The organism is Pseudomonas sp. LS-2 (assembly GCF_003605735.1).
In the GTDB taxonomy this organism is placed as follows: domain Bacteria; phylum Pseudomonadota; class Gammaproteobacteria; order Pseudomonadales; family Pseudomonadaceae; genus Aquipseudomonas.
On record NZ_QXTJ01000001.1, the window covers coordinates 1 to 172,719 of the forward strand.

185 protein-coding genes, 1 tRNA gene and 12 pseudogenes are annotated in these 172,719 nt (G+C 59.4%); 107 read left to right on the plus strand and 91 right to left on the minus strand.

Annotated features, from left to right (window positions below; genetic code table 11):
• Positions 1-307: pseudogene (locus tag D3M70_RS00005) on the minus strand (hypothetical protein); the annotation flags it as partial.
• A 31-nt stretch (positions 308-338) separates the two neighbouring features.
• On the opposite strand from D3M70_RS00005, the gene D3M70_RS31845 reads away from it, so the two are divergent.
• Positions 339-848, plus strand: a complete 510-nt coding sequence (locus D3M70_RS31845; protein ID WP_165869705.1) for a hypothetical protein — start codon at positions 339-341, stop codon at positions 846-848.
• Positions 849-907: 59 nt separating this feature from the next.
• Here the strand turns inward: D3M70_RS31845 and D3M70_RS31635 are convergent, their stop codons facing one another.
• From D3M70_RS31635 to D3M70_RS00020, 3 genes are all read right to left on the minus strand, one after another.
• Positions 908-1,102: a hypothetical protein gene (locus D3M70_RS31635; RefSeq protein WP_133306423.1), complete on the minus strand. Its 195-nt coding sequence runs from the start codon at positions 1,100-1,102 to the stop codon at positions 908-910.
• Positions 1,103-1,171: 69 nt separating this feature from the next.
• Positions 1,172-2,095: a DNA cytosine methyltransferase gene (locus tag D3M70_RS00015; RefSeq protein WP_120123279.1), complete on the minus strand. Its 924-nt coding sequence runs from the start codon at positions 2,093-2,095 to the stop codon at positions 1,172-1,174.
• Positions 2,096-2,142: 47 nt separating this feature from the next.
• Positions 2,143-2,997, minus strand: coding sequence for a DNA adenine methylase (locus D3M70_RS00020; protein ID WP_120123281.1), 855 nt, complete (start codon positions 2,995-2,997; stop codon positions 2,143-2,145).
• A 319-nt stretch (positions 2,998-3,316) separates the two neighbouring features.
• On the opposite strand from D3M70_RS00020, the gene D3M70_RS31640 reads away from it, so the two are divergent.
• Positions 3,317-3,514, plus strand: a complete 198-nt coding sequence (locus D3M70_RS31640; protein WP_133306424.1) for a hypothetical protein — start codon at positions 3,317-3,319, stop codon at positions 3,512-3,514.
• A 158-nt stretch (positions 3,515-3,672) separates the two neighbouring features.
• On the opposite strand, the pseudogene D3M70_RS33915 reads toward D3M70_RS31640, so the two are convergent.
• The 13 genes and pseudogenes from D3M70_RS33915 to D3M70_RS00090 form a co-directional block, all read right to left on the minus strand.
• Positions 3,673-4,005, minus strand: a pseudogene (locus D3M70_RS33915) (hypothetical protein).
• Between the two features lie 75 nt (positions 4,006-4,080).
• Positions 4,081-4,257 (minus strand): hypothetical protein, encoded by a 177-nt coding sequence (locus D3M70_RS31850; protein WP_165869706.1) that lies wholly within the window; start codon positions 4,255-4,257, stop codon positions 4,081-4,083.
• Between the two features lie 2 nt (positions 4,258-4,259).
• Positions 4,260-4,751: a single-stranded DNA-binding protein gene (ssb, locus tag D3M70_RS00030; protein ID WP_120123283.1), complete on the minus strand. Its 492-nt coding sequence runs from the start codon at positions 4,749-4,751 to the stop codon at positions 4,260-4,262.
• A gap of 8 nt (positions 4,752-4,759) precedes the next feature.
• Positions 4,760-5,257, minus strand: coding sequence for a siphovirus Gp157 family protein (locus D3M70_RS00035; RefSeq protein ID WP_120123286.1), 498 nt, complete (start codon positions 5,255-5,257; stop codon positions 4,760-4,762).
• The gene (locus D3M70_RS00040) at positions 5,257-5,991 is read right to left on the minus strand and encodes a hypothetical protein (protein ID WP_120123288.1); all 735 of its coding nucleotides are present in this window, start codon (positions 5,989-5,991) and stop codon (positions 5,257-5,259) included. Before D3M70_RS00040 ends, D3M70_RS00035 begins: the two co-directional genes overlap by 1 nt.
• A 478-nt stretch (positions 5,992-6,469) precedes the next feature.
• Positions 6,470-6,664: a hypothetical protein gene (locus D3M70_RS00050; protein WP_120123292.1), complete on the minus strand. Its 195-nt coding sequence runs from the start codon at positions 6,662-6,664 to the stop codon at positions 6,470-6,472.
• Positions 6,661-6,888: a hypothetical protein gene (locus D3M70_RS00055; RefSeq protein WP_120123294.1), complete on the minus strand. Its 228-nt coding sequence runs from the start codon at positions 6,886-6,888 to the stop codon at positions 6,661-6,663. The genes D3M70_RS00050 and D3M70_RS00055 overlap by 4 nt, the downstream gene beginning before the upstream one ends.
• A complete protein-coding gene (locus D3M70_RS00060) occupies positions 6,885-7,082 on the minus strand; it encodes a hypothetical protein (RefSeq protein ID WP_120123297.1) in 198 nt (65 codons plus the stop codon). The genes D3M70_RS00055 and D3M70_RS00060 overlap by 4 nt, the downstream gene beginning before the upstream one ends.
• The gene (locus D3M70_RS00065) at positions 7,079-7,495 is read right to left on the minus strand and encodes a hypothetical protein (RefSeq protein ID WP_120123299.1); all 417 of its coding nucleotides are present in this window, start codon (positions 7,493-7,495) and stop codon (positions 7,079-7,081) included. The genes D3M70_RS00060 and D3M70_RS00065 overlap by 4 nt, the downstream gene beginning before the upstream one ends.
• A complete protein-coding gene (locus tag D3M70_RS00070; RefSeq protein WP_120123302.1) occupies positions 7,492-7,749 on the minus strand; it encodes a hypothetical protein in 258 nt (85 codons plus the stop codon). The genes D3M70_RS00065 and D3M70_RS00070 overlap by 4 nt, the downstream gene beginning before the upstream one ends.
• A gap of 258 nt (positions 7,750-8,007) precedes the next feature.
• A complete protein-coding gene (locus tag D3M70_RS00075; protein WP_120123304.1) occupies positions 8,008-8,211 on the minus strand; it encodes a hypothetical protein in 204 nt (67 codons plus the stop codon).
• A gap of 385 nt (positions 8,212-8,596) precedes the next feature.
• On the minus strand, positions 8,597-8,815 hold the full coding sequence (locus D3M70_RS00085; RefSeq protein WP_120123307.1) for a hypothetical protein: 219 nt from the start codon (positions 8,813-8,815) through the stop codon (positions 8,597-8,599).
• Positions 8,812-9,027, minus strand: a complete 216-nt coding sequence (locus D3M70_RS00090; RefSeq protein WP_120123309.1) for a hypothetical protein — start codon at positions 9,025-9,027, stop codon at positions 8,812-8,814. Before D3M70_RS00090 ends, D3M70_RS00085 begins: the two co-directional genes overlap by 4 nt.
• A 521-nt stretch (positions 9,028-9,548) precedes the next feature.
• Between D3M70_RS00090 and D3M70_RS00095 the strand changes: the two genes are divergently transcribed.
• Complete coding sequence (locus D3M70_RS00095; protein WP_120123311.1) at positions 9,549-9,869, plus strand: DUF1654 domain-containing protein; 321 nt, start codon at positions 9,549-9,551, stop codon at positions 9,867-9,869.
• Positions 9,870-9,917: 48 nt separating this feature from the next.
• Here D3M70_RS00095 and D3M70_RS32440 read toward each other — a convergent pair whose 3' ends face one another.
• From D3M70_RS32440 to D3M70_RS00110, 3 genes are read right to left on the minus strand one after another with little or no spacing between them, the layout of a single operon-like run.
• Positions 9,918-10,259, minus strand: coding sequence for a hypothetical protein (locus D3M70_RS32440; RefSeq protein WP_256659645.1), 342 nt, complete (start codon positions 10,257-10,259; stop codon positions 9,918-9,920).
• Positions 10,228-10,551: a hypothetical protein gene (locus D3M70_RS00105; protein ID WP_120123317.1), complete on the minus strand. Its 324-nt coding sequence runs from the start codon at positions 10,549-10,551 to the stop codon at positions 10,228-10,230. Before D3M70_RS00105 ends, D3M70_RS32440 begins: the two co-directional genes overlap by 32 nt.
• A 36-nt stretch (positions 10,552-10,587) precedes the next feature.
• Positions 10,588-11,436: a S24 family peptidase gene (locus D3M70_RS00110; RefSeq protein ID WP_120123584.1), complete on the minus strand. Its 849-nt coding sequence runs from the start codon at positions 11,434-11,436 to the stop codon at positions 10,588-10,590.
• Positions 11,437-11,546: 110 nt separating this feature from the next.
• Here D3M70_RS00110 and D3M70_RS00115 point away from each other — a divergent pair, with 110 nt between their 5' ends.
• Complete coding sequence (locus D3M70_RS00115; protein WP_120123319.1) at positions 11,547-11,783, plus strand: hypothetical protein; 237 nt, start codon at positions 11,547-11,549, stop codon at positions 11,781-11,783.
• Here the strand turns inward: D3M70_RS00115 and D3M70_RS00120 are convergent.
• Positions 11,780-11,986, minus strand: a complete 207-nt coding sequence (locus D3M70_RS00120; protein ID WP_120123322.1) for a hypothetical protein — start codon at positions 11,984-11,986, stop codon at positions 11,780-11,782. The genes D3M70_RS00115 and D3M70_RS00120 overlap by 4 nt on opposite strands.
• An 84-nt stretch (positions 11,987-12,070) precedes the next feature.
• Here D3M70_RS00120 and D3M70_RS00125 point away from each other — a divergent pair, with 84 nt between their 5' ends.
• The 47 genes and pseudogenes from D3M70_RS00125 to D3M70_RS00350 all read left to right on the plus strand — a co-directional run bounded on the left by D3M70_RS00125 (position 12,071) and on the right by D3M70_RS00350 (position 46,432).
• Positions 12,071-12,505 (plus strand): phage regulatory CII family protein, encoded by a 435-nt coding sequence (locus D3M70_RS00125; RefSeq protein ID WP_120123324.1) that lies wholly within the window; start codon positions 12,071-12,073, stop codon positions 12,503-12,505.
• A 104-nt stretch (positions 12,506-12,609) separates the two neighbouring features.
• The gene (locus tag D3M70_RS32445) at positions 12,610-13,524 is read left to right on the plus strand and encodes a hypothetical protein (RefSeq protein ID WP_256659647.1); all 915 of its coding nucleotides are present in this window, start codon (positions 12,610-12,612) and stop codon (positions 13,522-13,524) included.
• Positions 13,508-14,299, plus strand: a complete 792-nt coding sequence (locus D3M70_RS00135; protein WP_120123326.1) for a hypothetical protein — start codon at positions 13,508-13,510, stop codon at positions 14,297-14,299. Before D3M70_RS32445 ends, D3M70_RS00135 begins: the two co-directional genes overlap by 17 nt.
• Before the next feature lie 109 nt (positions 14,300-14,408).
• A complete protein-coding gene (locus D3M70_RS00140; RefSeq protein WP_120123328.1) occupies positions 14,409-14,885 on the plus strand; it encodes a hypothetical protein in 477 nt (158 codons plus the stop codon).
• Entirely contained in the window at positions 14,882-15,331 is a 450-nt protein-coding gene (locus D3M70_RS00145) for a hypothetical protein (RefSeq protein WP_120123330.1), read from the plus strand. Before D3M70_RS00140 ends, D3M70_RS00145 begins: the two co-directional genes overlap by 4 nt.
• Before the next feature lie 143 nt (positions 15,332-15,474).
• Positions 15,475-16,062, plus strand: coding sequence for a DUF1367 family protein (locus tag D3M70_RS00150; protein WP_120123332.1), 588 nt, complete (start codon positions 15,475-15,477; stop codon positions 16,060-16,062).
• 115 nt (positions 16,063-16,177) lie between these two features.
• Positions 16,178-16,780, plus strand: coding sequence for a recombination protein NinG (locus D3M70_RS00155; protein WP_120123334.1), 603 nt, complete (start codon positions 16,178-16,180; stop codon positions 16,778-16,780).
• A complete protein-coding gene (locus D3M70_RS00160) occupies positions 16,780-17,373 on the plus strand; it encodes a hypothetical protein (protein ID WP_305955073.1) in 594 nt (197 codons plus the stop codon). The genes D3M70_RS00155 and D3M70_RS00160 overlap by 1 nt, the downstream gene beginning before the upstream one ends.
• 132 nt (positions 17,374-17,505) lie before the next feature.
• Positions 17,506-17,799, plus strand: a complete 294-nt coding sequence (locus D3M70_RS00165) for a hypothetical protein (protein WP_120123336.1) — start codon at positions 17,506-17,508, stop codon at positions 17,797-17,799.
• Between the two features lie 229 nt (positions 17,800-18,028).
• A complete protein-coding gene (locus tag D3M70_RS00170; protein WP_120123338.1) occupies positions 18,029-18,337 on the plus strand; it encodes a hypothetical protein in 309 nt (102 codons plus the stop codon).
• A gap of 228 nt (positions 18,338-18,565) precedes the next feature.
• On the plus strand, positions 18,566-18,787 hold the full coding sequence (locus D3M70_RS00175) for a hypothetical protein (RefSeq protein WP_120123340.1): 222 nt from the start codon (positions 18,566-18,568) through the stop codon (positions 18,785-18,787).
• Positions 18,788-19,042: 255 nt separating this feature from the next.
• Complete coding sequence (locus tag D3M70_RS00180; RefSeq protein WP_120123343.1) at positions 19,043-19,234, plus strand: hypothetical protein; 192 nt, start codon at positions 19,043-19,045, stop codon at positions 19,232-19,234.
• 121 nt (positions 19,235-19,355) lie between these two features.
• Positions 19,356-19,523: a hypothetical protein gene (locus D3M70_RS31855; RefSeq protein ID WP_165869707.1), complete on the plus strand. Its 168-nt coding sequence runs from the start codon at positions 19,356-19,358 to the stop codon at positions 19,521-19,523.
• A 42-nt stretch (positions 19,524-19,565) separates the two neighbouring features.
• A complete protein-coding gene (locus D3M70_RS00185; RefSeq protein WP_120123345.1) occupies positions 19,566-19,871 on the plus strand; it encodes an XRE family transcriptional regulator in 306 nt (101 codons plus the stop codon).
• 99 nt (positions 19,872-19,970) lie between these two features.
• Positions 19,971-20,426, plus strand: coding sequence for a hypothetical protein (locus D3M70_RS00190; RefSeq protein WP_120123347.1), 456 nt, complete (start codon positions 19,971-19,973; stop codon positions 20,424-20,426).
• A gap of 35 nt (positions 20,427-20,461) precedes the next feature.
• Positions 20,462-21,085 carry a putative metallopeptidase gene (locus tag D3M70_RS00195; RefSeq protein WP_120123349.1) on the plus strand — a complete coding sequence of 208 codons (624 nt, stop codon included), beginning with the start codon at positions 20,462-20,464 and terminating at the stop codon, positions 21,083-21,085.
• A gap of 32 nt (positions 21,086-21,117) precedes the next feature.
• On the plus strand, positions 21,118-21,594 hold the full coding sequence (locus tag D3M70_RS00200; RefSeq protein WP_120123351.1) for a DUF2280 domain-containing protein: 477 nt from the start codon (positions 21,118-21,120) through the stop codon (positions 21,592-21,594).
• Positions 21,566-22,852 carry a terminase large subunit domain-containing protein gene (locus tag D3M70_RS00205; protein ID WP_120123353.1) on the plus strand — a complete coding sequence of 429 codons (1,287 nt, stop codon included), beginning with the start codon at positions 21,566-21,568 and terminating at the stop codon, positions 22,850-22,852. The genes D3M70_RS00200 and D3M70_RS00205 overlap by 29 nt, the downstream gene beginning before the upstream one ends.
• Positions 22,852-24,669: an anti-CBASS protein Acb1 family protein gene (locus D3M70_RS00210; protein WP_120123356.1), complete on the plus strand. Its 1,818-nt coding sequence runs from the start codon at positions 22,852-22,854 to the stop codon at positions 24,667-24,669. Before D3M70_RS00205 ends, D3M70_RS00210 begins: the two co-directional genes overlap by 1 nt.
• Positions 24,669-25,802, plus strand: coding sequence for a DUF2213 domain-containing protein (locus tag D3M70_RS00215; RefSeq protein ID WP_120123358.1), 1,134 nt, complete (start codon positions 24,669-24,671; stop codon positions 25,800-25,802). Before D3M70_RS00210 ends, D3M70_RS00215 begins: the two co-directional genes overlap by 1 nt.
• Before the next feature lie 13 nt (positions 25,803-25,815).
• Positions 25,816-26,301 (plus strand): hypothetical protein, encoded by a 486-nt coding sequence (locus D3M70_RS00220; protein WP_120123360.1) that lies wholly within the window; start codon positions 25,816-25,818, stop codon positions 26,299-26,301.
• 18 nt (positions 26,302-26,319) lie between these two features.
• Positions 26,320-27,279, plus strand: a complete 960-nt coding sequence (locus tag D3M70_RS00225; protein WP_120123361.1) for a DUF2184 domain-containing protein — start codon at positions 26,320-26,322, stop codon at positions 27,277-27,279.
• 12 nt (positions 27,280-27,291) lie between these two features.
• A complete protein-coding gene (locus D3M70_RS00230; protein ID WP_120123363.1) occupies positions 27,292-27,678 on the plus strand; it encodes a hypothetical protein in 387 nt (128 codons plus the stop codon).
• 43 nt (positions 27,679-27,721) lie between these two features.
• Complete coding sequence (locus tag D3M70_RS00235; protein ID WP_120123366.1) at positions 27,722-28,243, plus strand: DnaT-like ssDNA-binding protein; 522 nt, start codon at positions 27,722-27,724, stop codon at positions 28,241-28,243.
• A complete protein-coding gene (locus D3M70_RS00240) occupies positions 28,240-29,223 on the plus strand; it encodes a hypothetical protein (RefSeq protein ID WP_120123368.1) in 984 nt (327 codons plus the stop codon). The genes D3M70_RS00235 and D3M70_RS00240 overlap by 4 nt, the downstream gene beginning before the upstream one ends.
• Positions 29,223-29,612 (plus strand): hypothetical protein, encoded by a 390-nt coding sequence (locus tag D3M70_RS00245; RefSeq protein ID WP_120123370.1) that lies wholly within the window; start codon positions 29,223-29,225, stop codon positions 29,610-29,612. Before D3M70_RS00240 ends, D3M70_RS00245 begins: the two co-directional genes overlap by 1 nt.
• Positions 29,612-30,046: an HK97 gp10 family phage protein gene (locus D3M70_RS00250; protein ID WP_120123372.1), complete on the plus strand. Its 435-nt coding sequence runs from the start codon at positions 29,612-29,614 to the stop codon at positions 30,044-30,046. The genes D3M70_RS00245 and D3M70_RS00250 overlap by 1 nt, the downstream gene beginning before the upstream one ends.
• Positions 30,043-30,453 (plus strand): phage tail terminator-like protein, encoded by a 411-nt coding sequence (locus D3M70_RS00255; protein WP_120123374.1) that lies wholly within the window; start codon positions 30,043-30,045, stop codon positions 30,451-30,453. The genes D3M70_RS00250 and D3M70_RS00255 overlap by 4 nt, the downstream gene beginning before the upstream one ends.
• A 69-nt stretch (positions 30,454-30,522) precedes the next feature.
• On the plus strand, positions 30,523-31,176 hold the full coding sequence (locus D3M70_RS00260; RefSeq protein ID WP_120123376.1) for a phage tail protein: 654 nt from the start codon (positions 30,523-30,525) through the stop codon (positions 31,174-31,176).
• A 3-nt stretch (positions 31,177-31,179) separates the two neighbouring features.
• Positions 31,180-31,563, plus strand: coding sequence for a phage tail assembly chaperone (locus D3M70_RS00265; protein ID WP_120123378.1), 384 nt, complete (start codon positions 31,180-31,182; stop codon positions 31,561-31,563).
• A 62-nt stretch (positions 31,564-31,625) separates the two neighbouring features.
• The gene (locus tag D3M70_RS00270) at positions 31,626-31,874 is read left to right on the plus strand and encodes a DUF1799 domain-containing protein (protein ID WP_120123380.1); all 249 of its coding nucleotides are present in this window, start codon (positions 31,626-31,628) and stop codon (positions 31,872-31,874) included.
• 10 nt (positions 31,875-31,884) lie between these two features.
• Positions 31,885-34,767: a phage tail length tape measure family protein gene (locus D3M70_RS00275; protein ID WP_120123382.1), complete on the plus strand. Its 2,883-nt coding sequence runs from the start codon at positions 31,885-31,887 to the stop codon at positions 34,765-34,767.
• Positions 34,767-35,105: a phage tail protein gene (locus D3M70_RS00280; protein WP_120123383.1), complete on the plus strand. Its 339-nt coding sequence runs from the start codon at positions 34,767-34,769 to the stop codon at positions 35,103-35,105. The genes D3M70_RS00275 and D3M70_RS00280 overlap by 1 nt, the downstream gene beginning before the upstream one ends.
• A complete protein-coding gene (locus D3M70_RS00285) occupies positions 35,105-35,803 on the plus strand; it encodes a phage minor tail protein L (RefSeq protein WP_120123385.1) in 699 nt (232 codons plus the stop codon). Before D3M70_RS00280 ends, D3M70_RS00285 begins: the two co-directional genes overlap by 1 nt.
• Positions 35,804-35,866: 63 nt before the next feature.
• Positions 35,867-36,543 (plus strand): annotated as a pseudogene (locus tag D3M70_RS00290) (C40 family peptidase); the annotation flags it as partial.
• 106 nt (positions 36,544-36,649) lie between these two features.
• Positions 36,650-37,000: a hypothetical protein gene (locus D3M70_RS00295; RefSeq protein WP_120123389.1), complete on the plus strand. Its 351-nt coding sequence runs from the start codon at positions 36,650-36,652 to the stop codon at positions 36,998-37,000.
• 56 nt (positions 37,001-37,056) lie between these two features.
• Positions 37,057-37,683 carry a tail assembly protein gene (locus D3M70_RS00300; protein ID WP_120123391.1) on the plus strand — a complete coding sequence of 209 codons (627 nt, stop codon included), beginning with the start codon at positions 37,057-37,059 and terminating at the stop codon, positions 37,681-37,683.
• A gap of 10 nt (positions 37,684-37,693) precedes the next feature.
• Positions 37,694-41,521, plus strand: coding sequence for a phage tail protein (locus D3M70_RS00305; protein WP_120123393.1), 3,828 nt, complete (start codon positions 37,694-37,696; stop codon positions 41,519-41,521).
• Between the two features lie 343 nt (positions 41,522-41,864).
• Positions 41,865-42,527: a hypothetical protein gene (locus tag D3M70_RS00310; RefSeq protein WP_120123394.1), complete on the plus strand. Its 663-nt coding sequence runs from the start codon at positions 41,865-41,867 to the stop codon at positions 42,525-42,527.
• Positions 42,528-42,535: 8 nt separating this feature from the next.
• Positions 42,536-43,225 (plus strand): hypothetical protein, encoded by a 690-nt coding sequence (locus tag D3M70_RS32185; protein WP_177418357.1) that lies wholly within the window; start codon positions 42,536-42,538, stop codon positions 43,223-43,225.
• The gene (locus D3M70_RS00320; protein WP_120123396.1) at positions 43,225-43,566 is read left to right on the plus strand and encodes a hypothetical protein; all 342 of its coding nucleotides are present in this window, start codon (positions 43,225-43,227) and stop codon (positions 43,564-43,566) included. Before D3M70_RS32185 ends, D3M70_RS00320 begins: the two co-directional genes overlap by 1 nt.
• Entirely contained in the window at positions 43,563-43,928 is a 366-nt protein-coding gene (locus D3M70_RS00325) for a phage tail protein (RefSeq protein WP_120123398.1), read from the plus strand. Before D3M70_RS00320 ends, D3M70_RS00325 begins: the two co-directional genes overlap by 4 nt.
• Positions 43,929-43,987: 59 nt before the next feature.
• Positions 43,988-44,428, plus strand: coding sequence for a lysozyme (locus D3M70_RS00330; protein ID WP_120123400.1), 441 nt, complete (start codon positions 43,988-43,990; stop codon positions 44,426-44,428).
• Positions 44,425-44,955 (plus strand): lysis protein, encoded by a 531-nt coding sequence (locus D3M70_RS32235; protein WP_218568397.1) that lies wholly within the window; start codon positions 44,425-44,427, stop codon positions 44,953-44,955. The genes D3M70_RS00330 and D3M70_RS32235 overlap by 4 nt, the downstream gene beginning before the upstream one ends.
• A gap of 150 nt (positions 44,956-45,105) precedes the next feature.
• Positions 45,106-45,666, plus strand: a complete 561-nt coding sequence (locus tag D3M70_RS00340) for a hypothetical protein (protein ID WP_120123404.1) — start codon at positions 45,106-45,108, stop codon at positions 45,664-45,666.
• Positions 45,667-45,867: 201 nt separating this feature from the next.
• Positions 45,868-46,161: a hypothetical protein gene (locus D3M70_RS00345; protein WP_120123406.1), complete on the plus strand. Its 294-nt coding sequence runs from the start codon at positions 45,868-45,870 to the stop codon at positions 46,159-46,161.
• Positions 46,154-46,432 carry a hypothetical protein gene (locus D3M70_RS00350; RefSeq protein ID WP_120123409.1) on the plus strand — a complete coding sequence of 93 codons (279 nt, stop codon included), beginning with the start codon at positions 46,154-46,156 and terminating at the stop codon, positions 46,430-46,432. Before D3M70_RS00345 ends, D3M70_RS00350 begins: the two co-directional genes overlap by 8 nt.
• 20 nt (positions 46,433-46,452) lie before the next feature.
• Here D3M70_RS00350 and D3M70_RS00355 read toward each other — a convergent pair whose 3' ends face one another.
• Both D3M70_RS00355 and D3M70_RS00360 read right to left on the minus strand, forming a co-directional pair.
• Positions 46,453-47,640, minus strand: a complete 1,188-nt coding sequence (locus D3M70_RS00355; RefSeq protein WP_120123411.1) for a tyrosine-type recombinase/integrase — start codon at positions 47,638-47,640, stop codon at positions 46,453-46,455.
• Positions 47,641-47,929: 289 nt separating this feature from the next.
• A complete protein-coding gene (locus D3M70_RS00360) occupies positions 47,930-49,012 on the minus strand; it encodes a patatin-like phospholipase family protein (RefSeq protein WP_120123413.1) in 1,083 nt (360 codons plus the stop codon).
• A 169-nt stretch (positions 49,013-49,181) separates the two neighbouring features.
• On the opposite strand from D3M70_RS00360, the gene D3M70_RS00365 reads away from it, so the two are divergent.
• From D3M70_RS00365 to D3M70_RS00390, 7 genes and pseudogenes are all read left to right on the plus strand, one after another.
• Positions 49,182-49,490, plus strand: coding sequence for a PepSY domain-containing protein (locus tag D3M70_RS00365; RefSeq protein ID WP_120123415.1), 309 nt, complete (start codon positions 49,182-49,184; stop codon positions 49,488-49,490).
• Between the two features lie 62 nt (positions 49,491-49,552).
• Complete coding sequence (locus D3M70_RS00370; RefSeq protein WP_120123416.1) at positions 49,553-49,819, plus strand: PepSY domain-containing protein; 267 nt, start codon at positions 49,553-49,555, stop codon at positions 49,817-49,819.
• Positions 49,819-50,487: a response regulator transcription factor gene (locus D3M70_RS00375; protein ID WP_120123418.1), complete on the plus strand. Its 669-nt coding sequence runs from the start codon at positions 49,819-49,821 to the stop codon at positions 50,485-50,487. Before D3M70_RS00370 ends, D3M70_RS00375 begins: the two co-directional genes overlap by 1 nt.
• Positions 50,484-51,818 (plus strand): sensor histidine kinase, encoded by a 1,335-nt coding sequence (locus D3M70_RS00380; RefSeq protein ID WP_120123420.1) that lies wholly within the window; start codon positions 50,484-50,486, stop codon positions 51,816-51,818. The genes D3M70_RS00375 and D3M70_RS00380 overlap by 4 nt, the downstream gene beginning before the upstream one ends.
• A 184-nt stretch (positions 51,819-52,002) precedes the next feature.
• A pseudogene (locus D3M70_RS34000) lies at positions 52,003-52,734 on the plus strand (cache domain-containing protein); the annotation flags it as partial.
• 102 nt (positions 52,735-52,836) lie between these two features.
• The gene (locus D3M70_RS34005) at positions 52,837-53,592 is read left to right on the plus strand and encodes a methyl-accepting chemotaxis protein (RefSeq protein ID WP_375232905.1); all 756 of its coding nucleotides are present in this window, start codon (positions 52,837-52,839) and stop codon (positions 53,590-53,592) included.
• Between the two features lie 153 nt (positions 53,593-53,745).
• Positions 53,746-54,810, plus strand: coding sequence for an AI-2E family transporter (locus D3M70_RS00390; RefSeq protein ID WP_120123423.1), 1,065 nt, complete (start codon positions 53,746-53,748; stop codon positions 54,808-54,810).
• A gap of 153 nt (positions 54,811-54,963) precedes the next feature.
• On the opposite strand, the gene nuoN is transcribed toward D3M70_RS00390, so the two are convergent.
• The 23 genes and pseudogenes from nuoN to D3M70_RS00500 all read right to left on the minus strand — a co-directional run bounded on the left by nuoN (position 54,964) and on the right by D3M70_RS00500 (position 81,139).
• The gene (gene nuoN, locus D3M70_RS00395) at positions 54,964-56,421 is read right to left on the minus strand and encodes an NADH-quinone oxidoreductase subunit NuoN (protein ID WP_120123425.1); all 1,458 of its coding nucleotides are present in this window, start codon (positions 56,419-56,421) and stop codon (positions 54,964-54,966) included.
• A gap of 7 nt (positions 56,422-56,428) precedes the next feature.
• Positions 56,429-57,961: an NADH-quinone oxidoreductase subunit M gene (gene nuoM, locus D3M70_RS00400; RefSeq protein ID WP_120123427.1), complete on the minus strand. Its 1,533-nt coding sequence runs from the start codon at positions 57,959-57,961 to the stop codon at positions 56,429-56,431.
• Between the two features lie 52 nt (positions 57,962-58,013).
• Positions 58,014-59,861, minus strand: a complete 1,848-nt coding sequence (nuoL, locus tag D3M70_RS00405) for an NADH-quinone oxidoreductase subunit L (RefSeq protein WP_120123428.1) — start codon at positions 59,859-59,861, stop codon at positions 58,014-58,016.
• The gene (nuoK, locus tag D3M70_RS00410) at positions 59,858-60,169 is read right to left on the minus strand and encodes an NADH-quinone oxidoreductase subunit NuoK (protein WP_120123429.1); all 312 of its coding nucleotides are present in this window, start codon (positions 60,167-60,169) and stop codon (positions 59,858-59,860) included. The genes nuoL and nuoK overlap by 4 nt, the downstream gene beginning before the upstream one ends.
• 4 nt (positions 60,170-60,173) lie before the next feature.
• A complete protein-coding gene (nuoJ, locus tag D3M70_RS00415; RefSeq protein WP_081567394.1) occupies positions 60,174-60,674 on the minus strand; it encodes an NADH-quinone oxidoreductase subunit J in 501 nt (166 codons plus the stop codon).
• 9 nt (positions 60,675-60,683) lie between these two features.
• Positions 60,684-61,232: an NADH-quinone oxidoreductase subunit NuoI gene (gene nuoI, locus D3M70_RS00420; RefSeq protein WP_042559871.1), complete on the minus strand. Its 549-nt coding sequence runs from the start codon at positions 61,230-61,232 to the stop codon at positions 60,684-60,686.
• A gap of 11 nt (positions 61,233-61,243) precedes the next feature.
• Positions 61,244-62,236 carry an NADH-quinone oxidoreductase subunit NuoH gene (nuoH, locus tag D3M70_RS00425; protein WP_081567393.1) on the minus strand — a complete coding sequence of 331 codons (993 nt, stop codon included), beginning with the start codon at positions 62,234-62,236 and terminating at the stop codon, positions 61,244-61,246.
• Positions 62,233-64,950 carry an NADH-quinone oxidoreductase subunit NuoG gene (gene nuoG, locus D3M70_RS00430; protein WP_120123431.1) on the minus strand — a complete coding sequence of 906 codons (2,718 nt, stop codon included), beginning with the start codon at positions 64,948-64,950 and terminating at the stop codon, positions 62,233-62,235. Before nuoG ends, nuoH begins: the two co-directional genes overlap by 4 nt.
• Positions 64,951-65,088: 138 nt before the next feature.
• Positions 65,089-66,447 (minus strand): NADH-quinone oxidoreductase subunit NuoF, encoded by a 1,359-nt coding sequence (gene nuoF / locus D3M70_RS00435; RefSeq protein ID WP_120123433.1) that lies wholly within the window; start codon positions 66,445-66,447, stop codon positions 65,089-65,091.
• Positions 66,444-66,941: an NADH-quinone oxidoreductase subunit NuoE gene (nuoE, locus tag D3M70_RS00440; RefSeq protein ID WP_093466804.1), complete on the minus strand. Its 498-nt coding sequence runs from the start codon at positions 66,939-66,941 to the stop codon at positions 66,444-66,446. The genes nuoF and nuoE overlap by 4 nt, the downstream gene beginning before the upstream one ends.
• Positions 66,942-66,943: 2 nt before the next feature.
• Entirely contained in the window at positions 66,944-68,725 is a 1,782-nt protein-coding gene (gene nuoC / locus D3M70_RS00445) for an NADH-quinone oxidoreductase subunit C/D (protein WP_120123435.1), read from the minus strand.
• 72 nt (positions 68,726-68,797) lie between these two features.
• Positions 68,798-69,472 carry an NADH-quinone oxidoreductase subunit B family protein gene (locus tag D3M70_RS00450; RefSeq protein ID WP_074755324.1) on the minus strand — a complete coding sequence of 225 codons (675 nt, stop codon included), beginning with the start codon at positions 69,470-69,472 and terminating at the stop codon, positions 68,798-68,800.
• 10 nt (positions 69,473-69,482) lie between these two features.
• On the minus strand, positions 69,483-69,896 hold the full coding sequence (locus tag D3M70_RS00455) for an NADH-quinone oxidoreductase subunit A (RefSeq protein WP_120123436.1): 414 nt from the start codon (positions 69,894-69,896) through the stop codon (positions 69,483-69,485).
• Positions 69,897-70,384: 488 nt separating this feature from the next.
• Positions 70,385-71,710, minus strand: a complete 1,326-nt coding sequence (gene aceA, locus D3M70_RS00460; RefSeq protein ID WP_120123438.1) for an isocitrate lyase — start codon at positions 71,708-71,710, stop codon at positions 70,385-70,387.
• 624 nt (positions 71,711-72,334) lie between these two features.
• A complete protein-coding gene (locus tag D3M70_RS00465) occupies positions 72,335-73,123 on the minus strand; it encodes a secretin N-terminal domain-containing protein (RefSeq protein WP_120123440.1) in 789 nt (262 codons plus the stop codon).
• A 183-nt stretch (positions 73,124-73,306) separates the two neighbouring features.
• Positions 73,307-73,732 (minus strand): GNAT family N-acetyltransferase, encoded by a 426-nt coding sequence (locus D3M70_RS00470; protein ID WP_120123442.1) that lies wholly within the window; start codon positions 73,730-73,732, stop codon positions 73,307-73,309.
• Positions 73,725-74,891, minus strand: a complete 1,167-nt coding sequence (locus D3M70_RS00475; protein ID WP_120123444.1) for a cupin domain-containing protein — start codon at positions 74,889-74,891, stop codon at positions 73,725-73,727. The genes D3M70_RS00470 and D3M70_RS00475 overlap by 8 nt, the downstream gene beginning before the upstream one ends.
• An 84-nt stretch (positions 74,892-74,975) precedes the next feature.
• Positions 74,976-75,492 (minus strand): lyase family protein (locus D3M70_RS32450; protein ID WP_256659648.1); only part of this gene is annotated, 517 nt, incomplete at its 5' end.
• A 1-nt stretch (position 75,493) separates the two neighbouring features.
• Positions 75,494-76,302, minus strand: a pseudogene (locus D3M70_RS32455) (lyase family protein); the annotation flags it as partial.
• A 132-nt stretch (positions 76,303-76,434) separates the two neighbouring features.
• Entirely contained in the window at positions 76,435-77,055 is a 621-nt protein-coding gene (gene hflD, locus D3M70_RS00485) for a high frequency lysogenization protein HflD (RefSeq protein ID WP_120123445.1), read from the minus strand.
• Positions 77,052-78,185 (minus strand): tRNA 2-thiouridine(34) synthase MnmA, encoded by a 1,134-nt coding sequence (gene mnmA / locus D3M70_RS00490; RefSeq protein ID WP_120123447.1) that lies wholly within the window; start codon positions 78,183-78,185, stop codon positions 77,052-77,054. The genes hflD and mnmA overlap by 4 nt, the downstream gene beginning before the upstream one ends.
• A gap of 83 nt (positions 78,186-78,268) precedes the next feature.
• Positions 78,269-78,709, minus strand: coding sequence for an NUDIX hydrolase (locus tag D3M70_RS00495; RefSeq protein WP_120123449.1), 441 nt, complete (start codon positions 78,707-78,709; stop codon positions 78,269-78,271).
• A gap of 204 nt (positions 78,710-78,913) precedes the next feature.
• On the minus strand, positions 78,914-81,139 hold the full coding sequence (locus D3M70_RS00500; RefSeq protein WP_120123450.1) for an NADP-dependent isocitrate dehydrogenase: 2,226 nt from the start codon (positions 81,137-81,139) through the stop codon (positions 78,914-78,916).
• A gap of 514 nt (positions 81,140-81,653) precedes the next feature.
• Between D3M70_RS00500 and icd the strand changes: the two genes are divergently transcribed.
• Positions 81,654-82,910: an NADP-dependent isocitrate dehydrogenase gene (icd, locus tag D3M70_RS00505; RefSeq protein WP_120123452.1), complete on the plus strand. Its 1,257-nt coding sequence runs from the start codon at positions 81,654-81,656 to the stop codon at positions 82,908-82,910.
• 92 nt (positions 82,911-83,002) lie between these two features.
• On the opposite strand, the gene cspD is transcribed toward icd, so the two are convergent.
• Complete coding sequence (gene cspD / locus D3M70_RS33920) at positions 83,003-83,281, minus strand: cold shock domain-containing protein CspD (protein ID WP_120123454.1); 279 nt, start codon at positions 83,279-83,281, stop codon at positions 83,003-83,005.
• Positions 83,282-83,503: 222 nt separating this feature from the next.
• On the opposite strand from cspD, the gene clpS reads away from it, so the two are divergent.
• A complete protein-coding gene (clpS, locus tag D3M70_RS00515) occupies positions 83,504-83,866 on the plus strand; it encodes an ATP-dependent Clp protease adapter ClpS (RefSeq protein ID WP_074755300.1) in 363 nt (120 codons plus the stop codon).
• Between the two features lie 29 nt (positions 83,867-83,895).
• Positions 83,896-86,166, plus strand: coding sequence for an ATP-dependent Clp protease ATP-binding subunit ClpA (gene clpA / locus D3M70_RS00520; protein ID WP_120123456.1), 2,271 nt, complete (start codon positions 83,896-83,898; stop codon positions 86,164-86,166).
• 208 nt (positions 86,167-86,374) lie between these two features.
• Here the strand turns inward: clpA and infA are convergent, their stop codons facing one another.
• From infA to aat, 3 genes are all read right to left on the minus strand, one after another.
• Entirely contained in the window at positions 86,375-86,593 is a 219-nt protein-coding gene (infA, locus tag D3M70_RS00525) for a translation initiation factor IF-1 (RefSeq protein ID WP_002553999.1), read from the minus strand.
• Between the two features lie 101 nt (positions 86,594-86,694).
• Complete coding sequence (locus D3M70_RS00530) at positions 86,695-87,402, minus strand: arginyltransferase (RefSeq protein WP_120123458.1); 708 nt, start codon at positions 87,400-87,402, stop codon at positions 86,695-86,697.
• Between the two features lie 47 nt (positions 87,403-87,449).
• The gene (gene aat, locus D3M70_RS00535) at positions 87,450-88,139 is read right to left on the minus strand and encodes a leucyl/phenylalanyl-tRNA--protein transferase (RefSeq protein ID WP_120123459.1); all 690 of its coding nucleotides are present in this window, start codon (positions 88,137-88,139) and stop codon (positions 87,450-87,452) included.
• A 440-nt stretch (positions 88,140-88,579) separates the two neighbouring features.
• Here aat and ftsK point away from each other — a divergent pair, with 440 nt between their 5' ends.
• From ftsK to cysG, 7 genes and pseudogenes are all read left to right on the plus strand, one after another.
• Positions 88,580-90,988 (plus strand): DNA translocase FtsK, encoded by a 2,409-nt coding sequence (gene ftsK, locus D3M70_RS00540; RefSeq protein WP_120123461.1) that lies wholly within the window; start codon positions 88,580-88,582, stop codon positions 90,986-90,988.
• A gap of 74 nt (positions 90,989-91,062) precedes the next feature.
• Complete coding sequence (lolA, locus tag D3M70_RS00545) at positions 91,063-91,686, plus strand: outer membrane lipoprotein chaperone LolA (RefSeq protein ID WP_120123463.1); 624 nt, start codon at positions 91,063-91,065, stop codon at positions 91,684-91,686.
• Between the two features lie 18 nt (positions 91,687-91,704).
• Positions 91,705-92,097: AAA family ATPase (locus D3M70_RS32465; protein ID WP_256659649.1), on the plus strand; the 393-nt coding region annotated here is incomplete at its 3' end.
• A 1-nt stretch (position 92,098) separates the two neighbouring features.
• Positions 92,099-92,974: pseudogene (locus D3M70_RS00550) on the plus strand (replication-associated recombination protein A); the annotation flags it as partial.
• On the plus strand, positions 92,974-93,348 hold the full coding sequence (crcB, locus tag D3M70_RS00555; RefSeq protein WP_065989163.1) for a fluoride efflux transporter CrcB: 375 nt from the start codon (positions 92,974-92,976) through the stop codon (positions 93,346-93,348). The pseudogene D3M70_RS00550 and the gene crcB, both read left to right, overlap by 1 nt.
• Positions 93,349-93,379: 31 nt before the next feature.
• Positions 93,380-94,660, plus strand: coding sequence for a serine--tRNA ligase (gene serS, locus D3M70_RS00560; protein ID WP_120123464.1), 1,281 nt, complete (start codon positions 93,380-93,382; stop codon positions 94,658-94,660).
• Complete coding sequence (cysG, locus tag D3M70_RS00565) at positions 94,661-96,055, plus strand: siroheme synthase CysG (protein WP_120123466.1); 1,395 nt, start codon at positions 94,661-94,663, stop codon at positions 96,053-96,055. It begins immediately after the preceding gene.
• Between the two features lie 213 nt (positions 96,056-96,268).
• On the opposite strand, the gene D3M70_RS00570 is transcribed toward cysG, so the two are convergent.
• The 7 genes from D3M70_RS00570 to D3M70_RS00600 all read right to left on the minus strand — a co-directional run bounded on the left by D3M70_RS00570 (position 96,269) and on the right by D3M70_RS00600 (position 100,540).
• The gene (locus tag D3M70_RS00570; RefSeq protein ID WP_120123468.1) at positions 96,269-97,270 is read right to left on the minus strand and encodes a glutathione S-transferase family protein; all 1,002 of its coding nucleotides are present in this window, start codon (positions 97,268-97,270) and stop codon (positions 96,269-96,271) included.
• A 96-nt stretch (positions 97,271-97,366) separates the two neighbouring features.
• The gene (locus D3M70_RS00575) at positions 97,367-98,368 is read right to left on the minus strand and encodes a glycosyl transferase family protein (protein ID WP_120123469.1); all 1,002 of its coding nucleotides are present in this window, start codon (positions 98,366-98,368) and stop codon (positions 97,367-97,369) included.
• The gene (locus tag D3M70_RS00580) at positions 98,365-98,700 is read right to left on the minus strand and encodes a TusE/DsrC/DsvC family sulfur relay protein (RefSeq protein WP_120123471.1); all 336 of its coding nucleotides are present in this window, start codon (positions 98,698-98,700) and stop codon (positions 98,365-98,367) included. The genes D3M70_RS00575 and D3M70_RS00580 overlap by 4 nt, the downstream gene beginning before the upstream one ends.
• Positions 98,697-98,996, minus strand: a complete 300-nt coding sequence (gene tusB, locus D3M70_RS00585) for a sulfurtransferase complex subunit TusB (RefSeq protein ID WP_120123472.1) — start codon at positions 98,994-98,996, stop codon at positions 98,697-98,699. Before tusB ends, D3M70_RS00580 begins: the two co-directional genes overlap by 4 nt.
• Positions 98,996-99,358, minus strand: a complete 363-nt coding sequence (gene tusC / locus D3M70_RS00590; protein WP_120123474.1) for a sulfurtransferase complex subunit TusC — start codon at positions 99,356-99,358, stop codon at positions 98,996-98,998. Before tusC ends, tusB begins: the two co-directional genes overlap by 1 nt.
• Before the next feature lies 1 nt (position 99,359).
• The gene (tusD, locus tag D3M70_RS00595; protein ID WP_120123476.1) at positions 99,360-99,752 is read right to left on the minus strand and encodes a sulfurtransferase complex subunit TusD; all 393 of its coding nucleotides are present in this window, start codon (positions 99,750-99,752) and stop codon (positions 99,360-99,362) included.
• A 113-nt stretch (positions 99,753-99,865) separates the two neighbouring features.
• Positions 99,866-100,540 (minus strand): Bax inhibitor-1/YccA family protein, encoded by a 675-nt coding sequence (locus D3M70_RS00600; RefSeq protein WP_120123477.1) that lies wholly within the window; start codon positions 100,538-100,540, stop codon positions 99,866-99,868.
• Positions 100,541-100,793: 253 nt separating this feature from the next.
• Here D3M70_RS00600 and D3M70_RS00605 point away from each other — a divergent pair.
• Positions 100,794-100,884: transfer RNA gene (locus D3M70_RS00605), tRNA-Ser, on the plus strand.
• A gap of 367 nt (positions 100,885-101,251) precedes the next feature.
• On the opposite strand, the gene D3M70_RS00610 is transcribed toward D3M70_RS00605, so the two are convergent.
• The 5 genes and pseudogenes from D3M70_RS00610 to D3M70_RS00625 form a co-directional block, all read right to left on the minus strand.
• Positions 101,252-102,349 (minus strand): acyltransferase, encoded by a 1,098-nt coding sequence (locus D3M70_RS00610; protein WP_120123479.1) that lies wholly within the window; start codon positions 102,347-102,349, stop codon positions 101,252-101,254.
• A gap of 118 nt (positions 102,350-102,467) precedes the next feature.
• Positions 102,468-102,720, minus strand: a pseudogene (locus D3M70_RS32475) (MFS transporter); the annotation flags it as partial.
• A gap of 1 nt (position 102,721) precedes the next feature.
• Positions 102,722-103,653: pseudogene (locus tag D3M70_RS00615) on the minus strand (MFS transporter); the annotation flags it as partial.
• Positions 103,654-103,694: 41 nt separating this feature from the next.
• On the minus strand, positions 103,695-104,747 hold the full coding sequence (locus D3M70_RS00620) for a sugar phosphate isomerase/epimerase (RefSeq protein ID WP_120123587.1): 1,053 nt from the start codon (positions 104,745-104,747) through the stop codon (positions 103,695-103,697).
• A gap of 31 nt (positions 104,748-104,778) precedes the next feature.
• Positions 104,779-105,960, minus strand: a complete 1,182-nt coding sequence (locus D3M70_RS00625; protein WP_120123481.1) for a Gfo/Idh/MocA family protein — start codon at positions 105,958-105,960, stop codon at positions 104,779-104,781.
• A gap of 187 nt (positions 105,961-106,147) precedes the next feature.
• Between D3M70_RS00625 and D3M70_RS00630 the strand changes: the two genes are divergently transcribed.
• Both D3M70_RS00630 and D3M70_RS00635 read left to right on the plus strand, forming a co-directional pair.
• Positions 106,148-107,152 (plus strand): LacI family DNA-binding transcriptional regulator, encoded by a 1,005-nt coding sequence (locus tag D3M70_RS00630; RefSeq protein ID WP_120123483.1) that lies wholly within the window; start codon positions 106,148-106,150, stop codon positions 107,150-107,152.
• A gap of 159 nt (positions 107,153-107,311) precedes the next feature.
• Positions 107,312-107,560: a hypothetical protein gene (locus D3M70_RS00635; protein WP_120123484.1), complete on the plus strand. Its 249-nt coding sequence runs from the start codon at positions 107,312-107,314 to the stop codon at positions 107,558-107,560.
• A 190-nt stretch (positions 107,561-107,750) separates the two neighbouring features.
• Here the strand turns inward: D3M70_RS00635 and D3M70_RS00640 are convergent, their stop codons facing one another.
• A complete protein-coding gene (locus D3M70_RS00640) occupies positions 107,751-108,467 on the minus strand; it encodes an SOS response-associated peptidase (protein WP_120123486.1) in 717 nt (238 codons plus the stop codon).
• A gap of 99 nt (positions 108,468-108,566) precedes the next feature.
• On the opposite strand from D3M70_RS00640, the gene D3M70_RS00645 reads away from it, so the two are divergent.
• From D3M70_RS00645 to D3M70_RS00675, 7 genes are all read left to right on the plus strand, one after another.
• Entirely contained in the window at positions 108,567-108,998 is a 432-nt protein-coding gene (locus D3M70_RS00645; RefSeq protein ID WP_120123488.1) for a LexA family transcriptional regulator, read from the plus strand.
• Positions 108,985-110,265, plus strand: a complete 1,281-nt coding sequence (gene umuC / locus D3M70_RS00650; RefSeq protein ID WP_120123490.1) for a translesion error-prone DNA polymerase V subunit UmuC — start codon at positions 108,985-108,987, stop codon at positions 110,263-110,265. The genes D3M70_RS00645 and umuC overlap by 14 nt, the downstream gene beginning before the upstream one ends.
• 199 nt (positions 110,266-110,464) lie before the next feature.
• Positions 110,465-110,896 (plus strand): DNA methylase, encoded by a 432-nt coding sequence (locus tag D3M70_RS00655; protein ID WP_120123491.1) that lies wholly within the window; start codon positions 110,465-110,467, stop codon positions 110,894-110,896.
• Positions 110,893-111,642 (plus strand): DUF72 domain-containing protein, encoded by a 750-nt coding sequence (locus D3M70_RS00660; protein ID WP_120123493.1) that lies wholly within the window; start codon positions 110,893-110,895, stop codon positions 111,640-111,642. Before D3M70_RS00655 ends, D3M70_RS00660 begins: the two co-directional genes overlap by 4 nt.
• 74 nt (positions 111,643-111,716) lie before the next feature.
• Positions 111,717-112,574 carry an SDR family oxidoreductase gene (locus D3M70_RS00665; RefSeq protein ID WP_120123495.1) on the plus strand — a complete coding sequence of 286 codons (858 nt, stop codon included), beginning with the start codon at positions 111,717-111,719 and terminating at the stop codon, positions 112,572-112,574.
• Positions 112,575-112,591: 17 nt separating this feature from the next.
• Entirely contained in the window at positions 112,592-113,104 is a 513-nt protein-coding gene (locus D3M70_RS00670; RefSeq protein WP_120123497.1) for a hypothetical protein, read from the plus strand.
• Between the two features lie 10 nt (positions 113,105-113,114).
• Positions 113,115-113,555, plus strand: coding sequence for a DUF421 domain-containing protein (locus D3M70_RS00675; protein WP_120123499.1), 441 nt, complete (start codon positions 113,115-113,117; stop codon positions 113,553-113,555).
• 91 nt (positions 113,556-113,646) lie between these two features.
• Here D3M70_RS00675 and D3M70_RS00680 read toward each other — a convergent pair whose 3' ends face one another.
• From D3M70_RS00680 to D3M70_RS00720, 11 genes and pseudogenes are all read right to left on the minus strand, one after another.
• The gene (locus D3M70_RS00680; protein WP_120123501.1) at positions 113,647-114,504 is read right to left on the minus strand and encodes a DUF3618 domain-containing protein; all 858 of its coding nucleotides are present in this window, start codon (positions 114,502-114,504) and stop codon (positions 113,647-113,649) included.
• The gene (locus D3M70_RS00685; protein ID WP_120123502.1) at positions 114,501-114,920 is read right to left on the minus strand and encodes a phage holin family protein; all 420 of its coding nucleotides are present in this window, start codon (positions 114,918-114,920) and stop codon (positions 114,501-114,503) included. Before D3M70_RS00685 ends, D3M70_RS00680 begins: the two co-directional genes overlap by 4 nt.
• The gene (locus tag D3M70_RS00690; protein WP_120123504.1) at positions 114,920-115,651 is read right to left on the minus strand and encodes a hypothetical protein; all 732 of its coding nucleotides are present in this window, start codon (positions 115,649-115,651) and stop codon (positions 114,920-114,922) included. The genes D3M70_RS00685 and D3M70_RS00690 overlap by 1 nt, the downstream gene beginning before the upstream one ends.
• A gap of 290 nt (positions 115,652-115,941) precedes the next feature.
• Positions 115,942-116,163, minus strand: coding sequence for a PLD nuclease N-terminal domain-containing protein (locus D3M70_RS00695; RefSeq protein WP_120123506.1), 222 nt, complete (start codon positions 116,161-116,163; stop codon positions 115,942-115,944).
• 19 nt (positions 116,164-116,182) lie between these two features.
• Positions 116,183-117,406, minus strand: a complete 1,224-nt coding sequence (locus D3M70_RS00700) for a zinc-dependent alcohol dehydrogenase (protein WP_120123508.1) — start codon at positions 117,404-117,406, stop codon at positions 116,183-116,185.
• Between the two features lie 139 nt (positions 117,407-117,545).
• Positions 117,546-117,743, minus strand: coding sequence for a hypothetical protein (locus D3M70_RS31645; RefSeq protein ID WP_133306425.1), 198 nt, complete (start codon positions 117,741-117,743; stop codon positions 117,546-117,548).
• A 54-nt stretch (positions 117,744-117,797) separates the two neighbouring features.
• Entirely contained in the window at positions 117,798-118,022 is a 225-nt protein-coding gene (locus tag D3M70_RS00705; RefSeq protein WP_120123510.1) for a DUF2188 domain-containing protein, read from the minus strand.
• A gap of 171 nt (positions 118,023-118,193) precedes the next feature.
• Entirely contained in the window at positions 118,194-120,779 is a 2,586-nt protein-coding gene (gene ligD / locus D3M70_RS00710; protein WP_256659651.1) for a DNA ligase D, read from the minus strand.
• A gap of 111 nt (positions 120,780-120,890) precedes the next feature.
• Positions 120,891-121,652 (minus strand): annotated as a pseudogene (gene xth / locus D3M70_RS34010) (exodeoxyribonuclease III); the annotation flags it as partial.
• A 137-nt stretch (positions 121,653-121,789) separates the two neighbouring features.
• Positions 121,790-122,080, minus strand: coding sequence for a type II toxin-antitoxin system RelE/ParE family toxin (locus tag D3M70_RS00715; protein WP_120123513.1), 291 nt, complete (start codon positions 122,078-122,080; stop codon positions 121,790-121,792).
• A gap of 12 nt (positions 122,081-122,092) precedes the next feature.
• Complete coding sequence (locus D3M70_RS00720) at positions 122,093-122,383, minus strand: type II toxin-antitoxin system Phd/YefM family antitoxin (protein WP_120123589.1); 291 nt, start codon at positions 122,381-122,383, stop codon at positions 122,093-122,095.
• A 269-nt stretch (positions 122,384-122,652) separates the two neighbouring features.
• Here D3M70_RS00720 and D3M70_RS00725 point away from each other — a divergent pair, with 269 nt between their 5' ends.
• From D3M70_RS00725 to D3M70_RS00735, 3 genes are all read left to right on the plus strand, one after another.
• On the plus strand, positions 122,653-123,831 hold the full coding sequence (locus tag D3M70_RS00725) for a GGDEF domain-containing protein (RefSeq protein ID WP_120123514.1): 1,179 nt from the start codon (positions 122,653-122,655) through the stop codon (positions 123,829-123,831).
• Positions 123,832-124,001: 170 nt separating this feature from the next.
• The gene (locus D3M70_RS00730) at positions 124,002-124,229 is read left to right on the plus strand and encodes a hypothetical protein (protein ID WP_133306426.1); all 228 of its coding nucleotides are present in this window, start codon (positions 124,002-124,004) and stop codon (positions 124,227-124,229) included.
• A 103-nt stretch (positions 124,230-124,332) separates the two neighbouring features.
• The gene (locus tag D3M70_RS00735; protein WP_120123518.1) at positions 124,333-125,331 is read left to right on the plus strand and encodes a bile acid:sodium symporter family protein; all 999 of its coding nucleotides are present in this window, start codon (positions 124,333-124,335) and stop codon (positions 125,329-125,331) included.
• Between the two features lie 64 nt (positions 125,332-125,395).
• Here D3M70_RS00735 and D3M70_RS32485 read toward each other — a convergent pair.
• Positions 125,396-125,463 (minus strand): annotated as a pseudogene (locus D3M70_RS32485) (hemerythrin domain-containing protein); the annotation flags it as partial.
• 1 nt (position 125,464) lies between these two features.
• Positions 125,465-125,792 (minus strand): annotated as a pseudogene (locus D3M70_RS00740) (hemerythrin domain-containing protein); the annotation flags it as partial.
• A 211-nt stretch (positions 125,793-126,003) separates the two neighbouring features.
• On the opposite strand from D3M70_RS00740, the gene D3M70_RS00745 reads away from it, so the two are divergent.
• From D3M70_RS00745 to D3M70_RS00755, 3 genes are all read left to right on the plus strand, one after another.
• On the plus strand, positions 126,004-126,945 hold the full coding sequence (locus D3M70_RS00745) for an aliphatic sulfonate ABC transporter substrate-binding protein (protein WP_120123519.1): 942 nt from the start codon (positions 126,004-126,006) through the stop codon (positions 126,943-126,945).
• A gap of 15 nt (positions 126,946-126,960) precedes the next feature.
• Positions 126,961-128,286: an LLM class flavin-dependent oxidoreductase gene (locus D3M70_RS00750; RefSeq protein ID WP_120123521.1), complete on the plus strand. Its 1,326-nt coding sequence runs from the start codon at positions 126,961-126,963 to the stop codon at positions 128,284-128,286.
• Between the two features lie 128 nt (positions 128,287-128,414).
• The gene (locus D3M70_RS00755) at positions 128,415-129,140 is read left to right on the plus strand and encodes an alpha/beta hydrolase (RefSeq protein ID WP_120123523.1); all 726 of its coding nucleotides are present in this window, start codon (positions 128,415-128,417) and stop codon (positions 129,138-129,140) included.
• A 121-nt stretch (positions 129,141-129,261) separates the two neighbouring features.
• On the opposite strand, the gene D3M70_RS00760 is transcribed toward D3M70_RS00755, so the two are convergent.
• A complete protein-coding gene (locus D3M70_RS00760) occupies positions 129,262-130,116 on the minus strand; it encodes a LysR substrate-binding domain-containing protein (protein ID WP_375232904.1) in 855 nt (284 codons plus the stop codon).
• 260 nt (positions 130,117-130,376) lie between these two features.
• Here D3M70_RS00760 and D3M70_RS00765 point away from each other — a divergent pair, with 260 nt between their 5' ends.
• The 10 genes from D3M70_RS00765 (at position 130,377) to metC (ending at position 141,440) form a co-directional block, all read left to right on the plus strand.
• Complete coding sequence (locus D3M70_RS00765; RefSeq protein ID WP_120123526.1) at positions 130,377-131,219, plus strand: transporter substrate-binding domain-containing protein; 843 nt, start codon at positions 130,377-130,379, stop codon at positions 131,217-131,219.
• Between the two features lie 44 nt (positions 131,220-131,263).
• Positions 131,264-132,112, plus strand: coding sequence for a transporter substrate-binding domain-containing protein (locus tag D3M70_RS00770; RefSeq protein WP_120123528.1), 849 nt, complete (start codon positions 131,264-131,266; stop codon positions 132,110-132,112).
• A gap of 12 nt (positions 132,113-132,124) precedes the next feature.
• A complete protein-coding gene (locus D3M70_RS00775; protein WP_120123529.1) occupies positions 132,125-133,564 on the plus strand; it encodes an FAD-binding oxidoreductase in 1,440 nt (479 codons plus the stop codon).
• Positions 133,561-134,778, plus strand: coding sequence for an aminotransferase class I/II-fold pyridoxal phosphate-dependent enzyme (locus D3M70_RS00780; protein ID WP_120123531.1), 1,218 nt, complete (start codon positions 133,561-133,563; stop codon positions 134,776-134,778). The genes D3M70_RS00775 and D3M70_RS00780 overlap by 4 nt, the downstream gene beginning before the upstream one ends.
• Positions 134,775-135,527 (plus strand): amino acid ABC transporter permease, encoded by a 753-nt coding sequence (locus D3M70_RS00785; protein ID WP_120123533.1) that lies wholly within the window; start codon positions 134,775-134,777, stop codon positions 135,525-135,527. Before D3M70_RS00780 ends, D3M70_RS00785 begins: the two co-directional genes overlap by 4 nt.
• The gene (locus tag D3M70_RS00790; RefSeq protein ID WP_120123534.1) at positions 135,517-136,305 is read left to right on the plus strand and encodes an amino acid ABC transporter permease; all 789 of its coding nucleotides are present in this window, start codon (positions 135,517-135,519) and stop codon (positions 136,303-136,305) included. The genes D3M70_RS00785 and D3M70_RS00790 overlap by 11 nt, the downstream gene beginning before the upstream one ends.
• The gene (locus tag D3M70_RS00795) at positions 136,292-137,131 is read left to right on the plus strand and encodes an amino acid ABC transporter ATP-binding protein (protein ID WP_120123536.1); all 840 of its coding nucleotides are present in this window, start codon (positions 136,292-136,294) and stop codon (positions 137,129-137,131) included. Before D3M70_RS00790 ends, D3M70_RS00795 begins: the two co-directional genes overlap by 14 nt.
• 168 nt (positions 137,132-137,299) lie before the next feature.
• Positions 137,300-137,893, plus strand: a complete 594-nt coding sequence (locus D3M70_RS00800; protein ID WP_120123538.1) for a cysteine dioxygenase — start codon at positions 137,300-137,302, stop codon at positions 137,891-137,893.
• Positions 137,893-138,549: a glutathione S-transferase family protein gene (locus tag D3M70_RS00805; protein WP_120123539.1), complete on the plus strand. Its 657-nt coding sequence runs from the start codon at positions 137,893-137,895 to the stop codon at positions 138,547-138,549. Before D3M70_RS00800 ends, D3M70_RS00805 begins: the two co-directional genes overlap by 1 nt.
• A gap of 149 nt (positions 138,550-138,698) precedes the next feature.
• Positions 138,699-141,440: a cystathionine beta-lyase gene (gene metC, locus D3M70_RS00810; protein ID WP_120123541.1), complete on the plus strand. Its 2,742-nt coding sequence runs from the start codon at positions 138,699-138,701 to the stop codon at positions 141,438-141,440.
• Between the two features lie 215 nt (positions 141,441-141,655).
• On the opposite strand, the gene D3M70_RS00815 is transcribed toward metC, so the two are convergent.
• Positions 141,656-142,378: an SDR family oxidoreductase gene (locus D3M70_RS00815; RefSeq protein ID WP_120123543.1), complete on the minus strand. Its 723-nt coding sequence runs from the start codon at positions 142,376-142,378 to the stop codon at positions 141,656-141,658.
• Positions 142,379-142,428: 50 nt separating this feature from the next.
• Positions 142,429-143,619, minus strand: a complete 1,191-nt coding sequence (locus D3M70_RS00820) for an MFS transporter (RefSeq protein ID WP_120123545.1) — start codon at positions 143,617-143,619, stop codon at positions 142,429-142,431.
• Between the two features lie 236 nt (positions 143,620-143,855).
• Between D3M70_RS00820 and D3M70_RS00825 the strand changes: the two genes are divergently transcribed.
• The 3 genes and pseudogenes from D3M70_RS00825 to ligD (D3M70_RS32495) all read left to right on the plus strand — a co-directional run.
• Positions 143,856-144,779 (plus strand): Ku protein, encoded by a 924-nt coding sequence (locus D3M70_RS00825; RefSeq protein WP_120123546.1) that lies wholly within the window; start codon positions 143,856-143,858, stop codon positions 144,777-144,779.
• A 49-nt stretch (positions 144,780-144,828) separates the two neighbouring features.
• The coding region (locus D3M70_RS32490; RefSeq protein ID WP_305955075.1) for a DNA polymerase ligase N-terminal domain-containing protein at positions 144,829-145,918 on the plus strand (1,090 nt) is incomplete at its 3' end.
• A gap of 1 nt (position 145,919) precedes the next feature.
• Positions 145,920-147,432 (plus strand): annotated as a pseudogene (ligD, locus tag D3M70_RS32495) (DNA ligase D); the annotation flags it as partial.
• A gap of 89 nt (positions 147,433-147,521) precedes the next feature.
• Here ligD (D3M70_RS32495) and D3M70_RS00835 read toward each other — a convergent pair.
• The gene (locus D3M70_RS00835; RefSeq protein WP_120123548.1) at positions 147,522-148,430 is read right to left on the minus strand and encodes an AraC family transcriptional regulator; all 909 of its coding nucleotides are present in this window, start codon (positions 148,428-148,430) and stop codon (positions 147,522-147,524) included.
• 113 nt (positions 148,431-148,543) lie between these two features.
• On the opposite strand from D3M70_RS00835, the gene D3M70_RS00840 reads away from it, so the two are divergent.
• Positions 148,544-148,885 (plus strand): carboxymuconolactone decarboxylase family protein, encoded by a 342-nt coding sequence (locus D3M70_RS00840; protein ID WP_120123550.1) that lies wholly within the window; start codon positions 148,544-148,546, stop codon positions 148,883-148,885.
• Positions 148,886-148,960: 75 nt separating this feature from the next.
• On the opposite strand, the gene D3M70_RS00845 is transcribed toward D3M70_RS00840, so the two are convergent.
• The 3 genes from D3M70_RS00845 to D3M70_RS00855 form a co-directional block, all read right to left on the minus strand.
• On the minus strand, positions 148,961-149,824 hold the full coding sequence (locus D3M70_RS00845; protein WP_120123551.1) for an SDR family NAD(P)-dependent oxidoreductase: 864 nt from the start codon (positions 149,822-149,824) through the stop codon (positions 148,961-148,963).
• Positions 149,825-149,886: 62 nt separating this feature from the next.
• Positions 149,887-150,459: a TetR/AcrR family transcriptional regulator gene (locus tag D3M70_RS00850; protein ID WP_120123553.1), complete on the minus strand. Its 573-nt coding sequence runs from the start codon at positions 150,457-150,459 to the stop codon at positions 149,887-149,889.
• A 225-nt stretch (positions 150,460-150,684) separates the two neighbouring features.
• Positions 150,685-151,020, minus strand: a complete 336-nt coding sequence (locus tag D3M70_RS00855; protein WP_120123555.1) for a hypothetical protein — start codon at positions 151,018-151,020, stop codon at positions 150,685-150,687.
• 185 nt (positions 151,021-151,205) lie between these two features.
• Here D3M70_RS00855 and D3M70_RS00860 point away from each other — a divergent pair, with 185 nt between their 5' ends.
• Both D3M70_RS00860 and D3M70_RS00865 read left to right on the plus strand, forming a co-directional pair.
• On the plus strand, positions 151,206-152,507 hold the full coding sequence (locus D3M70_RS00860) for an NTP/NDP exchange transporter (protein ID WP_120123557.1): 1,302 nt from the start codon (positions 151,206-151,208) through the stop codon (positions 152,505-152,507).
• Positions 152,504-153,478, plus strand: a complete 975-nt coding sequence (locus D3M70_RS00865) for an aldo/keto reductase (protein WP_120123559.1) — start codon at positions 152,504-152,506, stop codon at positions 153,476-153,478. The genes D3M70_RS00860 and D3M70_RS00865 overlap by 4 nt, the downstream gene beginning before the upstream one ends.
• 142 nt (positions 153,479-153,620) lie before the next feature.
• On the opposite strand, the gene D3M70_RS00870 is transcribed toward D3M70_RS00865, so the two are convergent.
• The 4 genes from D3M70_RS00870 to D3M70_RS00885 form a co-directional block, all read right to left on the minus strand.
• Positions 153,621-154,934, minus strand: coding sequence for an MFS transporter (locus D3M70_RS00870; RefSeq protein WP_120123560.1), 1,314 nt, complete (start codon positions 154,932-154,934; stop codon positions 153,621-153,623).
• Between the two features lie 387 nt (positions 154,935-155,321).
• Positions 155,322-155,957 (minus strand): N-carbamoylsarcosine amidohydrolase, encoded by a 636-nt coding sequence (locus D3M70_RS00875; RefSeq protein WP_120123562.1) that lies wholly within the window; start codon positions 155,955-155,957, stop codon positions 155,322-155,324.
• 137 nt (positions 155,958-156,094) lie between these two features.
• Entirely contained in the window at positions 156,095-156,913 is an 819-nt protein-coding gene (locus D3M70_RS00880) for an alpha/beta hydrolase (protein WP_120123564.1), read from the minus strand.
• On the minus strand, positions 156,910-158,058 hold the full coding sequence (locus D3M70_RS00885) for an FAD-dependent monooxygenase (RefSeq protein ID WP_120123565.1): 1,149 nt from the start codon (positions 158,056-158,058) through the stop codon (positions 156,910-156,912). Before D3M70_RS00885 ends, D3M70_RS00880 begins: the two co-directional genes overlap by 4 nt.
• 358 nt (positions 158,059-158,416) lie before the next feature.
• Between D3M70_RS00885 and D3M70_RS00890 the strand changes: the two genes are divergently transcribed.
• The 4 genes from D3M70_RS00890 (at position 158,417) to D3M70_RS00905 (ending at position 164,387) form a co-directional block, all read left to right on the plus strand.
• The gene (locus D3M70_RS00890; protein WP_120123567.1) at positions 158,417-159,466 is read left to right on the plus strand and encodes a 2,5-dihydroxypyridine 5,6-dioxygenase; all 1,050 of its coding nucleotides are present in this window, start codon (positions 158,417-158,419) and stop codon (positions 159,464-159,466) included.
• Positions 159,467-159,652: 186 nt separating this feature from the next.
• On the plus strand, positions 159,653-160,111 hold the full coding sequence (locus tag D3M70_RS00895) for a MarR family winged helix-turn-helix transcriptional regulator (RefSeq protein WP_120123568.1): 459 nt from the start codon (positions 159,653-159,655) through the stop codon (positions 160,109-160,111).
• A gap of 173 nt (positions 160,112-160,284) precedes the next feature.
• Positions 160,285-160,770, plus strand: a complete 486-nt coding sequence (locus D3M70_RS00900) for a (2Fe-2S)-binding protein (RefSeq protein ID WP_120123570.1) — start codon at positions 160,285-160,287, stop codon at positions 160,768-160,770.
• A gap of 14 nt (positions 160,771-160,784) precedes the next feature.
• The gene (locus D3M70_RS00905; protein ID WP_256659650.1) at positions 160,785-164,387 is read left to right on the plus strand and encodes a molybdopterin cofactor-binding domain-containing protein; all 3,603 of its coding nucleotides are present in this window, start codon (positions 160,785-160,787) and stop codon (positions 164,385-164,387) included.
• A gap of 227 nt (positions 164,388-164,614) precedes the next feature.
• Here D3M70_RS00905 and D3M70_RS00910 read toward each other — a convergent pair whose 3' ends face one another.
• The 4 genes from D3M70_RS00910 to D3M70_RS00925 form a co-directional block, all read right to left on the minus strand.
• Entirely contained in the window at positions 164,615-165,256 is a 642-nt protein-coding gene (locus D3M70_RS00910) for a TetR family transcriptional regulator (protein ID WP_120123572.1), read from the minus strand.
• A 5-nt stretch (positions 165,257-165,261) separates the two neighbouring features.
• Positions 165,262-166,605 carry a CDP-diacylglycerol--serine O-phosphatidyltransferase gene (pssA, locus tag D3M70_RS00915; RefSeq protein WP_120123574.1) on the minus strand — a complete coding sequence of 448 codons (1,344 nt, stop codon included), beginning with the start codon at positions 166,603-166,605 and terminating at the stop codon, positions 165,262-165,264.
• 246 nt (positions 166,606-166,851) lie between these two features.
• Positions 166,852-169,008 carry a TonB-dependent siderophore receptor gene (locus tag D3M70_RS00920; RefSeq protein ID WP_120123576.1) on the minus strand — a complete coding sequence of 719 codons (2,157 nt, stop codon included), beginning with the start codon at positions 169,006-169,008 and terminating at the stop codon, positions 166,852-166,854.
• Positions 169,009-169,150: 142 nt separating this feature from the next.
• Entirely contained in the window at positions 169,151-170,155 is a 1,005-nt protein-coding gene (locus D3M70_RS00925; protein ID WP_120123577.1) for an NADP-dependent oxidoreductase, read from the minus strand.
• Between the two features lie 275 nt (positions 170,156-170,430).
• Here D3M70_RS00925 and D3M70_RS00930 point away from each other — a divergent pair, with 275 nt between their 5' ends.
• The 3 genes from D3M70_RS00930 (at position 170,431) to D3M70_RS00940 (ending at position 172,581) form a co-directional block, all read left to right on the plus strand.
• On the plus strand, positions 170,431-170,916 hold the full coding sequence (locus D3M70_RS00930; RefSeq protein ID WP_133306427.1) for a hypothetical protein: 486 nt from the start codon (positions 170,431-170,433) through the stop codon (positions 170,914-170,916).
• The gene (locus D3M70_RS00935) at positions 170,906-171,664 is read left to right on the plus strand and encodes a hypothetical protein (RefSeq protein ID WP_120123580.1); all 759 of its coding nucleotides are present in this window, start codon (positions 170,906-170,908) and stop codon (positions 171,662-171,664) included. The genes D3M70_RS00930 and D3M70_RS00935 overlap by 11 nt, the downstream gene beginning before the upstream one ends.
• A 155-nt stretch (positions 171,665-171,819) precedes the next feature.
• Positions 171,820-172,581, plus strand: coding sequence for an SDR family oxidoreductase (locus D3M70_RS00940; protein WP_120123582.1), 762 nt, complete (start codon positions 171,820-171,822; stop codon positions 172,579-172,581).
• Positions 172,582-172,719: the final 138 nt, after the last annotated feature.

The following is a 172,719-nucleotide window of genomic DNA, read 5'->3' on the forward strand; positions in this document are numbered from 1 at the left end:
GTAGATCTGCGCGGGCGGAGTCAACCACCTCGGCGAGCTCGTCTTCGCCTTCATCGCCGCCTTCGTCGACATTCATCTGGGCCAGCGAATACGCCTTGTATGCCTCCTGCACACCGTCGGCTGCAGCGGCGAGGTATTCAGCGTGCTCGATCGCGTAATCCTGAGGCGTGCGCTCATCCACCACTGCGCGGACATCCTCGGCAGTGGCAGCGAGAAGGGTGTCTATCTTTTTGCAGTCATCGGCGGTTACATGATCGGAAATCCATGCCAGACGCAGGAGCCGCAGCAATTCTGTTTGATCACTCATCTGATTCACCCTTCGCGGCTGGAGCGGATTGGTGGGCGAGGCAACTCTCAAGAAACTCGTTTGCCTGCTCGAAGCTCTCTATCCCATTTTTCTTAGCTTCGGTTCTAGCCTCCTGATGAGCCGGTCCAAAATTGTGGTCGTTCCAGACATATGCGAGCCAAAGCGTACGGCGCGCCAGGGACTGGAGCTTTCCATTGGACTCCCGCGCCTTGGCTATGTCGGATTCAAGATCGTCAACCCGCTGATCCGCCACGTTCAAGCGCTGCTGGAGTGCGGCGTTCTCGGCCTGCAGGCGGGTGACGTAATCGTCGAGGTCGATTTCATTTCCGCATTTCCAGCAGCAACCGTCGCAGTTGGCGCGCTCAGACAGTGTGAAGTCGGCCTTGCAGTTCCAGCATTTCAGACTTCCGCCAGCAGGCGGCACAGCGGCGTGGTGTTGGTGCTCATCGAACCGACGCTGAGCTTCCGCATCGCCTTTCAGGCAGCCACAGTGGTATGGGTGCGCGGTGTAGTCGGCGTGGCAAAGCCGGTCGGGGTATGACTTCTTCTCTTCGCACCCGCGGCGCGCCGAATGTGCCTGTGGTTGTTGGCATTCCTGACTCATAACTCCTCCTGAATATCCCGCTCACCGTCAGCCCGCATGGCGTCGATGGCGTATTGATGAATTTCCCGCGCCATTGCCAGCGCGGCGCTTGGTGACAAGTGGGTTTGAGGCAATCGGTGAAGGCTGATGCGATGGCTGCCATCAGTGCCAACAAAAACGGTGGCTTTGACCATTCGAACTGGTTCAGGCATGGCGATATCCCTGTAACCCAATCAGGTTACTTTTTGAGATGTAACCTCTGGAGGTTACTTTGGGGTTTGTCAGGCGGCGGCCATCAGCGCTTCGATCACGTGCTGGCCAGCGAGCGGAGGAACTGCGTTGCCGGCCATGTGCATGGTCAGCTTGTGGCTCGCGGGGCGTAGCGTGTCGGCGGGGAAGGACTGGGCAGCCAAGGCCTCACTGGCGCTTAGCATTCGCATCTCGCCGCCGCGTACCAGTGCCCATCGGTCCAGCGTGGTTATGGTTCCAATCGGCCTGTTCATGTCGCGTCCGGTGAGGCCAGAGCCTTTGCCGTAGTAAGGCATGATGAACTGGTCCCCATAGCGCTCCCGGCCGTTACGGACTCGGTTGAGAGTGGCCTGTGCTCGGCCTGGCTTGTTGATCGGTGACCACTTGCCCGCGTCGAAGTCGAGGAAGCTGGTAGCCGGAACGTGCCGGAATTGGGGAAGGTTCAGCATCAGCGGCGCTCGGCTGCGGGTCAGCACCATGAACAGTCGCACCCGGTGCTGCGGTACGCCCAAGTCTGCACAGTCGACGATGTGCGGGGCTGCCTGATACCCAAGTGCCTGCACCGCTTGCAGCCACGCCGGATAGAGCACCCAGTCGGCGAACTCAGGGACATTCTCGATCAGCGCCGCCTGCGGACGGTGGAACTCGAGAGCCGACACCGGCGCCCATGCGGTGGACCGGGAAGCATCGTGCTGTGGATTCCCAGCGCCTTTGCCTCGCGCGCGGGTGTGACCCTGGCAGCACGGAGAGGCAAGCAAGATGTCGTGGCTTGGAACCTTGGTCCAGTCCGCCTGGTGCAGGTCTTGGCAAATGTGCTGGGTGTCTGGGTGATTCGCGCTGTGCCACTCGACCGCGACAGGCCAGTGGTTGGCCGCCCAGAGTACTTCGACACCCGCAGCGCGGGCGCCGGTAGACCATCCGCCGAGTCCGGCGAACAAATCGATTGCTGTGGTCATGCTGATCCTCGCCAGTGGCGTGATTCAAAGTTGGGAAGGGGGATGTTTCAGGCGCGCCCGCCGAGATCCAGACCGATCTGACTTACTCGTTCGACACAGGCCGGGTTGAGCCAAATGCATTCGGTCCGGGTGGCGGTGCCCCGCGCGGCGGAAATCCGAGCCGATGTGCTGTAGCAGGTCCAGTCCGGCAACAGCTCGGCATAAAGCTCACTGGGGTAGCCGGATAGCACGACCATTCCTTCTAGATCGAGCAAAACACTGAGCAGCTTGCGGTGTTCGCCATCGTCCATTTCATGCCGGTAGTAACGCCCGCTGGTAGCGCCCTTGTACCTGGTTTCATGCACGTATGGCGGGTCGACGTAGTGGAGAGTTGCCGCGGCGTCGTGTGCTGTGATGACCTCGATTGCGGGCCGGTTCTCGATCAGGACGCCGGTAAGCCTCTGGCCAACTTCGGCGATCGAGTCCGGATACTCTGCCCAAAGCGACTGGGCCGTGCCGTACTGCCGCTTGGTGTCGATGCGGAAACCAGTGACGCCTTTCGTGGCACCGGCGGAGCCGAAGCCCATCTGCGCCCGCATGATTGTCCGCCGTGCGCGTTCTACCGGATCCCCTGCCGGCTCCCAGGACAATTCGAACTCTGCGCGGGAGTAGGGCGTCAGCACCAAGCGCTCAGTCAGTGCCGATCGCTTCGGCGGATCCTGCAGCACACGGAAAAGGTTCACGATGTCGCCATCGAGGTCGTTATATACCTCGGCGTATGAACGCGGCTTCTGCATCAGCACACCGGCGGCGCCGCCGAATGATTCGACGTAGCAGGTGTGGGGCGGAAAGTGTTGTAGCACCCACGGCGCAAGTCTGAACTTGGCACCGTGGTAACGGATAACCGGTGCGGAGATGGTCACTGTTCGATTCCATGCGGTTGGGAATGGCCTACGCTTACCTCTCCACAGGAAGGGAGAAGGTCATGAGCGAAGACAGGAAAAGGGTTTTTCGGATGGCGCGGAGTGCGTCACGGCTGTGCGTCACGCAATGTGAATGTGATCGCTAAGCTGATCATCCGGCATGCGGTCAGCGCCGCGAATAGAACTCGTGATTATCTCCTCATGTTCGATGAACTACGCTCCCTCAGCATCCCGGCACACACATTGACGCAACCACGTGCTGTGTCTACAGTTCGTCTCAATCAGCGCAGCCCCTGAACGAACATCGGAGCAAGACGAAATGAGATCAAAATTTATTGCCTGTCTTGAAGCGATCATCAACCCATGGGACAGCCACGAAAAAATGGCGGCAATGAATGAAGAATTCAAAAGACTGAATTCTCTGCCTAAAACGAATGCTTTCATGTGTGGAGTTATTCGCGATGGGAAGCAAGTTGTTTTAGTTTACGCAACTGAACCTGACCATTCACTTAATTAGGAAGTCACGCTTACTGAAGTCGCTTGATTGCGGCTTTGCCAGTTGCGCCATCGTTGTGATAAGGCGCCCTTACAGTAGACGCGCCTCCCGATCTTCCTTCGACATCTTGTCCCGGTCGCGCTTGTCCTGTTGGCGTTGTTTTGGAGTCTTCGCTGTCATCACGCAGCACTCCGTTCGAACTCGCCGGGCCCACAGTTCAGCAGGTCACAGACTCGGTTGATGATCCGAAGTGCGGCATCGAACACCTTCGCGTCGTCCGGCTCGCGGCTCAGTCGCTTCATGTTCGGCTGGTGTTCCAGACAGACCTTATCGACCAGACGCCAAGCCAGCTTTCTGAGCTAGTCGGCGCTGTTATGGGTGCGCAGGCTGAGAGCAAAGACCAAGGCAACATCCTCAGGCCGGTACTGGCCGCCGCTCCGGGTGTTGTAGAGCTTCTTTACCGAGGTCATCCATGAGGGAAGGCTTACGACTCCTGATGGCGTCTTTTCCATGGTCGGTCTCCTTGAGCCCGCTGGGAGGTAGGTGGTGTTGCGCCGCTCGCTTGCGACGCTGTGGCACAGATCGTTTCATCGGCTGGTGAGCATCTCGGCCTTGGCCTGCTCGATCTGCTTCTCCAGCTTCAGGATGGTTGCCTCGCCGCGCTCGGCGTCGGCTGGCTTCCAGTCCTTCGAAGCGGCCAGCAGCCGGTCGATGCTGTCGCGCATGTGCTGGATGTTCCAGTAGTTGGCGTTGTTGGTACTCATGATCAGGCACCTGCGAGGTAAGGCAGTTGGCGGAAGGGGATGTCATCGTCGAAGCTGTCGAAATCAGGGCCGTTCGTGCCTTGCTGGTTCTGGGCTGGCCTGCTCTGTTGCTGGGTGCGCTGCTGTGGCTGCTGGCGGGGCTGCTGTTGCGGCGCCTGTTGGGTCTGCTGTTGCGGTGCGGAACCGGCAAACTTGATGATAATTATCCGCCCCGTCAGCTTGATGCCCTGACTGCCGTCGCTCTTGTCGAAGGTCTCTACATGAGCATCGTCGATGGTGAAGTGCAGCTGCTGGCCTTTGAGCAGGTACGGCGCCAGGGCTTCGGCCTGTTTGCCCCACAGCGTTGCGTCGACCCACTGGGTGGGACGCTTGCCGTCCTGACCTTTGCGTCCGTATTCGCAGGCCAATGGCAAGTTGCAGACGGCGTCGCCGCTGGGGGTGTAGCGCAGTTCAGCGTCGCGGCCCAAGCGGCCGATATCGGTAAGTGTTGGCATGGGGGCTCTTACTTGATAGTGATTGAGGATTTGCCAGTTTCAGAATGAGCGCCTGGTACTTCGAGGCCGTCTTTGATCGCCTTGGCAATCATGGCCTTGTCAGGTGTGCTGGTGACTTTTGTGTTCATGTAGTCATCGGGGACGATTTTATCGTTGTCGATCACTACGACTGGCCGACCCTTGCCCAGGCTGATGGTGAAAAGCGGGTGGCTTATCTTTGTGATGCCAGAAGCCTCCATGTTGGAGCGCAGGTACTCCTTCAGCGATTCCTTGCGGTTGGTGATGATCCGCTTCCTCTCGGTAAGCCGATCAATCTGTGACTGGATCGCCTCCAGATCACCGTCGATGTTTAGAGTCAGCATGGCAATCGCCTTGCCCTTGTCCTCAAACTCCGCCTGAATCGCGCCCATGGTGTCGTGAAGCGCGACGGCCAGGTCTTCGTCTGCGGTTTCGGCCAGTACGGCCAGTTCTTGGAATTCCTTGCTGATCTGGTAGAGAGCGGTCATTACGCGGCCTCCTTCTGGAATCTCGGCCTCTGCTCGTCATACTCGCGAGCGATGCGGGTTACGGCTTTGTTGTCGTTGCGCGCCGCAAGCTTTTTGACCGCCACATCGTGGATCTTCTTGAGCTCGTTGGCGGACTGGGCACCTTTCAGCAGGTCGACTACAGACTGGATATAGTCGAGTCGGGCCTGTTTCTGGCGTTCCTCCTCTTCCACTTTGTCTTCGGCCTTTTCCAGCGCGACCTCATCACGCACCGCCTCAACGTAGGCTGCGTCGTCGAACATCCCCATGTGGATGTCGGCTGCGAAACCGAGCGGCTGGAGGCATTTGCCTATGGCGTCCGTGAGAGACTTCTTCGCGGCTTCCCAGTCGGTGATAATTTTTCCCTGCTGGAGCAACACGAAGGGGGTATGGCCGTAGTGCTGGACAGTGCACTTCTGGCCGCCCTTGCCGAGATACCAGAGCTCTATTTTCAGCGTGTGCAGCTTGGCGTTGATGCGGGGCGCGTCTGGCCATTCTTTAGTTGGCGCCTGGAGTGGCCCGCCTTCGTCGAAGCGATCCTCCAGCACTGTCCAGCCCCAGCCTTCACCGCACGGCCCGAATACTTCGGTCGCTTTGCGCATGAGGTAGGTAGGCTTGATAGCCGTACCCTTGAAGCCGCCCATGCCGGTGAAGTTATTTGTTGCGCTCGGGTCGGTCGTGTTGACCTGATCCCAAATTCTTGTGTTGTCGGACATGAATGTCTCCCGCGCCATCCGTGTGCCGGGGCGCTGCGATTGAATAGGGTGGGGGTTGAATCAGTGCGGTGCGTAAGCGCTGGCGATCATCCAGGCAGAGCAGAGGAGCAGGGTGAAGAAGCTGCCGCGCCAGAATGCGATGCGCTTGGCGTTCTGGTAGCGGTTCATGGCGTGTGCCTTCCTTCACCGCGGCATTTCCAACACTGCGAGGTGCTTCCGTGGTACGGCCCGGATGTCGTGATGACTCCTGAGCCATGACAAGGCGCGCATGTGACCTTGGACTGCTCACGCCGAAGCGCTGCCTGAGACTCGGCTAGCTCGCGCACCATAGGATCGGCTGGGCGAAAGGAGTGCTCGCTGATGCTTTCCGCAATCCCCGCAGCGTCTTCCGCGACCAGGTCTATCTGCTCGGCAGTAGCCGCCACGCCATGCTGCTCAAGTGATTCAGCGATCAGCTCTTTCCAGAGATCAAGACTGCTCATGGCCGAACCCTCACCGCGATCCGACGCCCTTTCATGATCGGCGCCAGGCGCTGTTTCAGATCACACACCCGCATCTCGCGAGGCTTGCCGATGATCTCATTGAACGGAAGGCCGAAGCCGAGGATGGCGATTCGGCGCTCCACGTCATCGAGCTGTTCGTCGATCAGAGATTTCACGATTGGCGTACTCATTGGGCGGCCTCTCGCTTGATCACAGTGACATCCCAGAATTCGCCACCGCCGCCTATTTCGAACTTGCCACCGTGGTACTCGGCCTTGTCAATCAACGCCTTCATGAAGTCGCTGGTCACATCTTGGCGAGAACCTTCTGTGATTTCGGTTCCCCTGGCGTTTTCGTGCCCGGCAATTACCCGGCCAGTGAGCGCGGTAACAGCCAGTCTGATTTTCTTGCTCATGCCGCCATCCTCGCTTCACGCCCAGCCAAGCGCCTGAAGCGCTCACAGTAGTAGGCGAATTCTTCCGGGTTGATTTGGTTGCTGGTGAACAGGTTGATGATCTGGCGCTCTACTATGGCTTCGTAGAAGGGCGGGTAATCCAGAGTTTCGAGCTGATCCAGCTGCTTGCTGATGTGGACGTGAGGGCTGTTCACAGTTCGTCATCCTCTGCTTCAGCCTGAAGACCTGCCTCGGCGTGCGGCTCGACCAGCGCTACGGCAATATCGAACAGCTTGCCCATCGGCGTTTGGCCTTCGCCGAGCAGGCCCAAGGCGAACGTCTTGGCAGGTGCGCCGCCAATAGCAGCGATCACCAACTGGGCGTAGAAGTCTTCGTCATCCATCCCGTCGATCTGCCGCTGATTCAGATGCTCCTGAACCTTGCTCAGGAACGTGGAGTACTCGACGACGATGGGGGAACAGAGACGGCGGCGAATCACCAGGTCACAGCCGCGCATCAGGTTCTCGGCGGTGTCTTCGATCCAGCGGTGAGTCGCTTCCTCACGCCCGGAGTCGTCATCCGGCTGCATGTTGTCCCAGCGCGCTTGCGCTCTTGCGAATGAGTTCATCGCTGAATCCTCTGCTGTGCCCGGTAACGGCGCACATAGCCGTTCGTGAGGCGCTTAATGATTCGGGGGTAGCGATCAGGCTGGTGAAGGCGGCAGGGCAGATGCTCGCGCCCCCAGCCTTCGTGATCGCAGTAGTCGCAGTCGCAGTGCTTCTTGAGCAGCGCTGCAGCCTCTGCCCGACAGGCCGCGCGCAGCGTGAACCACCGACGCCCACCGCCACGAAAGACGGTTGCCGGTTCAGTCGTGACGTTCATGGTCGCCTCCGTAGGCGCTGTTCAACCGCATTGATCAGATGCCCGCGCAGGTGACCAAGCCCGTGCCGTGAAGCACGCGGGCACCTGTCGATGCGGTCGTTATGGGGTAGGGGTGATGCAGGGGGCCGCGTTGCGCGGTGCAGAAGTCTTCCGCATCGGTGAAGTGATCTGGCTGACCACATATTCCAGTTGTCGCTGGTTTATGGCGGGTCATTCCAGATCACTCCCCGATGCCACCTCATGGGAAGTGGCTGGACTTCAAGCCTGGCCAGCATCGTCTATCAGCAGCCCTTGCTCGCGGCAGAACTGGACCTCTGCGTCGTAGCCGGCGCGGCTCAACACTTGCTGGCCACGGCTGTCGTAAATGGCTCGATGGAATCCGGCGCCGCTCTTGCGTGGCGTCCGCTCTACTGTGTAGCCGTGGCGTTGAAAGCAGCCATTGGGGCTGTTTGGATCTGGCATGTGACTCTCCTCTGCATCCCGCTGCGCACTCTGTGAATGCGCGGGAGTGATGATTCAGCCGATGATGATTGGATTCGCAAATGCGTAATCCATGGCTTCCTGATTTGCTTGGTCGCTGTCGAGAAAGCGAATCGCCCAAGGCATCAAGGTTTGAACAGTCCCGTCCGGCATTTCGACGATCGCAACGCTGAAGTTGCCGGGCCCGTTCTCAAACTCTTCGTACTCGACGCCCTATCCGTGAAACTTGCCCTCCGCTGCGTCTTCAATCCCCGTCCGCATGCCGCGGCTGTCATGGATTGCTTTCATCGTCATTACTGGTCGCATCGCATTACCTCCGTTGATTTCCGATGCCGCCTCATAGAAGCGGCATCAGTAAATCTTTGGGTCATGTCAGAAACTCATGCCAGGCGTTCAGGTACTGGCTTCCGTTCCCGCTGTTGGTGAACCGCCAGATCAAGACATCCATCCCGCCGCCAACCTCGCGGAAGTAACAGAGGTTTTCATCTACCCGATCCACCCAGCCGAGCAGTTCACCGGCTGGCTTGGTCATGTGCTTGTCGCTGGTGAATACGCGACAGCCCTTCATGGGCTTGAAGAGCCTCATGAGGCATGCTCTTCATTCGGCCAGTCCGAGTCGGCGTCGAGCATGATCAGCGGCGAGGCAGACTCACTGATAAAGCGCGGGCCAAGCACTACAAAGCTGACAACCTCGTTGTCGTGCTCTTCGTATAGGCCTGTTTCAGCGCAGTAGCGGAGAGTCACGCCCGATTTGAAGTGATTGAACTGGATCGCTGTGTACGGCACCTGTGTGTGCATTGCCATTTCCTCCCTTGGATTTCCAAAGCACCCGAGTAACCAGGTGCTTCAGTAAATCTGTGGGTCTTGTCACTCACTGCGCCCTTCAGGGTCATTCGCACAGTTCGGTCATCACCTCGCCAGACTGAGCCCCTCAATGGCTTTCATCTGGCGCCGGTCGCCTCACAAGCGCAGCGGTTTTTTTCCTTCGGTTTACTGACCTCCCACCGATGGTGCCGGGAGTGACCTAACCGGTTTGGCCGGGTAGTCGTTCATGGCGCTGGTTGTTAAAGAGCTGTCGGGTCTCTTGAGGCCCTGTCGCACCGTTGGTTTGTCGCTGCGATGGGTGAAATTTAGCCCCAAGCTAAAGGCTAGTCAATAGCTCTGAGCTAAATAATTTAGCTTTGCGTGAAATTTACAGCCTGTGCCATCGACGCGGTCAAAAAGATCGATGAGGAATTGAGGGGGGGTTTACGCGCCGCTTAGCAGCGAGCTAAGATTTGCAGAAGCTGTACATACATACAGTAATCAAGGAGAAGCTGATGGCCCGCGCAGAAAAGAAAAAACCTCAAGAACGCCAGCCGATGTCCGGCATCGAGCGACTGAATCTCAGGGTTTCAAACATGATCAACCACCCGATCGCTCAAGAACGAAAGAGCGTGACGATCCACAGGCTGGAAACAGACGGTGATCGAGAATGGGAGGAGGTGATGGGCGTGCTATCAGAAGTGGACGGGATCGACATGACATTCAACGATGAGGATGAGTCGGTGACCCTAAGCTGGGAAGCTCCAGCGGATGACGATCCGCGAGCCCAGGTGCAAGAGGAGTTTGATGCGGTAGAAGAGGCCGCACCTTTCTGACAGGCACAAAAAAGCCCGCTTAAGTGGCGGGCCTTTTCATTTGAGAATTTACTTCGTTAGCAAGGAGATTAGCTGCTCGAACCGATTATTAGCCACCCAGCCAAGAATCAAGACGACCACAAACGAAGCGCCTGCAATATACGAGATTCGACGCTTTATGGTTGTTAGGTCACCGTGAACCTCTTTGAGGTCGGTTTTAACCTCGTCAAGATCCCTGCGGATGTACTCCACATGGGTCTCAAGCTTCGCAACGCGGGCTTCCATTTCGTTACCTCCGCCACCGCCACCAGGCGCTTCACTTTTCCATGATGGATGACCTGAGATAACTCTTCCAGTGGAATCTTTGATGACCGGCGCGTTATTCACCTTTAGATCTCCGAACGTCTGCATGCCCAATCATGCGAGCAAGCGTCTCGGCGAGTTCTCGGGCTACGTCCATCGGAATGGTTAGCCCAGCAACGTCAAGGCGAATCACCTCCATGTCTCCGGTTTCGACACCGTGCACGCCATCCTCAACAAAAAACCTAGTACTTTTTACGTTGACGGTATTCCTGCCGAATGTCAGATGAATGGCTTCATCATCGTTCCAAGTGATGGCGAAAGCGTCAAACTTGTCAACTTGCTCGTCAAGATAAGAACCCGCTTTGATGTGCGGTATCACGGTGGTGGTGGTTTTGGTCATTGTCCGTCCTTGAATTTTGAGGGCTTGAGAGCGGCGTCAAGCTTTCCGAGCGTTCCAGATCAGCAAAACCTTCGCGTGAATAGTCACGTCTTCGATCCTAGCTGTCTGATTTTCATAGTGCTGGTTGTCCGAGATCAGCCGGTAGTGATCCTCATCGAGGCGCATCACCCGCTTGATGTAAAGCTCTTGGTGCCAGGTCAGAACGTAGATCCCGTCACCAATGAAGTCCTGTACGCCCTTGTCGACGATGACCAGATCCTTGTCATTGATGGTGCCTTCCATGCTTTGGCCCCAACCGTTGATCATTCCCAACGACTTGGCAGACGTGTAAGTGACGCCTTTCTCGCGAAGTATCTCCTCACGCACTACCAGATTACGGACCACTTCTGTGTAGTCCGGAGGCACTTGGCCGTGGCCCATCGCCGCGCGGATGTCGTACTGAGGGATCACGATTTCATCATTGGTAGGTCTGAGGCTGGATATGTTCGCCGGGAAAACGTCGGGGCGCCCGTCGTCAGGCTCTTCCGCAGCAGCAACAATTCTATCTCGTGCTTCGGTCGTTAAACCTTTCACCTTCGCCAACATTCGCTTTACCTGGTCAGCAGCGGTGGCAGAGGGCTCCTGGATTGTGAGCGACTCGGCTGCTTTTGAAGTTGGGTAGCGATCCCCATCGTCAGATGACAGAGAGTCAAACCAGCCTCTAGGGAGGTTCTCGACCATCTCGATACGCCGCGCCACGTCATCACCAAGATTCTTTGCGGTCTTGTCGGAGAGGATCTGACTCAGGTGAGCAGGCGCCATCCCCCAGCGTTCAGCGCACGCGCCTTTCTTCTGGTTTCCGATCAGTTTGATCAATTGCTGCTTGCGAATCGCATAAATATCCATGCGCGCAAGAATGCCAGCGTTTAGCTCAATGCTAAATGTGCTCACAGCTAAATATTCCTTGCTCAAATGTTAGCCGCAAGCTAAATTTCTCCCATATTGAGGAGAATCCCATGAATGAGCACCTGCGTGATTGGCTTGCCAACGCCCCAAACGATCGGCGTCAGTCTGTTGCGGCGGCCGCAAAAACCACTGTTGGTCATCTTTGGCAGTTGGCTGGCGGGCATCGAAAAGCATCTGCCGAACTGGCTGACCGCCTTCAAGACGCCTCCGGCGGCGAGATCACTATCGCTGGTCTGCGTCCTGACCTTCTCGATCTCGCACACAAGGTTCTGCGGGGCGCCGCCTAACCGCGCTTCGGGCTGAGCGAGATCGTCGCCAGCTCGAAGCCGCGCAGAGCCTCCTGGCTCAACTGATCACGCAACTGACTGGCCTTCTGCTCGAACGCAGGCCAGAGCCTCATCTGGGAAGACAGGGGCAGGGTGGATGCCAAGGCACCCACAAAGCAACAGAGGGCGGTTATCTCGCCTTGCAGTTCGGAAGAGTCGGTCATGGATACGTCCTTGATCATTTTCAGTAAAGCAATTCTCAACGTGTTGGCATTGCGCCACCACGGAAATAATTCAAGAGGTTTCCGATGGAAGAATTTCTGCAGGCAATACACAACGCAGTGAAGGCAGAAGGGGCCAAGGACTTCTACTCGAAGGCTGGTTTCAAGACGCACATCGGACTTCTGCAGCACACCAATCCGCACAGCGAATCGCACACGCTGAACCTGCCAAAGTTTTTGTTGATCGCTCAGAACCTGAGCACAGAGAACCAGTTCCGGGTGCTCAGCGCGCTTGCTGCTGGATTTGGATACGACTTGGTAGGGAAAGCGCCGGTACAGCCTCAGGCGCTGACCTCATCGCTGATCAACGTTGGCAAAGAAGTGGCCGACCTGACCATCGCCGTTCATGAAGCGCTCGACGACAACCACGTCAGTGCATTCGAGAAAGCCCAGATCCGCGTCGAGATCGACCACGTTCGTAAGAGCCTGGACGTGATGGACGCTTCAGTCCGAGCAGCCTGAATTTCAGGCACAAAAAAACCACCGGGCCTGGTGGTTCTTAAGTACAGCAATCAGCGAGAACGATTATGGCAGCACTACATGCGATAAGCAAAGGTCGGTTGAGGATGCAGCTCACTGAATTGGCTGGAAGCGCCGTAGCCGTATATCCGGCTTTCAGGCGCGTTCTCGGGTTGAGCGCATCCGCCGCTCAGTTCCTTTCTCAAGCCGTCTATTGGACCGAAAAGACCAACGATGGCTGGTTCTACAAAACCGAATCTGAATGGGAGGTGGAAATCGGCCTGTCATGCAAAGAGGTGCGCACTGCACGCAAGAGCCTGGGACAGATCCAGCTCTTGGAAGAAGTCAGAAAGGGCGTTCCGGCAAAAATGCATTTCCGTGTCGACACCGAGTTGCTGCTCGATTATCTGTCCGGCGAGAAGGCTATCCCAGTCCTTCCCAAAGAGCACAACAAGTCCTGCCCAAACGGCACAACTGGTTCTACCCAAACGGCACAACAAGTCCTGCCCAAAGGGGCAGACAAGTGCGACCTAAACGGCACAACTATTACAGAGACTACACAGAAGACTACACAGAAGACTACTTCACAGGCGCTCGCTCCGGCTTCGCCAAAGCGTGCCAGGAAAAAATCCGAAGGTGACGAAGCCAAACAGGAAGCCTGTCGTGGAATCTGGGCGACCTATGCCAGTGCCTACCAGGACCGATACGGCGCAACGCCTGTTCGCAATGCCAAGGTCAATCGCCAAGTTGTTGAACTCTGGAAACGTCTTGGTGGTGAAGCGGCAGCGGTCGCCCAGTTCTTCGTCGGCATCAACGATTCGTACCTAATCCGCAACTTCCACGACATCGGATCGCTGCTCGCCAAGGCGGAGAGCTATCGCACTCAGTGGGCTACCAATCGCCAGATGAACGCGACTACAGCCCGCCAGATGGAGCAGACCCAAGCAAACATGAATGCTGCGCACGAGGCAGCGTCCGCCATTCGCAACGGGGGAGGTAAGGGCAATGCTTTCATGCGATGAACAAGCTGATCTGGCAATGGCCATCTGTGCCACAGCGGAAACCTTGGGGCAGGTTATCAGCCCGAATGCCGCGAAGATGATGGCTGAAGACTTGGCTGACCACTCCGTAGACGTGATCGCCAACGCCCTGCGTGGTTGCCGCCGCGAGCTGACTGGCCGCCTCACCCTCGGTGCCATCCTTCAGCGCGTCCAAGCTGCGGACGGTCGCCCGGGAAAGGATGAGGCCTGGTCTATGGCGCTGGCAGCCAGCGACGAATTTGAAACCGTCGTGCTGACCGATGAAATCCGGCAAGCCATGGTCGCCTCAGGCCCAATCCTCGATGCCGGTGACAAGGTCGGCGCCCGGATGGCGTTCATGAGCGCCTACGAACGCCTTGTGGGCAATGCGCGTGCCGAGAGCCTTCCAGCGAAGTGGGAGGTGTCGCTGGGGTTTGATCCCGGCCGCCGAGTAATTGCCATCGAGTCTGCTGTGCGTTCGCAACTCATCAGCCATGACGCCGGGAACAGGTATCTCGCTGACTTGCGGATTGCTCCGATCACACCCGAGGGACAGGCCATCGCCGGACTTCTGACCGGACAGGCCCCTGCGCGTGTCAGTCCGAAAATGCGCGAAAAGCTGGCAGAAGTCCGTTCGATCCTCACGGCGAGCAAGGCACGAAAGGAACAGGAGCGCCGCAAGGAGGCTCAGCGCCGCCGCGTAGACAACTACCTCCGCAAGCGCCGTGCACGAGCTGCGATTGCCGAACTACAGAGCAAGAAGGAAGCCCGCCCATGACCAGCCGAATCTGGATCGTGCTCACTCTCATAACCCTGTTAGCTGGGTATGGCTTCAACCACAAGGTGGAGCGGCCTGCTCAGTCCGTGAATCTGCAGGAGGTTTTTCGATGAGTCCACTGATCATCCTGCAAACCCAACCATGCCCGGTGAGCTGCGTGTCCACCTGCCTGGCGATGATTGTGAATCGCCCGGCGGCTGACGTCATCGAGGAGCTGCACAAGCCATACCGAGATGGCGATCTGACTCTTCGCGAAATGCTTGATTACCTGGGCGTCAAATACACCGCTTTCTACAGCCTCGACACACCGCCGCTCGCAGACGAGGGGGTTTATCTGTGCACCGCGCCGTCTCTGAACATCGAGGCAGGCAATCACCAGATCTTGATCGAGGTAACGGACGAGAATTATTTCGTGCTCGATCCAGTCCAGGGTCGTGAGGGCCGGAAGTTTTACGTGGCGCGCGGGAAGGGCAACGGTGACCCGCTGGCGATTGATCTCGGCGGATTTGTTATCGACGCATTCATCGCTCGGGACTGCCTGTTGACCCTGAGAGCTCACGCCGATCAGGAAGAGGTGGCCGCATGAACGACATTCAGAAGCTGAAGGCGCTGGCTGAGGCTCAGCCAGAGAAAGTGTGGACTCACAGCGAAGGTGAGTTGTCCATGATGACTGGTTCTCGTATGTACTATGTGTCCGGTCCAGAAGGGGCGTCTGATTGGGAGAACTGGGGATTCACACGCCGCGCCGCATCATTCATCGCCGCCGCCAACCCTGCCGCAGTGCTGGAGCTGATCGCGGAGATTGAGCGGCTCGAAGAAAGAAACGTTTATTGGATTGATCAGGCAAACGCCATTGCGCGGGGCCGACACATTGCTCGAACTGAGCGCGACCAGCTCAAGGCCGAAAACGAGGCGCTCGTTATCGCGCTGAACGACATTCTGCGGGTGACCCCGATGGGCGTCGAAGCATTCGGGATTGCTGCGTTGGCGCTCGGTGAACTGGGCGTGAGCAATGAGGACAGCCATGACTAACGTCCAATTCCACAGTTTGGCAGGTCCAATCTGGCTTATCGCCTCAAACACGGAGCCTTCTCTTTGGTTCGCTACTGCGTGTGCGGCGATGTTCGCCTATCACGGTTGCGCCGTCGCCTGGTGCATGTGGAAGGAGCTTCGCCATGGCTGAAGTCGCCCTCATTCGCACCGCCCAAGGCCTGGTGCCTGCCACCGAAGCCGACCGCGAAACCATGCAGAAGTGGAAGGCCGGTCAGGTCATCCACGGCAAGTTCACCAAAATGCGCAACGCCAAGTTCCACGGCAAGTTTTTCTCGATGCTGGATCTGGCGTGGGAATACTGGGAGCCAGTCGGCGGTCTTGTGCCTCGGCAGGAGTTGCGCGGCATCCAGGGCTTGGCCAAGTTCTTCGAGAAGGCCAGCGGCAAGCCGGGGCAGCTCTCTGAAGCCGTGGCAGCTTACGTCGCTCAGATCGAAGCTGAGCGTGCCGAACGATTCCCAGCCGTGGACAAGAGCCGCGAGGCTTTCCGCGACTGGATCACCATCGAGGCTGGGCATTTCCACCTGGTGCAGACCCCTGACGGCATCCGCAAGGAGCGCAAATCGATCAGTTGGTCGGCCATGGACGATCTGGCGTTCGAGCCGCTTTACCGCGACGTCTTCAACGCCTGCTGGCGACTGGTGCTGTCTGCGCATTTTGAGTCTGAAGAGGCGGCACAGTGCGCTGCTGACATGATCGGGAGCTACGCATGAAGACTTATCAGGCCCTCAAAAGTGTCGCCCGCTGCATCGTCACCATGCTGGAGGCTGGGTATCACGGCCAGCCCGCGGCCTGCCAGTTTGGGGGTGGGCTTTGATCGGACAGGCAGTGAAGAAGTCGCCGCCGGCACGCCGGAAGAAACGCTGCGTGAATGCCGAGTGCGGGACCGCGTTCATCCCTCAACGCCTCGGGCAGAAGGTGTGCAGCCCATCCTGCGCACTCGCTGAGGCCAAGAACCCTGCGAACCAGGAGAAAGCCCACAAGGCACTGGCAGAGCTGGACCGTCAGGACATCAAGGTGCGCAAGGAGAAGCTGAAGAGCCGCGGCGATCACCTTCGGGAGGCTCAGCAGGCGTTCAACGAGTACATCCGCTGGCGTGACCAATTGGCCGGGCACTTGTGCATCTCGAGCGGTAAGCCATTGGACTGGAGCGGTAACGCCGTAGACGCCGGGCATTACCGCAGCGTTGGCTCGGCGCCACACCTCAGGTTCGACGAGCGCAACTGTCACGCCCAGAGCAAACAGGACAATCGGTTCTTGTCGGGCAACGCCGTGGATTACCGGATCGGCCTCATTGCCCGCATCGGCCAGGCCGCAGTCGACGAACTGGAGTCGGATCAGTCGGTGAAGAAATACACCGTCGACGACCTGAAAGAGATCAAGGCCCTGTACCGGGCAAAGACCAGAGAGCTGAAGGGGAGAGCAGCGTAATGATCAACTTGAATTCAGCACGCCTCGCATGGCATGACGCGCTGTACACGCCGTGGGATAGCCAGGGCGCGCACATTGAACAAATCGGCCTGTTGGGTTGCTCGGTGCAGAAGACCGAGAAGTCGGTGAACAGCCGCCACGCAATGCATCAGTCGATATCGGCCCGGATCCAACATGCGATTGCCACACTGCCAGCCCATCTGCAGGCGTTCGGCAACTTTATGTACAGCCCAATCGCTACGTTCGACGACAAGGAAGAGGCGGACGACGCGGTTTTCATGGCTGCGTATCGCGCCGGGCCGAAGATGTACGCCAAGAAGTTCGAGAAGGCGCGCCTGGTTGCCCAAGGCGTTGTGCACCGCTATCGACGAATGCACCAAGGCGGCCAGAGTGAAGGGGTTGACCCGTGCCCGTCGCCGGAGGCGTTCCGCTCATGGCTGCTTAGCGTGCTCGGTTTGGAGCTATCGTCCGAGCAATGGACCCGAGAATGGGAGGGCTTCATTCTGGCCTGTTTTAACGCTTGCAACGACCTCGACAAGGCAGCTTTGGTGCCTGTCTCTTTGGCGATAAAAGAGATGAAAATTGCTGCTTGACGACAAATGTCCGGCTCAGGCATTATCCGCTCCATCGTGACAATTTCGCCTCTGGCGAATTTCACCAGAAGCCTCGCCAAGTGCGGGGCTTTTTTGTGGGTGAGCGAAAACCAAACCTCCGAGGATTGCTGAATGATGATGAAGCGACTGACCGTGTATCTGGGGCTCGCGCTCGCCGCCTGCCTGTCCTGTTTCTCCCTGACCGCGCTGGCCGACCCGGTGACCTCGGCGCTTCACGCCGTCCGTTCCATGGGCGAGACGCAAAGTGTTGCGTTCAAGCGTTTGGAATTGACCCTTGTTGCATGGCGAACGGGCAGTCAACCCACCGACGAAGCACTGAAGTCCAATTTGCGCGCATCCAGCAATCACTTCGAAATGGCCTCGGCGAAGCCAAAGCCAGAACGCGACGGTCCGTCGATCTGCTGAATACGCCAGAAGGCAAGAAAAAGCCCGGACGCCATGCCGGGCTTTTTTGTACCTCCGAGGAAAGCCGCTACGCAGTGGCTGTTTTCCCGGATGTATCTGCTTCCCCAATCCCTCGGAACCTCTGATCGCCATGTTCAGCGAGGGCATCATTCGTCCCTGAATCCATCGTGCTGCTCCTCCAGCGCTCCTTTGCCCGTCTCCTTGCGGGCGTTTTTATTCCGGAAAGCCCATGACCGACGTATCCCGCATCGCTGACAGCACGGTGTTTAAAATCGTCGTGCCTGTCCTCCAGACGATCCTGTCTGCTGCTGCGATTGGCGCGTTCGTGTATGTCGTGGGCTCGCTGTCCACGCTTCAGGCTTCACTGAACGCATACCAGACCAGCCAGGCACTGCTGACCCAGCGCGTTGACTCCCTCGAACGCTCGCGCGATGCCGGCGACAAGTTCATCGACACCCTGCGGAGCTCCGACCAGCGCCAGGACTTCCGCCTGGACTCGCTTACCGAGATGGTCAAGTCGTTCGGACGGCCAAAGTGAGGTGCGCACTGGTTGTAGTGCTGTTGCTTGCCGGCTGCGCACAGCAGGACGCAGTAAACCGGCAGCCAGCCGAGCACAAGACAACGGTTTTCCGGTTCACGTCTGCCCCGTCGGCATGTCCTGAGCCCGAACCACCAAAGGCCGCACTGCGCCGCGTGACGAAGAGCCGTGACGACTGGAAGCGCTACGCCGAAAGCCTCGAAAAACTCATTCCCTCGGACGCAGAACATGGCCCTCATCCCTGAATGGCGTAAGGCCTGGCGAATGACCAGTGTTCAAATAGCAGTGCTGATTGCTGCTGTGAATGCTGCGGCCATAGGGTGGTCAGCATTCCAAGGATTGGTAAACCCGATCGTATTCGCTTCGGTGAACCTCGGGCTGGGTGTCGCCGTAGCTGTTGCCCGAGTGATCCCGCAGTCGAAGTTGCGCGAGCCGCCTGATCAGCAATAGCGCGCCACAAATTCATCGGCCCAAGGTGAAGCGCTGGATCTGCGCGCGTTTGAGCTGCGACGGTTGCTTGCGTGATCATCGGTTCGGCAGTGAGCCGGGCAAGGTCGAGCGCCGCAAGGAGCCCAGATAGGCTGGCGGGCGGAAACGGAGCGGGTAATTCCCAGCAAAATACCGCTTGCTATGTGTACCCTAAAGGTACATAATGTTTTCCATGGGTAGCACAGAGGGTGCAGCCCGAGCCCGAAAGGAAGACGAATGCAGAAAGAAAGAGAGGAACTGGAGCTTGAGAAACTGCAAGCTGAGGTTCACAAGCTGGCCGCCGAGACGCGAAAGCTGATCGCCGAGACCAACAAGATGAAGCGGGAAACAACGTTTTACCCGTTTGTAGCGGCAGGAGGGATAGTCACAGTGATCGTTACCGCCGCCGCCTTCATCCACAAGTTCTAAGCAAAGGCCCCGAGCGATCGGGGCCACTGCCTAACGGGTCTTGAGATTTATCAGGATTCGAGCGACAGTTACCACACAGGGTCTGCAACGGCATGACCCGGCATCCCAAACGAGGAAGACCATGAGCCACGATCAAGTCATAAAGCAAATGCGGGAAGACCTTGAGCAACTGGGCAATGAGGTCCGTAATGGGCCACGCCACGAAGCTCGAAGCATACTGGTCTCTGCGACCGCCGGCACGGCATTCGCGCTCGCCGTATTCTGGGTAGCCTTCAAGTTCCTCGCCTGACTGATCACCAGCCCCGCATTAGACGGGGCATTCGGACGCTCAATGAAACGTATCCAACGCTATGACCCGCCATCCGTAGGTGACTTAGCTCGCCTGAAAGCAGAACTCGAATTCACCAGCTCACAAATGGCTGACTTGGCAGGACTCGCCCAGGGCGCCCAGTGGCGTAAATACACTGGCGGCGTCCAGCCACGTGAACTGAGCCAGCACATGCACTTCTACATGGCTGCTCTGCTCACGCTCTCGGACGAAGAGCTGGGGAAGGTTATTGACCGCATGCGTTCACAAGGCGCAGAGGTCGAGTTAGGTCCGCTGCCTGCTGGACGACCTCCCAGATCTTCTGAGTAGCTCGACAATCTGGTTTACCTCGCGCCACGAATTCAGATGCGTCCGTTTCGTGGCGCATTTCGCGGGTGCCATAATGGTCTCTCACTAACGGAGGCTGTCATGGATTACAAAAAGCTAACGCCGCAGGACCTGGACAACACCAGATTCGCCCGCGCAGACGCAGCGGAGTTGCGATTCAATGCCAAGCAGGCGATCGAGAAGCTGGCAGCAGAATTGACAGACGATGACGGTGCCAAGCTTGGCCTGTCGATTACCCCCTCTTCGGACGGTTTGGACTCGGCAATCGAGTCACCGTTTGGAGTCGCTCGAGGTAGATGTCTGATTCGTCTCGGCAATGAAGGCGTTTATGCAAAGTATGTCTTCGAGCGTAAGGATCGGGATGAGTTAGATCGGGACAGGTGGCTCGAGGTCTTCCACTTCAAGATCGACCGGGACAAGCGGATAAGCTCTGAAGTGCCGGACGAGCAGCCATTTCATGTCGAGCGAAACTATCGGCATCAGTACTTCGTGCTGGCCCAGTCGCTCACAGCTGCGCTCGGGCGCGATCTGAACTGAAAACTCGGTCGCGCCAAATCCATAGCGAGACCCATATGGCGCGACCTTTCCCACCCAAGTCATTCGAAGAAATGTCAGAGTTACGCATGCTTGGCATCCGCCTGACTCCGGCACCGGAGGTTTGGGAGTGGATCACCGAACAGATCCTCTCAGACACCGGCAGCATTCATAACCCCGATCACGCTCACCTGATAGATGCACCGATACGCATCCTCTGGGCGTCCTCATGTTTCGAGAAGCAGGGTCGCACGGTACTGGGCCAGGCCGAATCGGTGATGTTCCGTGCTGGCGGATGGCAGAAGGCCCGACAAGAGCAACAGATGACCGACTGGTTCGGTGAAGTGCCGGACTTCCTCATCACGCTGGCTGCTGACTATTGCGCTCAATGCACCGACGCTGAGTTCTGCGCGCTGGTCGAACACGAGCTTTATCACATCGCCCAGAAGCTCGATCAGTACGGCGCTCCCAAGTTCAAAGAGGACGGGACGCCCAGTCTTACGCTTCGTGGTCACGACGTGGAAGAGTTCGTCGGTGTGGTACGTCGCTATGGTGCGAGTGATGACGTACAGCAGCTGGTAGACGCTGCCAGCAAGCCACCTGAAGTGGCGAACATCAACATTTCGAGGGCCTGCGGAACCTGTCTGCTCAAGTCGGCCTGATTCCATGACAGGTTTTGACGGATGACAAACATATGGCAGTCCTGCGAAGCGAGGTTAAAGCCTTCATAGTTCAGGCGCTGGCCTGCTTCGACACGCCCTCCCAAGTGGTGGAGGCAGTCAAGAACGAATTCGGCATCGTGATCAGCCGCCAGCAATGTGAATCGCACGACCCCACGAAGTTCGCCGGTAAGGGTCTTGGCGAGAAGTGGGTGACGCTGTTCAACCACTGCCGCACCAGGTTTCGTGAAGAGACCGCAGACATCCCGATCGCCAATCGCGCCTATCGACTTCGAGCCTTGGGCCGGATCGTCGAGAAGGCCGAGACCATGCGCAACTTGCCGCTCGCGCTTCAGGTGCTAGAGCAAGCAGCCAAGGAAACGGGCGACATGTACGTGAATCGGCAGAAGAAGGCCGATGACGAAGGCGAGACGGTTGTTCCGACCTCGGTTGAAGTTCGTGTGATTGATGCGAGGAAGCGGGATGCCGAGCCTGAACGTTCCCCAGGCTGAGTTCCTGCAGCTGCGTCATAAGTTTCGAGGGTTTGTTGCGGGGTTCGGTTCAGGGAAAACGTGGGTAGGGTGCGCGGCGCTCTGCAAACACGTCTGGGAGTGGCCGGGCATCAACTCTGGCTACTTCGCCCCGACATATCCGCAGATCCGCGACATCTTCTTCCCGACCATTGAAGAGGTGGCGTTTGACTGGGGATTGAAGGTCAGGACGAAGGAGAGCGACAAGGAAGTCGACTTCTACAGCGGCAAGCAGTACCGCAGCACCACGATATGCCGCTCGATGGAAAAGCCACAGACCATTGTCGGCTTCAAGATCGGTCATGCACTGGTCGACGAGCTCGACGTACTGCCAGCGCTCAAGGCTCAGCAGGCGTGGCGCAAGATCATCGCCCGGATGCGCTACAACGTCCCGGGCCTGAAGAACGGCGTGGATGTAACAACGACCCCTGAGGGATTCAAGTTCGTCTACCAGCAGTTTGAGAAGCAGCTTCGAGAAAAGCCGCACCTAAGGTCGATGTATGGGCTGATCCAGGCCAGCACCTTCGACAATGAGCTGAACCTGCCGGACGACTACATCCCATCGCTGATGGAGTCGTACCCCGAACAGCTGATCATGGCGTACCTGAACGGCAAATTCGTCAACCTGACATCGGGGACGATCTACACCGCTTACGACCGCACGCTCAATGGCAGCCAAGAGACAATCCAGCCTGCCGAGGCCCTGTTCATTGGTATGGATTTCAACGTCGGCAAGATGTCGGCGGTGGTCCACGTTAAACGCTTGGGCTTGCCGCACGCAGTTGACGAGATCGTGAACGGCTACGACACGCCAGACATGATCAAGCAGATTAAAGAGCGGTACTGGTTTTACGACGGGAACGAGTACCGGAACACCCGACAGATTCGGATCTATCCAGACGCCTCGGGCGACTCCCGAAAGTCAGTGCGTGCCAGCGAGACAGATATCTCGCTGCTCAAGCAGGCCGGATTCATGGTCGTGGCTCCCGCAGCTAACCCTCCGGTCAAGGACCGCATCAACTCCATGAACGCGATGTTCTGTAACGCGTCAGGCGCTCGCAGATACCGCGTAAACGCTGATAAGTGCCCAACCTACGCCGATGACCTTGAACAGCAGGTATGGGCTGACAACGGCGAGCCTGACAAGAAGCAGGGCAATGACCACCGGCCAGATGCCGGCGGCTACTTCATTCACAAAGAGTACCCAATCAACAAGTACTCCCTCGTAGGTGTTTCCTAATGGGTGCCATCCGATACCTGAGCGACAAGCTCGTCAACCTGGTGGCCAATCTCGGCACCGATCGCGACAAGTCCTCCGGTACGACCTACGGCCCAGCGCTGATGACCGACGAGGAGCTGATCAACGCATATCGCGGGTCATGGCTTCCACGCAAGATCGTCGAGGTGCCAGCGCTGGATGCGTGCCGCAAGTGGCGTAACTGGCAGGCCGACAAGAGTCAGATCGAGAAGATCGAAGCCGAGGAAAAGCGGCTTGGTATCAAGGCGAAAGTCCTGGATGCCATGATCAAGGCCAGGCTATTCGGTGGGGCCGCAGTGTTCATCGGTACCGGAGACCGCGACCTGTCGACGGAGCTCAACCCGGATCGTATTAAGGCTGGCGGGGTGAAATACCTCACGGTCATGACGCGCCGCAATCTCCACCCGACAGAGCTTGAGCAGGACCCGCAGTCACCGCGATACGGCAAGCCCAAGGCGTACACGCTGGCCGGCACGTCGATTGGCATGGAGATTCACCCCTCGCGCCTGATGGAGTTCATCGGCGCACCGCACCCAGATGCAGAGCTGGCAATGGGGACTGAACAGGGGTGGGGCGATTCGGTGCTGCTGGCCGTGATGGAGGCGGTCAAGCACGCTGACGCGACCATGGCCAACATCGCCAGCCTGATCTTCGAGGCCAAGGTCGACGTAATCCGCATCCCTGACTTCATGCAGAACATGCAGGACAAGGCGTACGAGAAGCTGATCCTTGAGCGTCTGCGCCTGGCGGCCATGGCGAAGGGCATCAACGGCACGCTGATCCTGGACAAGGAAGAGGAGTACGAGAGCAAGTCGGCGAGCTTCGGCACACTGCCTGACATTCTAGATCGCTTCCTTCAGGTGGTTTCCGGCGCTGCCGATATCCCTGCGACCCGGATGTTGAGCCAGTCACCGGGCGGCCTGAACGCCACGGGCGACTCCGATCTGCGCAACTACTACGACAGGGTGCAGGCGCTGCAAGAGCTTGGCATCAGCCCTGCCATGAGCGTCTCGGACGAATGCCTGATTCGCTCTGCGCTCGGCACTCGACCGCCGGAGATTCACTACAACTGGGCGCCGCTATGGCAGTCCACGGCCAAAGAGCGTTCCGATATCGGCAAGACTACAGCCGACACCATCAAGGTGCTGAAGGACAGTGCTCTGTTCCCGGACGAGGCTCTCAGCAAGGCGGCAGTAACGCTGCTGGTCGAAAACGGCGTAGTGCCTGGGCTTGAGTCAGCCATTGCACAATTCGGTAGCGCTCTGCCTGAAGAGGACGAAGAGCCGCCGGCAGCTGCGCCCGGGGCCACGGCAAAAACCATTACTGACGCCGCACCTCGCAGTTTGTACGTGTCCCGCGCCGTACTGAACGCAGGCGAGATCATCGCATGGGCCAAGTCGCAAGGGTTTGACACGACCCTACCTGCGGATGACATGCACGTCACCGTGGCCTACAGCCGCGAACCGCTGGACTGGATGAAGGTTGGCGAGTCGTGGTCAGGCAACGGCAAGGGCCAGTTGTCCATCGCACCAGGCGGCGCGCGGCTGATCGACAAGTTCGGCGAAGGTGCTGTGGTCCTCCTGTTCAACAGCTCCGAACTCGCGTGGCGTCACGTTTCGATCATCGAGGCGGGCGCGTCGTGGGATTGGCCGGAATACCAACCTCACATCACCTTCACCTACGAGCCCGGCAGCGTTGACCTGAGCAAGGTTGAGCCCTATCGCGGCGCCATCGAGCTTGGGCCGGAAATCTTCGAGGAAGTCGTCGAGGGCCGGCAGGACAACCTCAAGGAGCAGTAATGATCTTCACCGACTCAGTGACTGTCTCGGGCGTACGGCGTACCGCGGACGGCTATCTCGTGGGCGAAGCGCGCGTGGCCCGTACCGGGATTCAAGACTATCTCGGGACCGAGATTGATCCTGAAAACGAGCACGGGTTGCGCGACAAGCCGATTGTTCGAGTGTATCGCCCTGAAAGCGCGGTATTTCACCAGGACGCCATGCAGTCCTACGCGTATCGGCCCATGACCAATGGTCACCCGGGCGGCGACGGCGTCAATTCCAAGAACTGGAAGGACGTAGCCATCGGCCAAACCGGCGGCGAAGTGGTTCGTGACGGACAGTTCGTTAAGGTCCCGCTCGTTCTCATGGATGCCAAGGCTATTGAGGACTGGGAAGCCGGTAAGCGCGAGCTCTCCATGGGCTACGGCGCCGAGGTTGTCTTTCAGGACGGCGTGAGCCCCGAGGGCGAGCCGTTCGACTGCTATCTCGGCCCGATGAAGATGAACCATATGAGCCTCGAGCACCGAGCTCGCGGCGGCGACCAGCTTCGCTTCGGCGACAACACCCCCACACCCCCACAAGGAGGCCATCAAATGGCTGACACCCTGCGCACGGTCATTGTTGATGGCCTGTCCGTTCAAACCACCGATCAAGGTGCCCAGGCTATCGACAAGCTGACCAAACAGCTGGCCGATGCCGGGGTGAACATCAAAACCCTGACTGATGCCCATGCCGCTGCTCTGGCGCTGAAGGATGCTGATCTGGCTAAGAAAGACGCCGAGATCGACAGCCTGAAGGCCAAGCAACTCAGCGATGCAGACATCGATGCGCGAGTAACTGCCCGCGCTGACCTGATCAGCAAAGCCAAGTCCATCGCCGATGCCGACTACACCGGCAAGACCGATGCTGACATCCGCAAGGCTGTAGTGATCGCCAAGCTGGGCGACGCGGCGGTGGCTGGCAAGGCTGACGCCTACATCGACGCCCGCTTCGAGATCCTGGTCGAGGACGCGGCGAAGAACCCGGCGAATGACCCGTTCCGCCAGCACATGATTCAGCAGGACGGCAAGACCGTCGGCGACGAATCCGAAAAGGCACGCCTGCAGATGATTGCAGACATGCAGACCGCTCACCTCCCAGCACAGGCCTAAGGAGAGTCCCGACATGGCTACTTACCAAAACACTTACGGCAACGCGCCGGCCAAGGGCCTGGTCGGCCAGATCGCGAGCGAGGAGAAGTGCAACAAGATCTCCCGCACCGTCGAGAACGCCGCCGGTGTCCGCTTCGGTGCCCCCGTCCAGCGTGGCGCCACCGATCACGGTGTTGTTCCGTTCGCTGCTGGCGTGTTCATCGGCTTCGCCGTTCTGAACCCTGCCGTTCCTCCTGTTGCAGTCGGCTCGACTCTGGTCGACGGCTACCCGCAGTACTTCACCGGCGCCTTCATGACCCAAGGCCCAATGAAGGTGCAGGCGGGTGGTGCGGTCTCTGATGGTGGCGCCGTTTACTACAACCCGACCACCAACCGCTATGTCGGTGCCGCAGGTGCTGGCGTCGTCGGCCCACTTCCTGAGTGCGTGTTCGACAGCACCGGCGTCGATGGTGACATCGTCGAAATTTCCATGGGCTTGCGCCCAATCGCTGCCGCTTAAGGCTGAGGACTCGCGAAAATGACTCAATTTGCTGACGCACAGGCCGCGTTTCCGTTTGTCCTGGCTCAAGGCCGGAACATCGAAACCCGCGTCTACCAGCGCCGTTACCCGACCTTCAACTACGGTGCGCATGTGCCGGTCGTTACCGAAGGTCAGCCATGGGCAATCGGCACCACCTTCTTCACCGTCGATACAGCGGGCGAGGCCAAGTTCCTCAGCGGCGCCGGCACCGACATGCCTTTCAACCAGGCAACCCGCGATCAAGCTTCGCACGACTTCGCCATGATCGGTTCCGGCTGGGAATGGAACCTGGAGGAAGTGAACCAGGCCGCGCTGTATGGCATCAACCTGAACGACACCAAGGCGATGAGCGCTGCGGACAAGGTTGAGCGTCTGCTGAACGACATCGCCATGCGCGGCTCGACCGAGAAGAACTGGACCGGCCTGCTCAACGACGGCAACGTTTCGCGCGTGGACGCAGCAGCCAGCGGCACCGGGAACTCCACCTACTGGGCGCTGAAAACCGTCGACCAGATCATGGATGACGTCAACGGCGTGCTGGGCAGCATCCGCACCAACAGTGGCGAGGTCGAATGGGCCGACACCCTGCGGATGCCGCCCGACGCGTTCCGCCTCGTCGCAACTCGCCGCATGGGTGCCGGGGACGGTTTCATGACCGTGCTCGAGTATATTCGCCGCAACAACATCTACACGGCGGAAACGGGTCTGCCGCTGGACATCCAGCCGATCCGCGAGGCGCGCAATGCTTCTCAGGACGGTGGCGGTCGTCTGGTGGCGTACCGCAAGGACCCAGAGGTTCTGCGTTTCCACCTGCCAATGCCTCGCCGCGTTCTGGCAGCCCGTCAGAAGTCCATCATGGGCTTTGAGACCGGCATCATTGCCCGCACCGGCGGTACCGAAGTTCGTCTACCGGGCGCCATGGCGTACCTGGACGAAATCACCGCTCCAGCAGCCTGATAGGAGATCGTCATGAAAGTGACCAACAACTCGAAGGCGCTGCAAGGCGTGCATTCGGCGACCGGCGTGGTGTTCTTGCAGCCCGGCGAGAGCAAGGATGTGGATCTGACAGAGGCTGGCCACAAGCTTGCCTCTCGTCTGGACTTCCTGAAGTTCTCTGGCGCTGCGCCAAAGTCAGCCGAAGGAGAGAGCGACAAGGAAGCGCTGCTCGCCAAGCTGAAAGCTCTGGGTATTGAAGCTGGGAAAAACTCCAGCATCGACACTCTCCAGAAGCGACTCGCCGAGGCTCAGGATAAGGCCAAGGTCGAGCTGATTGCTCAGCTCAAGGAAAAAGGCGTGGAAGTCGGCGACGACGTCACCCTCGAAGAACTGCAGGCTGAACTGGCCAAGCATCAGTAACAACCCGGGGCGGTTCGCCGCTCCACCTATTCGAGACATCCCGATGCCAGACTTTTACGGAACAGTCGCTGCTGCCGACGCCTACAACGCTGCGCGCGCGAACACTGCGTGGACCGGCGATGAAGTGGCGAAGCAGGCCGCACTGTTGCGGGCATCGGTCTACATCGACGGCCGATACCGGAAGCAATTGCCATCTGGTGTGTGGGCCTCGCTTTTCCCAGGCCTCAAGACTGGCGGTAGAGCACAGGCCCGTGAGTGGCCTCGTACTGGAGCTGCTGACTACGAAGGCAACGTGCTGCCGGATGATGCGGTGCCGATCGAGGTCGAGTACGCCACTTACGAGGCCGCATGGCGCGAACTGAGTTCTCCCGGCAGCTTGAGCCCTGACTTTGTAGCCTCCCAGACCATCAAGCGCGAAAAGGTCGGCCCGCTGGAGACGGAGTATGCGACCGGCACGCTGGCCGATGGCGCTGCCTCGGTGCGGCCTGTCATCAGCATCATTGACGAGATCATCGCTCCGGTGCTGGTAGCTCGCTACGTGCTACCGGTGGCGGTGGTGGTATGACCGAGAACGACATCCTTGCCGCGATAGATGGGCTCAGCCCAGCGTTACAGCGTGCCTACCTCGATCAGGTTCGGTCTATCGTCGATGCTGCTGTCATCGCTGATGTTGCGCAGAAGATCGAAGACGGTGACGACCATGGGTTGCTCCTGCTTGTCGGGCTCGGCTCGTTGATCGCTTTTATCGAAGCCCTGCGCACTACCTACATCAAAGGTGGATCGACCCCAAAAGAGAAGCCACCAGGTGGTAAGCGTGTTCAGTTCGATCAGCATCAGCCGGAAGCCCAGCAGTGGCTCACGCAGAACGCTCAGCGGACTGTCGAGCAGCTACAGGCCGAAAGCGCAGAAGCCGTGCGCGCGACCGTCGCGGCAGGTAGGACCGCAGGCCAGTCTGCTTACCAGACAGCCTTGGACATTGTAGGTCGAACCAGCAAGCAGACAGGCAAGCGCGTTGGTGGCGTGATCGGCATCCCCGGCGCAGACGCATTGACCATCATTAATGCCAAGAAGCAGTTGCTCAGCGGGGACGCCGAGGAGCTGAGGAATTACCTACGGCGTGTTGATCGTGAAAAGGCCATGGACGGCATCGTCACCAAGGCGATCGAGGCGAAAAAGCCTATTGCTGCGCCGGATGCACAGCGCATGGTCGCCGCCTATGCGGACAAGAAACTGAAGAATCACGCGCTCTTGGTTGCCCACAGGAACGCTCTTGAAGCCTACAACGCTGGGTTTCATCGGTTTTACGAACAGCTAATGTCGCAGGCCACACGGCCTTTGCTGATCGAGAAGCTCTGGCGCAACAAGGGCGACATGAAAGTCAGGCATGCACATGTGTTGCTGGGTGGCCAGCGGATCACGATGGGGCAGCTCTTCCAGTCGGAGACCGGTGCCGCACTGATGTATCCCGGCGATTCCGCTCACGGCGCCGAATGGGCAGATCTGGCGCGCTGTCGCTGCACAGTCAGTTATAGGGTGACCTGGTGATGGCTGATATCTATGACCGCGCGAAGGCTCAGGCTACGCGAATGCTTGCCCCAAGAAGCAAGGGCGGGAAGGGCGCTGAGATGACCCTCACGCGCAAGGTGACAGGTGCTTACGACCCTGCCACCGGAAAGCCAACAGTGACCATCACCCACTACACAGGATCGGCATTCAGAGATGCGTTTGAGCTGAAGAGCATCGACGGAACGCTGATCCGCCGAGGTGATGTTCAGTTGCTTGTCTCGCCCGTTCAGGTCAGCGGTGAGGACATGCCGAAGCCGCTTGAGACCGATACCGTTGTTTTTGATGGCGTGACCTACACGGTAGTCGCCGTGCAGCCGTGGGATTACGCCGGCGTTGCAGTTGGCTTTGAAGTCCAGGCGAGGGCGTGATGGCGAGATCCAACAAGTACGCGGGCCTGCAAAGCACGTTCTCGGAACAGCTGAACATATTCCGGAACGACGCGCTTGAGGCTATCGATCAAACGTTTCGGGATGTCGTGATAGCTGTTGGCGAGACGGTCATCGCACTCAGCCCCGTAGACACTGGTCGTTTCAAAGCCAATTGGCACATTACGTTCGACAGTCCCGATACTGAAACCTTCCCCGAGGATTTCGACAAAGAAGGGAGCGTCGTCATTGCCCAGTTGATTGCTGCCATGAACGACTTCACGGTCGGGCAGACCGTGTATCTGCTCAACAACCTCCCATATAGCGTGCCGCTCGAGTATGGGCACAGCCAGAAAGCTCCGAGTGGCATGGTGCGCGTAACCCTCGCGCGCTTTCAGCAGATCGTCGATGACGTCGTCAGGGCCAACCAGATATGAGCCATCGAATTATTCGCTCTCTGTTCGAGCAGCGCCTCGCTGCGTGGGCTGCCGCGCGCGACCTGCGTATTGCATACCAGGGCGTAACCTTCGAGCCGACCGACGACGAAACATACCTGGCCGCCTTCACTCTTCCGGCGGGCACGAACACCAACACCCTTGCCGGCGACCATCGCGTCTATACCGGCGTGTTCCAGATCAATGTCGTCACGCCTGCCGGTAACGGCACTGGCGATGCGGAGGGCCTGGTAGATGACCTTGGCGACCTTTTCCCGGCCTATCTGCGATTGAGGCAGGGTGACTTCGAGGTACTGGTGCTCACCCCGGTCGAGCCCGGCCCTCCGATTCAAGCCGACAACACACTGACTGTATCTGCGTCGTTTCAGTACCGCGCCGATACCAACTGACCCGCCCATTGGGCAAACCCTGAACCCGCCATGTGCGGGTTTTTCATTTCTGTACGAGGACTAAACCCAATGAGCGCAATTCTTCCCAACGGCTCCATTTTGGAGATCGCGTCGACCTACAGCGTAGCCAAGCTGGTGACGGCTATCACCAACGCGAACCCGGCTGTGGCGAGTGCTGCTGCGCACGGTCTGGCCGAAGGCGACATCGTCGTCGTGAACTCTGGCTGGACCCGCTTGAACGATAAGGTCGTTCGCGTGGCTGATCCTGATTCTGGCACCTTCGAAATGGAAGGCATCGACACCACCAAGACCACCGTTTACACGGCGGGCTCAGGCGTTGGCTCGGTCCGCGCCGCAAGTGGCTGGGCACAGATCAGCCAGGTCACCGACAGCACCAGCTCCGGCGGTGATCAACAGTTCACCACCTTCGGATTCCTGGAAGAGTCCGATGATCGTCAGCTGCCGACCACCAAGTCGCCGATCAGCATGTCGATCACCGTTGCCGATGATCCGTCCCTGCCGTACGTGGGACCGGTCGAGGCAGCGGACGAAGATCGTGAGCCGCGCGTAGTCCGCCTGACCCTGCCGAACGGCTCGGTCATCTACTACAACGCGTACGTGTCGATCACCTCGACCCCGACGCTTTCCCGCAACAACATCATGACCCGCGTCATCACCCTGTCGCTGGCATCCCGCCCAACTCGTTACCAGGCGGCCGCGTAAATCATGCCGAAGATCAAGATTGCCCAGAACCCGACTTTCAAAGCGAAGGTCGCCATCCCGCGCGTGGGCGACAAGCCAGTCGACGTGGATTTCGAGTTCAAGTACATGGACCGCGTTGCGCTGTCGGCTCTGTTCGACAAGTGGAACGTAGCCCGCGACGAGCATGCAGCGAAGGTAACCGAAGGCGGCCTGTCGTGGCAGGAGGCGACGGCTGACGAGATCGGCATGCAGGTCAACCAGATAAAAGACATCGTGGCTAGCTGGGGCTTCGACGACAAGTTCAGCGACGAATCCATCACTGCTCTGGTCACCACCTGCGTGGGCGCGCCCAAGGCCGTGCTGGATGCCTACCAGGCTGCATACCAACCGGCCCGCTTGGGAAACTGACGGCGACGGCCCGGATTCTGTACGAGTCCGGACCGTCTGATGCGGATCTGGCCGCCTTTGGCATGACCAGGGCGGATCTCCCAGAGGTTGAGCATGAGGTGCTGGCCGATGCCTGGCCGGCCTTCAGGCTGTTCGAGGCCATGTCCACTCAGTGGCGTGTCGGTATGGGCGGCGCCATCGGCCTCGACTATTCCGCCATTCCACCCACTGCCTCCATGCTCGGCATGAAGCGCAAAGAAATCACCGAGGCCTTCCACGACCTTCGAGTCATGGAGGCCGAGGCCTTGCTCATCATGAGCGAATCGAAATAGCGGAGCGAGCATGCCATCGATTGCTGAACTCGGGATCAAGGTCGATTCGACCGATGCCGCGCAGGCGAGCTCCGACCTCGACAAGCTCACGGCGGCGGGTGGGCGGGCCGAGAAAGCTGCGGAAGGTGTCGCGCGGGGGGCTGACAAAGCTTCGAAGGCTATCAAGAGCCAGGCGGATGAGCTGGCAGACCTGCTGGGCGAAATTGATCCGACGGTTAAGGCTTTGGGTCGTCTGGATGAGCTGGAAACCAAGCTTTCAAAGCACAAGGGTGTAGGCCTGGACGCTGCGACGTTTAGCGAATACCAGGCGAAGATCGACCAGTCTCGCGCGAATCTCACAAGGTTCGACGACTCGCTTTCGCGCACCGGCAACACGGCCAAGCAAACTGCCGCGGCTCTACGGACTGTGCCGTCGCAGTTTACGGACATTGTGACCAGCCTTCAGGGCGGTCAGGCGCCATTCAGCGTCCTGCTTCAGCAAGGTGGTCAGCTCAAGGATTCCTTTGGGGGTGTAGGTGCTGCCGCAAAAGCCATGGGCAGCTATGTGCTGGGGCTGGTTAATCCATTCACGCTGTCGGCTGCTGCCGTAGGAGTTTTGGGCGCTGCGCTGCTGTCTTCGCAGTCTCAGTTCAACGAGTACAACAAGGCAGTCATCAGCACGGGCGGCGTTGTCGGTAAAACGGCCGACCAGTTGTCCGCGTTCGCCACCACTCTCGCGGATGGTCGGCACTTCACCGAGGCTGGCGAGGCAGTTCTGTCGCTCGCGCAGAATGGCAGGCTGACCGGCGAGGTGTTTCAGGAGGTTGCTCGAGCAGCGACCGAGACCGCGGCCGCCACCGGGCAAAGCGCGGCAAGTATTGCTGATCAACTGTCCTCTACCAAAGGCAAGGTCACAGACCTCGCTGTCGAGTACAGCAACAAATACGGCGTCATCACTCAGTCCACCTACGATCAGATCCGCGCTCTGGAAGAGCAGGGCGACCGGATGGGGGCTATCAAGACCCTGTCCACCGCTGTTGCGGATGAGATGACCCGCCGCAACAAGGAAATGGAAGACTCCACTCGCGGCCTTGCGAGAGCGTGGAATGAAGTACGCACAAGCATCAGCAGTGCATGGAATCAACTGAAAACCGGCCTGCAAGCCAGTCCTGAGCTGTTCCGGCTGCAAGTGTTGCAGGGTCAGCTACAGGATGCACAGGAACTGGGCAATCAGAAGCTGGTTGCCTACTACCAGCAGCAAATCGCGGCAGCCCAGAAGGTAGTCGACCTTCAGCAGCAGAAGGCCGCGCTGACCGGGCAGGAAGAGTCGAGCCGCCGTCAGCAGATAGCGGGCGAGGACAAATGGCTGGCAGATGGTCTGAAATACCTGACCGACCAGCAAAAGATGGAAAAGGAGATCGCCGAGGCTCGCACCCAAGGCCTCAGTTCTGGTCGCTCCCAAGTGGAGATCGAGCAGCGCATCAGCGACATCCGCAAATCGTACGAGAAAAAGCTGTCGGGACCGGCGAACCAGCTGGATCTGACCAGTTTCAACGACACGCAGAATCAGCTCAAGGCGCTGACTGCTACCTACAGCAACGCACAAAAGGACCTGGACGCCCAGCAGAAGGCCGGGATCATCTCTCAAGAGTCCTACGCAGCCCAACGCGCGGCGCTGATTCAGGCTGAGAAGGAAGAGGTCACCAACGCCTATCAGGCCGAGATATCGGCACTGGAGGCGACCCGCGACAAGACCTCAACCACCCCACAGCAGCGTATTGAGCTCGACCAGAAGATCGCCGATGCGCGCACCAGCATGGTGAAGGCGCAGCAGGATGCTGACACCGCGCTTTCAGTGCTGGCGACCAACGAGGAAGGTCGCCTTAACAATGCGAAGGCAGCGTCGGAGGCCTACGTCGCCCAGCTTGAGCGGCAGCGCGCAGCGCTGGGTCTGCAAGGAGATCGTGCGGCCGCATCGATTGGTCTGAGCGACCGGCGACAGGGATTGCAGAGCAGTCTTGACTCATCCACGGACAGGTTCAACGACGAACGGGCAAAACTTCTGGATCGACGCAAAACCGCTCCGGATAAATACAGTCAGGAAGATTACGAAAAGGACCTCGCATCCCTCACAACGGCTGAAGGCAAATATCGAGACACGGTTCTTTCCAATTACGACAAGGTGACAACAGCTCAGTCTGACTGGCAAAGCGGCGCATCGGCAGCATTTCAGAACTATCTGGAAAGCGGGCGAAACGTCGCCGGGCAGATGAAGACGGCCTTCACCAATTTGTTCGACGGCCTGACCGATTCCGTAGTGGATTGGGCCTTTGGTGCCGACGAGAGTTTCGGGGACGTGCTGCTGAGCTTCGGCAAGATGATTGCCAAAATGGAGCTTCAGGCCGCTGCATCCAGTGTGTTTTCGGGGGCTTCGAATGGCTCTGGCGGTCTGCTGTCCACCATCGGCAGCAGCATCTTCAGCAGCTTCACCGGAGGTTCGCCTTCTTCCGCTGGCTCAACTCAAGCTGGCTATTCGTCGACCTACTTCCCACAGGGCAGAGCCACAGGCGGAGACGTTTCGCCAAACACGCTTTATCAGGTCAACGAGAACGGGCCAGAGCTTTATAGCCAAGGCGGCAAGACGTTCCTGATGACTGGAGAGAGCGGCGGCAGCGTCACGCCACTGACGAGTGGGTCGCCGGGGCTGGCGGCAGGCGGCGGCGGGTCCTCACCAATCGCCGTGTCAATCCAAATCAGCGGCGACGGCACGTCTCAGGTAAGCAGCAATACCTCCGGCATGGAGCAGTTCGGCGCCGAGATCGGGCGATTTGTCGAGGCTCGCTACAAGCAGCTGGAGGCGAAGTCGCTTGGCCCGCAAGGGAACATCCGCAAAGCCATCAATGGGAGGGCGTAATGGCTGACACATTCACCTGGCGCCCTGATAAGTCGGCGCCGGGAACATTCACGGAGCGCATCCGTTCCGCCCAGTTTGGGCAAGGCTACAAGCAGCGCGCGGCGGACGGGATCAATAACGAAACCCAGTCATGGAACTTGACGTTTACCGGCGAGAAAGCACGGATCGCTGCGATTCTGGCGTTCCTTCGGGCCCAGAAGGGGTACAAGGCATTCATCTGGGCAACGCCATTCGACGGCCCCCTTTACTTCACATGTGACAGCTTTGCCCCGACGGATCTGGGCGGCAACGCATGGTCGCTCACTGCCACCTTTGAACAGACCTACCAGGTGACCTGATGGCCGAGAGCATTTACGAAGATGTCCAGAAGCTTGAGGCAGGGCAGTACGTTGAGCTGTTTGAGTTGGACCTCAGCGCGATCGCTGGCGACATCTACTACTTCCACGGCTACACCAAGCTTGGAGGGATCACCTGGCAGGGCGTGGAGTACTCGCCCTGGCCTATCAAGGTAGATGGCATGGGCATGACCGGGGAGGGGCAGCAAAGCAACCCGACATTGTCCGTAGGCAATGTCACCGGATTCATCACGGCTCTGTGTGCTACGTATCAGGATTTGATCGACGCGAAGGTTGTTCGCCACCGGACGCTGGGGCGCTACCTCGATGCCGTCAACTTCCCGGGTGGAAACCCTGAAGCGAATCCGGAGGAGCATTTCACGGATGACGTCTACACCATCGACCAGAAGCAAGCAGCGGACGCGTCGAACGCGACCTTCATTCTCAAGTCTCCGCTGATCGCCACCGACCGGAAGCTGCCAGGGCGCCAGATCGTTGCCAACTGCTGCCAGTGGTTGGTGATCGGCGGATACCGGGGCGCCTACTGTGGCTACACCGGCTCGGCCTACTTCACTGACAAGGACGTGCCGACCGATGACCCTGCCAAGGACATGTGCTCCGGCACTCTTCTTGGCTGCAAGCTGCGCTTCGGCGCAAACAACCCATTGCGCTATGGCTCATACCCGAGCGCTGGATATTGAGGTGTTGAATGAGGCTCTCGAAAGACACCGTCAAAGCAATCTATGACCACGCGAGAGCGTCGNGTCGAGCGAAGAAATATGTCCCGGCCCAAAACGCCGCCGAAAAGCCGGAAGACGATTTCAAAATCAGCGCTGAATCGTGGGCCTTTGCCGAAGACCAGGGCGAGATTGCTGCCATCGTCCACAGCCATCCCGGACAGTCAGCACGCCTCAGCCATGCAGATCGAGTATCGATGGAAGGAACTGGGCTGCCCTGGCTGATCGTCGAAGTTCGTGAGGGTGAGCCGGTCAGCCATCTGATACATGAGCCGAGTGGCTATCAGGCGCCACTGATTGGGCGTCAATTCAGGCACGGGGTTCTCGACTGCTACTCACTGGTGCGCGATTACTACCAGCGCGAGATGGGCATCACCCTACCGGAATACGACCGCGAAGATGGATGGTGGAACGAAGGGAAGGACCTTTACACCGACAATTTCGAGGGTGCTGGCTTCGTCAAAGTCGGGCCTGCAGACCTGCATCAAGGCGATTTGATCCTGATGCAGGTTCGCTCGCCAGTCCCGAATCACGCAGGCATCTACCTTGCGGATGGCATGCTCAAGACCGAGCCTGATCATCATCCGGTGCCGGGTTCGATCCTGCATCACCTGTACGGCCGTGATTCGAAACGTGATGTGTACGGCGGGTATTGGACCGAAGCCACACGTCTGGTCCTCAGGCACAAAGAAGCAAAACAGTGAGCGGCGCTACTCCGGTGTGTATCAAGTCCGTTACTGATCGTTTGTCCACACTGGATGGGCAGACAGCCCGGTGCTACCCTCGGCCCTTTCTCAATGAGGGATCATCATGCGAATTTTGATAGGGGCGCTGGCAGTTGCCCTGATGGCGGGCTGCGTGTCCCCGACGATCAGCCAAATGCGAGAAAAGGGCCCGGCAGCAACTTATACGTCGGCGAAGTCAGAAAGCGATTTGTCTAAATGCGTGCTCTTCGCCTGGCAGGACACCAGCCTTGCTGGGAGTGCGCCAGCGGTGAGCATTCAGCCTGGCCGGGATGGCGGGACTACAGTGACCACAGGAGGCAACGAGTATTTCGTTGACCTGAAAAGCGCTGGTTCAAAAACCTCAGCTCGGTATTACGAGGTGGGCGACACATGGATATCACGAAAGCTTCAGCCCGAGTTAAAGAGTTGCTTGTGAGAAGCTGACCAACAAACACAAACCCGCCACGGCGGGTTTTTTTATGGGTGGGGAAAATGGCTGAACGACTTCGGACCGTTAGGCTTTACGGGAAACTTGGCGCCAGATTCGGCCGCGTACACCGCATCGCGGTCAGTTCAGCAGCAGAGGCTATTCGCGCACTTGGCGTTCTGCACAAGGGCTTCAACGAATTCTTGTTAACGTCCAAAGATATGGGTCTGGATTTCGCAGTTTTCTATGGGCGCAGAAACTTGAGTCAAGGCGAATTACGAGATCCTCCCAGCCACAACGACATTCGTATAGCTCCAGTAGTGCAAGGGAGCAAGAGCGGCGGGGGGCTGCAAACTGTCATCGGCGTCGTATTGATCGCCGTAGCAAGCTATTTCTCAGGTGGCCTGGCTGCAGGAGGTGCCACCTTGTACGGCTCTGCGGCGGGGGCTGCGGCTTGGACGGTAGTGGGCGCAGTCGGCTTTTCTCTCGCCATCGGCGGCATTGCCCAAATGATCACGGGCACCCAAACAGGCATTGACAGCAGCGAAGCTGCGGACAACCAGCCGAGCTACAACTTCTCAGGCATCAAGAACACCGTCACCCAAGGCAACCCGGTACCGCTGTGCTACGGCGAGATGACCGTGGGCTCCGCCATGATTTCACTGGGAATCGTCGCCGAAGACGAACAGTAAGGGCTTTCCAATGACCGACACCATCGTTCGCGGCTCCAAAGGCAGCGAAAGCAGCCACACGCCTGTAGAAAGCCCGGACAGCCTGATCAACACCAGTTACGCGAACATTTTGGACGCCGTCAGCGAGGGGCCTATCGTTGGGTTGGTTGACGGCCTTCGCTCCATTTACTTGGATGAAACGCCGATTCAAGGCACCGACGGCTCCATGAACTTCACCGGCGTCACCTGGGAGCAGCGCTTTGGCGAGCATGATCAGGATTACATCACCGGCTTTCCGTCTGTAGAGACCGAACATGCGGTTGGAGTTGAACTGAAAGCCTCTCAGCCGTGGACGCAGAGCCTGAGCAATCTGCAGTTGTCGGGTGTGCGTCTGCGACTCGGCGCGTCTGCGCTCTTTCAGCAGAACAGCGACGGTGACACCAACGGCTTTACTGTGAACTATGTGGTCGAGCTTTCAACGGACGGCTCTGATTACGTTCCGATCATCACCACGGCGTTTAACGGCAAAACCACCACCGGTTATCAGCGCTCTCATCGGATCGACCTCCCGGCTGCCGAAGAAGGCTGGTCTATCCGCGTCCGTCGCACCACGCCTGACTACACCGATGCCAAGATCGGCGACACCACGACTGTCGTCAGCTACACCGAAGTCATCGACGCCAAGCTGCAATATCCCTACACCGCTTTGGTTGGGATCAAGATCGATGCGAGCCAGTTTTCGAACATCCCCGAGCGCGCTTTCCGTATCAAAGGCCGCATCATCCAGGTACCGAGCAACTACGCGCCGGAATCGCGCACCTATACGGGTACTTGGGATGGCACGTTCAAACTGGCATGGACTGATAACCCGGCGTGGATATACCGCGACATCATCATCAATGATCGTTACGGGCTGGGGCGCTTCATCAACAGCGACAACGTCGACAAGTGGGAGCTGTATCAGATCGCGCAGTACTGCGATGCGATGGTCTCGGACGGCAAGGGCGGGCAGGAGCCTCGTTTCACCTGCAACCTCTACTTGCAGTCGCGCGCCGATGCGCTCCAGGTCTTGCAAGATCTGGCCAGCATTTTTCGCGGCATGGCCTATTACGCCGGGAGCGAAGTAGTCGCGTCCGCGGATATGCCAAATGACCCGGTGTACACCTACACCAATGCCAACGTCATCGACGGATATTTCAGCCGCCCGGGGTCGTCCGGGTCTACTCGCTTCAGCGTTGCGAAAGTAAGCTGGAGTGATCGGGACGACTTCGGCGCACAAAAAGTCGAGTACGTGCCGAACACAAAGGCCATCGCCCGCTACGGAATCCGCGAAACCGAAATCACGGCGTTCGGTTGCGTATCGCAAGGCCAGGCTCAGCGCCTTGGCCATTACACGCTGCTGACCAACCAGCTGGAAACCGGCACCATTCAATTCAGTGTTGGATTGGACGGCGTGCTCGCACGGCCTGGCCAGATCATCCGTGTTGCAGACCAGCACTACGCGGGCAAGCCAATCGGCGGCCGGGTCAAGGCTTCGACCACGAACAGCGTCACTGTTGACGATGACCTGACTGTCGCCGCCGGCGATACGCTGGTTGTTATCCAGCCGAACGGCACGGCGCAGACTCGCGTCATCAAAACCGTTGCCGGTCGCTTGATCACCGTCACCGAGAACTTCAGCGCGGCTCCGGTAACCGAGTCAGTCTATGCGATCGAGACCGCCGAGGTCGTGCCCGAAACCTATCGAATTCTGACCATCACCGAGAACTTCGGGGACGACAAGCTTCAATACGATGTCGTCGCGGTTCAGCACAACGCGAGCAAATTCGCGGCTATCGACAGTGGTGCACAGATAGTAATCCCGCCAACCACCACGCTTCCGAATGCGGCACAGGCGATGCCGACCAATATCCAGCTGTCGACCTACGAGGCCGTTAAGCAGGGTTTGACGATCGCAACCATGCGTATTACCTGGGAGCCCGCACGCAGCGCACAGAGCTATCAGGTCTGGTGGAAGAAGGATTCGGGCGATTGGATCTATGCAGGGATTACCTACACGGCGTCGATCGAGGTGTCGGGGATATACACCGGCACCTACACGGCTCGGGTATCGGCTGTTGGCGTCAATGGAAACTCGTCGCTGTGGGCGTATTCCGAGCCGACACTGCTCAACGGCAAGGAAGGTTTGCCGCCGGCGGTGACATCTCTGACGGCTACTGGACTGCTCTTCGGCATCAAGCTGAAATGGACTTTTCCGCCAGGTGCAGAAGACACTCAACGAACGGAGATTTGGTACAGCCCTGCGACTGATCTTGCGGCCGCGACAAAGCTCAGCGATCTGGCGTATCCGCAATCCGAATACACCCTTCAGGGGTTGCGTGCGGGCGTGCGTTTCTACTTTTGGGCACGTCTGGTCGACCGCACAGGCAACATTGGCCCATGGTATCCATCCAACGGAACTGTGGTCTCGGCTATTTCCAGCACTGACGCTGCCCCGATACTCGATCTGCTCGTCGGCGAATTGACCAAGGACCAATTCGGGCAGGACCTGAAATCGGAGATTGATGGCAAGGCCACGCAGGTGTACGTCGATCAGCAAATCTCTGACCTGGAGGGTCAGATCGATGACATCGTCAGCGGGGGAGTTTACGACCCCAACGCGGCATACGCTCGATACAACACCGTGCGCGTCGGCAACAACCTGTGGTCAGCGATTCAAGCAGTCCCGGCCAAGGCAGACGGCACGAACGGACCGCCCAATGCCACGTACTGGAAAAACGTGGGCACTGTCACGAACGACTTCGGGGCCGTAGCCGCGCAGGTTCAGCAGAGCAAAACGGACATCACCAACATCAACGGGACGTTGTCTTCGCAGGCGAGCACCTTGCAAGGCCTGCGTACTGACGTTGACAGTAAAGCCAGCTCGACCACAGTTCAGCAAATGGGGTCGACCGTCACCCAGCAAGGACAGATCCTCACTGCCCAGGGGCAAGCCATAACGTCGATCAGCAACAAGATCAACGACCCGGCCACGGGGTTGGATGCTCAGGCGGGCGCGATCAACAGCCTGAGCGGCACGGTAAACAACCAGGGAAACCAGATCAACGCCAATGCTCAGGCGATCAATGGTGTTTATGCGCAGGTCAACCCGACAATGGCGGGGGAGACAACATCGTATGCAGGTTCTGAACAAACCTACGTCGGGGTTTACTCCGTTCAGTCAGCGATCATTGAGGGGGATTACGCCCAAGGTCTGAGAACCGAAACGATCGCAGTTCAGGTGGGTCAGCAAAGCGCGGCTATCCAAGTCACACAGTCTGCAACTATCGTGGCCCAGAACACCGCAAACACGGCCAACAGTACGGCGAATGCGGCGAACACAACGGCGAATACCGCAAACGGCACCGCCACTAACCTGAAGAACCAGGTTGACATCTCGTATCAGGTCAAGCTCCAGGCCAATAACGCTGGCGACTTCACCTGGGCTGGGTTTGGACTTGGGTTGAGTAACGCTAGCGGGGTGTTTCAGTCTCGGTTTGTCATCGCAGCTGACCAGTTTGTGATCGCAACAACTCAGGGGGCGGATTACGCAACATCGCCATTTGCCGTAGTAGGTAATCAGACATTTATCCGCGATGCATTTATCAGCAAGTTGGCCGTCGTCAATGGCGTCGTTGGTTCCGAACTGTATTCCCAGAATCAGACTACTTACGGGACTCCACGGATGACGATCAACTTCAATCTGGGTGAGATACTTATCAGGAACAACGCCACAAATGGAAAATACCTGCAGCTTAATGAGGGTGGGCTTTACATGGTTTCCGGCGCTGTCACGGTGGTAGAACTTAGTATGGCCTAGGGAGGCAAATATGCCAGGATTAAGGATTCGTCGCCCCGACACCGGGGCGGTCATTCTGGAATTGACTGATCGCATAACCAGGCTTTTCGGGACAATAGTTATTACCTCGGCAAACAGGACTGGCAGCTACACGTATCCGGGGAGCGATGGTATTCCGTGGTATCACATGAGATTGCCGCCCGGAGTGCAGGACCCGGCCACCTCGCAGAGCCTGTACCCGCCGAGTGGAGACGTAACCCGCACCGGTCGGACACTGAGCTGGACCACCGTTCCGGTCGGCACTCAAATTGTTGTAGGGGTGTACTAGATGCCCACGGTAAGGTTCAGGAACAGCACAGGGAACGTGCTTATCGACGGGACATATAAGAACCTCGCTGTTCGGGCTTCTGGTCAGGTCACGACTGTTCCAACTTTCGTTCCGAACTTGTCACGAGCTTACCTCACGCTGCCTGCAGATCAGGCGGTGATGGCTTTCCGTTGCGCTAACCCTTGCTCTATCTTTTCCGTGACCTACTCTGGCGGCAACGCCACTTACGAATTCTGTACAGCCGGTGGCAATGCGGTCGTCAGCTATTGGCAGTTCGATCTACCGAAGTATACAGCCGGCCCGGCAAACTGGCCCAAGCTAATAGTAAGGGATCCGGTAACAGGCGAAGTGGTCTTCGACTCCCGCTTAAAGTACATGAGGATTTTGGACTTTATCGAGAGGTCGATGGTCGACGCCAACGCCAACCCCTACCAGCCAACCTATGCAGGCAAGGTGGTGGCGGTGGTCGAGTCTAAGCGCGCTTGGAATATGGTCAGTCAGTTGGTGCCGGGCAACCCCCCGTATGCAGTTGGCGGCTACTCCGGTAGTTTCGCCTCAACCCCGTCTAATACACAGGTCAGCATCGACAAGAACAGAGGATATTACGACTTCAGCGAGCAACCGGCCAACCCAAACGGCTATCCCGCTGGCTATTCCTACCAGTCCTCCTACATGGTCCTCGACGTTTCTAACTTTTAGGAAAAGAAATGGCACGGCAAAATATTGAACTAGGCACCGCACCCTCGGGTGTTGGCGGAGATACCCCGCGAAGCGCCAACATAAAGATAAACGCCAACTTCTCGGAGCTTTATAACGCTCCGGCCATCAATAGTTTGCGGGTCTTGGCCGGCGCCACCTATGGAAGCGGGCAGGGCGGGTATATCGGGTGGAACGATGCCGGAGATGGCAGTGGCTTCTCGGGCCACATGGCGTTCACTTGCAACCGAGGCGGCGGTAGCGGCGGATTCAGTTTTCGTTCTGTCCTGAGCGACAACAGCGCTGGCGGTCCACCAATGACCTACAGCTATGGCGGCGTCTTGAACGTCCCGGTCGGGATCCAGCTGGCGGGGCGTAACATCGTTGAGAGTGGTTCCAACGTGAACGGCAGCTATGTGCGATTCGCGGATGGCACGCAAGAGTGCTGGCTGCGCAACCTTGGCTTCGGTCCGGCGGGTGCAGGGGCAACTGCCTCTGCCTTCTGGACGCCACCCATCGCTTTCCTGGGCAATACCGCCACGGTCATGGCGACCCTGCAGTTTGCAGAGACGACTGATGCGTTCACCTGTTCCCGACTGAGCGCAAACCTTGGCAGCAACGGCGCCGTGACCGTAACGGCAAACTTCAGCGTTAACCAGGTATATCGAATCGGCTTGCATGCCGTAGGCAGGTGGTACTGATGATCATCAATCTTTCTCCGTTTCGCTCCGATGAGACGCTCACCGTCATCAAGTCGGGCGACGTCCTCACCGTGAATGGTGAAGCCTTCGACTTTTCACGCATGGCCGACGGCGACACGTTGCCGATGGGCGCCGTCGATTCCCAGTGGTTTGGCGGGCCGGTCGACCGCGTCGGCGCAGATCTGCTGCTGACGCTGCGGCTTCCACTGCCCATCAACTACAGCCAGGAGCAGGCCTACCCGGTGCCGCTGGCCAACGTCCCGGATGGCGAAGTGAGCTTGCCGCAGCCACTGCCGCTGCCCGCGGTTGAAGAATTCCCAATCATCGAGGCCGAGCAATGAACATCGATTGGAGCCAACTGATCACCAAGGCCATGAAAGATGCCGCGGCCGCCGCGCTCGCCCTGGACACCGCCAAGACTGAGTTGGCATCTCGCAACGCATCCGCTGCCGCCCAGATCGCGCGTATTCAGGATCGAGTGGACACGCTCGGTTACGGCGTCGACAGCGGCGAGGCCACCGAAGAGGACGAGGCCGAACTGGCTGCGCTGACCATCAGCCTCAAAGCCTGGAAGGCCTACAAGTTCCAGCTGGGCAAGGTTGCAACCCAGGCTGCATGGCCGAAATCACCGAGTTGGCCGATCGCGCCTGCTATCCCCGACATTGCCGCAGATCCGGCCGCACTGGCGCCTGACACCATCTGATCGCAGCACGCGACCGGACCCGCCATCGAGCGGGTATTTTTTTGCCTGGAGAAAACTGAATGCGCACATCGCAGAAAGGCATCGACCTGATCAAATCAGCTGAGGGCCTCCGTCTCGTTGCCTATCCCGATCCGGCGACAGGTGCAGAACCATGGACGATCGGCTATGGCTCGACCCGTGGCGTCGTAAAGGGCATGAAGATCACAGAGGAGCAGGCCGAACGAATGCTCATGAATGACATTGCCCGCTTCGAGCCGGAGCTTGATCGACTGGTGAAGGTTTCGCTGAACCAGAACCAGTGGGACGCCCTGATGAGCTTCGTCTACAACCTTGGCACGCCCAATCTGGCGTCATCGACCCTGCTCAAGCTGTTGAACGCCGGCGACTATGCCCGCGCCGCCGATCAGTTCCCGCGCTGGAACAAGGCGGCAGGTAAGGAATTGTCCGGGCTGACCAAGCGCCGCGCCGCCGAACAAGCATTGTTCCTGAGCAAAGCATGATCGCCGCGTTGAAGCTGGTCCCGGCGTGGGTGTGGGGAGTAGTGGTGCTGGTCATCGCCCTGTGCGTCGGATCATTTGCAGCGGCGTGGTTCTGGCAGGCCAATGCTTACGGGAAGGTGATCGCCACCAACGTATCGAGTTACCAATCCGACCGGACGCTGATTGCCAATGCTGCTTCAGCCCAGGCCCGCGACGCCCTGGCGAAACAGCAGGAAGCGGAGCAGAAGCTTGCCGCACTCGACAAAACCTCCACCGAACAGAAGGACAAGGCCAATGCTGAAAACGAATCTTTACGCCGCGCTGTTGCTGACGGCACTCGCCGGCTGCGCATCGCAGGCACCTGCTCAGCTGGTTCCGGTAACAGCAACGTGTCCCAAGCCACCAGCACCACCAGCGTGGGTGATGCAGGCTCCGTCGAACTCAGTCGAGAAACTGGACAAGCTGTTCTCGATCTCCGCAGAGCCCTCATTTCCGACCAAGCAGCCCTGAGGGCGGCGCAGGCGTACATCAGGCATGTATGTCGGTAGCGGCGTACTCCAAACAGCCGAAATTAATCAGCTCGCGAGAGCAAAATATTAGTATTTTTCTCGCAACGCCCGATGACTGACTGGACTTGGCAGGCTGATTGCGTCTGCAGATGGATGTAAATAAGATCGACAAAATTTTGGAGTAGAAAATTGGACAGCGAGCATTCACGACTTTCACAAATTCAATCAATCGCATCCATTTTGTCAGCTATTGCTATCCCTATCGTTCTAGCAGTTGTCGGCTACGCCGTTCAACAGAGCATCGCTACTGACGGAATAAAGAAGGACTACGTATCTATCGCTATGGGAATCCTGAAGGACGCGGGGAATGCCCAGGATCCGGATCTAAAGAAATGGGCAGTTGCGGTAGTAGCTAAATATTCGCCGGTACCGTTTTCTGACAGCGCAACCAAGGGTCTTGAGAACGTCCAATATATTCAGCCGCGTGTCCCTCCACTCCCGGAAATTGCCCGGCAGGACGATGTTGGATCAATATGCGCCCCAAGTTGCTCAGGCGCTTTGAGCGTGAAAATGCAGGGCTGGGCGCAGAGCTTTGCCGACAACCGGGGCAAAGACAGCGATCTCAATGCCCTAAAAAGCGCCTTTGATGAGTCATTGGATATGAACCTAAAAGTTACAAAAGCGTTAGATGCGGCGAGAACATCAGGGAACGCATGCGCAGCAATATACGACGTAATTCAAAAGGAGTAGGTGGGTGGATGTTGGATGGATATGCGGGCGAACTGGCGACAGCGCTTACAGCAAGTCGTCGGGCCGGATTCGCCTGTGAGCGGTCCTACGACTCACTGACCAAGCAGTGAGGTCATCTGTCGGCGGTCATCCCATACAGTATTGACCCACCCCCTGCGCTTCTCGTTAACTGTACGCATGTACAGTATTAGAGCAGCAACCATGCATTTCCTTGTTACCCCTCGCCGCCGCCTTGGCGTGGCACTGACTGCGAAAGAGGTCAGAGATGCCACGCCTATAAAGGGTGACGTGCAGATGAACGAATCGGGCAACAGCAGTCTGGGCCGGGTGACGGTCGAGGCGTTCATCATGAAGACGGGGGATGGGCCCGACATTCTGCCGCGACTGCTGGACGCGAAGGTAACCGGTCTAGGGACGACTGGCTTGAACATCACCGGTGTCGAGGAAGTCGACGGAGCTTTCTATTTCCAGTCGTGGTGGTGCCGCTTTGGTTGAGAACCCTCTGGCCGATTGGCGGGCGGCGATCAAGGCTCGCGATGACCTGGTCACCGACCCGGAGGCTCATCGGCGCAAGCTGATCGAGCTGGCGATGCTTGCCCGCCGACGGAAACAGGTCAGCGCCGAGGAGTTGAGCGAAATGCTCGAGCTTTCGGACGCGGCCAGGCTCTGGGGATTGCTCGAATGGGAGGAGGCCGAACTCATCGGTCTTTTCGATGGCGGCAGGTTCCCGGAGGATGGCGTTCAGATAATAAGAGGGAGGGGGTGAACGTCGGCAGGACGCCGCGGTCAAGCCTTCCCCTTTGCGGCCTTCGTGATGATGTCCGCCCATTCCTGCATCATGTCCCGGCGCTGCTCAAGGTACGTTGCATGGTTGTAGACGTCGCGGATGATGCTGGTGTCCGCGTGCGCCAGCTGTCGCTCGATCCAATCCCGGTTGTACCCCTTATGGTTCATCTCGGTTGAGAACAAATGCCTGAATCCGTGCGGTGACTGTATGCCGGTTAACCCGCACCGCTCGATGACCCCGTTCGCATAATTGGTGCCGATCGGCCGCTTGTTGTCGGTCCGGTTCACAAACACGTACTGCAGATGCCCGGTGAGGGGAAGCATGGTCTTCAGTAGCTCAACCGCTTGCGTAGGGAGGGGCACGGCATGGTTACGGCGCATCTTCATTTTGCTTGCCGGTATGGTCCAGGTGGCTGAGTCCAGATCGATTTCAGACCATTCGGCGTGCCGGACCTCCCCTGGGCGTGCTGCTGAATAAAGCATGAGCATGAAGGCCGACTTGATCTGCTGGCCAACATTCGCCGCGTTGATCGTCGCCAGCGTCTTCGGCAACTCGCTGATGGGCAGAAACGGGTGGGGCTGGTGCTGTCCGATCTTCTCCGTGACTGCGTGCATTTCCGCCGTGGGGTTGACTGTAATAACTCCAGTAGCGATCGCGTACCGGAAAACCTGCCCCATCAACTGCCGTGTCTTCACTGCGGTCGCGACGGATCCTCGCTTCTCTATCCGGCGGACGATACTCACGATGTCGGACCGGGTGATCGAGCTGATCTGCCGGCTACCGAAGACCGGCAGCCAGTCCAGTTCCATGGCGTTGCTGATCACCCGCAAGGTGCCCGGCGTCAGCTTTCCTTTGCGGAAGGCGAACCACTCCTCATACACGCGGCGGAATGTGTAGCCGCTCTCCTCGAGGGCCTGAGCCCTTTTCTCCTTTCTCGATTCGCGCGGGTCAACTCCCTGCGCTACCTCTTCGCGGGCTTCATCACGCCGCGCTCGTGCCTCTTTTAATCCAATCTCTGGGTATGTGCCCAACGAAATTCGGACCTGCTTGCCCAGCCAGGTGAAACGGAAGTGCCAGCTCTTCACGCCGCCTGGCGCGATGTACATCGTCAATCCAAGCGAGTCGGCGAGCGTATAGGGTTTGTCCTTGGGTTTTGCCTGTCGAAGTGCGGTATCAGTGAGGGCCACCAGTACATTCCCTGTTGGGTTATCGGTCAATGTACTGGATGATGTACTAACTGTCGTGTCTTGGGAAGGTTTGGGACGGTACTCGGCGGTACGCCAATTCAGCGCCTTTGCGGGCTGAGGCTGTGTTTCTGACATGTGCCGGTTTGGGAGGGGAAATCAGAGTGGAAACTTTGAAGATTTCCACGGTATTGAGAGCCTTGAAAAGTGGCGATCGCCTGGGCGAAAAAATGCAGGCGGCGAGTTTACCAGCAATGGTTTATCCGGGGACAGGCGGAACCTGACCGCATGGTTAAACAAGAGGTTTCAGACGGTCTGCCAGCCGCCCGGTATCCACCAGCTCCAGAAACTCATCGCCCAATCGGCGGCTGTTCTCCATCGCCGTGCGCCAGTAGGCCTGACGCTCCTTGTCCTTGCCCACGAAACGCTTGAAGTCACTGCGGTCCGGCAATTTGCCAAAGGGCAGTGTCGACAGGTATTCCCGTGACGGCGCCAGCAGCACCACGTCCTGAAGACGGCCAAGATCGCCACGCCGCCAAGGCAGGGCCTTGTCGAACCAGCCGGGAATGATTTTGTCGGTGAAGTGTGGATAGAGCACGATGTCGCTGCCGCTGTAGGGCAGGTCCAGATGGTAGTCCAGCAACCCGCCGTCGCGGAATGTACCCGGCCCGACGCCCGGTATGTCCATCACGCCCTGCATGACCATCGGAATCGAACCCGAGGCCAGCAGCGCCTGACGCAGGTTGGACTCATTGAGGTGCAGGCTTCGGGACGGAAAATCCGTCAGCGCCGAGAGGGGAGGCGCGAGGCGAGCGTCATGCATGATCAGGCGTTCGAAGTGCCGCGACAGCCTCGCCCGGCCAATCAGGTTATTGGCAATCACCGACCCAAGGCCCAGTCCCAGGCCGCCGCGATGATCCAGCGCAAGCAGGCCATGGCTTTTCACGATCATGATGTTCAGACGGTAGTGCGGATTGCTCAGGACGCTGGCATCGCGACCCTGTAGCAGGTCGTCGAGCATCCTTACGCAGCTCTGGCTGACTTCGGCCATGGTCACGCCCTTGGCGAAGCTCTGTTCGTTATACAGCCGGCCCAGACGCTCGATACCCTCGACCGGATCAGGTAGACAGGCACTGGCGAACCGCCAGGAGCCGATGGAGGCGCCGATCAGCGAGCGTTCACGTTCGGCACGGGGCAGCCAGTCGCCGAACAGCGCCAGATCCAGCCCCTGAATGCCCAGCGCCTTGGGGCCTCCCGCCGCACCGGGAATGATGCCGACATCCGCCGGAGCCAGGCCGTGCTCACGAATCCGTGCCATCGCGCGTTTGCCGGCCTTGATCGTCAGCGTCGGGGATTTGATCAGAATGGCGCTCATGAGCACTCCGGGATTGAACAGGCGTGAATTATATATCCACTCACACGTGAGCAGCAGCTGTGCGAAATACCCTACATGGTGGCACCTAGCCAGAAAAATTCAGCTTCAGTTAAGTTCGGCTGTTTATCGTGAGCCCCGTAAACATGATCACTACCACGGAGACTCACCTATGAACATTTTTACTGCTTTTGTTGCCGCTTCTGCCCTGGTTGCCACCGCGGGTTACACTCAGGCCAAGGACCTGGGTCCTGACGAGGCGCTGAAACTGCGTGATGCAGGTACTATTCAGTCTTTCGAAAAATTGAACGCGGCGGCGCTGGCCAAGCATCCGAACGCGACCATCACCGACACCGAGCTGGAACAGGAATATGGCAAATATGTTTATCAGGTCGAATTGCGCGATGCCAAAGGCGTCGAGTGGGACGTCGAACTCGATGCGGTCAACGGTCAAGTGCTCAAAGATCACCAGGACACCTGATGATCGCCAGTAAACGTCCCCGGCGATGTTTCGTTTACTGTTTACTTGTGACTTGCGCCGTCATGACGTGCACGGTCTGTGCGGCGCGGGACCTGGACCAGGACGAAGCGCTTCAATTGCGTCAGCAGGGCGTGATACTGCCGCTGGAGCAATTCATAGGATTGGCGTTGGGGCGTTATCCCGGCTCAAAGCTCCTGGAAGCGGAGCTCGAGGAAAAACACGGCGTGCTGGTGTACGAGATCGAACTGCTGACCTCGGACCATGTGGTCCGCGAGTTGAAATTCGACGCCCGCGACACCCGTCTTTTGCAAGACAAGGAAGATGATTGATGCGTCTGTTACTGGTTGAGGACAACGTGCCCCTGGCGGATGAACTGGTCGGCACTCTGGGCCGTCAGGGGTATGCCGTCGACTGGCTCGCCGACGGACGCGACGCGATTCATCAGGGCGCCAGCGAGCCCTACGACCTGATCGTGCTTGACCTCGGTCTGCCGGGCATTCCAGGGCTCGAAGTGCTCGGTCAATGGCGTGCTGGCGGGCTGTCGACCCCGGTGCTGATCCTGACCGCACGCGGCTCGTGGGCCGAGCGAATCGAAGGCCTCAAAGCGGGCGCCGACGACTATCTGACCAAACCCTTTCACCCTGAAGAACTTCAATTGCGCATCCAGGCCTTGCTGCGCCGGGCCCGTGGTCTGGCGAACCAGCCAAAACTGGAGGCTGCCGGCCTGCATCTGGACGAGGGCCGTCAATGCGTCAGCCGTGGCGGCGAGGACATCCAGCTGACGGCGGCCGAGTTCCGTCTGCTGCGCTATTTCATGCTGCATCCGGAACAGATTCTTTCCAAAAGCCATCTCGCCGAACATTTATACGATGGCGAGAACGAGCGCGACTCCAATGTGATCGAGGTGCACGTCAACCACTTGCGCCGCAAGCTGGGGCGGGCGGTGGTCGAAACCCGGCGCGGTCAGGGGTATCGATTTGGCGGGAGCGGCGAGTGAGGTCGATTCAACGCCGTCTGAGCCTGGGCCTGATCAGCGTTCTGCTGATTATAGGGCTGGTGATGGCCCAGATCAGCCTTTGGCTGTTCGAAGTCGGCCTGCAACGCTATCTCGAATCCGGTTTGCGCAATGACAGTGAACTGTTGCTGGTGGCCATCGTTCGCGGACCCGGCGGGTTGCAGCTGGATGAGCACCGGCTGTCACCTGGCTATCAACGGCCGTATTCCGGCCACTACTTCCGCATTGATTTCGACGGTGGCCATTGGCGGTCACGTTCCCTGTGGGACCTTGAATTGCCGCAACCTGACAGAACCGGTCTGCACGCCAATCTCAAACTGGAGAAAAGCGGGCAGTCGCTTTTACTGTTGCACACCGAATACCGCAAGTTCGGCCAGACGATCTCCATCACCGTGGCTCAGGACTACACCCCGGTCCAGGCCAGTTTTGCCCTGGTGCAGCGTATCGGTCTGGCGCTGGGGCTGGCGGCGCTGATTCTGATCCTGGTCCTCCAGCGCCTGACCGTACGCCGAGCACTGCGACCGCTGGACCGCGCCCGCGAACAGATCTCCCAACTGCAACAGGGGCAACGCTCCCAGCTCGATGAAGAGGTGCCGCTGGAACTCGAACCGCTGGTGGCGCAGATCAACCATCTCCTGGCCCACACTGAAGACAGTCTCAAGCGCTCGCGCAATGCCTTGGGCAATCTGGGCCATGCGTTGAAAACCCCGCTGGCGGTACTGATGAGCCTGACCGAAGGCCAGAAGCTTGAGCAGCACCCGCATATCCGCGCGACGCTGCGTGATCAACTGCAACAGATCCAGCAGCGACTGGAACGCGAGCTCAACCGCGCACGCTTGTCGGGTGACGCGTTGCCCGGCGCGCGCTTCGATTGCGATGCCGAACTTGAAGGGCTGTTTTCCACACTGCGCATGATCCATGGCGAACACCTTGAGCTGAGCAACGACGTCCGGCCCGGGCTGGTCCTGCCATGGGATCGGGAGGACATCCTCGAGTTGCTGGGCAATCTGATGGACAACGCCTGCAAATGGGCGGACAGCCGCATCCGTCTGAGCATCACGCAGGAGCCCGGCGGTTACTGTCTGCTGATCGACGACGACGGTCCGGGGATTGCGGAAAATCAGCGCGAAGAAGTGCTGGGCCGCGGCAACCGTCTGGATGAACAAGTCACCGGGCACGGCCTGGGACTTGGCATCGTCAAGGACATCGTCGAGTCCTGGGGCGGACGGATTCAGCTGCTGGACAGTCGATTGGGCGGACTTCAGGTGCGCATCGACCTGCCGGAGCGATCAGTACACGGCGCGATCACCTGATGGCTCACCGACCTCAACTTTTGTTGTGCAGTGCCGTTAACCGTTAGGGAGCCCATTGGCGTAACGCACACAATAATAAAGGGTCACGATATCTATGCGCCTTAATCTGAAAGCCAGAGTTCTGTCTCTTGCGGTGCTTCCGGTCCTGCTGTTCGCGCTGATCATCAGCGTCAGCACGGTGTTCATGCTGCGTGAGCAAGCGCAGCGCGAAGTCGAGGAAACCCGCCAACATCTGCTCGCCGAAGCCAAGGCAACGCTGCAAAGCTATGTCGCGGTGGCTATGGGCACGATCAAACCGCTGTACGACGCCGCTGCGCCGGGCGATATGCAGGCCCGCGCAGACGTCATCAAGATGCTTTCGCAGGTCAAGTACGCCAAGGATGGTTACTTCTTCGGCTACGACTCACAGGCCGTTCGCCTGTTCAAGGGCGACAGCCCCGATGGGGTCGGAAAGAGCTTCAAGGATGCACGCGACCCTAATGGCGTCTTCGTGAACGCCGGTCTGGTCGACGTCGCGAAAGCCGGCACTCACTACCTTGAATACTCATCTCCGTTGCCCGGCTCCAGCGAACTGGTGCCCAAACTCGGTTACACCGAATACCTGCCCAAGTGGGACATGGCCGTCGGCTCTTCGGTGAACCTGGACAACATCGACGCCAAGGTCGCGGAGCTGCGGCAGACCGTCGCCGACCGCACGCAGAACATGCTCATGACGATCGTCGGCATCGCCGTGTTGGTGCTGGTGATCATTACCGTGGTCGGGATCTGGATGGCTGGCGGCATTCTGCGGCCGTTGCGTCTGATGAAGGCCAATCTGGACGACATCGCCGCAGGGGAGGGCGACCTGACCCGGCGTCTGGCAGTCACCTCTCAGGATGAACTCGGCGAGTTGGCAGGTTCCTTCAACCGCTTCGTCGACAAGATCCATGGCCTGGTCCGACAGATCGCTGAAATGACCTCGCAACTGACCGGCCTGGTCGGTGAAGTGACCCATCAGGCGCAGCGTTCCGAGCAGGCGATGGAGCGCCAGCGTCACGAGACTGATCAGGTCGCCACGGCGATCAATCAGATGTCGGCCGCTGCGCAGGAAGTTGCCAAGAGCGCTCAAGGCGCCTCGGTGGCTGCGCAGCAGACCGACGAAGAAGGTCAGGCCGCCAAGCGCGTGGTCGATGGCAGCATTCAGCAGATTCACGCCCTGGTGAGCGACATCCGCCACAGCGGCACCTCGCTGGACAGCTTGCAGAACGACGTGACGTCCATCGTCGGCGTACTGGGCGTCATCCGTTCCATCGCCGAGCAGACCAATCTGCTGGCGTTGAACGCTGCGATTGAGGCCGCGCGGGCAGGTGAAGCCGGACGTGGCTTTGCCGTGGTGGCCGATGAGGTGCGCGCGCTGGCCAGCCGTACCCAGCAAAGCACCCAGGAAATCCAGGGCATGATCGACCGCTTGCAACAGGGCACCCAGGGCGCGGTCGCGGCGATGCGACGTTCCAGTGAGGCCGGCGATGGCACCTCGGCGCGGGCCAACGAAGCCGGGGCATCGCTGGACACCATCGGGCAGTTGATCGGCACTATCAATTCGATGAACGCGCAGATCGCCAGCGCGGCGGAAGAGCAGACCGCTGTCGCTGAAGAGATCAACCGCAGCGTGCATCAGATCGCCGTGGCCGTGGAAAGCGTCGCCGACGAAACCCGTCACAGCGCCAACACCTCACGCAATCTCACCGATCTCAACCAGCGTCTGGGCCAACTGGTGGGTCAGTTCAGGATCTAAATCCCTTTGCGCGGTCGGGCCGGTTGGCCTGCCGCGCTTTTTTCTCCCGGTTCACTCCATGTCTCGCCCGCGTTACAGGCGGCACTCCTGTTGCGATTGGCGGACTAATCAATAGGCCGCGCGTTCAGCGGGGCTCAATGACATGGAAGGAACATGAACGAAACCTCGCTGCAAAACAAAACCCTGATGCTGTTGTTGGTGCTGGTGACCATCGCCTTCATCTGGATTCTGCTGCCTTTTTACGGGGCGGTGTTCTGGGCGGTGATCCTGGGCATCATTTTCGCGCCACTCCAGCGTCGGCTGTTGGCGCGTTTCGGCTGGAAACGCAACATGACATCGCTGTGCACGCTGATGGTGTGTCTGGTGATCGCGATCCTGCCGGTAATCATCATTGGCATGTTGATGGTCCAGGAAGGCGCGATGCTCTACAAAAATGTCGAGAGCGGCCAGATCGACATTCCCAAATACCTCGCTGAGTTCAAGGCCTTATTGCCCGCCTCGATGCAACATTGGCTCGACCGCCTGGGCATGGGCGACTTCAAGGGGCTACAGGACAAGATATCCAAAGCGGCGATGCAGGGCAGTCAGTACCTGGCGAGCCAGGCGTTCAGTTTCGGTCAGGGCACATTCGATTTCGTGGTGAGTTTTTTCATCATGTTGTATCTGCTGTTTTTCTTTCTGCGCGACGGGCAGGACCTGACTCGCCGAATCCGCATTGCGATTCCCCTGGCCGAGCCGCAGAAGCGTCGTCTTCAGCTCAAGTTCACCCGTGTGGTGCGCGCCACGGTGAAGGGCAATGTGGTGGTGGCGCTGACGCAAGGCGCGCTGGGTGGGTTGATCTTCTGGCTGCTGGACATTCCCAGTGCGCTGCTTTGGGCGGTGTCGATGGCGTTTCTGTCGCTGTTGCCGGCGGTGGGGGCGGGGATCGTCTGGGCGCCGGTGGCGGCGTATTTCCTGATCAGCGGGATGATCTGGCAGGGCGTGGTGCTGGGGTTGTTCGGGGTGTTCGTGATCGGGTTGGTGGATAACGTGCTGCGGCCGATTCTGGTGGGTAAGGATACGCGGATGCCGGATTATCTGATTCTGATTTCAACGCTGGGCGGGATGGCGGTGTTCGGGCTGAACGGGTTTGTGATCGGGCCGATGATTGCGGCGTTGTTCATGTCGACGTGGGGGTTGTTTACCAGTGCCAAGAAGACGGTGAGATTGCCGGGGTGAATCGGCTTCGCGGTTTATGTTGGCGCTTGGATCGCGAGTATATCCGTTATTTGTGGTGGCGCTGATGGGGTCTGGCGTTAGCCAGAACCCATCAGCGTCACCAGACAAAAAAAACCCTGCTAAAGAGCAGGGTTTTTTCATCTCACCCGATCATCACAACCCGGCGTGTTGCACCAGAGTCAGCAACGGCTGTGGATAAACACCCAGGAAGAACGCCAGCAGCGTGATGCCCAACAGCATTACACCACCCGCACGCTGCGCCCAGTTGAACGGCGCATCGTGACGCTGGATCTTCGAGTCCTGCAGATACAGCGTGACCATCACCCGCAGGTAATAGAACACACCAATCGCACTACCCACCACCAGCGAACCGGTCAGCCACCACAAGTGAGCCTCGACGCCAGTAGCGATGATGTAGAACTTGCCGATGAAGCCGGTGGTGAGCGGAATACCGGCCAGCGACAGCATCATCACCGTCAGTACGGCGGTCAGGTACGGACGGCGCCAGAACAGACCACGGTATTCGAACATCGCATCGGCGTCGCGACCGCTGTAAGGCGACGACATCAGCGTGATCACGCCGAACGCACCGAGGCTGGTCAGGACGTAAGTCACTAGGTAAACGTTGATCGCCTCGACCGCCATGCCCTTGCTCGCGACCATCGCGATCATGATGTAGCCGAAGTGCGCGATGGACGAGTAACCCAGCAGACGCTTTAGGTTGTTCTGAGTCAGGGCCAGCAGGTTACCGATCAGGATCGACGCCACGGCGATGACCGACATCACGTCGCTCAGCACGCCGCTGGTGGCAGCCGGGGAGATCTGGAACAGACGAACCAGCACACCGAACACCGCGACCTTGCTTGCAGTCGCCAGGAACGCGGCTACCGGGGCAGGGGCGCCTTCGTACACGTCCGGGGTCCACAGGTGGAATGGAACCAGCGACAGCTTGAAGCCCAGACCGACCAGCATCATGCCCAGACCCAGGCTCGCAATCGGGCTTGGCAGACCGGTGGCCGCGATGGCCTTGCCGATTTCGCCGAAGCCCAGGCTGCCGGACTCGGCATACAGCAGCGCCATACCGAACAGCAGGAACGCCGAACCCGCCGCCGACAGCACCATGTACTTGATGCCGCCTTCCAGCGAACGCTTGTTGAAGAAGGCGTAGGCCACCAGACCGTAGACCGGCACCGACAGCAGCTCCAGACCGATGAACAGGCTCGCCAGGTGTTGCGCGGCGACCAGCACCATGCCACCGGCAGCGGAGAGCAGGATCAGCAGGTAAAGCTCTTCGCGGTTGCCCGGGTAACCCGCCTTGCCTTCACCCAGATAGGCATGCGCCAGGGTGACGCACGCCAGGGTCGAGACCAGGATGATGCCGATGTACAGAAGGGCGAAGCTGTCGATCTGCAGCAGGGGCGTGACCACCAGCGGCGCGACCTTGAGGGCCGGATAGATCGACAGCAGAGCCAGGTTGAGTCCCGCTACCGTCAGCAGGAACGATTGCGAGTGATTGCGACGCCATGCGATGCCCAGCATCACCACCACGAGGGTGATACTGGTGATCAGCAGCGGCGCCAGCGCAATAAAGTGTTGAATCGTCAGGTCCATAGCGCTCTTACCGGGCCGAAGCGAGTTGAGTGAAGGCAGTGCCGAGCCATTGCTGCACGCCATGCATGGTCGCCGAGGAAGTGTCCAGGACCGGCTGCGGGTAGATACCCAGCAGGACCAGCAACACGGCCAGGCCCAGCACCATGATCAATTCCCGTCCATCCATGCCTTTGAGAATCTCTTCGGTCTTTGCAGGGCCGAAGTAGGCGCGGTGAATCATGATCAGCGAGTACACGGAACCGAACACCAGGCCGGAAGTGGCGATGGCGGTGATCCATGGTGCGCTGACGAAGGTACCGATCAGGATCAGGAACTCGCCGACGAAGTTACCGGTGCCTGGCAGGCCCAGCGAAGCGGCTGCGAAGAACAGGCTGATGGCTGGCAGGTAAGCGATCTTGTTCCACAGGCCGCCCATCTCGCGCATGTCGCGAGTGTGCAGACGCTCGTACAGCTGACCGCTGAGGATAAACAGCGCAGCGGCCGACAGACCGTGAGCCAGCATCTGGATCACGACGCCCTGCAGTGCCTGCTGGCTGCCGGAGTAGATACCGATCAGCACGAAGCCCATGTGCGAGACGCTGGAGAACGCGATCAGGCGCTTTATGTCGGTCTGGGCGAAAGCCAGGAAGGCGCCGTAGAAGATCCCGATCAGGCCCAGGATCATTGCGATCGGTGCGAACTCCGCCGAAGCGTTCGGGAACAATGGCAGGGCAAAACGCAGCAGACCATAAGCAGCGGTCTTGAGCAGGATACCCGCCAGGTCCACCGAACCTGCGGTCGGTGCCTGGGCGTGAGCGTCAGGCAACCAGGAATGCAGCGGCACGATCGGCAGCTTCACCGCGAAAGCGATGAAGAAGCCCAGCATCAGGATGTACTCGGTGCCGTGGGACAGTTTGGTTTTCAGCAGGTCGGCGTAGCTGAAGGTGATCACGCCGGTCTGGTTGAAGTGCACCAGCACCAGACCGAGGATCGCCACCAGCATGATCAGGCCGCTGGCCTGAGTGAAGATGAAGAACTTGGTCGCGGCGTAGATACGGGTCTTCTTGCCGTCTGCCGAGCTGTGACCCCAGAGCGCGATGAGAAAGTACATCGGCACCAGCATCATTTCCCAGAAGAAGAAGAACATGAACAGGTCGATGGCGAGGAACACGCCGACGACACCGCCCAGGATCCACATCAGGTTCAGGTGGAAGAAGCCGACGTTACGCTGGATCTCTTTCCACGAGCAGAGTACCGAGAGGATACCCAGCAGGCCGGTCAGCAGAATCATCAGCAGCGACAGGCCGTCGAGTGCCAGATGAACGCTGATGCCGAAGCGCTGAATCCACTGCGCCTTGAATTCGACTGCCCAGGTCGGATCCACACCGGGGGCCGGTGCGTAGGTATACGTACCGGTGCTCCACAGGTACAGACCCAGGGCAGTCAGGAGGGACATCGTGATCAGCGCAATCCAGCGCGGCAGGGTAGGGCCGAAGCGCTCACCTTGCCAGCACAGCAGGCCGCCGATAAAGGGGATCAGGATTAGCCAAGGCAGAATCATGACGGGCTCAATTCCTTTCGCAAAGTCGCAAGGTTCATGTCAGATCGACTCATCAGACCAGCACAATCGCGCCAAGCACCAATACGGCACCTGCGGCGATAGAAGCGGCATACCAGCGCAGCTGACCGGTTTCGGTGCGGCTCATCAAGCCGTTGCCGGCTTTGACTAGACGCGGGATCAGACCGATCGTGTGGTCGAGCGGGTCGCCACGCAGCAGGCGGCTGATCGCCAGGTAAGGTTTGACGAACAGCACGTCGTAAACCCAGTCGAAACCCCATGCCGCGAACCACCAGGCGGACAGGAAACGACCCGGACCGCTGTTGGCGATGGCAGTGACCAGACGACGCTTGCCGAGGAACAGCAGCGCTGCCAGCAGGATACCGGCCAGGGCGATGGCGCCCGAGGCAATTTCCAGACTGTGCTTGGCTTCGCCACCGGCATGACCCGCGCTTTCCGGCAGAACGCCCGCCAGAGGCGGATGAATCCAGGCGCCAACGAAGGTCGACAGCACGATCAGCACGCTCAACGGCAACCAGTGGGAAATCCCGTGGCCGGCGTGAGCTTCGGTCTTCGCTTCGCCGTGGAAGGCGATGAAGATCAGGCGGAAGGTGTACAGCGAAGTCATGAAGGCACCGACCAGACCGGCGTACAGCAGATACTGATGGCCGCTGGCGAAGGCTTCCCAGAGGATTTCATCCTTGGAATAGAAGCCGGCGGTGACCAGAGGCAGTGCCGCTAGGGCCGCGCCGCCGACGATGAAGCTGGTGTAGGCCAGTGGCAGTTTCTTCCACAGACCGCCCATCTTGAAGATGTTCTGCTCGTGGTGGCAGGCAACGATCACCGCACCGGAGGCAAGGAACAACAGGGCCTTGAAGAACGCGTGGGTCATCAGGTGGAAGATCGCGCCTTCCCATGCACCCACACCCAGCGCCAGGAACATGTAGCCGATCTGGCTCATGGTCGAGTAGGCGAGGATACGTTTGATGTCGGTCTGAACCAGTGCCGCGAAACCTGCCAGCACCAGGGTCACACCGCCGACGATGCCGACCAGGTGCAGGATGTCCGGCGCCAGGGCGAACAGGCCGTGTGTACGAGCGATCAGGTAGACACCGGCGGTCACCATGGTTGCCGCGTGGATCAGTGCGGAAACCGGGGTAGGACCGGCCATCGCGTCCGCCAGCCAGGTTTGCAGAGGCAGTTGCGCGGATTTACCGACAGCGCCGCCCAGCAGCATCAGGGTCGCCAGCACGATCCAGAAATCGCCGACCTTGAAGTGCTGCGGAGCACGGACCAGCAGTTCCTGAATGTTCAGCGTGCCCAGCTGCTGGAACAGGATGAACAGGCCGATGGCCATGAACACGTCTCCGATGCGGGTCACGATGAAGGCTTTGAGTGCCGCGTTACCGTTGTTGCGGTTGCTGTAATAGAAGCCGATCAACAGGTACGAGCACAGGCCCACGCCTTCCCAACCGAAGTAGATGAACAGCAGGTTGTCGCCCAGGATCAGGAACAACATGCTGGCAATGAACAGGTTGGTGTAGGCGAAGAAGCGCGAGTAGCCGTCTTCACCGCGCATGTACCAGGACGCGAACAGGTGGATCAGGAAGCCCACGCCGACCACGACGCCCAGCATGGTGATGGACAGGCCATCGACATACAGCGCGAAGTTCGGGTCGAAGCCGTCAACCGACATCCAGCGCCACAGCACCATGGTCAAGTGACCGCCTTCGGGTGGTGAGACGTTGAACTGGAAGATCACATAGGCGGCAACGATGGCCGACAGGCCAATGGAGCCGACGCCGATCAGGGCCGACAGGTTTTCCGACCATTTGCCGCGTGAAAACGACAGCAGCAGGAAACCGATCAGGGGGAATACGAAAGTCAGAAAGAGTAGGTTCATCCGCGCATCTCGCTGGCAGCGTCGATATCGAGAGTGTGGAAGCGGCGATACAGTTGCAGCAGGATCGCAAGACCGATACTGGCCTCGGCTGCGGCAAGGCTGATCACCAGGATGAACATGATCTGGCCGTCAGGCTGCGCCCAGCGGCTACCCGCCACGACGAAAGCCAGAGCAGCAGAGTTCATCATCACTTCCAGGCTCATCAACACGAACAGAATGTTGCGGCGTACCAACAGGCCCGCCAAGCCGAGGCAGAACAGGATGCCGGCGACGGCCAGACCATGTTCGAGAGGAATTTGTGCATGCATGGTGTTACTCCTTCGCCTCGTTGCGGCCGACATGGAACGCCACGACCGCTGCAGCGAGCAGCAGCATCGAGGCGAGTTCGACAACCAGCAGGTACGGACCGAACAGGCTGATGCCCACGGCCTTGGCGTCAACGGTCGTGTGGCCGATGCCCGCGCCGGTGGAGTTGGCGAACAGCACGTACAGCAGTTCAGCCAGCAGCAGGCCGCCCAGCAGGATCGGGCCGAGCCAGATGCCAGGCTTGAGCCAGGCACGTTCCTGCTGAACCGAGGCCGGGCCCAGGTTCAGCATCATCACCACGAACACGAACAGCACCATGATGGCGCCAGCGTAGGCGATCACTTCCAGAGCACCGGCGAACGGCGCGCCGAGGCTGAAGAAAGTCATGGCCACGGCGATCAGCGAAATGATCAGGTAGAGCAGGGCGTGCACCGGGTTCGTGTTGGTAATCACCCGCAGGGTGGCTACAACAGCGATGCCGGATGCGAAATAGAAAGCGAATTCCATCTTTCTTCCTTAAGGCAGCAAGCTCTTGACGTTGATTGGCTCGGCTTCGTTCTGTGCAGAACCTTTCGGCTTGCCAGCGATCGCCATACCCGCAACGCGATAGAAGTTGTAGTCAGGGTTCTTGCCGGGACCGGAGATCAGCAGATCTTCCTTTTCGTACACCAGATCCTGACGTTTGAACTCGGCCATTTCGAAATCCGGCGTGAGCTGGATAGCGGTGGTCGGGCAGGCTTCTTCACAGAGACCGCAGAAGATGCAACGCGAGAAGTTGATACGGAAGAAGTCCGGGTACCAGCGACCGTCTTCGGTCTCGGCTTTCTGCAGCGAGATGCAGCCGACCGGGCAGGCCACGGCGCACAGGTTGCAGGCCACGCAGCGCTCTTCGCCGTCGGGGTCGCGAGTCAGGACAATACGGCCGCGATAACGCGGCGGCAGGTAAACCGCTTCTTCTGGATATTGCAGGGTGTCGCGCTTACGGAAGCCATGGCCGAAGACCATGATCAGGCTGCGTAGCTGGGTACCTGTACCCTTAACGATGTCGCCGATATATTTGAACATGGGTCAAATCCTCACTGAGCCGCCAAGACGACCGCAGCGGTCACTAGCAAATTGATCAGGGTCAGTGGCAGGCAGAACTTCCAGCTGAAATCCATCACCTGGTCATAACGCGGACGCGGGATAGAGGCGCGCAGCAGGATGAACAGCATGATGAAGAACGCGGTTTTCAGGACGAACCACATGAACGACAGTTGCGGCAGGATGTTGAACGGACCGTGCCAGCCACCGAAGAACAGGGTGACCAACAGCGCCGAGATCAGGATGATGCCGATGTATTCACCGACGAAGAACATGCCCCATTTCATGCCGGCATATTCAATGTGGTAGCCGTCAGCCAGTTCCTGTTCCGCTTCCGGCTGGTCGAACGGGTGACGGTGAGTCACGGCGACGCCAGCGATGAAGAAGGTACAGAAACCGAAGAACTGCGGAATGATGAACCACAGGTGGTCGGCCTGGTACTGAACGATGTCGCCCATGTTGAACGAACCGGCCTGTACCACGATGCCCATCAGCGACAGGCCCAGGAACACTTCGTACGACACCGTCTGTGCCGAAGCACGCAAGCTGCCCAGCAGGGCGTACTTGTTGTTCGACGACCAGCCGGCGAACAGCACCGCGTAGACCGACAGACCGGCCATGGCGAAGAAGAACAGCAGGCCGATGTTCAGGTCCGCGACCACCCAGGTCTGGGTGACCGGGATGATCGAGAACGAAATCAGCAGTGCGCTCATGGCCACGACCGGCGCCAGGGTGAAGATCATCTTGTCGACGAAAGGAGGGTTCCAGTCTTCCTTGAAGAACATCTTCAGCATGTCGGCAGCGATCTGGAACATACCGAACGGACCGACGCGGTTCGGACCGTAACGGTCCTGCCACCAGCCCAGCAGACGGCGTTCGACGAAGCTGAGCAACGCGCCGCAGACCACCACGGCGAGCAGCACCACGATGGCCTTGACGACTGCGATGATCGAATCGATCACTTCAGGGGTAAACCATGTGCTCATTGTGCTGCCTCCTGCAGACCGTCAACGGTTTTCCCGGCCAGGGCCGGAGGAATGCCGGCCAGACCCGATGGCAATGCCACCAGACCCGCGCCCAGTTCCTCGTTGATGCGCAGTGGCAGACGCAGGGTCTGGCCGGCAACGTTGAGGCTGAGCATGGCACCGTCGTTGACGCCCAGGCGGTCCGCTTCGGACTTGGCCAGCGAGACGTAAGCGGCCGGAATGCGTTCCTGAACCGGCGCGGCCTTGGACGAGTTCTCGTCGCTGCCGAACAGGTGGTAGAACGGCACGACCTGCCAGGTCCCTTGAGCAGGGGAGAAGGCGCGCGGCACGCTGGCGAACCAGCTCAGTTTGTCGCCGCTGCTTTCGATCAGGCGTACACCTGGATCGCCAGCACGCAGATGACCACCGACTTCGTCCTGGAACTTGTTCCACGCTTGCGGGGAGTTCCAGCCCGGCGACCAGGCGAATGGCACTTGCGAGCGCGGTTCGGCGGAGCCCGAGTAACCTTCCATCGAGAACGAGAACGCGGTGTCCTTGTCCTGCGAGGTGCGCGGCTCATGGACGCTGATGTTGGCGCGCATGGCAGTACGACCGCTGTAACGCAGCGGTTCGCGAGCCAGTTTCAGCCCTTTGATGCGGAATGCAGCGGAAGGCGCAGCGCCAACGATGCCAGCCAGTTGCGCGTTGCTTGCGGCACAGGCTTCGGTGACGTGGTCCAGTTGGGTCCAGTCCACCGGCTTGTTCAGCAGGGTCGCGCGCAGGGCGTGCAGCCAGCGCCAGCCTTCGTGGATCTGGATGCTGGCGTCCAGGTAGGTCGGATCGTAGACCTGGAAGAAGCGCTGGGCGCGGCCTTCCTGGCTGACCAACGTACCGTCGCCTTCGGCGAAGCTGGCGGCTGGCAGGACGAGGTCGGCACGGTCGGTGGTCGCGGTTTTCTGATGGTCGGCAACGATCACCACTTTCGCGGCTTTCAGTGCAGCATCGACAGTCGCGGCATCAACACGGGTGAACAGATCGTTTTCCAGGACGACGATGGCGTCGGCCTTGCCCGAGATCACGGCCTGCAGCGCGGCGTCTACCGAATCGCCACCGAACAGGGTCAGACCCATGCTGTTGGCTTCCGGAACGATCAGGCTCAGGGAGCCGTTCTTTTCACGCAGTTTCAGGGCTTTCGCGATGTTTGCAGCGGCTTCGATCAGCGCGTTGGACCCCAGCGAGGCGCCGGACACGATCAACGGCCGCTTGGCTTCCAGGAGGGCAGCGGCGATACGCTGAGCCAGTTCCAGAGCTTCGTCGTCCAGACCGGTGACGGCAGGAGCGCTTGGGTCAATGGCGTGAGCCACGGCGAAACCGATGCGGGCCAGATCGTCGGGAGCGGCATGCACGCACTCTTCAGCGATGTCGTCCAGACGGGTTTCAGCCAGGCTGGCGATGAACAGCGGGTTCATCTCGTGCTGACCGATGTTCTTCACTGCAGCATCGAGCCATGGCTGGACTTTCATCGCAGCGGCCATGTCTTCGGCCTTGTTCTTCACCGACTGACGCAGGCCCAGCGCCATGCGTGCAGCGGTCTGAGTCACGTCTTCGCCAAGGATGAACACCGCGTCGTGCTCTTCGACTTCGCGCAGGGTCGGAATCGGCAGCGGGCTGTCTTTCAGGACCTGAGCGATCAGACGCAAACGCTCCAGCTCACCGGCTTCGATACCCGAGTAGAAGTGCTCGGCACCGACCAGTTCGCGCAGGGCGAAGTTGCTTTCAAGGCTGGCGCGAGGCGAACCGATACCGACGATGTTGCGACCGCGCAGCATCTGGGCGGCGGTGTCCAGCGCAGCGTCAAGGCTCAGCTTGGCGTTGCCGTTGGCCAGCAACGGCTGACGTGGACGGTCGGTGCGGTTGACGTAGCCGTAACCGAAACGGCCACGGTCGCACAGGAAATACTGGTTCACCGAACCGTTGTAGCGGTTCTCGATACGGCGGATTTCGCCATAACGTTCGCCCGGGCTGATGTTGCAGCCGCTGGAGCAGCCGTGACAGATGCTCGGCGAGAACTGCATGTCCCACTTGCGGTTGTAGCGCTCGGAGTGCGTCTTGTCGGTGAACACACCGGTCGGGCAGACCTCGGTGAGGTTACCGGAGAACTCGCTTTCCAGCGTACCGTCTTCAACCCGCCCGAAGTACACGTTGTCGTGGGCGCCGAACACACCGAGGTCGGTGCCGCCGGCGTAGTCTTTATAGAAGCGCACGCAGCGATAGCAGGCGATGCAGCGGTTCATCTCGTGCGCGATGAACGGCCCCAGCTCCTGGTTCTGGTGGGTGCGTTTGGTGAAGCGATACCGGCGCTCGTTGTGGCCGGTCATCACCGTCATGTCCTGCAAATGACAGTGACCGCCTTCCTCACAGACCGGGCAGTCGTGGGGGTGGTTGGTCATCAGCCATTCGACGACGCTGGCGCGGAACGCCTTGGACTCGTCGTCGTCGATGGAAATCCAGGTGTTGTCAGTGGCCGGAGTCATGCAGGACATGACGATACGACCACGGGTGTCGTTCTCGTCGGTGTACTGCTTGACCGCGCACTGGCGACAGGCGCCAACACTGCCAAGTGCTGGATGCCAGCAGAAATAAGGGATGTCGAGCCCCAGCGACAGACAGGCCTGTAACAGGTTGTCTGCGCCATCGACTTCGAGCGCTTTGCCGTCTACGTGGATAGTAGCCATGGTTCAAAGTTCTTCGTTGGCCCGGTGTCAGCGGGCGTGGCTAATGGAATCTCGGTGCTGCTCCGGTTCAAACAGCCCTTGGGCGCAATCGGAGCAAAGGTCGACAGGCCTTGTGGGCTTATCGACCGGTCAGTCTTTTTATGCGCCGACGATCGTCGGGCTTCTGACCTGATTGAGGTCGCCCGCTCGCGCTGGTGCTATTCCCGCCTCGAATTCCGAGCGGAAGTATTTGATCGCGCTGCCCAGAGGTTCCACGGCGCCCGGTGCGTGGGCGCAGAAGGTCTTGCCTGGGCCGAGGAAGTTCACCAACCCCAGCAGCGTCTCGATATCGCCCGGTTGACCCTGGCCCTTCTCGATGGCACGCAGGATCTTGACGCTCCAGGGCAGGCCATCGCGGCAAGGGGTGCAGAAGCCGCACGATTCCTGGGCGAAGAACTCCTCAAGATTGCGCATCATCGACACCATGTTGACCTTGTCGTCCACCGCCATCGCCAGGCCCGTACCCATCCGGGTGCCAACCTTGGCCACGCCGCCAGCGTAGAACTGGCAATCGAGGTGTTCCGGCAGCAGGAAACCGGTACCGGCGCCGCCTGGCTGCCAGCACTTGAGCTTGAAGCCGTCGCGCATGCCGCCTGCGTAGTCTTCGAACAGCTCGCGAGCCGGCAGGCCGAACGGCAGCTCCCACAGCCCCGGGTTCTTCACCTTGCCGGAGAAGCCCATCAGCTTGGTGCCGTGGTCTTCGCTGCCTTCTCGGGCCAGCGACTTGTACCAGTCGTTGCCGTTGTTGACGATTGCCGGGACATTGCACAGGGTTTCGACGTTGTTCACGCAAGTCGGCTTGCCCCAGACGCCAACGGCGGCAGGGAAGGGCGGCTTGGAGCGCGGGTTGGCGCGGCGGCCTTCCAGGGAGTTGATCAGTGCGGTTTCTTCACCGCAGATGTAACGCCCGGCGCCGGTGTGGACGAACAGCTCGAAGTCGAAACCGGTGCCCAGGATGTTCTTGCCCAACAGGCCTGCGGCCTTGGCTTCGGCCACGGCGCGGTTCAGGTGTTTGGCGGCGGTGACGTACTCGCCCCGCAGGAAGATGTAGCCGCGGTAGGCTTTCAATGCGCGAGCACTGATCAGCATGCCTTCCACCAGCAGATGGGGCAGTTGCTCCATCAGCATGCGGTCTTTCCAGGTGTTGGGTTCCATCTCGTCCGCGTTGCACAGCAGGTAGCGGATGTTCAGGGATTCGTCTTTGGGCATCAGGCCCCACTTCACGCCAGTGGGGAAGCCTGCGCCGCCACGACCCTTGAGACCGGAGTCCTTGACCGACTGCACGATTTCATCAGGCGATTGCTGGGCGAAGGCCTTGCGGGCAGCGGCGTAGCCGTCTTTGGCCACGTACTCGTCGAACCATACCGGCTCGCCGTCGTCACGCAGACGCCAGGTCAGTGGATGGGTTTCCGGAGTACGGGTGATCAGGTTGGCCGGGCCGAAGGAAGTGATGGTCATACGTAACCCTCCAGCAGCTGGGCAACGCCCGCCGGCTGCAGATTGCCGAAAGTATCGTCGTCGATCATGACCGCCGGTGCCTTGTCGCAGTTGCCCAGGCAGCAGGCCGGCAGCAGGGTGAAACGGCCGTCGGCAGTGGTCTGACCCAGGCCGATGCCGAGCTTGCTCTGAATCTCGCCAACGATGTCTTCGTGACCGGCGATGAAGCAGACCATGCTGTTGCAGACACGGATGATGTGGCGGCCGACCGGCTGACGGAAGATCTGGCTGTAGAACGTGGCCACACCTTCAACGTCACTGGCGGGAATGCCCAGGACTTCGCCGATCGCGTAGATGGCGCCGTCCGGCACCCAGCCGCGTTCCTTCTGGACGATCTTCAGGGCTTCGATGGACGCCGCGCGCGGGTCCTCGTAGTGATGCATTTCGTGCTCGATGGCCGAGCGCTCGGATTCGCTCAGGGCGAAACGGTCTGTCTGGATAAGCGTGCTGTTCATGCTTAGCGGTCCACGTCGGCCATAACGAAATCGATACTACCCAGGTACGCGATCAAGTCCGCGACCATGCTGCCTTTGATCACCGAAGGGATCTGCTGCAGGTGCGGGTAGCTTGGGGTGCGAATCCGGGTACGGTAGCTCATGGTGCCGCCGTCGCTCGTCAGGTAATAACTGTTGATGCCCTTGGTCGCTTCGATCATCTGGAAGGATTCGTTGGCCGGCATGACCGGGCCCCACGAAACCTGCAGGAAGTGCGTGATCAAGGTTTCGATGTGCTGCAGCGTGCGCTCTTTGGGCGGCGGCGTGGTCAGCGGGTGATCCGCCTTGTACGGGCCTTCCGGCATGTTGCGCATGCACTGGTCGATGATCTTGATGCTCTGGCGCATCTCTTCGACGCGGACCATGCAGCGATCATAGGCATCGCCATTGACGGCCAGCGGCACTTCGAATTCGAAGTTCTCGTAACCGGAGTAAGGACGTGCCTTGCGCAGATCGAAGTCGCAACCGGTGGAACGCAAGCCGGCACCGGTGACGCCCCATTCCAGGGCTTCTTTGGTGTTGTAGGCGGCGACGCCGATGGTACGACCCTTGAGGATGCTGTTCTGCAGGGCGGCCTTGGTGTATTCGTCGAGGCGCTTTGGCAGCCATTCGACGAAGTCCTTGACCAGTTTTTCCCAGCCGCGCGGCAGGTCGTGTGCGACTCCACCGATGCGGTACCAGGCCGGGTGCAGGCGGAAACCGGTGATGGCTTCGATCACCGTGTAGGCTTTCTGCCGGTCGGTGAAGGTGAAAAACACCGGGGTCATCGCGCCCACGTCCTGAATGTAGGTACCCAAGAACAGCAGGTGGCTGGTGATGCGGAAGAACTCGGCCATCATGATGCGGATGACGTCGACCTTCTCGGGCACCTTGATGCCCGCCAGCTTCTCGACCGAGAGCACGTACGGCAGGTTGTTCATCACCCCGCCGAGGTAGTCGATACGGTCGGTGTACGGGATGAAGCTGTGCCAGGACTGACGCTCGGCCATCTTCTCGGCGCCACGGTGGTGGTAACCGATGTCCGGAACGCAGTCGACGATCTCTTCACCGTCCAGCTGCAGCACGATACGGAACGCACCGTGCGCCGAAGGGTGGTTCGGACCCAGGTTGAGGAACATGTAGTCCTCGTTGGTGCCGGAACGCTTCATGCCCCAGTCTTCCGGACGGAAACGCGCGGCTTCCTCTTCCAGTTGCTGTTTGGCCAGCGTCAGGCTGTACGGGTCGAATTCGGTGGCGCGGGCAGGGTAGTCCTTGCGCAGCGGGTGACCTTCCCAGGTCGGCGGCATCATGATGCGGCTCAGGTGCGGGTGGCCCGGGAAGTCGATCCCGAACATGTCCCACACTTCACGCTCGTACCAGTTGGCGTTAGGCCAGATGCTGGTCACGGTCGGCACGCTGAGGTCGCCCTCGGACAAGGCGACCTTGATCATCACGTCACTGTTACGCTCTACCGACAGCAGGTGGTAGAACACGGTGAAGTCGGCGTCCGGCAAGCCACGGCGTTTGGTACGCAGGCGCTCGTCCACACCGTGCAGGTCGTACAGCATCGAGTACGGCTTGGGCACGTTGCGCAGGAAGTTGAGGATTTCGAACAGCTTCGCACGGGCAACCCACAGCACCGGCATGCCGGTCACAGTGGATTGCGCGGTGAACGCCTCGGCGCCAAAACGGTTGTGTAGTTCAACGACGACATCTTGGTCGTCAGCCTTGTAAGGCGGGATGTACAGAGCGGTGTCTGCAGTCATAGGTCTCGATCGCTATCGGTCAACGTACAGAATGAATCCAGGCTCAGGCTTCTTTTTGTAAAGAAAACTGGATCAGACTTCGTCGGGGCTGCGCAGGTTCGTCACTGCGATTCGCTGTTCGCGGCGCTGTTCCTTCTGCGACGGCATCTCGGCGCGATACACGCCTTGGTCGCCGACGACCCAGGAAAGAGGGCGACGCTCCTGGCCAATGGATTCCTGCAACAGCATCAGGCCTTGCAGAAATGCCTCTGGGCGGGGCGGGCAGCCGGGCACGTAAACATCCACAGGCAGGAACTTGTCCACGCCCTGAACCACAGAGTAGATGTCGTACATGCCACCGGAGTTGGCGCACGAACCCATGGAAATGACCCATTTAGGTTCGAGCATTTGCTCATACAGACGCTGGATGATGGGCGCCATCTTGATGAAGCAGGTACCGGCGATAACCATGAAATCCGCCTGACGCGGCGATGCCCGGATAACCTCGGCGCCAAAGCGCGCGATGTCGTGGGGCGCCGTGAAGGCGGTGGTCATTTCCACGTAGCAGCACGACAGACCGAAGTTGTACGGCCAAAGGGAGTTCTTGCGACCCCAATTGACAGCACCGCTCAGTACGTCCTCGAGCTTGCCCATGAAGATGTTTTTGTGGACTTGATCCTCTAACGGATCGGAAACGGTTTCCCGTTCGCCGATGGGGTACTGCTCGTTAGGAGCATCCGGGTCGATCCTGGTGAGATTGTATTGCATTGCCAAAGCCTCATTGTTTTAGCTTCGCCTGCCGAGTACGACGTCCTTCGGGAGCCCAATCGAGCGCCCCTACACGCCATAGGTAGACAAGACCTGCCAACAGAATTGCTATGAAAACGAGAGCTTCGGCGAAGCCGGTCCAGCCGCTTTCGCGGACGGACACAGACCAGGCGTACAGAAAGAGGGCTTCAATATCGAAAATCACGAACAGCATCGCGACCAGATAGAATTTTGCGGAGAGCCGCAGGCGGGCGCCGCCTGTAGGCAGCATGCCGGATTCGAAAGGTTCGTTCTTGCTGCGGCCCCAGGCTTTGGAACCGAGCAGGCTGGAGAGGCCGAGCATGAAGGCGCAGAGGCCGATGACGCCCAAAAGGAAAATGGCGAAGCCCCAGTTGTGGGCAATCAGACCTGTCGATTCGGGCATGCTGGCAGTCCTTAACAGAGAGCAGACGTCTCTGAGCTTGAAAAGAAGTAGAAGCAGTGACGATATGTCGCAGTGCGATCAATTCCGGGATTTTATGTGCAAAAGGAGGGCAAGTAAATTTTCTACATCAAATTTATTCACAGGATTAATGAGCCAGGTCACGATTTTGGTGCGCGGACCCGCGCCGCACGGGCATTACGGCCGTTTTCGTTAATTATGTTTCGCGCGTTCGGTAATGAAAGTAATGCGGGTTAAATGATAATTAATATCATTTGAAAGAGGGTTTTGCTTGCGTCACTGAAAAGTGACGAAGTTGGCATTACAACGGGCGTCAAATGAGGAGTAATTGGGCGGCAGGGTTAATTAACTTCTGTGGGGCGATTAGAGACGTCTATCGGCGAATAGTTGACTGAATATGTTGGTTATTAATTGCGCGATGACAAAGGCCGCCCGAAGGCGGCCTTGTCTGGAGCTAAAAAACACAGGGCTTAGTGAAACTGCTCTTCTTCGGTGGAGCCGGTCAGGGCGGTGACCGAGGACTTGCCACCCTGGATCACGGTCGTCATGTCGTCGAAGTAGCCTGTACCGACTTCCTGCTGGTGCGCCACGAAGGTGTAACCCTTGGCCGCGTCGGCGAACTCCTGCTCCTGGAGCTTCACGTAGGCGGTCATGTCGTTGCGCGCGTAGTCGTGCGCCAGGTTGAACATGCTGTGCCACATGTTGTGGATACCGGCCAGGGTGATGAACTGGTGCTTGTAGCCCATTGCCGACAGCTCGCGCTGGAATTTGGCGATGGTTGCGTCGTCCAGGTTCTTCTTCCAGTTGAACGATGGCGAGCAGTTGTACGAAAGCAGTTGGTCCGGATATTCCTTTTTGATTGCTTCGGCGAAGCGACGGGCCTCGTCCAGATCCGGTTTGGCGGTTTCACACCAGATCAGGTCGGCGTACGGCGCATACGCCAGGCCGCGAGCGATGGCCTGATCCAGACCGGCGCGCACTTTATAGAAGCCTTCTGGAGTGCGAGTGCCGGTCACGAACGGCTTGTCATACGGATCGCAATCGGAAGTCAGCAGGTCTGCGGCGTTGGCGTCGGTACGGGCCAGAATGATCGTCGGTACGCCAGCGACGTCAGCCGCCAGACGTGCGGCGACCAGCTTCTGCACGGCTTCTTGAGTCGGCACCAGAACCTTGCCGCCCATGTGTCCGCATTTCTTCACCGAGGCCAGTTGGTCTTCGAAGTGCACGCCGGCAGCGCCCGCTTCGATCATGCTCTTCATCAATTCGTAGGCGTTCAGGACGCCACCGAAACCGGCTTCGGCGTCAGCCACGATTGGCGCGAAGTAATCGATATAGCCTTCGTCGCCCGGATTCTTGCCGGCTTTCCACTGGATCTGGTCGGCGCGGCGGAACGAGTTGTTGATGCGCTTGACCACGGTTGGAACCGAATCCACCGGGTACAGCGACTGGTCAGGGTACATCGACTCGGCGGAGTTGTTGTCCGCGGCGACTTGCCAGCCGGACAGGTAGATCGCCTGGATGCCGGCCTTGACCTGTTGAACGGCCTGGCCGCCGGTCAGGGCGCCCATGCAGTTGACGAAATCCTTGTCGGGACGGAACGACGGCTTGGCGCCCTGAGTCACCAGATTCCAGAGCTTTTCGGCGCCCTGTCTGGCGAACGTGTGTTCAGGCTGGATCGAGCCACGCAGGCGGACGACGTCAGCAGCGGAGTAGGTGCGGGTCACGCCTTTCCAGCGTGGATTCTCGGCCCAGTCTTTCTCAATGGCTGCAATTTGTTGTTCGCGTGTCAGTGCCATGGGGTAAACCTCGTCGCATTGTCTTGTGGGTCTTGAGGTGAAAGCTCTTGTCCAGCCGGTGCCTGGGGTTTCTCAAGGGCGCACTTATGGCTGCTCACTGAATCGGAAAGCATGCATTCAAGCCTGGGTATTTTTCGCGGTCACGATGGCGACGCGATGCAGCTGCCTTTTGGGCATAAAAGACGCGAACATGCTCAATCTTGTTGAGTTGGAGCACAATTCTGAGGCTTTCTGCGAAAACCTCCAATCAGTGGGAGCGAGGCCATCATGCCTCGGCATTTCTGCGTCGTCAAACGTTTTGTAGTGGTTATTTTCGTGCACTACATCTTTTGTCTAATGCGACCAGGCAGTCAGTTTCAGGCTCGAAGGTGCCAATACCGCAAGTCCGCGGCGGGACTGGTTGGTCACGAGGGGAGAGGGATTATGTAGTGAGAAATCGGGCACTACATGAGAGTCCTGGTACGTATTGGAATGTAGGAGCGCGCTTGCTCTCGATCTGGCGCGAAGCGGCAGCAGAATCAAACGGCTTGGACGTGGCAGTCGTGCAGAGGGCGAACTAATTGCTGCCGGTTCCCGGCAGATCGCGGGCAAGCGCGCTCCTACATTCGTCGTGGGGCAGGCATTTCAATCCAGGCTATCGACCTTCACGCGCAAGCTCATGTCGTCGCGACCTTGCGTGGAATAACGGCGCGCCACTCCATGTTCGTCCGCCCGGGACTGGTCGCTGACGCCTGCCAGCGTGATCCACTCACCGAGCCGGCCGCTGACTTGCGTGTCCGTGCTCTGCACCTTGATCGCATCGGTGCGTTGCTGGCTCATGCGGTCGTTATTGGTGCTGATGTTCAGATGAACGATGTCGCCGGTGACACTGGCTGTCACGTAGAACCCGCGCGTCACATTGCGATACTGGGTGTTGGATTGCGCATAACCGTAGGAATCGGTCTGCACGTCAGTGATCGGAACGCTCTGGCCTACCTGAATCAGCGCCGGGGTCCCTTCATTGGCCTGGACCTGCTGAACGCCGCCGTCACGGCTTGCGGTCCCATAGTTGATGATGCGGGTCTGGCTATCGGCACTGACACGGCCATTCTGCGAGCGCACGGTGCCGTTCACCGCGTAAGCCTGATCGCTCTGAATCGTATTGTCGCTGGTGTCGACGCTGATCAACAGGCGTTTCGGCGCTGTATCCAGCTGGGCCAGCAGGTCGCGAAGTTCGCTGATTTTGCCCGGCTCGGCGTTGACGATCAGTTTGTTGCCGTAGGCATTGACGCTGCCTTCCTCCCCCAGAAATGACTTCACGGTCGGCATCAGGTCATCGCTGGTGCGGTAATTGAGGGGGATGACTTCGGTGGCGGCAACGGCCGTAAAGCTGCAAGCCAACAGCACTGAAGCGAGCAGGGTACGTAACGACATCGGTGTGATCTCCGCGAGGGGGTGCATCAGGGCGTTGAGGTTTTATAAGGTAACAGCTCGCCAGTTTGTCGGCCTGAACAGCGCCAAGTTGAATCGCAGACAGCAGAACGCCCCGGTGTTCCCGTTTCAGCATAGCCGCTGAGACGAGCGCGCCGGGGCGTTCCCTGAATACATCGACCGGGTTTAGCGCGAACTGCGCACCATGTCGACGTGGGGCAGACCCGCTTCGAGGAACTCTTCGCTGACCACGGTGAAGCCGAAACGCTCGTAGAACGCGGTGGCATGCACTTGAGCGCTGAGCTTCTGGTGCTTGAGGTCGCGGTTTTCCGCCTCGGTGATCAATGTGGTGAGCAGTGCGTCACCGACATTCAGGCCCCGCCAGTCCTTGAGCACCGACAGGCGACCGATTTCACCGTCCGGCAGCAGGCGTGCCGTGCCGATCGGATAGTCGCCTTCCAGTGCCAGGAAGTGCAGGGCGCCTGCGTCTTCAGCGTCCCATTCCAGTTCGGGCGGTACCGATTGCTCGGCAATGAACACGGCTTCGCGAATGCGCCGGATGTCGGCGTTATCTTTCTGCCAGTCGGCTACCCGTACACGGATCTTATTCATCAGCAAACCCCAGACTTCCTTGTTTGACCAGCTCACAGAGCAAGTCGCGACCATCTTCATCTGCCAGCCATTGGCCCAGATTATCCATATGCAGTGCATCGGCCGCGCAGACCAGTTTCAACAGTTCGCGCAGACGGCCGGGCAGCAGGCGGCTTTGACCGCTGGCGAACAGCAGCAAGTCGTCGTCCACCTCGGACCATGCCAGACGCGCACTCGGATTGCGAATCAGGATCGCGCCCTGTTCGAGGCTGTCCAGCAGTTCGGCGTCGTCCAGCTCCGGGCCTGTCACCAGTTCCGGGTAGCGCGGCTCGGTCATGAACTGGCCGAACCAGGTCAACAGCAGGCGTTCGTCGCCCATGTGCTCGGCCAGCAGCGCCTTGAGGCGGTCCAGGGCGTCGCGCTGAATCTGGTGCGGGTCGCTGACCGGCTGGGCATCGGCGTCGGTGTAGCGCTCTTCATCGGACATGAACTGGCTGAGGAAGTCGGTGAAGTGGGTCAGCACTTCAGCGGCGCTCGGTGCGCGGAAACCGACGGAATAGGTCAGGCAGTCGTCCACGGCCACACCCCAGTGAGCCAGGCGTGGCGGCAAGTAGAGCATGTCGCCCGGCTCCAGCGTCCACTCGTCGCTGCCCTGGAAATCGGCAAGGATGCGCAGGTCCGCGTGCTCCAGCAGCGGGCTGTCGGTGTCGCACATCTGGCCGATTTTCCAGTGGCGCTTGCCGTGGCCTTGCAGCAGGAACACGTCGTAGTTGTCGAAGTGCGGGCCGACGCTGCCACCTGGCGCTGCGTAGCTGATCATGACGTCGTCAATGCGCCAGCTGGGCAAGAAGCGGAAGTTTTCCAGCAGTTCGGCGACTTCCGGGACGAACTGGTCGACGGCCTGGACCAGCAGAGTCCATTCGGTTTCCGGGAGTTTGCTGAACTCGTCCTCGGCAAATGGGCCGCGACGCATTTCCCATGGGCGCACGCCGTTCTCAATGATCAGGCGCGACTCGACTTCTTCTTCCAGAGCCAGGCCTGCCAGTTCGTCGGGGTCGATCGGGCTTTCGAAATCCGGAATGGCCTGACGGATCAGCAGGGGTTTTTTCTGCCAGTAGTCGCGCAGGAATTCGCGCGCCGTGATGCCGCCAAGCAGCTGAACAGGAATATCAGGATTCATGTGTAACCTATTGAAAAAACGTATTTTTCAGACTGGAATAAAAACGCCCGGCTCAGCCGGGCGCTTAGAGCGTGTGCGGTGCTATCAGATGCGCTTGGCTTGAGCCACGGCATTGCCGATGTAGTTGGCCGGCGTCAGCTTCTTCAGCTCGGCCTTGGCTTCGGCAGGCATGTCCAGGCCGTCGATGAAGGTCTGCAGCGCTTCAGGGCCGATGCCCTTGCCGCGCGTCAGCTCCTTGAGCTTCTCGTACGGGTTCTCGATGTTGTAGCGACGCATGACGGTCTGGATCGGCTCGGCCAGGACTTCCCAGCACGCGTCCAGATCGGCGGCGATCTTCTGCTCGTTCAGCTCCAGCTTGCCGATACCTTTGAGGCTCGCCTCGTAGGCAATCACGCTGTGAGCGAAGCCCACGCCGAGGTTGCGCAATACGGTGGAGTCGGTCAGGTCGCGCTGCCAGCGGGAGATCGGCAGCTTGCTCGCCAGGTGTTGGAACAGCGCGTTGGCGATGCCCAGATTGCCTTCAGAGTTTTCGAAGTCGATCGGGTTGACCTTGTGCGGCATGGTCGAGGAGCCGATTTCGCCAGCGACGGTCTTCTGCGTGNATCAGGATGGTGTTGTAACGGGCGATCGCGTCGAACAGCTCGGCAATGTAGTCGTGCGGCTCGATCTGCGTGGTGTATGGGTTGAAGCCCAGGCCCAGCTCGTCTTCGATGAAGGCGCGGGCATTGGCTTCCCAGTCGATGTCCGGGTAGGCCGACAGGTGGGCGTTGTAGTTGCCCACGGCGCCGTTGATCTTGCCCAGCAGCGGAACGGCAGCGACCTGAGCGATCTGACGCTCCAGACGGTAGACGACGTTCGCCAGCTCTTTACCCAGAGTGGTCGGCGAAGCAGGCTGACCGTGGGTGCGCGACAGCATCGGCACAGCGGCGAAGCGGATCGCCAATTCGCGGATGGATTCGGCGATCTGACGCATCAGCGGCAGCAGCACGGTGTCGCGGCCTTCACGCAGCATCAGTGCGTGGGACAGGTTGTTGATGTCTTCACTGGTGCAGGCGAAGTGGATGAATTCGCTGACCTTGGCCAGTTCCGGCAACTTGGCGGCCTGCTCCTTGAGCAGGTACTCGATTGCCTTGACGTCGTGGTTGGTGGTGCGCTCGATCTCTTTCACACGCTCGGCGTGCTCCAGCGCGAAGTCATCGGCCAGCGCGTCGAGAATGGCGTTGGCTTCGGCGGAAAATGCCGGGACTTCAGGGATTTGCGGGTGAGCCGCCAGGCGCTGGAGCCAGCGGACTTCGACGAGGGCGCGGAAACGGATCAGGCCGTACTCGCTGAAAATAGGGCGCAGGGCCTGGGTTTTGCCGGCGTAGCGGCCGTCTACAGGGGAAACCGCAGTGAGCGAAGAAAGCTGCATGGGGTGTTCTCGGACAGTCGGGCAACTAAAAGGGGCGCGTATCATACATGAAAATTCGGCCCAGCCGAGGCCGGTTGACCGAGATGGATCGCGCTGTGTCGGGTAAATGCGCTGTTCCGGCGCGCTCGGCGGTCAGCCGTGCAGCAAGGGATACAGTTCTTTCAATAACTTGCGACGGCTGATGACCAGTTGCCAGCGGTGACCGCCCACTTGTCGCCAAAGTCGCGCGCAACGAATGCCGGCCAGGAGCAGGGCGCGGATCTTCGAGGCGTTGTTGGGTTGCTGCAGGTTGCGCATGTCGCCGTGGACCTGGATCCGCTGGCGCAATGTGCTCAACGTGTCCTGATACAGCGCGCCGCTGGCGGCGATCACGTTCTCGTGGACGATACCGAAGTGCTCGACCTGGGACTTGATCTGCGGCAAGCGCTTGCCGATGATTTCGAGCATGTCGTCGCGCTTGGACAGCTGACGTTCGAGCCCGAGCATGGCCAGGGCATAACGCAACGGCTCGCGTTGCAGGGTGCCTGGGTCGCGCTCAAGGGCACTGGCAAGCGCGCGATAGCCCTCGCGCAAGTTCAGGTCGTCGCCGCCGAACACTTCCAGCGTGTCCTTGGGGTCCATCACCAGCAGGCCACCCAGCAGGCAGCCGACCGCCGCTTCACCGGCCTGACCGGTCTTGGCGATGCGGTCTACCAGCACGGCGGCCTGAAACACGCCGCCCAGTGCGGTGAGTTGCTCTTGAATCGGACTCATCGACGAGCGTCCTTGCTGTGCCAGGGTTCGGCGATTTCGATGACGCCACCGCCGAGGCAGATTTCGCCGTCGTAGAACACCACGGACTGGCCCGGCGTCACGGCGCGCTGCGGCTCGTCGAAGGTGGCGCGGTAACCGGTTTCGGTGCGTTCAAGCGTGCAGCACTGATCGCCCTGGCGATAACGGACCTTGGCGGTCAGCTTGCGTGGGCTGCTCAGATCAATCGGGTTGACCCAGTAGATTTCCGAGGCCAGCAGGGCGCGGGAGAACAGCCATGGGTGTTCGTTACCCTGACCGACGATCAGCACGTTGTTCACCAGGTCTTTTTCCAGCACGTACCACGGCTCGTCGCCAGCGTCCTTCAGGCCGCCGATACCCAGCCCCTGACGCTGGCCGATCGTGTGATACATCAGGCCCGCGTGACGGCCGATGACTTCGCCTTCGGTGGTCTTGATCTCGCCCGGCTGCGCAGGCAGGTACTGTTTGAGGAAGTCGGTGAAACGACGTTCGCCAATGAAGCAGATGCCGGTGGAGTCCTTCTTCTTCGCTGTCGCTAGCTGATATTTCTCGGCGATGGCGCGCACTTCGGGCTTTTCCAGTTCGCCGACCGGGAACAGGGTCTTGGCGATCTGTTCACCCGCTACCGCGTGCAGGAAATAGCTCTGGTCCTTGTTCGGGTCCAGGCCCTTGAGCAGCTCGGTGCGGCCATGGATATCACGACGACGCACGTAATGACCGGTGGCGATCAGGTCGGCGCCGAGCATGAAGGCGTAGTCGAGGAAGGCTTTGAACTTGATCTCGCGGTTGCACAGGATGTCCGGGTTCGGCGTGCGGCCGGCCTTATACTCTTCGAGGAAGTGCTCGAAGACGTTATCCCAGTATTCGGCCGCGAAGTTCACGGTGTGCAGCTTGATACCGATCCGGTCGCACACGGCCTGGGCGTCCGCGAGGTCGTCCATGGCGGTGCAGTATTCCGTTCCGTCGTCTTCTTCCCAGTTCTTCATGAACAGGCCTTCCACCTGATACCCCTGCTCCATGAGCAGAAGGGCGGAGACCGAAGAATCCACGCCGCCGGACATGCCGACAATGACGCGCTTCTTTTCTGTATCGGAAAAGGCTGAATCAGACATAGGAATTCGATGGGTAGCTTGGAAAAGGACGCGATTCTATCAGGGACTCGACGCCAAGGCTAAAAGCTATTCAGTTGCGCGCATCAGTCGCGCACCACATCCAGGCTATGGAGCGGGCCTGCGAGATAGTCGTCAACGCACCCCAGCACCAGGTGGCTGCGCCAGCGGTCGGGTTGGCTGGCCAACTCGTCTCGCGTGAACCAAGGCGCGCCGACGATGCCGGTGTCCAGTTCACGCTCGGGATGGTGCTTGGTGGCCTTGGCCGAAAAGCAGACCCGCTGGTACGTCACACCGTTGCTTGGCGCGGTGTACAGGTAAATGCCAACCACGCCGGTCAGCTCGACGTCCCAGCCGGTTTCTTCGAGGGTTTCGCGTATGGCCGCTTCACGCAGGGTTTCGTTCGCCTCCAGATGGCCCGCGGGTTGATTGAGGACGAGTTTGTTGTTTTTCGATTCCTCGACGAACAGGAAGCGGCCGTTGTCTTCGACGATGGTCGCGACGGTGATGTGGGGTTGCCAGGTCATTCGAGATCTCCTCGGTTAATGTAGGAGCACTCCGAGTTTGCGAGGGGCGCGATTGCGGTTTTTCTGACACACCGCATCGCGACCGTCGTAACCTCCGATTGCACCTACAGGAATCGTGTGCACCCAAGAAAAAAAGAAAAACCCCGGCACATGGCCGGGGTTTTCATGATGCGTTCGGCGGGGTGAGCCGCCGACCTGGCAACCTTACTTCAACGCGTTGATGGCGTTGTTCAAGGTAGCGCTAGGACGCATGGCTTTGCTGGCCAGTTCTGGCGTGGCGAAGTAGTAACCGCCGATATCCAGTGGCTTGCCCTGAACAGCGTTTAGTTCGTTAACGATGGTGGTTTCGTTTTCGGTCAGGGCTTTGGCCAGTTCGGTGAACTTGGCCTGCAGTGCGGTATCTTCGGTCTGGGCAGCCAGAGCCTGAGCCCAGTACATGGCCAGGTAGAAGTGGCTGCCGCGGTTGTCGATCCCGCCAACCTTGCGCGATGGCGACTTGTTGTTGTCCAGGAACTGGCCGGTGGCCTTGTCCAGGGCAGTGGCAAGTACCAAAGCTTTAGGGTTGTTGTAGACGTTGCCCAGGTGCTCCAGCGACGCTGCCAATGCCAGGAATTCGCCCAGCGAGTCCCAACGCAGGAAGTTTTCTTCGTTGAGTTGCTGAACGTGCTTCGGAGCCGAACCGCCAGCGCCGGTTTCGAACAGACCGCCGCCATTCATCAGCGGAACGATCGACAGCATCTTGGCGCTCGTGCCCAGTTCCATGATCGGGAACAGGTCGGTCAGGTAGTCACGCAGTACGTTGCCGGTCACCGAGATGGTGTCCTTGCCAGCGCGAATACGTTCCAGGGAAACCTTCATCGCGTCGACTGGCGACTTGATGGTGATGTCCAGACCGGTGGTGTCGTGATCCTTCAGGTACTGCTCGACCTTCTTGATCATCACGGCGTCGTGAGCGCGTTTCGGGTCCAGCCAGAAGATGGCCGGGGTGTTGCTCAGGCGCGAACGGTTGACGGCCAGTTTGACCCAGTCCTGGATCGGCGCGTCCTTGGTCTGGCACATGCGCCAGATGTCGCCGACTTCAACGGTCTGTTCCATCAGAACCTGACCTTTATCGTCGGTCACGCGGACCACGCCGTCGGTTTCGATCTGGAACGTCTTGTTGTGCGAACCGTACTCTTCGGCTTTCTGCGCCATCAGGCCAACGTTCGGTACGCTGCCCATGGTGGTCGGATCGAAGGCGCCGTGCTTCTTGCAGTCTTCGATGACAGCCTGGTAGATGGTGGCGTAGCAGCGATCCGGGATCACGGCCTTGGTGTCCTGCAGGACGCCGTCGTTGTTCCACATCTTGCCGGAGTCACGAATCATCGCCGGCATCGAGGCGTCGACGATGACGTCGCTCGGTACGTGCAGGTTGGTGATGCCTTTGTCGGAGTTGACCATCGCCAGAGGAGGGCGGGTCGCGTAGACGGCTTTGACGTCCGCTTCGATCTGCGCTTGCTGGTCGGCTGGCAGATCCTTGATACGGGCGTACAGGTCGCCGATACCGTTGTGCAGGTTGAAACCGATTTCCTTCAGGACTTCAGCGTGCTTGTTCAGCGCGTCCTGGTAGTACTCGGCCACGAACTCGCCGAACATGATCGGGTCGGAGACCTTCATCATGGTGGCTTTCAGGTGAACGGAGAACAGCACGCCCAGTTTCTTGGCGTCTTCGATTTCCTTGGCAACGAAAGCACGCAGGGCTTTCTTGCTCATGACGGCGCAGTCGATCACTTCACCGGCCAGGACCGAGGTCTTGTCCTTCAGTACAGTGGTGCTGCCGTCTTTGCCGATCAGTTCGATCTTGACCGAGCCAGCGGCTTCGATCAGCGAGGATTTTTCGCTGCCGTAGAAGTCGCCGTTGTCCATGTGGGCAACGTGGGACTTGGAGTCGGCCGCCCAGGCGCCCATCTTGTGCGGGTGCTTGCGAGCGTAGTTCTTCACCGACAATGGTGCGCGGCGATCAGAGTTACCTTCACGCAGAACCGGGTTCACGGCGCTGCCTTTTACCTTGTCGTAGCCAGCGCGGGCAGCCTTGTCGGCTTCGGTAACGACTTCGTCCGGGTAGTTCGGGACGTTGTAGCCCTTGGCTTGCAGTTCCTTGATCGCGGCCTTCAGTTGTGGAACCGAGGCGCTGATGTTCGGCAGCTTGATGATGTTGGCTTCCGGCGTCGTCGCCAGTTCGCCCAGCTCAGCCAGATCGTCGGAAACCTTCTTGTCGCCCAGCTGCTCGGGGAAGCTTGCCAGGATGCGGGCTGCAAGAGAGATGTCGCGGGTTTCAACGGCGATATCAGCGGAGGCGGTGAATGCTTCGATGATAGGAAGGAGTGAGTAGGTGGCGAGGGCAGGAGCTTCGTCGGTGAAGGTATAGATGATCTTCGAGCGGTTGGACATTTTCGGGATAACTCTCTTCTTTGCTGAGCGTACACAAAATTTCGAGATGCGCAGGGTAGGCACTTTCGCCCAAAGTATCGATGAGCCGAAAGTCGAGAATTTCGTCGCGTGATATGGGGTAGATCAGTCGAGCATCAAGCAGCTGGGCTGCGGTAACGGTCCAGCCTGTCGAGGGCTTTAAGATGGCTCGGCCCCCAATGACCCAGTGGTCACCGGCGCGAGTATATCACCGGTCCCGGCCATTAATACGATAGTAGTGTGAACGCTACAGGTTCACGTTGACCGATTCGGCATCGTCGCTCGGACCCCTGAAAATCTCCAAACCCACGTCTCACGCGGCCTGCGTCAACCTGTCGCAGTCCGGGTGGCCGTCCCGCAGATGGATGAATAACCCGTCGCTTTTCGACTAAAGGAGCATTTGTTTCGGAGCCTGTTCCAGTGGTCTACGCTCGTTGAGCGCACATCCCCGATCACCCAACCACGGCGTCAATAACAACAACAGGCGGAAGCAAGCATGGGATTCCAGAAGATCAAGGTGCCGGCGACGGGCGAGAAGATCACCGTCAATGCCGATCACTCGCTCAACGTGCCGGACAATCCGATCATCCCGTACATCGAGGGCGACGGCATTGGCGTCGACATCAGCCCGGTGATGATCAAGGTGGTCGACGCAGCGGTGGACAAAGCCTACGGCGGCAAACGCAAGATTTCCTGGATGGAAGTCTACGCCGGAGAGAAGGCGACGCAGGTTTACGACCAGGACACCTGGTTGCCCCAGGAAACCCTGGACGCGGTGAAAGACTACGTGGTGTCGATCAAGGGCCCGCTGACCACGCCGGTGGGCGGGGGGATTCGCTCGCTCAACGTGGCCCTGCGTCAGCAGCTCGATCTGTATGTGTGCCTGCGTCCGGTGCGCTGGTTCGAAGGCGTGCCGAGCCCTGTGAAAAAGCCGGGCGACGTGGACATGACAATTTTTCGTGAGAACTCCGAAGACATCTATGCCGGCATCGAATGGAAGGCCGGCTCCCCGGAAGCGACCAAGGTCATCAAGTTTCTCAAGGAAGAAATGGGCGTGACCAAGATCCGCTTCGATCAGGATTGCGGCATCGGCGTCAAACCGGTTTCGAAGGAAGGCACCCGGCGTCTGGCGCGCAAGGCCCTTCAATATGTCGTGGATAACGATCGCGATTCGCTGACCATCGTTCACAAGGGCAACATCATGAAGTTCACCGAGGGGGCCTTCAAGGAGTGGGCCTACGAGGTGGCGGGCGAGGAGTTTGGTGCGACGCTGCTCGACGGCGGTCCATGGATGCAGTTCAAGAACCCGAAAACCGGCAAGAACGTGATCGTCAAGGACGCCATCGCCGACGCCATGCTGCAGCAGATCCTGTTACGCCCGGCCGAATACGACGTGATCGCCACGCTCAACCTGAACGGCGACTACCTCTCTGACGCGCTGGCGGCGGAGGTGGGCGGGATTGGTATCGCGCCGGGGGCCAACCTGTCCGATACCGTGGCAATGTTCGAGGCCACGCACGGTACGGCACCCAAATATGCCGGCAAGGATCAGGTCAACCCTGGCTCGTTGATTCTTTCGGCAGAAATGATGCTGCGTCACATGGGCTGGACCGAAGCGGCGGACCTGATCATCAAGGGTACGAATGGCGCGATTTCGGCGAAGACGGTGACCTATGATTTCGAACGGTTGATGGACGGAGCCAAATTACTGTCTTCGTCGGCCTTCGGTGATGCCTTGATCTCTCACATGTAGCAACAGCGTCCAAAAGGGCGGGCGAAAAAAAGCCGGTCAGTCCAGAAATGGGCTGACCGGCTTTTTCAGGTCTCGCGCTTGAACGGTCCGGCTCAGGCGTGAGCTTTGCTGTGTTCGTGTTGCTGGTCGTGCTGATGAGCTGTCTCTTTATTGGCATTGGCGGCCGATGGGTGCCCGCTGATTTTCACCGCGTGCATGCCCTTGGGACCCTGGATGATCTCAAATTGAACCGGTTGCCCGGCCTTGAGGGTCTTGTAGCCATCCATTTCAATCGCCGAGTAGTGTGCAAACAGGTCCTCGGACTTGCCATCTTCAACGATGAAGCCATACCCCTTGGCGTTGTTAAACCACTTGACCTTACCGCTTAGCATAGTCACATCCCTCTGCAAAGGACTCCGATGGGAGTATCATCACCTCTCATCCGCCGGACCTAAAAAATTTTGGTTGACTGCGCGGACCCTTTTTACCCAATGTGGGTTCTATTGTTTGTAACACCGTTTAGCCGTTAGTCAAGGTCACGCAGCGGTCCAGTTGAAAACCGGTATGACTGCGACTACTTATTTCAATTTCGCCCCCTGTGAACCTTCTTTACCATGCATGCAATCAGCAAGATTCGACTAACATTCAATCAGGATGATCCGCAATCCCATGAGGACGACGCGGCAGGCATTGCAGTACAGGAAGCCAAGCCGACGTTGCAGGTGCCACCGATGTACAAGGTGGTTTTGTTCAACGATGACTACACCCCGATGGATTTCGTTGTCGAAGTGCTCGAGGTGTTTTTCAACCTGAATCGTGAGCTGGCGACCAAGGTCATGCTGGCCGTCCATACAGAGGGACGGGCAGTATGCGGATTGTTTACCCGCGACATCGCCGAGACCAAGGCAATGCAGGTCAACCAATACGCCAGGGAAAGCCAGCATCCGCTACTCTGTGAGATCGAGAAGGACGGTTAACGCCGGACACTTGGGTATGAGGTGAAGCTATGTTAAACCGTGAGCTCGAAGTCACCCTCAATTTGGCTTTCAAGGAGGCCCGTTCGAAGCGTCATGAATTCATGACCGTCGAGCACCTTCTGCTGGCCCTATTGGACAATGAGGCTGCCGCCACTGTTCTGCGTGCCTGCGGCGCAAACCTCGACAAACTCAAACACGACCTTCAGGAGTTCATCGACTCCACCACGCCGCTGATCCCTGTCCATGACGAGGATCGCGAGACCCAACCCACCCTGGGCTTCCAGCGCGTGCTCCAGCGTGCCGTGTTCCATGTGCAGAGTTCCGGTAAGCGTGAAGTCACCGGCGCAAACGTTCTGGTGGCGATTTTCAGTGAGCAGGAAAGTCAGGCAGTGTTTCTGCTCAAACAGCAGAGCGTTGCCCGTATCGATGTCGTCAACTATATCGCTCATGGCATTTCCAAGGTGCCGGGGCATGGCGATCACTCTGAAGGTGAGCAAGATATGCAGGATGATGAGGGCGGCGAGTCTTCTTCTTCGGGCAATCCTCTGGATGCCTATGCCAGCAACCTGAATGAGCTGGCCCGCCAGGGCCGCATCGATCCTCTGGTCGGCCGTGAGCTGGAAGTCGAGCGTGTCGCTCAGATTCTCGCGCGCCGTCGCAAAAACAACCCATTGCTGGTGGGCGAAGCGGGTGTGGGTAAAACCGCCATCGCCGAGGGCCTGGCCAAGCGTATCGTCGACAATCAGGTCCCTGATCTGCTGGCAAACAGCGTGGTCTATTCCCTGGACCTCGGTGCTCTGCTGGCCGGTACCAAGTACCGCGGCGATTTCGAGAAGCGCTTCAAGGCGCTACTCGGCGAGCTGAAAAAGCGTCCTCACGCGATCCTGTTCATCGACGAAATCCACACCATTATCGGTGCCGGCGCTGCGTCGGGCGGCGTGATGGATGCCTCCAACCTGCTTAAACCGCTGCTGTCTTCGGGTGATATCCGTTGCATCGGCTCGACTACGTTCCAGGAGTTCCGCGGCATCTTCGAGAAAGACCGTGCGCTGGCCCGTCGCTTCCAGAAAGTCGACGTGTCCGAGCCTTCTGTCGAAGACACCATTGGTATCCTGCGTGGTCTCAAAGGCCGGTTCGAACAGCATCACAACATCGAGTACAGCGATGAAGCCCTGCGCGCGGCGGCCGAACTGGCCTCGCGTTACATCAACGATCGCCACATGCCGGACAAGGCCATCGACGTGATCGACGAGGCCGGTGCCTTCCAGCGTCTGCAGCCGGTGGAGATGCGCGTCAAGCGTATTGAAGTGCCGCAGGTCGAGGACATCGTCGCGAAGATCGCGCGGATCCCGCCAAAGCACGTCAACAGCTCCGACAAGGAACTGCTGCGTAATCTGGAGCGCGACCTCAAGCTGACGGTGTTCGGTCAGGACGCGGCGATCGATTCGCTGTCGACCGCGATCAAGCTGTCCCGTGCCGGCCTCAAGTCGCCAGACAAGCCTGTCGGTTCGTTCCTGTTCGCAGGGCCTACCGGTGTGGGTAAAACCGAGGCGGCGCGTCAGCTTGCCAAGGCGCTGGGGATCGAACTGGTGCGTTTCGACATGTCCGAGTACATGGAGCGCCACACCGTTTCGCGTCTGATCGGTGCGCCTCCAGGTTATGTCGGGTTCGATCAGGGCGGTCTGTTGACCGAAGCCATCACCAAGCAACCGCATTGCGTGTTGTTGCTCGATGAGATCGAAAAGGCGCATCCGGAAGTCTTCAACCTGCTGTTGCAGGTGATGGACCACGGTACGCTGACCGACAACAACGGCCGCAAGGCGGATTTCCGCAACGTGATCGTGATCATGACCACCAACGCGGGTGCCGAGACCGCGGCGCGGGCGTCGATCGGCTTCACCCATCAGGACCACTCGTCTGATGCCATGGAAGTCATCAAGAAGAGCTTCACGCCGGAATTCCGAAACCGTCTGGACACCATCATTCAGTTTGGTCGCCTCAGTCATGAGGTCATCAAAAGCGTGGTGGACAAGTTCCTCACCGAACTTCAGGCGCAGCTGGAAGACAAGCGTGTTCTGCTCGAAGTCTCGGACGCGGCGAGAAGCTACCTGGCCGAAGGTGGTTACGATGCGGCGATGGGCGCGCGACCAATGGCGCGTCTGATCCAGGACAAGATCAAGCGCCCGCTGGCCGAAGAGATTCTCTTCGGCGAGTTGTCCGAGCATGGCGGTGTGGTTCACATCGACTTCAAGGACGGCGAGATCACGTTCGAGTACGAGACCACGGCAGAAATGGCCTGACGTTTCTTCGCTACAAAGCAAAAAGGCGCCTTCGGGCGCTTTTTTGTTGGCTGCGAATACGCGACTCCCTGTAGCAGCCCGGCTTGCCGGCGGTAGCGGTTCCGAAGGCGCCACCGCCGGCAAGCCGTGCTGCTACAGTGGCCAATTCGCCCAATGAATGCACAAACAAAAACGCCCGGCTTGTGCCGGGCGTTTTTGTTAAGACTTGTTAGCGGGCGCGGTAAGTGATGCGCCCTTTGCTCAAGTCGTAGGGCGTCAGCTCAACGCGGACCTTGTCGCCGGTAAGAATACGAATGTAGTTCTTGCGCATCTTGCCGGAGATGTGCGCGGTTACGACGTGCCCATTTTCCAACTCCACACGGAACATGGTGTTGGGCAGGGTGTCGACGACAGTGCCTTCCATTTCGAAGCTGTCTTCTTTCGACATGCAGTAAAGCCCTCGGTATCCAATGAATGGCCCGGTGCAAACGGCAGCCAGGCAAAAGCGGGCTGCATTGTGCCCGAAAAGTGGGGTTTAAGCCAAGGGCTTCAGTAAAGAGTGACCCATCTTTGATTGGTGAGCAGTTCGATGGGGCGATATTGGGTCTTGTAATTCATCTTTTTGCAGTTCTTGATCCAGTAACCCAGGTACACCGCGTGCAATTGCAGGCGCGCGGCTTCGGCGATCTGCCAGAGGATCGCAAAGCGCCCCAGGCTGCGCTTTTCTTCGGACGGCTCGTAGAACGTGTACACCGCCGAAAGGCCGTTTGGCAGCAAATCGGTTACGGCCACGGCCAGCAGTCGGCCTTCCACGCGGAATTCATAAAAACGGGAGAAAGGGAGGTCACGCACGAGAAACGTCGAAAACTGATCGCGACTCGGCGGGAACATATCGCCATCGGCATGGCGCTGCTCGATATAACGCTGGTAAAGGTCGAAGTACTCTTCGCTGAAATGCGGCTTGGTGCTGGTGACTTCTATGTCGGCGTTTTTCTTGAAAATGCGTTTTTGCTGACGGTCGGGCTCGAACAGGCCCACGGGAATCCGCGCAGGCACGCACGCGCTGCAATTCTGGCAGTGCGGGCGATAAAGATGATCGCCGCTGCGACGGAACCCCATGTCGGAAAGGTCGGCATAGACCTGCACATCCATCGGCTGGCTGGGATCGAGGAACAGCGTGGTGGCCTGTTCCTCGGGCAGGTAGCTGCAGGAGTGGGGTTGAGTGGCATAAAACTTAAGCCGCGCCAGCTCGGTCATGATCAACCCTCGAGAAAAACTTTAGTTAAGAGTGTATGCCAGGCGAATCAAACTCGCCTAGGTAACCAGTCGGCGCAATTGCGCTGATCCAGGTGATTGTTCAGGTAGTCAGCAAAGATTCTGCGAGGTATGGAGCGAGCGCCCAGGCTTTGCAGGTGCTGCGTCGGCATCTGACAGTCGATCAGGACGAAGCCCCAGTCCTTCAGGCGTTCGACCAGTGTGGCGAAACCCACCTTGGACGCGTTGTCCGCGCGGCTGAACATGGACTCGCCGAAGAACAGTTGTCCCATTGCCAGGCCATACAGCCCTCCGACCAGTTCATCACCGTCCCAGACTTCGACGCTGTGGGCATGACCCCGAGCGTGCAACTCTATATACGCCGCTTGCATCGAGCCGGTAATCCAGGTGCCGTCGGCATAATCGCGTGGTTCGGCACAGCCGCGGATCACTGCCGCAAAATCCTGATCGAAGGTGACGCGATAGCGTTGCTGGCGCAAGACTTTGCCCAGGCTGCGTGAGACATGCAGTTCGTCAGGAAGCAATACCGTACGAGGGTCGGGCGACCCCCAGAGAATGGGTTGCCCCTGTTGATACCAGGGAAAGCAGCCATGCCGATAGGCCTGGACCAGCCGGTCGGCGGACAGGTCGCCGCCTGCGGCCAGGAGGCCGTTCGGGTCGCGCATGGCTTTTTCCAGCGGCGGAAAATCGAGGTTGTCGCGTTGTAACCAGGTCAGCATTGGCATCCATTCTTTACGAGAGGGGAGGGGAGAGCGCCAGTCGTGTGCAACTCCGGAGCCTGAACGCGGTCACACGCGGTTGACCGGCGCTGCATCGTGAGGATTTCAGCAGATTTGATCGCTTCACGGGAGGCATGGCCATTGGACAGTTGAACAGTGTGAGAAAAACACGTCATAAGCCTTTGTCAGCAAAGAAAATGCGTGCTCAAATCGCCCGTTGTCATCGACGCTTGAAGATCTGCAAGGTCCACGCCAGACTAACGTGGCGTGCAGCGTGCAAATCCGTACAATGCCCGATGATGTTTAACCTCATTTCAAGTCACCTGTCGAGCGTGTGTTCAACGTTGTCGTTTCAGGGACCGGTCAGCACTATTTCGTCCGTGCAGTCGTTTATAGTCAACCATCAGATGTTCGCGCTAGCGCGCAGGAATTGAAGCGTTTTGAAGAAATCCACCGCAGCACCCAGCCCCGTTCCGCTCTGGCGGCAGCATTTGCACTACCGACTCAAGGAAGGTGCGCTGATCGCATTCGGCTTCTTGTGCCTGTACCTGATGATGGCCCTGTTGACCTACGACCAGGGCGATCCGGGGTGGAGCCATACCAGCAGTTCCATGCAGGTGCAGAATGCCGCAGGTCGTGCAGGCGCATTTTCCGCCGATATCCTCTTCATGGTGCTCGGTTACTTTGCCTACATCTTCCCGTTGTTGCTCGCAGTCAAGGCCTGGCAGGTGTTCCGCCATCGACATGAGCCATGGCAGTGGAGCGGCTGGCTGTTCTCATGGCGCATGATCGGTCTGGTGTTTCTGATCCTGGCGGGCGCGGCGCTGGCGCATCTGCATTTCCATTCCGCTTCGGGCCTGCCGGGTTCGGCGGGGGGCGTGCTGGGCGAGGTGCTCGGTGACCTGGCCAAGCGTGCACTGAACGTTCAGGGCAGCACGTTGCTGTTCATCGCACTGTTTCTTTTTGGCCTTACCGTGTTCACCGACCTGTCCTGGTTTAAGGTCATGGACACCACTGGCAAGATCACCCTGGACCTCTTCGAGCTGTTCCAGAGCGCAATCAATCGCTGGTGGGTGGCGCGCAACGAACGCAAACAGATGGTCGCTCAGTTGCGCGAAGTCGACATGCGTGTCGATGAGGTTGTGGCGCCCGTTGCGCCGGACCGGCGTGAACAGGCCAAGGCCAAAGAGCGTCTGATCGAGCGCGAGCAGGTGCTCACCGAGCACATGACTGCCCGCGAAAAACACATCCCTGCCGTCATCGCCCCAGCCCCGGCCCGACCGCCCGAGCCGAGCAAGCGCGTGCAGAAGGAAAAACAGGCGCCGTTGTTCGTCGACAGCGCCGTGGAAGGGACACTGCCGCCGATCTCGATTCTCGACCCGGCAGAGAAGAAGCAGCTCAACTACTCGCCCGAGTCGCTGGCCGCCGTGGGGCATCTGCTGGAAATCAAGCTGAAGGAATTCGGCGTCGAGGTTTCGGTGGACTCGATCCATCCCGGGCCTGTGATTACCCGCTACGAAATTCAGCCGGCCGCTGGCGTGAAGGTCAGCCGTATCGCCAACCTGGCAAAGGACCTTGCCCGTTCTCTGGCCGTGACCAGTGTGCGTGTGGTCGAGGTCATTCCGGGCAAGACCACCGTCGGTATCGAGATTCCCAACGAAGACCGCCAGATCGTGCGCTTCTCCGAGGTGCTCTCGACCCCGGAATACGACAACTTCAAATCGCCGGTCACTCTGGCGCTTGGGCATGACATCGGCGGCAAACCGATCATCACGGACCTCGCGAAAATGCCTCACTTGCTCGTCGCCGGTACGACCGGTTCGGGTAAGTCGGTGGGTGTGAACGCGATGATCCTCTCGATCCTGTTCAAATCAGGTCCCGAAGACGCCAAGCTGATCATGATCGACCCGAAGATGCTCGAGTTGTCGATCTATGAAGGCATCCCGCACCTGTTATGCCCGGTTGTGACCGACATGAAGGACGCCGCCAACGCCTTGCGCTGGTCGGTGGCCGAGATGGAACGTCGCTACAAGCTGATGGCCAAGATGGGCGTGCGTAACCTGTCGGGCTTCAACCACAAGGTCAAAGAGGCTGAAGACGCCGGTACGCCGCTGTCCGATCCGCTGTACCACCGCGAGAGCATTCACGACGAAGCACCGCTGCTGACCAAACTGCCAACCATCGTCGTGGTAGTGGACGAATTCGCCGACATGATGATGATCGTCGGCAAGAAGGTCGAAGAGCTGATCGCCCGTATTGCGCAGAAAGCCCGTGCGGCCGGTATCCACCTGATCCTCGCGACCCAGCGTCCGTCGGTGGACGTGATCACCGGTCTGATCAAGGCCAACATTCCGACCCGCATGGCGTTCCAGGTGTCGAGCAAGATCGACTCACGGACCATCATCGATCAGGGCGGCGCCGAGCAACTGCTCGGTCACGGTGACATGCTTTACATGCCGCCCGGCACCAGCCTGCCGATCCGGGTCCACGGCGCGTTCGTTTCCGATGACGAGGTGCACCGCGTCGTCGAAGCCTGGAAACTGCGTGGCACACCGCAATACAACGACGACATCCTCAATGGCGTCGAAGAGGCCGGCAGCGGCTTCGAAGGCGGTGGCGGCGGCGGTGGCGATGGTGAAGACAGCGAAACCGACGCGCTGTATGACGAGGCCGTCAACTTCGTCCTGGAAAGTCGCCGCGCTTCCATCTCTGCGGTCCAGCGCAAGCTGAAGATTGGCTACAACCGTGCCGCACGCATGATCGAAGCCATGGAAATGGCCGGCGTCGTGACCGCGATGAACACCAACGGCTCGCGGGAAGTGATTGCGCCAGCCCCTATGCGTGACTGACACTTTGTCCGTCGCAAGTCCCGATGGCGCCTGAGGGCGCCATTGAGCCTTAACCCTACTCAAAGAGGACTCCCATGCGTCTTATCCGCATGTTGTTGGTATCTGCACTGGCTTTTTCCGCTATTCCGGCCCATGCCGACAGCAAGGACGTGGCGCGCCTGACCCAACTGCTGGAAAACTCGAAGACCCTCAGCGGTCGTTTTTCCCAGCTGACCCTGGACGGCGGCGGCACCCAGCTGCAGGAAACCTCGGGCGAGATGACCCTGCAGCGTCCTGGCCTGTTCTACTGGCACACCGATGCGCCGCAAGAGCAACTGATGATTTCCGATGGCAAGAAGGTTTCCCTGTGGGACCCGGATCTGGAGCAGGTCACCATCAAGACCCTGGATCAGCGCCTGACCCAGACCCCGGCCTTGCTGCTGTCGGGTGACGTGTCGAAAATCAGCGAAAGCTTCGACATCACCGCCAAGGAAGCTGGCGGCGTGATCGACTTCGTGCTCAAGCCAAAATCCAAGGACACGCTGTTCGACAACCTGCGTCTTTCGTTTCGCAACGGCATGATCAACGACATGCAGCTGATCGACAGCGTCGGCCAGCGCACCAACATCCTGTTCACCGGCGTCAAGGCCAACGAGCCTGTCGCGGCGAGCAAATTCCAGTTCCAGATCCCGAAGGGCGCTGACGTCATTCAGGAATAAGAGGTTTAAGCGTCGTAAATGGACCTGTTCAGCAGCGAACCGATCGCTCAACCCCTGGCCGCACGCCTGCGGGCGACCAACCTGGATGAGTACGTCGGCCAACAGCACCTGCTCGCTCACGGCAAGCCCTTGCGTGAAGCGCTGGAGCAGGGCGCGCTGCATTCGATGATTTTCTGGGGCCCTCCTGGCGTCGGCAAGACCACGCTGGCGCGGTTGCTGGCGAAAGTCTCCGATGCGCATTTCGAAACAGTGTCTGCGGTGCTGGCGGGTGTGAAAGAAATTCGTCAGGCCGTCGAAGTCGCCAAGCAGCAGGCCGGGCAATATGGCCGCCGCACCATTCTGTTTGTCGACGAGGTGCACCGCTTCAACAAGTCGCAGCAGGATGCGTTTCTGCCTTACGTCGAAGACGGCNGCGTTGCTGTCCCGCGCCCGGGTTTACGTGCTCAAGAGTCTCGATGAGGCAGCGCTGCGCCAGCTCGTAGACCGCGCACTGACAGAAGAGCGAGGTTTGGGCAATCGTCACCTGACGTTGGGCGACGAAGCCTTCAGCACTCTGCTGGCCGCCGCCGATGGCGATGGCCGGCGCATGCTCAATCTGTTGGAGAATGCCTCGGACCTGGCCGAAGATGGCAGCGAGATCGAACCCGAGCTGTTGCAAAGCCTGCTGGGCGACAGTCGTCGCCGGTTCGACAAAGGTGGCGAGGCGTTTTACGACCAGATTTCCGCGCTGCACAAATCCATTCGGGGCTCGAACCCAGACGCGGCGTTGTACTGGTTCGCACGGATGATCGACGGCGGTTGCGATCCTTTGTATCTGGCGCGCCGCGTGGTGCGCATGGCCAGCGAAGACATCGGCAATGCCGACCCGCGTGCGCTGCCGCTGTGCATGTCGGCGTGGGATGTGCAGGAACGGCTCGGCAGCCCGGAAGGCGAACTGGCTGTGGCTCAGGCCATCGTTTATCTGGCCTGTGCACCCAAGAGCAACGCGGTGTACATGGGTTTCAAGATGGCGATGCGCGAGGCCACCGAACATGGCTCGCTCGAAGTACCGCTGCATCTGCGTAATGCGCCGACCAAGTTGATGAAGCAACTCGGTTATGGCGAGGAATACCGTTACGCCCATGACGAGCCGGACGCCTATGCCGCCGGGGAAGACTACTTCCCGGACGAACTTGAACCGCGTCAGTATTATCAGCCGGTGCCGCGTGGCCTGGAGCTGAAAATCGGCGAAAAGCTCAAACACCTGGCGGCGCTTGATCGCGCCAGTCCCCGTCAGCGGAGAAAATAGTGATTCAGTTGATTCTTGCCGTGTCCGCCGGGGGCGTGGCTGGTACATTATTGCGCTTCGCCACGGCCAACGTTGTCGCTGCGAACTGGCCACGCTATTTCTACACGGCAACGCTGGCCGTCAATCTGGTGGGGTGCCTGCTGATCGGCTTGTTATACGGGCTGTTCCTGATTCGCCCGGAGGTGCCGATCGAGTTGCGTGCCGGCTTGATGGTGGGCTTTTTGGGTGGTCTGACGACGTTTTCGTCCTTTTCGCTGGACACGATTCGTCTGCTGGAAAGCGGTCAGGCACCCCTGGCCATTGGTTACGCCCTGATCAGCGTACTCGGCGGGCTGCTCGCGACCTGGGCTGGCCTGTCGCTGACCCGAATTTAATAGACCCGAATTCTTTAAACGAGAGAACGATATGCTCGATTCCAAACTGTTACGTACCCAACTTCAGGACGTAGCGGATCGCCTGGCTTCCCGTGGCTTCACACTGGACGTGGCCCGCATCGAAGCGCTGGAAAACCAGCGCAAGACTGTGCAGACCCGCACTGAGCAGCTTCAGGCCGAGCGTAACGCCCGTTCCAAATCCATCGGTCAGGCCAAGCAGCGTGGCGAAGACATCGCGCCGTTGATGGCGGACATCGACCGCATGGCCGAAGAGCTGAGCGCTGGCAAGAAAGAGCTGGACAGCATTCAGTCCGAACTCGACGCCATGCTGCTGAGCATGCCGAACCTGCCCCACGAATCGGTGCCGGTCGGTGCCGACGAGGATGAGAACGTCGAGGTGCGCAAATGGGGCACGCCAGCCTCGTTCGACTTCGAGGTCAAGGATCACGTCGCGCTGGGCGAGAAGTTCGGCTGGCTGGACTTCGAAACCGCCGCCAAGCTGTCCGGCGCCCGTTTCGCCTTGCTGCGCGGTCCGATTGCCCGTCTGCATCGCGCCCTGGCGCAATTCATGATCACTCTGCACATCAACGAGCACGGCTACGAAGAGGCTTACACGCCTTATCTGGTGCAGGCGCCTGCACTGCAGGGCACTGGCCAGTTGCCGAAGTTCGAGGAAGACCTGTTCAAGATCGCCCGCGAAGGCGAAGCCGATCTGTACCTGATCCCGACGGCCGAAGTGTCGCTGACCAACATCGTTTCCGGTGAAATCCTCGACGCCAAGCAGTTGCCGTTGAAATTCGTCGCCCACACCCCGTGCTTCCGCAGTGAAGCCGGTGCGTCGGGTCGTGACACCCGCGGCATGATCCGTCAGCACCAGTTCGACAAGGTCGAGATGGTGCAGATCGTGGAGCCGGAAAAATCCATGGAAGCCCTGGAAGGCCTGACCGGCAACGCCGAGCGCGTTCTGCAATTGCTGGAGCTGCCATACCGTGTGCTGGCGCTGTGCACTGGCGACATGGGTTTCAGCGCCGTGAAAACCTACGACCTGGAAGTGTGGATCCCGAGCCAGGACAAATACCGTGAGATCTCGTCGTGCTCCAACTGTGGCGATTTCCAGGCGCGCCGCATGCAGGCCCGCTGGCGCAACCCGGAGACCGGCAAGCCTGAACTGGTTCATACCCTGAACGGTTCGGGACTGGCGGTCGGTCGTACCCTGGTGGCCGTGCTGGAAAACTATCAGCAAGCCGACGGTTCGATTCGCGTGCCGGAAGTGCTGAAGCCGTGGATGGGTGGCATCGAGGTCATCGGCTAAATGGAATTCCTGCCACTGTTCCACAACCTTCGGGGCGCCCGAGTATTGGTGGTGGGCGGCGGCGAGATTGCCTTGCGCAAGTCTCGTCTGCTGGCCGACGCCGGTGCTGTCCTGCGGGTGGTTGCACCCGAGATCGGAACAGAGCTGCGCGAGCTGATCGGCAGCAGCGGCGGCGAACAGATTCTGCGCGGCTACAGCGAGGCGGATCTGAACGGTTGTGTGCTGATCATTGCCGCCACCGACGACGAACCGCTCAATGCTCAGGTCTCGGCCGATGCTCGCCAGCGTGGCGTGCCGGTCAATGTGGTGGATGCGCCTGCGCTGTGCAGCGTGATATTCCCGGCCATCGTTGATCGTTCGCCCTTGGTGATTGCGGTGTCCAGCGGCGGCGATGCGCCGGTGTTGGCGCGCTTGATCCGGGCGAAAATGGAAAGCTGGATTCCGCCGACCTACGGCCATCTGGCAGGTCTGGCGGCGCGCTTTCGTCATCAGGTCAAGAAGCTGCTGCCCAATGTCCAGCAACGCCGGGCGTTCTGGGAAGAGGTGTTTCAAGGCCCTATTGCTGATCGGCAACTGGCCGGGCAGGGCGCAGAAGCCGAGCGTCTGCTTCAGGCGAAGATCGACGGCGAAGCGCCTCCGGCCACCGGCGAGGTGTATCTGGTGGGCGCAGGTCCTGGCGACCCGGATTTGCTGACGTTCAAGGCATTGCGACTGATGCAGCAAGCGGACGTCGTGCTGTACGACCGTCTGGTTGCGCCTGCGATCCTTGAACTGTGCCGTCGCGATGCGGACCGGATCTACGTCGGCAAGCAGCGCGCCGAACACGCCTTGCCGCAGGACCAGATCAACCAGCAACTGGTCGCGCTGGCCAAACAGGGCAAGCGCGTCGTGCGGCTCAAAGGCGGCGACCCGTTCATTTTTGGCCGTGGCGGCGAGGAAATCGAAGAACTGGCAGCTAACGGCATTCCCTTTCAGGTGGTACCGGGCATTACCGCTGCCAGTGGTTGCGCGGCTTACGCCGGGATTCCCCTGACCCACCGCGACTACGCGCAGTCTGTGCGCTTCGTGACGGGACATCTGAAAGACGGCACCAGTGATTTGCCTTGGAAAGACCTCGTTTCTCCTGCTCAGACCCTGGTCTTTTACATGGGGCTGATTGGCTTGCCGATCATCTGCAGCGAACTGATCAAGCACGGTCGTTCTGCCGATACCCCGGCGGCTCTGATCCAGCAAGGCACGACTTTCAATCAGCGCGTCTTCACCGGCACGCTGGCCAACCTGCCACAACTGGTCGCGGAGCATGAAGTGCATGCGCCGACGCTGGTCATCGTAGGGGAAGTGGTGACGTTGCGGGACAAGCTGAAGTGGTTCGAAGGGGCTCAGGCTGGGGTTTGATCAGCGGATAACGATTTGAATCGCTGATTTTGCTTCTGCCCGGAGGGCGTGGGAGTTCAGCTTGCTGACGATCTGTCGGGAACCGGCAGTAAAATCAGGCGCTCGGCAGTAGCAGGTACATTGCGTTCGCTAATTTTGCTGCCGGTCCCCGGCAGATCGTCGGCAAGCCATACTCCCACGCCTTCGGCAGAATCAGGACTGCAAACGATCAGATCAAGCGTTGTTCAAAATACCTTTCCCGCTCAGGCGCGCGCGATCATGGGCCCCGCTGAAATCCTGCTCCGGCCCTTTCGGCACAACACCGGTCGGGTTAATGGTCGCGTGGCTGGCGTAGTAGTGGTGCTTGATGTGAACGAAATCCACGGTCTCGGCCACCCCCGGCAGCTGATACATCTCGCGCAGCCAGTTGCTCAGGTTCGGATAGTCAGCGATGCGGCGCAGGTTGCATTTGAAGTGGCCGTGGTACACCGCGTCGAAACGGATCAGCGTGGTAAACAGGCGCACGTCGGCTTCGGTCAGGTATTCGCCTGACAGATAGCGCTTCTCGCCCAACAGTTTTTCCAGCGCGTCGAGTTCGGCAAACACCTCATCGAAGGCTTCTTCATACGCGCCCTGTGAAGTCGCGAAACCCGCGCGATAGACGCCGTTATTCACCGCCGGGTAGATCCGGTCATTCAGGCGATTGATCTCGGGACGCAACGCCTCGGGATACAGGTCCAGGTGATTCCCGGTCAGATCGTCAAACGCCGAGTTGAACATGCGGATAATCTCCGATGACTCGTTGCTGACGATACGCTGCAGTTTTTTGTCCCACAGCACCGGCACTGTCACGCGCCCGGTGTAATCCGGGGTGTCGGCCAGATAGCGCTGATACATGAAGGTGTGACTGTCGAGGGGATCGCCCGTCGAGCCGGTCTGCTTGTCGAAGGTCCAGCCGTTTTCACGCATCAACCAACTGACCACAGACACATCGATCAGGCTTTCCAGCCCTTTGAGCTTGCGCACGATCAAGGTGCGATGCGCCCATGGACAGGCCAGCGACACATAAAGGTGATAGCGACCGGCTTCGGCTTTGAAGCCGCCTTCGCCCGATGGGCCAGGGCGGCCATCTGCGGTCACCCAGTTGCGGCGTTTGGCTTGTTCGCGCTGAAACGCCCCGTCTTTGCTGCTTTCGTACCACTGGTCTTGCCAGCGTCCTTCAACGAGAAGGCCCATGTCTGACTCCAAAGTGTGTGTACTGATGTACGTTGGAGATCAGTCTAAAGACAATCGTTCGAACGAATAGCGCAAAGACTCGGGAAGAATGATCGGTTAAATCGATGGGTCTCGGTTTACCCAGTACGCTTCTGCCCGTTCGAAGGCTTCAGCGCGCGGCATGCCGAGCCCTCTGAGTGCCAGTGCCATGGTCGAAATCAGCGCCAGTTGCGGGTAGCTGTCTTCGACTTCGCCTTTCCAGATGCCGACGAGCTGTTGCGGGTCGAGAGTCGCAGGTTTGACGTGACGCCGATCCGACAGCGCCGGCCATTCTTCATCCCAAGGCTGACCGTCGGTGGTGCCGTAAAGATGGCTGATGGTGTCTGGATTGATTTCGACTTCACCGCCGTCGCCCTTGATGACGATGGCGTGATCGCCCAGCAGGCTGCTGGCGTCGCGATGAACGGCCTGATAGCCGGGATGGAAGATGCTCTGCAAACCGCAACGCGCATTCAGCGGGTTGAGAATGCGCGCCAGGGAGTGAATCGGCGAGCGCAGTCCCAGCGTGTTACGCAGGTCGATCATGCGCTGCAATTGTGGCGCCCAGTCGCCCAGCGGGATAAAAGCGATGTTGTTTCGTTCCAGCGCTTCCCCCACCGCTTGCCAGTGGCGGCAGAGCGGGATACCCAGCAGATCCAGCAGTTGTTCACTGTAGAGACGTCCGGCAGTGTGCGCGCCGCCGCCGTGCATCAATACCTTCACGCCGTTCTGCGCCAGACATTTAGCGGCCAGCAAGTACCACGGGAGATGGCGCTTTTTCCCGGCGTAGGTCGGCCAGTCGATGTCGACGGCCAGTGGCGGGGCGGTCAGGCGTTCGCGCACGGCTTCGGTAAACCCCGCCAACTCCTCGGGGCTTTCCTCCTTGTGCCGCAGCAGCATCAGGAAAGCACCAAGCTGGGTGTCTTCGACCTTTTCATCGAGCACCATGCCCATGGCTTCGCGGGCTTCTTCGCGGGTCATGTTGCGCGCGCCACGCTTACCCTTGCCAAGAATGCGCACAAACGGCGCGAAAGGGTGCTCGGCGGGCGTTTCAACAACGAGGGGGGCGAATTCGGTCATAAGCAATTGGTCGGCTTTGGCAGGCCCGCCAGCTTGGCGGCAAGTTTGGCGGGAGTGCCGTTGAACAGGCGGTTCAGATGCAGGCTGTTGCCTTTGTCCACGCCCAGCTTCAGCGCCGTGTATTTGACCAGCGGGCGGGTAGCCGGAGACAACTGAAACTCCGCGTAAAAGGCACGAAGCAACTCAAGGATTTCCCAGTGATCGGGCGTCAGCGCGATGTCTTCTTCGAGCGCCAGTGCTTCGGCGACCTCGCTGGACCAGTCGTGCAGATCCTCAAGGTAGCCGTCTTTATCCAGCGCGAGGGTGCGTCCGTCGACGATGATCTGCTTCATAGCCAGGTGTTGACCTTGTCGTACTGCACTGACAGCGCGACGAATCCAGGGTAATCGACGCTTTTTACCCAGTCGGGCAAGGTCAGGTTGCGAGCTTTGGCGTCTTCATCGAGGACGAACAGCGCAAGGTTTCCGACTTTCGTATCCAGAATCTGTCGAGCCGCCGTGGATGGCGTCAGGGCGTAAGTGGCGTCGCCACACAGCAGGATGGCGTCGTCGCTGCCAAGCAAGCGCAGACAGCTGTTCAGCCGCGGGTCGGTGTAAGGGGAGTGAGATAACACGTGCAAGGTCGACATCAGATCGTAATCACTTGGTCGTAACGGTCAATGAGCGTGGCGATCTCCTGATCACGCAGGACCTGGAGCGCCTCGACATTCAGCTCGGCGGGCGACAGGCCGCGTTCGGCGAGGCTGGCACCGCAGGCGAACAAGTCTTCCACGCCGAACATGGACAAGGCCTGCAAATTGGCAGTGACGTCCTTCTGTTGCAACTGGCTGGCGTTCTGGCTCGGCATCAACTGCAGAACCCCGTCGTCCAAAAACAGCATGCCCAATGGCAGGTCGAACGCGCCGCCCGCCAGTGCAATGTCCAGCGCTTCGCGTGCGCTGGGGCCAGACCAGGGCGACTGGCGGCTGATGATCAAGAGCGACTTCGGCATCTCAAGGCCCTCCAAAGCAGATCAAACGATCCGCTGCCTGTACGGCGTCGTGCAATTGTCCAAGGCCGGACAGATCCCATGGCGCGGCGAGGTTGGCGGCTGGACGCGAATAACGCTCGGCTTCTTCCCCATTGAGCACCCCCCGGCGCAACGCTGCCGCGATACACACCACGCCGTCCAGCTGATTGCCGGCCACGAACGCACGCCACTGCGCCGGGATATCCAGCTCGTCCTGGGGCGTGACGACATTGGAAGACGCGCTGTGCACCCCATCCTGATAGAAGAACAACCTCACGATTTCATGCCCGCCCGCCAGCACGGCCTGGGCGAACTGCAACGCTCGGCGCGAGGAGGGCGCGTGGGCGGGGGAATAGAGGGCGATGGCGAACTTCATGGGCGACTCGGTGAGCGGGCTACAAGAGGGAATGGTGCAATGATAAAGAATTCACGAACGCGAGACAGCAAAAAGCCCGCCGAAGCGGGCTTTTTGTTGAGGCGGGCTGTGAATCAGTCTTTGCTGCTGCCCATGATGCCGAAGATCTGCAGCAGGCTGATGAACAGGTTGTAGATCGATACATACAGGCTGATGGTCGCCATGATGTAGTTACGCTCGCCGCCCTGGATGATGGCGCTGGTCTGGAACAGGATGCACGCCGAGGAGAACAGCACGAAGCCTGCGCTGATCGCCAGTTGCAGACCGCTGATGTGGAAGAACATGCTCGCCAGAACCGCCGCCAGCAGGACGAAGAAACCGGCGGTGATGAAACCACCCAGGAAGCTCATGTCCTTGCGAGTGATCAGTACGTAGGCCGACAGACCGCCGAACACCAGTGCCGTCATCGCGAACGCCGAGGACACGACTTCAGCGCCGCCCTGCATGCCCAGATAACGGTTGAGGATCGGGCCGAGGATGAAACCCATGAAGCCGGTCAGCGCGAACGCCGAAACGAGGCCCCACGCCGAATCGCGCAGTTTGTTGGTGAGGAAGAACAGACCATAGAAGCCGATCAGCACCACGAAGACGTTCGGGTAGCGGACGTTCATCTGCTGCGCGACGAATGCCATGATGCCGCTGAACGCGAGGGTCAGGGCCAGAAGGCCGTAAGTGTTGCGCAGGACGCGGCTAACCTCTAGCTGCTCGACCTGCACGCGGTTGTTGACTGTGTAATCCTGTTCGCGCATGGCGCTACTCCTGATGTGAAATAAGCGGTTTGAAATCTCAAGTTGCAAAGATCATAACAGAGCGGCGAGGGCACGCGAGCCAGAGAGTTTGACAGCTTGTTTCATTACGGTATTATGGCGCCCGCAACGCGATGGAGGCGTGGCCGAGAGTGGTTCAAGCCAGCAGTCTGAAAGCTGCTGACTGTAACAGGCCCTGAGTTCATACCTCAGGATTTTCTCAGCTAAAGACGACACCTTCTTGATCGAATGCCTCGGGAAATTGGCAGAGTGGTTGAATGCACCGGTCTTGAAAACCGGCGAACGTTAATAGCGTTCCCAGGGTTCGAATCCCTGGTTTCCCGCCAATACTTACACGAAAGCCTCGCGATTGCGGGGCTTTCGTGTTTCTGGGGTTTGGGTGAGGAACGGCGCTTTTTAAGAGGCGTTCCGAAACTTTTGCCCAGGAGCTCCGAGACTTTGCCTAGTCAGATGGCTTGGCGGTGGCTCCAGTACGCCTGTGAACCCGCTTGGTTTTGCTGGACTCAGTGGAGCAGGTGTCCACCGCAGGCGGCTGGTCCGCCACGGCAGAGTGCCATGCTGGGAGAAGGGGCAAAGCTGATGCTGAAGGTAAAAAGCAGAAAATTCCGGTCACTGCGCTGACCGTACCGCGATGCGATGCGATGCGACACGGGAGCGGTCAGAGCGGATCAGTTGTTTGCTAACGGCTCATTTTCAGTTTTGAACAAAACCTTTGCTGCCTGTATTACGGAGGGCCATTCTTCTCTGAAACGGTAACTCAACGTACCTGTATGAAAGGTCGCCGGCAGTGGCTATCAACAGGCCTGCGATCATCAGGGATAGCAGGAAGTTGGGCAGCGTCGGTTCATCAAATTTGAAGTGTACGGCTACCTCTCGCGTGACAAGAATGAGTGGAAGGTGACATAGGTATATGGAGTAGGAACGCGCTCCAATCCACTCAAGAAGAGAACTGGGTAACACCGCGTTCAAAGAAGCTCCGCTGAGCGCAGAGAGTAAACAAAGTCCCGCACCCACTGAAATGGCGGGAATCATGTAAGGTTGCGGTATGTTCAAGGGGGCCAGAAGGCAAATGGCTAACCCAGCCACTAATGTGAGCGCGCTATAAATCGAATTCATGTGGAGGGGGCGCTTTTTAGTCACGATGTACATGATCGCGCCGATCACAAACGCCTGGGGCCGAAATACCCATGGAAATGAAAAGCTTGGAGCAGGCAATGCCGAGAGAATTAACGCGCCTAGCGTCAAAACGATCGCACCCCGCTTAAACCCTAAAACCGCAAATATAATTGTCGAAACGGCGTATAGCTGCCACTCGAGAGAAAGTGACCAAGTCACAGCGTTATAGTCTGCACTACCACATTGCAGGGCGTACTGGATACAGGATGCCCAGTAAATGTTGGACGCCCCCAGGATTCCAGCGACGGCACCCTTGGCGACAAGTACCGTATTGGTATCTGCTGTGCTCGTCGTGAACGTGGACACTACGACCGACAGTATCGCCCATACGATGACAGCGGGAAGTAGTCTGGCGACACGTCGCTTCCAAAATAAGGACAGCGCAGCGATTTTAGTTGCTGAGTGTGCCAGGTCGCGGTGAAACGTTTTGCAGATCAAGTAGCCTGAGATGGCGAAGAATATATCCACGCCTGGCCAGAACAGTACATGATTGAAGAGGTCGTTATAGGCAGGTGGGGAGGGGAGTCTGGTGCGAATGTGTTGTGCAATAACCAACATGATTGCAATGGCACGGATAATTTGGATATCCAGATTTTTATCTTTTTCTGAAAGCAATTTATTAGCTCTTTGGTCGCAAATCACTGTGTCAGTGTGGCTGCCTTGGCTCAAGAAGGCCAAGGCTTACGGTCGAAGTTTACATTCTACCCATCGCCCGCTATCAAGCGGGCTTTTTTTATCTGGAGAAACTATGCCACGTATCCTTTGCCGTAAACGACATCCAGAACAGCAGGAAGACGGCGAGCGCAAAAGATGCCGGGAATAGCCAGATGCTTGCCCAGTCGTGCACGCCTGCGGCAGAGAAGTAGTCCGTTACCCGGCCGGCGACCCAGAAACCGATGAGCATGCCAACTCCATAGGTTGCCAGTGTGATCAGCCCTTGGGCGGAACTGCGGAAACGCTCCGAGGATTTGGCGTCGGTGTAGATCNATGCCCGTCAGAAGCATGAAGGCTTGATCGCCATGGCTTCCAAACGCGAACAGCAGATACCGCAACGCCCATGCCAGCATTCCAATCAGTAGTGCGGCTTTGATTCCGAATCGATGAATGAAAATGGGCAACAAGAGCATGAACAGCACTTCGGATACCTGACCAATTGCCATTTTTGCGGTCGGATTTTCGACGCCGATTTCAGATAGAAAAGGATTGGCGTTCTGGTAGTAAAACGCTAGCGGAATGCAGATCAGAATCGAGGCGATGAAGAAGACCAGATAGCCTCGGTCTTTGAGTAATCCTAGCGCGTCTACTCCCAGAAGCTGTTTTAGTCCGCCCGAATGTTCACCTGATTTCAGCGGCGCGGTGTTAGGCAATGTAAAGCTGTAAACACCCAGGATCAACGACGCTATGGCGGACATCAGAAATGTGTTGCGCAGCGCGCCGCCTGTGATCGCCTGCTGCGAGTCCCATGCAAATCCGAAGCTGATGACAAGCCCCGCAATGATCCATCCGATCGTTCCCCAGACCCGAATGCGCGAAAACTCAAGCGCGGGATCCTTCATCTGCCTGAACGCAACGGCATTCACCAAGGCAAGGGTTGGCATGTAGACCATCATGTAGGCCAGGACAAACGGGTAAAAAGCACTGAAGTCGGTGGCGCGATAGAGCTGATAGAGGAGGGCTGCACCCAGCAGATGCAGCACCGCCAGAATCCGTTCGGCATTGAAAAAGCGATCAGCGATCAGGCCTATCACGAAGGGGGCGAAAATGGCGCCCCACGACTGTGTAGAAAACGCCATACCCACCTGCCCACCGGTAGCGGACAACGTCGTGGTGAGAAACGTACCCAAGGTAACGAACCAGCCGCCCCAGATAAAAAATTGCAGAAACATCATTGCGCTCAGCCGCGCGTTCATCCCTTGCATGTCGGTCACCGTTTTATTGTTATTGGTTAGCCGCTCTGATGTCAGTCACCGAGCAACCCGAGCAGACGTCTGTTGGATTGCTCATCGGACGTGACACTGGCGAAGTCGTCGAAAGCGTTCCGGGCCTTATCGATCATGTGTGCCTGAATGAACGCGGCCCCCTCGGCGGCCCCTTGGGCTGAATCCTTCAGGCAGCACTCCCATTCCAGCACTGCCCATCCGGCAAAGTCGTACTGGGTTAATTTGCTGAAGATAGATTTGAAGTCGATCTGTCCGTCGCCCAGCGAACGAAAGCGACCCGGTCTATCGATCCATCCCTGATATCCCCCGTACACACCTGATCGGGCGTCCGGGCGGAATTCGGCATCCTTGACGTGAAACATGCGGATGCGGTCGTGGTAGCGATCGATGAAGCCCAGATAATCCATCTGCTGGAGGAGAAGGTGGCTTGGGTCATAAAGAATTGCGGCACGGGGATGGTGATCCACGGCCTCGAGAAACCGCTCGAAGGAAGCGCCGTCGTGCAGGTCTTCGCCAGGATGGATCTCGTAACACAGATCGACACCCGCTTGCTCGAAACAGTCCAGGATTGGCAGCCAGCGTCTCGCAAGCTCGGCAAACCCCTGATCCACCAGCCCTGCTGGACGTTGAGGCCAAGGATAAACAAAAGGCCAGAGCAGAGCCCCAGAGAATGTTGCGTGCGCTTTCAGCCCCAAGCGTTGGCTGGCTCGCGCGGCGAGTTTCAGCTGGGAAATTGCCCACTCTGTACGGGCCTCGGGTTTGCCCCGTAAATGCGCGGGGGCGAAGTCATCGAAAACACCGTCGAAGGCGGGGTGCACGGCGACCAACTGGCCTTGCAAGTGGGTCGAAAGCTCGCTGATGACAACACCCGCGCTGGCACAGGTGGCGATCAGTTCATCGCAATAATCCTGACTCTCGGCTGCCCGCTCCAGATCGATGAACTGAGTGCCTAGGGTCGGGATTTGAATGGCCTTGTACCCTTGGGAAGCGGCCCATTGTGAGATCGCCGCCAGCGTATTGAAGGGGGCTTGATCGGACATGAATTGCGCGAGAAATATACCCGGGCCTCGCATGCCCACCGGTGTTTCGGATTTTGCTTTCATCTCAAGACTCTCCAGCGTTGAAGCTGTCAGGGATTTCGCTCCATTTCGCCTCTCCACGATGGTTGGCGATGGCCGTCTCAATGAAAGCCATGCCGCGTAGACCAACCTCTATTCCAGGAACACCGGGCGCATCATGGCCAGGCAGACGTTGAAGAATTGATCGTGCGAGGTCGCCATATAGATTGGCCATTGCTTCCAGATAACCCTCGGGGTGCCCCGCGGGGAGGCGCATACGCGCACTGGCGGCGTCGCATAGCCATGGCTGCCCTGTCCCGGAACGGAGTATGCGCAGCGGCTGGTCAATTGCGCGGTGGATCAAGCTCGCGGGATCTTCTTGCCGCCACTCAAGCCCTCCCTTGTCACCGTACAGCCGGATCTTCAGCGGATTTTCTTCGCCCGCGCATACCTGGCTCGCGATCAATACGCCGCTTGCGCCGTCGGCCATTTTGAAGAGCATGGAAGCGTCATCGTCCAACCGCCGGTTAACGACATGGGAACCGAGCATTGCGCTTATGTACTGAATGCGTTGACCTGCGACGAACTCGGCAAGCGAGAAGGCGTGCGTGCCGATATCGCCGATGCAGCCACCCAGACCGGACTGTTCAGGATCGTCTCTCCAGTCCGCCTGTTTATTGCCTTGTCCCGCTACGTCTTCGCTGAGCCAACCTTGCGGGTATTCGACCAGCACTTTACGCAGACGACCGATGGCACCGCTTCGTACCATTTCACGGGCTTGCCACACCATTGCGTAGCCAAGATAGGTATGAGCCAGCCCGTAAATTTGACCGCTGCCAATCACGTCGTTCCTGAGGGTTTGCAGTTCAGCAAGGTTGAGCGCCGCTGGCTTTTCGCTGAAGACATGAAATCCGGCACGAAGGGCCTTACTTGCAACGGGTGCATGAAGATGGTTCGGCGTGACGATAACGAGCAGTTCCATACGCTGATCGGCAGCAAGGGCACTCTCGGCTTCAAGCATGCTCTGCCAGGTGTCGTAACAGCGCTCGGTGGGAAGGCCCAGTGCAGCTCCGGTGCGCTGGTTATTTTCTGGCGTGCGACTGAAGGCCCCGCAAACGAGCTCGAACCGTCCATCCAGCCCTGCAGCTTGCCGGTGCGCGTGGGCGATAAAAGCGCCTTCACCGCCGCCGACGAATCCCATTCTTATTTTTCTGCCTGCAGCATTCATCGCGAAGGTCTCAGTTAATCAGATTACGGGTGGCAATTGTCTCAGTGATGTAACCGGTTACATCGTCTGGGAAATCTAGGCTTCAATCTGTGGCGTGTCAAATCTTGCAAAGAGGTTCAGGCACATTTCAGCGCACCGTGACCTACGGTAAGCTCGGCGCATGATCTTCTGAACCAAAGGGGCCTTTGTGTCTAACATTCGAGAGGTGGCTCGGCTGGCCGGTGTGTCGGTGGCCACGGTGTCCAGAACGTTGAGGTCGCCCGAGAGAGTGCTTCCAGAGACGCGGGAAAGGGTGAACGCCGCCGTTGAGCAGGCGAGTTATCGCCCGAACCTGATGGCGGTTCAGTTTCGCTCCCGGAAGACGGGCAACCTTGTGATCCTGGTTCCAGCGATCGCCAACACTTTTTTCGCGCGAGTGATCAGCGGTGCGCAGAAGGCCGCGCAGGCGGCGGGGTATCGCCTTTTGCTTTGTGATACTCAGGGGCGAGAAGACATCGAGCGACAGTTTGCCGAATTGGTCTATGCACACCAGGCCGACGGCGTAATCCAGCTGCGAGCCTACGATCCATTCGACGCAGCCGTTCCCGACGCTGATCTCCCCCCGATCGTCAACGCCTGTGAAGTCATAAACGGTGGGCGTCATCCCACAATAAGCCTGGATAACGTTGCCGCTGCCAAGGCAATGACTGAGCACCTTATCGCGCTCGGGCATCGCAGGATCGGCCTGATCAAAGGATCGGCAAGCAGCCCGTTGACCCGCGATCGCTTGTCCGGGTACAAGGCGGCCTTGGAGCAAGCAGGCCTCAGGTTTGATAACGATCTTGTCTGCCATGGCGATTTCACCTTGAACGCGGGCTTTATTGGGGCTTCGAAAATGCTCGCGATGACCGATAGGCCGACTGCGCTTTTCTGTGAGAACGATGAGATGGCGATCGGGGCTTTGAAATGCATCCGGGAAAGGGGGTTACGGGTACCTGAAGACATTTCTCTGGCAGGATTCGACGACATTCCGATGGCTGATTACTGTGACCCTCCGCTGACGACCATCTCGCAACCTGCAGAGGCATTTGGAGAAAAGGCTGTAGAAATGTTGATCATGTTGATCGATAAGAAGCCCATCCCCGAACGTCATGTTGTTTTGCCATTCGAGCTTACTCGCCGAAAGAGTGCAGCACGCCGGGCATTGGAGTGATCTGGATCGCGAAGCCGCAGCTTCCGCGCAGATCGGTCAATACGGCAGGGCGCAAATCGCGCGGCGCCGTACCGGTCAGCGGATTGGCCCATCGAATGTGCTGAACTGTAGGGGTTCTGCGTGGCCTCATTCCATACAGCCAATTCAGGAGGCGCTTTCATGAACAATGATCAATTCAACCAGTACGACGCTGAGCGTTTACATCACCGAGTCGCGGAGGAGTTGGGCATCACCTTCGACGAATTGAAGACCTGGATGATCAACGACATCGAACGGGTCACCGAGGGCGGCAACGAGGTAGGGCACATGGTCGTATTCCGGGAGTCCACCCCGCCTCAAGTGCTCGACAGAGTGAAGCACAAGCAAAGTCAGTTTACGGCGATGACGGGTGTCATCAACCACGAGTGACTGTGCGGATCTTCGTCTTCGGTCGGGTCGCTCGGACAGACACCGCCAAGGTCTCGCTGTGCTGCGGCCATCAGCGGCTGCGCAATTCATCGAGCAGTCCAGCGCCCTTGGCGGGGAAGGGCACCCAAGGGCGAAAAACAGTCGCGACACGGTTCATTGATCAACGGTGCACCTCACTGCACAGCGCACGTTACCGTTCATCTTCGCCCTTGTGCTCTATTCCGACGGGCTCAATCAACTGCGGCCCCAGATTGCGAACATTGCCGACCTCTTTCCCTACCTTGTACCAGTGAAAATCCGCGACGGGTCTGCAATGCTCGATTGCGATCTCTGTCGCGCGCTCAGGTGATGTCGCCGGATCAATCCATTCTCGGGCGTGCTCTGGCAACAACACCAGCGGCTTGCGATCATGGATGTCGACCATGCCCTGGTCGCTTGCCGCGGTAATGATGACGAATCCGTCACGCTCGTCCGGTTCAATCCCTTGATGCACTTCTGCCAGCCCGGCGAAGAACATCGGAATCTGCTCTTTCAACGTGATGAAGTAGGGCTGTTTTTTCTTGGGATCGACGGGGTCCTTGACCCACTCATACCATCCGTTAGCCGGTGCCAGGATGCGTCCAGTGGGCCAGAGCTGCTTGAAGAACTTTCCCGTCATGACCGTCTCGACCCTGGCATTGATCGGGTCAGCACGCTTCCCTCTTGCCCAGAACGGCGACCCCCCCCACTTCACTTTGTCGACGCTGAGGCCACCCTCGACTGGACGAATGATTTCGACGCGACTGGTGGGCGCCACGTTGTAGCGCTCAATAGGCCAGAGGTCGTAGCCATTGATGATCAGCTGCGTTGGAGCAAGCTCCTTGAGGTAGTGATCCATCGGCTCGTAGATCGAGTAGCGTCCACACATGCTGTCACCCGTCGAAATTTCCTACATCTGAGATTGACCGCACGCGGGCAAGAACGTTAACTGTATATACGTACAGTCAATCAAAGCAAGGCTTGCATCATGAGCGTCAGGATTCTCGGCCCGTTATCGGCTGGCGGCGAAAAGCTGCCTCTTTACTCATTTCACGTGCCTGCGGGTTTTCCGTCCCCAGCGGCGGATCACATCGAAAAGCATATTTCCCTGGATGAGCTTTTCGACATTCGCGCGCCGCATGTGTACCTGTTGAAGATCGAGGGTGACAGCATGCAGGGCGCCGGTATTTATTGCGGCGACCTGGTCATCGTTGACCGTAGCCTGTATGCCGAGCATGGCGACATCGTCATCGCGGCATTGAATTCCGAACCCGTCTGTAAGCGGCTGCATATGCGCGGCAATGATGTGATCCTGAAGTCGGAGAACCCGAAATATCCGGCGCGCTATGTAATGGAAGGCGACGAGTTGGTGATCTGGGGCGTGGTGAAGTACAGCGTCCGCGATCATGACAAGGCCTGATGCGGTCTTCGCGCTGATCGACTGCAACAGCTTTTACGCCAGCTGCGAGCGGGTTTTTCGGCCTGATCTGGCAAAGACGCCAATTGTGGTGCTGTCCAACAATGACGGCTGCGTGATCGCCCGCAGCTATGACGCAAAGCCATTCGTGAAGATGGGCCAGCCGTACTTTCAGATCAAGGATCACCTGCGCCGCAACGGCGTAGTGGCCTTCAGCAGCAATTACGCGCTTTATGGCGACATGAGTGAGAGGGTCATGACCATCATCGAGTCGATGGTGCCGGCGCTCGAGGTGTACAGCATCGATGAAGCCTTCGCTGATCTGACCGGCATTCCTGGCGACCTGACAGAGTTCGGACGCAACATCCGCTCGACGATTTACAAACGCACCGGTATCCCGGTTGGCGTTGGCATTGCTCGGACCAAGACGCTGGCCAAATTGGCGAATCACACCGCCAAGCGCCTGCTCCACAAGACGGGCGGCGTGGTCGATCTGTGCGATCAATTCAAGTGCGACTGGACGTTGCGCAACACCGAGGTGGGCGAGGTCTGGGGCGTTGGCAAGCGGATGAAAGCACACCTTCAGGCCATGGGGATCACGTCGGCTATGGACCTGGCGCAGGCAGATGCCTGGACGCTGCGCGAGAAATTCAGCGTGGTGATCGAGAAAACCGCCCGCGAGCTGGCTGGCACGACATGTCTCGAATTGGGGGAGGCCGAGCCGCCCAAGCAGGAAATCTGCTGTTCCCGAATGTTCGGCAATCGCCTCACTGCCATAGAACCGATCAAAGAAGCTGTCGCCACCTACACGCAGCGTGCGGCCGAAAAGCTTCGCGCGCAGAACTCCCTGTGCAAAAAGGTGAGGGTCAGTATCAGAACCGGGATGTTCAATCCCGAGGAAGCCAAATATGCCAATGGCGCTCTGGTCGAATTGCCTTATCCCACCAACGACGTGCGCCTGATGACCAAAGCTGCGACTGAGGCGGTCAACCGGCTGTTCCGGCCTGGGTTCAAATACAGCAAGGCAGAGGTTTTGCTAATGGATCTGCGACAGCCCGGTGAATTTACCGATGATCTGTTTGCGCATTGCCAGCCCGCCGCAGCGGGCAAGGTCATGGAGGTCCTGGATGAGATCAATGATCGGTGGGGAAGGGGAACACTTCGGGCGGCGAGTGTGCCGTCGGATCCCGAGTGGGCGATGCGGCGTGACCTGATGAGCGCCAGTTACACCACGAAGCTGGATCAATTGTGGACAGTCAAAGCCTGGTAACCAAAGCGCGAGTCACGCGTCGGTAGCGTTCAGGCAATGGTCCGACAGCCATATGGAATTCTCGCTTTTGCGGTGAACTTTGGAGCGCTAATCACCTTCTCTCTATGAACGGTGTCCACAAGACAGGTTCAGGAGTACCCATGAAAATCTTCCAGCGCAGTACTGCTGTGTTCAGCGCCTTACCAGATAGAGGTGAGCCATGAGCAAAAACATCAGTGCCGTGGACTTGAGCATTCATCTGGGTAAAGACGATGAACATGCGTTGTTCAAATGGTTAATAGCCAGTTTTCTGATGGGCAAACGAATCCGCTCGCAGATTGCAGCGGATGCATACAAAGTCATCATCGATGAACATCAGCGAGACACGCCGAGAAAACTGGCCGCATGCACCCATGCCGAGCTGGTGAAAATGCTGGGCGAGGGCGGTTATGCCCGTTATGACGAGTCCACCGCCGAGCGTTTGCTGAAGCTGAGCAAAAAGCTGAACGAGGAATACGGCGGCAAGATCATGAACATTCGCGAGGCCAGTGATGACCGGGCGGATTTTGAAAAGCGCCTGGCAGACTTCGAAGGGATCGGCCCGAAGACCGTCGAAATTTTCATGCGTGATGCCCGGGAAGTGCTTTTTTGAGCGGGGCGCCGGTTTATGTGGGATGCGCAGGCTGGAAAGTCGGGCGCGAGTACTGGCCGCTGTTCACCGGGCAGGGGAGCCATCTTGAACTCTATGCCAGGAAACTCCATGCGGTGGAGCTGAACAGCACCTTCTATCGTGCTCATCGACCGGCAACCTACAAAAAATGGGCATCTTCGGTAGGCGCGGATTTTCGGTTTTCGGTGAAGATTCCGAAATCGGTCACCCATGAAAACCGTCTGGAGAACTGCACTGATCAGCTCGACGTTTTTCTTTCGCAATGCTGCGAGCTGGGCGATCGCCTGGGTTGCCTGTTGATTCAATTGCCGCCTTCCCTGGTTTTCAATCCCAGAATTGCTGGCCGCTTCTTTGAAGCCCTCAGGGTCCGATATTCCGGTTATGTGGTCATAGAACCGCGTCACGCTTCCTGGGTCGATGCGCAAGCGTTGCTGGTCGAGCATCACATTGCGCAAGCCGCGGTTGACCCGTTGCGCCTTGGAAACGACGCCACGCCCGGCGGGTGGCCAGGATTCCATTACTGGCGCTTTCACGGCTCGCCACGAATCTATTACAGCGAATATGAACAGGATTGGCTCATGGCCAAGGCCCGGGACATGCTGCAAGCCAACAGCGATGACTCACCGATCTGGTGCATTTTCGATAACACCGCGCGAGATGCTGCGCTGGGTAATGCATTATTCATGCAGCACCTGATGAATGACTTAAAGCGCAGGGAGCGCAAATAGAGCGAACTTGGATGCTACGGGCAGAGTCCACTTTTCAGAGTAGAGAATTTGCACGTTATCCGAGGAGAACAGCGATGAGTGATTATCCGACCCCACCTTTCAAACCTCAGCAACAGCCTGTTCCAGGCGACCAGGGCAGGATGGAGCCATACCCCGACTGCGGCGAAACCAGTTACAAAGGCTCAGGCCGGATGGCCAATAAAATCGCCCTGATCACAGGTGCCGACAGCGGCATAGGTCGAGCAGTCGCCATTGCTTTTGCCCGCGAAGGCGCCGATGTAGCGATTTCCTATCTCGATGAACACGAAGACGCCAAAGAAACGGCCAGGTGGGTAGAGGAAGCAGGCAGGCAGTGCCTGTTGCTGCCGGGGGATCTGGCGGACAAGGCGCAGTGCTCGGCCATTGTGAATGAGACCGTCGGCAAATTCGGCCGTATCGACGTGCTGGTAAACAACGCCGCCTTTCAGATGAGTCACGATACCCTGGAAGAAATACCCGACGAGGAATGGGTCAAGACCTTCGATATCAACATCACGGCAATGTTTCGGATCTGTAAGGCCGCACTGCCGTCGATGGCTGCAGGCAGCTCAATCATCAACACCAGCTCGGTCAACTCCGATTCGCCCAAGCCCACGCTGCTGCCCTATGCGACGACCAAAGGCGCCATTGCCAACTTCACCGCAGGGCTTGCCCAGATGTTGGGGCCGCGCGGTATTCGAGTGAACAGCGTCGCCCCCGGTCCGATCTGGACACCGTTGATCGTATCGACGATGCCCGAAGAGGCCGTCAAGAGTTTCGGGGAGGAAACGCCGCTTGGGAGGCCTGGTCAGCCGGTCGAAGTCGCGCCTATTTATGTGCTGCTCGCTTCTGACGAGGGAAGTTACATCTCCGGCTCGCGCTACGCTGTAACGGGCGGCAAGCCTATTCTCTAAGCGGAACGGCCATCCTGATGAACGCACATGACCAGGAAATGCAGGACAGGCAGCATCCAGTCGATGAGGACATTGCTCTTCAGCGCCGAATCTGGCGCTTCGAGCGGGTCGGGTGGTACGTACTGGTTGCGATTGTCCTGCTGACGCTGTGCGGGCTTTTTTCCCATGGGCTGCTCAGCTCCACGACAGTGACCTCCGCGCAGGGCGATCTCACCGTGCAGTATGAGCGATTCCATCGCAGCGGAGGGGTGAACACGATGGTAATCCGCAGCCACGGGGAGCCTGGCAAAGCCCACACCATTGTCCTGGGAAACGCCATCATGGAAGGATTCAGAATTGACTCCATTCAGCCTCAGCCCGTCAGTTCGGCAGGCACTCGACAGGGCCTGAGGCTGACGCTGGCTGGCGATGACCACGGTGACAGCACGCTGTACCTGGCCTGGCGAAGTGACGGGTTAGGGCTATTCAAAAGCGGCATCGGTATCGAAGGCGGTGGCAAGGTCTCTCTCAACCAGTTCATCTATCCATAGGTACGAAAACATGGATGCGGTCTTGCGGGCAGGTGCCATCTACATAGCGCTGATGGTGCTGTTTCGAATTTCCGGGCGTCGTGCATTGGGCGAGATGACGTCCTTCGATTTTGTGCTGTTGCTGATCATCGGCGAGGCGACGCAGCAGGCGTTGCTGGGCGACGACTTTTCTGTCACCAACGCCATCCTGGTCATCGTCACGCTTCTCACCATCGATATTGGCTTTTCGCTGGTCAAGAGACGTTCGAAGCGCATCGGGAAGTTGATCGACGGGGGGCCGACCATCGTGGTGGAAAACGGCGCTTTCCTTAAACACCGTATGCACGAAGCCCGGGTAGAAGAAGACGACATCATGCAAGCCGCGCGTCTCGGACAGGGACTTGAGAGCGTCGACCAGATCAAGTTCGCAATCATCGAGCGCAACGGCAAGATTTCCATCATCAGCCGTTAAGTCTGCTGATGGCGAAAGCGATTCCTCAGCAGCTTACTCGAAACGGTGGGGGCTCAAGCATCGCCCCCACGGGTTTTCGAAAACCGACTGCCTAAACATCCATGTTGTTACTCGAAACCGTAGTTGAGGGTTTCGAATGCTTGAGATCCGCCATGGCGTCCTTTCCGACATCCGAGACCGTTTCCCACGTCTGCTCCATGGTCGTTTTTGCTTTGCTCGCCAGCTTGTCACTGGTCTGGCCAAACAGCTTGTCCTCCTGACGGGTCGTGGGGAGGGCAGCACCTATTGCCGCGCCCAAAGCAATGCCGATGGCCGCCAGCGCCAACGGTTGCTCCTTGAGCATGTACTCGACCGTGCCCTGCAGATTGCGCCCTTGACGCAGCAACGCATCCTGGGTCCGGTCGGATGCGGCCTTCAGGGTGTCTCGGGCATCCGATGTGCCAGCGCTCGTGCGCTGTTTGACGTCGCTCATGTGTTCGCTGGCGCTGTCAGCCAGATGACTGGCTTTTGCTCCCAGATCATGTGCCGATTGGCGCAGGTGATCCTTGGCGCCGGTCAGGGAATCGCTGACCGTTTCGGCCGCACCGCTCAGCTTCTCGCCCAACTGACTGAACAGCGAAGGTCCGGTAGGGTGCGGTCGCTGATTCTGACCCAGCATCAGCCACGTGACGCCAACGGTGGCGAGAATGACCGGCACAGGGTTGTTCTTGATCGACGTCCCCAGATTGTCGAAGAACTCGCCGCCATTGTTCCGGGTAAACGCCAATGCCTGATCGAAGAGTTGTCCCGGCGATAGCTTGTTCTCCAGAGCATCGACGATGTTCTCGATGTTCGCTCGCCGTGCATCGATATCCCGCTCCAGCGTGTCAGGGCTTCTTGGAATGTCGACGTCAGGAATGGCGTCGCTTTCGAACTGCTCTTTGGTTGCAAAGCTGCTTTCAGTGCTCATGAGACTTTCCTCTGAATGGCGTCTTTATCCTTGTGCAGGGAATGCATCGTGCGTTCTGGGGCAAGCTGCGACGGCTCGAGCTGTTTCTTGCCGGATTGCACCATCACGAAACCGACAATCATCGCGACGACCCCGACGATCAGTGCGGCCAGCCAAGGGGCTACGAACAGGGCAAGTCCATACACGGCGGCCATCAGCACAATCACCAGCCCGGCGAGCATGAACACCACGCCGCCTGCGACCGCTGCCGTGGCCGCTTTGGCCGTTTCGATGGAAGTACGGATTTCAGCCTTCGCCAGCGCCAGTTCTTCGCCGATCAGCGCGGGCACTTCGTGGGCCAGTTGACGCACGAGCCCGAGCACGGACGGGTCGCTCTCAGCACTGCTACGGGGTGGGATGTCTGGGTTGATGGCCATCACAGTTCTCCTTTGATGACGGGCTTGCCAGTTGAGGCGGGGTCGACCGTAATGGGGGATGATGGGTCATCGTTCGGTTCGACAAAGCTGCCCATCTCGGCACCCGACTGCTGAATGCCTGGCTCGCCATTTCTGCCAGCAGGTGATGCCGAAGCAGTGCTCCAGCCGGGGGGAATGGATTGGCTGCGCACCACATCGTCTTCATGCGCAGGACGAACGGCCAGTTCCTCGTCGGCGGCGATCCTGGGGTCGAACTCGTCGGTGTCTGAGTTGGCGTTGCGCCCAGCGGGATCGCTGGAAGAGGACTGGGCAAGATCCGGAGCACTGGCACGCATGAAACGCGACAGGCCAAAACCCAGGGCAATGCTTCCCGTCAAAAACAACGCCGGGTTGTCTCTGGCAAGCCGTCCCACCTGTTGCAGCAGTTCATCGGCGCTTTTGCCGCGCAAACTTCCGGCAAAGTTGCCCAGGCCGTCTGCCACATCGGTGATGTAGTGAGACAGGCCGAGCGTGTCATTGTCTTGAAGTTGCTCGGCAGCCGACGTCGCGCTCCGGGCCAGGTTCTCGATCTCATCGGCGGCACGTTCCCGATATTCATCCAGATGCTCGGAGCCTTGTTCCCGCGCGGTGTCGAACAGGGCTTTGGCATCATCCTGCAGGTTGTGAAGGGCGTCATCGGGTGGCACGGAACGCTGCTGTGCGTCAGCGCCTCCCTGGTTCATGGTGGGCATCTTGGTCACCTTCCTTAAATGAAATGAGATGAACACCGCGAAACATCGATTGAGGCAGTACGCATCTCGCACGGCAGGAAATCTGCACGTTGTAGAAGATTGAGGTGCCAGGGGAACCGGTAGTTCTGAGGGAGAGACAGACGGCAGCCCTGAAAGCGAAAGAGCGCCAAGCCAAGGTCGGTTGAGTGGACATTCGAGTGGTCTGTATTCGCTTGAGTGCCGCCGAACAAGACCGCGTCCACCTCTGGACTTGCCGGGTGGACGCGCTGCTACTGATGCTGATTTCTTCGTTAGCCCTTGCTGTGCTCCTTGGAGGTAGGAGGCTCAGCAACGCCGCGCGGCCCGGTAATGCCCCAGATGACCAGACCGATCACCGGGAGTACCAGAATCAACACTGCCCAACCGACCTTTGTGCCAGACGACTTGGTGGTGTGCCAGACATTGGCGATGACCCAGAAGTCGACCAGCAGCACGATCACGCCCAACGCCGCCCAGAAAAATGACACTTCCATCACACACCTCCATTGCCTGCTATACGGCAGGCACAGCTGCGGCTGCATCGATTTCGGGTGCGGCGATATCGGTCCCACCCGGTGTCAGGATGACTTTGCGACAGTCTTCCTGTTTTTTGTCAAAGATCTTGTAGCCCTCCGCTGCCTGCTCCAACGACATCCGGTGGGTAATGATGGCTTCAGGCTCCAGACGGCCCATCTCGATATGCTCAAGCAGTTCCGGGAGGAAGCGCTGAACGTGGGTCTGGCCCATTTTGAACGTAAGGCCTTTATCGAACGCATCCCCAAACATGAAGCCGTGGATGAAGCCCGAATAAACCCCCGGAACGCTGACGACTCCACCACGCCTTACCGCAGCAATGCATTGGCGCAGTGCCTTGCCGCTGCTGCCCTCGAGCTTGAGCGTGGCCAGGACGGTTTCGGTGGTGCTGCCTTTGGCCTCGAAGCCAACCGCATCGACCACCCCATCGACCCCTCGCATGCCAGGCGTCTGGCGAATGATGGTGTCTGCCGGGTCATCGTCGTCATCGAAGTTGATCGGGATCACGCCATACGTCCGTTGCGCATACGCAAGGCGGTACGGATGGTGGTCGACCATGAAGATACGGTCTGCGCCGAGCATTCGCGCCACCGCAGCGCTGAGCAGCCCGACCGGGCCGGCGCCATAGATGGCGATGCTGGAACCTTGCCCGATCCCGGTGTTGGTCACGGCCTGAAAGGCTGTCGGCAGGATGTCGGAGAGAAACAGGACCTTCTCGTCGGCCAGCGTGCCAGGCACCTTGAATGGCCCGGTGTTGGCCTTGGGCACTCGCACGTATTCGGCCTGACCGCCGGGGATGCCACCATACAGATGGCTGAAGCCGAACAACGCTGCACCCGGGGGAATGGCCTTCTTGTTGATGATGGCTCCGCGCCCGGTATTGGTGGTCTCACAGGCCGCGAACAGATCTTGCTGGCAGAAGAAACAGTCACCGCAGGCGATCACGAACGGGATGACTACTCGATCCCCCGGCTGGACAGCCGTCACCGCTGAGCCGGTCTCCTCAACGATCCCCATGAATTCATGGCCGAAGATATCGCCGTGTTCGACGGTGGGGATTTTGCCTCGGTAGAGGTGTAAGTCTGAGCCGCAGATCGCGGTAGCCGTGACCCGCAAAATGATGTCGTCTGACGCCTCGATCGATGGGTCAGGAACCGTGTCGACTTTAACGTCATGCGCGCCATGGTAAGTAAGTGCTCTCATCTCGATCTCCGCAGTTTGATGGGCGTGTAAATAGCGGAGCGCCAGCGAGTCAAATAAGTTCATGCATTCTGAGTGCAGGATGGATCAGCGGCCGCTTGCGGGTGAACCAGGCTGAAAACCGCATCACCCTGAGCAGGCCTCATGTGCTGCCAGTCGTATCACTGTCGGTAAAACCATTGTGCTCGTCCGGTTTGCCGAGCACGTAGCAGGGGTGGAGTTGCCCATTCGGATGCGTCGTTACGACCACCGCCAATAGCTTCCACCCCTCCTGAAGTTTCGCATTGGCATCATTAGTGGATAGGGCTTCCATCACATGTGATGCGTCAGATAAATGCATGATCTATCCCTTTAGCCTTGGAAATTTGAACAAGCCTCAAGGTGCTGGCCATGGTCAACCCTTCGTTTTTGACGGGTCTGCGCTGCGGGGATAGGTGCGCTCTTCTTGAATCGTCCCGTCCTCCTTGTGCACTTTGAGCGATGCCGTCTTATCTGAAAGAAACTCGCCCGCCAAGGTCATGATTTCAGCTTTCGTCGAAGCGGTTTTCGAAGCTCGTTGTGCGCCTTGCTTTGTCAGTACCCATCCTGCGTCGGACTTGGTGATGTGGTAGTTATCCATTTCAGTTCTCCCGGGTTAGTTAGGCCTTCAGCTCTGCATCGTTCACTTTTTCTAATGAATTCGGTGCCTTGGGCACTTGAATCTCGACTGGCTAATTTTTTTACGGTTCCGAGAATCTTCATCAACGGTCAGGGGGCACTTCAGTGAGCGTCAAAAATTCGCTCATCCTCGTCATGCCTGTCGTTTAAGACCTACACGTGCGCGCATTTCGGCAGTGATGGTCTGACGCGTTCTACTCAGGTCCGCCCACGGATCGGCGTCCAGCTCGCCGAGCCGTTCGTGGATGTTGCGAATGTTCCAGATGTTGGCGCCTTTGATCTCCTCGATTTCTTCGCGAAAGATCGGAACCGAAACGGGCAGACCTTCGCGAGTGCGCACCGAATACGCACAGATGGTGGTAGCACCCAAGCCATTGCGCAGATAGTCGATAAAGATGCGCCCCACCCGATTCTTGGGGCCGGAGACCGCGGAGAAACGATCCGGGAGCAGCTTCGCCATGTGTTTGACGATGGCGTGGCTGAAGGCTTTGACGTCGTCCCAGCCGGCTTTGGGTGTCAGTGGCACGACAACGTGTATGCCCTTGCCGCCGCTGGTCTTCAGAAACGATTTCAACCCCAGCTCATCGAGCACAGCCTGGGTCATTTGCGTCGCCTCAACCATGCTTTTCCAGGGAAGAGCAGGATCAGGGTCGAGGTCGAGAATGAAACGATCAGGTCGCTCCAGATCCTTGGCAACCGCATTCCACGTGTGCAGCTCCATGGCGCTCATCTGCACGGCACCGATCAGCGCTTCGAGGTTGTTGATCAGCATCACGGGATGGCCGGTGTATTCCTTACCCATGGTCTCGATGCCGGGGATGGCGAGACGGTCGGCGTTTTTCTGGAAGAACAGTTCGCCATTGATGCCCTCTGGCGCTCTCACCAACGCGACAGGCCGCTGGGCCAGTTGCGGCAGCAGCCAGTCCGAGACGCCGATGTAGAAGTCAGCCAGATCACGCTTGGTGGCGCCGCTCACGGGGTCAATCACGCGCTCGGGATGGGTGAGCCTGATCTTTCCCGATGTGGCAGGCGGCTGGGGTTTGTCCTCAGCAGGGGTTGCCTTTCTGGACTTCGCCGCGGTTTTCTTTTGCGAGACAGGCGGGGGAGCAGGGCGCTCCTCGGTAATCGACTTCGCCGGCTTGTCAGTGCGTAAGCCATGAAACACGGCGTGTCTGACAGAGCCGTCCTGGGTGATTTCGGCGAATGCCACTTCGGCAAGGAGCACCGGATCGAGCCAGTGAACTCCCTTGGCGTCGAATCCCGTGGGCGGGTTCACCACCGCGGGTTTCTTGATCTCCAGCGACACCAGTTGGCTGTAAATAGTGTTCAACGTCGCTTCGTTGAAGCCGGTGCCGACCTTTCCCGAATACCGTAGCTCGCCGCTGTCAGCGTCGTGCAGTCCAAGCAGCAGTGCCCCGAATTTGCTGCGCGCGCCTTTTGGGTCGCTATACCCGACGACGACAAATTCCTGCCGACGTTTGCATTTCAACTTGATCCAGTCGCTGCTGCGTCGGGAAACATAGGCACTGCCCACACGCTTGCCGATCAGTCCTTCCATTTTCATCTGGCAGGCGCTGTTGAGGAGTGCATCTGGCGCTTCTTCAAAGTCGGCCGAGAACCTGAGAATCTCGTCCTCGCTCCCTTCGAGCACTGTGGATAATGCCGCCCGGCGTTGTTCGACGGGCGTTTCCCGCAAGTCCATGCCATTGAGAAACGGCAGGTCGAACAGGTAGTAAACGATGTTGCCGCTGCGGCCCACTTCGAATGCGTTCTGCAGCGCCTGAAAGTCTGGAATACCTTGTTCGTTGGCCACGACCATCTCGCCGTCCAGCCAGGCGGATTCGAGCCCGAGACTGTCAATGGCCTCAGCCTGGCGCGGCAGCTTGTGCGTCCAGTCATGACCATTACGGGTAAAGAGCTGCACCTTGCCGTTGTCCACTCGCGCCATCACGCGATAGCCGTCGAACTTGATTTCGTAGCGCCAATCGCCCTCTGGCGCCGATTCGACCAACGTAGCGAGCTCAGGTTTGATAGTGGCGGGCAAAGACGCTGCCTGGGCATGCTCCAGTTTCGCCCTGCCGGGTTTGTTTCGCGGCGCAGGCACGTGTTCGACAGGCTTGGGGGACGCAGCTTTGCCGCCCCGCTTCCTGGGAACAATCGTGCGTTCGCTCAGGACGCTGTCCGGCAGGTCGCTGACGATGTCGTATTCGCTTTCGGGTCGGGCGAACTCATCCTGGTGTTTGATCAGAAACCATTGTTCCTGTTTGCCGGGAATGTGGGTTTTGACCAGGTTCCAGATACCGCTGAGCTTTTCTCCCTGCAACTCGAACTTGAGCCTGCCCTTGGCGTACGCCTCAGCCGGGTCGGTCAGTGGCGTCCAGATCCCTCGATCCCAGACGATGACATCACCTGCACCGTAGTGGCCCTCGGGGATATTGCCCTCGAAGGTTGCGTAATCGATGGGGTGGTCTTCGACGTGAACGGCCAGGCGCTTGGCTTTGGGGTCCAGGGACGGCCCTTTGGGAACCGCCCAGCTTTTCAAGGTGCCATCGAGCTCCAGGCGGAAGTCGTAGTGCAGGCGAGTGGCGTCATGCTTCTGAATGCAGAATTGCAGAGCCGACGAAGGCTTTGCCATTTGCCTGGCCGAGCCCTTGCTTTTAGAGGCGCCCGATGGCTCAGGCGTGGCTTCGAAATCGCGCTTGCGATGGTACTCGTCCAGATTTTTGTGGGCAGGTGGCTCGGCCTTGGGCGTGCTGCGCCTGGCTGGAGCCGATCGGGTTGCAGTCGATTTCCGGGTGGATTTCTTCGGCGCTTCCCCGATGCGAATCCATGTCGGAGCATGATCGCTGGCATGCTCCTCGCCACGCACCCAAGCGTCCACGCCGGCATCCAGCAGATGAGGCGCAAGCACGGGGTTGAGTAGCAGGTGATCGATGCGTAGACCTGAGTTCTTCTGCCAGTGCTGGCGAAAATAATCCCAGAAGGTGTAAATGCGTTCATCTGGATAGATATGCCGAATGGAATCCAGCCAGCCTTGGGCCAACAGGCGCTGAAAACGCTCGCGGCTCTCGGGTTGCAACAGCGCATCCTTGAGCCAGGAACGCGTGTTGTAGATGTCTTCATCGGTCGGGACGACGTTGTAGTCACCGGCGAGAACGACCGGGTGCTCGCTCGACTGAAGGGTTTCGGCATGCCTGATCAGAGACTCGAACCACTTGAGCTTGTAGTCGAACTTCGGGCCCGGCTGCGGGTTGCCATTGGGGAGGTACAGGCAACCTACGATGACGCCATGGGCCGCTGCTTCCAGATAGCGAGCGTGGGTATCGTCTTCCATTCCCGGCAACCCTTTGCGAATGAGCAAAGGCTCTGCCTCACGGGCGAGAATCGCCACCCCGTTCCAGGACGTTTGGCCTTGATGCAAGGAGCCGTAACCTGCGGCCTCAAGATCGGCAGCAGGAAAAGCCTTGTCCGGGGCCTTGAGCTCCTGCAGGCAAACGATGTCAGGTTGCTCCCGCTCCAGCCATCGCAAGAGATTGGGCAGTCGCGTGCCAATACCGTTGACGTTGTACGTGGCAATCTTCAGGTTCTGCATACGTCGTTCCCTGGAATCTTGAAGCCTTCTCTTCTGAGGCCAGGCAAGCGAACGAGTTCGGGGTTTATGAGCTCCGGTGGTAACCGTTGCCGAACAGATTATCTGCAACTGGACGGCGTGACGTCTCGTGGCTCCGATTACCTCACGCGGCGTTCTGCTGAGTCGTAGACTTCCTTATCCCTTCTGGCACCCACGGCGATTATCAGTACCTGAATGGCTGTGCCGCTGACTCGATAGACGATACGCGTATCACCGCTGCGTATTCTGCGACAACCCGCCAGGCTGGCGCGCAGAGGCTTGCCGCTTTTATCAGGTTCGCCGTTGGTGATTCGCTCCTCTATGACATCCAGTATCCTGCTCGCGGCCGCTGAGCCCAATTGATCCAGGTCGTCCATGACCAGCGGATGAAAAATCACATCCCAAACCATTCCGCCTCCTTGTCAGTCCTTTTTTGCGTACCGCGCACGCATGTCCTTCAGCGAAATTGCCTGCGATTCATCGAACTCGCAAAGACGCTCGCGAGCGACTGCTTCAATCCTGAGGTTCTCAAGCTCGTCCAGCATTTCCTGATAGGCATCGATATTGATGATCACCGCTGCGGGCTCGTTGTCTTTAAAAATGACGAGCTTTTCGGTCGTTCTGCTGGAAATTTCTTTGAGCTTCGCGCTGAAGCCTCTCACCATGGCGGTTACAGACACCGCTTGGTCAGCACGGTCCAGTAATGCGGCCATCTTCATTACCCTCCAATATGAAATCGCGCATCATTGCGCGCATAAATATACGCATAACTATGCGCATTAGCGTGCATTAAAGCACAGCATCGAGAATTGAGAAGATCCGTGCGTCAGGACCGCCGCTTCTCGATCGCTCTGGATCTCCCGCGACACGTTGCCACGTCATGCCCGGTTTGGGGCAAGCGGGCGTTTCGGACCCTGCGAAAACCTCCCCAACCGCTTACAATCCCGCCTTGTCACCGAACTTCAAACACACCAGGCAGTTTATGGCGCTCGACCCCATCACGATGTTGACTATCACAATCGCGCTCGCCGCAGCCGCTGCGCTGTATCTGGCGGTGGAGTGGCGCAATGTGCGGGAGTCTTCGCTGCTGTTCTGGGCCACGGGGTTCGCGATCATCAGTGTCGGCTCGACACTCGCGTTGCTGCGCAGCAGCGGCATTGTGCTGATCGGGATCTGGTTCGCCAACGGCATGCTGGTCACGGCCCACTGGATGTTTCTGCTGGGTGTCGCGCGGTTCACCGAGGCGAAGCTGTCTCGCGGCTGGTATCTGATCTTCGGCGTCTGGCTGGCGATGCTGCTACTGCCCGAGGAGCCGTGGTGGTCGAAGGTAATGCTGGCGACCAACTCGCTGCTGATCACCGTGTTGATGCTTCGCGCCAGTTTTCTGCTGCGCCCTCACGGCCGGTCGTTGAGTGTCGGGGCGGTGCAATTGCGCTACGTGCTGCTGGTCCACGGCCTGTTCTATTTTTCCAAGGCAGTGACGGCCGTCGTGCCGGGGACGTTGATCGATCTGGCGGCGTTTCGGGGCGTGATCATTCAGATATCGCTGGTAGAGGGGGCGATGGCGATCATGCTCATCGCGCTGTCGATGACCGGCTCCGAGCGCTACCGACGGGAGAAACGCATCGCCCGGCTGGCAGCCAGGGACCCTCTGACCGCGCTTTACAACCGTCGTGCGCTCGAAGTGCGGGCCCCGCGGTTGTTGGAAGACGTCTCGCCGCAGCGGCCGGGTGCGTTGTTGCTGATCGATATCGATAACTTCAAGCCGGTAAACGATCTGTACGGCCACACCGCCGGCGACCGGTTGCTGGTGGTGCTGAGCGAGATGATTCGCGCGGTCCTGCCTGAAGGCTCGCTCGCTGCACGCCTGGGCGGTGACGAGTTCGTGATCCTGTTGAGTCATGCGACCACGGAGCAGGTGGTGGCGTTGGGGAGTGGTCTGCGCGAGCAGTTTCACAACGCTGCCCGCCAGGCATTCGACACGCCGCAAGCGGTGACGCTGAGCATCGGCGCCAATCTGTTCGACCAGCCGCCGTCCAGTCTGGCGGCGCTGATCGAGCAGGGGGACGCGGCGCTGTATGAGTCCAAACGCGGTGGGCGAAACAGTATTCGTCTGGTGGAGCGAACCGCTGCGAAGACCGACGCGCTTCGTACGCCTTGATCGCGGCGCGATTTCAGATCAAGGGTGATGCTCGTTCCTGCAATTGGTCTGAAGATTGCTTTGACCCTGTTGCAGGGGGGCAGAGCAACTGAATATTGGCGCCCTGGCTCCTGCATCCATCCTTGTAGCCTTGTGTCGGCATGCCAGATCCGCGTGCCATGGAGCCCATCGTGAGTACCCTCTCGGAAATTGCAGCAAATCTGTTGAAACGTGAACGCAATGCCGAGAGCGCCAGTGCGAGCGTTGAAACCCAGGTGTCGGGGTGGGAACAACTGATGGCCATCGCCAATGAGACGGATGTGCACAAATGGCAAGCGGCCCTCAACCGGCACATCGCCAACAACCCGGGCAAGCGCCGGGTCACCATGTTGCGAGTGATTGAAGGCGGGCTGTCGTAAAGCATGTCCGTTAGGCGCTATTCATCGACTTATTGGCGTTAGCCGGTAATCGCTCGCAGGCGTAGAGTCGCAACACTGTTCTACGTCTCTCCGGATAACACAGATGACTCGTCCACGTTTTTTGCCTGATAACTTCACCCTGGCCTTGGTCACGGTGGTGATCATCGCCAGCTTGCTGCCTGCCAGCGGCCAAGTCGCGGTCGGCTTTGGCTGGCTGACCAACATTGCGATTGCGCTGCTGTTTTTCTTGCACGGCGCCAAGCTGTCCCGCGAATCGATCATCGCCGGCGCGGGCCACTGGCGGTTGCATCTGCTGGTGTTCGGGCTGACGTTCGTGGCGTTTCCGCTGATCGGGCTGGCGCTCAAGCCGGTGCTGTCGCCGCTGATTGGCAAAGATCTCTACATGGGCATCCTGTATTTGTGCGCGTTGCCTGCAACGGTTCAGTCGGCGATTGCCTTCACATCGCTGGCGCGGGGCAATATTCCGGCGGCGATCTGCAGTGCGGCGGCCTCGAGCCTGTTTGGTATTTTCCTCACGCCCTTGCTGGTGACCCTGCTGCTCAATGTCCATGGCGATGGCGGCTCGACCGTCGATGCCATCGTCAAGATCAGCGTGCAGTTGCTGCTGCCGTTCGTGGCGGGGCAGCTCATGCGCCGCTGGATCGGTGCCTGGGTCGGTCGCAACAAGAGCTGGCTGAAGTTCGTCGATCAGGGTTCGATTCTGCTGGTGGTCTACGGGGCATTCAGCGAGGCCGTCAACGAGGGGATCTGGCACAAGATTCCGTTGTGGGAGCTTGGAGGTCTGGTGGTGGTCTGCTGCCTGTTGCTGGGTCTGGTGCTGTTGGCCTCGACGCTGCTGGGCAAGCTGTTCGGCTTCAATCTCGAGGATCGCATCACGATTCTGTTCTGCGGCTCGAAGAAGAGCCTCGCCACCGGCGTGCCAATGGCCCAGGTGCTGTTTGCCGGCAGCACCATCGGTGTATTGATTCTGCCGCTGATGCTGTTCCACCAGATTCAGTTGATGGTCTGCGCGGTATTGGCCCAGCGCTACGCCAGACGCAATGAGTCGGTCCCGGAGCTGATGGCGCAAGTCGATCCTTGATCCGTTAACGCAATGAATGAAAAAGCCCCGAACAGTCGGGGCTTTTTCATTTGCGTGATTATTGCTCTTCGAGCTGTTCCTTGTATTCCTTCTCGTACCCGCCGGCCAGCGATTGCTTCTGCTTTTCGTGGGNTCAGGTGGTGATGAACCTTTTCCGACAGCTTTTTCGCCGTTGCCAGCCAGGCCGGGCTGGACATGTCGGTTTCATCGAGTTCTTCCATCATCTCGTCCATCTCGTGATGTTCGGAGATGGCGTGGCGGCTGAGATCGACGCCGTTGTCGTACTGCATCAGCGGAATATAGAAGAAGCGCTCTTCAGCGGTTTCGTGGGCATGCAGTTCGGCCTTCAACTGTTCGTACGCCTGGACGCGGTCTTTACTGTCGCCGTGGGTCTGAATCAGCGCATCGGCGTAGCCGCGTTGCCGGTCGTGGCTTTCTCTCAGGGCTTCGAAGATGTTCATGGTCAGGTCCTTACTCGGCTGTGGGTCGGGTTTCACGTTGCTATTGCTAGACCCCGCGCTGTGACCAGGCGTTCCATCGGCGTGCGGGCATAAGCTTAGAGCTATACGTTTCTTTCATAATCGGTGGCAGTTTTTATAATCAAATCGACTTTAAACCTCCACGCTCATGTCTTGTTGAATAGCGTCCCCGTTCAACCACTCAAGGATTGCCATGCCCCTTCGTAAACTCCTTGTCGCCGCGGCCTTGCTGCTGGCGACCGTGACGGCGCACGCCGAGCAGGTCATCAACATCGGTTATCAGCGCTCTTCGACGCTGTGGCTGTTGCTCAAGAACGATGGCCAGATCGAGCAGCGCCTCAAGCCGTTGGGTTTCACGGTGAACTGGCATGAGTTCAGCAGCGGCCTGTTGAGTGCGATGAACGCAGGCAGTGTCGATCTGCATGCCGACGTGGCGGACGCCTTCGCGCTGTTCACCCAGGCTGCGAATACGCCGCTGACGTACTACGCGCGGGAAAACCCGTCGCCGACCGCGCAGGCCATCATCGTGCAGGACAATTCACCGATTCACAGCGTCGCCGATCTGAAGGGCAAGACCGTCGCTGTGTCGAAAGGCTCGGGCAGTAACTTTTTGCTGATCTCGGCGCTGAAGAAGGCCAGCCTGACCCTGAGCGACATCACGCCGGTGTACCTGGAAGCGCCGGACGGCGTGGCGGCGTTTTCCAGCGGCAAGGTCGATGCCTGGGCGATCTGGGACCCCTTCCTGGCAACTCAGCAGCGTGAACATCATGTGCGGATCGTGGCCGATGGCACCGACGGTGTCGCCAACTACAACCGGTTCTATGTCGCCAACACCCGCTTCGCCCAGGCTCATCCCGAGGTGCTACAGGTGGTGTTCGACACCCTTCATGACGCCGGGCAGTGGGTAAAGGGCCATCCTCAGGAAGCCGCGAAAAACCTGGCGCCACTGTGGGGGAACATTCCGCCCGAGACGGTGGAATTGGCCAACAGCCGTCGCAGTTACGACATCGTCCCGGTGAAGGTCGATGAACTGGCTGAGCAGCAGCGCATCGCCGACGACTACTACGAGGCGAAGTTGATTCCCAAGCCGCTGAAGATTTCCGACATAGCCGTCTGGGTACCCAAGGCCAAATAAGGCAGGAGAAGCCTCATGAGTCGTCAAATTCACCTGTCTGCCTTTCTGTTGACCGGGCCGGTCATTCACAGTCACGCGGCATGGCGTCACCCGGAAACGCTGGGCAATTACCTCGACCCCGAATACTACGCGCGCACGGCGCGGGTGGTGGAGGAGGGGTTGTTCGATTTCCTGTTTTTCGCCGATCGACTCGCGGTGGGCGATCAAATGGGCGGGTCGCGAGACGTGGCGTTGAGATACGGAGCGCAAGATGCAACCCGTCTGGACCCCTTGCCCATTCTGTCGTATCTGGTCGGTCAGACTCGCAAGCTGGGCCTCGGCGCCACCCGCTCGACCACCTATTACGAACCGGCGCACATCGCTCGCGAGTTCGCGACGCTGGATCATCTGTCCAAGGGGCGCGCCGCCTGGAACATCGTGACCTCGATGAATGACAGCGAAGGTCGCCTGTTCGGTAAAGACAAACACCTGGAGCACGACCTGCGTTACGACCGGGCCGACGAGTTCGTCGAAGTCGCGCTGAAGCTGTGGCGCAGTTGGGCACCGGATGCCTTGAAGCTGGATCGCGAGAGCGGCGTGCTGGCAGATCCTTCGAAGATCACCTCGGTGCAGCACCAGGGGGAGTGGTTCAACGTCGAAGGGCCGCTGAACATTCCGCGCACGCCGCAGGGCAGGCCGGTGCTGATTCAGGCCGGGTCTTCGGGTCGAGGCCGCAGGTTTGGTGCACGCTGGGCGGAAGCGATCTTCACCATTCACCCGCATTTGAAGGCCATGCACGCGTTCCGCGAGGACGTGCGCGGGCAGGTCGTGCAGCAAGGCCGCAGCGCCGACGGTTGCAAGGTGCTGACGGCGGTGATGCCTTTCATTGGTGGCAGCGAAGCCGAGGCGCGGGCCAAGCGCGACAAGCACAATGCCCTGGCGCGTCCCGAGCTGGGCCTGGTGACGCTGGCCTCGCAATTGAACGTCGACCTCTCGCCGTTTCCGTTGTCGGCGACCCTGGCAGACATCGCGCGCTCACCGTCGATTCATCCGGCAGCGGCGGAGAAACTGTTGATGCAGGGACCGGACACCACGCTGGAAGAACTCGGCCGGATCTTCGCCAGCAGCGTGCGTGTGCCACAACTGGTGGGCACCGGCGCGCAGGTGGCCGACCAGTTGGCGGAACTGTTCACTCAAGGCGGGTGCGATGGCTTCGTGATTTCGCCCGCGTATCTGCCAGGGTCGTTCAGTGAGTTCGTCGAGAGCGTGATTCCGCATTTGCAGCGCAAGGGGCTGTTTCGCACGGCGTATGAGGGCTCGACGTTGCGCGAGCATCTGGGGCTTGCGGCGTTGGACGACTGACCTGGCAAGCGGCAGAAATCTGCAACCCGTACAGCATTGCGACAGCTTCCCCCGATCGATTACGGGCTGACATTCGGGACATGCTGCGTATGATGGGCCCGACGTTTTTCTGAAAGGGCCCAACCTCCATGATGAAGTTTTTCGCCGCGCTGCTCTGCGTGTTCACAGGGTTCGCTCATGCCGAACCCGCCATGCTCACGGACCTTGCCCTGCCTTATCTCGCTGCGGCCCCCGCAGATTCCAAAGACAAACCCCTGGTCATCTTTCTGCACGGCTACGGCAGTGATGAGCGCGACCTGTTCGGCATCAAGGACGAACTGTCGCCGGGCTCTACCTACCTCTCGGTGCGTGCCCCGCTGGAAGTCGATGGCGGCGGCTACAAGTGGTTCACCCAGGACACCGATCAGGCTGAATACGAAGGCGTGACCAGCGATGTGGACAAAAGCACCGACCTGCTCAGGACCTTCATCGAGCAGGCCACCGAGAAATACGGCACGCAGCCAGACAAGGTGGTGCTGATCGGCTTCAGCCAAGGCGCGATGATGACGTATCAGATCGGCCTGCAACACCCGGAGCTGGTGCGTGGCATTGCGCCGTTGAGCGGCAAGATCCTCGCGGACCTGAACGCGCGGCTGAAACCGGACGAGGGGCTGAAGTCACTCAAGGTGTTCATCGGTCACGGCTCGGCGGACAATCGCGTGCCGTTCTCGGGGGCGACCGAAGCGCAGACGGTGCTGGAAAATCTATTGATCACGCCGCAGTTTCATTCGTATGCGGGGGCGGGGCATACCATCACGTCGGCAGAGATTGCCGATTTGAAGCGTTGGCTTGAGGGCGTGTTGGCCGCTCGGTGACGATGGCCTGTAGCCGTCCGGCCGGGCGGCGCTCGGCTTGTCGGCGGTGGCTATGTTGAAGTCAGAACCGCCGTCAAACCGGATGACTCAAGGATTGACGAATCTCATTTCCGCCGCCGCATCATAACCCCTGACTCCCCCGGATCAGCTCATACGCTCGCCTTGCCAGCGGGTTTACGGTATTGGGCCGGATCCACAGGTGGTAGGTGACGTCAGGCATTCTTGGCAGGCCGTCGGCCTCTCCCAGAACCCGCATGTCCGGCCCGAGCATTTCCATGCTGCGGGCCGTTACGCCCAGCCCTGCGCGGGTGGCGGCCTTGATGCCGATCAGGTTCGAGGCCAGATAGGCCTGGCGCCAGGAAATGCTGGCGCGTTCCAGCGCTTCGATGGCATAGCGCCGATAGATGCTCGGCTCGTCCACCAGAATCAGGGGTATCGGTTCCCCCGGCACGTGTTGGTATTGGGCCGAGCAGATCCACCACACCGGCGATGTCCTTAGCGCAAACCCTTCCAGTCCCGGATCTTCGCGGGTCGAAATCACCATGTCGACCTTGCCGCGATGCAGATCGTCCATCAGAAACGGGCTGCGGCCCACGTCGATTTCTAATCTGAGCTTCGGTGCCGAGCGGGCGATGTGGCTGAGGATCGGCGGCAGAATCGTGTCGGCGATATCGTGGGGCGAGCCGATGCGCAATACGCCGCTGAGGCTGCTTTCCCGCAGGGAATTGAGGGCGTCGTCGTTGAGCGACAGCATTTGCCGCGCATGGCGCAGCAGTTGGCGGCCGGGTTCGGTGAGTTGCTTCTGCCGTCCCTGTTTCTGAAACAGGCTGACGCCGACTTGCTGTTCGAGGCGCTGCATGTGCTGGGTGACAGACGATTGCGTACGCGACAACCGCGCGCCAGCTTCAGCGAAACTGTGGTGGTCGACGACCGCGACGAAGGTGCGCAGCAGTTCGAGGTCGAGAGTGGTGGACATGGTTTTCATATCAAGTGGAGTGGTTAATACATTACGGAATTTTATGTTTTAGGGCATTCATTTCTGACTCTTGACCGCAAGATCCCTAGGATTACGGGCTTATAACCATTTTATAAAAACGCTAAAACCAGAAAGTTATAACCATATTTGATATTTGAATTTCCGTTGTCCGAGTTTGCTCCCTAGGATGCCGATCATTACAAGGCGCTGACGTAGACCGTCGCAAGCGCCGAGCCGATGACCATTCGAGGGGGAAATCCATGCCGTACACGCGCTCGCCAGTTGCCCGTTTGTTGCCGTTGTTTGTCGGGGTGATGGTTTCCCTGGGCGCAAGTTTCGCGGCCCATGCTGATGCCACGCTGGACAAGATCGAGCAGCGTCACCGCCTGGTGGTCGGCGTGCTGCTCTCCGGTGGGCCGTTCGGCTCCATCGATCCGAGCAGCCAGGAGCCCAAGGGCCTGAATGTCGACATGGCCGAAGACCTGGGTCGTCAACTGGGCGCCGAAGTCGAACTGATCCCGGTGCTGCCCGCCAACCGTGTGCAGTTTCTGCAACAGGGCAAGGTCGATCTGCTGATCGCCAACATGGAATGGACCGCCGAGCGGGGTCAGCAACTGGGCTTCGTGCCAACCCCGTTCTACCGCGTCGGCGGCACTGCGGCCGTGCTCAAAGACAGCAAGATTACCCGTTGGGAAGACCTAAAAGGCCAACCGGTCTGCACCTCCCAAGGCAGCAGCTACGTCAAACCGCTGACCGAATTCGGCGCTGAACTCAAAGCCTTCAAAAGCTCCTCGGAATCCCTGCTGGCCCTGCGCGGCAACAACTGCGTAGCGGCGGTCCACGACGCCACGCTGATCAACCCGCTGGTGGCCGACAGCCCGGAGTGGCAGAACTACCGCGCGATCAGCCCTGAACTCAACCCGGCGCCGTCGGTGATCTGGACCCGTCCGGGCGAAACCGACACCCAGGCCAGGCTGGACGCCATCGTCAAAGGCTGGCACCGCACCGGCTGGCTGATCGAGGCCGAGAAACGCCATCACATCACCCCGGCGTCACCCGCGTTGGTCGAGCTGCATGACAAGTTCCAGACCGCGGGCGCCTGAAGCGTTTTCCGCTCTTTCGGGCACCCCATACAAGGCATTCGTTCATGAGCCGTTTTTCCATCGGTAAAACCCTGTCAGTGCTTGGCCTTTCTCTGGGCCTCACAGTTTGCGCCACCTTGGCTCAGGCCGACGCGACCCTGGACAAAATTCAGCAGCGTCACAAGATCAGCATCGGCGTGATCCTCAGCGGCCCGCCGTTTGGCACCATCGACCCGAAAACCGGCGAGCATCTGGGCTACAACGTCGAGCTGGCCAAGGGCATCGCCCATAAACTCGGCGTCGAGGTCGAAACCGTTTCGGTGCTGGCGCCCAATCGCGTGCAGTTCCTGCAGCAGGGCAAGGTCGACATTCTGATCGCCAACATGCAGTACACCGACGAGCGCGCAGAGATTCTCGACTACGTGCCAACGCCCTACGAAGAAGTCGGCGGCGCGGCGCTTATCCGCAAAGGCGCCGGCATCAGCCAATGGGAAGACCTCAAGGGCAAGCCGGTCTGTGTGTCTCAAGGCAGCAACTTCATCAAGCCGTTGCAGGAAACCTACGGCGCGCAGATCAAGGCCTTCCGCAGTCAGTCCGAGTCGCTGCTGTCTCTGCGAGGCAACGGCTGTGTCGCTGCGGTTCATGTCAGTCCGACCATGCATGCGCTGCTGGATGACCCGGAGTGGGCCGACTACAACATTCCTTTGGCGAGTGACCTGATCCCCTCGAAATCGGTGATATGGGTGCGCAAGGGCGAGCATGACACTCAGGCGAAACTCGACGCGATCATTCGTGACTGGCATCGCAGCGGCTGGCTGATCGAAGTGGGTGAGCGAACCGGCATGGCGCCGTCCCAGGCACTGCGCGATCTGCATGAGCAGTTCCGCAACGCCGCGCCGCTTGCTGCTCAATAACGGAGGCCTCTGATGAGCAGCGATCTTTTCCAGACCTTGCAGCAATTGCTCGGCGCACGCCATGTGCAGCCGGGCGATGCGTCCCAGACACAACTGACCGACAAACAGGGCACCTACGTCGGCAAGGCGCTGGCGCTGGTTCGTCCGGCCAACACAGAAGAAGTCGCGGCGGTGGTGCGCGCCTGTGTTGCTCACAAAACCCCGATTGTGGTGCAGGGCGGCAACACTGGCCTGATGGGTGCGGCAACGCCGGACGCCAGCGGCCGTTCGGTGCTGTTGTTGCTGGACCGACTGAATCGGGTACGCCAGATCGATACCGATAACGATACGCTGACGGTGGAAGCTGGCTGCATTCTGCAGAACGTTCAGGACGTGGCCCGTGAGGCCGGACGCCTGTTTCCCCTGAGCCTGGGCGCAGAGGGCAGCTGCACCATCGGCGGCAATCTGGGGACCAACGCTGGAGGCACAGCAGTCTTGCGCTACGGCAATACCCGGGAGCTGACACTGGGCCTTGAGGTGGTCACTGCCGAAGGTGAAATCTGGAACGGTTTGCGTGGTCTGCGCAAGGACAACACCGGTTATGACCTGCGCGATCTGTACATTGGCAGCGAAGGCACGCTGGGGATCATTACCGCCGCGACCTTGAAGCTGTTCCCGTTGCCGAAAGCCCGGTCCACGGCGTTTCTGGCCTTCGACTCACTCGGCCAGGCCGTGCGTTTTCTGTCCCATGCCCGTGCCGGATTTGGTGCCAGCCTCACGGCTTTCGAGCTGCTGACCGCCGATTGCCTGGCCCTGTTGCGCGAGCAGTTTCCGGAAGGGCCACAGCCGTTTTTGCATGCGTCGCAACCCTGGTTCGCGTTGCTCGAACTGTCCGATAACCACAGCGACGCCCACGCCCGCCAGGCGTTCGAGGACGTGCTGGGCAGCGCTTTTGAAGAGGACTTGCTGGCCGACGCCCTGATCGCCGAAAGCCTGGCACAAAGCGAGGCGCTGTGGCTGTTGCGCGAGAACATGAGCGAGGCGCAGAAGCGCGCCGGACGCAACATGAAGCATGACATTTCGATTCCGATCTCGCGCATCGTCGAGTTCGTCGAGCACACCGATGCCTTGCTCCAACAACACTTTCCCGGCGTGCGCAATTTTACCTTTGGCCACTTGGGCGACGGCAACCTGCATTACAACGTTGCTCATCCGCTGAATTCCACGGTCGAGGCGCACATGGCGCACTACGCCGAACTCAGCGAACGGGTGCATGACAGCGCCCATGCCTTTGGCGGCTCGATCAGCGCCGAGCACGGGATCGGGCAGCGCAAGCGGGCGATGCTGCCGCGCTACAAGAGCGCCGTCGAACTGGACCTGATGCGTCGCGTGAAGCAGGCGCTGGACCCTCTTAATCTGCTCAACCCAGGCAAGGTTCTGGCGAGTGTCGAAAACCGGAGCACTGAACAATGAGCGTTCGTCTATCCCGGCGCGTGCAGCGCGTTTCCCTGTCCGCCAACGCCGCCGCCAAGTCCCAGGCCACCGCCCTGCGTGAAGCCGGTCGCGACATTCTCGACCTGACCACCGGCGAGCCTGATTTCGACACCCCCAAGCACATCAAACAGGCGGCCTACACAGCCATCGAGAATGGCGCGACCAAGTACACGCCGACGCCAGGCGTGAAGAAATTGCGCGAGGCAATCCAGGGCAAATTGCAGCGGGAAAATCGTCTGGACTACGCGCTACCCTCCATCGTCGTCGGCAATGGCGCCAAGCAGGTGATCTTCAACGCCTTCGCCTCGACCCTCGATGACGGCGATGAGGTGCTGGTGCCGGTGCCGTACTGGCCGTCGTTTCCGGACATCGTGCGGGTCAACGGTGGCGAGCCGGTGTTCATCGAGTGTGGTCTGGAGCAGGGCTGCAAGCTGACGCCCGAGCAACTGGAGCAACACATTACCGAGCGCACCCGCTGGTTGATTCTCAACGGGCCGGGCAATCCGAGCGGCGCCGTGTACAGCGAGGCCGAATTGCTGGCGCTGGCCGAGGTGCTGCGCCGTCACCCGCAGGTCCTGGTGTTGCTGGACGAACTTTACGAACACATCCGTTTCGACGGCCGACCTGCCTTGAGCCTGCTGAACGTCGCGCCGGATCTGCAATCCCGCGCGCTGCTGGTCGGCGGTGTCTCGAAAACCTACGCCATGACCGGCTGGCGAATCGGCTTCGGTGCGGGTCCTCAAGAGCTGACGAGCGCGATGACCGTCATCCAGTCGCAATCGACCTCCGGTGCTTCGTCGGTGGGGCAGGCCGCAGCACTGGCGGCGTTCGAGGGCGGGCTGGCGTTTCTGCCGGAACAGGTGCAGGCCTATCGGCAACGTCGCGATCTGTTGGTGTCGACCTTGAGCGAAGTGGATGGCCTCGATGTGCTGACACCGGAAGGCGGCTTCTTCGTCTTCGTGCGTTGCCAAGGGTTGCTGGGCCGGGTTCGCCCCGACGGCCAGCGCCTGAACAACGACGGTGACGTGGTGGATTATCTGCTGGAGCAGGGCGTGGCCGGTGTGGCGGGGAGCGCGTATGGCTTGTCGCCGTGGTTTCGCCTGTCGATCGCCACCGCCACCAGCAGTGTGATCGAAGCGGGGCGCCGCATCGCCAACGCCTGCGCACAGCTGCGGGTCGAGGCGCTGGCATGAGTCACTGGCTTGCCTTCAATGAATGGCTGACAGGGTTCGTGCAGTGGACGGCGAAGTTCGGTCTGAACTACAGCTTTCTACTGGACGCCTATCAGCGCGGCTCGATGGTCGATGGCGCGCTGACCACGGTCTGGCTGTGCCTGTTTACCATCGTCGGCAGCCTGGTCGCGGGCGTGGCACTGGCAGCGATGCTCACCAGCGGCAAGCCTTGGCTGGCAAAGCCTGCGCGTGTGTTCATCGAGGTCACGCGCAATACGCCGACGCTGGTGCAGCTGTACTGCGCGTTTCTGGTGTTGAACATGTTGCTGACCCAGGCGGTGGGCACTGCAAATCCGCTGACGCCGTTCGCCTGGGTGGTGCTCGTGATTTCCCTGCACAAAGGTGCGTTTCATGCCGAAGCCTTGCGCGCCGGTATCGAAGCCGTGCCCGCGGTGACGCTGGAGGCCGCCAGTTCGCTCGCGCTCAGCAGCCGCCAGTTGCTGTGGAATGTGCAATTGCCGCTGGCCCTGCGCTTTGCCTTGCCATCGCTGATCAACAACCTGATCGACTTGGTGAAGATGACGGCTGTCGCTTCGGCGATCGCCGTGGGCGACATCACTTATGCGTCGATCATGATCTGGACCCAGAGCGATAACGTGCTGGAACTGATGATCCTGCTGCTGGCGTTTTTCGGCCTGCTCAGCTTCGTCGTCAACTGTGTGGGCCGCGCCCTCGAAGCCAGATTGAGGATGCCCGGTTATGGCCATTGATTCATCCGTGAGCGTGCCGCAGTCCTGGCCACGTCGGCATCCGGGCAAGCTCGTACTCGTTGCCGTTATTGCGTTGTTCGTGATCTTTGGCCTCCCGCAGAACCCTGTGCTTGCCGCGTTGTACGAGTGGTCGCCAGCGTTGGCGGCTGGTTTCGGGCAGAACATCCTGATCAGCCTGTTGGCGATTGCGATTGGCTCGGTGCTGGGCTTGTTGATCGGTGCGCTGGGCGTTTCGCCTTTGTGGATCACGCGCTTGCCGGCGCGAATCTGGGTTCAGGTCTTCCGCAATGCGCCGTGGCTGGTGCTGATCTACTTCACGACTTACGTGTTCCCGTTCGAACTGCACATCGGCACATCCTGGATCGCCTTTCCTGACTGGGTGAAGGTGACCATTGGCCTGGCGTTGCCGGCCAGTGCCAACGTCGCGGAAATCTTTCGTGGCGCCATCGGTTCGATCCCCAGTACCCAATGGGAAGCCTCGCGTTCGCTGGCCTTCACTCGTGGGCAGATCTTTCGTTCGATCATCCTGCCGCAGTGCTTCAAGCGCATGTTGCCGCCGTGGATGAACCTCTACGCGGTCATCACCATGGGCACCGCGCTCGCCTCGCTGGTGGGTGTGCACGACCTGATCGACACCGCGCAGATCGCCAGCAACACGGTCAACCGGACCGGTTTTACGGTGCTGATCTATTTCAGTGTGCTGGCGTTGTTCTTCGCTTATTGCTACCCGATTTCCCGACTCACTCAATACCTGGAGCGACGTTATGCCTTCTCCTGAAACGCGCGCCGACCAGCCCTTGATCAGCTTGCGCGACGTTCATCTCTCGTTCGGCAGCAACAAGGTCCTCAAAGGCATCGATCTGGACGTGCAGCGCGGGCAGGCGGTATCGATCATTGGCCCGTCTGGCTCGGGCAAGTCGACCATCCTGCGCTGCATCACCGGTTTGCTGCAGCCGCAACGGGGCGCGATTCGCGTTGGCGAGACCGAGGTGCACACGCTCAATAACGAGGCGCAGCGCATTGAATTGCGCAAGCGCGTGGGCTTCGTGTTTCAGCAGTACAACCTGTTTCCTCATCTGTCGGTGCTGGAAAACCTGGTGATCGCACCGCGCAAGGTGCTGGGGCGCAACGCGGTGGACGCCGAGAAAGAAGCCCGCGCGTTGCTGGCCAAGGTGCGCATGGAACACAAGGCCGATGCGTATCCCGGGCAGTTGTCCGGCGGCCAGCAGCAGCGTGTAGCGATTGCCCGGGCGCTGGCGATGCGCCCCGAACTGATCCTGTTCGATGAGGTGACGTCGGCGCTGGATCCTGAAACCGTGGGCGAGGTGCTGACGGTCATTCGCGAGCTGACCGAAGAGGGCATGACCTGCGTGCTGGTGACCCACGAAATGCGCTTCGCCGAGGACATCAGTGACGTGGTGTATTTCACCGAAAACGGCCTGATCGTCGAACACGGCAGCGCCGAACAGATTTTCCAGCGCCCCACCAGCGAGCGTACCCAAACCTTTTTGCGCCACGCCCTGGGCGATGCAGGGCGCCGGCCGGTGGCGACTGGTGACCCGTTTCTGTTGAGCAATATCAGCCGGTACAGCCTGTCGGTTTGAGGGTGAAAAGGTCGGTCAATCACGCAAAACGCTGTAGGAGCGCGCTTGCCCGCGAATCGGTGTGTCAGTTTGCATCAATGACACTGGCCGGTTGCAATCGCGGGCAATCGCGCTCCTACGAAAAGCGGCAAGCCTTTCATGTTTTGAGACGAATAAAAGGAGCACCTGATGAGCACCGAAAACCGCAGCCATGTGATCGAAGATTTCCTGCAGAAAATCCGCGTCATCCATCAACGGGGCGTTGATCGCCAGGCGTTGCAAGAGATCGTCAGCCTGCTCGAAGGGCTGGCCGAGCGTCGCGATCTGTTCAATTTCGACGTCTTCCCTGCGCCAGTGCCGGGCGAGGGCGATACGGCCTTTCGGTATCGTCTGAACGACGACGGCGAGACGCCGACGCTGTACATGAACTCGCTGCTGCCGGGCAAAAGCACGCTGCCGCACAACCACGAAACCTGGGCGGTGATCGTCGCGGTGGAGGGGCAGGAAATCAACTATGTGTGGGTACGCACCGACGATGGCAGCGATCCCGCCTTCGCCAAGCTGGAGCTGGGCAAAGAAGTGGTGGTGCAGCCGGGCACGTCGATCAGCTTTCTGGGCGAAGACTTGCACGGCATCAAGGTCGATGGCGAAAAGCCGACCCTGCATTTCCACTTGTACGGCCGTCCACTTGAATCGTTGAACGGGCGATACGGCGTCAACACCGAAGGCAAGGTGCTCAACTACAACGCCTCGCAAATGGCCCCTTCGATCAAGGCCTACTGATGATCGATCTTTATTACTGGCCCACCGGGAACGGTCTCAAAGTCGGCATCCTGCTCGAAGAACTCGGGCAGGAATACCGCTTGCGGCCAATCAACATTCGCAGTGGCGAGCAGAAGCAGGACGGGTTTCAGGCGATCAGCGCCAACGGGCGAATTCCGGCCATCGTCGATCACGCGCCTGTTGCAAACGGCCAGCCGCTGAGCCTGTTCGAATCCGGGGCTATTCTCAATTATCTGGCGGACAAGGCCGGACGTTTTCTGCCAGCGCAAGGTACTGCCGAACGTCAGCGGGTGCAGGAGTGGCTGTTCTGGCAGGTCGGCCACGTGACGCCTTATCTGAGCCAGTTGCAGGTGTTCAAGGAGAAGGCGCCGGAGCCCATTCCGTTTGCCCTCGACCTGCTCGGTGCCGAGGCCGAGCGACTTTACCGCGTGCTGGAAAAACGTCTGGGCGAAGTGCCGTTCGTGGCGGGTGAATATTCCATCGCCGACATGGCGATCTTCCCGTGGATTCAGCCGCTGCGTCAGGGCCAGGACCTGGCGCACTACCCGAATATCAATGCCTGGCGCGAACGCATCAAAGCCCGACCGGCCGTGCAGCGGGCCTATGAAAAGGGCAGGGAAGTGGCGGCGGGCGAGAAGTCGCTGGCGTTGCAGTAGACGAGTTTCCTGAGGGCGACCTCACTGTAGGAGCGCGCTTGCCCGCGATAGTGTTTTGGCTGCGCCATTGATATCGCATGACCCAATGATTTCGCGGGCAAGCGCGCTCCTACAAAGCCAGTTGCATCAATCTGAATCACGAGAATTCCATGAGCCAGAAAGTCACCCCGCAACACCTGCAAACCTGGTTGTTCGACGGACATGAAATCGCCCTGTTCGATGTGCGCGAGCATGGTCAATATGGCGAAGCGCATCTGTTTCACGGCGTGAATCTGCCCTACAGCCGTCTTGAGCTTGAGGTGCGCCGGCTGGCGCCCAGCCCCGGCGTGCGAATGGTGATTTATGACCAGACCGGCAGCGACGTTTCGGTTAACGCGGCCCAGCGACTGCGTGAACTGGGTTACACCCGCGTTCATGTACTGGAAGGCGGCGCCGATGGCTGGCAGGCGGCGGGTCTGCAATTGTTTGCCGGGGTTCACGTGCCGTCCAAGGCCTTCGGCGAGTTGGTAGAAGAGGCCAGCCACACCCCGCACATCAGCGCTCCCGAACTGGCTGCCTTGCAGGCCAAAGGCGAACCGCTGGTGCTGCTGGACGGCCGTCCGTTCGACGAATACCGCAAGATGACCATCCCCGGCTCAATCTGCTGCCCCAACGGCGAACTGGGCTATCGGCTGGCGGAACTGGTGCCCGACGAAACCACCCCGATCGTGGTCAATTGCGCCGGTCGCACGCGCAGCATCATCGGTGCTCAGACCCTGATCGACCTCGGCGTGAAGAACCCGGTTTATGCGCTGGAAAACGGCACCCAGGGCTGGTATCTCGCTGATTTGCCGCTGGAGCACGGCAGCAGTCGGCGTTACCCGGAGGTGTCCCCCGGCGCGGCGTTGAGCGAGCAACGTGACGCCGCGCAGCGTCTGGCGCAGCGTGCGGGCGTGCAGACCGTCAACGCCGAACAGGTCGCCGTCTGGGCAAAAGACGCTGAGCGCAGCCTGTTTCTCTGCGACGTGCGCACCCCGGAGGAATTCGCCCTCGGCAGTGTGCCCGGCGCGCAACACACGCCGGGCGGGCAGTTGATTCAATCCACCGATCTGTACGTCGGCGTGCGTGGCGCGCGGCTGGTGCTGGTGGACAACGACGGGGTGCGTGCGCCCATCGTCGCCAGTTGGTTGCGTCAATTGGGCCATCAGGCTTACGTGTTGGAAGGTGGTCTGCACAGCGGACTGGCGTTGCCGAGCAGCCCGTCTCCTGTGGCGCCGACGTTGAGTGTTATCACCGCCGCTGAGCTCGATCACTTGCTCCGGGACGATGCCGTTGCGCTGCTGGATTTGCGCAGCAGCATGGCTTTCCGCAAGGCGCATATCGCAGGTTCCATATGGTCGATTCGTTCGCGTCTGGTCGATGATCTCGCGTCTGAATTCAGGCCTGTAGTGTTGGTGGCCGATCATCCCGACGTCGCGGCGATTGCCGCACTTGAATTGCCAGATCAGCAGCGTGGGGCCGTGCGCTGGCTGGATTTCAAGACTTGGCAAGCGGCGGGCCTTCCCCTGAGGGAAGACGCCAGTAATCCGCCGGACGAGCAGTGCATCGACTTCCTGTTCTTCACCCACGACCGACACTCCGGTAACAAGGATGCGGCCCGGCAGTATCTGGCGTGGGAGATCGGCCTGTTGGGGCAAATGACCGAACAGGAAATTGCCAGCCTCAAGCCACTGGCGGCCAATGACAGCGAGAGCCGGGTGCGCACGCGGCTGATCCATGCCGCCCGTGGCGCAAAGGGCAGTGGTGTGCGCGGCGTTAACCCGCCGGTATCGCGTATGAGCACCGTGCTGTTCGACAGCCTTGGCGAGATGCGCGATGCCCGCAAACGTCGGGACACCGAGCGCGTGCTGAGTTATGGCGCCCGTGGCAACCCCACGGCGTTCGAGCTGGAAGATCTGGTCACTGAACTGGAAGGTGGGTATCGCACGCGCCTGTACGGCACCGGTCTGGCGGCGGTGGCACAAACATTCCTCGCTTACCTGCGCCCCGGCGATCATGTGCTGATCACCGACGCGGTGTACTCGCCGGTGCGCCAGGTGGCCGAAGAGTTCCTTGAGCCGTTCGGCATTCAGTACAGCTATTTTTCCGCCGACGGCAGCGGGCTCGAAGACAAGCTACAGGCCAACACGCGCATGGTCTACGCCGAGGTGCCGGGATCGCTGCTCTATGAGTTGGCGGACGTTCCGGCCATCGCCGCGCTGTGCAAATCTCGTGGCATTCTGTTGGCCGTCGACAACACCTACGGCTCGGGTTATCAGTACCGGCCGCTGACCCTGGGCGCAGACATTTCCATCATGGCCCTTACTAAATACCTGGCCGGACACAGCGATGTGGTGATGGGCAGCGTCTGCACAACCCAGGCGGTGTGGCAGCCATTGGCGGTGATGACCGACACCTTCGGCAGCACCGTCAGCCCCGACGATGCCTATCTGGTGCTGCGCGGCGCCCGCACCCTGGCCGCGCGGCTGGATGTCCATCAGCGCCAGGCCCTGCAAGTCGCTCATTGGTTGCAGCAGCATCCTCAGGTCAAGCGTGTCTTCCATCCTGCGCTGGCGGATCACCCCAATCATGCCCTCTGGAAGCGAGACTTTACCGGCAGCAACGGCTTGTTGACCTTCGAACTCGCCGACCAGGACCCCAGACAGCTGGAATCCTTTATCGAGGCCTTGCAACTGTTCGGGCTCGGCGCGTCATGGGGCGGTTTTGAAAGCCTGATCATCGTCGCCAGCGTCAAGGACCGCGACAGCGCCGCAGACAAAGCCCTGAACCCGCTGTTACGACTGCATATCGGGCTGGAGGATGTGAGTGCGTTGATCGAGGATCTGGAACGGGGGTTTGCGGCGATTCGGTGATGATCACGCATCGCTGAAACCGGGGGCGACCGGCTTATCCATGCGAAAAGCCGGATGCTGTCCTCCACTTTCGGCCCAACGTCTCCTGCACAGATGAGAGCCGTACTGGAACTGTGCGTATCATCATCCCCCGCAACAGGGTGACTTGCCGGGGGGCGCAATGACTGCGTCGTCAACCGCTGGCAAGCTGTTCTGTCATGGATGCATCCTGGGCTTTAGAACCCCGCCTTACCCACCGACGCCCCGCCATCGACAAACAACGTTTGCCCGGTCATGAACCCGCTCTGTTCTGACAGCAGGAAGGCAATCGCCGAGGCGATTTCTTCGGGTTGGCCGAAGCGGCCCATGGGCACGCCGGACAGGTAGCGTTTTTCGCCTTCGCTGCCCACCGGGTTGTTCTGCCGGAACAGTTCGGTTTCGGTCGGGCCGGGGGCGACGGCGTTGACGGTGATGCCGCTCTGCGCCAGTTCCAGCGCCCACGAGCGCGTGAAACTGATCAGCGCAGCCTTGGCGGCGGCATAAGCCGTGCGCTGGGTGATGCCGAGCACGGTCAGGCTGGAGATATTGACGATCCGGCCCCAGCCCTGTTCGCGCATGTTGGGCAGCAAAGCCTGGGTGGCGAGCAGGGCAGAGTGCAGGTTGACGCTCATTACCGCATCGAAATCTTCCAGCTCGATCTGCCCCAGCGGCTGAGGTCGAACCAGTCCGACATTGTTCACCAGCCCGTCGAATTGATAATGCTGGGCCAGCTCGGCCATGCCGCAGCGGGTCTGGTCCTTGTCACTCAGATCCAGCTCCTTGAGCACGCCGGGAAAGGTCGGGTCGTCGGCGTTGCGAGCGATGCCCACCACCTGATGGCCGGCCGCGGCGAGGTATTCGGACAGCGCGCGGCCGATGCCTTTACTGGCGCCGGTGATCAGGAAGGTGCGTTGGGACATGGGTGGTCTCCCTTTAAAGTGAATGCTGGCCTACAGATGATTGATGGGAATCAGTTCCTGGATGCCGAATGCTTGAGAAATGCCAACAGCGCAAACAACGGAAAAACACTTCCGGCGATGACGATCCAGATCCAGCCGCCATGGTCGTACAGCGCACTGGCGATCACCGAACCAATGGCCCCGCCAATGAAAATGCTGGTCATGTACAGCGCGTTGAGGCGGCTGCGGCTCTTGGCATCCAGTGCGTAGACCGAGCGCTGGCCGAGGACCATGTTCATCTGCACGCAAAAATCCAGAACGATGCCGGTCACCGCCATCCCGATAACCGCGAAGGCCGGTGTGATCAGGCTGGGAAGAAAGCTCAATGCGGCAACCAACATCGCGCAGAGGCTGGCGACTTGGGTGTGACCGGCATCGGCCAGGCGCCCGGCGATCGGCGCAGCGATGGCGCCAATCGCGCCAACCAGCGCAAACAGTGCGATCTGGCTCTGCGACAGTCCGTAATTGCGCGCCAGCTCCAACGGTACTGCTGTCCAGAACAGGCTGAAGGTGGCAAACATGCATGCCTGATAGAACGCGCGCTGGCGCAGCACCGGCTGCTTGCGCAACAGCGTCCATAGCGACTTGAGCAGTTGCCCGTAGGTGGCGCTGTGCGCGGGCTGGTGTTTGGGTATGGTCGTGGCCAGCACCCCACTGATGACCAGCATCACCACCGCAGCCGTCCCGAACACGGCGCGCCAGCCGAAGTGGTCGGCGATCAGGCTCGACGCCGGTCGCGCCAGAAGAATTCCCAGCAACAGGCCGCCCATGATGCTGCCGACCACCCGACCGCGGCTTTCTTCCGGCGCCAGATGCGCGGCCAGCGGAATCAGAATCTGCACCGCCACCGAACTGAACCCCACCAGCAGCGACGCCAGCAGAAACAGGTTCGGGGTTTGAGCGAAAGCGGCGCCCAACAGACTGAGTATCGCCACGCCGGTCGTGGTGATCATCAGCTTGCGGTTTTCCAGCAGATCACCCAGCGGCACCAGAAAGAACAGCCCCAGCGCATAACCGATCTGCGTCAGCGACACGATGAAACTCGCCAGCGTGCTGGACAGGCCGATGTCCGGCGCGATCAAGCCGATGATGGGTTGGGCGTAGTAAATGTTGGCAACGATCGCACCGCAGCAGAACGCGAACAGTACAGCCAGCCCTTTGGTCATCGTTGCACCGCGGCTGGCGTGAGGGAGGGAAGTCATGCGAATACTCGATCAACGGTTGCCTCGTCATCAGAACGGCGCTCTGGCACGGGGCAGGAGAATGGGTGAACGAGAGGCTAACGCTTTTTCGTTGCGTTAAGAAGGGCTGTCGAGGCGATATGTCTTATGCCTGAGAAGAATGATGTTGGCTGCGCATTCTCACATCCGTCGCCCCTCCGAAACTTTTCCTCATTGCGCCCTGTCACTCCTACACAAACCCCAAGGGAATTACGGCGATGGCTCGGGCAATCTGGAAAGGCGCGATCAGTTTCGGGCTGGTGCATATCCCTGTGGCGCTGGTGTCTGCGACGTCGCAGCAGGGCGTCGATTTCGACTGGCTGGACAAGCGCAGCATGGACCCGGTGGGCTACAAGCGGATCAACAAGGCCACGGGCAAGGAAATCACCAAAGAGAACATCGTCAAGGGCGTGCAGTACGAGAAGGGCCGCTATGTGGTGATCAGCGAAGAAGAGATTCGTGCTGCGCACCCCAAGTCGACGCAGACCATCGATATCTTCGGTTTTGTCGATGCCAGGGACATTCCGCTGCAGAACATCGATACGCCGTATTTTCTTGCCCCCGACAAGCGCGGCGAGAAGGTCTACGCTCTGTTACGGCAGGCCCTTGTCGACACTGGCAAGGTCGCGCTGGCTCATGTGGTCATCCGCACCAGCCAGCACCTGGCGGCGGTGATGCCGCTGGATTCGGCCATCATTCTGGTGCTGTTGCGCTGGCCCGCTGAAGTGCGAGGGCTGGACACTCTGGATCTGCCCAAAGAGGCCACCGACGTCAAACTCAGCAAAAGTGAACTGGACATGGCCAAGCGCCTGATCAAGGACATGAGCACCGAGTGGACGCCAGACGCCGAAGAATATCGTGACACGTTCCAGGACCAGATCATGACGCTGGTCGAGACCAAGGCCCGGGAAGGCAAGATCGAGGATGTGGAGACCGACGCTGGCGAGACCGAGCGTAAGTCCGCTGATGTCATCGATCTGACAGAGTTGCTCAAACGCAGTCTGGGCAGCCGAGGCGGTGCCGCCAAGGCCCCGGAAAAAACAAAAACAGCCAGCAAGAGCAAAACCGCAGCCGCTGATGATCAAGACGTTCCGGCCAAACGGCGCGCCCCTGCAAGGAAAAAAGCGACCAAGGCGTCCTGAGAAACGGCGCCTTACGGTCTGAAATACAGGTGCAGAGGTCAAACCAATCATGGCAAAACCCGTGAGTGAGTACACCCGCAAGCGTAATTTCGATATCACCTCCGAGCCCCCTGAAACCGCGGGCAGGGCTCCCGGCGGCAAAGGCAAGGCGCTGAGTTTCGTCATTCACAAGCACGATGCGCGCAATCTGCATTACGACTTTCGACTTGAGTTGGACGGCACACTGAAGAGCTGGGCGGTGCCAAAGGGTCCGAGCCTTGACCCTAAAAACAAGCGTCTGGCGGTGCACGTCGAAGACCATCCGCTGGGTTACGGCAGCTTCGAGGGCAGTATTCCTGAAGGCCAGTACGGCGCCGGGGACGTGATCGTCTGGGATCGCGGCATCTGGCAGCCCCACGGCGATCCGCGGGAAACCTACAAGGCCGGCAAACTCAAGTTCACCCTGATCGGTGAAAAGCTCACCGGGGACTGGGCACTGGTCCGCACGCACCTGCAAGGCAGCGGCGACAAGGAGCAATGGCTGTTGATCAAGGAGAAGGACGAAGCGGTCCGGTCCGCCGATGAGTACGACATCGTCGCCGACAAACCACAGAGCGTGGTCAGCGGTGCGACGGTGGGCGAGGCGCGACCCTCGGCAAAAGGCAGCAAACGCAAAACCGCAGCCGCGGCGCCGGTGGCGGAGAAAACGCCAGCAAGCAAGACGGCAAAGAAAGCGAAGACAAAACAATCCGCCGTCCCGCACAAGCTCTCGCCTCAACTCGCCACGTTGATGGACACCCCTCCCGAGGGCGACTGGCTGTATGAAATCAAGTTCGATGGTTACCGGATCATGACCCGGATTCTCGATGGCGAGGTGCGAATGTTCACCCGCAACGGCCACGACTGGACCGAGCGCCTGCCGTTGCAGGCCAAGGCGGTCAGCGAACTGAATCTGGAGGATGGCTGGCTCGATGGCGAGGTGGTCGTGCTCAACGACGCCGGGCTTCCGGACTTCCAGGCACTGCAGAATGCCTTCGAAATCGGTCGCAGCAAGGATATCGTCTATTACCTGTTTGACGTGCCGTTTCTCAATGGAGAAGACCTGCGGGAGAAACCCGTGGAAGACCGCCGTGCGACCCTGAAGAAACTCTTGGGCAAGCNGTTCTCTGCCAGCCATCGCGACATCATCGAAAGTGCTTGCTTGTTATCCCTCGAAGGGGTGATCGGCAAGCGGGCGGGGAGCGTTTATCAATCCCGGCGCAGCCCGGACTGGATAAAACTCAAGTGCAAGCTGCGCCAGGAGTTCGTGATCGTCGGTTTCACCAAACCCCAAGGTACCCGCAGTGGTTTTGGTGCCCTGCTGCTGGCAGTGAACGAGGAGGGCGCGGGGTTGGTGTACGCGGGGCGCGTGGGCACCGGTTTCAATCAGAAGATGCTCGGCGAGCTGTTCGACAGGATGAAGCTGCTGGAGCAGGACGACTCGCCACTGGCGAAAAAACTCACCAGCGCTCAGGGGCGGGGTGTGCACTGGATCAAGCCGACGCTGGTCGGCGAAGTGGAGTTCGGCGAATGGACCCGCGAGGGCATCATCCGTCACGCCTCGTTCATTGCCCTGCGCAGCGACAAACCCGCCAGTGAAGTGGTCCACGAATTTCCCAAGACGCCGAAGGATATCAAGGCGCCGTTCAAGCCAAAGGCCTCTAAGGCCGCTGCGCCGAAAGCCGCTGAGAAGACCGACAAACCGAAGGCCGCCGGTAAGCGCACCGACAAGGACAGGGTTGAGGTCGCCGGGGTGATGATCAGTCACCCGGAGCGCGTGATCGACCAACAGAGCGGTTTGCACAAGATCGATCTGGCGCATTATTACGAATCGATTGGCGACTGGATTCTGCCCCATCTCGACCATCGTGCGGTGGCGCTGTTGCGTTGTCCGGATGGCGTGGACGGCGAGCAGTTCTTCCAGAAGCACGCCGAACGTCTGGCGATTCCCAACATCAAGCAACTGGACCCCAAGCTCGATCCCGGCCATGCCGCCCTCATGGAGATCGACAGCGTTCAGGCCCTGGTGGGGGCGGCGCAGATGGGCACCATAGAGTTGCACACCTGGGGCTCGACCTACGACAAGATCGAACTGCCGGATCACTTTGTGCTGGACCTTGACCCCGATCCGGCGCTGCCATGGCGGAGCATGATCGAGGCGACGCAGATGACCCTGTCGGTGCTCGATGAACTCGGGCTGGACGCCTTCATCAAGACCAGCGGTGGCAAAGGCATGCACATCATCGTGCCGCTTGCGCGCAAGGCCGACTGGGACACCGTAAAAGCGTTTGCCAAGGCGTTGGCACAGTTCATCTCGCAGCAGTTGCCGGAGCGTTTTACCGCGACATCCGGACCCAAGAATCGCGTCGGCAAGATTTTCATCGATTACCTGCGCAACACCCGGGGCGCCAGTACAGTGGCGGCCTATTCGGCGCGGGCACGGCCGGGGTTGGCGGTGTCGGTGCCGGTCAGCCGCGAAGAACTGGCGGGCCTCAAGTCATCCGATCAATGGAACATCGCCAACGTGCAGAAACGCCTGCGCAAGCTCAAGGCCGATCCATGGGCGGGATACAAGAACACCCAGCGCATCACCCAGCCGATGTGGAAGCGGTTGGGCGTGAAGGCGCCGACGTGAGGTCGCCAGAAGTATTTGTAGCAGCACGGCTTGCCGGCGGTAGCGATTTCAAGGACGTTGCCGCCGGCAAGCCGGGCTGCTACAGATGGTCAGCCATCCAGGCTACGCCGCAACTGCCCTGGCGCCATGCCGTAAGTGTCCTTGAATACCTTGCTGAACGCCGCTTGCGACTGGTAACCGACCTGAGCGGCGATGTCGCTCAGACCACTCTGGGTTCGGCTCAACAGCCCGTAAGCCTTTTGCATGCGCACTTGAGTGAGCAGGGTCCAGGGTGAACTGCCGCTGAGTTTGCCGAAGGCGCGCATGAAGGTGGCGCGAGACATGCTCGCCCGTTCGGCCAGGGCGTCAATGGTCCATTCATGTGCAGGATCGTCGAGCATGGCCTGCCAGGCGCGCCCCACACGTTTGTCGCTGAGCAGCGCCAACGTGCCTTCGTGGTGTGGGGATTGCAGCAGGTGCGCGCGCAACACGAGCGTGAACAACGCAGAGGTCAGGGCGTTGACCATGAACTGCCCCCCGGCGTGATTGGCATCCGCTTCGTTGCGCAGCAAGGTCACCAGCGCAGGCAGGGCGTCGCCACTGTCCAGAGCCTGAGTCGCAATCAGCAAATGGTCGGGCAATGCCGAAAACAGAAGGGAATCACGCTGATAGAGAAAACGGCCGCACAGCAGGTCCAGTTCCACTCCGTCGCCAAACCGTTGCACGGTCAGCAGGCCACCGGTCTCCCGTCGCGGGCTGGACGCCGTGACCCGTTCCCCGCGACTGAGCAGCAGGTGGCGGGTGCCACTGGGCAGAACGAGAATGTCTCCGGCGGTCAGTTTCAATCGGCGACCGTCCGGCAGTTCGACGCGGCATTCCCCCGCCAGCACGATGTGGTAGGGCGCGATGCCACTGGCTTCCTGATCGTGATCCAGCGCCCAGTCGCCCTGGAACTGGCAACGCAGGTCAAGGCTGCCGCGCACGTCAGCTAGAGTAATGAGGGTGTCAATGACGTTCATATGCGACTTTCGGACAAGGAAATGAGCCAAACGAGCAAGTTACGCGAACGCCCTTGGCGGACACTATTGGTGTTCCCGGCGCAGTCTAGTCGCCGCTCTCAGGAGATACCACCATGTTCAGCAATTGGTCCGACCTTGTTTCCACCATCAAGCAGTCCTTTGGTTCGCTGTCCAAAACCAACCCGAAAATGGTCAAGGCTTACATGGCCCTTGGCGACGCCGCTGCCGAAAACAACGTGCTCGACGCCAAGACCCGCGAGTTGATTTCCATCGCAGTGGCGATCACCACTCGTTGCGACGGTTGTATCGGTGCCCACTCCGAAGCCGCCATCGCCGCGGGTGCAACCCGCGAAGAAGTAGCGGCCGCACTGGCGACCGCGATCTCGTTGAATGCGGGCGCTGCGTACATCTACTCGATGCACGCGCTTGAAGCATATGACGCGTTGAAGAAGTGAGGTGGGTTCGAGCCCATTATCGATCCTGTAGCAGTCCGGCTTGCCGGCAGTGGTGATCTACGCAACCTCGTTTCCTCAGTGTGTGGGCAGCGAAGGCACGGCGGTCGTCGCGCTGGCGTCTACTGAAGTGCTGATGGCTTTCCAGCGTTCGGCGGTCTCGGCACGATTGGCTTCCACCGGGGCCAGGTACTGCAACGCATCGCTGCCCAGCAGCAGGCGCAGGGGTGGCTGGTCATGTTCGGCAACCTTGAGCACCACCTGCGCTACGCGCTGTGGATCGCTGTTTTCGTTGCCCGCAATGTTGCGAAGCAGGCTGCGCATCTCACCGACGTTCTGTTGATAGGCCGCCATGATCGGCGTGTCGTCGCCACGGGCGCGGACTGCCCAGTTGGTGCGCATTCCACCTGGCTCCAGCGTGGTGACGTGGATCCCCAGCGGTTCGACTTCGGCGGCCAGCACGTCGGAGAAACCACCCACGGCCCACTTGGCCGATTGGTAGGCGCTCATCCCCAGGGTTGCCAGACGACCACCGGCCGACGAGATTTGAATGATGTGCCCCGAACCCTGCTGGCGCATCACCGGAACGGCTGCGCGGCTTAGATTGACCACGCCGAAGAAGTTGGTCTCGAATTCCAGACGGAAGTCCGATTCCTGGATCTGCTCGAACGGCAGCATGTGACCGAAACCGGCATTGTTGACCAATACATCCAGACGGCCGAACTGATCGACCGCGGCCTGCACTGCCGCTTTGGCGGCACTGGAATCGGTGACATCCAGCTCAAATGGCAGAATCTGCGAGGCATAGCGCTCGACCAGATCGTCGAGACGACGGATACCCCGTGCTGCGGCAACCAATCGATCTCCTGCGGCAAGCACCGCTTCAGCGATATTGCGACCAAGGCCGCTGGCGCTGCCGGTAATCAACCAGACTTTGGACATGATGTTTCTCCTGTTCGTAAACGGATATGAGCGAGTAATCACTCATTTTTGAGGTAAATGAATCAGTCCTTTGCAATTGCATTCCAGTAAGCCGCAAAGCCGGCTTCGCAGTAACGTTCGGCGTGCTCGGGTTCGTTGCTCATGAAGTCCATGGTGGTTTCCGCCAGTGAGCGCATGATCGCCGCTATGAAGTTGCCCGGCTGGTCGCGTAACGCGCCGCACGCCGTGCCTTCCTGCATATGTCGGCTGATGTCGTTGAAGGCCTCGCTGCCAGCGATTCTGCTGGTGTCGGTCACACGGTCCGACATCATCAGAAGGGCCATGGTCTTGCGTTTCTCAGGATGTGCCACGCCCCAGCCAACGTAGGTGTGCCAGGCGTGACGCAGACGGGATTTGAGGTCCTGATCACTGGGATAGCCGGGGACCATGGCGTCGCGCAGTTGCGCTTTGAGCTCCAGGTAGAGCTGGTTGAGCAGATCGTCCTTGGTTTCGAAATAATTGAACAACGTACCTTCGGCGACTCCGGCGCCCTTGGCGATTTTCGACGTCGGTGCGCCCAACCCCTGCTCAGCGAAGACACGCAGAGCGGAGTCGATCAGGGCGTTGCGTTTGTCTTCGCTTTTCGGGCGGGCCATGAAAGTTATATCTGGTAATGAGTGAGTAGGTGCTCATTTATACGGTTAGCTCATGGACATGGCAAGTGAGCGCCGCGCGAGGCGACGTATGGTCAGCGATTGAGTGGCAGAATTGCGCGGCCTCTGTAGCAGTCCGGCTTGCCAGCGGTGGCGTACTCAACACCGCTGCCGCCAGCGAGCCGGATTAATACAGGTTGGGTGATCGCGTCTGTTGGCTGGAGATGATCAGCCCGCCGACGCGTGGCTGTCGCCCAGCTCTGCCGGATAGAACTCCCCCTTGAGCCCCATTGCCTGCAGGCGGTTACGCACGTCTTCTTCAATGTTCAGAACCTGTTCTGGATCGTCGATGTCATCGACCACCAGCCAGATACCCCTTACGTTCTGGTCGTGTGTGCCTTCGCTGAGCATGTCGTGGGTAAACGTGTCATTGGAGCGCCACAGACACAGTTCGTCCTCGTTGTGCCCACTTTCTGCTAGTGCCTCGGCGGAAGTCAGCCAGACTTCGTTGTACGGCCGCAGGTCCGCTTCGGCCAGTTCTTGCAGGGTGATCACCGTCTTCATTTCGTTGCCTCCATGGTCAGTGCTTAAGTTGTGACGCACGGCGGGCAAGGAGCGTTCCCGGGATCTTGCGCAGGCGGACGAAATGGCCGTTGAACCGACGCGAAGGTTTGGCGGTCGATCAACCAGTGCCCGGCTATTCGTCACCCACGGGAGCCCTCTATGGTTCGTTCCAGATCCCTTGCGACATGACCCGTCTGCATCCGCTTAAAGGACTTCAGGTTCAGGCCCACGAGCGGGCGGCATTGCTGCTGGGGTTTGCCTTTCACTTCTGCGTGCTCGCCAGCTACTACCTTGTCCGGCCTTTACGTGATGCGCTGGGGCTTGAGGGCGGCGCGGACAAGCTTCAATGGCTGTTCACCGCCACGTTCGTGGTCATGCTCGTCGCCGTGCCGCTCTACGGTGCTCTGGTCGCGAGACTTCCCGCCACCCGCTTCGTGCCGCTGGTGTATCGACTGGTTGGCGTGTCGATGCTGGTGTTTGGCGCACTGATCGCCAGTTACCAGACATCGGTGTGGGTCGCACGGGTGTTCTTCGTCTGGATCAGTGTCTACAACCTGTTCATCGTCACCGTCTTTTGGAGCGTGTTGGTCGACCGTTTCTCCAATGAGCAAGGGCGGCGACTGTTCGGTTTCATCGCGGCGGGCGGAACGCTCGGCACCTTCATCGGCCCGCTGCTGGCGGCGAGCATGGCAATGAGCCTTGGCCCGCTGGCGCTGACCATCGCCGCTGCCGTATTGCTGGAGCTGGCCGTGCGCTGCTATCGGGCATTGCTGAAACGGACTGAACCGCGCGGCGCCGATGAGCTGGGGGGCTATCGGCGTCTGGGAGAAGAGAACCGCAGCATGGGCGGCGGGATACTGGCCGGCGTCACATTGATCCTGAAGTCACGCTACCTGCTGGGCATGGTGTTGTTCATGCTGCTGCACACCAGCGCCGCGACATTGATCTACTTTGAACAGGGCCGCATCGTCGCTGGCAGCTACGCCAATGTGGCGACGCGCACACAGTTTTTCGCCTATGTGGACCTTACCGTTTCGGTGCTGACGCTGCTCTTTCAACTGCTGTTGACGGCACCGCTGATTCGGCTGATCGGCGTGGGGGGCGCCTTGGCGGCCATGCCCGTCGCCACGCTGATCGCGTTCGCCGCGATGGCGCTGGCGCCGGTGCCCGCCAGCGTGGCGTTGGCCCAGGGACTGCGCCGCGCCGTGGAGTTCGCCATCGTGCGACCCGGTCGCGAGGTGCTGTGGACGGTGGTCAGCCGCGAAGAAAAGTACAAGTCAAAGAACGTCATCGAAACCCTGGTGTATCGCGGCGGTGACGCGGCCAGCGGCTGGTTGTCCGTCGGCCTGACGGCGATGGGGGCCGGCTTTGGCCTGCTGGCAGTGCTGATCGTACCGTTCGCCGGGTTGTGGACCTGGCTTTCGGCATGGCTGGCCAATCGACAGGAAGACCTCAAGCACAAAGACAACGACAGGAGCCTCTCATGACCGACTCCGGTCTGTTCACCCGTAGACGATTACTCACCCTGGCCGCTGGCATCGGCGCTGCGCTGGTGTTCGACTCCGCTGCGGCGGGGGTGAAGTCACCTGCGCCCGCTGCGAATGCTGCTGCGTCATCCGACAAGCAAGGAGACGAGAAAATGCTCACCCGAACCATTCCCTCCAGTGGCGAGGCACTGCCGATGATCGGCGTAGGGACCTATCGCGGTTTCGATGTCGAGCCCGGCAGCGACGCCTACAAACGCTTGCCTCAAGTCCTGACCGAACTGTTTCGCGCAGGCGGCACGGTGGTCGACAGCTCGCCCATGTATGGCCGCGCCGAACAGACCACGGGCGAGCTGTTGTCGATTCACGAGCCGCGCTCCCCGGCCTTTCTTGCCACCAAGGTCTGGACCCGCGGGCGTGAGGCCGGTATCGCGCAGATGGAGGACTCGTTCCACCTGCTCAAGACCGACCGCATCGACCTGATGCAGATCCACAACCTGCTGGACTGGAAAACCCATCTTCCGACGCTGCGACAGTGGAAGGAACAGGGCCGAATCCGTTACATCGGCCTCACCCATTACACCTCGTCGGCCTACGACGAAGTGGAGGCTGTGCTGAAGGCTGAGCCATTCGATTTTCTGCAGATCAACTATGCGCTGGACGACCGGGCTGTTGAGTCGCGGCTATTGCCGTTGTGTCGCGAGCGTGGCGTGGCGGTGATCTGCAATCGACCGTTCGGCGGTGGCGGACTGCTCGGGCGCTTGAAGGACAAACCGTTGCCCGGCTGGGCGGGGGAAGTGCAGGCCCGAAGCTGGGCGCAACTGGCGCTGAAGTTTCTGATCTCCCATCCCGCCGTGACCTGCGCGATTCCGGGAACGGGGAATCCGAAGTACATGAAGGAAAATGCTGGCGGGGCGATGGGGCCTTTGTTGACCGATGCGCAGCGCCAGCAACTGATCGCGTTGGTGGGGTAAGCCGCACCGGGATTGTCATTGGAGAAAGGCATTTCCAGTTGTAGGAGCGCGCTTGCCCGCGATGGCGTCCAGCCGGTCATCGGACAGGCGCCTGTCACGGCGCTCGCGGGCAAGCACACTGCTACAGGGTTGTGCCTCTGTACTAACGGTTGACCAGCTTCGCCGGCAACGCCACGACCAACAGGCTGCTGAGAATCAGGCACCCGGCAAAGAACCACAATGCCCCGGCGCTGCTGCCGGTCACGTCGATGGCGATGCCCATCATCGAGTTGCTGACCAGCCCGGCGATGTTCGCCAGGGAGCAGGCCAGGGCGAAGCCGGTGGCAGCGGCGCGCCCCTTGAGAAAGGTCGCGGGCAGGCTGAAGAACACCGGCACCGCACCGATGATCGCCGCCGAAGCAATGGCGAACAGCACCACTGTCGCCACCACGTTGTGGGTGAAGAACGGGCTGGCTGCCATGGCCACGGCCCCGATCCAGAACGGCACGATGATGTGCCAGCGGCGCTCGCGGCGGCGGTCGGAACTGGCGCCGATCATCAGCATGCCGATCAATGCCGCGACACTCGGCAGGGCCGTCAGGATGCCGATGTGGAAGGTGTCCGTGACGCCAGCGTTCTTGATGAAGGTCGGCATCCAGAAACCCATGGCGTAGGCGCTGAGCAGGATCGAGAAGTCGATACCGCCGAGCATCCAGACTTTCAGGTTGAAGAAGCCGTCGCGAAAGCTGTGCTTGCTGTCCTTGCCCTCGGCGTCGTCCAGACGCAGCTCGTCTTCCAGCAGAGACTGCTCGCTGGCGTTCAGCCACTTGGCGTCTTTCGGTGCATTCGGCAGTGCCCAGAAGGTCAGTACGCCGAGCAGGACGCTTGGAACGCCTTCGATCAGGAACAGCCACTGCCAGCCGCGCAGGCCGGCAGCCTGATCGAAATGCCCCATGATCCAGCCCGACAGCGGGCCGCCGATGACGCTGGACAGCGGCAAACCGATCATGAACAGCGCGATGATGCGGCCGCGGCGGTAGGTCGGGAACCAGGTGGTCAGGTAGAACAGCACGCCGGGCAGAAAGCCGGCTTCGGCGGCGCCGAGGAAAAAGCGCAGAACGTAGAACTGCATGGGCGTGCTGACGAACAACGTGCACGCCGAGAGCAGGCCCCAGGTGATCATGATTCGGGCAATCCAGATCTTCGCCCCGACTTTTTCCAGCACAAGGTTGCTCGGCACTTCGAACAGGATATAACCGACGAAAAACAGCCCGGCACCGAGGCCGAACGCGGTCTCGCTGAAATGCAGTTGATCGAGCATCTGCAGCTTGGCGAAGCCGATGTTGATGCGGTCCAGATACGCGGCCAGGTAGCAGAAACACAGGAACGGAATGAGCTTCCAGGTGATCTTGTGGTACAGCGCTTTGATCGGGTCCGCGGCATCGGCCGCGGTGGTTTCTACATTCGCAGAGGGCATGGGTGTCTCCTGGCGCTTGTTCGACCGATGAACACGGACGCGGCTGATCTTGCCTGCGTTCGCCGCGTTCTCATACGGCCTTTTGTGGTTTTTGTTTGCCGCACATCCCGTACTTTGGCAAGCAGCGGATGGCGACTTCCAAAGGCAGTGTCAGAAGACTGGGCGTTGTTTCGCCCTTGAAGGGCGCAACCGTGTCCAGTGAATGCGCCAGAAGCCTGCGCGACCAGTGCTCTGTGGCCTGGTTCTGACGGCGGAAATTCCGTTTCTGCCGGTATTGCATATTGCTGCGGCTGTGTAGGAGCGCGCTTGCCCGCGATAAACGATGACGCGGACTGCCTGATTCAGCGCGGCGCCTGAATCGCGGGCAAGCGCGCTCCTACAGACTCTTTATTTCTTGAACCGGTCCATTGCCTCCTTCTTGCTCACGACATCCCCGTATTTGCTGTCGATGTCGAACAGGTTCGCCTCGTGGGGATCGGGGTGTCGGTCGCCGACGCACTCGCGCACGACAATGGTCCGAAAACCATGCTGCACTGCATCCACCGCTGTCGCCCGGATGCAGCCGCTGGTTGAGCAGCCGGCGAGCACGACGGTGTCGATGCCCTGCGCGTGGAGCATCGATGCCAGCGAGGTGCCGAAGAACGAACTGGCGTACTGCTTGCTGATCACCACTTCCGCCGGCAACGGCAGCACTTCTTCGCAGAACGCTGCCAACGGATTGCCTTCGACCATGTCTTTCATGACCGGCGCTTTTTTCACCCACATTCCACCGTCGACGAAATGCGACGGGTGATAACGGATGTTGGTGTGCACCACCGGAATTCCCTGTTGGCGGGCGCAATCGAGCAGCTCGACGCTTTCGGCCACGGCGCTGACCACCCCCGGTGCGAACAGCGGCGCGCCCGGTTGGGTGTAGCCCTGCATGAAGTCGATCATCAGCAGCGCGGGCTTCTGCCCGAAGCCGATGCGATTGCCCCACACCCCTTGATAATTGGCGTCGGCGCTCTGGTTCTTTTCAGTCATGGTATCTCCCCTACATAACGGCATTGCACCGACCCGGTAGCAGTACGGCTTGCCGGCGGTAGCGATTTTGAACCTGTCACCGCCGGCAAGCCGGACTGCTACAGGTCTTCTGCCAGGCGCAAAGAAACGCGGTGTTATCAAGCCAGCGGCGTGCCCAGAAAATCCCCAAACGCGGCAAAGAATCCCGGCAGGTTGTCCCAGGGAATCATGTGCCCGGCATTCTCCGCGCGGGCGATCAGAATCGCCGGTTGCAACTGGCGAATTTCCGCTTCGTCTTCGGCCTGAATCACACCGCCGCGACCGGCGACGATCAGCAGGGCAGGGACCGGCAGTTTGGGCAAATCCTGGTGGAAATCCACCTCGTGGAAATCGTTGAATGCGCGCACGATGGCCGGCTCGTAGCAGGTGTGCAGCCATTCTGCGCGCAGTTGCAGTTGCTCCTCGGTCCAGGTCGGGCAGAACGCACGCATGTCCTCGGCGCTCATGCCGTTCTGGGACTGACGGATCGAATCCACGTACCACGGCAATTTCGACGGGTATTCGCGGCGGCCGGGGCCGGACACCGGAGGATCGATCAGCACCAGGCTTTTCAGGCCTTTGGGGTTACGTACGGCGGTTCGCGCCGCAAAACGCGCACCCATCGAATGCCCTGCCAGGTGATAGCTGTCGATGCCCATGGCCTGGGCAAAGGCGCTGATATCGTCGGCGCAGGTGTCGACGCTGTAGTCCAGGTCGGGACCTGTCGAAGACAGCCCGCGACCCCGCGCATCGAGCACGTAGGTATCGAAGTACTGACCCAGACGCTCGGCCACGAAACCCCAGGTGATCGCCGGGCTGGTGATGCCCGGGATCAGAATCAGCGCGGGTTTGGCGGCGTGCCTGGAGCCGCCATAGCGCAAGTAGTGCTGACGGATGCCGTTGGCTTGAACGTTGCCACCGTGGATGAATGTGCTCACGCCACCACCTCCGATTTCAGGTCTTGACCGTAAAGGTCGTAGCCATAAACCCAGGCCGGATCTTCCTGAGTGCGCAGCCAGGTGTTGGCGTTCGAGACGGCCTGGACGCGAGACGCGCGTTCCTTGCGATTGGCTTCGTAGAGGTGGAAGGCGGTGCGGTAGTCGGTCAGCCCGGTTTCCTGCAGGCAACGGGTCAGCATCGCGGCATCCTCGATGGCCATGCCGGCGCCTTGCGCCATGTGTGGCTTCATCGGATGGCAGGCGTCGCCCAGCAATACCAGACGACCGCGGCTCCACAGCGGCAGCGGATTGCGGTTGAGCAACGGCCACTTGGTCACGCTCTCGGTGGATTCGATCAGCGCCTGCACGGTGGGGTGATAACCGGCGAAGGCTTCGTACATTTCTTCCTGACTGCTGTCGACCCAGTTGCTCTGGAAATCCCAGGCCGGGTGCGGCACGCCGGTGACGTAGTAATACTCATCGCGCTTGCCGGTGGTGTGGTAGACCATCATGTGCCGGTCCTCGCTCCACCATTTGACGCAGTTCTCGAAGTCCAGGTTGTATCGCGTCAGCACGTCGCTGCGAATCAGTGCGCGGTGGGCAACCCAGCCGCTGTACAGCGGTTTCTCCTGGCCGAGCAACTCTTCGCGGATTCTCGAGTTGATGCCATCGGCGCCGATCACGATGTCAGCGTCGGCATGGGTGCCATCGGCGAAGTTCAGCCGCACGCCGTTGTCGCGCTCTTCGAGGGTGGTCAGGCATTTGCTGAAATGCACACTGCCGGAAGCGAGGGTCGACATCTGCAACGCATGCAGATCGCCGCGGTGCACGGTGATGTAGGCCGCGCCGTATTCCTTGCGTGAGAACTCACCCAGTGCGATGCGGGACATGTAGTCGCCAGTGGCCCCATCGCGGCTGAACCAGAAGTCAGGGTGCGAGCCCATGTCGCTCAGTTGCTGCTCGATGCCCATGCGACGAAAGATTTTCATGATGTTCGGACCCATGTGGATCCCCGCACCAATGCGCGAGAACTCAGGGGCCTGTTCATAGATGTCGACGTGAAATCCTGCCTGTTGCAACAACGTGGCGGCTGCAGCGCCACCCAGACCGGCTCCGACGATGGCGATTTTTTGAGTGCTAGGCATGGCGCGCTTTTCCTTCGTGTCTTGCGAATCTTTGGTGAGTGTGTGGCAAATGATAGAGGTCACCACGCTTTGTTTTAAAGTGTATACGCTTAATTTTTGGAATGTGAATAGCTCTTTCAAAAAATAGTCCGGGATGTCGTCAACAGGCATGTCACCCTCTGTAACCCTTTCAAATCGGGCATTGTGTGCATCGGTAACGAAATGGCGCGCCTATTGCAGACGGCATTCGTTTGATGTCTTATCGCTTTTAATTAGTGTGTACACTTCAAAAAATGCACTAGTCTGAAGCGGGATGCCTTTCAATGGTGCACGCGGGGCCTGGTCGATTGATCAGGGCCTGATGCCGAGGAGACGAGAGATGCCAGTTAGCGATTGCGAATTGACCCAGATGTTCGAGCACGTTCTGAAACTGTCGAAAGTCGACACGACCCAGAGCGTGGCGGTGCTCAAGAGCCACTATTCCGACCCGCGGACCGTGCGCGCCGCCATGGACGCCGCGCAACGTCTGGGCGCCAAGGTGTACGCGGTAGAGCTGCCGTCATTCAATCACCCCAAGGCCATGGGTAACGACATGACGGCCTACTGCGGCGACACAGCGCTGACCGGCAACATCGCGGCGCAGCGGGCGCTGGAAGCGGCGGATCTGATCGTCGACACCATGATGCTGCTGCACTCGCCGGAACAGGAGCAGATCCTCAAGACCGGCACGCGTATTCTGCTGGCGGTTGAGCCACCGGAAGTGCTGGCGCGCATGCTCCCCACGATTGCCGACAAGGAGCGCGTGCTGGCAGCCGAGCACGTGCTCAAATCAGCGCGCTCGATTCATGTGAAGTCCCGGGCAGGCAGCGATTTTCGTGCGCAACTGGGGCAGTATCCGTCGGTCACCGAGTACGGTTTCGCCGACGAGCCGGGGCGTTGGGATCACTGGCCCAGTGGCTTCCTCTTTTCCTGGCCTAATGAAGAAACGGCCGAAGGCACGCTGGTGATCGACGTCGGCGACATCGTCCTGCCATTCAAGAACTATTCCCGTGAGCAGATCGTGCTGGAGATCGATAAAGGCTTCATCACCGCAATCAAGGGTGGTTTCGAGGCCGAATACCTGCGCGATTACATGAAGTATTTCAACGACCCTGAGGTGTACGGCATTTCCCATATCGGCTGGGGCTTGCAACCGCGAGCCCAATGGACCGCCATGGGCCTGCACGACAAGAACGACGGCATGTGCATGGACGCCCGGGCGTTTTACGGCAACTTCCTGTTCTCCACCGGCCCGAACACCGAAGTGGGCGGCACGCGCAAAACGCCGTGCCACCTGGACATCCCGCTGCGCCATTGCGATATCTATCTGGATGATCAGGCTGTGGTGCTGGGCGGGGACGTGGTGGCGCCCGAGGCGTCGAAGGCCTGACGAAGCCCGTTGTGTAGGAGCGCGCTTGCCCGCGATGTGTTTCAACAGGTGCCACGATGGTGACAGATCGCTATCGCGGGCAAGCCCGCTCCTACAGGTTGACGATTGCAATGGCGTAGATTCCCCTGTCTGCCCACAACCGTTAATGTACCCACCTCTTTCCAAGTCCCGCCGAACGAGCCATCCGTGTCCACTGACAACCCCTGCGACAATAATCAGTCCTACACCTTTTCCGAGCAGGTCGGCCATCTGCTGCGCAAGGCTTACCAGCGTCATCTGGCGATCTTTCAGCAGAACGTCGGTGACTCGCAGCTCACGGCGGTGCAGTTCGTCACGCTCTGTGCGCTGCGCGATCACGGGCCCAGCTCGCAGACCGAACTGGTCAGGGCCACGGCGGTGGACCAGGCGACGATTCGCGGCATCGTCGACCGCCTCAAGGCCAGAGACCTGATCAGCCTCGACCCGGACCCGCAGGATCGGCGCAAAGTCATTTGCAGCCTGACCGACAGCGGCCGGCAACTGGTCCAGGAAACCGTGCCCCGCGCCGCGCAGATTACCGAACTGACACTGAGCAGACTCAACCCGGCCGAGCGCGTGGCAGTGGTGTTTCTGCTGCGCAAGTTGATCGATGAGCCTGAGGAGTAAGACCGTTCCGGGTCGACCGACCCTTTTGAGCGACACGCACAGTTAATTTCTCGCGACGAAACCTCCTCGTTCCTACAGCCATTTCTCCACTGGCACGCTTCCTGCTCCCTTTTCATGAAGTAAGCACTTCATAAAAAGCGCGAGGCGGTTGGTAACGAAATGGGGAAGGCGATATGAGTGAGCAGCAATCGGCGCAGAAGACCGTGACGTTGAACGTCAACGGCCAGCGCTCGTCGGTCACGGCGATGGCGGACACCCCGTTGTTATTGATTCTGCGCAATGACCTGCAGCTCAATGGCCCCAAGTACGGCTGCGGGCTGGGAGAGTGCGGCGCCTGCACGGTGATCATCGACGGCGTGGCGGCGCGGTCTTGCGTGTTCCCGCTGGCCGGTGCCGAAGGGCGAGAAATCACCACCCTGGAAGGCATCGGCTCACGGCAATGCCTGCACCCGGTGCAACAGGCGTTCATTGACGAGCAGGCCGCGCAATGCGGCTACTGCATGAACGGCATGATCATGACCGCCAAAGCCTTGCTTGACCGCAACCCACACCCCAGTGAAACCGAAATCCGCAACGAACTCTCCGCCAACCTCTGCCGTTGCGGCACCCACATCGAAATCCTCCGTGCGGTCATGCGTGCCGCTCGCCATCAGCCTTGAACGGAGCGCAACCTTTGAATCAGTCCATCACTGCGCCTAAGACGCTGCCCACCCCGACCCGCGACCATCTGCTGGCCAAAGACGGCGTGCTGCTGATCGTCGATGACATCCTGCCGCCGTCCGGACCGGTGGCCAAAGGCGGCACGCCTACCGTCAAACCCAAGGAACTGGGGCTGTTCATCGCCATCGATCAGGACGACACAGTTTATGCCTTCAACGGCCACGTCGATCTAGGGACCGGCATCCGCACGTCGCTGGCGCAGATCGTCGCCGAAGAGCTTGATCTGCGCATGGATCAGGTGACCATGATCCTCGGTGACACCGAGCGTGCGCCGAACCAGGGCGCGACCATCGCCAGCGCCACCTTGCAGATTTCAGCGATTCCCCTGCGCAATGCCGCCGCCGAGGCCCGCCGATACCTGTTGGAGCAAGCCGCTCAGCGTTGGGAAGCGAGTGCCGACTCGCTGGTCATTGAAAACGGGGTGATCAAGTGTCAGGACGGCCGCACGCTTCGCTTCGGCGAATTGCTGACGGGGCAGCACGTCGAGCTGCGTATTTCCGGTAACGCACCGCTCAAGCGTCTGGAAGACTACAAGCTGGTCGGCACGGTCGCTGCGCGGGTCGACATTCCGGCCAAGGCCACCGGCGAGCTGACCTACGTTCATGACATGCGTCTGCCGGACATGCTCCACGGGCGAGTCGTGCGTCCGCCTTATTCGGGTTACGACACTGGCGAGTTCGTCGGCACCAGTCTGCTGGAAGTCGATGAGTCTTCCATCGCCCACATTCCCGGCATCGTACGGGTCGTGGTGATCCGCGATTTCATCGGCATCGTGGCCATGCGCGAAGAGCAGGCTGCGAAAGCGGCGCGGGAACTGAAGGTCAGCTGGAAGCCCTGGCAACACCAGTTGCCGGACATGAGCGACCTCGAGCAGGCCATTCGCGATAACCCCAGCGTTGAGCGAGTGGTGCTGGATAAAGGCAATGTCGATGAAGCCTTGGCCAATGCCAGCGAACGGATGTCCCGCACGTATCTCTGGCCCTACCAGATTCACGGCTCCATCGGACCGTCTTGCGGGCTGGCGGACTACCGCGAAGACGGCATTCGCGTCTGGTCGGGAACGCAGAACCCACACATGCTGCGCGCCGATCTGGCGTGGCTGCTGGAATTCCCCGAGGAAAAGATTGAAATCATCCGCATGGAGGCCGCCGGTTGTTACGGCCGCAATTGCGCCGATGATGTGTGTGCCGATGCCGTGTTGCTGTCTCGGGCGGTCGGTCTGCCGGTGCGGGTGCAACTGACCCGCGAGCAGGAACATGCCTGGGAACCCAAAGGCACCGCGCAGTTGATGGAAGTCGATGGCGGCTTGAATGCCGAGGGTGGCATCGCCGGTTATGACTTCACCACCCGCTATCCGTCGAACAATTCGCCGACACTGGCGCTGCTGCTGACCGGGCGCGTCGATCCGGTGTCGGTGATGTTCGAAATGGGCGACCGCACCTCGATCCCACCCTACGACATCGAACACATGCGCGTGACCATCAACGACATGGCGCCCATCGTTCGCGCGTCCTGGATGCGCGGGGTGTCGGCGCTTCCCAACACCTTCGCTCACGAGTCCTACATCGACGAGCTGGCGTTCGCGGCGGGGGTCGACCCCGTTGAATACCGCCTGCGTTATCTGCACGACGAGCGCGCTTCGGAACTGGTGAAGTCCACCGCGGAGCGTGCCAACTGGACGCCGCGCACTCAACCGATGCAGATCCCCGAAGAAGATGGCGTGCTGCGCGGTCGCGGCTTCGCCTATGCACGTTACATCCACAGCAAGTTTCCCGGCTTCGGCGCGGCGTGGGCGGCGTGGGTCGCGGACGTTGCGATAGACAAACACACCGGCGATGTTTCGGTGACGCGCGTGGTGATCGGACACGACGCCGGGATGATGGTCAATCCGGCGGGGGTGCAGCATCAGATCCACGGCAACGTCATTCAATCCACCAGCCGTGTGCTCAAGGAGCGCGTGACGTTCGAGGAGTCGACGGTCGCCAGCAAGGAGTGGGGCGGGTATCCGATCCTGACGTTCCCTGAGGTGCCCAAGGTCGACGTCATGATGATGCCGCGCCAGGCCGAGCCGCCGATGGGGGCAGGGGAGTCGGCGTCGGTGCCGAGTGCGGCAGCGATTGCCAATGCCATTTATGACGCCACCGGGATTCGCTTTCGCGAGCTGCCAATTACCGCCGAGCGAGTATTGGCAGCGCTTAAAAATGCAGGCGAGGAGGCCAACAGCAATCCCCCGGAGTCGCCGAAGGCCAAGCGCTCTAAATGGTTGTTCGGCTCGTTGTTCGCGGCATTCGGCGCGGTGCTGGGCATGGCGGCCACGGCATTGCCCTGGCGCGCGGAGATCGCGCCCATCACTCCGCCCAGCGCTGGAACCTGGTCAGCGGCGACGCTGGAGCGTGGGCGCTTGCTGGCGTCGGCCGGTGATTGCGCGGTGTGTCACACCGCGCCGGGAGGCTCTGTGAATGCGGGCGGTCTGGCGATGCAGACGCCGTTCGGCACTTTGTATAGCAGCAACATCACGCCGGACCCGGAGACGGGCATAGGTAACTGGTCCTATCCGGCGTTCGAACGGGCGATGCGTGACGGCATCAGTCGCGATGGCAAACACCTGTATCCGGCGTTTCCCTACACCGCTTTTCGAAATATCGAAGATGCCGACATGCAGGCGCTGTACGCGTATCTGATGTCGCAAGCCCCGGTAAAACAGGTTCAACCGGCCAACAGCATGCAGTTCCCGTTCAACATGCGGCCGTTGATGGCAGGCTGGAATGCGTTGTTCCTGCGCAAGGGCGAAGTGCAGGCTCAGCCGCAGCAAAGCGCGCAGTGGAATCGCGGGCAGTATCTGGTCAACGGCTTGGGACACTGCGCAGCGTGCCATTCGCCGCGTAATTTGATGGGGGCAGAGAAGGGCGGCACGTCGTTTCTTGCCGGTGGCATGGTCGATGGCTGGGAAGCGCCAGCGCTCAACAGCCTGTCGAAATCCCCGACGCCGTGGACTGAAGACCAGTTGTTCAATTACCTGAGCAGCGGTTACTCCGATGCCCATGGCGTGGCGGCAGGGCCGATGGGGCCGGTGGTGTCGGAGCTGGCGAAACTGCCGAAGTCGGATGTGCGGGCGATGGCGGTGTATCTGGCGTCGCTCAACGGCTCGGCCCAGGCGGCTTCGGTTGCCGCTGAACCGGTTTCCTCGCGCAAGCCTGAGCCGCTGGTGTCGGCGCAGTCATTGAGCAATGGCCAGCGGGTGTTCGAGGGTTCTTGCCAGGGCTGTCACGCCGATGGTCTGGGGCCGAAGCTGTTCGGGGTCAGCCCGTCACTGGCGAGCAATACCAACGTTCACAGTGCGCTGCCGGATAACCTGATCAAGGTGATTCAGCAGGGGATTTCAAAACCTGCGACGGCGGATCTGGGCTACATGCCGGGTTTCGGCGACAGCTTGTCCGACACGCAGATCAGCGACCTGGCAGCGTACCTGCGCAGCCGTTTTGCGCCGAAGGAGCCGCAGTGGACCGGATTGAGGGAGAAGGTGGCGTACCTGAAGGCAAATCCCGGAACGCACTGACGCGCTCGTCCCGCTTCTGCCGGAGGCGTGGGAGTCCGGCTTGCCGACGATCTGCCGGAAGCCGGCAGCAAATCCGATGGATGCGTTCGGTCTGAACTGATCAGGGCGCCTGGCTTTACTACTGCTTCGCAGCAGATCGTCGGCAAGCCGAACTCCCACGCCCTTCGGGCAGAAGCAACCGGGCGTGACCCCACATCTAGCAGGCAGGATCAGCGCTATGTCGGCATCTACGGCAACACCATCACCCCACGCACCACCAGGTCCTGAATGAACGCCAACCAGTCCTGGCGCTCGCCCTGACCGGCGAGGTCGTGCCCCAGAAACGAGGTCAGGGTGTGCAGGTTGGAGTTATAGAAATAGCAGAGCGAGGCGATCATCAGGTACACGTGCCTGATGTCCACGTCGTCGCGAAACAGCCCGCGCTGCTGGCCGGCTTCGATGATCGGCCTGAGCACGCCCACCGCCTCACCGGACAGGCGCCGCAGTTCGCTGGACTGCTTGGCATGCTTGCCTTTGTGCAGGTTTTCGATGCTCAGGATCGCGACGAACTCCGGATGGCTCACGTAGTAATCCCAGACGAATGCCACCAACTGACGCAAGGTTTCCACCGGCGTTGCCGGGTCCAGTTGCAGCGTGGCTTCGGCCAGGTTGAATTGCTCGTAGGTGTGCTCCAGCACTCTGACGAAGAGCTTTTCCTTGTTGCCGAAGTAGTAATAGATCATCCGGTCGTTGGATTCGGCCTCGGCGGAGATCTTCTCGATGCGCCCGCCCGAGTAACCATCGCGGGTGAAGACCGTGACGGCGGCCTTGAGAATGCGTGCGCGGGTTTCTTCGGCTTGCTGCGCGCGAATACCGGTGTTTTTGCTCATGGCGCTCAAAGAATCCGATACAGCAGACGCTCGACCCGCACACGACTGACGCGGCGCAGGAAAGTGCGCACGCCAATCGGGTATTCGCTCAGGGTGTCCAGCTCATCGAATTTGCCGACGCGATGGGTGTTTCGCATCAACAGCTCGACTTCATCGTTTCGCGGCTTGAGCCATTCGCCTTTGGGGTCATCGATCAGCACAGCGTTTTCCAGGTCGAGCTGGAAGGCGCGGGGGTTGAGGTTGTTGCCGGTCAGCAGCGTATAGCGCTCGTCGGACCACAAGCCCTTGAGGTGGTAAGTGTTGTCACCGTCCTTCCACAAATGAATGTTCAGGCGGTGCTTGTCGACGGCGGTCTGATGCTTCTGCATGAAGCGTCGCAGGCTGATTTCGTACAGATAGGGCAGCGCGGAGATGACTTTGAACGGCTCTGCTGGCGGGATGAAGAAGTCGTTGGCGGTCTTGTCGCCGATGATGATGTCGATTTTGACACCACGCTTGAGGGCACGGTTGATCTCGCGCTTGACCGACAGCGGCATGTTGAAATAAGGCGTGCACAGGGTCAGCTGATGTCGAGTGGCGGCGATCAGGTCGCACACGACCTTGCTCAGCGGGTTCTTGTTGCCGATACCCAGTAGCGGAATCAGGCGCAGCTCGCCGTTTTCCCTAACCCCGTCGTTGATGTCGTAACTGGCGCGCTTGAGACGCTGACGGAACTGGCGGATCTCCCCACGGATGCTGCGCGAGGCTGGCGGCGACGGCAGGTCGAGCCGGTGCACCGCATCGGAGGGCAGGATTTCCTGGGTGACCAAACGCTGGAAGGAATCGGCGAGGGCTTTGTTTTCCAGCAACTGGTAGCGATCCAGGCGGTATTTGCTCTGCTTGTGCAGGTAGACGTTGTTGATGCTGGCGCCGGTGTAGATCACGCAGTCATCAATGATGCTGCCTTTGAGGTGAAGTACCCCGAACAGCTCGCGGGTCTGCACTGGCACGCCGTAAATCGGGACTTCCTGATCGTGTTCCAAGTTCTGCGCCTGATACCAGGCCGCGTTACCCGCCTGTTTACCTGCGCCGATCAGCCCGCGCTGGGCGCGAAACCAGTCCACCAGCACCACGATGTCCAGCGCTGGCCGTGTGGCCTTGGCGGCATAGAGGGCATCGAGGACTTCCTGGCCGGCTTCGTCTTCCTGCAAATACAGGGCGACGATGTAGATGCGCTGGGTGGCCGACGCGATCTTCTCGAGCAACGCCCGGCGATAGTCGGCTGCGCTCGGCAGGATGGTGATCGCCGCGCTGGACGATTCAAAGCCGCGCAGCGCTGCAAGGGTGGAACGTCGGAAAGGAGCCCGCATAAGCCTCTCGATGATCGAATCAACAGCGCACGAGCTTACACCAGAGTGCGCCTTCTGGTGGTTTTGGCAGCGGGATCGTTGGGTTGTTCAGCAAGATTTCAGCAAGCGGGGCACGTAAGTGCGACAGGTCCCTCATCTGTAGGAGCGCGCTTGCCCGCGATTGCGCCCGGTCAGTCGATGATGATTCAACCAACCCGACGCAATCGCGGGCAAGCGCGCTCCTACAAAAGCGGTTTGGCGTAATGATCAGAAATCGATGGTGCCGGAAAACTTCACCAACCGCGGATCGCCCTGGGTCAGATAACCACCGTTGGCGGACGCCCAGTAATCCTTGTTGGCGATGTTCTCGACATTGACCCGCAAGGTCACGTCTTTCTGCGCGACCTTGAACGCATAGCGCGCGCCCGCGTCGAAGCGGTTCCAGGTCGGCAGGCTGAGCGTGTTGCTCGGGTTGGCATACTGCCCGCCCGTGCGCAGGAAGCGTGCGTTGAGCGCTACGCCTTGCAAGCCTGGTACGTCCCAATCGACGTTGGCGTTCATCTGGAAGGTCGGGACACCCACCGCATGGTTGCCGTCGTTGGTGCCGCCCGCGGTGTCTTCGAGTTTGGATTCCATTCGGGTGGCGCCGGCCAGCAGGCGCAGGCCATCCAGGGGTTCGCCGAACACGCTGAATTCCACGCCACGGTTGACTTGCTTGCCTTCGCGCAGGAATACGTTGCCTTCAGTAAAGCCATCAGTAGGCTTCTCGATGCGGAACGCCGCAAGGTTCGCGCCGAATGTGCCGATGTCCAGCTTGACGCCGGCCTCGTATTGCTTGGTGCGCCCTGGCGGGAATGTCTGCCCGATGTTCACCACATTGCCACTGGCCGTCGGACCTTGAGCAAGACCTTCGATGCGGTTCGCGTACAGAGACACCGTGTCCGTAGGTTTGTACACGATGCCGTAAACCGGCGTGGTGATGCTGTCGTCGTAGAGTGACGTGCGAGCGCCAGTGTTCACACTGTAGTTCTCGACCCGCAACTGTTGGCGACGAATGCCGTAGGTCAGCAACAGCGAGTCATCGAACAGTCCCACCGTGTCCGACAACGCGAGACTGCGATTGCGCGTTTTGCCTGCCAGGTCCGGATCCCCCAAATCGCCTCCGACGAGGGTGGGGGTGCTCGGCTTCGCGATCGAGGGCGTGGTGTAGATATTGGTGGGCGCGCTGTTATAGAAGATGTAGCCGTTTTCCTGGCGGGTCCAGATGCTCGCAACGCCCAGTGCGATCTGGTGGCTGACCGGCCCGGTCTGGAACTTGCCGTTCACACCGGCCATGACCGTGCCATTGTCCTCGTTGTGGTTGGTATCGGATGCGCTGATCGTGCCATTGCCATTGGCCGCATTGGTCAGGACGGGCGTGCCGTAAACGCCGGTCTCGCGGGTGTGCTTGCCGCCGCCTGCCAGGTAGGCTGTCCAACTGTCACTGAGGTCGTATTCGGCGCGGAACATCCCGAACGTGTCTTCGGTTTCCTGATGGCTCCAGTCCTGTCCGTAGTTATGATCCGAATCCGGGGCGTGGGGGATGCTGGTCAGCCCTGTGCCCAATCGCACGTTATTGCGCAGGTGATTGATAAGCTCTTTCTGGTAGCCAAAATCGGTCGAAATCCGGAAGCGATCGCCCTGGTAGTCCAATCCGGCAATGAACAGCTTCGAGCGCTGATCCATATCGTCAATGGCGGTTTCGCCTTCGCGCTGACTCAGGTTCAGCCTCGCGCCAAAGCGGTTTTCCTCACCGAAGCGCTGGCCGATGTCCAGATGCTCGCCGACCCGTCCGTCAGTGGAGATGTCTTGGGTATAACGGCGAGTGGGTAAGTCTTCAGCACGTTTGGGTTGCAGGTTGACGCTTCCGCCCAGGCCAGTCCCCGTCGGGCTGGCGCCATTCAGGAAGGCGTTAGGCCCTTTGAACACCTCGACCCGCTCCACCGAATCAACGGAGATGATCTGCCGCGGCAACACGCCGTAGAGCCCGTTAAAGGAAATATCGTCGCCGTTGAGCGGCAGGCCACGGATCACGAAGGCTTGGGACTGGTTGCCGAAGCCCCCGGACATACGCACCGAGGGATCGTTGAGCAACACGTCACCGACGTTTTCCGCCCCCTGATTCTCGATCAGCTTCGAGGTGTAGCTGGTCATCGTGAACGGGACGTCCATGTTGTCCTGGTTACCCAGCAGCCCCATCTGCCCGCCGCGTGCGACCTGGCCGCCCGCGAACTCCTCGGGCAAGGCGCCTGGGGTCTGTTTGATGGCTTGAGCATCGACGGCGGTGGCCCCGAGTTCAATGGCTTGGTCAGCAGCGTAGGCGCTGACGCTGACCGAGCAGCACAGCGCGAGCAGGGTCGGGCGAGAAGGGAGGCGTAAGGCCATGGGAAGCTTCCTGTAGATGTCTAGTCTGCGAAAAGCCTCCCTGGCAATGCGAATGTTTCTTCGGCGCAGATGCTATCAGGAAGTGATTGCGAATTGTTATCACTGGGGCCGACTTTTTTCACCTTTTTTTCACATTGGTGACTCAGACTTTCAACACCAGTTTCCCGTGGTTCTCGCCCTTGAACAGCATCTGCTGGGTTTCCGGGAACGTTTCCAGGCCCTCTACGACGTGCTCCTTGCTCTTGAGCTTGCCTTGCGCCAGCCAGCCGGCCATTTCCATCCCGGCTTTCTGGAAGTGCTCGGTGTGGTCCATCACCACAAAGCCTTCCATGCGCGCGCGGTTGACCAGCAATGAGAGGTAGTTGGCCGGGCCTTTGACGGCTTCTTTATTGTTGTACTGGCTGATCGCGCCGCAGATGACCACTCGGGCTTTGAGCGCCAGGCGAGTGAGCACGGCGTCGAGGATGTCGCCGCCGACGTTGTCGAAAAACACGTCCACGCCTTTCGGGCATTCGCGTTTCAACCCCGCGTGAATGTCTTCGTTCTTGTAATCGATCACTCCGTCGAAGCCGAACTCATCGATCAACGTCTGGCATTTTTCCTTGCCCCCGGCGATGCCGATCACTCGACACCCTTTGATTTTTGCGATCTGCCCGGCAACGCTGCCCACCGCACCCGCCGCGCCGGAGATCACCACCGTGTCGCCATCTTTCGGCTGGCCGACTTCCAGCAACGCGAAATACGCCGACATCCCGGTCATGCCCAGCGCCGCGAGGTAAACCGGCAACGGCAGCAGTTTAGGGTCGACTTTGTTAAAGCCCTTGGGCTCACCCACGAAATAGTCCTGCACGCCGAGCACACCCTGAACGTAATCGCCTACGGCGAACTTCGGATCCTGCGACTCGACGACCTTGCCCACCCCCAGCGCACGCATCACCGCACCCAGTTCGACCGGTGCAATATAAGACTTGCCCTCGTTCATCCAGCCGCGCATGGCGGGGTCCAGCGACAGGTATTCGCTCTTCACCACAATCTGTCCGGCGCCTGGCTCGGCGACGGGCACGGTCTGAAAGGTGAAGTCATCGCGACTGGCAGTGCCGACCGGGCGGCGGGACAAAAGGAATTGACGGTTGTTCAGGGTGGTCATGGCAGGTTCCTGATCGAGAGGGAAACGCCAGTGATAGCCCCGGAACCGCGCCAGGGCAAGCAAAGCCGTTGCAGCGAATACCGGTTCATAGCCAGCTTCGATGTCGCCGTCGGTATGTCCAATCCTCGGAACGGCAGAATTTCACGAGTTTTCTGGCATAAAGCTTTCCTCCACATCGCCGTTAATGAAAGTGGGACCCGGACTCAAGCGCCCCTGGTGAGATTGGATGGGGTGTGCGGGTTGGACTGCAAATGTACGGAAAAGGGACGGCAAGCGTGGAGTTAATCAAACAGCGGGTCATCGGCAGTATGCTGTTCATTGCCGCAAACGTAGCGGCTGCCTCAGCGTCTGCCGTTGCTGTAGGCGATGATTCGTCTCAGCAAAAAGCGAGGGAATACATTCTGACGGCGGCGACGACGATATGCGCTAACGCTCCCCAGGAAGGCGGCCAGAGCAAGATGGATGTTGGGGCGGTCATCGACGTCGAAACCGCCGCTGTATTGAAGAAATTGATGAAAGCCAATGTTCGCCTCTCCGGCGATTATGTGAATGAAGAGCACCGTGGGGTATTGAAGGAGCAGGTGCTGGAGGCGATTAAGGAAGCGGATCAGTGCCGATTGCATGTCTTCGATGTGCTGGTAAATAAATTGCTCGTTGCTGCACCCGCTCAGCAATCGGTTCCCACCCGGCAGATCACTCATGGCGCCAACAGTCCCATCATCAATGGCATGAACGGCACGGTTAATATCAATGGCCATTAAAATCCCTTCAGCGATAGCTGCGACAATGGGCCTGTCGTTTGCAGCCGGTTTAGCTGCGGCCGATCAGACCACATACGGGCCATGCAGCCCGATCACCAACAATGCCTCTGCGCCGGTGAATATCAGTTGTCCCATCCAGATGAGGTCCAGTATTCAGGATGCTTATCTGATGGCGACTCATCCCACCCAAGTGGTCATCGACAAAGTTTCGTTCTCCTCAAATATCTATGATGGCGGGCGGCGCTTCTTGACTGTGACACTGAAGAACCCGTCCGGACTTCGAGCGGAAAACATCACGGTTTATCCAGTACTGGAAAAGGAGAACGAGCCGATCGCAGCGTCTAGGCCCATCGCTGTCAAACGCAGCCTTCTCTATACAAAGATAGGGGGCCAAGGCATCACAATTGGCGCAGGTCAACAGTTTGAGTTTCCGGTGGTATCGATTGAGGAGGTGAATACGAAGTTGTTTCCTTCTCTGGCTGATGGGCAGTACTGCTTCTACGATGCAAGCGTCGAACACCCGCACAATAATTGGGTCGAGCATTCAAACAGTATCGCCAACGCATCTTCCGTGAGGAATTTCATTCCTGAGATGCTGAGGCTGCGAATCAGATACCGGACGATTTTCCAGCAAACCATCACCAACTACGTTGCGATTTTTCTCGTCTACGGCGACACCACACGTGGGCAGCTGGCATGGTATCCCTCGAGGTCGTCGACAGGGGTCTTGGTGTGCCAGAAGGTCTGAGCGCGATGGGATCACTGCAAGTCATGTGTAGATAGTCGGCTCCTCGATTTTGGTGGAGAAGCCAAGCGTGCTTGATAGATTGGCCCAGGTAATCCAGGTCGCCAATGAGCGATATCGCTGATTCTTCCTCTCTAATCGAAAAAGGTGGCTGTTAAATGACCATGACGTTTTCCGGACAGGTTGCCCTGGTCACTGGCGCAGCGGCGGGGATTGGCCGGGCGACGGCGCTGGCCTTCGCCGAGCAGGGATTGAAAGTGGTGGCTGTCGATCTGGACCGCGACGGTGGGGAAGGGACCGCTGAACTGATTCGTCAGGGCGGCGGCGACGCGCTGTTTCTGCGCTGCGACGTCACTAAAGAAGCCGACGTGCAGCACATGATGATCAGGGCCGTAGAGGTATTCGGTCGGGTCGACTATGCCTTCAACAACGCGGGCATCGAGATCGAGAAGGGGCGTCTGGCCGAAGGCAGCGAGGCGGAGTTCGACGCGATCATGGGGGTCAACGTCAAAGGCGTCTGGCTGTGCATGAAGTACCAGTTGCCGGTGATGCTGGCCCTGGGCGGTGGCGCCATCGTCAACACGGCATCGGTGGCCGGTCTGGGGGCTGCGCCAAAGATGAGTATCTATGCTGCGTCGAAACACGCGGTGATTGGCCTGACCAAATCGGCCGCCATCGAATACGCCAAGAAACACATCCGGGTCAACGCGGTGTGCCCGGCAGTGATCGACACCGACATGTTTCGCCGAGCTCACGAAGCCGACCCGCGCAAGGCCGAATTCGCCGCGACCATGCACCCGGTCGGGCGCATCGGCAAGGTCGAGGAAATCGCCAGCGCGGTGCTGTACCTGTGCAGCGATGGCGCCGCATTCACCACGGGGCACTCACTGGCGGTGGACGGTGGGGTGACCGCGTTCTGATCGTGGTGCGTGATCTTCTGACCGCCTGCAATGCGTAGCAATCCGGCCAGGCGGTTAGATGCCAGAGGTGCATTGTTGGCGATGCCTGCCGAGGTGATTCTGCCTGGAAGGCGTGGGAGCCGCCGGGGTGGCGCTCCA

Bases quoted from the DNA above. Each gene is read 5' to 3' on its own strand.
- D3M70_RS31635 (WP_133306423.1), bottom strand. From the start codon at position 1,102: ATGCCTGAACCAGTTCGAATGGTCAAAGCCACCGTTTTTGTTGGCACT.
- D3M70_RS00015 (WP_120123279.1), bottom strand. From the start codon at position 2,095: ATGACCACAGCAATCGATTTGTTCGCCGGACTCGGCGGATGGTCTACC.
- D3M70_RS31640 (WP_133306424.1), top strand. From the start codon at position 3,317: ATGAGATCAAAATTTATTGCCTGTCTTGAAGCGATCATCAACCCATGG.
- D3M70_RS31850 (WP_165869706.1), bottom strand. From the start codon at position 4,257: ATGAGTACCAACAACGCCAACTACTGGAACATCCAGCACATGCGCGAC.
- ssb (WP_120123283.1), bottom strand. From the start codon at position 4,751: ATGCCAACACTTACCGATATCGGCCGCTTGGGCCGCGACGCTGAACTG.
- D3M70_RS00035 (WP_120123286.1), bottom strand. From the start codon at position 5,257: ATGACCGCTCTCTACCAGATCAGCAAGGAATTCCAAGAACTGGCCGTA.
- D3M70_RS00040 (WP_120123288.1), bottom strand. From the start codon at position 5,991: ATGTCCGACAACACAAGAATTTGGGATCAGGTCAACACGACCGACCCG.
- D3M70_RS00050 (WP_120123292.1), bottom strand. From the start codon at position 6,664: ATGAGTACGCCAATCGTGAAATCTCTGATCGACGAACAGCTCGATGAC.
- D3M70_RS00055 (WP_120123294.1), bottom strand. From the start codon at position 6,888: ATGAGCAAGAAAATCAGACTGGCTGTTACCGCGCTCACTGGCCGGGTA.
- D3M70_RS00065 (WP_120123299.1), bottom strand. From the start codon at position 7,495: ATGAACTCATTCGCAAGAGCGCAAGCGCGCTGGGACAACATGCAGCCG.
- D3M70_RS00070 (WP_120123302.1), bottom strand. From the start codon at position 7,749: ATGAACGTCACGACTGAACCGGCAACCGTCTTTCGTGGCGGTGGGCGT.
- D3M70_RS00075 (WP_120123304.1), bottom strand. From the start codon at position 8,211: ATGCCAGATCCAAACAGCCCCAATGGCTGCTTTCAACGCCACGGCTAC.
- D3M70_RS00085 (WP_120123307.1), bottom strand. From the start codon at position 8,815: ATGAGGCTCTTCAAGCCCATGAAGGGCTGTCGCGTATTCACCAGCGAC.
- D3M70_RS00090 (WP_120123309.1), bottom strand. From the start codon at position 9,027: ATGCACACACAGGTGCCGTACACAGCGATCCAGTTCAATCACTTCAAA.
- D3M70_RS00095 (WP_120123311.1), top strand. From the start codon at position 9,549: ATGGCCCGCGCAGAAAAGAAAAAACCTCAAGAACGCCAGCCGATGTCC.
- D3M70_RS32440 (WP_256659645.1), bottom strand. From the start codon at position 10,259: ATGCAGACGTTCGGAGATCTAAAGGTGAATAACGCGCCGGTCATCAAA.
- D3M70_RS00105 (WP_120123317.1), bottom strand. From the start codon at position 10,551: ATGACCAAAACCACCACCACCGTGATACCGCACATCAAAGCGGGTTCT.
- D3M70_RS00110 (WP_120123584.1), bottom strand. From the start codon at position 11,436: ATGGATATTTATGCGATTCGCAAGCAGCAATTGATCAAACTGATCGGA.
- D3M70_RS00115 (WP_120123319.1), top strand. From the start codon at position 11,547: ATGAATGAGCACCTGCGTGATTGGCTTGCCAACGCCCCAAACGATCGG.
- D3M70_RS00120 (WP_120123322.1), bottom strand. From the start codon at position 11,986: ATGACCGACTCTTCCGAACTGCAAGGCGAGATAACCGCCCTCTGTTGC.
- D3M70_RS00125 (WP_120123324.1), top strand. From the start codon at position 12,071: ATGGAAGAATTTCTGCAGGCAATACACAACGCAGTGAAGGCAGAAGGG.
- D3M70_RS32445 (WP_256659647.1), top strand. From the start codon at position 12,610: ATGCAGCTCACTGAATTGGCTGGAAGCGCCGTAGCCGTATATCCGGCT.
- D3M70_RS00135 (WP_120123326.1), top strand. From the start codon at position 13,508: ATGCTTTCATGCGATGAACAAGCTGATCTGGCAATGGCCATCTGTGCC.
- D3M70_RS00140 (WP_120123328.1), top strand. From the start codon at position 14,409: ATGAGTCCACTGATCATCCTGCAAACCCAACCATGCCCGGTGAGCTGC.
- D3M70_RS00145 (WP_120123330.1), top strand. From the start codon at position 14,882: ATGAACGACATTCAGAAGCTGAAGGCGCTGGCTGAGGCTCAGCCAGAG.
- D3M70_RS00150 (WP_120123332.1), top strand. From the start codon at position 15,475: ATGGCTGAAGTCGCCCTCATTCGCACCGCCCAAGGCCTGGTGCCTGCC.
- D3M70_RS00160 (WP_305955073.1), top strand. From the start codon at position 16,780: ATGATCAACTTGAATTCAGCACGCCTCGCATGGCATGACGCGCTGTAC.
- D3M70_RS00165 (WP_120123336.1), top strand. From the start codon at position 17,506: ATGATGATGAAGCGACTGACCGTGTATCTGGGGCTCGCGCTCGCCGCC.
- D3M70_RS00170 (WP_120123338.1), top strand. From the start codon at position 18,029: ATGACCGACGTATCCCGCATCGCTGACAGCACGGTGTTTAAAATCGTC.
- D3M70_RS00175 (WP_120123340.1), top strand. From the start codon at position 18,566: ATGGCCCTCATCCCTGAATGGCGTAAGGCCTGGCGAATGACCAGTGTT.
- D3M70_RS00180 (WP_120123343.1), top strand. From the start codon at position 19,043: ATGCAGAAAGAAAGAGAGGAACTGGAGCTTGAGAAACTGCAAGCTGAG.
- D3M70_RS31855 (WP_165869707.1), top strand. From the start codon at position 19,356: ATGAGCCACGATCAAGTCATAAAGCAAATGCGGGAAGACCTTGAGCAA.
- D3M70_RS00185 (WP_120123345.1), top strand. From the start codon at position 19,566: ATGAAACGTATCCAACGCTATGACCCGCCATCCGTAGGTGACTTAGCT.
- D3M70_RS00190 (WP_120123347.1), top strand. From the start codon at position 19,971: ATGGATTACAAAAAGCTAACGCCGCAGGACCTGGACAACACCAGATTC.
- D3M70_RS00195 (WP_120123349.1), top strand. From the start codon at position 20,462: ATGGCGCGACCTTTCCCACCCAAGTCATTCGAAGAAATGTCAGAGTTA.
- D3M70_RS00200 (WP_120123351.1), top strand. From the start codon at position 21,118: ATGGCAGTCCTGCGAAGCGAGGTTAAAGCCTTCATAGTTCAGGCGCTG.
- D3M70_RS00205 (WP_120123353.1), top strand. From the start codon at position 21,566: ATGCCGAGCCTGAACGTTCCCCAGGCTGAGTTCCTGCAGCTGCGTCAT.
- D3M70_RS00210 (WP_120123356.1), top strand. From the start codon at position 22,852: ATGGGTGCCATCCGATACCTGAGCGACAAGCTCGTCAACCTGGTGGCC.
- D3M70_RS00215 (WP_120123358.1), top strand. From the start codon at position 24,669: ATGATCTTCACCGACTCAGTGACTGTCTCGGGCGTACGGCGTACCGCG.
- D3M70_RS00220 (WP_120123360.1), top strand. From the start codon at position 25,816: ATGGCTACTTACCAAAACACTTACGGCAACGCGCCGGCCAAGGGCCTG.
- D3M70_RS00225 (WP_120123361.1), top strand. From the start codon at position 26,320: ATGACTCAATTTGCTGACGCACAGGCCGCGTTTCCGTTTGTCCTGGCT.
- D3M70_RS00230 (WP_120123363.1), top strand. From the start codon at position 27,292: ATGAAAGTGACCAACAACTCGAAGGCGCTGCAAGGCGTGCATTCGGCG.
- D3M70_RS00235 (WP_120123366.1), top strand. From the start codon at position 27,722: ATGCCAGACTTTTACGGAACAGTCGCTGCTGCCGACGCCTACAACGCT.
- D3M70_RS00240 (WP_120123368.1), top strand. From the start codon at position 28,240: ATGACCGAGAACGACATCCTTGCCGCGATAGATGGGCTCAGCCCAGCG.
- D3M70_RS00245 (WP_120123370.1), top strand. From the start codon at position 29,223: ATGGCTGATATCTATGACCGCGCGAAGGCTCAGGCTACGCGAATGCTT.
- D3M70_RS00250 (WP_120123372.1), top strand. From the start codon at position 29,612: ATGGCGAGATCCAACAAGTACGCGGGCCTGCAAAGCACGTTCTCGGAA.
- D3M70_RS00255 (WP_120123374.1), top strand. From the start codon at position 30,043: ATGAGCCATCGAATTATTCGCTCTCTGTTCGAGCAGCGCCTCGCTGCG.
- D3M70_RS00260 (WP_120123376.1), top strand. From the start codon at position 30,523: ATGAGCGCAATTCTTCCCAACGGCTCCATTTTGGAGATCGCGTCGACC.
- D3M70_RS00265 (WP_120123378.1), top strand. From the start codon at position 31,180: ATGCCGAAGATCAAGATTGCCCAGAACCCGACTTTCAAAGCGAAGGTC.
- D3M70_RS00270 (WP_120123380.1), top strand. From the start codon at position 31,626: ATGACCAGGGCGGATCTCCCAGAGGTTGAGCATGAGGTGCTGGCCGAT.
- D3M70_RS00275 (WP_120123382.1), top strand. From the start codon at position 31,885: ATGCCATCGATTGCTGAACTCGGGATCAAGGTCGATTCGACCGATGCC.
- D3M70_RS00280 (WP_120123383.1), top strand. From the start codon at position 34,767: ATGGCTGACACATTCACCTGGCGCCCTGATAAGTCGGCGCCGGGAACA.
- D3M70_RS00285 (WP_120123385.1), top strand. From the start codon at position 35,105: ATGGCCGAGAGCATTTACGAAGATGTCCAGAAGCTTGAGGCAGGGCAG.
- D3M70_RS00295 (WP_120123389.1), top strand. From the start codon at position 36,650: ATGCGAATTTTGATAGGGGCGCTGGCAGTTGCCCTGATGGCGGGCTGC.
- D3M70_RS00300 (WP_120123391.1), top strand. From the start codon at position 37,057: ATGGCTGAACGACTTCGGACCGTTAGGCTTTACGGGAAACTTGGCGCC.
- D3M70_RS00305 (WP_120123393.1), top strand. From the start codon at position 37,694: ATGACCGACACCATCGTTCGCGGCTCCAAAGGCAGCGAAAGCAGCCAC.
- D3M70_RS32185 (WP_177418357.1), top strand. From the start codon at position 42,536: ATGGCACGGCAAAATATTGAACTAGGCACCGCACCCTCGGGTGTTGGC.
- D3M70_RS00320 (WP_120123396.1), top strand. From the start codon at position 43,225: ATGATCATCAATCTTTCTCCGTTTCGCTCCGATGAGACGCTCACCGTC.
- D3M70_RS00325 (WP_120123398.1), top strand. From the start codon at position 43,563: ATGAACATCGATTGGAGCCAACTGATCACCAAGGCCATGAAAGATGCC.
- D3M70_RS00330 (WP_120123400.1), top strand. From the start codon at position 43,988: ATGCGCACATCGCAGAAAGGCATCGACCTGATCAAATCAGCTGAGGGC.
- D3M70_RS32235 (WP_218568397.1), top strand. From the start codon at position 44,425: ATGATCGCCGCGTTGAAGCTGGTCCCGGCGTGGGTGTGGGGAGTAGTG.
- D3M70_RS00345 (WP_120123406.1), top strand. From the start codon at position 45,868: ATGCATTTCCTTGTTACCCCTCGCCGCCGCCTTGGCGTGGCACTGACT.
- D3M70_RS00360 (WP_120123413.1), bottom strand. From the start codon at position 49,012: ATGAGCGCCATTCTGATCAAATCCCCGACGCTGACGATCAAGGCCGGC.
- D3M70_RS00365 (WP_120123415.1), top strand. From the start codon at position 49,182: ATGAACATTTTTACTGCTTTTGTTGCCGCTTCTGCCCTGGTTGCCACC.
- D3M70_RS00370 (WP_120123416.1), top strand. From the start codon at position 49,553: ATGACGTGCACGGTCTGTGCGGCGCGGGACCTGGACCAGGACGAAGCG.
- D3M70_RS00375 (WP_120123418.1), top strand. From the start codon at position 49,819: ATGCGTCTGTTACTGGTTGAGGACAACGTGCCCCTGGCGGATGAACTG.
- D3M70_RS34005 (WP_375232905.1), top strand. From the start codon at position 52,837: ATGGAGCGCCAGCGTCACGAGACTGATCAGGTCGCCACGGCGATCAAT.
- D3M70_RS00390 (WP_120123423.1), top strand. From the start codon at position 53,746: ATGAACGAAACCTCGCTGCAAAACAAAACCCTGATGCTGTTGTTGGTG.
- nuoN (WP_120123425.1), bottom strand. From the start codon at position 56,421: ATGGACCTGACGATTCAACACTTTATTGCGCTGGCGCCGCTGCTGATC.
- nuoM (WP_120123427.1), bottom strand. From the start codon at position 57,961: ATGATTCTGCCTTGGCTAATCCTGATCCCCTTTATCGGCGGCCTGCTG.
- nuoL (WP_120123428.1), bottom strand. From the start codon at position 59,861: ATGAACCTACTCTTTCTGACTTTCGTATTCCCCCTGATCGGTTTCCTG.
- nuoK (WP_120123429.1), bottom strand. From the start codon at position 60,169: ATGCATGCACAAATTCCTCTCGAACATGGTCTGGCCGTCGCCGGCATC.
- nuoJ (WP_081567394.1), bottom strand. From the start codon at position 60,674: ATGGAATTCGCTTTCTATTTCGCATCCGGCATCGCTGTTGTAGCCACC.
- nuoI (WP_042559871.1), bottom strand. From the start codon at position 61,232: ATGTTCAAATATATCGGCGACATCGTTAAGGGTACAGGTACCCAGCTA.
- nuoH (WP_081567393.1), bottom strand. From the start codon at position 62,236: ATGAGCACATGGTTTACCCCTGAAGTGATCGATTCGATCATCGCAGTC.
- nuoG (WP_120123431.1), bottom strand. From the start codon at position 64,950: ATGGCTACTATCCACGTAGACGGCAAAGCGCTCGAAGTCGATGGCGCA.
- nuoF (WP_120123433.1), bottom strand. From the start codon at position 66,447: ATGACCATCACTTCCTTCGGCCCGGCCAACCTGATCACCCGTACTCCG.
- nuoE (WP_093466804.1), bottom strand. From the start codon at position 66,941: ATGAACAGCACGCTTATCCAGACAGACCGTTTCGCCCTGAGCGAATCC.
- nuoC (WP_120123435.1), bottom strand. From the start codon at position 68,725: ATGACTGCAGACACCGCTCTGTACATCCCGCCTTACAAGGCTGACGAC.
- D3M70_RS00450 (WP_074755324.1), bottom strand. From the start codon at position 69,472: ATGCAATACAATCTCACCAGGATCGACCCGGATGCTCCTAACGAGCAG.
- D3M70_RS00455 (WP_120123436.1), bottom strand. From the start codon at position 69,896: ATGCCCGAATCGACAGGTCTGATTGCCCACAACTGGGGCTTCGCCATT.
- aceA (WP_120123438.1), bottom strand. From the start codon at position 71,710: ATGGCACTGACACGCGAACAACAAATTGCAGCCATTGAGAAAGACTGG.
- D3M70_RS00465 (WP_120123440.1), bottom strand. From the start codon at position 73,123: ATGTCGTTACGTACCCTGCTCGCTTCAGTGCTGTTGGCTTGCAGCTTT.
- D3M70_RS00470 (WP_120123442.1), bottom strand. From the start codon at position 73,732: ATGAATAAGATCCGTGTACGGGTAGCCGACTGGCAGAAAGATAACGCC.
- D3M70_RS00475 (WP_120123444.1), bottom strand. From the start codon at position 74,891: ATGAATCCTGATATTCCTGTTCAGCTGCTTGGCGGCATCACGGCGCGC.
- hflD (WP_120123445.1), bottom strand. From the start codon at position 77,055: ATGAGTCCGATTCAAGAGCAACTCACCGCACTGGGCGGCGTGTTTCAG.
- mnmA (WP_120123447.1), bottom strand. From the start codon at position 78,185: ATGTCTGATTCAGCCTTTTCCGATACAGAAAAGAAGCGCGTCATTGTC.
- D3M70_RS00495 (WP_120123449.1), bottom strand. From the start codon at position 78,709: ATGACCTGGCAACCCCACATCACCGTCGCGACCATCGTCGAAGACAAC.
- D3M70_RS00500 (WP_120123450.1), bottom strand. From the start codon at position 81,139: ATGTCCAACCGCTCGAAGATCATCTATACCTTCACCGACGAAGCTCCT.
- icd (WP_120123452.1), top strand. From the start codon at position 81,654: ATGGGATTCCAGAAGATCAAGGTGCCGGCGACGGGCGAGAAGATCACC.
- cspD (WP_120123454.1), bottom strand. From the start codon at position 83,281: ATGCTAAGCGGTAAGGTCAAGTGGTTTAACAACGCCAAGGGGTATGGC.
- clpS (WP_074755300.1), top strand. From the start codon at position 83,504: ATGCATGCAATCAGCAAGATTCGACTAACATTCAATCAGGATGATCCG.
- clpA (WP_120123456.1), top strand. From the start codon at position 83,896: ATGTTAAACCGTGAGCTCGAAGTCACCCTCAATTTGGCTTTCAAGGAG.
- infA (WP_002553999.1), bottom strand. From the start codon at position 86,593: ATGTCGAAAGAAGACAGCTTCGAAATGGAAGGCACTGTCGTCGACACC.
- D3M70_RS00530 (WP_120123458.1), bottom strand. From the start codon at position 87,402: ATGACCGAGCTGGCGCGGCTTAAGTTTTATGCCACTCAACCCCACTCC.
- aat (WP_120123459.1), bottom strand. From the start codon at position 88,139: ATGCTGACCTGGTTACAACGCGACAACCTCGATTTTCCGCCGCTGGAA.
- lolA (WP_120123463.1), top strand. From the start codon at position 91,063: ATGCGTCTTATCCGCATGTTGTTGGTATCTGCACTGGCTTTTTCCGCT.
- serS (WP_120123464.1), top strand. From the start codon at position 93,380: ATGCTCGATTCCAAACTGTTACGTACCCAACTTCAGGACGTAGCGGAT.
- cysG (WP_120123466.1), top strand. From the start codon at position 94,661: ATGGAATTCCTGCCACTGTTCCACAACCTTCGGGGCGCCCGAGTATTG.
- D3M70_RS00570 (WP_120123468.1), bottom strand. From the start codon at position 97,270: ATGGGCCTTCTCGTTGAAGGACGCTGGCAAGACCAGTGGTACGAAAGC.
- D3M70_RS00575 (WP_120123469.1), bottom strand. From the start codon at position 98,368: ATGACCGAATTCGCCCCCCTCGTTGTTGAAACGCCCGCCGAGCACCCT.
- D3M70_RS00580 (WP_120123471.1), bottom strand. From the start codon at position 98,700: ATGAAGCAGATCATCGTCGACGGACGCACCCTCGCGCTGGATAAAGAC.
- tusB (WP_120123472.1), bottom strand. From the start codon at position 98,996: ATGTCGACCTTGCACGTGTTATCTCACTCCCCTTACACCGACCCGCGG.
- tusC (WP_120123474.1), bottom strand. From the start codon at position 99,358: ATGCCGAAGTCGCTCTTGATCATCAGCCGCCAGTCGCCCTGGTCTGGC.
- tusD (WP_120123476.1), bottom strand. From the start codon at position 99,752: ATGAAGTTCGCCATCGCCCTCTATTCCCCCGCCCACGCGCCCTCCTCG.
- D3M70_RS00600 (WP_120123477.1), bottom strand. From the start codon at position 100,540: ATGCGCGAACAGGATTACACAGTCAACAACCGCGTGCAGGTCGAGCAG.
- D3M70_RS00620 (WP_120123587.1), bottom strand. From the start codon at position 104,747: ATGCGAGGCCCGGGTATATTTCTCGCGCAATTCATGTCCGATCAAGCC.
- D3M70_RS00625 (WP_120123481.1), bottom strand. From the start codon at position 105,960: ATGAATGCTGCAGGCAGAAAAATAAGAATGGGATTCGTCGGCGGCGGT.
- D3M70_RS00635 (WP_120123484.1), top strand. From the start codon at position 107,312: ATGAACAATGATCAATTCAACCAGTACGACGCTGAGCGTTTACATCAC.
- D3M70_RS00640 (WP_120123486.1), bottom strand. From the start codon at position 108,467: ATGTGTGGACGCTACTCGATCTACGAGCCGATGGATCACTACCTCAAG.
- D3M70_RS00645 (WP_120123488.1), top strand. From the start codon at position 108,567: ATGAGCGTCAGGATTCTCGGCCCGTTATCGGCTGGCGGCGAAAAGCTG.
- umuC (WP_120123490.1), top strand. From the start codon at position 108,985: ATGACAAGGCCTGATGCGGTCTTCGCGCTGATCGACTGCAACAGCTTT.
- D3M70_RS00655 (WP_120123491.1), top strand. From the start codon at position 110,465: ATGAGCAAAAACATCAGTGCCGTGGACTTGAGCATTCATCTGGGTAAA.
- D3M70_RS00665 (WP_120123495.1), top strand. From the start codon at position 111,717: ATGAGTGATTATCCGACCCCACCTTTCAAACCTCAGCAACAGCCTGTT.
- D3M70_RS00670 (WP_120123497.1), top strand. From the start codon at position 112,592: ATGAACGCACATGACCAGGAAATGCAGGACAGGCAGCATCCAGTCGAT.
- D3M70_RS00675 (WP_120123499.1), top strand. From the start codon at position 113,115: ATGGATGCGGTCTTGCGGGCAGGTGCCATCTACATAGCGCTGATGGTG.
- D3M70_RS00680 (WP_120123501.1), bottom strand. From the start codon at position 114,504: ATGAGCACTGAAAGCAGCTTTGCAACCAAAGAGCAGTTCGAAAGCGAC.
- D3M70_RS00685 (WP_120123502.1), bottom strand. From the start codon at position 114,920: ATGGCCATCAACCCAGACATCCCACCCCGTAGCAGTGCTGAGAGCGAC.
- D3M70_RS00690 (WP_120123504.1), bottom strand. From the start codon at position 115,651: ATGCCCACCATGAACCAGGGAGGCGCTGACGCACAGCAGCGTTCCGTG.
- D3M70_RS00695 (WP_120123506.1), bottom strand. From the start codon at position 116,163: ATGGAAGTGTCATTTTTCTGGGCGGCGTTGGGCGTGATCGTGCTGCTG.
- D3M70_RS00700 (WP_120123508.1), bottom strand. From the start codon at position 117,406: ATGAGAGCACTTACTTACCATGGCGCGCATGACGTTAAAGTCGACACG.
- D3M70_RS31645 (WP_133306425.1), bottom strand. From the start codon at position 117,743: ATGCATTTATCTGACGCATCACATGTGATGGAAGCCCTATCCACTAAT.
- D3M70_RS00705 (WP_120123510.1), bottom strand. From the start codon at position 118,022: ATGGATAACTACCACATCACCAAGTCCGACGCAGGATGGGTACTGACA.
- D3M70_RS00715 (WP_120123513.1), bottom strand. From the start codon at position 122,080: ATGGTTTGGGATGTGATTTTTCATCCGCTGGTCATGGACGACCTGGAT.
- D3M70_RS00720 (WP_120123589.1), bottom strand. From the start codon at position 122,383: ATGGCCGCATTACTGGACCGTGCTGACCAAGCGGTGTCTGTAACCGCC.
- D3M70_RS00725 (WP_120123514.1), top strand. From the start codon at position 122,653: ATGGCGCTCGACCCCATCACGATGTTGACTATCACAATCGCGCTCGCC.
- D3M70_RS00735 (WP_120123518.1), top strand. From the start codon at position 124,333: ATGACTCGTCCACGTTTTTTGCCTGATAACTTCACCCTGGCCTTGGTC.
- D3M70_RS00745 (WP_120123519.1), top strand. From the start codon at position 126,004: ATGCCCCTTCGTAAACTCCTTGTCGCCGCGGCCTTGCTGCTGGCGACC.
- D3M70_RS00750 (WP_120123521.1), top strand. From the start codon at position 126,961: ATGAGTCGTCAAATTCACCTGTCTGCCTTTCTGTTGACCGGGCCGGTC.
- D3M70_RS00755 (WP_120123523.1), top strand. From the start codon at position 128,415: ATGATGAAGTTTTTCGCCGCGCTGCTCTGCGTGTTCACAGGGTTCGCT.
- D3M70_RS00760 (WP_375232904.1), bottom strand. From the start codon at position 130,116: ATGTCCACCACTCTCGACCTCGAACTGCTGCGCACCTTCGTCGCGGTC.
- D3M70_RS00765 (WP_120123526.1), top strand. From the start codon at position 130,377: ATGCCGTACACGCGCTCGCCAGTTGCCCGTTTGTTGCCGTTGTTTGTC.
- D3M70_RS00770 (WP_120123528.1), top strand. From the start codon at position 131,264: ATGAGCCGTTTTTCCATCGGTAAAACCCTGTCAGTGCTTGGCCTTTCT.
- D3M70_RS00775 (WP_120123529.1), top strand. From the start codon at position 132,125: ATGAGCAGCGATCTTTTCCAGACCTTGCAGCAATTGCTCGGCGCACGC.
- D3M70_RS00780 (WP_120123531.1), top strand. From the start codon at position 133,561: ATGAGCGTTCGTCTATCCCGGCGCGTGCAGCGCGTTTCCCTGTCCGCC.
- D3M70_RS00785 (WP_120123533.1), top strand. From the start codon at position 134,775: ATGAGTCACTGGCTTGCCTTCAATGAATGGCTGACAGGGTTCGTGCAG.
- D3M70_RS00790 (WP_120123534.1), top strand. From the start codon at position 135,517: ATGGCCATTGATTCATCCGTGAGCGTGCCGCAGTCCTGGCCACGTCGG.
- D3M70_RS00795 (WP_120123536.1), top strand. From the start codon at position 136,292: ATGCCTTCTCCTGAAACGCGCGCCGACCAGCCCTTGATCAGCTTGCGC.
- D3M70_RS00800 (WP_120123538.1), top strand. From the start codon at position 137,300: ATGAGCACCGAAAACCGCAGCCATGTGATCGAAGATTTCCTGCAGAAA.
- D3M70_RS00805 (WP_120123539.1), top strand. From the start codon at position 137,893: ATGATCGATCTTTATTACTGGCCCACCGGGAACGGTCTCAAAGTCGGC.
- metC (WP_120123541.1), top strand. From the start codon at position 138,699: ATGAGCCAGAAAGTCACCCCGCAACACCTGCAAACCTGGTTGTTCGAC.
- D3M70_RS00815 (WP_120123543.1), bottom strand. From the start codon at position 142,378: ATGTCCCAACGCACCTTCCTGATCACCGGCGCCAGTAAAGGCATCGGC.
- D3M70_RS00820 (WP_120123545.1), bottom strand. From the start codon at position 143,619: ATGACTTCCCTCCCTCACGCCAGCCGCGGTGCAACGATGACCAAAGGG.
- D3M70_RS00825 (WP_120123546.1), top strand. From the start codon at position 143,856: ATGGCTCGGGCAATCTGGAAAGGCGCGATCAGTTTCGGGCTGGTGCAT.
- D3M70_RS00835 (WP_120123548.1), bottom strand. From the start codon at position 148,430: ATGAACGTCATTGACACCCTCATTACTCTAGCTGACGTGCGCGGCAGC.
- D3M70_RS00840 (WP_120123550.1), top strand. From the start codon at position 148,544: ATGTTCAGCAATTGGTCCGACCTTGTTTCCACCATCAAGCAGTCCTTT.
- D3M70_RS00845 (WP_120123551.1), bottom strand. From the start codon at position 149,824: ATGTCCAAAGTCTGGTTGATTACCGGCAGCGCCAGCGGCCTTGGTCGC.
- D3M70_RS00850 (WP_120123553.1), bottom strand. From the start codon at position 150,459: ATGGCCCGCCCGAAAAGCGAAGACAAACGCAACGCCCTGATCGACTCC.
- D3M70_RS00855 (WP_120123555.1), bottom strand. From the start codon at position 151,020: ATGAAGACGGTGATCACCCTGCAAGAACTGGCCGAAGCGGACCTGCGG.
- D3M70_RS00860 (WP_120123557.1), top strand. From the start codon at position 151,206: ATGACCCGTCTGCATCCGCTTAAAGGACTTCAGGTTCAGGCCCACGAG.
- D3M70_RS00865 (WP_120123559.1), top strand. From the start codon at position 152,504: ATGACCGACTCCGGTCTGTTCACCCGTAGACGATTACTCACCCTGGCC.
- D3M70_RS00870 (WP_120123560.1), bottom strand. From the start codon at position 154,934: ATGCCCTCTGCGAATGTAGAAACCACCGCGGCCGATGCCGCGGACCCG.
- D3M70_RS00875 (WP_120123562.1), bottom strand. From the start codon at position 155,957: ATGACTGAAAAGAACCAGAGCGCCGACGCCAATTATCAAGGGGTGTGG.
- D3M70_RS00885 (WP_120123565.1), bottom strand. From the start codon at position 158,058: ATGCCTAGCACTCAAAAAATCGCCATCGTCGGAGCCGGTCTGGGTGGC.
- D3M70_RS00890 (WP_120123567.1), top strand. From the start codon at position 158,417: ATGCCAGTTAGCGATTGCGAATTGACCCAGATGTTCGAGCACGTTCTG.
- D3M70_RS00900 (WP_120123570.1), top strand. From the start codon at position 160,285: ATGAGTGAGCAGCAATCGGCGCAGAAGACCGTGACGTTGAACGTCAAC.
- D3M70_RS00910 (WP_120123572.1), bottom strand. From the start codon at position 165,256: ATGAGCAAAAACACCGGTATTCGCGCGCAGCAAGCCGAAGAAACCCGC.
- pssA (WP_120123574.1), bottom strand. From the start codon at position 166,605: ATGCGGGCTCCTTTCCGACGTTCCACCCTTGCAGCGCTGCGCGGCTTT.
- D3M70_RS00920 (WP_120123576.1), bottom strand. From the start codon at position 169,008: ATGGCCTTACGCCTCCCTTCTCGCCCGACCCTGCTCGCGCTGTGCTGC.
- D3M70_RS00925 (WP_120123577.1), bottom strand. From the start codon at position 170,155: ATGACCACCCTGAACAACCGTCAATTCCTTTTGTCCCGCCGCCCGGTC.
- D3M70_RS00935 (WP_120123580.1), top strand. From the start codon at position 170,906: ATGGCCATTAAAATCCCTTCAGCGATAGCTGCGACAATGGGCCTGTCG.
- D3M70_RS00940 (WP_120123582.1), top strand. From the start codon at position 171,820: ATGACCATGACGTTTTCCGGACAGGTTGCCCTGGTCACTGGCGCAGCG.